Here is a 164466-nt window from a genome sequence, read left to right as displayed (position 1 = left end):
CACAAAGCCGAAAATTTGCGAGAGCTACAAGCCTCTATCACGTATCCAAGGGATAGCGTCTAACCGCGAGATCCCAACCGAATTGCTTGACGACCATAGAGCGTTGGAACCACCTGATCCCATCCCGAACTCAGTAGTGAAACGACGCATCGCCGATGGTAGTGTGGTGCTTCACCATGTGAGAGTAGGTCATCGTCAAGCTCCTATACGAAACCCCAGATCGCACAGCGGTCTGGGGTTTCTTCTTTGCGCGGCGGAAAATTAGCCAGAGGTCGTTCCTGCAGGCGCGTAGGGTGCGCTGTGCGCACCGACCAACACGGGGGTTACCGTGGTGCGCACGGTATGTCGGTGTCAGGTGGCGCTCGGGTAGAATGCGGCGAATTCCGCTGGGGACTTTCATGTCTGACTCGCCCTCCGAATCTTCCTTATCTTCCTTGCCGATTGAGCAGTTAGTCGCCTGTCATGAGTGCGATCTATTGATGCGCAAGCCGATGCTGCAGGATGGTGAAAGTGCCGAGTGCCCGCGTTGTGGCTATGAACTGTTCAGCCACCGTCATCATGTGGTACGGCGCAGCCTGGCCTTGGTGCTCACAGCTCTGCTGCTCTATGTCCCGGCCAACTTTCTGCCGATCATGCAACTCAACCTGTTGGGGCAGACTTCGCAGGACACTGTATGGAGCGGTGTCATCGGGCTGTATGAAAGCGGTATGCATGGCATCGCCGTGGTGGTGTTTCTATGCAGCATGGCAGTGCCATTGCTCAAGCTGCTTTGTCAGTTGTTGGTGCTGCTCAGTATTCGCATCGACTTTGGCCGTAGCTACGGATTGTTGCTCTACCGGATCTACCATCACATGCGTGAGTGGGGAATGCTCGAGGTTTATCTGATGGGCATCCTGGTGGCGATGGTGAAACTCATGGATATGGCTGACCTGAGTCTTGGTCTTGGCCTGTTCTGTTTCATCGCGCTGTTGCTGGTGCAGGTCTGGCTGGAGGTCACCATGTCGCCGCATCAGATATGGGAAGCCTTGTCCGGGGAGGATATCCATGCGGGCGATTGAGGCTGGATTGCTGGTCTGTCACGAGTGTCATCAACTCAATCCAGCCGACGACTCGGCCAAGCACCAGTACTGCAGTCGCTGTGGTGGGCAGATTCATGCCCGTCGTCCCAACAGCCTGATCAGGACATGGGCCTTGCTGCTGACGTCGGCGATTCTCTACATCCCAGCCAACCTGCTGCCGATCATGACGGTCAACAGCCTCGGCAAAGGTGAGCCCTCAACCATTATGGGCGGCGTTCTTGAGTTGATTCACTTCGGCATGCTGCCGATTGCTGCCGTGGTGTTCATCGCCAGCATTCTGGTGCCAACCTTCAAGTTGGTGGGCATCGCGCTGTTGTTGTATTCGGTGCAGCGCCATCAGCCGATGTCTGCCAAGCAGCGGATCCTCATGTACCGCTTCATCGAGTGGATTGGCCGCTGGTCGATGCTCGATATATTCGTCATCGCCATTCTGGTGGCGATAGTGAATTTTGGCAGCCTGGCCAGTATCGAAGCTGGAGCTGGTGCCGCCGCCTTTGCCAGTGTGGTGATATTGACCATGCTGGCTGCACTGACTTTCGACCCCCGCCTTATCTGGGATAACACGGAAACCGATCATGACTGACCTTCCTCTGGCCAAGACACGCCCTGCTTCGAACTGGTCAGCCATCTGGGTTCTGCCACTTATTGCACTGCTGATTGGCGGCTGGTTGGCGTGGCGTGCATACAGCGACGCTGGCATTCAGGTCGAGCTGATATTCGCCAGCGGTGAGGGTATCCAGGCCGGCAAGACCGAACTGATGTACAAGGGCATGGCGGTGGGGAAGGTAACGGCCACCAGTCTTGATCAGAGCGGTGAGAATCGCGGCGTTGTCGCTCAGTTGGAGGTCAATAAGGAGCTTGAACAGTATCTGCGTGAGGGCACTCGCTTTTGGCTGGTCAAACCCAACGTCAGTCTGGCCGGTATCAGCGGTCTGGAGACACTGGTTTCCGGTAACTACATTACCTTCAGCCCCGCTACTGAGGGGGAACCGACCTATAGCTTTACCGCTTTGGCTCAGGAGCCACCCATGGGGGACGATGTCCCGGGGCTGCACATCACGCTCAAGGCTGAGCGGCTTGGTTCGCTTAATCGTGACAGTCCGGTTTTTTATCGGCAGATCCAGGTTGGTCGAGTGAAGAGCTACATCCTCAGTGACGATCAGAACACCGTTGAGGTGAAGGTCTTCATCGAGCCCGCTTATGCGCATCTGGTGCGCAAACATACGCGCTTCTGGAATGCCAGCGGGATCAGCGTCGATGCCGACCTCTCCGGGTTCAAACTGCGTAGCGAGTCATTGGCCAGCATCGTCGCTGGCGGTATCGCCTTTGCCACGCCCGAGCATCGCAAGGACAGCCCGCCCACCGATCCAGCGCTGCCGTTCCGTCTTTATGAGGACTACGACGAGGCTCAGGCAGGTATCAAGATCGTCGTGAAACTCAGCGATTTTGACGGGCTGCAGGAAGGCCGAACGCCTGTCATGTACAAGGGCATTCAGGTCGGTTCGCTGAAAGCTATGAAGGTTGACCGTGACCTCAATAGCGCCACGGCCGAGCTGACGATCAATCCACTGGCCGAAGAGTACTTGGTGGAGGGCTCGGATTTCTGGGTGGTCAAACCCTCCATTTCGCTGGCTGGTATCACCGGCCTGGAGGCGTTGGTCAAAGGTAACTACATCGCTGTGCGGCCGGGAGAAAAGGGCAATCCGCCGGCACGCAACTTTGTCGCGCGGAGCAAGGCGCCGCCTTTGGACCTGGGTGCGCCGGGACTGCATCTGGTGCTGTTCACCGATCAGCTCGGTTCTATCGACGTCGGTAGTCCGGTGCTCTACAAGCAGCTCAAGGTGGGCTCGGTGCAGAGTTATCAACTGGCGCGCGACAACAGCCAAGTTGTTCTGGGCGTGCATATCGAGCCGGACTACGTACACCTGGTCAATACTTCCACGCGTTTCTGGAACGCCAGCGGCATCACCCTCAAGGGTGGATTGTCCGGTGTCGAGGTCAAGAGCGAGTCGTTGCAGACCCTACTGGCAGGCGGTATCGCTTTCGAGACGCCTGACCTGCAGGCGGCGAGGTCGGATCGCCAAGTGCAGCGCTTCGCTTTACATGCTGATCGCGACAGTGCCTTGCAGTTGGGTCAGCAGATCACCATACGCGTGGCCGATGGCGATGGCCTGCAACCCGGCACACTGCTGCGCTACAAGGGGCTGGAGGTAGGCAAGGTCGAGAACCTTAGCCTGACCGATGACTTGCAGGCGGTGATTCTCAATGTGCGTATCACCCAGGCGGCGGAGCAGATCGCCCGTGAGGGGGCGCAGTTCTGGGTGGTGAAGCCGGAGCTGAGTCTGACTCGTACCGCTAACCTCGGTACGCTGGTCAGCGGTCAGTATCTGGAGGTGCAGTTGTCGGCGCAGAAAGGCGCCCGCCGTACCGAGTTCACCGCCCTGACCAGTCCGCCGAACCAGGCTGTGCGCGAGGAAGGCTTGCGCCTGGTGCTGAGCGCGCCACGGCGGGGGTCGATCAAGCCAGGGGTGATCGTCAGCTACCGCGAGGTGCCGGTCGGCAAGGTGGTGGATTTCGAGCTCGGACCGACCTCGGACCGTGTATTGATCCATGTGCTTATCGAACCACGCTATGCGCCGCTAGTGCGTTCGGGTAGCCGCTTCTGGAATGCCAGTGGTATCGGTGTCGATGCTGGCCTGTTCAAGGGGCTGAAGGTACGCACCGAGTCGCTGGAGGCCTTGATAGAGGGCGGTATTGCTTTCGCTACGCCGAACAATCCGGAGATGGGCGGTCCGGCATTGCCGGGGCAGACGTTTGCACTGTTCGACGAGCCTGTTGACGGGTGGCTGGATTGGGCGCCGAAGATCGTGTTGGAGCAGTGAGCAACATAGAAATGAAAGGGGCCGCATTAAGCGGCCCTTTTCATTTTTGCGGCCATGGAAGCTCGCGGCTGAAGCGGAATGCCGCCCAGCCGCTCCTACACGAGCGAGAGTCGTAGGAGCGGCTTCAGCCGCGATGCGGTCAGGCAGGCTCGGCAGTTTCCTCCTGCGCAGGCTCCTGGGCCTTGGCACTTTCGCGCGGCTTGATGAACTTCCAGTCCGCCTCATCGATATAGATGCCGTTGGGGCCGCTGCCGCCTTCCAGGTCGATGGCTACGTGCGCTGACACCTGCGGCTTCACCGATGCCAGGATCGGCACGAAGCCGAGCTGCAGGCTGGTTTCGATCAGGGCCTGCTGGTTGCGTTCGTCGATGTCCGCCGCCTCGTCGAGGTAGTAGGGCAGACGCACGCGTCCGGCCTGCTCGCGATCCATCAGGTGCAGCAGCAGGTACATGTTGGTCAGCGCCTTGATGGTCATGGTGGTGCCGTTGGAGGCGGCACCATCGATGTCCGTGTGGATGATCGGTTGGCCGTGCACCTTGGTGATTTCAAAGGCCAGCTCGAACAGATCCTTCAGGCCCAGCTGGTTGCCGTTGGCGGCGACCAGGCGCGACAGGTAGTCCTTGGCTTCCTCGTTCTTGGCGTCCTGATCGGCCGATTGCGACAGGTCGAATACCGACAGGGTTTCGCCTTCTTCGTACTGGCCGGCGCTGTGGATAATCTGATCGATATGGCGCAGGGCTTCCTTGTTCGGGGCCAGGACGATGCGGAAGCTTTGCAGGTTGGAGACCTGGCGCTTGTTGATCTCGCGGTTGAACAGCGCCAGTTGGTGTTCCAGGTTGTCGTAGTCGCTGCGGATATTGCGCAGGGTACGGGCGATATCGGTGACTGCCGCACGGCGCGCCTTGGCTAGGGTCAGGGCTTCGTCCTGGCGGTGGGCGTAGGCGTTGACCAGCAGTTGCAGGCGTCGCTCTACATCATCTTCGCTGTCGAACTTGGCCACGCCCTTGAGGCGTACCTGGGCATAGAGCGCTTCGATCTGACCGTCGATACGCTGCAGCGCCTGCCAGGTGTCCTGGTAGTCGTTGAGCAGCGGCAGCAGGTTGTCCAGCGAGTCGTCCACCGGCTCCATGAACGGAGTGCCGAAGGGCAGGTCGGCCGGCAGCAACTGGCGACGACGCAGGGCATCTTCCAGGGTGCGTTCCTTGGCTTCCAGATCGGCCAGTTGGCGGCCGACCAGTTGCAGCTTGGCGGAGAGTTGCTGCACGCGCTCGGCGAAGGCATCGCTGGCACGTTTGAGTTCGTCCTGGGCGCCTTCCAGCTCGGCCAGGCGTTCCAGCTTCTGCGGTTCCTCGGCGGCCAGGGTCTGGCTCTTGCGGAAGTCTTCCAGGGCTTTCTGCGCATCCAGCACGGCCTGGTACAGCGTCTCGGCCTGGGCCTTGCTGGCGGCGCGGTCGGCGGCGACCGACTGTTGGGTCTTGAGCTGCTTGAGCTCGCGTTCCAGGCGATCCTTCTGGTCGCGCAGGGCGGCGCGGTCGGCCAGGGCCTGCAGGGCGGGCGGCTCGATATGGCTGAGGTCGATGGACAGGCCCGGCACGGCGAAGGTGTCGCCCTTGAAGCGATCCAGCACCGCTTCGACCGCCTTGACCCAGTCGTCGCCGTCGGCCTGGATGCCTTTCTCGCCGAGCGGCAGGCTGAACAGCTGGCCGTTGAACAGGCGCATCAGGCGGTCGACGTCGGCCTGGCTGAACTCCTCACGCAGGCGCGAGTAGCTGTTGTTGTCGGCGTGGTCGAGCTGCTGCTTGACCGACTTGAGGCGTTTTTCCAGATCGCGCAGGCGCTCGTCGAGGTCTTCGCTGGAGAACTGCCGCGACTGCGCCAGGGCGCCGGCCAGTTCGTCGTGGGCGTCCTTGGCGGCGAGCAGTTGCTCTTCCAGCACCTTGGCATCGTCCACCAGGGCGAAGCGGTTCTTCAGCACCGACAGCTCGCCCAACCAGCGCTGGATTTCGCTGATTTCGCGCTCCAGGCGCATCAGCTCACTGGTGCCGCCGCGCTGTTCGTTCTGTAGGCCGTCCTGCTCGTTGCGGTAGTGCTCGGCCTGGATCACCAGCTCTTCCTTGCGCGCATCGGCGTAGTCGTGCCAGGTGCCGAGCAGGTTGTCGAGCAGCGGCGAAAGGCGATGCAGCTTGCCGCGCAGCAGTTCGCGCTGGGCCACGCCGGCCGCCAGTGCCTCGATCTGCGGGCCGGCAGTCACCAGGGCCTGGTAGTCCTGCTCCATGCGGCGTACGTCGCGGAAGGCTTCCTCGGTGGCGGCGATGTAGTCGACGCTGCCGGAGCGCAGGCTGTGCTCGAAGGCATCGAGGAACAGTTGCTTGAGTTTGGCCGCGGTGATCTCGCGCATGTGCAGCAGGTTGATGAACAGTGCGCGGAAGGTCTTCAGGCTCTGCTCGCTGGTTGAGCGCAGCGGGATCAGGGTCAAATCCAGAGGGATGCTGGTGTGACCGCCGACCAGCAGGCGACGCAGTTCGTCGGGCTTCAGTTCGTAGGCGGTGATGCCGGCCTGGCCAAGGTTCTTGAACAGTTCGCGCTGACGCAGGCAGGTGCCGTTGCTCTGGTAGTGCTCCAGATCCAGCTCGCCGGCGTAAGCGAAGAACTGGTGGCCGAAGCCGCCGCCCGGGCCGCGACCGGCTACGCCGATCACGTGCGAGCCGTGGGGCAGGGCGACTTCGACGAGGATGTAGCTGGTGTCTGATGCGAAGTAGAACTTGCGCGAGGCTTCCAGGCTGTACTTGCCGAAGCTCATGTCCGACATGCGCGCCAGGATGGGGAACTGCAGGGCATTGATCGAGGCGGATTTACCCAGGTTGTTGGCGCCGTACACCGACAGCGGGTTTTCCAGCGGGAACAGGCCGAGGCTGTAACCGGCGGTGTTCAGCAGGGCGAAGCGGCGGATGCCGTAGCGTTCCTGGCTCATGCGTCCATCTCCTGTGCGGCGCGTTCTTCGGCCATGGCGCGAGCCAGGGCGTCTTCCTCGGATTCTTCGACGTCCACGGCTTCGAGCGGATCGGCGTCGCCTTCATCGTCCAGCAGTACCGGCGCCGGCAGTGGCAGGTCGCTGCTGTGCAGGCTGGCGGCCAGGTCGCGGTCGTGTTGCACCGACAGGCAGACGTCGAGGAAGCGGTGCATCGGTGGCAGGAAACGGTACACGCCGTTGCTGTCCTCGGCGAAACCGAGCTGGATGAGGCGGCGGATGATCTTGTCTTCCAGCTCTTCGAAGGTGGTCACCTCGGCCTGCAGGAACAGGTCGCGGTACTTTTCCAGCAGCGCTGGCAGCTCGTCGCGGCCGATGCTGCCGCCGTCGAGCACGGAGAGCGGGTCGCGGCCCTGGTCGGCCAGGTGCTCCACGAGGATGAAGGTGAACAGCGCCAGGCGTTGAGCGGTCTTGTTCACCTGCGGTGCGACCTGCTCGGGCACGAAATAGTAGAAACCGCGCGGGTCGCACACCAGCTCGAAGCCGAGGGCGCGGAACAGTGCACGATACTGATCCTGCATGCTGGACAACTGGGCGTAGCACTCCGGCTCGCTGCGCGAGATGTGGTAGCCCTTGAACAGGTCGCGGAAGGCGGCCGCGAGCTGGGTCATTTCTTTCAAATCAATGTTCATGCGTCATGCTCACGGGCAGTCGTAGGGTGGACGACGCTTTATCCGTCCACCGCATGGCAATCAACAAGGTGGACAAGAAAAGCGCTGTCCACCCTACGTAAAAATCAGGCACTGGGGCGGCCCACCAACGCATAGGAGCTGATGCTGATTTCATGCTCGCGGGTCAGGTAGGTCTGGCGCTCCAGACGGTCGCGCTGGAAGCGGCCCTCGCGCGACAGACGCGAGAACCAGTAGAGCAGCTCGTCGGTGGCGCCTTCCGGTTCCTGCTCCAGCAGCCAGGTCATCAGATCCGGCAGCGGCAGGGCCTGTTCGCAGCGCTCGATCATTTCCCGCGCGGTCTTCGGTGCCTTGGGCGCGCCGCCCTTGCGGTTGCCACTGGCCTTGGGGAAATGCGCCGGCTTGGCTTCGAAGCGCGCCAGGGCGTAGACGTAGGCCTCGACCTGACTGGCCGAACCGAGGAAGTTGCTCTGCGGCCGGGTGAACAGCGGCATGGCCGCCTGTGGCACGGCGTCGATGCCCTTCTTGCGGATCACCGACAGTGCCAGGGCGGCACCGCGGGTCACTGCGTTGTGCCGGCGCGCTTCTTCGCGCAGTGGCAGGAGCAGTTCGCGGGCCTTGCGCAGGGTTAACTGGGCAGTGGTCTGCATTTCCAGGATGCGCGCGTGGGTACGCAGCAGCAGGTCGTCGTCGACCAGCTGGCCGAGGCGCTGTTGATCGCCGAGCAGGCGCAGCAGCACCTGTTCGACGCGGCGCACGCCCTGCTCGAAAGCGCCGTCGGCGGCGACCAGTTGAATCATCGGCTCGACGTATTCGTCCCAGGTGGCCAGCACCTCGGCGTAGCGTTGGCGCAGGGGAATCTGCCGGTCGCTGGTCTTGGCCCGGTCGGCCACGCTGACCAGCGCCTGTTCGTCGTTGGCCAACTTCTTCAGTACGTCGCGCACGCGCATATCGAGCAAGCGCAACTGACGCGCCAGGTCGTGGGCATCGCGCACCTCGAAGGCGTCCTGGATATAGCCGGCCAGGCGCTCCAGGTGGCGCAGGTAGGCTTCGATCTCCAGGCACAGGCCGAGGCGGTGCTCGCGGCGCAGGTAGGCGAGAAAATCATGGATCTGCGCGTTGAGCTCGAAACGGTTGGGGCTCTTCGCCACTGGCACGAGGATGTCCAGGCGAATCCAGGTGTCGAGCAAGGCAGTGGTGTCGCTGGGCGTGGCGTCGGGCAACTGTGTGGCGAGCTGGCCGCGCAGTTCGACCAGGCTCAGGGTGCCCGCGTCGAAACGTTCGCAGAGCGGTTCGAGCAACGTCCAGTGTTCGGCGAGGGCGCGCAAAACGCGCTTGGGATCGATCATCGAGGCGCCGGTTCCAGGCAAGTGAAAAAGGAGCGATTGTACTGCAAGGTGGATGCCGGGTTTGAGTCCGAATCGATCAGAGGCAGGTGTTGCGATGCAGGGCAAGGTGATCGCGCAGCGTCATCGGCCTGTAACCCCAGGTTCTTAGCCTGTCAGCTCGAACAGGCCCAATAATGGTCATGGCCTGTTGTACAAAAAATCCCCAATGCCCTTTCGATATTTGCCGGTTATCGGCACAATTCGCGTCCACTTTTTTCCGGGGGGCGCAACCCCCCTCCATTGGCCGACCTTGCTGGGGCGAAGAGATGATCCAGACGCCGTACTACCTCATCGACAAACAGAAGCTTCTGGTCAACCTGGAGAAGATCGCCTACGTGCGCGAGAACTCCGGTGCCAAGGCGCTGCTGGCGCTGAAATGCTTCGCCACCTGGTCGGTGTTCGACCTGATGCAGCAGTACATGGACGGCACCACGTCGTCGTCGCTGTATGAGCTGAAGCTGGGCCGGCAGAAATTCGCTGGCGAAACCCACGCCTACAGCGTGGCCTGGGCCGACGACGAGATCGAAGAGATGGTCGCCAACTGCGACAAGATCATCTTCAACTCCATCGGCCAGCTCGAACGCTTCGCCGAGCGTACCGAAGGCACCATCCGCGGCTTGCGCGTCAACCCGCAGGTGAGCAGCTCCGACTACCTGCTGGCCGACCCGGCCCGTCCATTCAGCCGCCTCGGCGAGTGGGACCCTGCGAAGATCGAGCAGGTCATGGGGCAGATTTCCGGCTTCATGTTCCACAACAACTGCGAGAACGGCAGCTTCGAGCTGTTCGACAAGATGCTCACCACCATCGAAGAGCGTTTCGGCCACCTGATCGCTCAGGTCGAGTGGGTCAGTCTCGGTGGCGGCATCCACTTCACCGGCGAGGGCTATCCGATCGATGCCTTCTGCGCGCGCCTTAAAGCCTTCTCCGAGAAGTACGGCGTGCAGGTGTATCTGGAGCCGGGCGAAGCGGCGATCACCCTCAGCGCCTCGCTGGAAGTCACCGTGCTCGACACCCTGTACAACGGCAAGCATCTGGCGGTGGTCGACAGCTCCATCGAAGCGCACATGCTCGATCTGCTGATCTATCGCCTCAACGCCAAGATGGCGCCGAACGATGGCGAACATACCTACATGGTCTGCGGCAAATCCTGTCTGGCCGGCGATATCTTCGGCGAGTACCAGTTCGACAAGCCGCTGCAGATTGGTGACCGCCTGTCGTTCATCGACGCGGCCGGCTACACGATGGTCAAGAAGAACTGGTTCAACGGTCTGAAGATGCCGTCCATCGTGGTGAAACAACTCGACGGTAGTGTCGAGGTGGCGCGTAAGTTCGAGTTCGACGACTACCTGTCCAGCCTGTCTTAACGCCGTGGTGGTGGGCTGAAGCGGAACGCCGCCTGGCCCACCCTACGGCTTACGCCTTGCATTACTGGTAGGGTGGGCTTCAGCCCACCTTCGTGACACACATCAAACGCTTTCAACAACGCAGTTCTCTGGAGGTGAAACAATTGAAGAAGAATGTCCTGATCATTGGTGCAGGAGGTGTTGCCAAGGTGGTGGCCCATAAGTGCGCGCAGCACAACGACGAACTCGGTCGTATTGCGATTGCGTCGCGCAACATCTCCAAATGCCAGGCCATCATCGACAGCGTACAGGCCAAGGGCGGCCTCAAGCAGCCCGGCGAGATCAAGGCCTATGCACTGAACGCCCTGGACGTGGAAGCGACCAAGGCACTGATCCGCGAAACCGAATCGCAGATCGTCATCAACGTCGGTTCGGCGTTTCTCAACATGTCCGTGCTGCGCGCCTGCATCGATACCGGCGTCGCCTATCTGGACACCGCCATCCACGAAGATCCGAGCAAGATCTGTGAAACCCCGCCGTGGTACGGCAACTACGAGTGGAAACACCTGGCCGAATGCCAGGACAAGGGCGTGACCGCCATCCTCGGTGTCGGCTTCGACCCGGGCGTAGTCAACTCCTACGCCGCTCTGGCGCAACAACAGTACTTCGACAAGATCGAGTCGATCGATATCCTCGACGTCAACGCCGGTTCGCACGGCAAGTACTTCGCCACCAATTTCGACCCGGAAATCAATTTCCGCGAATTCACCGGCACGGTCTACAGCTGGCAGAACAGCCAGTGGACACCCAACAGCATGTTCGAGGTCAAGCGCACCGACGACCTGCCCGTGGTGGGCGTACAGAACCTGTACCTGACCGGCCATGACGAGGTGCACTCGCTGTCCAAGCACCTCGACGTACCGAACGTGCGCTTCTGGATGAGCTTCGGCGATCACTACATCAACGTGTTCACCGTGCTGAAGAACCTCGGCCTGCTCTCTGAGCAACCGGTCAAGACCGCCGAGGGCCTCGAAGTGGTGCCGCTCAAGGTGGTCAAGGCCGTGCTGCCGGACCCCGCCTCGCTGGCGCCGGGCTACACCGGCAAGACCTGCATCGGCGACCTGGTCAAGGGCACCAAGGATGGCCAGCCGCGCGAGCTGTTCATCTACAACGTGGCTGATCACGAAGACGCCTTCGCCGAGACTGACAGCCAGGGCATTTCCTACACAGCTGGCGTACCGCCAGTCGCCGCAGCGCTGCTGGTCGCGCGTGGCGAATGGGATGCCAAGCGCATGGTCAATGTCGAAGAGTTGCCGGCCGAGCCGTTCCTCACGCTGCTGGACGTAATGGGCCTGCCGACGCGCATCAAGGATGAGCACGGCGACCGTCCGTGGAATCAGCCCGCCTGATTCGCCCTGCAGAATGAAAAAAGGATCGCCTCGGCGATCCTTTTTTCGTTTCGGAGCAGTCTCAGATTGTCACCACACCAAACAGCACGGCCGCTGCCAGCATCACCAGGCTGATACCCCAAGCCCACAGCACGGTATAGCGGATGTGCTTGTACAACTCGACGCCGGCCAGGCCGATGGCCAGGTAAACGCTCGGCACTACCGGGCTGATGCCGAAGCCGGTGTTCTCACCGATCAGCATGGCGCTGGCTACGGCTTGGGCGTCGACACCCGCAGCCACGGCGACATCGCGAATCACCGGCAGCAGGGCGAAGTAGTAGGCGTCCGGCGAGAACAGCATGCCCAGCGGCACGCCGAAGGCGCCGATGATCACGTGCAGCCAGTTGGCCGAGCCTTCGGGCAGCACGTTGATCATCCAGTGCGCCATGCCATCGGACATGCCTGCGCCGGATAGCACGCCGAGCAGGATGCCGGCCGCGAGCATTACCAAGGCCATCTGCATGGCATCGCTAGCGTGGCGCAATACAGCCTGGTTCTGCTCCGCCAGGCTCGGGTAGTTGAGCACCAGGGAGACGCCGAGGCCGACCATGAAGCAGGCGAACAGTGGGAAAGCGCCGGTGAACAGGCAGGCGAGGATGATCAGGGTCAGCGCCAGGTTGGCCCAGTAGCGCCAGCTAATTGGACTCAGCTGACGGCTGTCGTCGCCAGATTCATCCGCATGCGCGGTTTCGTGACCGGCAATCACGCCATGGCCCTGGAAGCTGCGCTGGGCACGCAGGCCGAGGAACACCGCCAGCGCCATGACCAGTGCCAGGCCTACCGCCTGCACGGGAATCAGCGATATCCACAACTGCGAGGCGTCGATGCCGGTCACCGCCGAGGCGCGCGCCGTGGTGCCGCCCCAGGGCACCATGTTCATCACCCCGGCGCTGAGCACCACCAGGCACAGGAGCATTTCGCGCTTCATGCCCAGGCGCAGGTAGAGCGGCAGCAGAGCCGGAATCACCAGCAGAAAGGTCGCGGCACCGATGCCGTCCAGGTGGGTCACCGCCGTTACCGCGACAGTGACTACCGCTACCGCCAGCGGCTTGCCGCCGGTACTGCGCAGCAGGAAATTGACCAGCGGCGCGAACAGGCCACGCTCGCGCATGACGCCGAAGTAGAGGATGGCGAAGATGAACAGCGTGGCTGTTGGAGCCACGGCTTTCAGCCCCTCGGTGATGAACTTGCCGATTTCGCTCAGGCCGAAACCGGCGAGGGCGCTGGCGATCACCGGCAGGGTGACGAAGGCGACCAGTGGGCTGATTCTGCGCAGCAGGATCAGGGTGACGATGAGAAACATCAGGCCGAAGCCCAGGGCGGTGATCATATCGATCTCTCCGGTGTTGTTATTGTTGGAGACAGAGTGAAATGGCGGCTCAGTCTGGAGGCGGCAGCCTCAGGCCGAGCAGGGCGTAGCTGAGGCTCTTGCCGTGCCGGTCCAGTCCGGGGCTGGCGTTGACGCCGCCTTCCAAGGCGTTTTCCACCACGAAGTTGAGGCCGCCCAGGTTCGGCAGCTCGTAGCGTTTCACCGTGCCAATGGCGCGGTGGTTCAGGCATTCGGTCACCCGTTCGCAGGTCAACTCACGAGCCAGCCAGGCATAGTGCTCGGCGGCGAAGGCGAACACCGCCACGCTCAGGGTGTTGCCCTTGTCGCCAGCGCGAGCGTGGGCGTAGTCGCACAGCAGTACATCGGTCATCAGAACCACTCCAGCTGTTGCCGCACCGCGGTGCGTTCGATGAGGAAACTGGCGGTGCCGAGGGATTCGCCGATATGCCGGCGTACACCGCCACCGCCGGCGGGGCCGTTGGTGTAGAGCGATTCGGCATCGAGCAGCAGGCGCTCCAGCAGGGCCTTGTCACGATTCAGAAAGCTGATGCGCAGGCGCACATCCTGGCAATCGGCCGCCTGTGCCAGGTGCCGCTGCAGCCACTGACCGCCAGCGTCGTTGAACAGGCTGGCAACGCCGATCACATCGATCCAAGGCGTGAGCTGCGGCGCCAGCTTGGCGCAGCGTTGCAGCAGGATGTCGCGCGCCAGCGCTGCCCGAGCCACGGCGCCGGGGCCTGCGTAGGAAATCTCCGCTTCGGCGAACCACTTGCCGCGCAGGCCGACCAGGGCCTTGAGGTGTGTCGGCTGCGGCTTGCCGCGTACGCCCTCGACCGCCACCTGATTGGTTGCGACCTGCCGAACATGAGCCTGGCTCAGGTCCATGACCACGTCCGGTGTCAGGTAGCTGGCTGGGTCGTGGACCTCGTAGAGCAGTTGTTCCTTGACCGTGCGTTCGGTGACGCAACCTCCGGTGCCGGCCGCTTTGCTGATGACGATCTGTCCCTCGGCCGATACGCTGGCGATGGGGCAGCCGACATTGGCCAGGTCCGGTACGTCCTTCAGGCCGGGGTGAGCGAAGTAGCCGCCGCTGACCTGGGTGCAGCATTCGAGCAGGTGGCCGACTGCCGTGGCCTGGGCGATGCGGTCCCAGTCATCGGCCTGCCAGCCGAATGCATGGCGCAGCGGTCCGACCGCCAAGCTGGGGTCGGCGACACGGCCGCAGAGAACGATGTCGGCGCCCTGATCCAGCGCCTGGACGATGCCATCGGCACCGCTGTAGACATTGACCGAGACCACCTCACCATCGAGTTGCGCGGGCAGCCACTGCTGCAGATCGATGTCGCTGTCGAGCAGGTCGTCACCCAGTACACAGGCGATGCGTGCCGAAGCGTGTCGCGTGCCCTGCAACTGCTGACGCAGACGTGTGGCGGCGGCGGTGGGGTTGGCAGCGCCACCGTTGGTGACGATGGCGATGCCAGTGTCCAGGCAGGTCTCCATCACCGGTTCGAGAAAGTCGAACAGACGCAGGGCGTAGCCGCTCTGGGCATCATTGAGGCGGCGTAGCTGGGCTTCGGCCAGGGTGCGCTCGGCCAGCAGTTCGAAGAACAGGAAGCGTCGGCCGTCGCGACCAGCGAGGTCGTTGGCCAGCGCCAGCGCGGCATCGGGGCGATCATTGGCGAAGCCCGCGCCGCACCCGATATGGACTGTTGTGGTCATTGTCGATCCATTTCACGGTCAGGTATGCAGCAAGGGTGATGCCTATGGATTTAGTTGTGAATTCGAAATGTGATATGAATTGATAAGATAATTTTATAAGTTGCCGAACCATGGACATCAGCTTTCGCCAGCTTCAGGCCTTCGTCCTGATTGCCGAACATCGCAGTTTCAGTCGCGCCGCCGAGCGGGTTCACCTGTCGCAACCGGCGCTCAGCTACAGCCTGCGCAAGCTTGAGGATGCCCTCGGCTTGTCGCTGCTGGCGCGTAACACGCGCAGCGTGGAACTGACCGCCGCCGGCCTGCGTTTTCTCGAACAGGCTCGCCGCCTGCTGCGTGATATGGACAACGCCGTGCACGACGCGCATGAGCAGTTGCATCTGGAGAGTGGCTCGCTGCGCATCGCCGTGTTGCCGTCGGTGGCCATCGAGCCCCTGCCACGGGTGTTGCAGGAATACCGGCGACGCTATCCCGGCATCGATATCAGCCTGCACGACGGCCGCGCCGGGGAAATCCGCCAGTGGGTGAGTGCGGCCGAGGTGGATTTCGCCATCACCTCGACGGCCGACGACCTCGGCGCGCTGGATTTCCAGCCGCTCTACGACGACAGCCTGGTGCTGCTGGTGCGCGGTCAAGAGCGCCTGCGCGGCAAGGCGTTACTCGCAGCGCTACGTGAGCAGGACTACATCGCCACCACCCGCGACACCAGCCTGCGTGGTATGGCCGATGAAACCCTGCTGCGTATGGGATTACTGCGTGATCCTGCCTGGGAAGTGGCTTACATGAGCAGCGCCGCCGCGTTGGCGCGTGCAGGATTGGGCTTCGCCCTGCTGCCGGCCAGCGTCGCCGATACCTTCAACAGCGACGGTAGCCTCGCTGTGCACGTGCTCAGTCAAGCGCCAGCGCGCAGCATCGGCCTGCTGCAGCGCAAACCTTGCTACCTGAGCCCGCCGGCGCAGGTCTTCATTGCCTTATTGCGGCAACAGGTGGGCGACGCTCAGGGACTATCCGCGTCCCTCGATTCACGCGACAATCGCTCCCCTATCGAATGACTGCACTGGATACTTCTGGTTTGAATGCCGAGCTGCGCCGTCGCGCCTACCTCGATGCCATGCAGGTAGCCACCTGGCTGCCGCGTACCGAGCTGCCCTTTGCCGCGCCATCGCGTGCCGAGTTGCTGGCGCCGCCGCCTGCCGAAGCGCCGCTGGCTGCGGTGGCCGAGCCGGTACGCGAGATGCCGGTCGAGCGGCCGAAGATCGAAATCCCGCGACCGGGCGCACAGCCCCGTCAGGCGGCTGTCGAGCCGGTGGCGGAGCCGGAGCCTGTCGAGGAAAAGCCGGCTCGTGTCAGTGCTCCGCCGCCGCGTTTTTCCCTGCAGTTGCTGCGAGCCGGCGATTGCGCCCTGTTGGTAGAACTGCCCACCGGCCAGCCATTCCAGAGCCGCGACCCGGCCTACATCCTGCTCAAGGATTTGCTACGGGCCGCCGGCCTGCCGGATAGTCCGCAACTGCTCGGCGAGCCGGTGCGCTGGCCACTGCTGGTGCGCGGCAATATGGATCAAGGCCCGCAAGCGGCGTTGGAATTTGTGCAGAGCTTCGTGGCTGCGCGTCTGGAAGAGCAGCCCAGTGCCTGCCTGTGGCTGGTCGGTCTGCCGGCCATTCGCTTTGCTGGTGAGGGTGACGAGCACAGCTACAACCGCGAGTTGCAGGTCGAGGGGTTGGGTACCTGCTGGGCCTTGCCGGGCCTGGAGATGTTGATGGAAGAGCCAACGCGCAAGCGTGAGCTGTGGCAGGCCATGCGGCGTGTTCGTCAGCGCTGGCTGACGCCAACCCATTCCTGATAACCCCTGCCTTTGCGCCCGAGTTTCTATTGATGAACGATGCGATTTCCTTCCGCCCGATGACCGAGGCGGATCTCGATGCCGTGCTGAAGATCGAATACGCCGCCTTCAGTCATCCGTGGACGCGCGGCATCTTCACCGACAGCCTCAAATCCTATAACTGCTGGCTGATGTTCGAGGGCAATCAGCAGGTAGGTCACGGCGTGATCAACCTGATCCTCGACGAAGCGCACCTGCTCAATATCACCGTCAAGCCGGAAAGCCAGGGCCGTGGGCTTGGCTTGCGTCTGCTTGAGCACCTGATGAAAGAAGCCTACGAGCTGGGCGGGCGCGAGTGCTTCCTCGAAGTGCGCGCCAGCAACCAGAGTGCCTATCGCCTGTACGAGCGCTTTGGCTTCAATGAAGTGGGACGCCGCCGCGATTACTACCCGGCTGTTGGCGGGCGTGAAGATGCACTAGTGATGGCCTGCACACTGGTTGATTGATCCTAGGGTGCGCCGTGCGCACCAGGAATCACCCCGGATGCCCATCCGCCCGCGCCCGACACAGTATCGGCGCGTAATGCCAGGCGAACAGGGCGAAGGCTGCGCCCCAGAAGAGCGCCGCGAGCCATAATCCACTGCTACCCGCTGAGACCCGAATCAGCGCGCCCAGGTTGAGCAGTCCGAAGGCCCAGGCCATCGCCTTGGGCGGCTGCAACGCGCGGCCGGTATGGCCGAGGCTGACACGCGCCATCATCGCCAGGATCAGCCCGCCCATCGCGCCCACCGCCAGCGCATGGCTGGCCAGGCTGGGTTGCGCCAGCCAGCCCAGGTGCCAGGCGGCCATGCCGAGGCTGGCGACCAGCAGCCAGGCGTAGCCCAGGTGCAGCGACCACAGCAGCGGCACGCCCCAGATGCCGCGCAGATGCCAGCGCCACAGGCGCAGGCCATGCAGCCCGCTCAGCAGGATGAAGGGCGCAGCCAGCCAAGGGGTTGCCTGCAGGTTATGCCCGCTGGCGAACAGTGCGGCGACCAGCACGCCGCAGGCCAGCAGTAGACGATCCTGCCAGGGATAGGCGGCAAAGGCCTCGACCCGACCCAGGCCGCGTTGGGTGAAGAAGGGAATCACGCGACCACCGATCAGGCTCAGCATGACTGCAATCAGCCACAGTGCGGCCAGTGCGCCACGGCGTTGCAGGCCATCGTCGCCCAGCACCAGGCCGGCGAGAGTGAAGGACTGGCACAGCGCGAGCAGGCTCAGCACCAGCAGGATTGGGTAGTTGTTGCGTTGCCGGGCGGCGATCAATTGGCGCGCCATCTGCGCAATAAACAGCCCGATAAAGGCCAACTGCAGCACGACCAGCAGAGCCAGCGGAACGGGGAAGAACCACACCAGACGCGCGGCCAACCACAGCCCGAACAGCGCGATCAGTGGGCGGCCGCTGAGACCCGGACTGCCTGTCCAGGTCTGCACGGCAGTGAGCAGGAAGCCGGCGATGATCGCCAGGCCGAAACCAAAGGGCATTTCGTGGCGATGCCAGGCCAGCATGCCACCGGGCACCGCAGGGTTCGTCAGCCCGTGCAGCGCCGCCGCCCAGAGGGCGACGGCGAGCAGGGCGAACAGGGCGCCGGCGGCAAAGAACGGGCGAAAGCCTAGGCGCCATACCGGCGGGATGCTCAGTGCCTGTTTGCGATCAAGCAATTGCATGAACACCGCCCCTTTCTTTCAGACGCTCCTGCGCGATCAGGCGCAGCACATAGCCGATCTTCAGCAGGCTCGGGCCGATCAGCGTCAGGCTGTGCGCCAGCACCAGTGTCGGCACGTTCAGGTAGCGTTCCAGGCCATAGGCCGCCAGCAGTCCCAGAAGCAGCAGAAAAAGACCACTCCAGAGCAGTTGGCTGGACAGGTGCAGAATGTGCGCGGGTGGAAGGTTCAGCGGGTACATGTGTCACCTCCTCATCGATCAACTATCCAGGGCGGAAGCCGGGCCGAAGAATTCGTAACGGCTCTGCTCGTCCGGTACGCCCAACGCCTGCAGGTGGCGTTTGACCTGAGCCATGAACGGTTTCGGGCCGAGGAAGTAGGCGTCCAGATCGCGATCCGCCGGCAGCCATTGCGCCAGCAGATCGCGGCTCAGCAAACCGGTAGCGTCGGCTGCATCGCCCTCGCGTGGTTCGCTGTAACAGACGTAATGGCGAATCTGCGGATGCTCGGCGGCATGGGCGTCGACCCAGTCGCGGAAGGCATGCACTTCGGCATTGCGCGCGCAGTGGATGAAATGGATCGGCCGGCCACTGTGTCGCGCGGCGTCGAGCATGGCCAGGGCCGGGGTGATGCCGACGCCGGCGCTGATCAGGGCCAGCGGCTTGTCCGACTCGCTCAGGGTGAACTCGCCTGCGGGCGGGAACAGGTCCAGCACATCGCCAACCTGAACCTCGTCATGCAGATGGTTGGACACACGGCCGCCAGGCTCGCGCTTGACGCTGATGCGGTACTCACGGCCGTTGGCCAGGGCCGACAGCGAGTAGTTGCGGCGTACCTCTTCGCCGTCCAGCAGCAGGCGCATGCCAATGTACTGGCCGGGCTGGTAATCGAGCAGCGCGCCGCCATTAACCGGTGCCAGGTGGAAGGAGGTGATCTCGGCGCTCTCGACGACCTTGCGCACCACGCGGAAGGCTCGCGCGCCACGCCAGCCGCCAGGCGCGCTGGCGTTGTCCTGATAGAGTTGTTCCTCGGCACCGATAAAGATATCGGCCAGTTGCTGGTAGGCCACGGCCCAGGCATCGATCACTGCATCGGTGGCGATCTCGGCGCCCAGCACTTCGCGGATTGCGCGCAGCAAGCAACTGCCGACGATTGGGTAGTGCTCGGGGAGAATCTGCAGGGCGACGTGCTTGTTTACCACCTGGCGTACCAGCGGGCCGAGGGCTTCGAGTTTGTCGATATGGCGCGCGTACATCAGCACGCCGTTAGCCAGGGCACGTGGCTGGTCGCCGCTGGCCTGGTGCGCCTGGTTGAATAGCGGGCGCACCTCGGGGTACTCACTGAGCATCATCCGGTAGAAATGGGTGGTGAGCGCTTCGCCGCCGCTTTCCAGCAGAGGCACGGTGGCTTTGATCAGGTCACGTTGAGCGTTGGTCAGCATTAGGCTATCTCCGCAGGGCAAATAAAGACGCCGGTGTGGCTCGTATGGCCAGTTGTGGCGTGCTAGCGTTAGCGGTAGATACCTATCAGTAAGCGTGCCAGATAAATAATCCTTAAATATCAGTTGCTTGCTTTTATTGTTGTTTTAATGACTCGCTCTGTTCGTGGGTCATAAAGACTTTGAGTAGTCGAAATGACCGCTAATCCTCTGCTGGAAACTCTTATTCCCCTGGTCGCCGATCTGTCTCGCGAGCTGGACGATGGCGAGCGTTATCGCCGACTGCTCGCAGCCTTGCGCCAGTTGTTCCCTTGCGATGCCGTGGCGCTGCTGCGGCTAGACGGCGAAATTCTGGTGCCCCTGGCGGTCGAGGGGCTGAGCCCCGATACCCTGGGACGACGTTTCAAGGTCAGCGAGCATCCGCGCCTGGCTGCGTTGCTGGAGCACGCCGGGCCGACCCGTTTCGCTGCTGATTGCGGCCTGCCTGACCCCTACGACGGACTGGTAGAGGGGTTGCATGGCCACCTGGAAGTGCACGATTGCCTCGGTTGCCCGCTGTACTTGGACGAACAGCTCTGGGGGCTGCTGACCCTGGATTCGCTTGATCCAGCCAGCTTCGGCCGGCTCGATCTGGACAGCCTCGACGCCTTTGCCAGCTTGGCTGCGGCCACGGTCAAGGTCAGCCAGCGTATCAGCGGCCTGGCGCAGCGGGTCGAGGCCGAGCGCCAGCTCACCGAGCTTTACAAGCAGGCGCGTCAGCAACCGCGCGAGCTGGTGGGGCAGAGTGCGGCGCTGCGCAAGCTGCAGGACGAAATCCGCCTGGTTGGCGACAGTCCGCTGACCGTGCTGATCACCGGCGAAACCGGCGTCGGCAAGGAACTGGTGGCCGAAGCCATCCACGCCGCTTCGCCGCGTGCGCAGCGGCCGCTGGTCAGCATCAACTGCGCGGCATTGCCCGATGCATTGGTGGAGAGCGAGCTGTTCGGCCACGTGCGTGGCGCCTTTTCCGGGGCGATGAGCGAGCGCAGCGGCAAGTTCGAGCTGGCCGATGGCGGCAGCCTGTTCCTCGACGAGGTGGGCGAGCTGCCGCTGGCTATCCAGGCCAAGTTGCTGCGCGTGCTGCAAAGCGGCCAGTTGCAACGGGTTGGCTCGGATCGCGAGCATCGCGTCGATGTGCGAGTGATCGCCGCCACTAACCGCGATCTGGCGGCCGAAGTGCGTGCCGGACGGTTTCGCGCCGATCTCTATCACCGCCTGAGCGTCTACCCGTTGCCGGTGCCGCCGCTGCGTGAGCGCGGCCGCGATGTGCTGTTGCTGGCCGGCTACTTCCTCGAAGAGAACCGCGCCCGGCTCGGGCTGCGCAGCCTACGTCTGAGTGCCGAGGCGCAGAAGGCGCTGCTGGGCCACGACTGGCCAGGCAACGTGCGCGAGCTGGAGCACCTGATCGGCCGCGCGGCGATCAAGGCGCTGGCGCGCCATGGCGAGCGACCGCGCATTCTCAGCCTGGATATGCAGGATCTGGACTTGCCGAGTAGTGAGGCGAGTGCAGCCGTCGAGGCCGTGTTGGCGTCCGGCGAGCCGGTGCCGGAAGGTGTGGAGCTGCGCACGGCAGTGGACGCTTTTCAGCGCCAGTTGATCGAACAGTGCCTGGCGCGCCATCAGGGCAAGTGGGCCGATGCGGCGCGGGAGTTGGGGGTGGATCGCGCCAACCTCAGCCGCTTGGCCAGGCGGCTGGGCATTCGCTAACCGGATTGTAGGAGGGGCTTTAGCCGCGATCTGTTCACGTCGCGGCTAAAGCCCCTCCCACAGGTTTATCCCTGCTGGAACACCAGCGCTTTCAAACCCCTCTCGGGCGAGATATCGGGGAACTCCGGCGGATTATCCAGGCGCTCGACGAAGCGCAATTGCGGCGCTTCGGCGGCCATGCCGTCGATGATGAAATCCGGGCCGATATCCGGATCGTTGACGCAGGCCAGCACGGTGCCGTGCTCGGTCAGCAGCTCAGGCAGGCGCCGGAGAATCTTGGCGTAATCCTGGGTGAGGGCGAAGCTGCCTTTCTGGAAGCTCGGCGGGTCGATGATGATCAGGTCATACGGGCCGCTCTTGCGCACCTTGCCCCAGGACTTGAACAGCTCGTGACCGAGAAACTCCACCTGGCTCAGGTCGTGCTGATTGAGGCGATGGTTGTCGCGGCCACGGGTCAGTGCGGCGCGCGCCATATCCAGATTGACCACATGCGCGGCACCGCCAGCGATGGCCGCGATGGAGAAGCCGCAGGTGTAGGCGAACAGGTTGAGCACGCGCTTGCCGGCGGCCTGCTCGCGCACCCACTGGCGGCCCAGGCGCATATCGAGGAACAGCCCGCTGTTCTGCTTGCTGCCCAGGTCGAGCAGGTAGTGGAGGCTATCCTCGATGATGGGCCATTGCGCCTGCGGCTCGCCGGCCAACCATTCGCTCTCGCTGCCGTGTACATAGCGGTGCTGCAGCAGCAGGCCGCGCGCACCGCTGGCCTGCCATTGCGGCGTCTCCAGCAGTTCCATGAACAGCGGTCGAAGCGCCGGCGACGGCTCGCGGAACAGCATCACCAGCACCATGCTGGACAACCAGTCGACGGTGATCTGCTCCAGTCCTGGCCAGCAGCGGCCACGGCCATGGAACAGGCGGCGTGTTTCGGTGCCAGGGTGGTTTTCCAGTGCCTGCAGCAGGTGCTCGCGCAGGACGGCGAGTGGCGTGTCAGTCATCGCGGGTCAGCACTTCCAGCAGCTCGATTTCGAAGGTCAGGTCGGAGTTGGGCGGAATCGCGCCCATGCTGCGCTCGCCATAACCCAGATGCGCCGGCACCTGCAGCTTGCGCTTGCCGCCGACCTGCATGCCCATCAGGCCCTGATCCCAGCCCTTGATCACCCGGCCAGTGCCTATCACGCACTGGAACGGCTTGCCGCGCGACCAGGACGAGTCGAACTCGCTGCCATCAGCCAGCCAGCCGCGATATTGGGTGGTGATCAGGGCGCCCTTGACCACGGCCTTGCCGTTGCCGGGTTGCAGGTCTTCGATGATCAGTTGGTCAGTCATGTCAGGTTTCCTTGCGGTGACGGTTTTGGCTGGCCTGTACCGAGCGTTCGGCGGGGACGCGCAACTGGGTCAGCAGGTAATCGGCGAAGGCCGGTGCATAGTTCTGCAGGGCGATGGCGCCGGCCATGCAGCTCAGCCAGCTTTCCGCCAGCGCCTGGTCGATTGGCCACTGCGCATGGAAGGCGGGGATGCTGATGCTGCCGTATTTTTCGGCGAACAGGCGCGGCCCGCCTAGCCAGCCACTGAGAAAGCACGCCAGCTTGTCGCGTGAGGCGCTCAGGTCGGCTGGGTGCAGGGCGCGCAGGGCGGTGGCCTCGGGGCGTTCGTCCATCAGCCGGTAGAAGTCGTCGACCAGGCGGCGCAGGCCGTCGATACCGCCAGCGGCCTGGTAGGAGGCATCGCCGGTGCCGTAGGGAGGTGTTTCGCTCATCGCGTTGTTCCGCGGAAAAGGCGCCATTGTAACCGCTGGCGTAGAATGCTCGGCCAGTTTGGTTCGAGGTAATGGGCAACTGCAGAGGTTGTTTTCTCCCCTCTCCCATTTATGGGAGAGGGAGCTGATCGTGCTTGCCTGAAACGATGATGACGCAACCCCAGCAAGGCTTCGTGCTCAGCCGCCATTGGCGCGACACGCCGGAGGGCACCGAAGTGGCCTTCTGGCTGGCGACCGATGCTGGCCCGCGCCAGGTGCGCCTGCCGTGCCAGGACGTGGTCGCCTTCATCCCGGCCGAGCAGCGTGCCTGGGCCGAGCCGTTGCTGGGTAATGAGAAGGGCGTCGAGTTGCGCGAGCTGGCCTTGCGTGATTTCAAGCGTCGCCCGGTGCTGGGTCTGTACTGCCGCCAGTACCGCCAGTTGCTGCAGTTGGAGAAGAAGCTGCGTCAGGTCGGCGTGGATGTGTACGAGGCCGATATTCGCCCGCCGGATCGTTACCTGATGGAGCGCTTCATCACCGCCAGCGTGCTGTTCGATGGCATCGAGCAGCCGGACGGCAGCCTGTTGTGCAAGTCGCTCAAACCCGCCGTCGATTACCGCCCGACGCTGCGCCTGGTATCGCTGGATATCGAGACCAGTGCCCGTGGCGAGCTGTATTCCATTGCCCTGGAAGGCTGCGGTCAGCGCCAGGTGTACATGCTCGGTCCGGTCAATGGCGACGCCAGCATCGTCGACTTCGACCTGGAGTACTGCGACAGCCGCAAGGTGCTGCTCGAACGCCTGAATGAATGGCTGCAGCGGCACGATCCGGACGCCATCATCGGCTGGAACCTGGTGCAGTTCGACCTGCGCGTGCTGCGCGATCACGCCGAGCAACTCAAGGTGCCGCTGCTGCTGGGGCGTGGCGGCGACGTGATGGGCTGGCGCCAGCACAACAGCAGCCAGCACTATTTCGCCGAGGCGGCCGGGCGGCTGATCATCGACGGCATCGAGGCGCTGCGTTCGGCGACCTGGAGTTTCTCCTCGTTCAGCCTGGAATCGGTGGCGCAGACGTTGCTCGGCGAGGGCAAGGCCATCGACACGCCCTATGCGCGGATGGATGAGATCCAGCGTATGTACGACGAGGACAAGCCGGCGCTGGCCCTATACAACCTCAAGGATTGCGAGCTGGTCACGCGCATCTTTGCCCACACCGATCTGCTCGCCTTCCTGCTGGAGCGCTCCAGCGTCACCGGCCTGGCGGCCGACCGCAGCGGCGGCTCGGTGGCGGCCTTCACCCACTTGTACCTGCCGCCCATGCACCGCCTGGGCTACGTCGCGCCGAACCTCGGCGATATTCGTGGCGAGAACAGCCCTGGCGGCTTCGTCATGGACTCGCGCCCCGGCCTCTACGATTCGGTGCTGGTGCTGGACTACAAGAGCCTGTATCCGTCGATCATCCGCAGCTTTCTGATCGACCCGCTGGGTCTGGTCGAAGGCTTGCACCAGCCGGATGACGAACACTCGGTTGAGGGCTTTCGCGGCGCGCGCTTCTCGCGCACCCGGCATTGCCTACCGGCCATCGTCGAGCGCGTCTGGCAGGGCCGTGAGGCGGCCAAGCGCGAGGGCAATGCGGCGCTGTCGCAGGCGCTGAAGATCATCATGAACGCCTTCTACGGCGTGCTTGGCTCCAATGGCTGCCGCTTCTTCGACCCGCGTCTGGCTTCGTCCATCACCCTGCGCGGGCACCAGATCATGAAGCGTACCCGCGAGCTGATCGAAGCCGAAGGCCATGCGGTGATCTACGGCGACACCGACTCCACCTTCGTCTGGCTCGGCCGTGCTCATGACGAGGAGGAGGCAACGCGCATCGGCCGTGCGCTGGTGGCCCGTGTGAATACCTGGTGGCGTGAGCATCTGCAGAAGGAATACGGCCTGACCAGCGCCCTGGAACTGCAATTCGAGACCCATTACCGGCGCTTTCTCATGCCCACCATTCGCGGCACCGAGGAGGGCAGCAAGAAGCGCTACGCCGGCCTGGTGCTCGGCGCCGACGGCAGCGAACGCATGGTGTTCAAGGGCCTGGAAACGGTACGCACCGATTGGTCGCCGCTGGCCCAGCGCTTTCAGCAGGAGCTGTACCGCCTGGTATTCGCTGGCCAGCCTTATGAGGACTATGTGCGCGACTACGTCAAACGCACCCTGGCCGGTGAGCTGGACGAGTTGCTGGTGTATCGCAAGCGCCTGCGCCGACGCCTCGACGACTACCAGCGCAACGTGCCGCCGCATGTGCGCGCCGCGCGCCTGGCCGACGAGCACAACCAGCGCCTGGGCCGGCCCCTGCAATACCAGCGCGGCGGCTGGATCAGCTACCTGATCACCACTGGCGGGCCACAGCCCTTGGAGCGCCTGCTGTCACCGGTGGACTACGAGCACTACATCAGCCGCCAGCTGAAACCAGTGGCCGATGCCATCCTGCCGTTCGTCGGCGGAGAGTTCGAACGCCTGGTGGACGGGCAGCTCGGGCTGTTCTGAAATCCGCTGGCGGCCGCTCTGGGCAGGCCATCCGCGCCGAGAGACGGGCTAATCGCCTTGAAATACCTTGTAAAATTCGCCCCGTTGAGCGGCGCTCGCGGCCTGAATATATTGGCGCCCGTGATGCCGGGCCCCTCTGGCGGTTAATACCGCGATGTCGGAATCACAGTCTGTTCAATCTGACTGTAGGAGGGGCTCATGACTGCCCTAGAACCGTTCCTCTTCGCCGACTTCCTCGGCACGGCCACCTGGTTGTGGCTGGTCTTCATTGCTGTCGTCATCTCCCTGCTTGCCTTCGACCTTGGCGTGCTGCATCGCGATAATCGCGAGATCGGCGTGCGCGAGAGCCTGTTGCTGTCCGCCGGCTACATCACTGCGGGTCTGCTGTTCGGTGTCTGGGTGTTCTTCCAGAAGGGCGGCGACGCCAGCATGGATTACCTCACCGGCTTTCTGATCGAGAAATCGCTGTCGATGGACAACGTGTTTCTCATGGCCATGATCTTCAGCTTCCTCGCCATCCCAAGGCAGTACCAGCATAAGGTGCTGTTCTGGGGAATCATGGGTGTGCTGGTGCTTCGCGCGATCATGATCGGACTGGGTGCGGCGCTGATTCATGAGTTCAGCTGGATCCTCTATGTGTTCGGTGCCTTCCTGTTCTTCACCGGCATCAAGATGCTGTTTTCCAAGCTCGACGATGCGCCGGACTTGCAGAACAACGTGCTGGTGAAGTTCCTGCGCAAGCATCTGCGCGTGACCGATGAGCTGCATGGCCAACGCTTCTTCGTGCGCCAGGACGATGGCAAGGGACGCAGCGTGCTGTGGGTGACGCCGCTGTTCCTGGCGCTGATCATGATCGAGTGTGCCGACCTGGTGTTTGCCATTGACAGCGTGCCGGCGATCTTCGCCATCACCCAGGACCCGTTCATCGTCTACACCTCGAACATCTTCGCCATCCTCGGCCTGCGTGCCCTGTACTTTGCCCTGGCTGCGCTGATCCACCGCTTCGCCTACCTGAAGTACGCACTGGCTCTGGTGCTGGTGTTCATCGGCGCGAAGATCTTCCTGGTTGGCATCATCGGCAAGATCCCGGCGGTGGTGTCCCTCAGTGTGACCCTGGGCTTGTTGATCGGCGGTGTGCTGTTGTCGCTGTACAAGACCCGCGGCCAGCCGCCCGCCAAGATCTGACGGATAAGCTTTTGCCCGTCTACGCCCCGTGTGTGGCCGGGCCTTCGACACTGGAGAAACCTGATGCAAAACCCTTGGAAACACCGCTTGGCGCCTGCCGCACTTGGCCTGGCACTGATCGCCCTGGCGGGCTGCGACGCCGCCGAGCAGTCCGCGCAGAAGCTCGCCGAAGAGGCGAAGAAGGAAGCGCAGGCGCTGATCAGTGACTCGGTCGGCGAGGTGGTCGATGAGGTCAACCGCCAGGTGGACTCCCTGCAGGAGTCCACTAACCGAGCACTTGGCAAGGACGACAAGGAGAAAGAGCAGGGCGCCGAGACGCCGCAGGTGGAGCCCGAGAAACCGCTCGAGCAGGGCGTCGAAACCTGATGCCTGGTCGGTGGCGCAGGCTACCGCTGAGCGGTTGCTGGGCGCCGCCACTTCCGCCCCGGCGTGCTTGGGTTTATCCTGCGCGCCTCTTTGGGGAGTAGCCTGCCGTCGCGCTAGCGTCGGCGTGTTGGTCAACATTCTCGGCAACCTGCCGTGGCCAACGCATCCGCTGGGATTGGTGAGACCAACGACAGTCCTGTGCCAGGTCGGGCGCGCAGTGGCTTGTCGTTGACTCAGGCCCGGCTGGAGTTTCCCTTGAATCCTCTCTCGCTGCTTCTTCTATCGTTCGCCATGTCGACGGATGCCTTCGCCGCAGCCATCGGCAAGGGCTCTGGCCTGCACAAGCCACGCTTTGCCGAAGCCCTGCGCGCTGGGTTGATCTTCGGCACCATCGAAGCCATCACGCCGATCATCGGCTGGCTGATCGGCCAGGCGGCCAGCCGTTTCGTCCTCGAATGGGATCACTGGATCGCCTTCGTGCTGCTGGTCGGGCTCGGTGTGCACATGATCCATGCCGGGCTCAGCGCCGATGACGATGCGCCTGAAGATAAACCCTCGCGCCATTCCTTCTGGGTGCTGGCCGTCACTGCCGTGGCCACCAGCATCGACGCCCTGGCCGTTGGCGTGAGCCTGGCCTTCGTCGAGGTGAACATTCTGGTCGCAGCACTTTGTATCGGTCTGGCCACCACCCTGATGGTGACATTGGGCATGTTGCTTGGTCGTATGCTGGGCCAACTGGTCGGCAAGCGTGCCGAGATCGTCGGCGGTGTAGTGCTGATGCTGGTTGGCGCGACGATTCTCTACGAACACTTTGCGAGTCTGTGAAACATGAACATGTCCCTGTGTTTGCTGAAAAGCGCACTTCTGGCGGCTGCCGCGCTGGTCGCCGCCGCCCTGATGTTTTTCGCCTGGCAGTACTTCTTTCCGGTGCAGGCCGCCAGCGGCTGGTCGTACCGCGTTGCCTACGACGACGTGCAGAAGGCGGCCGGGCTGGCGCGAGCAGCGGATGGCGGGATTCTGGTCAGCCAGGAACTGCAGGATGGCCGCGGCAGCATCCTGTTGATGCAGCCCGACGGTGACCGCGAAGTGGTGGTCGAAGGCCTGTCCAAGCCCGATGGCCTACTCAGCGCCCGTGGCGGCCTGGTGTTCAGTCAGGAGTCGGGCGACAAGCCGGTCAGCTTCCTGCAGGGCAAGCGTGTTTCCGAGCTGTTCGCGGGCGATCAGGTGCAGGGGCTGTGGGATGACGGTCACTACCTCTATGCCATCGAGGACCGCAAGGGTAACGGTCGGCTATGGCGCTATCGCTGGGACGACCAGCAGCTCAGCGTGGTGCGTGACAACCTCTCGGAGACCGAGTCGATCACTCGCTGCACCGACGGCCGCATGCTCTATAGCGAAAAGGAAACCGGTGTGATTCGCGAGCTGCGCGAGGACGGCCGCGACCCGGTAGTGATCGATGGCCTGCGCAACCCGACCTTCCTGCTGTGCGACGAGCAGGGCCTGTGGATCAGCGAGGACTCGACCCATCGCGCCCGCCTGCTGCTGGTCGACGCCCAGGGCGAGCAGACCACCGTGTTGTCGTTCCTCAAGGCGCCGCAAGCGATCCTGCCCTTGGACGATGGTCGTTACCTGATCGCCGAAGGTGGGCGTGATCGAGTGCTGGAATTGAGCGTGGTGAGATCGGCAGGCGGCCTCAAAAAAACCGAGATTGCCAGCGACCGGCAGGGCGGTTGAGGCCCGGCTGACGGCTTAACCGAGCAGACGTCTAGGACTGAGCAGAGCCGCATTCAGGCCTGCTTCTGCAAGGCGCGGCGGCAGCGGCTGCCGGCGAATCAAGGCAGCGCAGGCTTGGCCCATGGCGGCGCTGGTCTGGATGCCATAGCCGCCTTGCGCTGCCACCCAGAAGAAGTCGTCGGCCTGGGTGTCGAAACCGCCGACCAGATCGCCATCGACGACGAAGCTGCGCAGGCCGGCCCAGGTGTGCGCCGGACGATGAATCTGCAGCGTGGTATGGGTTTCGATCTGGTGGATGCCCAGGGCGATATCCAGCTCTTCAGGCTGTACGTCATGCGGCGCCACCGGGTCGGCATTGGCTGGTGAACCGAGCAGCAGGCCGGCATCAGGCTTGAAGTAGAACGATTCGTCCAGGCTCACCATTGCCGGCCAGTGCTGGCAGTCGATGCCTGTCGGGCCGTTGAAGGTGAAGGCGGCGCGGCGCTTGGGCTTTAACCCGATGCCGGGCAGGCCGGCCAAGCCTGCGATCTCGTCACACCAGGCACCGGCGGCATTGATCAATACGCTCGCGCGATAGCTCTGCCCGGCGCAATCCACCTGCCAGCCGTCGGCGAGGCGGCTGATGCTGATGACCTCGCGCTGGCAATGAATCTCCCCGCCCTGTTGGCGGATGCCGCGCAGATATCCTTGGTGTAGCGCTGCGGTGTCGATATCAGCGGCGCTGGGGTCAAACAGTGCGCCACGCACCAGCTCCCGGCGCAACACCGGAACCAGCGCGCAGGCCTCGTCAGCACTGAGCAGGCGAGCCTCTGCAACATGCTCACGGGCCTGCTCGTACTGGCGCTGCAACTCGGCCGCGTCACCGCTGAAATCCACCACTAACTCGCCACGTGGCGTGAGTAGCGGGTGCTCGGCGAAGCCGGCTGGCGGGGCATCGTAAAAGGCACGGCTGGCGGCGGTCAGTGCGCGGACCTGTGGCGTGCCGTAGGCCACGGTGTAGAGCGCGGCTGAACGGCCAGTGGAGTGGTAGCCGGGCTGCGCCTCGCGTTCGAGCAGCACCGTCTTGCCATTGCTGGCGAGAAAGTAGCCGGTAGAGGCGCCAGCAATACCGGCGCCGATGATGAGGTAGTCGTAGTGTTGCATGGCGTATCGATCAACGGAGTCAAATGAAAAAGGCGAAGCTGGAGGGCTTCGCCTTTGTTCTGCTTCGGCCTTATCAGTGCTTGCGCGGCACCGGCTTGAGCAACTCGTCCGGCGGCATCTCGCACTGGATCTTGCGGCCGATCAGCTCTTCGATTGGCGGCAGGGCGAAGGCGTCGTCCTCACCGGCGAAGCTGATCGAGGTGCCGCTGGTGCCGGCGCGGCCGGTGCGGCCGATGCGGTGCACGTAGTCGTCCGGGTCTTCCGGCAGGGTGAAGTTGATCACGTGGCTGATGGCATCGACGTGGATGCCACGGCCGGCGACGTCGGTGGCGACCATGACGCGGATCTTGCCTTCGCGGAAGCCTTCCAGTGCGCGGATACGCTTGTGCTGCGGAATGTCGCCGGACATCTGCACGGCGCTGATGCCGTCGCGGGTCAGGCGCTCTTCGATGCGCCGGACTTCGTCCTTGCGGTTGGCGAAGACCATGACCCGCGTCCAGTCGTTCTGGCTGATCAGGTTGTACAGCAGTTTGTACTTGTCAGCCGAGGCTACGGCGTAGACGTGCTGCTCGACGGTGTCGCTGGCGACGTTCTCTGGCTCGATCTCGACGATGGCCGGGTTGACAGTCCACTGCTTGGCCAGGTTCATCACGTCGTCGGTGAAGGTGGCGGAGAACAGCAGGGTCTGGCGGTCACCTTTCATCGGCGTTTGGCGGATGATCTGGCGCACCTGCGGGATGAAGCCCATATCGAGCATGCGGTCGGCTTCGTCCAGCACCATCACCTCGACCATGTCCAGGTGCACTTCGCCGCGCTGGTTGAAGTCCAGCAGGCGGCCTGGCGTGGCCACGAGGATGTCGCAGAAGCGCGATTCCAGCTGCTTGAGCTGCTTGTCGAAGTCCATGCCACCGACGAATTGCATGACGTTGAGGCCGGTGTATTTGGTCAGCTCGGCGGCGTCCTTGGCGATCTGCACCACCAGTTCGCGGGTCGGCGCGATGATCAGCGCGCGAGGCTCGCCCATGTAGCGCTCTTTCGGCGCCGGGGTCTGCAGCAGCTGGGTGATGATCGAGATGAGGAACGCCGCGGTTTTGCCGGTGCCGGTCTGGGCACGGCCGATGGCGTCCTGACCCTTGAGGGTGTAGCCCAGTACGCCAGCCTGGATCGGCGTGCAGTAGGGGAAACCGAGGTCGTGAATGGCGTGCATCAGCTCGGGGGCGAGCTTGAAGTCATGGAAACGGGTCTTGCCTTCGGCCGGCTCGACCACGAAATCTTCCAGCTTCCAGGTGTCGACTGGCTTGGTTGGGCGCTCGCGGCGCGGTTTGTCGGCCTTCGGCGGGCGGGATTGTTGCGGCGCCGGGCTATCGCCTGCGCTCTCGCTGGCAGGGCGGGCGGGCTTGTTCTTGCGTGGGCGCTTCTGCTCTGCGTCACCGCTCTGGGCAGGCGCTGCTACGGATGACGGCGCTGGTTGTGGCTGCTCGTCTTCGGCTTTACCGAACATTTTCTTGAGTGCTTTGAGCACGGGCTTCTCATCGACTGGTTAAGGAGTGAACGCCCGCCAGTGTAATGCAAGACGCGGGCGTGGCGAAGTGCTTCGCTCGCGTCTGTCAAGAGGACCGTGTGCCCAGCACCTCATTTCTCCGGCAGGCTGGCCAGCAGCAGGCGCTGTACATTGCCGCCCATGATCGCGGCAATGGCGTCATTGTCGAAGCCGGCGGCTTGCAGTCCCTCGGTAATCTGCGCCAGGCCGGTGACGTCGAACGGGGTGTGTACGGTGCCATTGAAGTCCGAGCCCAGGGCGACGTGCTCGACACCGACCTTGTCCGCCGCGTAGCGGATGGCTTTGACGATGGCGGCGACCGAGGTGTCGCAAACGGCGGTGCTCCAGTAGCCGATGCCGATCACCCCGCCGGTGGCGGCGATGGCCTGCAGGTGCTTGTCGCTGAGGTTGCGGGTGCCGGCGCAGGTGCCCTCGACGCCGGTGTGCGAGACCAGCACCGGGCGCTTGGCCATGGCCAGTACATCGTCGATCAGTGGGCGCGAGGCGTGGGCCAGGTCCACCAGCATGGATTTTTCTTCCAGGCGCGTGATGACCTGGCGCCCCAGTGGGGTCAGCCCGCCTTTTGCCAGGCCATGGGCCGAGCCGCCGACTTCGTTGTCGAAGAAGTGAGTCAGGCCGGCGATGCGGAAACCCGCGTCATACAGCACGTCGATGTTATCCAGCTTGCCCTCGATAGGTTGCAGGCCTTCGGTGGCGAGCAGGCCGGCGACGCGGCGCGGGTCCTTTTCCCAGGCATCGACGAAGTTCGCCAGGTCCGCGCGGGTGCGGATCAGCACCAGGCGCCCATCGCTGCCGGCGCTGGCGTCCTTGAGTTTCTGCGCCTGGTACAGGGCGCGCTGCAGCAGGCTGCTCCAGGTTTCACGTGGCCAGCGCTGGGCCATGGCCAGCAGGGTGATGTTGTCGCTGTCGGCGGCGTTGCTCTCCATGTTCAGGCCGCGCGGGGTCTTGGTCACGGTGGAGAACACCTGCAGGCCGAGACGCCCTTCGAGCATGCGTGGCAGGTCGGAGTGGCCGTAGTCGTAGCGCTTGAGCAGGTCGCGCTCCCAGAGCAGGGCGTCGTCGTGCAGGTCGGCGACGAACAGCCCTTGGTGCAGCTTCTGCGCGCTGGCGCTGGCCGGATAGGGTGGCGGGCTGGCCACGCTGTTCATCTGTGCGTCGAGTACCTGGGGCAGGCCCAGAACGGCGAGGGCGGAAAGGGGGGCGAGCAGAAGCACAGCGATCAGCAGTTTGCGCATGAGAAGCCATCCAGGCGTGTTGTTATGTGCGCCACTCTAGCAGGGAAGCGCGACGCGCGGTGTCAGCCGCTGAGGCAGTTGCGCCCCTGTTGCTTGGCCTGGTACAGCGCGGCGTCTGCACGCGCGATCAGGCCCTGCAGGCTGTCCTGATGCTGCATCTGCGCCAGGCCAATGGAGATGGTAACGCCCGGCAGAACGCCGACTGGCGAGTAGAAAGAGGCGATATGCTCCAGGCTGAGGCGCAGGCGTTCGCCGATACTACGTGCAGCCTCGGCACAGATCTCCGGCAGGAGAATGACGAACTCCTCGCCTCCGAACCGTATCAGGCTGTCCTTGGGCCGCAACTGGCTGCGCAAGGTGTGCGCCACCATGCACAGGGCGTAGTCCCCTGCAAGGTGACCGTGCTGGTCGTTGTAGGCCTTGAAGTGGTCGACATCGAGCATCAGCAGCGAGATGGGGTCGTCGTTGAAGGCGCAGCGGGTGCTTTCGCGTTCGAAGACGTGCTCCAGCCAGCGTCGGTTGAAGCAACCGGTGAGGGTATCGACATTGGCATTCTGCTCGCTGTCGAGAATCTGCCGGTTGCCCTGGCGCACACGCTCACAGAGCAGCTCCAGCAGGTTCTGCATCATCTGCGGTGATTGCTGAAACAGTGCGACCAGCGATTCGCGATGCAGGCGCAGCACCGTGGAGGGGCGCTCGGCTACGACGTAGGCGGAGGGGTGTTCGTTGTCGATGAAACTGATTTCACCAGCGCAGTCGCCGACTTCGAGGGCGCTCACGGCCTGGTTGTCCAGTGAGCCGAGATAGACACGCAACTGGCCCTCGATCAGCAGATAGAGGTACTGGTTGCGATTGAAGGGGGAGAGCAACACTTCGCCGGCTTCCAACTCGCACGCGCGAAACTCCTGCAGCAACTGATCCAGGCTGCTGGTCGCGACATTCTGAAATAGTCGCAGATGCTGAACTTGTTGCAGGTCTGCCTGCCAGTGCGCCGGTTTCATTGCGATCTCGTCGGGCCTGGCCGGGCGAATAGGCCTGAGGGCACCACCAACGCTCCCTGTCGTGTCTACGAATAGCGTCCGACATTATTCCCGGGCTCCAGGCGTGGCAACGTCTGCCAGTGGCTCGGCCGACCAGTGGTTGCACGAAAGTGCAAAGCTGTTAACTGGCGCGCGTCCTTGCGCGCTCTGGATCACGCTGCGAAGTGGATACGATGGCCCACCGCGTAGCCAGACAGGCGTTCGCCGATGGCCTCAGCCAGTGCCTGATCCTGATTCGGCAGGTGAATGTGGGCCAGTTGACCTGCCTTGTCATCGCTCAGGACTTCGACCCGAGCAGCCGGGTGCAACTCATCGACAGCCGCCTGGTAAACCCGGGCGATGGCATCGAAGCGCAGCGCTGGTTTGAAGGTCTTGCCCACCGCGGTGAGCGGAATGGCATCGATGATCCAGGCGTCCTTGGGTACAGCGGCGCGCTCGGGAATATGGGCGGCGGCATGCTCCAGCAATTCGACTTCGCTGGCCTGTGCACCGGGTTTGAGCTGGACGTAGACCACCGGCAGTTCGCCGGCCTTCTCGTCTGGCTTGCCCACTGCAGCGGCCATGGCCACTGCCGGGTGTTTGTGCAGCGCTTCCTCGATCATCTGCGGGTCGATGTTGTGGCCGCCGCGGATGATCAGGTCCTTGCTGCGGCCGGTCAGCCAGATGTAGCCGTCGGCATCGACGCGGCCGAGGTCACCGGTATTGAACCAGTCGCCATCGACCCAGATACCGGCGTTCTTGCTCGCCTGCAGATAGCCCTTGAATACCGTGGCGCCGCGGATGCACAGGTTGCCGATTTCGTTGGGCGCGGCTTCGCGCAGATACTGCCCTTGCTCGTCGAGTACCTTGATGCGCACTTCGCAGTAGGGCATGGGCAGGCCGATCGAGCCGGGGCGGCGCTCGCCGGCTGGAGGGTTGGCGCTGCTGCCGCAGGTGCCCTCGGTCAGGCCATAGCCTTCGAGCAGGGTCAGGCCTGTCTTGGCTTCGAACTGGCGAATCAGCTCCACCGGCATGGGCGCAGCGCCGCACAGGGCGTACTTCAGCGAGGACAGGTCATGGCCGTCGCTAGGAATCTGCAGGAGGCCGGCATAAATGGTGGGCACACCGCTGAAGAAACTGACCTTGTGGCGCTCGATGACCTTCCAGAAATTGCCGATCAAGGTGGTGTTGCGATAGCCCTGAGGCGTGGCCAGCAGCACTTCGGCACCGCCGATGAAGGCCGCCAGACCGGTGACGATGACGCCGTTGACGTGAAACAGCGGCAGGCCGCAGAGGGTTACGTCGCCGACGCCGAAGCGAGTCACCAGGTTCATGCTGTAGGCCATCGCCACTTCGTTGCCGTGGCTGTGCGGCGCCAGTTTTGGCGTGCCGGTGGTGCCACCGGTGTGGAAGTAGCTGGCGATGTCGTCGGCGGCGATCACGCGGCCACTTTCCAGATGATCGGCTGGGCAGGCGGCGATGGTCTCGTCGAAGTCCAGCACGCCCTCTGGTAGCGGGCCGCGCTGGGCCTTGAGCGCGCTGCGCTGTGGCTCCGGCAGCAGGTTGGCCATGTCCACGCAGAGAATCGCTTTCAACTCCGGCAGTTGATCGCGCAGAGCGTTGACCTTGTCCCACAGGTCGGTACCGGGGAAGGGCGCTAGGGTCACCAGCAGTTCGGAGTCCGACGCGTGGATCAGCTCGGCGATATGCTCGGCGTCGAGCAGCGGGTTGATCGCGTTGACGATGCCGGCTGCCTCACCACCCCAGATGGTGTAGTGAGTCTGCGGCAGGTTGGGCAGCAGGAATGACACCGCCTTGCCCGGGCGCAGGCCCAGACGATGGAAGGCGTTGGCCGTCTGGGTGATTTTGCCGAGCAACTCGGTGTAGTTCAGGCGCAGCGGGGCTTCTTCGGCCGTGCCCTGGAGGATGAACGACAGCGCTGGTGCATGCGGACTGGCCTGGGCCGTGCGGCGGATCAGATCAAAGGTGTTCTCGGGCAGGCCGCGATCGCTCAGCGGCGTGCTCTCGATCTGTTGAATATCCTGCAGGGTACGAATGAGGGGCGCTGTGCTCATTTATTGTGCATCTCTTCGGTTCGGTCAGTCTGCCAGCAATTGGCTCAACCATTCGGCGATATCGCGAATCTCTTCCGGTAGCACTTCGTGGGCCATCGGATAGTCGCGCCATTGCACCGGCACCCCGCAGGCGTGCAGGCGGTCATACGCGGCGCGTCCCATGTCTGGGGTCACCACGTCGTCGAATCTGCCATGCAAACAAAGCACCGGCAGTTGTCTTTTTGTATCCGCCAGGGGCACCTCATCGCTGAAAGTCGGCGCGTAGGTCGACAGCGCCAGTACCCCGCCGAGGGGTTGCAGATAGCGCACGAAGGCGGTGTGCAGCACCACCGCGCCACCCTGGGAGAAGCCCGCCAGGACGATGCGTTCAGGGGCGATGGCGCTTTCGCGCTCGGCCTCGATCAGGGCGATCACCTGGTCGGCGGATTCCTCCAGCTGCGCCTGGTCGATGGCCCGTGCCGGGGTCATGGCGAGAATGTCGTACCAGCTCGGCATGCTCCAGCCGCCGTTGATGGTCACCGGGCGGGTGGGCGCCTGCGGCAGGATGAAACGTGTGCTGGGCAGGCGCTCTTGCAGCATCTCGGCGACCGGCAGGAAATCATAGCGGTCAGCCCCCAGCCCGTGCAGCCAGATCACGGTTGCATTGGCGGCCTGTGGGGGCTGCAAAATCATGGGTGCGGTCATTGGTAGCTCCAGTGTGGTGCGGGCGCCTTAATTTGGGGCGGCGCCCTGTGCAAGGCTTGGCTAATCTGTGAATAAGTTGTCGCACGGGTGAATCTTTTGCCCTTGACCCTCCCATATCCGGCCATTTGCCATGTGCTGGTACGGGGCTTGCTAAGGCTCATCTGAACTGACGACGCGGTGCGGTAACGGTAACACTGTGCCACTGCGCACCGCTCAACAGGCAGGAATCTGCTGTGTGGGGTTCCTAATAGACCGTCAGGGCGATCAATCGCTCAGACGGATGACGATCCGTCTCTGGCCCGTTCAACCAATGGGCAGGGTAGGGGCTGTTGGCCAGCAGAGGGTAAAGCCGACTAGACTCCCGCCTGACGTTCGAACTTCTCGTCGATACCGTTGCTGCCAGCGGATCGCGTGCCTCAAAAGGGTGGGGAAGGCGGACGGAGACTCCAACACAACAAGAGCAACTGGAGGTTTTTGATGAAGATGGTGAAATCCACCCTGGCTGTGCTGACCACCGCAGCTGTGCTCGGTGTCAGTGGCTTTGCTCAGGCAGGCGCCACCCTGGATGCAGTGCAGAAGAAAGGCTTCGTGCAGTGCGGTATCAGCGACGGTCTGCCTGGCTTCTCCTACGCCGATGAAAAAGGCAACTACCTGGGTATGGACGTTGACGTCTGCCGCGCTGTTGCCGCCGCTGTATTCGGCGACGCTACCAAAGTGCGTTACAGCCCGCTGACCGCCAAGGAGCGCTTCACTGCGCTGCAGTCCGGCGAAGTCGATATCCTGTCGCGTAACACCACCTGGACCAGCTCGCGCGACGCCGCACTGGGCCTGAACTTCACTGGTACCAACTACTACGACGGCCAGGGCTTTTTGGTTAACAAGAAGCTGGGCGTTTCCAGCGCCAAGGAACTGGACGGGGCTACCGTCTGCATCCAGGCCGGTACCACCACCGAGCTGAACCTCTCCGACTACTTCCGTGCCAATGGCATGAAGTACACCCCCATCACCTACGATACCTCTGACGAGAGCGCCAAGTCGGTCGAAGCTGGCCGTTGCGACGTGCTGACCTCCGACCAGTCGCAGCTGTACGCACAGCGCATCAAACTGGCCAACCCGGACGACTATGTCGTGCTGCCGGAAGTCATCTCCAAGGAACCTCTGGGCCCGGTCGTGCGCCAGGGCGACGAAGAGTGGTTCGACATCGTGCGCTGGACCCTGTTCGCCATGGTCAACGCCGAAGAGCTGGGTTTGACCTCGGCCAACGTCGAAGCCACTGCCAAAGACACCAAGAATCCGGACGTAGCACGTCTGCTGGGTACTGAAGGTGAATTCGGTAAAGACCTCAAGCTGCCGAAAGACTGGGCAGTACAGATCGTCAAGCAAGTCGGTAACTACGGCGAGTCCTTCGACCGTAACGTTGGTGCCGGTAGCGAGCTGAAGATCGAGCGTGGTCTCAACGCCCTGTGGAACAAGGGTGGTCTGCAGTACGCACCGCCGGTGCGTTGACCGTCCACAGCGGCAGGCGAGAATCTGTTCATAGGCTTGCGAGCTAGAGGCATGCAAGGAAAAAACAGGCGAAGAAGCGCAGTTTACGAGTTGTAAATGAGCATTCTGAGCCTGTTTTTGACGAAGCAGGCCCGACGCGCAGCAGGCTATGGACCGGTTCTCGGAGCCTGCCGCTGTCGTTTCCGATTACGTGAACTCCGGCCGGCTTGCGTGCGGCCGGGGCTTCCATGAGGGTTGTTATGCAAACGACTGCTAATGCCCCGCGCCCGCGAGGATCGCTTCTGAACGATCCGCAGGTGCGCGCTTGGGCTTTCCAGATCATTGCCGTTGTCGCTGTTGTGGCGCTCGGCTGGTTTCTCTTCCAGAACACCCAGGCCAACCTGGAGAAGCGCGGGATCATTTCCGGCTTCGCTTTTCTCAATAACAGCGCCGGTTTCGGTATTGCCCAGCACCTGATCGACTACACGGAAAGCGACAGCTACGCCCGTGTGTTTCTGGTGGGCTTGCTCAATACCCTGCTGGTGTCTTTCATCGGTATCGTGCTGGCCTCCATCCTTGGCTTCCTGCTGGGTGTGGCGCGGCTGTCGCCTAACTGGCTGATCAGCAAGCTGGCCACCGTTTACATCGAGATCTTCCGCAACATTCCGCCGTTGCTGCAGATCCTCTTCTGGTATTTCGCGGTCTTCCTTGCCCTGCCTGGTCCTCGGCAAAGCCTGGACGTGGGTGAAGTCTTCTTCCTCAACAGCCGTGGTCTGTACATGCCGGCGCCGAGCCCTTCGGAGAGCTTCGGTCTGTTCGCCGTGGTGCTGCTAGCGACCATCGTCGGCATCATCGCCCTCGGGCGCTGGGCCAAGAAACGCCGTGAAGCCACCGGCCAGATCTTCCCGCTGCTGTGGACATCGCTGGCGCTGATCGTGGTGATTCCCGGCCTGACCGCGCTGGTCGCGGGCAATCCGCTGGTGTGGAGTGTGCCGGAGCTGACCGGTTTCAACTTCCGTGGCGGCTGGGTGATGATCCCCGAGCTGATGGCGCTGACTCTGGCATTGACCATCTATACCGCGGCATTCATCGCCGAGAACGTGCGCTCCGGGATCATGGCGGTCAGCCATGGTCAGACCGAAGCCGCGCGCTCGCTGGGTTTGCGTCCGGGCGTCACTCTGCGTCTGGTGATCATCCCGCAGGCGCTGCGCGTGATCATTCCGCCGCTGACCAGTCAGTACCTCAACCTGGCGAAGAACTCGTCCCTGGCTGCCGGTATCGGCTATCCGGACATGGTGTCGCTGTTCGCCGGCACTGTGCTCAACCAGACCGGCCAGGCCATCGAGGTGATTGCCATCACCATGAGCGTGTACCTGGCGATCAGCATCAGCATTTCCCTGCTGATGAACTGGTACAACAAGCGCATCGCGCTGACTGAGCGGTAAGGAGCAGCCATGCAGACTCATACATTCAAACCGGACCTGCCGCCACCGCGCATGAGCGTCGGTGTGGTGGGCTGGCTCAAGGCCAACCTGTTTTCCAACTGGTTCAACAGCCTGTTGACCGTTTTTGCGCTGTACCTGATCTGGCTGATCGTGCCGCCGCTGTTGCAGTGGGCGATCATCGATGCCAACTGGGTCGGCAGCACCCGCGCCGACTGCACCAAGGAAGGCGCGTGCTGGGTGTTCATCCAACAGCGTTTCGGTCAGTTCATGTACGGCTTCTACCCGACCGAGTTGCGTTGGCGTGTGGATGCCACTCTCTGGCTGGCGATCATCGGCATGGCGCCGCTGTTCGTGCCGCAGATGCCGCGCAAGGCGCTGTACGGTCTGGCTTTCCTGGCGATCTATCCGTTCATCGCCTGGACCCTGCTGCACGGTGGTGTATTCGGCCTGGACGTGGTTTCCACCAGCCGTTGGGGCGGCCTGATGCTGACCCTGGTGATCGCTGCTGTCGGCATCACCGGTGCGTTGCCGCTGGGCATCCTGCTGGCGCTGGGGCGACGCTCCAACCTGCCGGCGATCAAGGTCATCTGTGTCACCTTCATCGAGTTCTGGCGCGGTGTGCCGTTGATCACCGTACTGTTCATGTCCTCGGTGATGTTGCCGCTGTTCCTGCCCGAAGGCATGCATTTCGACAAGCTGATGCGTGCGCTGATCGGTGTGATCCTGTTCCAGTCCGCCTACATCGCCGAAGTGGTGCGTGGTGGCTTGCAGGCCATTCCCAAGGGCCAGTACGAAGCCGCTGCGGCCATGGGCCTGGGCTACTGGCGGATGATGGGCCTGGTGATCCTGCCGCAGGCGCTGAAACTGGTGATTCCGGGCATCGTCAACGTCTTCATCGCCCTGTTCAAGGACACCAGCCTGGTGATCATCATCGGCCTGTTCGATCTGCTCAACAGCATCAAGCAGGCGACCACCGACCCGGCGTGGCTGGGCATGGCCACCGAGGGCTACGTGTTCGCCGCGCTGATCTTCTGGATTTTCTGTTTCGGCATGTCCCGCTATTCGCTGCACCTCGAGCGGAAGCTGGATACCGGCCACAAGCGTTAGGAGTGAGTCATGAGTGAAGCAATCAAACAACCCAGCGCCGAGCCGATGATCCTGCTGCAGGGCGTGAACAAGTGGTACGGCCAGTTCCACGTGCTCAAGGACATCAACCTGAGCGTGCAGCAGGGCGAGCGTATCGTCCTGTGCGGGCCGTCCGGTTCGGGCAAGTCCACCACCATTCGTTGCATCAACCGTCTGGAAGAGCATCAGCAGGGGCGCATCGTGGTCGATGGCACCGAATTGACCAGCGACCTCAAGCACATCGAGGCGATTCGCCGCGAAGTGGGTATGGTGTTCCAGCACTTCAACCTGTTCCCGCACCTCACCGTGCTGCAGAACTGCACCCTGGCGCCGATGTGGGTACGCAAGATGCCCAAGCGCCAGGCCGAGGAAATTGCCATGCACTTTCTCGAGCGCGTGCGCATCCCTGAGCAGGCCAACAAGTTTCCGGGCCAGCTCTCCGGTGGTCAGCAGCAGCGTGTGGCGATTGCCCGCGCGCTGTGCATGAAGCCGAAGATCATGTTGTTCGACGAGCCGACCTCGGCCCTCGACCCGGAAATGGTGAAAGAGGTGCTCGACACCATGATCGGTCTGGCCGAAGACGGCATGACCATGCTCTGCGTGACCCACGAGATGGGCTTTGCCCGCACCGTGGCCAACCGCGTGATCTTCATGGACAAGGGCGAGATCGTGGAGGAGGCCGAACCGAACGCCTTCTTCACCAACCCGCAGAACGAGCGCACCAAGCTGTTTCTCAGCCAGATCCTGCACTGAGTCGGCTTTGCGCCATCGATCAGGGAGCCTTCGGGCTCCCTTTTTCGTTGCCAGGGTTTAACTGCGCCGCATGCGCTTGCGGAAGGCGCCCGGCGTTTCCCCACACAACTGCTTGAAGCGCTTGGCGAAGGTCGCGCGGTCAGTGAACCCGACCTGGTTGGCGACCTGCTCCAGCGACTGCGCCGAGCTGGCCAGCGCCTGCTGTGCCAGGCTGATGCGCAGGCGTTGCAGATAATCGCCTGGGGTCAGCCCGGTGGCCTGCTTGAAACGGCGCAGCAGGGTGCGTGGCGAACAGTGCGCCTGCTGCGCAAGGCGGTTTAGATCGATCGCCTCGGCGTGGTGCTCGCGCAGCCAGGTCAGCAGCGGGGCAAGGGCTTTATCGTCGTTGCTGGGCAGCAGCGGCGCGAAACGGGTCTGCGTGCCGCGCTGGCGTTCGATGACCATGGCGCTGGCAACCTGCTGCGCCAGCCATTCACCGGCATGCAGGGCAATCAGGTGCAGGCACAGGTCGAGCCCGGCCTGGGCTCCGCCGGAGCAGAACAGCGGGCCATCCTCGGTCAACAGCAGGTCGCTGCGCAGCTTCACCTGGGGAAAGTGACGGGCGAAGGCCTCGGCCAATGCCCAGTGGGTGGTCGCCTGGCGACCATCGAGCAGGCCGGCAGCCGCCAGAAGGAAGGCGCTGCTGCACAGGCTCGCCAGTTGCTGCTGGCCGCGCCGGGCCAGCCAGGGCAGCAGCTTGGCGTTGCTCTCCAGGGTACGGCTGATGGCGCTGCCGGTGGCTGGCACGATCAGCAGATCGGCCTGCTCGGCCAACGGTAGGCCGCCATCGACCTGAATCTGCGCGAAATCCAACTGCACGGGCTGGCCATCGAGGCTGAACCGCTGTAGCTGAAAACGCTCTGCGCCGGCCAGGCGATTGGCCAGACTGAAGGCATCCTGCGCCATGCTCAGGCTGGAACAGACGGTTTGTGGGCAGACGTACAAGGCGATGCGCAGCATGACGATGGCCTGGAGTGAAGTTGGCGATTATTGACACAAAGTTGTCTTTATAGCCAATCGCCACGTCCCCGCCGGACGAACAGACTGGAGTGAACCATCCTTGCGAACGTGTAGGGTGCGCCGTGCGCACCAGTGAGCGACGCCGTGACAGCGGTGCTCGCGGCGCACCCTACGTAATTAAAAGCCTGTAGGAGCGACTCATGAGCCACCCCAATGCCGATCTGATCCAGCGTTTCTACAGCGCCTTCCAGAAACTCGATGCCGAGACCATGGCAGGCTGCTACGCCGAAGATGTGCGTTTCTCCGACCCGGTCTTCGTCGACCTGCACGGTGCTGAGGCCGGCGATATGTGGCGCATGCTGTGCAGCCGTGCCGAGGGATTCTCGTTGACCTTCGATTCGGTGCATGCCGACGATCATGCCGGCAGTGCGCGCTGGGTCGCCAGCTACCGTTTCAGTGCCACCGGTCGTCAGGTGGTCAACCACATCCAGGCGCGCTTCGTGTTTCGTGACGGGTTAATCGTCGAGCATCGCGATCACTTCGATCTATGGCGCTGGGCACGTCAGGCGCTAGGTGGCAAAGGGCTTCTACTGGGTTGGGCACCACCGGTGCAGGCTGCCATTCGTCGACAGGCGGCACGTGGTCTGGCCCAGTTTCGCGGTACGCGCTGAGGCGGGCGAATGAACGCAGTGGTAGGCTATCCGGTCTTAGCCTTCAATAAAGAGTGCGCACACCGGGTGCCGCACCTCCACTGCCAATCGAGACCTGCCGTGACCGAATTGATCGTTGCCGTAAAACAGGCCAAAGCCTGGGGGGTCCACGCTGTTACCGCCAGCGGCGTGATCCTTGCCCTCCTGGCATTGTTGGCCGTACTCGACGGCCAACCCAAGCAATGCCTGTTGTGGCTCGGCCTGGCGCTGTTGGTCGATGGGCTGGATGGTTCGCTGGCGCGGCGTTACGACGTCAAGGGTGTGCTGCCGCATTTCGACGGCTCGACCCTCGACCTGGTGATCGACTACCTCACCTACGTATTCATCCCCGCGATCTTCCTCTATCGCTTCATTCCGCTGCCGGATTACACGCCGCTGTTCGCCGTGGGCCTGATTCTGCTGTCCTCGCTGTTCTGCTTCTGCAACCTGAACATGAAGAGCAAGGACAACTACTTCGTCGGCTTCCCGGCGGCGTGGAACGTGGTCGTGCTGTATTTCTACATCCTTGATGTGCATCCCTGGATCACCCTGGCCATGATCGTCCTGCTGGCCGGCCTGACCCTGACCAAAATGAAGTTCCTGCACCCGTTCCGCGTGCGTCAGTTCATGCCGCTGAACATTCTGGTGACCTTCGTCTGGATGCTCTCCAGCGCGTTGCTGATTCTGCAGTACCCGGTCAGTCAGTTCTGGCTGCTGGCGCTCTGGTGGTTGGCTTCAGCCTACTTCGTCGGCATGTGCCTGTGGCGCTCGGCGCGTGAGTGGTTTCCTGCTCGCGGATGAATGCAGCAGTCGAAAAAGCCTGGTTCGTCTATCTGGTGCGCGCCGCCAATGGCGCTCTGTATTGCGGCATCAGCGATGATCCGCAGCGGCGTTTCGCCCAGCACCAGAGTGGCAAGGGCGCTCGCTTCTTCCATACCAGCCCGGCGCTGGCGCTGGCCTATATCGAAGCCTGTGCCGGCAAGGGCGATGCATTGCGCCGTGAACGGGCGATCAAGCGCCTGAGCAAAAGCGCCAAAGAAGCGCTCATTCTGGCCGTTGATGGTGGCTCATCAGCCTGAGGCGGTTGCGTGCACGTGCCGCGCGGGTAAGCTGAGGGCTTTGATCCGACGCGGAGCGCGCCATGCATGAGTTGATCCTTCATCACTATCCGACCTCGCCGTTCGCCGAGAAGGCCCGCCTGATGTTGGGCTTCAAGCAACTGTCCTGGCGTTCGGTGATGATCCCGCCGCTGATGCCCAAGCCCGATCTCACTGCGCTGACTGGTGGCTACCGCAAGACCCCGGTGCTGCAGGTCGGCGCCGACATCTATTGCGATACCGCGCTGATCGCCCGTCGCCTGGACGCCGAGAAGGCCACCCCGGCGCTGCTGCCCGAAGCTCAGGCGTTCAATGTCAGCCTGCTGGCGCAGTGGGCCGACTCGGTGCTGTTCCAGCATGCCGTTGCGCTGGTGTTCCAACCCGAGTCGATGGCGCTGCGCTTCGCCAAGGTCCCGCCGGAGTTTGCCAAGGCCTTTGCTGCCGACCGTGGTGCGCTGTTTTCCGGCGGTACGGCGAGTCGTCTGCCGCTGGAGCAGGCCAAGCATCAATGGCCGGCACTGATGGGGGCCTTGCAGCGACAGCTGCAAGGCGGGCAAGGCGATTTCCTTTTCGGTGAAGCGTCGCTCGCCGATTTTTCCGTAGCTCACTGTTTGTGGTTCCTGCGCGGTACGCCGGTCACCGCGCCACTGGTCGACGATTACCCTGAGGTCGCGGCATGGCTTGCCCGTGTGCTCGGCTTCGGCCATGGCTCGCTGAGCGAGATGAGCAGCGAACAGGCGATCGCAGTGGCGCGTGAAGCGACTCCGGCAGCGCTGCCGAACGAAGATTTCGTCGACCCCAATGGCTTCAAGGCGGGCCAGGCGGTGAGCATCGCGGCAGTGGACTATGGTGTCGACCCGGTGCAGGGTGAGTTGCTGCATGCCGGGCGTGACGAGCTGATTCTGCGTCGCGAGGACGAGCGTGCCGGCATCGTACACGTGCACTTCCCGCGTCTGGGCTTCCGTATCGAAGCGCGTTGAGGGCTATTGCGCCGCCTGTCAGTAGGCGGCGCGGATGGCGCGCACGTCATAACCGTGAATGACCTGCCCGCGCAGGTCGATCACCGGCACACCGCGGCCGCCAAGCGCTTGGTATTGGGCGCGGCCGGCGGCATCGGTCTCGATGTTCACTTCGCGGTAGGCGATGCCGTCCTCGGCGAACAGCTCGCGGGTCTTGGCGCAGTAGCCACACCATTGCGTGGCGTAGAGCACCACTTCACCGCTGGCGTTACGCGCCTGGGGCGGGTCGATCCAGCGCTCGATCTTGTCCCAGTTCTGCCACAGGGCCAGGGCGGCGAGCAGCAGCACAATCGTCTTCATGGTTTCGCATCCTTGTGTGATGGCACGGTCATGTCAGGGTAAACCGCGCCGGGCCATCCAGCCACTCGTTAAATCTCAGTCTTGACGGCGCTTGAGCTGGTCCTTCAATTGGGTCGGCAACTGGCGAATGATCAGCATGTCGCGGCCTTCGTCGTACTCGACCTTGGAGCCCAGCAGGTGCGCCTCGAAGCTGATCGACAGACCCTCGGCACGGCCGGTGAAACGCTGGAATTGGCTCAGGGTACGTTTGTCCGCCGGAAACTCCGGAGCCATGCCGTAATCCTTGTTGCGGATGTGCTCGTAGAAGGCCTTGGGGCGCTCCTCATCGATCAGTCCGGAGAGTTCTTCCAGGGTGATCGGTTCGCCCATCTTGGCCTGGCCGCTGGCATAGCCGACCAGGGTCTTGGTCTTCTCGCGCGCCTGCTCTTCGGGCAAATCCTCGCTCTCGACGAAGTCGCTGAAGGCCTTGAGCAGGGTACGGGTCTCGCCCGGGCCGTCGACGCCTTCCTGGCAGCCGATGAAGTCGCGGAAGTAGTCCGAGACCTTCTTGCCGTTCTTGCCCTTGATGAAGGAGATGTACTGCTTGGACTGCTTGTTGTTCTGCCACTCGCTGATGTTGATGCGCGCGGCCAGGTGCAACTGGCCCAGATCCAGGTGCTTGGCCGGGGTCACGTCCAGCGCGTCGGTCACCGCCACACCTTCGCTGTGGTGCAGCAGGGCGATGGCCAGGTAGTCGGTCATGCCTTGTTGGTAGTGAGCCAGCAGCACGTGACCGCCGGTGGAGAGGTTGGATTCCTCCATCAGCTTTTGCAGGTGTTCGACGGCCTGACGGCTGAAGGCGGTGAAATCCTGCTCGCCATCGAGATAGGCCTTGAGCCAGCCACTGAACGGGTAGGCCCCGGATTCTTCGTGGAACAGACCCCAGGCCTTGCCCTGCTTGGCGTTGTAGCTCTCGTTGAGGTCGGCCAGCAGGTTCTCCATGGCTTGCGACGTGGCCAGCTCGCTGTCGCGAGCGTGCAGCACGGCAGGGCTGCCGTCGGGCTTCTTGTCGATCAGGTGGACGATGCAGTGGCGGATCGGCATGGCGGTCTCGTGGGCAAATGAAACAGGGGCGCAGTTTACCCGAAGCAGAAAATGGATTGCGGGGCCGGGTGTAGATCTATCCGTGAAAAGCGTTGAAGACCACACGGCAGATCGCGGCTAAAGCCGCTCCCGCGGGTATCACGAACGCCCGTGGGAGGGGCTTTAGCCGCGATGCTTCTCTACTGGCGGCGTTGCTGTTGCTGCGTAGGGCGGATGTCGCTCTTTACATCCACTGCTTTGGTGCGTCGATGAAGCGTGATCCACCCTACGCCTGTCGGCGCCGCTGCAGCTCGCGCAGTCGTTCGATCACGTAGCGCACATGCATGTGCAGTTCGTACAACTCGTTGGAGTACGACAGCGGCACTTCCACAGCCGCGAGTTCGTCCTCCATCTCCTCCAGGCGTTCGATCTCGCTGTCCAGCTCGTTGGGCAAGGAGCCTGCGTGCAGTTTGCGGTCGATCTCGCGCAGGTACTTGTACCAGCGGTAGATACGCGCGCGAATGCGCCACTGGTAGATCGGGCCGACAGCCTTGAGCAGTGGGATCATCACCACGATCAAGGGGATCAGCAGGATGATGTAGCGGTCGGCCAGCGAGGCGATGCGAAACGGCAGGTAGCGCTGCAGGATCGGCAGGCCCTTGTCGTAGTAATGCCCGGCATCCTTGTGCAGCTCGAAGGTGCGAGGCTCGGCACTGGGAAAGGTGCCGGCGGCGTCGAGCAGGGTGCCGCTGCGCATCACTTCACGGCTGGCCTCGAGAAACAGCGGCACCAGGCCAGGGTTGAAGTCGTCGTTGACCACCAGGGTAGCGACCGGAGACAGGGTAACGATATCGCGGTCTGGTGCGTTGCTGGCCAGGTCGAGCAGGCCTTCCCCGACCTTCACCTGATTGAAGAACGGCAGTCGCGCCTCGTAAGCGGCGGCGCGCCGAAAGTGTGCCAGGGCGATGTCCGGGTTGGCCGCCAGTTGCTGCACCAGTGAGTTCTCTGCCGGACCTACGAAAAACGCTGCATCCAGTTCGCCGGCCATCAGCGCCCGAGCGGCTTTGCCACCGCCGATGCTCTGCCAGCTTTCGGGATGTTGTTCCGGCTCGATGGCATTGGCGCCGAGAATGGCATCGCTGGCGGCACGGGTGCCGCTGCCCTCACCGCCCAGGCCGACGCGCAATGGGAGCAGGTCGGCAATGCGATCCAGCTTCACGTCTCGTCGATAGAACAGCCACAAGGGCTCCTGATAAATCGCCCCCAGACTTTCCAGCTGACGCTGCTCGTCGGGAGCCAGCTGGCGCTCCAGGCCGCTCTGGACCAGGGCGATCTCCACTTGCGGGTCCTTGGCCAGCAGGCGTTGCAGGTTGTCACGCGAGCCTGAGGTCGGTACGAGGTTCAGTTCAAAACCTTCCTTGGCCAACTCTTCCTTCAGGCGTTCGGCAAACTGCTGATAAGCGCCCCCTTGAGTGCCGGTGGCCATGCTGGCGCTCATCGGTGGTGGCGGCGCGACGAACTGGAACAGTGCCCAGACCAGGCCTGCCACCACCGGGACGATCCACAGGTTGGCCAGGATCATGATTTTCAGGTCATTGAGTACGCGGAGCATGGGGCTTCCTTTCAGCGTTTGTCGCTTCAAGGATAGAACCCTCGAGCAACGATGGTCACGCATCGGCGGCGATACCGCTCGGGTTACGCCGTTTTCGACCGTCACCTGCCGGGAAGGTGCAAGCTGCGTTGCCGTGCTTATTGTCTGCTGCGCTAGGCCAGCGCCTTACCCAGCGTGCGCAGGCGATCAAGCAGCAGCAACACCCCAAGCAATGCCACTGCATACAGCGCATCACCGCCAAGCATCAACAGCACCCCGGCGCAGAGCAGCGCACTGAGACCGGCAAGCAGGCGCCAGACGCCACTGAGCAGCACCCAGCCAGCGGCCATGCTCAGCAGGTAGATCAGCACGAAGTTGCCGTTGGCATAGCGGATCAGATCGTCCACCGACAGGTTCAAGGTGGCCGAGAGCATGGCGCACAGCGCGCAGCTGATCACGACCAGCAGCAAGGCTTTGCCGGGTACACCATGGCGGTTGCGCACGGCCAGCCTGGCCGGCAGACGGCCTTCATCGGCCAGGCTCCAGATCAGCCGGGCGAAGCCCTGGATGTACACGTTCATCGAGGCGAAGCAGGCCAGGTAACCGAGCACCGCCACCAGCACGCGTGCGTGCTCACCCAGCAGCTGTTCGAACAGACGGGGCAGGGCGGTGATGTCGCTGTGCACGTCGCCGTAAGTGGCAAAGCTCAGCACCGCGACCGAGCAGGCCCAGTACACCAGGCCGGCCAGCACCACGCCGAGCAACAGTGCTAGCGGGAAGTCGCGCTCGGGGTGTTTGAACTCCTCGCCCAGGTGGGTGAAGGCCTCGATGCCGACGAAGCACCAGAACATCACCCCCAGCGCTGTCGGCAGCAAGTGCCACTGGCCGTCCATCGCCGGCAGCAACGGCTGGCTGGCGCGCGGCAGGTCGCCGACCCACCAGATCAGCGCCACGCTGGCGACGATGGCCACGGCGATCAGCCCCTGGAGCATGCCTGATACTTTCGGTGGACGCTGGCCAAGCAGGAGAATGGCGCCCAGCGTCGCCAGTTCGATGAGCAGCAGGCCGCTGCGATCGAGGTCGAACAACGCCAGCCAGAAGCCGCTGGCGATATGCAGAGCCGCCGGCAAGCCGACCGGCAACACGGCGAGAAACAGCAGGGCGCTGACGCCCTCCATGCGCAGACCGAAGGCGCGGCCGATCAGGTGCGGCGCGCCGCCGGCATGAGGGAAGCGCTTGCCCAACTGGGCGAAGGTGAACGCCACCGGCAGCACCAGGGCAATCAAGATCATCCATGCCCACAGCGACGCTTCGCCGGCTGCCGTGGCTGCCAGTGCCGGCACCACGAAGATGCCGGTGCCGAGCAGCGAGGTGCTGAGCAGGGCGATGCCCTGCAGCAGGCCCAATTCCTTGTTCAATCGACTCATGGGGTATGCTCATCATTTTCCAGATACCGCCATGGTAGGACGCCGGCCAGTTGCAGGCTGTCGCCTTTTGCCGACGAAATGGCGGTTTTCACCGTCAATCCGATTGCCGCCCGAGAAGCTCCCGTGGACAAGTTCGATCGCCAGATCCTCACTCTGCTGCGCAGCGATGCGCGCACCTCCGTCAGCCAGATCGCCCGTGAGATCAATCTGTCACGTTCGGCGGTCAGCGAGCGGATTCGCTATCTGGAGGAGAGCGGGGTGATTCGTGGTTATCACGCCCAGGTCGCGGTGCCGGGCGAAGGTGGAGTCAGGGCTTATCTCGAGCTTTTCTACCAAAACGCCCGTTGTCAGGATTACGTCGAGCGTATGCGCGAATACCCGGAAATCCGCCATTGCAGTGGCATCAGCGGCGAGACCGACATGCTGGTACTGGTCGAGGCGCCGAGCATGGCGCGCCTGAGCGAAGTGCGCGCGGCCATCGAGGCCTTCCCGCAAATGCAGCGGGTCAAGACTCATGTCGTCGTACAGGACTGGCCGCTATGAGCTTGCGCATCCTGCACACCTCCGACTGGCACCTGGGCCAGCACTTCATGGGCAAGACTCGGCAGGCCGAGCACCAGGCCTTCTGCGCCTGGCTGCTGGAGCAAGTGCGCGTGCACAACGTGGACGTGCTGTTGATCGCCGGTGATGTGTTCGACACCGGCGCACCGCCCAGTTATGCCCGCGAGCAGTACTACCGATTGGTGGTTGAGTTGCGCGACGCCGGCTGCGCCCTGGTGGTACTCGGCGGCAACCACGACTCGCCGGCTATGCTTGGTGAAAGCCGTAGCCTGCTGGGGCAACTGGGCACCCAGGTGGTGCCGAGCGTAGGCGTCGACCTGGCTGAACAGGTACTGGTACTCAATGATCGTACTGGCCAGCCGGGCGCCATTCTCTGCGCCATTCCCTTCATCCGCCCGCGCGACGCACTGGCCAGCCAGGCGGGGCAGAGCGCGCAGGACAAACAACAGTCGCTACAGCAAGCCATCGCCGAGCATTACCGGGCACTGTACGAGCTGGCGGCTAGCAAGCGTGACGAGCTGGGCCTGACGCTACCGATCATCGCTACCGGTCACCTCACCACGGTTGGCGCCAGCGCCAGCGAATCGGTGCGCGAGATCTACGTCGGCAGCCTGGAAGCCTTCCCCACCAGCGCCTTCCCGCCGGTGGACTACATCGCCCTTGGCCATATCCACCGTCCGCAGAAGGTCGGTGGCCTGGAGCATATCCGCTACAGCGGCTCGCCGATTGCCCTGTCCTTCGACGAGGCGCGCCAGCAGAAGGAAGTCCTGCTGCTGACGTTCGAAGGCGCCAACCTGCAGTCGATCACGCCACTGCCCGTGCCGGTATTCCAGCCCATGGCCAGCCTGCGCGGCTCGCTCAATGAGTTGGCAGGCTCCATCACCGAGGCAGCTGCACAGGGCACACCCGAGCGGCCCGTATGGCTGGAAGTGCAAGTGAGCACCGACGACTACCTGAACGACCTGCAAAGCCACATCAACGCTCTGTGCGAAGGGCATCCCGTGGAAGTGCTGCGTATCCGCCGCGAGCGCGGCAACGCCATGGCCAACCTGGCCAGCGAAGCGCGGGAAACGTTGGACGAGCTGAGCGTAGAAGACGTCTTCGCCCGCCGCCTGCAGCAAGAGACATTGGAAGAAGAGGATGCCCAGCGCCTGCAGGGTTTGTATCGGCAGGTGCTGGAGGCGCTGCCCAAGGTTTAGCAGCACAGGCCTCCGTAGCCCGGATGCAATCCGGGGGGCCGTCGCGACAATCCGGTTAAGTGCTTGCCGCGCTCACCCCAGCGGGCTGACTACACCGGCAAAGCCCTGTCCCAGCACATGCGTATAAATCTGCGTCGTACGTATATCCGCATGCCCCAGTAGCGTCTGCACTGTGCGAATGTCGCTCCCCCGGCGCAGTAGCTCGGTGGCGAAACTGTGGCGAAAGGTATGGCAACTGGCAGGCTTGCACAGGTTGGATTGCCGCACGGCATGTCTGACAGCTTTCTGAATGGCACTGACATGAAGGTGATGACGAACGATCTGCCCGTCCTCATCCGTGCAAAGTCCGGTCGACGGGAACAGCCACTGCCACTCGAATGAACATCCCGCCTTGGGGTATTTGCGACGTAGCGCAAATGGCAGGCTGACGGGAGCGTGATAAAAACTGTCCCGCTGCTTCCAGGCGCGAAACATACGCTCTCTGCGCTCCAGCAGCTGTGTGATCAAGGGCGCCGGCAGAAGTGTCGTTCGGTCTTTGGCGCCTTTGCCGTCATGAATGGTGATGATCTGCTTATCGAAATCCATATCCTTGATACGCAAACGTGCAGCTTCCACCACTCGCAAGCCGGCGCCATACATCAGCGAAGCCAGTAGCTGATGCGGTTGGCCGAGCCTGGCAATGAGCGCCGTGGCTTCCTCATGCGTAAGTACGCAGGGAATACGCGCTGAGCGTTTTGCGCGCACCACCTCACCCACTTGCCCGAGCGGTTGTTGCAAGACCTTGTCGTATAGGAAAACCAGCGAATTGAGTGCCAGATTCTGGGTGGCGGCAGCCACCTGACGCTCAACTGCCAACCAAGTGAGAAAAGCATTGACCTCGGTAGCACCAAGCTCCAGTGGATGGCGCAGTTTATGGAAACGGATGAAATAGCGAATCCAGTACCAGTAGGATTTTTCTGTCCGGATGCTGTAATGATGCAAGCGCATCACCGCCCTGAACTGCTCCTGCAGGCGAGGTTTGCTGGAGGTTTCCATGGCCGACTCCTTGGCTGTTTTTTTGTACAGTAGTAATGGTAGAGCAAAAAGAGGAAGTCAAGCGAATACATCCAGACATCAGGGGGTGGCTGGTAATGCCATGATTTGAAAAGAATTTTTCCAGGGCGGCGATGACGATGCTGCGGAGTTAGATGGAAGGCTCTACTATCGGATTAGTACCGCCTTCCATCTAATCACTGTTATACGGACTTCTCATGAACGATTACCTTCTCCTTCTAGGCGGCGTAGGTTTAGTCAAAGGAAAAGTAAAAGGCTTTGGACCTGCATTGTTGCAGGCCTCTAAGGAGCTTTCTGAGTGCATGAGGTCATCCAGCTGGTCCACAAGTGCCCCATTTGAGAAAGTCAGCCTCATTATCAAATATGGAGCAGATGCTTCACAAAAAGTAGAAATAGGTCGTATCAACAAACATAAAGAACTGGAAGCTTCTATTCAGATCCCATTAGAACAACTCAAAAACTCATCAAATCTAGAAACTGAAATTAAAGAAATCTCAATTCATGTACTGAATTTAGTATCAACGAAGTATGGTCTCCCGAAAGTCACCGTATAACAATTGGTTCAAACCGTTCGCTTCGCTCACTGGGACGGACTAAAGCCCGCCCCTTAACCAAACGTTATACGAAACCAACATGAAAGACTGGCTTGAAGTCAACGAAGAGTTTGCAGTGGATGGATCGCTGCGAGACATCTATGTGCTGGATGTTTGTGTTGATGTTTGGAATGAATTCATCAAAAAAGTCAAGAATGAGAGCTTTGAGTTTAAATTTGTGCACGGCAGTTCCGAGCGAGCGCTGCCCGACAATTTTTATAAGATAAAAGAACTGCAGCAAACCAATCCGACGACTCTATGCATTTGGCTCGATAACAATATCAAGGTTAACTGCCATTTTTTCATGGAAACAGAAATTGAACTCGATATCTCACCAAGGGAGATCAGAAGCTTGGCAGAATATAAAATCCTAACAAGCTTCATGAAGTGGCTATCAAACATATTGCGTAAGCCCGCTATCCTGACGCATGAGGGCTCTCAAGATCAGGTCATTTTAAGTGTCAACGAGAGCGTCGTATAACAACTGGTTCAAACCGTTCGCGTCGCTCACTGGGACGGGCTGAAGCCCGCCCCTTAACCAAACGTTAGGCTAAAAAATGAGTCTCGACATTCACCTTGAAGCCGATGAGCGACTCTCAATAACCACTGTCCATACGACATTGATCGAACTCGGCGTACTGGATACAGACAATGACGACCATACGGTGGAAGGAGTTTTCGAGTCCGGATTATCAGTGAGCGCCGCGTGCGAACTAAATGACCATACGCTATACGCGGAAGACACTAAAGGCATGAACTTCCCTGTAGCTATTCGCTGCTACATACGAATAAAAGGGCCGGAGCCAGAAGGTTTTTCTGCACTTGGTGATCTAGAGCGTTTTGTAAAAATCCTTACAGCCAAGACCGATGCTAATTTTGTGGTTTCATTCCAGTACGAAACAACATTGTATTGGAGAAATAGCGATGGTTTGCAGGCCGCCTAACTAGTGGTTCAAAACGTTCGCTTCGCTCACTGGGACGGGCTAAAGCCCGCCCCTTAACCAAACGTTATACGCACAAGGAAGAACGCAAATGAGCATACTCTCCGGCCCGCTTGGATCTCACAAGGGATACATCGCATATATTGCCTTGCCGAACTGCTCAGACTATTTCGATCTCTGCGATCTACAGCGAGAAAAGGAAACATATCAAGCCACTCGCAGCAAGTACGAGCGGCTGCGGCTATTCCTGAATGCAGCTGAGTCACTCAATAATATTCCAGAATATATATTTCACGAATACAAGCCAGCTTACGGCTGGAGCAGGGAATCCGAAGTCAGGAGCCTGCTAGCTAAAGAATCAAAAATACACGAAACAATTAACACCTTGGCCAATGGCTACAAACACTGCGTACGCAATCCGCCTCACAAAGCGGGTCAAATCAAAGAAATCGACGCAGGTGATTTTCAGGAAATAAAGATCATAGTTACCTCACAGCTGAGCACGCCTGTAAGCCTGGATGTTTCATACTCATTCGAAAGCATAGAAGATGAAGGAATGCTTGCCGAAGCATTTCGTTTTTGGGTTGATTACCATAACCATCAAGACCTATCCCGGCTTCTCGGTGTGCGCGTATAACAATGGTCTCAAATCGCTCACTTCGTTCGCTGGGACGGGCTAAAGCCCGCCCCTTAGCTTAATCGTTATGTGTCTCTATGAATAATCGAAAAATCTTCTCGGAAGAACGGATGTTTCACGATCTGGCTCAAGCTCAAAGCCTAATTGGGAAAACCCTAGCAGGCGTAAGGAATGTTCAGTATTACTTCGAGTCCGAAAAGGTAACCGATGATATAGGCGACATTGAGTGGCGCTGCACTGATGGAACCGTTGTTTCAATGTTCTTGCTCACAAATGGTGAGAGTGTGGGTGCAGACACCTTGCCCGCTGAAGTACCTCTGGCTTTCGATCTTCAAGTAGGTGAGCGATGCTCATGGCAAGCCGAAGACCTTCTTTCAGCGCTAACCGCAAATCACTTGGTAGGTGAAAATATTACGAGCGTACAGGCTCACGTGGACTACCATATCAATTATGGCTACAAAGTTTTATCTGGATTCAAAGTGGCATTCGAGTCTGGAGAATTTATTTTGTACTATAACTGTGGCGATGATGGTGCTGCTCTACTTAACCAATTACCCAGCACCTCGGAAAGCATCAAGAGCGAATTTCTAGAATCTCTGTTGTGACACATAACAAACAACTGGTTCAAATCGCTCGCTACGCTCGCTGGGACGGGCTCAAGCCCGCCCCTTAACCAAACGTTAGGTATCATATGAAAAATCCTGAGTGGACTTCTAGAGGCAAGACAATAGCCGTCTTGATTAAGGAGCTACTCTCGTTTGAAGATCAAGAAATGGAGGTAAGGATATCGCTTGATGGTGGTGACTCGTCATTACCAATTTCCTTAGTTGGCAAGTCCAATGGCAAATACGCCGTACTCCAGAACTGCCAAGATATTCCAACCCCGATCAGGCATCGTGATGAAACCTAACAAGTCGCTGAAATCGCTCACTTCGTTCACTGGGACGGCGTGCCGCCGCCCCTTAGCTTAATCGTTAGCCAGCTAGGGAAAGCTCAATGCAACTACACATCGTTTACACCGAAACCAATATGCTGCTATCAAAGCATCCATACACGTCTTGGCGTGAAATTCAGGACGAGTACGAGAGCTATAAAACTTCGCTAGGCCCTTGGGAACATGACGAGGTGATCGAGTATTTGGCGGATGAGCACCCGAATCTTTCCCCTTCGGCTCAAGAGCAGGTCGGGGCCTTTCTAGTGGAGGCCAGCATTGTCAAAACACTTACGTTTTGCGAATAGCGGCAAGCTGCCTAACAAATGGTTCAAACCGTTCGCTTCGCTCACTGGGACGGGCTAAAGCCCGCCCCTTAACCAAACGTTAGGCACACAAGAAAAATGAACGCAGCATACAAAATATTTACTGACTGTTCGTCAAAAGAAGCTGCGGCAAAAGTGGCTAAGCGATATTTTTTAACCATTGGGTCAGAACCAAGCACACTTACTATCGCCCCCTATCACAAGGGCGGTTTTTTGATTGCTGGGGCTATACCTATATCTGCCCATAATTGGCCAGAAGTAATATTTGAAGCACTATCTATAGCCCAAAATGTAGGTAGAGCATGGGTAATAACAGGGAATATCGATGAAGAACTAGATGCTTGGTCAAACGACTCGGCCATTTCGGGTGTCTCATCAATACAACTACAGGTCGTCCGTGCATGCGCCTAACAAGTCGCTTAAATCGCTCACTTCGTTCGCTGGGACGGGCTAAAGCCCGCCCCTTAGCTTAATCGTTAGGCATCAAGGAGGAATCATGCAGTGCTTTAACCATCCAACAGAAGCCATTGGTATCTGCAAACACTGCCAGCGCGCATTATGCCTGGACTGCTGCACAGATTTAAACGATGGACTTGCATGCAAAGGCGTGCATGAAGCAGAAGTAACCCATTTGAATACGCTGATTCAAAACACTAAAAAATCTTACTCATCATCACCTAGGGCATCATTGTTTGGCCCTATATTCAATATATTCATAGGAATCTCCTTCCTCGGGTTTGGCATAAAAAATGGAAGCGAGCCATTTCTAATGACGCTCGGCGCAGGCTTTATAATTTTTGGCTTAGCCATAATCGCATACAACACCAAGTACTTCAGAAAAATAACCACGAACTATGACGCCTAACAACTGGCTCAAATCGTTCGCTTCGCTCACTGGGACGGGCTAAAGCCCGCCCCTTAACCAAACGTTATAGTACTACCGTGCGCATTGCCTTAATAATTCTCATAGCCATCACATTAAGTGGCTGCATATCTGCAGATTACAAATTCGGCAAATACTGGGTGCTTGACGAAAAAATCCCAACAACAAATAACACCGCCGCTTCACAGTGTGCGAAAAACAAAATAGGAACCAATGGCGCAACGTCGTCATCAAGTCAAATAATCGCACCTTACTTTATTCCCCTGTTCTATCTTTCGCAAAATCCAGACAAAGAAATAGTCGTCACAATAGAGAATAAAACCTGTCCAGAGTTATCTATCAAGGCTGACAACAAAGAAAATTTACCCTACACCGCGCACAATCTAAATAGCGGACATTGCAGAATAGACATTCCACAGCCAAGGCGCACTGAGAAAATCATAATCCAGACGTTAAACTCTAAGAGTAAATGTGAAAACTATGCGGTAATGTTGGTTAAAAAAAGTTTTTTCTGCGTTCGACAAACACAGTTCGGAGGTTCTCCAAGCTGTAAGAAAGCTCTATAACAATAGATTCAAACCGTTCGCTTCGCTCACTGGGGCGTGCTAAAGCCCGCCCCTTAACCAATCACTATAAGTATTTAGTGTGTTTACTCAGCTACAAGTGGGTCATGAAATGAAAAAGAAAGTAAAACGATCAAGATTGCGGAGGGCCTTTAATTCGCTTTGCGCGGCCCTGCTTGTGGTCTCTGCAATTTACATAATGGCTATCGGTTTCAGCACCGTTGCCATGGCAGCCATGGCTATCTCCGTTGCTGGAGCAGCTGTACTTCCTGTTCAGAGCAGCGAGGGAGTTCTGGAGGTGATAACCGGCACCCTTGAAGCCATGATCGATGGTGTCCTCGCAGTTATCGAAGCTATAACGAGTGCGATCGCTAGCTTGTTCAGTTAGAAATGGAGCCGCTAGTTCAAACCAGCTCGCTGGTTCCGGCTAAAGCCCAGCCCTTAACTAATACGCTATCGAGCCTCTAAAATGACACCTCTGCCATCATCCTGGGCCAGTGCCTGGTCAGACCTTGGCCTACAGCCTCCGTCAGGTCTGTTCGAGCAGCTCGTTCGTGCCTATGAGGAGCCGCAGCGGCACTATCATTCGCTGCAACACCTGCGCGAATGCCTGATGCATTTCGAGCAGGCGCGGCATCTGGCGCAGCAGCCGGGGGAGGTGGCCATCGCGCTCTGGTTCCATGACGCCATCTACGACGTGCGCGGCAAGGATAACGAGCGCCTTAGCGCAGATTGGGCCATCCGGGTGCTTGCGAGCTGTCACGCCAGCCAGGCGACGTTGGCGCGGGTCGAGCAACTGATCATGGTCACCCGGCATGATGCGACGCCGAGCGAGCCGGATGAGCAGTTGTTGGTGGATATCGACCTGGCCATTCTCGGCGCCACGCCGGAGCGTTTCGCCGAATACGATGCTCAGGTGCGCGCCGAGTACGCCTGGGTGCCGGCCTTTGTCTATCGCATGAAGCGGCGCAGCGTTCTTCAGTCATTTCTGGCGCGCCCAACCATCTACAGCACGGATCATTTCAGGGCGCGCCACGAGGCGCAGGCGCGGAACAATCTGGCCGGCGTCGTTTGAAGGCGACTCAATAGCGGAGCCCACATCGCATGCTGCGTAACAAGCGTTCTATGCTGTGAATGGTGGCGTTTCGACAGGGGAGCGAAAGTGCCGTTGTTCAATGCCTTGCTGCGTGCGCTTGACCCTTTGCATGGAGTGCCAGAGGCGACTCGGCAGGCGTTCGCCTGCTGGTACCTGCAAGCGAAGATTCCGCAGATCCGCTACGTGGCGTTTCTTACCACCGGGTTGTATCTGATCTATGCCGCCATCGAGCAGAACGTCGAGACCGATCAGTCTGTCGCGCGGCTGATCTGTCATGCGTTGTTGGTGCCAGCAGCGTTGCTGAGCATCGGCTTGCTGAGTTTCCAACCCAAGCGACAGCCCTTGATGCTGGGGTTACTGACAGCCGCTCCAATTTTCTCGGTACTGGCCAACCTCTACTTCAACTTTGGTTCGCCGCGCTTTGCTTTCTACGCGCCGGAGATTTACCTCAACCTGATGTGGACCTTCGCCATCTCCGGTCTAACGCTGAAGCGCGCGATGCTCACGTCGTTGGTTTCGCTGGCGGCGATCCTGCTGGTCACGCTGGAGCACTCGCTGACGCCCGGCATGCAGCGCCTGCACCTGATCTGGATTCTGGCGTCGTTCTCCTTTGGTCTGCTCAGTGCTTTTCTGCTGGAGAAGGCGCACAAACGTATGTTCCTGCACCAGGACAGCCTGGCCTTGAGCGCCAGCATCGATAGTCTGACCGGCCTGTGGAATCGCGCGCGCACTCTGCATTTTCTGATCGAGGAGGTGGCAAGGGCCAATCGCTACGGCACGCCGTTCTCGGTGGTGCTGATTGACATCGACCACTTCAAGAGCGTCAACGACACCCATGGCCATGCCGTGGGCGACAGCGTGCTGCGGCAGTTTGCCGGGTTGTTGCGCGACGGCGTGCGAGTCATGGACAAGGTCGGCCGGCTCGGCGGCGAGGAGTTTCTGATCATCCTGCCGGAGATCGATGCGGCGCACGCCGAGCGCGCCATGCAGGCTCTGCAGAAGCGCATCAACGGTTTCGCCTTCGACCGTGTGCAACGCAAGAGCGCCAGTTTCGGCATTGCCGAGTATCGCCCTGGCGAGAGCCTGGACAGCCTGATGGAGCGTGCGGACCAGGCGATGTACCTCGCCAAGGCCAATGGCCGCGACCGTATCGAGATACTGTGAACTCGGGCCTGAACCGCGCATGAGCGGTCGGGGTCGAAATCGCTACACCCCTTCCAGTGGAGAGCGTCATGCAAAGAGCGGCACATTTTCTTCTCGCGGCTGCGGCCATTCCCCTGCTGTTGGCCGGCTGCGCGACATCTTCCAGCGAGCAGGATGCCAAGGTGACCGAGCAATGGTTGGGGCGTTGGAACGGGCCAGAGGGCACTTACCTGGATATCAGCGGCACGCCGGCTGACTACCGCCTGACCATCGCCAACCTCGACGGCCCGCGACGGTTTGTCGGCCGTGCGCAGGGCGCGAAGATCGTCTTCGTGCGCGATGGCGTGGTGGAGAGCGTCAGCGCCACCGACGGCGAAGCCACCGGCATGAAATGGCTGCTGGACAAGCAGAACTGCCTGACTGTGCGCAGCGGTGAAGGTTATTGCCGCGACTGAATCGTTACCGGTATATGCCAGAATGACGGCCTTCAACGGCTTACGAACTGTGCATGAAAATCCTCAGCCTGCGCCTCAAGAACCTCAATTCCCTCAAGGGCGAATGGAAGATCGACTTCGCTGCCGAGCCTTTCGCCGGTAGCGGTCTGTTCGCGATCACCGGGCCGACCGGGGCGGGCAAGACCACCTTGCTCGACGCCATCTGCCTGGCGCTGTACCACCGCACGCCGCGCATGAGCACGCTGTCGGCCAGCGGTAACGAGCTGATGACCCGGCACACCGCCGATTGCCTGGCCGAAGTCGAGTTCGAGGTAAAAGGGCAGGGCTACCGCGCCTTCTGGAGCCAGCGCCGCGCGCGGGACAAGGTCGACGGTGCGCTACAGGCGCCCAAGGTGGAGCTGGCGCGTATCGCCGATGGTGAAATTCTCACCGACAAGATTCGCGAGAAGGAAAGCCTGACCGCCGAGCTGACCGGCCTGGATTTCGAGCGTTTCACCAAGTCGATGCTGCTCGCTCAGGGCGGCTTTGCGGCGTTTCTCGAGGCCAATGCGAACCAGCGCGCCGAGTTGCTGGAGGAGCTGACCGGCACCGAGGTCTATGGGCAGATATCCCAGCAGGTTTACGAACGCACCAAGGCCGCCGAACAGGCGCTGGGCCTGCTGAAGAGTCGTGCCCAGGGCATGGAGCTGCTGGACGAGGCGCAGCGTGCCGAATTGCAGGCCGAAGCCGAGCGCCTGGCGCAGGAACAGGCCCCGTTGCAGGCTGAGCAACAAGCGCTGCTGGCTGGGCAGCGCTGGCGTGAGGCGTTGCAGCGAGCCGAGCAACAAACCGGCGAGGCGGCGCGAGGGTTGGAGCAGGCCCAGCAACGTCAGGCTGCTGCGGCCGATGACGTACAGCGTCTGGCTGCCAGCGAGCCGGCAGCGCGGTTACAACCGCTGCACCAGGCCTGGCAGCAGGCGCAGCACGACAGTCAGCAGGCTGAGCGCGGTCTGTTCGCACTGCGTGAGCAGATGCAAATGTGTGCCGAGCGTGAACAGCAGGCGCTGTGGCAGGCCAGCCATCATGCGGGACACTGGCGTGAGCAGCGGCACATCGCGTTGACGCAGGCGCAGTACCAGCACGCCGAGGTTCAGGCCTGGCTGAGCGAGCGCAGTTCGCATGCGCGCCTGGGCGAGTTGCTCAGTGGCTGGGACGAGCGTTTCACGCAACGGGCCAAGGCTGAGCAGGCGCTGCAGACAGCGCAAACGCGTCTGAACGACTCCGCTGCACAACTGACGGCCTTGCAGCACCAGCGTGACGAGCAGGGTGTGCGTCTGACCACGCTGCAACAGCAGGTGCAGCAAGCGCGCGACGCCGAGGGGCAGCGGCAGGGCGCCTTGCAGGCTCTGCTGGGCGAGGCAGGAGAGACGGGCTTGCGCCAGGACTGGCAGCGCCTGCAAGCGCGCAGCCGGGTGTTTGATCGTTTGCAGCAATTGGCGCAGAGCCGCGAGGCTTTGACCGTAGAACTGGCCGAGCTGCCCCCGCGTCTGGCTGAGCTGCAGCGCCGGCAGGCGGACAAGAATACCGAGATCAACGCCCTGCGCGAGCGTTACAAGGCACTCAAGCAGCAGGTCGTCGACAAGGAAAAGTTGCTGGAGCAGGAAAAACGCATTCAGGATCTGGAGGCCTATCGCGCCCGCCTGCAACCGGGCGATGCCTGCCCGCTGTGCGGCTCGCACGAGCATCCGGCGATCAGCGAGTACCAGGCGCTGAACGTCTCCGCCACCGAGCAGGCGCTGGTGCAGTGCCGCAGTGAGTTGGCCGAGCTGGAGAGCCAGGGCGCCAATCTACGTGACGAGCTGACCCGTCTCGCCGCGCAGATCGAGCAGGTGCAGCAGCAACAGGCTCAGGCCGAGGCGCAATTGCTGCCGCTGGATCAGCAGTGGCAGCAGCAGCTGAGCGAACATGACATTCGCCTGCAGGACGTCGCCGAGCTGGTGGGTGTGCAACAGCAGCACGAGCAGGAATTGGCTGCGCTCCAGGCGCGCCTGGAAGCAGCGCAGGCACAGCAAACCGAGTTGCAGCGTCTACGCGAGTTGCGCGAAAGCGCTGAGCGCGAGCAGGCTGAGGCCGAGCGACAGCAGGCAATACTCAGTCGTGATCTGGACAACACCCAGGCGCGCCTGGCCGAGCAACAGGCTCATCTGAGCGCGCTGCAGACTGAATTAGCGCAACAGGCCCAGGCACTGTTGGCCAGCCTGCAAGGCTTCGCCAGCGAGCTGCCGGCCGACGGCGCAGGCTGGCTCTCCCAGCAGAAAGCCGCCTGGCACGCCTGGCAACAGACGCAGGCGCGTGAGCAGCAGTTGCTCGAACTCACGCGCGAGGCGCAACGACAACTGGACGAAGCTCAGACGCAGGCCGAGCACTGGCAGCAGCGTTGGCAGGACGCAGGTGCGCCGAGCCTGGCGACCCCGGAACCGCCAGCCGATCCGCAGCAGGCCCTGCGTGAATCCGCCGAGCGGTTGGCCGCGACCCTGCGTGAACGCGATGGCCTCGCCGGCAGCGAGCAAGCCCAGGAGGCCTTGCTGGCGCGTGAGCAACAACGTCTGCAGAGTTGTCAGCAGGCTTGGCAACAGGCGCTGCTGAGCAGTCCTTTCGCCGACCAGACGGCGTTCGAAACGGCACTGTTGAGTGAGGATGAACGCCTGCGCTTGGTGCAACTCAAGGCGGATCTCGATCGTGCGCACACCCAGGCCTCGACCCTGCTGGCGGCGGCTCAGGCCGAGGTGCAGCGCCTCACGGCCGAAGCGCAAACCGCCTTGAGCCTGGAGCAGTTGGCCGAGCAGCTCCAGGTATTGCAGGAACGCTTGCGCGCCCTGAGCGAGCGTCAAGGCGAGCTGCGCGCGCAGTTGCAGGCCGACGAGGCGCGGCGCAGCAGCCAGCAGGCCCTGTTCGCCGAAATCAGTGCGCAGGAGAGTGAGCAGCGCCTGTGGCAACAGCTCAACGGCCTGATCGGCTCGGCCGACGGTGCCAAGTTCCGCAAGTTCGCCCAGGGCCTGACCCTCGATCACCTGATCCACCTGGCCAACCGCCAATTGACGCGCCTGCACGGCCGGTACCAACTGGCGCGCAAGGGCAGCGGTGAACTCGAGCTGGAAGTGCGCGACACCTGGCAGGCCGACGTGGCGCGCGATTGCCGCACGCTGTCCGGTGGCGAGAGTTTCCTGGTCAGCCTGGCGCTGGCGTTGGCGCTGTCCGATCTGGTCAGCCACAAGACCAGTATCGACTCGTTGTTCCTCGATGAAGGCTTCGGCACCTTGGACGGCGAGACGCTGGAGGTGGCGCTCGATGCGCTGGACAACCTCAACGCCAGCGGCAAGACCATCGGTGTGATCAGCCACGTCGAGGCGATGAAGGAGCGTATTCCCGTGCAGTTGCGGGTGCACAAGGGCGTTGGCCTCGGTTACAGCCGGCTCGACGCACGTTTTGCGGTGAAGGAAGGAGCGTAGTGATGCTGATGCGAGCGAAGGATTCCACCCTGCTGGTGATCGATCTGCAGGAGCGGCTGCTGCCAGCCATCGACGGTGGCGCGGCAGTGGTCGAGCAAGCCACCTGGCTGGTGCAAGTGGCGCAGCGCCTGCGCGTCCCGGTGATCGCCACCGAGCAGTATCCGAAGGGGCTGGGTTATACCGAGCCGGGCCTGCATGAGCTGCTGCCGGGCGATGGGTTGCGGGAGAAGATTCATTTCTCGGCAACCGCCGGGGCTGGAGTGTTCGACTTGCCCGGTGGCGAGCGCAGGCAGTTCGTCGTCTGCGGCACGGAAACTCATGTTTGCGTACTGCAGACGGTAATGGGCCTGCTGGCGGCCGGGCGTGAGGTATTCGTGGTCGACGAGGCGGTGGGATCGCGCCGGCCACGCGACAAGGCCTTGGGGCTGGCGCGCATGGAACGTGCCGGCGCGGTGATCGTTTCGCGCGAGATGGTCGCCTTCGAGTGGCTGGAGCAGGCCGGCACCGAGCTGTTTCGCGAGGTCAGCAAGGGCTTTATTCGCTGATCATTGACTGCTCATTTCTGGTTCCCCGCCTTCGCGGGGATGACGACTGTCTGGAGTCCTCGTCATTTCCGCGCAGGCGGGAATCCAGGCGCCACGTTTTTTCGGTTATGGCGCGGCATCTTCCGGCACGGGTTGGTAGTGGCCAGCCTGCAGGTCGTCGAAGTACTTCTGGTAACGGCCGTCGTCGCGGAATTGTTGCAGGCGAGCGTTGAAACGTTCGCGTAGCGCTTCGCTCTGCGCCAGGCGCTTGGGCAGCATCAGGTAACTGAGGTTGACCAGCAGCGGTTTGGGGTGGTGGGTGATGCGCTCGGCATCGGCGCTGGAGAACTCGTTACGCAGCGCGGCGTAGCCGACGTTGAGCTCCTGCGGGTAGAGCACCACGCGCTCCTTGAGCAGCTTCTCGAAGTTCTGCCGGTCGCTGGACACTCGTTCGATGCGCACCTTGCCTTCGGCGAGAAAGGCATCGAACGCCGGCCCATAGCTGTATTCCAGGCCGCCGCCGAGGGTCATGCCGCTGAGGTCGTCGAAGCGCTGCCAGTCGAACGGCTGGGTTTTCAGGTGGAAGAACACGAACTGTTCGTTGAGCAGTGGGGCGCTGAAGAGAAAGTCGGCCTCACGCTCGGTCTTGTGCATCCATACCGCGGTGGCGTCGAACCGGCCTGCGGCGGCTTCGGCGTAGGCGCGGGGCCAGGGCAGGAAGGTGAATTCGACACGGTAGCCTTCCTCGGCCAGCAGGTCGCGCAGCAGGTGGGCCACTGGCCCCTGGTGTTCGAGTCTGGCTGACAGATAGGGCGGCCATTCGCCGGCGCTGATCCGTAGCAAAGGTGCCTCTGCAGCCCCAAGCGGGCTGCAGCAGAACAGGCTAAACAGCACAATCAACAGGCCGTGACGCATCTGTAGTCCTCGACGGCTCGGGCAACAGGATGATGGCACTTTAAGGGTTTTGTCCTGTTGATCCCAGTCATGCCGCTGGCTGCCAGGCAGTGCAATGATCGAAGTCTGGCGTCTGACCTGGTGAGCGCAAACGTGCACCAAATTGCTGCAGACGACTCAGGGCGAATATGCCTATGCTTGGAGCAGGACAATAAGTCGGTGACAAACCGCGGATCGAACGCCTGCTCTCAGGCGTTCCGGTGATGGAGTCTGGTTTTTGCACAAAGCGCTGCATTACTGCCTGCTCTGGCTGTTGGTCGGCACCTGCTACGGTGCCCAGCCAACCTTGACGTTCTGTCATGAAGATCAGAACTCCTACCCCTGGGTCATGACCGACGGCACTGGCCTCAATCTGGAATTGCTCGGCTTGGTACAGCAAGCGCTGGCGCTGCAGGTGGTGTACGTGGCGGTACCCTGGAAGCGCTGTCTGTCAGGCATGCAGCAGGGCCTCTATGACGGTGCTTTCGCTGCCAGCCTCAAATCCGAGCGGCTGCAGATGGGCCATTACCCCACCGATACCGATGGCCGCGCGGATGCCGCCAGGCGTTTGCACACCTCGCGTTATACCCTGTACCGCCGCGTCGGCAGTGCAGTGTCCTGGGATGGCCAAGGTTTCAGCCAGGTGAATGGCCGCGTCGGCTCGCTCAGTGGCTTCTCCATTCGCGATCTGCTGCTGGCGCACGGGCTGGAGGTGGATGAATCGAGTCGCGATCCACTGGCGCTGTTACAGATGCTGGTGCACGGTCGGGTCGAAGCAGTCGCCTTGCAGACCATGCGCGGCGATTTCGTCTTGCAGGCCAATCCGCAGTTGGCCCTGCGGGTGGAGAAACTGCCGCAACTGCTCGAGGAAAAGCCCTATTACCTGATGTTGTCCAACGCGCTGCTGGCACGTGACCCCGAGTTGGCCGAACGAATCTGGGCCGAGGTGCAGCGTCAGCGTGAGTCGCCGGCCTATCTGGGGCGGGTGGCGACTTACATGTCGCGGCCCTGAAACGCGCAAAAAAGCATGCCGTGGCTATTCCCGCGGGGCACTGGCCTGGCTAGAGTCCGCTGCTTCCAACCTGCATCCGTTTGGGTGAATCGCGCATGACCTTCGCAGCCTGGCTGACCCTTGGCCTTTTCGTTCTCACCTACCTGGGCATGGCCGCTGGCGGCGTTCGCGGCCTGCGTATCGACCGCAGCTGGATCGCCTGCTGCGCGGCAGTGCTGTTGCTGGTCAGCGGTGCGTTGAGCATGGAGGATGCGGCCCATCATCTCGACCCTGGCGCGTTGTTGCTGCTGTTGGCGTTGATGCTTATCTCGGCGCAGTTCGATTTTTCCGGGGTGTATGCCTGGCTCAACCGCTACCTGACCGAGCATGCCGAGCGCCCGGCTGTGCTGCTGATGGGCGTGGTGCTGCTGGGTGGCGTGCTATCGGCGGTGCTGGTCAACGACATCGTCGCTTTTGCCCTGACTCCGCTGTTGTGTCGCAGCCTGCATCTGCGCGGGCTGGAGCCGCGGCCGTTTTTGTTGGCGCTGGCGTTATCGTGCAACGCCGGCTCGGTGGCGAGCCTGATCGGCAACCCGCAGAACATCCTCATTGGCCAGGCCGGTGGTCTGGATTTCTGGGGTTATGTGGCCGTGGCCGGGCCACCGGCAGTGATCGCGATGGCCATCGTTTATGCGGTGATCTGGTTGCAGTGGCGTCATCGCTGGGGCGAGGCCAGGCCGCTGACCGCGGACGATACGCCGGTCGAGCATATCTACGGCGCACACAGCTATCTCAAACCGCTGCTGGCCAGCCTCGCGCTGCTGGCGCTGTTCGCCACGGCGCTGCCACGTGAGCTATCGGCGCTGTTGATCGCGGTGCTGGTGATGGTGTCGCGGCGGGTGGACAGTCGCGACTACGTGAACAAGGTGGACTGGAACCTGCTGTTGCTGTTCGTCGGTTTGTTCCTGGTCAGCGGCGCCGCGCTGCAGTTGCCGCAAATGACGCAGGGAGCCACCTGGCTGGCCGAGCATGGCCTGTTGCCGCAGGGCGTGGTGTCACTGGCTACCGCATCGCTGGTGGCGGGCAATCTGATTGGCAACGTGCCCTTCGTGGTGTTGCTGTTGGGTCTGATGCCGGAGTTGTCGCATTCGGTGCTGATCGGTCTGGCGATCATGTCGACCCTGGCCGGCAACCTGCTGCTGATTGGTAGCGTGGTCAACCTGATCGTTGCCGAAGGGGCGAAGCGTCAGGGCGTCAGGCTTGGTTTCGTCGATTATGCGCGCAGCGGCGTACCGGTGACGCTGCTGAGCATGACGGTGGCCGGGCTGTGGCTGGTGTTGGGTGGCTGGTTGCCCTGGTAGGGAGATCGGTGCGCACGGCGCACCCTACAGCTAGGGGGCGCTGTGCGCACCGGCAGGTCTCAGCGCCAGCGACTCTTGCTCCAAGCGCTACGTTCTTCGGCATTCTTGAACGTCCAGGCTACCAGGCGGCTCTGCTTCTGCCCCTGCGACATTCCGAGGATACGCACCTCAAGCGCGCCTGCCTTGGCCAGCCAGCCCTGTAGCAATTCCACATGGCTGCCTTTGGAGACCAGGCTGCTGAACCACAGCACCTGTTCCGCCACTTGCGCGCTTTCGTTGGCCATGCGCTTGAGAAACGCGGCTTCGCCACCGGGGCACCATAGCTCGGCGGCCTGGCCGCCGAAGTTGAGCACCGGTAGCTTGCGCTTGGGGTCGAGCTTGCCCAGGTTGCGCCACTTGCGCGTGCTGCCACGGGTGGCTTCATCGGCGCTGGAGTGGAACGGCGGGTTACACAAGGTCAGGTCGACTGCCTCGTTCGTCTGTAGCAGACCGAGAAATACGTGCTCGGTATTGGTCTGCTGGCGCAATTCGATGCCACCCGCCAACTGCGGATTGGCCCTGATGATGGCGCGCGCAGAGGCCAGCGCCGCGTTTGCGATATCGGCCCCGAGAAACTGCCAGCCGTACTCGCAATGACCGATCAGTGGGTAGATGCAGTTGGCGCCTACGCCGATATCCAGGGCTCGCACCTTGGCTCCATGGGGAATCTGCCCGTCGTTGTCAGTCGCCAGCAGGTCGGCCAGGTTGTGCAGGTAGTCGGCGCGACCGGGAATCGGCGGGCACAGGTAGCCATCGGGAATATCCCAGTGGCGGATGCCGTAGTACTGCGTCAGCAGCGCACGGTTGAACACCTTGACCGCTGCCGGGTTGGCGAAGTCGATGCTTGCATTGCCATAAGGGTTGGTGATGACGAAGTCGCCCAGCTCGGGGCTTGCCTTGATCAGCGCGGGGAAGTCGTAGCGCCCCTGGTGGCGGTTGCGCGGGTGCAGCTCACCCTTGGCCGGCGCGGTTTTCACAGCGGCGGGAGCGGGCTTGCGGGGGCGTTTCGGCGGCTGGGGCATGCGGGATATCTGTTCAGGCGGGGGCGGGATTTTCCCATAGTCGGGCTGGGTGCGCACTGCATTCGGGACAAAGGAAGCTGGTGTGCGCGGCGCACCCTACGTCCCTGGCCGTTGCGATTCGTAGGGTGCGCCGTGCACACCGCAGACACCTCAGAGCGGGAAAATTAGCGGCACCAGCGCCACGCTGACGATCATCACCAGCAGGGTGAAAGGCACGCCGATGCGCACGAAGTCGCCAAAACGGTACTGGCCAGGGCCGAGCACCAGCGTGTTTACCGGCGAGGAGATCGGCGTCATGAACGCCGCCGAGGCAGCCAGAGCCACGGTCATGGCGAAGGGCAGGGGCGAAACACCCAGTGCCTGGGCGGTGGCGATGGCCATCGGCGCCATCAGCACCGCCGTGGCGGTGTTGGAGATGAACAGACCGATCACCGCGGTGAGGGCGAACAGGCAGGCGAGTATCAGTCGTGGCCCGGCATCACCCAGACCGCCGACCAGCCCTTGCACGGCCAGTTCGACTCCGCCGGTCTGCTGCAACGCCTGGGCGAAGGGCAGCATGCCGACGATGAGGATCAGCGTTGGCCAGTGGATGGCGCGGTAGGCGCTGTCCAGGTCGATGCAGCGAAACGCGCCCATCAGCAGGCAGGCGATCAGCGCGGCCTGCACGTTGGGCACCAGGCCGCTGACCATCAGCAGCACCATCACCGCCAGGCTGAGCAATGCGTAGGGCGCCTTGCGCGCAGCCGGCGCCACCTCGGCCACTTCCGCCGGCAGGCTGAGCACCAGGAAATCGCGGCTCAGCCCCTGAAGGCGGTGGATGTCACGCCAGGCGCCGGCCACCAGCAGGGTGTCGGAGGCCTTTAGTTTCTCGTCCACCAGCACGCCCTCCAGGGCCTGGCCCTGGCGGCGCAGGCCAACCACGTTGAGCTTGTGCCGCGAACGAAAGCCCAGCTCCTGAATGGTCTTGCCCGGTAGTTGCGACTCCGGCGGCAGTGCCACTTCGGCCAGGCCCAGTTCATGGGCGTGCAGGCTGAAATACGAATGCGGCAGCGGCATGGGTTCCAGCCCCAGTGTCTGGTAGCTGCCGAGCAGGCCGATGGTGGGGCTGGCGATATCCACCAGCAGCACGTCGCCCGGCTCCAGTAGGGTATTGCCGCTGGCCATCAGCAACAGGGTGCGCAGGCGCTGGCGGCGCTCGATGGCGATGACGTTGATGCCATGATCACGGCGCAACTGCAGCTCGTTGAGCACCTGATTGGCCAGGGGCGAGTCGGCGCGTACCTGCAGGCGCCGCTCGCGCTCGCTGAGGCGATAACGCTCGGCAAGGTCGGCCAAGGTCAGGCGTGGTGGCTCGGCATTGCCACCTGCTTCGCTGCGTACCAGCCAGCGTCGGGCGATCAGCATGTAGCCGATGCCGAGCACCAGCACTGCCAGGCCGATGGGCGTGAGATCGAAAAAGCCAAAACCATCCAGCCCGGCGCGGCGCAGTTCGGCATGCACCACCAGGTTCGGCGGTGTAGCGACCAGCGTCAGCATGCCGCTGATCAGCCCGGCAAACGCCAGTGGCATCATCAGTCGCGCCGGGGCGATGCGCAGGCGTGCAGCCACCCCGAGCACCACGGGGATGAAGATCGCCACCACGCCGGTGGAGCTCATCACCGAACCCAGGCCGGCCACGGCCAGCATCAGCAGAATCAGCAGACGCGTTTCGCTGCTGCCGGCCTTGGTCACCAGCCAGTCACCCAGGCGGTAGACGATACCCGTGCGCACCAGGCCGTCGCCGATGACGAACAGCGCGGCGATGAGGATGACGTTGGCATCGCTGAAACCGGCCAGGGTCTGTTGCAGGTCGAGTACGCCAGTCAGCGGCAGGGCGACCAGCACCAGCAGGGCGACCACGTCCATGCGTGGCTTGCCGATGACGAAAAGCGTGACAGCGCCGGCCAGCAGGCCGAGCACCCAGAACAGATCCGGATTCATCGTAATTCCCAGGAGATATGGGACGAATTATCTCAGGGATAACCGAGCGTGGTTTTGATCTGCTGCAGGTTAGCGGCGATCCAACGCTTGTCGATCGGCCCCCAGTCGCGAATCTGGTAGTGACCGGCGTTGTTGCGTTCGCCCTCGCTCTGCTCGAACTGGCAGTCGATATCCAGCTCGGCGAGGGCGGTGAGGGTGTCCTGTGCAGTGCGCCGGGGCATGCCGGTTGCGTCCATCAGTGCCGGCACGCTGACGGCCTGGCCGCTGTCGATCAGCCAGGCCACGTAGAGGCGGCGATAGAAGCTGGTGCGGGTCTTGCTCGTCTGCATGGTGACTTCCTGTTCGTATCCGAGCGCCTTCGCAGGCTGTTGAAAAACTACCTACGTTGCCATTGCTGCGTTAAAAACAGGCTCAAAATGCTCATTTACAGCTCGTAAACTGCGCTTTCTCGCCTGTTTTTGCCTTGCACTGGCTGCCTCGGCTACGTTTTTCAACGGCCTGCTAGCCAATCAGGCGGCAAACATCAGCATATAGGTGACGGCACCTGCCAGGTAGCCGATGAACGCCAGGCCGCTGATCTTCTTCAGGTACCAGATGAAGTTGATCTTCTCCATGCCCATGGCGGCCACGCCAGCAGCCGAGCCGATGATCAGGCAGCTGCCGCCGGTCCCCGCGCAGTAGGCGAGCATTTCCCAGAAGTTGCCGTTGACCACGAAGTTGCGCAGCCATGGCAGCTCGCTTGCTGCGGCGGCCGCCAGGTTTTCAGGACTGACCAGTGGGTACATCTTCATGGCGCCGGCAACCATCGGCACGTTGTCCACCACGGCCGAGAGCATGCCGATGGAAATGGCGATGCTGTAGACGTTACCCAGACTGTCCTTGAGCAGCGTCGCCACCTGGATCAGGTGGCCGGCGCTGGACAGCGCGGAAACCGCCAGCAGGATACCGAGGAAGAACAGCACGCTGGTGATGTCGATACGGCGCAATACGCCCACTACCGACAGCGGGTCCTTCTCTTCGCTGTTCTTGCTGCGGTGGATGATCTCGGTGGTTATCCACAGCAGGCTGAGGCCGAAGAGGATACCCATGTAGGGCGGCAGATGGGTGATGGTCTTGAATACCGGCACGAAGATCAACGCACCGAGGCCCAGGCAGAACACCAGGTTACGCTCGAAGGGCGTGGTCGGGTCGCGACGGCTCTCGGCGCTTTCCTGGATGCGCGGTTCAGCCACTTCACCCTTGAGACGGAAGCTCATGATCAGCAGCGGCACCAGCAGGCAGATCAGGCTGGGCAGGAACAGCTTGGTGATGATGCCGGTGGCGGTGACCTGATTGCCAATCCACAGCATGGTGGTGGTCACGTCACCAATTGGCGACCAGGCGCCGCCGGCGTTGGCGGCGATGACCACGATGCCGGCGTAGAACCAGCGTTCGTGGCGGTCGGCGATCAGCTTGCGCAGCAGCGAGATCATCACGATGGTGGTGGCCAGGTTGTCCAGCGCGGCGGACAGGAAGAAGGTTATCAACCCCACCAGCCACAGCAGGTGCACGCGCTTGTGGGTGCGGATGCGGTCGGTGATGACCTTGAAGCCCTCGTGGGCATCGATCAGCTCGACGATGGTCATGGCGCCCATGAGGAAGAACAGGATCTCGGAGATCTCGCCGAGGTGGTGGCGCAGTTCTTCGACCACATGATGGGTGTTGGTGCTGGAGCCGGCGGTGCCGGTGCCGAGCAGTGGCAGGATGCTGTCGGCGCCAAGAACCAGCAGGGTCCAGGCGATCACGGCGGTGAGCAGGGCGGAGGCTGCCTTGTCGATCTTTAACGGGTGCTCGAGTGCAATGCACAGGTAGCCGAGGACGAAGACGAGTGCCATCAACGCATACATGTTCGGAGTTCCGCTCTGATTTTTATTAGTGGGGACGTGCCGGAGGGCTGCTGCCAGGCGGGTGAAGATGCCTGAAACAATTGGAAAAAGGGAAGGCTTTTATAGCGAAAGGAGCAAAGAGATGAGTGTTTTGCTACTTAATGAGGCGTTCGGGCCGCAGCGCTGTCCGGCCCGAACGAATGCGAAATCAAACGGCAGTCTGCGCCTTAGGCGGCAGCAGGTAGGCGAGCGCGATGGCCAGCACTGGCATGATCAGGTTGAAGAAGCAGTACGGCAGGTAGCTTAACGTCGCCACGCCCAGCGTCGCGGCCATGTAGGCGCCGCAGGTATTCCAGGGCACCAGCACCGAGGTCAGGGTGCCGCCGTCTTCCAGGGCGCGTGACAGGTTGGTTGGCGCCAGGCCGCGTTTTTCGTATTCAGCGCGATACATGCGCCCTGGCAGCACCAGGGCGATGTACTGGTCGGCGGTGATAACGTTGGTGCCGATGGTGGTGGTGATGGTGCTGGCGACCAGGCCGCTGTCGCTGCGCACCAGGCGCAGGGCACTCTGCAACAGGCGCTGCAGCAGACCGAGGCGCTCCAGTACGCCGCCGAAGCACATGGCGCAAATGATCAGCCACACTGTGGTGAGCATGCTGGCCATGCCGCCCTTGGACAGCAGGCCATCAAGCTCGGCGTTGCCGCTGGCCGATTCATAACCGGCAAACAGCGCAGTCCATACCGTTTTCAGCGGCGCCAGGGAGCCCGCTTGTGGGTCAGCCAGGCGCGCCATCACCTCCGGCTGGAACACCACGGCGAATACCGCACCGAGCAGAGCGGCGAGAAACACCGCCGGGAAGGCGGCCCACTGGCGTACTGCGAGCAGCAGCAGGAAGGCCACCGGCAGCAGCAGGTGACAGCCCAGGTTGAACTGTGCCTCCAGCGCGCTCAGCACCTCGGCGATACGGCTGGTGTCATGTTCGGCGCTGGCCTGCTGGCCGAGGGTGAAGAAGATCGCCAGGGCGATCAGCAGCGCCGGCACCGTGGTGCGCAACATGTTGCGGATATGTGCGAACAGGTCGGCGCCGGCTGCCGCTGGCGCCAGGTTGGTGGTGTCCGATAGTGGCGACAGCTTGTCGCCGAAGTAGGCGCCGGAAATGATCGCACCGGCGGTGATCGCCGGGTCCAGCCCCAGGCCTGCTGCCACGCCCATCAGACCGATGCCGAGGGTGCCGGCTACCGTCCACGAGCTGCCGATGGACAGCGCGGTGAGTGCGCAGATCAGGCAACTGGTGAGGTAGAAGTACTCGGCGCTGATCAGCTTAAGGCCCAGCCAGATCATGGTCGGCACCGTGCCGGCGAGAATCCAGGTGCCGATCAGCGCACCGACCGCCAGCAGGATCAGGTTGGCTTTCATGGCCATGTGGATGCCAGCGAGTATGCCTTCTTCGATCTCGGCCCAGCGCAGACCATTTTTCAGGCCGACCAGGCCGGCGACGAAGGCTGCGCTCATCAGCGCGATCTGGTTCGGGCCGCTGGAGGAGGCGTCACCGAACAGGTAAACGGAGAGGCTGAGCAGCACGACGAGCACGCCAATCGGCAGCAAGGCGTCGAGCAGGGAAGGGGAGCGGGCAGTCATGGGTGTTCCGGGAAATCAAACTAACCGTGGGAGGGGCTTCAGCCGCGACTTTGCGGTTAAAGCTCGCGGCTGAAGCCTCTCCCACAAAAAACAAACCCGCGCCGGTTGGGGCGCGGGTCTGTGGGTGTCGCGCGGTGATCAGAGTGCGGCGATCTTGCCGCGCTGCTCGACCATCTTGGCCAGGGCCTGTTCAGCCTCGGCCAGCTTGGCGCGCTCTTTATCGAGCACTTCGGCCGGCGCCTTGGCGACGAAGCCTTGGTTGCTCAGCTTGCCGCCGACGCGCTGCACTTCGCCTTCCAGACGACCGATTTCCTTGTCCAGGCGCGCCAGTTCGGCGTCCTTGTCGATCAGCCCGGCCATCGGTACCAGCACTTCCATCTCGCCGACCAGAGTGGTCGCGGACATCGGCGCTTCTTCACCGGCAGCCAGCAGGCGCACTGACTCCAGCTTGGCCAGCTTGCTCAGCAGTGGCTCGAAGTCGGCCAGGCGGCGCAGGTCTTCGGCACTGGCGTTGGCAACGATGATGTCGATGCGCTTGGCCATGGAGATTTTCATCTCGCCACGGATCTGGCGCACGCCCAGCATCAGTTGCTTGACCCACTCGATGTCGCCTTCGGCGGCGGCGTCGATGCGGCTCTCGTTGGCCACCGGCCAGGGTTGCAGCATCAGGGTATCGCCCTGCACGCCGGCCTGGGCCTTGATGCGCTGCCAGATTTCTTCGGTGATGAAGGGCATGAACGGGTGCGCCAGGCGCAGGATCACTTCCAGCACGCGTACCAGGGTGCGGCGGGTGCCGCGCTGGCGCTCGATGGGCGCGTTCTCGTCCCACAGTACCGGCTTGACCAGCTCCAGGTACCAGGCGCAGTACTCGTCCCAGATGAACTCGTACAGGGTTTGCGCCGCCAGGTCGAAGCGGAAGGCGTCGAGGTGGCGGGTCACGTCAGCCTCGGTGCGCTGCAGGGCGGAGATGATCCAGCGATCCACCGGCGACAGTTCGACTGCCTCGCCATTGATGCCGGTGTCCTTGTCATCGGTGTTCTCGATGACGAAGTTGGCGGCGTTCCACAGCTTGTTGCAGAAGTTGCGGTAGCCCTCGACGCGGCCCATGTCGAACTTGATGTCGCGACCGGTGGAGGCCAGCGCCAGGTTGGTGAAGCGCAGCGCGTCGGTGCCGTAGGCGGCGATGCCGTCGGGGAATTCGGCGCGGGTCTGCCTGGCGATCTTCTCGGCCAGCTTGGGCTGCATCATGCCGCTGGTGCGCTTGGCCACCAGCGATTCGAGGTCGATGCCGTCGACGATGTCCAGCGGGTCGAGCACGTTGCCCTTGGACTTGGACATCTTCTGACCCTGACCATCGCGCACCAGACCGTGCACATAGACGGTCTTGAACGGAATCTGCCCGGTCAGGTGGGTGGACAGCATGATCATCCGGGCAACCCAGAAGAAGATGATGTCGAAGCCGGTGACCAGCACGTCGGTGGGGTGGAAGGTCTTGAGGAAGTCGGTCTGCTGCGGCCAGCCGAGGGTGGAGAAAGTCCACAGGCCGGAGCTGAACCAGGTGTCGAGCACGTCTTCGTCCTGGCGCAGGTTGGCATCGCCGAGGTTGTGCTTGGCGCGCACTTCCGCCTCGTCGCGACCGACGTAGACGTTGCCGGCATCGTCGTACCAGGCCGGAATGCGGTGGCCCCACCACAGCTGACGGCTGATGCACCAGTCCTGGATGTCACGCATCCAGCTGAAGTACATGTTCTCGTACTGCTTGGGCACGAACTGGATCTCGCCACTCTCGACCACGGCGATGGCTTTTTCGGCCAGCGGCTTGGTGGAGACGTACCATTGGTCGGTCAGCCACGGCTCGATGACGGTGCCGGAACGGTCGCCTTTCGGCACTTTCAGGGCGTGGTCTTCGATCTTCTCCAACAGGCCGGCGGCGTCGAAGGCGGCGACGATCTGCTTGCGTGCGACGAAGCGGTCGAGGCCGGCGTACTCGGCTGGCAGGCTGCCATCGATCTCGGCGTTGACGCTACCGTCGATATTGAACACCTGGGCTTGAGCCAGCACGGCGGCGTTCTTGTCGAAGATGTTGATCAGCGGCAGGTTGTGGCGCTTGCCCACTTCGTAGTCGTTGAAGTCGTGCGCCGGGGTGATTTTCACGCAGCCAGTGCCGAACTCGGGGTCGCAGTAGTCATCGGCGATGATCGGGATGCGGCGGCCCAGCAGCGGCAGTTCGACGAAGCTGCCGATCAGCGCCTTGTAGCGCTCGTCTTCCGGGTGCACGGCCACGGCGCTGTCGCCGAGCATGGTTTCCGGGCGGGTGGTGGCGACGATCAGGTAATCATTGCCTTCAGCGGTTTTCTTGCCATCGGCCAGCGGGTAGCGCAGGTTCCACAGCGAGCCTTTCTCGTCGTGGTTTTCCACTTCGAGGTCGGAGATGGCGGTGTGGAACTTGGTGTCCCAGTTGACTAGGCGCTTGCCGCGATAGATCAGGCCGTCTTCATGCAGGCGTACGAAGGCTTCTTTCACGGCCTCGGACAGGCCGTCGTCCATGGTGAAGCGCTCGCGCGACCAGTCCACCGAGCTGCCCAGGCGGCGAATCTGACGGGTGATGGTGCCGCCGGACTGCTCCTTCCATTCCCAGACCTTCTCCAGGAATTTCTCGCGGCCCAGATCGTGGCGGCCAATACCGTCGGCGGCCAGCTGACGCTCGACCACCATCTGCGTGGCGATGCCCGCGTGGTCGGTGCCCGGCTGCCACAGGGTGTTGCGGCCCTGCATGCGGCGGAAGCGGATCAGCGCATCCATGATCGAATTGTTGAAGCCGTGGCCCATGTGCAGGCTGCCGGTGACGTTCGGCGGCGGGATCATGATGGTGTACGGCTCGCCCGAGCCTTGCGGGGCGAAGTAGCCCTTGGCTTCCCAGTTCTGGTACAGGGCGGTTTCAATGGCGTGCGGCTGGTAGGTCTTGTCCATGCGCGGCGGGACCCTTTGACGGCTGATCGGAAAAGCCGACAAGTATACCGCTTCTGAGCACCAAGCCATAAGCCCTGCGCTGTAGGGCAGACCAGCGTTCAGTTTTGTAGGAGGCCCGCCTCGGGGCGAAGCTTTTGCTGTCGGGTGGCAAGCTCTTGCCCCGGGGCGGGGCAGGGATTACTTGCGTGGCGGCAGCAGGCGCGGCAGGCGGGCTTCGAGGCGGCGCTTGAGTTCGGCCTCGATCTGCGGCACGAAATCGTCGATCACGTCCTGCAGGATCAACTGGGCGGCGGCGCGCAACTCGCCATTCAAATGCTGCAGATCGCGGGCGCTGTCATGCAGGCGCGGTTCGATGCGCTCACGCTGGGGGCTTGGCGCCGGCGCTGGCTGCGAGGCTGGTGTCGGTTTGGGCGTCGGCGTTGCATGAAAGGGTGGCGGCGGGCCGGGCGGCGCGCTGACGATGTCGGACAGTACCGGAATGCTGTCCGGGTCCAGCGAGTCGATCAGCAGTGGCGGTTCGCTGCCGTTATCGCCCAGCAGCTCGCGAATCGACTCCAGGTCGTGCAGCAGTTGAGCAGGTTTTTGCGGAGGCTTGGGGGTGTCCATGGTTATCGGTGCAGCGAGAAAAAGGGCTGGAGTGACTTGTGTTGTGAGCGTGCACGGACACTAAAGTTCGACGCGTTGCGGATCATACCCGCGCTGGCGATAGGTACGGAAATTCTCGCGACAGGCGTTGAGCAGTTCAGGCTGCTGATTGACGATCTCGATGATGCGGGAAAAGCGCTCGACATGCGGCGACAGGCTGCTGCCGAGGTTGATCAGCACGCCTTGCTCGGCACTGGGCACTTCGTCGATGCCCAGCACCACGGGCGACAGCGGCGCATCGCGATGCAGATCATGAGGCACGAAACGTTCGGCTTTGAACGTCCACAGCAGTTCGTCGAGTTCACCGCACTGCGCCTCGTCGCTGCCGCGAACGAACACCGGCAGGCCGGCGCTCCAGGCCTTGAGCGCCAGTTGGCAGGCGGCGCGCAGGCGGCCAGCGGCGTCGTTGGAGGAGAGAACGTAGAACTCGATTCTGGGCATCTGAAGATTTTCGATGTTGAAGGGCGGCTGTAGGAGCGAGCTCTGCTCGCGAATCTTGGCAATACAAAAGCTTCGCGAGCAGAGCTCGCTCCTACGATATCCATCGTAGCCCGGACTGTGTCCGGGCTACAGGCGCATCAGACCTTGGCGCGATCCAGCAGGTACTGGGTCAGCATCGGCACCGGGCGGCCAGTGCCGCCCTTGTCCTTGCCGCCGCTGATCCAGGCGGTGCCGGCGATATCCAGGTGCGCCCAATGGAAGTTCTTGGCAAAGCGCGACAGGAAGCAGCCTGCGGTGATGGTGCCGGCCTTCGGCCCGCCGATATTGGCGATGTCGGCGAAGGGGCTGTCCAGCTGCTCCTGATACTCGTCGTACAGCGGCAGTTGCCAGGCGCGGTCGTCGGCGCTTTCGCCAGCCTTGAGGATCTGCTTGACCAGCGCGTCGTTGTTGCCCATGAGGCCGGAAACGTTGCTGCCCAGGGCGACGATGCAGGCGCCGGTGAGGGTGGCGATATCGATTACCGCCTGTGGTTTGAAGCGCTCGGCGTAGGTCAGGGTGTCACACAGCACCAGACGGCCTTCGGCGTCGGTGTTGAGGATTTCCACGGTCTGCCCGCTCATGGTGGTGACGATGTCTCCGGGGCGGGTGGCGCGGCCGCTGGGCATGTTCTCGGCGCAGGCCAGCAGGCACACCAGGTTGATTGGCAGTTGCAGCTCGAGCACGGCCTTGAGGGTGCCGAACACGCTGGCGGCGCCGCACATGTCGTACTTCATCTCGTCCATGCCGGCCGCCGGCTTGATGCTGATGCCGCCGGTGTCGAAGGTGATGCCCTTGCCGACCAGAGCGAAGGGTTTGTCATCCTTCTTGCCGCCCTGGTAGTGCATGACGATCATCCGCGGCGGCTGCTCGCTGCCCTGGGCTACGGCGAGGAAGGCCCCGGCGCCGAGTTCCTTGAGCTTCTTCTCGTCGAGAATTTCGATCTTGAGGTTCTTGTGCGCCTTGCCCAGAACCTTGGCTTCTTCAGCCAGGTAGCTGGGGTGACAGAGGTTCGGCGGTAGGTTGCCCAGATCCTTGGTGAAGGCGACGCCGCTGGCGATGGCGCGGGCATGCTGCAGGCCGCGTTCGGCATCGCTCAGCTCGGCCTTGTCGACAACCAGGGTGATTTTCTTCAGGGCACGTGGGTCGGCCTTCTGGCTCTTGAACTGCTCGAACAGGTAGGTGCCATCGGCCAGCGTCTCGACGATCAGGCGGGTCTTGCCATAGGTGTCGCGGCCCTTGACCTTGAGTTCACCCAGGGCGAGCAGGGCATCGCTGCCGCCCAGGCCTTTGAGTACGCCATGCACGCTTGCAACCAACTTGCGCAGTTGACGGTCGGATAGATCACCCTTGCCGCAGCCCACCAATAGCACGCGCTCGGCCTTGAGCCCCGGCAGGCTGTGCAGCAGCAGGGTCTGGCCCGGCTTGCCGGCGATGTCGCCGCGCTTGAGTACGGCGCTGAGCGCACCGTTGCTGGCCAGGTCGACGGCCTTGGCGGTCTCGCCGAGCTTGCGGCCTTCACCAATGGCGACGACCAGGGTGGCGGTTTTCAGGGTTTCTGCACGGGTGCTTTTGACGAGGAATTCCATAGTGAGCTGTCCCCAAGACAAAGAGTCGGGTTTGACGGATAATGGCCGCCATTTTTCGAGGGTCCACCCTGCGGTGGGCCGGCAAGTAGGTGCAGCTAGTGTGAGCGCTCGCGCCTGAGCCTGACAACCCTGGAGCGTCCGGTTTGATCGTCTTCCGTTATCTGTCCCGTGAAGTGCTGGTGACCCTCAGTGCGGTGAGTGCCGTGCTGCTGGTGATCATCATGAGCGGTCGTTTCATCAAATACCTGGCCCAGGCCGCACAGGGTGTACTCGATCCTGGTGTGCTGTTTCTGATCATGGGTTACCGGATTCCCGGCTTCCTGCAACTGATCCTGCCGCTCGGCCTGTTCCTCGGTTTCCTGTTGGCCTACGGGCGCCTGTACCTGGACAGCGAGATGACCGTGCTGTCGGCCACCGGTGTCAGCCAGCAGCGTCTTACTGTGTACAGCATGGCTCCGGCACTGATCGTCGCGCTGCTAGTGGGCTGGCTAAGCATGGGCCTGGCACCGCAAGGTGTGGCCAGCGTGGCGCGCATCCTCAACGAGCAGGACGCCCTGACCGAGCTCGATACTCTGGTGCCGGGGCGCTTCCAGTCGTTGCGCGATGGATCGCGGGTGACCTACTCGCAGGAGCTGTCGCCTGATCGCAGCGAGCTGCGCGGCGTGTTCATGTCGGAGAAGCGCTTCTCCACCGATGGCACCTCGGAGCGTGGCATTACCGTGCTGGTAGCCGAGAGTGGTCGTCAGGAAATTCAGGAAGATGGCAGCCGCTATCTGATTCTGGAAAACGGCTATCGCTATGACGGCGAGCCGGGCGAGGCCGACTATCGGGCCATCCAGTACGACACCTATGGTGTGTTACTGCCCAAGCCGGAGGTCGCCATCGAGGCCAGTGAGCGCGAGGCGACGCCGACACGTGAGCTGTTCGGCAGCGACGACCCGCGCATGCAGGCCGAGTTGCAATGGCGCCTGTCACTGCCGTTGCTGGTGTTCATCGTCACCCTGCTGGCCGTGCCGCTGTCGAAGGTCAATCCGCGTCAGGGCCGCTTCCTCAAACTGCTGCCGGCTATCTTCCTCTATATGGCTTACCTCGGCCTGCTGATCACCGCTCGTGGCGCGCTGGACAAGGGCCGTTTGCCGGCGGCGCTGGGGTTGTGGTGGGTGCATGGCATCTTCTTCGCCATCGGCATGCTGTTGTTGTATTGGGAGCGTCTGAGTCTGTGGTGGGCCAGTCGTCGTGCGCCGGTGTCGGAGGTGGCTCATGGCTAAGTTGGATCGCTACATTGGCACCCAGGTGTTCTTCGCCATTCTGGCGGTGCTGGGCATCATTCTCGGCCTGGCACTGCTGTTCGCTTTCATCGACGAGTTGGGCGACCTGAACAAGGGCGATTACGGTCTTGGTCAGGCGCTCTGGTACGTCTTGCTGACCGCGCCGCGCCGTGCCTACGAAATGCTGCCGATGGCGGCGCTGATCGGCTGCCTGATCGGTCTCGGTACCTTGGCCAGCAACAGCGAGCTGACCATCATGCGTGCGGCCGGTGTTTCCATCGGGCGCATCGTCTGGGCGGTAATGAAGCCCATGCTGGTGCTGATGCTGGCCGGCATTCTGATCGGCGAGTACGTCGCGCCGCTGACCGAAAACCAGGCGCAGGCGGATCGCGCACTGGCTCAGGGCGGAGGTGCGGCGCAGAGCTCCAAACGCGGTATGTGGCACCGTCAGGGGCAGGAATACGTGCACATCAACGCCGTGCAGCCCAATGGCGTCCTGCTTGGGGTGACGCGTTACCGCTTCGATGATGAGCGTCGCCTGCTTTCCTCCAGTTTCGCCCGCCGCGCCGAATACCGTGACAACCACTGGATGCTGCGCAACGTGCAGACCACGCTGCTGCATGAAGATCACTCCGAAGTGGTCAACCAGCGTGAAGAGCGGTGGGAGATCGAGCTCAATCCGGAGCTGCTCGGCACGGTGGTGATGGAGCCTGAGGCGCTGTCGGTCACCGGTCTTTGGCAGTACATCCATTACCTCGGTGAGCAGGGCCTGAACAACGCACGCTACTGGCTGGCGTTCTGGACCAAGGTGCTGCAGCCGCTGGTAACCGGCGCGCTGGTCTTGATGGCGATTTCCTTCATCTTCGGTCCGCTGCGCTCGGTGACACTGGGGCAGCGCGTATTTACCGGTGTGCTGGTGGGCTTCATCTTCCGTATCGCTCAGGACCTGCTCGGCCCATCGAGCCTGGTATTCGGCTTCTCGCCGCTGCTGGCGGTGCTGGTGCCGGCGGGTATCTGTGCGTTGGCCGGGGTTTGGCTGCTGCGCCGAGCTGGATAAGTCATTCGCACGCATGAAAAAGCCGGTTCAATGAACCGGCTTTTTTGCATCTGCGCTGAGCTACTTCTTGTGAATATTCTTCGGCAGTTGCACCACACGACTGTCGGAATAGATGTCGTGCCAGGTGCGCCCCTGCTTGTCCCAAAGTAGCCAGAGGAAGCCCAGGCCAGCGAACAGCCACGAGCCGATGGCGACCACGAAACGCAGCAGTGCCTGCCACAGGTCGATGGCGCTGCCATCGGCATTCTGGATGCGTAGCCCCCAGGCCTGCATGCCCAGTGTCTGGCCATTGTGCGTCCAGAACTTGGCGAAGAAGGCGAACAGCGACAGCAGCACCAGGCTGGCGAGAAGCGGGTCATGATCCAGGGCGCCGGCCTCGGCCATGGCCATCAGTGCATCGCCGCCGTGAATCAGGCGCAGAATGCCCTGTTGATAGATCAGGGTGACCACCATGATCAGTGCCACGCAGAGCAGGAAGTCGTAGAAGAGGGCCGCCAGGCGACGAATCAGCCCGGCAGTGGGGAAGTCTCCCTGCGGACGTAATTGGTGTTTCGGCATGATGGGCTCGCTGAGACGAAAGTGCGCGCCATTCTAACAGCCTGCTAACCGCGACTTTGCGATCGATATAAAGATGGCGTGGGCTATCTGTAACCTGGCGCTGCGAAAGGTGGGTTACAGAAATGACAGGCAAAAAAAACCCCTGACTGATATCAGGGGTTCTTCAAAGCATCGGCGATTAGCCCAGGACTTGAACCTGGTCAGCCTGCATGCCTTTTTGACCTTGCACAGCTACGAAGCTGACTTTCTGGCCTTCTTTCAGGCTCTTGAAGCCGTTACCTTCGATCGCGCGGAAGTGCACGAACAGATCCGGACCGCTTTCGGGAGTGATAAAACCAAAACCTTTCTCGTCGTTAAACCACTTGACGGTACCGTTCTGACGATTCGACATGTCTTTTTCCTTGAAACTAGAGTTGATGACAGCCTCCAAGTATAGAGGGCTGAGACTGGTTGCAAGGAGTAATAGAAGTCGAGCGGGATGTAGCGGATCTAGATGATCTGCTGCACCAGAGTCACGATTCACAGCGACCCATGCAAACAGTTGACTCACTCTACGCTAACTTTTGCGCAATTGCCAACCCCCGCCAGCAAGGTCGCCGGCCAGGTTTTGCGGGGCTTGTCGGGGTGTCGGAAAAGTTTTTCGGCAACATGCTTGCAACAATTGCCCAAGTTGTTCGCGCAGATACGAAAAAGCCCGCAAGACAATGTCTTGCGGGCTTCGAATCGTGGTGCCCCGGGGGAGACTCGAACTCCCACTCCTTTCGAAAACGGATTTTGAATCCGCCGCGTCTACCGATTCCGCCACCGGGGCACAATGGCGGCGCAGTATAGGGATGCGCCTGGCGTCGGTCAATCGGCGTTAGTGCAGTGATTGGTTGATCTACTAACGGCCAATGGCGCAGCTAGTGGCATCCGGCTTTGATTGCGTCGTTGCGGCTAGAATCGCCAGCTGTCATCAAGGGCGCTGGGTGTGGCGTATATAAAGGTGTCGGGGCAGTCCAATGTTGGGAGGGGGAGTGATCAACGTCTTGCGCGGTGTACTTGTTGCCGGTCTGCTGCTTGCGCCTGTTGCGCAGGCCGGGACGTTGACCTATGCCGTGACCGATGAAAGCTGGATGCCGTACTGGATTGTCGAGGATCAGCGGGTCAGCGGCATCTTCCATGAGTTAATGCTCGCGCTGGATGAGCGTTTGCCTGAACAACTGCAAGCCAGTCATCCGCAGCCGCCTTTGCGTACGCAGAAGCTGTTCCGTGAGGGGTATCTGCAGATCGAGTGCTGTGTGAGCAAGAATTGGCGCAGCGACGCCGATCAGGCCGAAGTCTCACTGTGGACAGTGCCGGTTCTGCAGGCCGAGGAAATGCTGATCTTCGCGCCTGGCAGGCGCTTTGCCTATCAGCGTCTGCAGGACCTGCAGGGGCGTTCGATTGCCACGGTGCGTGGTTATGGTTACGCCGGTAGCGAGTATTTCCAGCGCAACGATGGGGCCGATGTGCGGGCGCTGATCTATCTGGTGGCGCAGGGGCGTAGTGAGGCCGGGATTCTGGATCGCTTGGAGTGGCGTTATCTTCAGCATGAAGACGCGCAACTGCAGGCGTCACGCTGGCAGGTCGAGGAGGGGCCGACGGTCAATCGCTCTCAGCTGCGCTTGCGTTTGCATCGAGACTTTGCGGGCCGGCTCGATGCATTCAATGCTGCCATCCTGTCCTTGCAGGCCGATGGCACGCTGGCTCGTATCGTCGCCAGGTATGCGCCGCAGGCTCACGTGGCCGGCCAAGTGGAAATCCGGTAAGCTCTGCCACCCTGCAAAATTACCCTCCGAACCATGCGTGTTGCCGATTTCCACTTCGACCTTCCCGAGTCGCTGATCGCTCGTCATCCCCTGGCCGAGCGTCGTGCCAGCCGTCTGCTGCAGCTCGATGGCCCTAGCGGCACGCTGCGCCACGGCCAATTCACCGATGTGCTGGAGCAGCTTCGTCCGGGTGATCTCATGGTGTTCAACAACACCCGAGTGATTCCGGCTCGCCTGTTTGGTCAGAAGGCCTCTGGCGGCAAGCTCGAAGTGCTAGTGGAGCGCGTGCTGGATCAGTACCGCGTGCTGGCCCACGTGCGTTCGAGCAAATCGCCCAAGCCCGGTTCGCAGATTCTCATCGACGGCGGTGGTGAGGCCGAGATGGTCGCGCGTCACGACGCGCTTTTCGAGCTGCGTTTTGCCGAGCCGGTGCTGCCGCTGCTGGAGCGCGTCGGCCATATGCCGCTGCCTCCTTATATAGATCGGCCGGATGACGAGGCGGATCGCGAGCGTTATCAGACCGTCTATGCGCAGAAGGCGGGGGCCGTGGCTGCTCCGACTGCGGGCCTGCACTTCGATGACGAACTGCTGGCGGCGATCCGCGCCAAGGGCGTGGAAACCGCGTTCGTGACGCTTCACGTTGGCGCCGGTACCTTCCAGCCGGTTCGGGTTGAGCGGATTGAAGATCACCACATGCACAGTGAGTGGTTGGAGGTCGGCCAGGATGTGGTCGACGCCGTGGCAGCCTGTCGCGCCCGCGGCGGTCGCGTGGTCGCGGTGGGCACCACCAGCGTGCGCTCGCTGGAAACTGCCGCGCGAGACGGTGAGTTGAAGCCCTTCAGTGGCGATACCGACATCTTTATCTACCCAGGCCGCCCATTTCATGTGGTCGATGCCCTGGTGACCAATTTCCACCTGCCCGAGTCGACCCTGTTGATGCTGGTGTCGGCCTTTGCCGGTTACCCCGAGACCATGGCCGCTTACCGCGAGGCCGTGGCGCAGGGCTATCGCTTCTTCAGTTACGGTGATGCCATGTTCATCACCCGCAATCCCGCCGCGCGCGGGCCCGAGGTTTGAGTATGTCGCGCACCTGTCGCATGTCCTTCGAGTTGCTGGCTACCGACGGCAAGGCCCGTCGTGGTCGCCTGACCTTCCCGCGTGGCGTGGTGGAAACTCCGGCCTTCATGCCGGTGGGTACCTACGGCACGGTCAAGGGCATGCTGCCGCGCGACGTCGAGGATATCGGCGCGCAGATCATCCTCGGCAATACCTTCCACCTGTGGCTGCGCCCGGGGATGGAGGTGATCAAGAAACATGGCGACCTGCACGACTTCATGCAGTGGCAGGGGCCGATCCTGACCGACTCCGGTGGCTTCCAGGTGTTCAGCTTGGGTGCGATGCGCAAGATCAAGGAAGAGGGCGTGTACTTCGCCTCGCCGGTCGATGGCGCCAAGGTGTTCATGGGGCCGGAAGAGTCGATGCAGGTGCAGCGCGACCTGGGCTCGGACATCGTGATGATCTTCGATGAATGCACGCCGTACCCGGCCGAGTTCGACGTGGCCAAGCGTTCCATGGAGCTGTCGCTACGCTGGGCCAAGCGCTCCAAGACCGCACATGGCGAAAGTACCGCTGCGTTGTTCGGCATCGTCCAGGGTGGCATGCACGAAGAGCTGCGCATGCGCTCGCTCGAAGGGCTCTGCGAGATCGGCTTCGACGGCCTGGCCATCGGCGGGCTGTCGGTCGGTGAGCCGAAGGAAGAGATGATCCGCGTGCTGGACTTCCTGCCGCCGCACATGCCAGCCGACAAGCCGCGCTACCTGATGGGCGTGGGCAAGCCGGAAGACCTGGTCGAGGGCGTGCGTCGTGGCGTGGACATGTTCGACTGCGTGATGCCCACCCGTAATGCGCGTAACGGCCACCTGTTCGTCGATACCGGCGTGGTGAAAATCCGTAATGCCGTCCACAAGCACGATGATTCGCCGCTGGACCCGACCTGCGACTGTTACACCTGCAAACATTTCTCGCGTGCTTATCTGCACCATCTGGACAAGTGCGGCGAAATGCTCGGTAGCATGCTCAATACCATCCATAACTTGCGGCATTATCAGCGGGTTATGGCTGGTTTGCGCGAGGCTATCCAACAGGGTACATTGGCCGCCTTCGTCGAAACCTTCTATGCCAAGCGTGGCCTGCCTGTGCCGCCGCTTGACTGATTCCTGAACGATTCAAGATCCTTTCCATTAGGAGTGTTACATGAGCTTTTTCATCCCCGCCGCTTACGCTGACACCGCCGCTGCTGGCCCTGCCGGCAGCGGTTTCGAGTGGGTTTTCCTGATTGGCTTTCTGGTCATCTTCTACCTGATGATCTGGCGTCCGCAGGCCAAGCGCGCCAAGGAACACAAGAACCTGCTCGGCGGCCTGCAGAAGGGCGACGAAGTGGTCACCAGCGGTGGTATCGCTGGCAAGGTATCCAAGGTTGCCGACGATTTCGTGGTTATCGAAGTGTCTGACACTGTCGAGCTGAAATTCCAGAAGCAGGCCATCGCTGCCACTCTGCCCAAGGGCACGCTGAAAGCCATCTGATTCGGTTCTTAGTTTCCATATCGACGGGGCGCTTTTAGCGCCCCGCGTCATAAGCGGGCGGCTCGTTCATGCTCAATAAATACCCTCTGTGGAAATACCTGCTGATTGTGTCCGTTCTGGCAATCGGTCTGGTGTACTCCATTCCCAACCTTTATCCAGACGATCCTGCCGTGCAGATCAGTGGCGCCAGTTCGGCGCTGAGCATCGAGCAGACCGATGTCGACCGTGCCAGCAAAGCGCTGCAGGACGCCGGTATTGCCGTCAAAACTGCCAGCATCGACGAGCGTGGCCGCGGTGGCCTGATTCGTCTGACCAAGCAGGATGACCAGTTGCCGGCCAAGGACATCGTCCGTCGCGCACTGGGCGATGATTACGTCGTGGCGCTGAACCTGGCGCAAACCACCCCCGACTGGCTGCGTAACCTGGGTGCGAGCCCGATGAAGCTCGGCCTGGACCTGTCCGGCGGTGTGCACTTCCTGTTGGAAGTCGACATGGACAAGGCGCTGGATGTGCGCCGCAAGGTCTATGAAGGTGAGATCAAGAGCCTGTTGCGCAAGGAGCGTATTCGCTACCGCAGCATGCCGGAGAGCAATAGCCGGATTCAGCTCGGCTTCGCCGACAGCGATACGCTGGACAAGGCGCAGCGCCTGATTCGCAAGGATTACAGCGATTTCGAACTGACCACTGTCGAGCGTGGCGGCCAGCAGATTCTGCAGTTGGGTCTGACTCAAGCGAAAATCGCCGAGATTCGTGAATATTCCATTCGCCAGAACCTCACCACTGTACGTAACCGCGTCAATGAGCTGGGCGTAGCCGAGCCGCTGGTGCAGCGTCAGGGTGCCAACCGCATCGTGGTCGAGCTGCCGGGTGTGCAGGACACCGCAGAAGCCAAGCGTATTCTCGGCAAGACCGCCAACCTTGAGTTCCGCCTGCAGGCAGATCTCGATGCGCCGCGCGGCGCGACCGAGTCCTTCGGCTTCCGCGAGGAAGGTCGTCCGCCGGTGCAGCTCGAGCGTGAACTGATCATCACCGGTGATCAGGTGACCGACGCCCAGGCCAGTTTCGACGAGAATGGTCGCCCACAGGTGAACATTCGCCTCGACGGTCATGGCGGTGATCTGATGAACCGCGCCACGCGTAACAACGTCGGTCGCAGCATGGCGGTGATCTTCATCGAGCAGAGGCCGGTCACTCGCTACGTGCGTCAGAGCGTCGACGGCGTCGAGCAGGAAGTGGCTATCTCCTCGTTCGTCGAAGAGAAGAAGATCATCAGCCTGGCGACTATCCAGTCGGCGCTGGGCAGCCAGTTCCGCATCACCGGCCTGAACGGTCAGGGCGAGTCTTCCGAGCTTGCGCTGCTGCTGCGTGCTGGTGGTCTGGCAGCGCCGATGTACTTCGCTGAAGAGCGCACCATTGGCCCGAGCCTGGGTGCCGAAAACATTGCCAAGGGTATCGCCTCCACCGAGTGGGCGATGATCTTCGTGGCTATCTTCATCATCGCCATCTATCGCTTCTTCGGTGTGCTGGCGACCGTTGCCCTGGCGTTCAACCTGGTGCTGCTGGTCGGTCTGATGTCGGCCATTGGTGCGACCCTGACCCTGCCCGGTATCGCCGGTATCGTCTTGACTCTGGGTATGGCGGTTGACGCCAACGTGCTGATTTTCTCGCGGATACGCGAGGAGTTGGCCAATGGATTGCCAGTGCAGCGTGCTCTGCACGAGGGCTTCGATCGCGCCTATTCGGCGATTCTCGACAGTAACCTGACCACCTTGTTGGTGGGCGGCATCCTGTTCGCGATGGGGACCGGTCCGGTGAAAGGCTTCGCGGTGACACTGTCGCTGGGCATCATTACGTCGATGTTCACCGCCATCATGTTCACTCGTGGCCTGGTCAACCTGATCTTCGGTGGCCGTAACTTCAAGAAGCTGTGGATCTGAGGTGCAGCCATGATCAAGTCAACCATTCGTTTCATGGCGATCCGCAATATCGCCTTCTCCATTACGGTCGTGCTGACGCTGATCGGTCTCGGCGCGCTGTTTGCCAAGGGGCTGAATTTCGGCCTGGATTTCACCGGCGGTACGTTGATCGAACTGCAGTATGAGCAGCCGGCCAATCTCGATCTGATCAAGACCGAGCTGGGCCAGGCTGGCTATGCCGATGCTGTGGTGCAGAGCTTCGGTGCCAGTACCGATGTGCTGGTGCGTCTGGCTGGCGATTCTCCTGACCTGGGTAATGAGGTCGCGGCTGCGCTGCGCAAGGTCGATGAGGCGGCACGCTTCGAGGTCAAGCGCGTCGAGTTCGTCGGCCCGCAGGTGGGCGAGGAGCTGCGCGACCAGGGCGGCATTGCCATGCTCCTGGCACTGGGCGGGATCATGCTCTACCTGGCTTTCCGCTTTCAGTGGAAGTTTGGTGTCGGTGCGATCGCGTCGCTGGTGCACGACGTGGTGATCACCCTGGGTGTGCTGGCGTTCTTCCAGGTGCCGTTCGACCTGACGGTGCTGGCGGCGGTGCTGGCGATGATCGGTTACTCGCTCAACGACACCATCATCATCTACGACCGAATTCGTGAGAACTTCCGTGTACTGCGCAAGACCTCGTTGATCGAGAACATCGACGTTTCGATCACCCAGACCCTTTTGCGGACGATCGCTACTTCGTTGTCCACTGCGCTGGCCTTGTTGGCGCTGCTGTTCTTCGGCGGTGACGTATTGGCGGCCTTCGCTCTGACCCTGTTGGTCGGTGTAGTGGTAGGCACCTACTCGTCGGTCTACATCGGCGCCACGGTGCTGGTGTGGCTGAAGCTCAGCGTGGAGGATTTGATTCCTCCTGTGGCCGAGGCTGAGGCTGACGACGGCCGTCCGTGATGTTGTGATGGGCTTCATGAAAGTCAGCGAAAGCCGCGACAAGTCGAACTTGTCGCGGCTTTTTGCTGTCCTAGGCAGGGAGAAGGGCGCGAGTCGCCGAGCCTAGGAGACACAAAAAATGAATAAATCACTGTTGGTAGGTGCCGTACTGGGTGCTGTGGGTGTGACCGCTGGTGGTGCTGTTGCCACGTACAGTCTGGTTGATCGTGGTCCGGACTACGCCGAGGTGCTGGCCGTAACCCCGATCAATGAAACCGTGAAAACGCCGCGCGAAGTGTGTAAGGACGTGGCGGTTACCCGTCAGCGTCCGGTGCAGGATCAGCACCAGATTGCCGGTACTGCCATCGGCGCCATCGCGGGTGGTCTGCTGGGTAACCAGATCGGCGGCGGCACTGGCAAGAAGATCGCTACAGTAGCCGGTGCAGTTGGCGGCGGTTATGCCGGCAACAAGGTGCAGGAGGGCATGCAGCAGCGTGACACCTACACCACCACTGAAACCCGCTGCAACACCGTGACCGATACCAGCGAGAAACTGGTGGGCTACGACGTGAAGTACCAGCTGGGTGAAAAGGTCGGCAACGTGCGCATGGATCGTGATCCAGGCAGTCGTATCCCGGTCAACAAGCAGGGTGAACTGGTACTGGTGCAGCAGGCCCAGTAAGAATCTGGAGCAATAAAAAAACGCCCCTCGGGGCGTTTTTTTATTGCTCGATGGAAGCTCAGCGCTTCATCGAGGGTGCCAGGTGTGGCTGGATCGCGGTCAGTACGGCCTTGAAGCATTTGGTGTTACCGGCAACGATCTGGCCTTTCTCGAGGAATTCGTGGCCACCGGTGAAATCACTGACCAGGCCGCCTGCTTCTTGAATCAGCAGGGCGCCAGCTGCCATGTCCCACTCGGATAGGCCGAACTCCCAGAAGGCGTCGTAGCGGCCAGCTGCGACATAAGCCAGATCCAGGCTGGCGGCACCGGCACGGCGTACGCCGGCGGTCTGGCCGACCAGGCTGCGGAACATGCCCAGGTAGTTCTCGAGGTTATCCAGTTGCTCGTTGCGGAACGGGAAGCCGGTGCCCAGCAGTGCGCCGTCCAGGCTCTTACGGTTGCTCACGCGCAGGCGGCGGCCATTGAGGGCGGCGCCACGGCCACGGCTAGCGGTGAATTCTTCCTGGCGCACCGGGTCGAGGACGATGGCGTGCTCGAGGCGACCGCGGTATTTGCAGGCGATGCTGATGGCGAAGTGCGGAACGCCGCGGATGAAGTTGGTGGTGCCGTCCAGGGGATCAATGATCCACTGATAATCGGCGCCATCGCCACTGCCCTCAAGCACGCCGCCTTCTTCGCCCAGGAAGCTGTGGGTCGGGTAGGCCTTGCGAATGGCTTGGACGATCATCAGCTCGGCGGCCTTGTCGACCTCGGTGACGTAATCCTTGGCATCCTTCTCGTCTACCGAGATGACATCCAGGCGCTCGATGGAGCGAAAGATCATTTCACCGGCGCTGCGAGCGGCGCGCAGGGCGATATTCAGCATGGGCTGCATGGGAGGTTCACCTGGGGCGTTAAAGAAAGCCGGCCATGTTAGCAGAAAACCGTTGCCGATGAAGCGCCGTCTGTACCTCGCATGGCAATCACACAAGGGCTTGGGTAAGATCGTTGCCCCTAATCGTTTCTGAGAGTGTCTGCGTTGCTGGACAATATTCGCGTCGTTTTGGTGGGCACCAGTCATCCGGGCAATATCGGCGGTGCTGCGCGGGCGATGAAAAACATGGGCTTGTCGCGCCTGGTGCTGGTCGAGCCGGAGGATTTTCCCAGTGCCGACGCGGTGGCGCGCGCGTCCGGTGCGACCGGCGTGCTGGATGCTGCGCAGGTCGTTAGTAGTCTTGAAGAGGCGCTGGTCGGTTGCACTCTGGTGATTGGTACCAGTGCGCGTGATCGGCGTATTCCCTGGCCGCTACTGGATCCGCGCGAGTGCGGCGTGACCAGTTGTGAGCAGGCTGCTGCTGGTAACCAAGTGGCGTTGGTATTCGGTCGTGAATACGCCGGTTTGACCAACGAGGAGCTGCAGCGATGTCAATACCACGTGCATATCCCGTCCAACCCTGAGTTCAGTTCGCTGAACCTGGCGGCGGCGGTGCAGGTGCTGGCCTATGAAGTGCGTATGGCCTGGTTGGCGGCTTCGAGTCTGCCGACCAAAGCGGAGAAGCTGGAGGCGACGACGATGCGCAATTCGCAGGCGGCGACGGCAGATGAGCTGGAGTCCTTCTACGGACATTTGCGTCGCGTTCTGGTGATGATCGGTTTTCTCGATCCGCAGAGGCCGCGGCACCTGATGACTCGCTTGCGTCGGCTTTATGGGCGCAGTGCGGTGAGCAAGTTGGAGATGAATATCCTGCGCGGCATCCTTACCGAGACAGAGAAGGCCGTGCGTGGAGAGCCTCACAAGCAGGGGAAGTCTGATGTTTGAACGTATTCGAGAGGATATACAGAGCGTTTTTCACCGTGACCCGGCGGCGCGCAATGCCTTCGAGGTGGTGACCTGCTATCCGGGATTGCATGCGGTGTGGCTGCATCGTGTGGCGCATGCATTGTGGCGTTCGGGCTGGAAGTGGTTGGCGCGCGTGGTGTCCAACTTCGGGCGCTGGATGACCGGTATCGAAATTCACCCGGGGGCGAAGATCGGGCGACGCTTCTTCATCGATCATGGCATGGGCATCGTCATCGGCGAGACTGCCGAGATCGGTAATGACGTCACGCTCTATCAGGGCGTGACTCTGGGTGGCACCAGTTGGAACAAGGGCAAGCGCCATCCCACTCTGGAGGATGGTGTTGTGGTTGGCGCTGGCGCCAAGGTGCTGGGGCCGTTCACGGTCGGTGCCGGGGCCAAGATCGGTTCCAATGCGGTGGTGACCAAGGCTGTGCCGGCGGGGGCGACTGCGGTCGGCATTCCCGGCAAGATCATCGTCAAGTCCGATGACGAGCAGGAAGCCAAACGTCAGGCCATGGCCGAGAAGATCGGTTTCGATGCTTATGGTGTCGGTCAGGACATGCCTGACCCGGTAGCGCGCGCCATCGGCCAGTTGCTCGATCATCTGCATGCTGTCGACGGGCGGCTCGAGGATGTCAACAAGGCGCTGGATTCGATGGATTGCGACTACCGCGCCAAGGCGTTACCTGCACTGCGTGACGAAGACTTCGCCGAGGTGTGCAAGGGGCAGGGCGACAAGCCTGCTGCCTGATGCGCGCAGGGGCGGCATTTGCTATGATGCCGCCTCTTTTTGCGGTCAATCCTGAGTAAATCAATTGGTCTTATAGTTGACTTAAATACTCGGGAATCGCATACTTCGTCGCAATTCAGTGATTCCGTGGTAGAGCCATGCGACTGACCACCAAAGGCCGTTACGCCGTTACCGCCATGCTAGATCTGGCGTTGCACGCACAGCACGGTCCCGTTTCCCTGGCCGATATATCCGAGCGGCAGGGCATCTCCCTGTCTTATCTGGAGCAACTGTTCGCCAAGCTGCGCCGTGGCAGTCTGGTTTCCAGTGTTCGCGGGCCGGGTGGCGGCTATCAGCTTTCGCGTGACATGCGCGGCATTCAGGTGGCTCAGGTGATCGATGCGGTCAACGAGTCGGTAGATGCTACGCGTTGCCAGGGGCAAGGTGATTGCCACTCTGGCGACACCTGTCTGACCCATCACCTGTGGTGCGATCTCAGTCAGCAGATTCATGAGTTCCTCAGTGGCATCAGCCTGGCTGATTTGGTTGCGCGTCGTGAGGTTCAAGAGGTCGCGTTGCGCCAGGATCAGCGCCGCTGCAATGGCAGGACGCCGCGCCTGGATAAGATTGAAGCGTCTGCCATCGACTGAGCAGGGCGTTTGCCTGATAGGAGAAACCCAATGAAATTGCCCATTTACCTCGATTATTCCGCCACCACGCCGGTAGATCCGCGTGTTGCGCAGAAGATGAGTGAATGCCTGCTGGTCGACGGTAACTTTGGCAACCCGGCTTCGCGCTCCCATGTGTTCGGCTGGAAGGCCGAAGAAGCGGTGGAAAATTCCCGTCGCCAGGTCGCCGAGCTGGTCAATGCTGATCCGCGTGAGATCGTCTGGACCAGCGGTGCTACCGAGTCCGACAACCTGGCGATCAAGGGCGTAGCGCACTTCTATGCCAGCAAGGGCAAGCACATCATCACCTCGAAGATCGAGCACAAGGCGGTACTGGATACCACTCGCCAACTCGAGCGTGAAGGTTTCGAAGTGACCTATCTGGAACCGGGCGAAGACGGCCTGATTACGCCAGCCATGGTCGAGGCGGTGCTGCGCGATGACACTACCCTGGTGTCCCTCATGCACGTCAACAACGAAATCGGCACCATCAACGACATCGCTGCCATCGGCGAGCTGACCCGCTCGCGCGGTGTGCTGCTGCATGTCGATGCTGCGCAGTCCACCGGCAAGGTCGAAATCGATCTGGAAAAGATGAAGGTCGATCTGATGTCCTTCTCCGCGCACAAGACCTACGGCCCCAAGGGCGTCGGTGCCCTTTACGTGCGCCGCAAACCGCGTGTGCGTCTGGAAGCGCAGACTCACGGCGGCGGTCACGAGCGCGGTATGCGCTCGGGCACTCTGGCCACTCACCAGTGCGTCGGTATGGGTGAAGCATTCCGTATCGCCAAGGAAGAGATGGCGGCAGAGAACCAGCGTATCGCGGCTCTGCGTGATCGTTTCTACCGCCAGTTGGAAGATATGGAAGAGCTGTACGTGAATGGCAGTCTGACCGCTCGCGTGCCGCACAACCTCAATCTGAGTTTCAACTACGTCGAGGGTGAGTCGCTGATCATGGCGCTCAAGGATCTCGCTGTATCGTCCGGTTCTGCTTGCACCTCGGCTTCCTTGGAGCCGTCTTACGTGCTGCGCGCCCTGGGCCGCAATGATGAACTGGCGCACAGCTCGATCCGCTTCACCTTCGGTCGTTTCACTACCGAAGACGAGGTCGACTACGCCGCTGCCAAGGTCCGTGAGGCCGTGGACAAGCTGCGCGAACTGTCGCCTCTGTGGGATATGTTCAAAGAAGGTGTCGACATTTCTTCCGTGGAATGGGCAGCACACTAAAAGCTGCCGAGGCGAATCGCTTGGTTTCCAGCGGTTCGCCGGAGAGCGGCACCTGATGAGAGAGGAAGTACAACATGGCTTACAGTGACAAGGTCATCGACCACTACGAAAACCCGCGTAACGTCGGCAAGCTGAACGCCGAAGATCCCGACGTCGGTACCGGCATGGTCGGCGCACCGGCCTGCGGCGACGTGATGCGCCTGCAGATCAAGGTCAGCGAAAGTGGCGTGATCGAAGACGCCAAGTTCAAGACCTACGGCTGCGGCTCGGCTATCGCCTCCAGCTCCCTCGCTACCGAGTGGATGAAGGGCAAGACCCTCGATGAAGCCGAGAGCATCAAGAACACCCAGCTCGCCGAAGAACTGGCCCTGCCGCCAGTGAAAATTCACTGCTCTGTACTCGCTGAAGATGCCATTAAGGCTGCTGTGCGCGACTACAAGCAGAAGAAAGGCTTGCTCTGATACGAGGTTTGTAATGGCCATCACCATGTCTGAAGCAGCTGCCCGCCACGTGCAACGCTCTCTTGATGGGCGCGGCAAGGGCGAGGGCATTCGCCTCGGGGTGCGCACTACCGGTTGCTCCGGCCTGGCCTACGTGCTCGAGTTCGTCGATGAGCTGGCGGCAGAGGATCAGGTATTCGAGAGCCATGGCGTCAAGGTGATCATCGATCCCAAGAGCCTGGTCTATCTCGATGGCACCGAGTTGGACTTCGTCAAGGAAGGCCTCAACGAGGGCTTCAAGTTCATCAACCCTAACGTGCGCGGCGAATGCGGTTGCGGCGAAAGCTTCAACGTTTGAGGCGCTCGCGTGGGTAATCCTTGCCATTTCGCCCTGTTCGACCTGCAGCCGAGCTTTCGTCTCGATATGGATCAACTGGCCGCTCGCTACCGTGAGCTGGCGCGCCAGGTGCATCCGGATCGCTTTGCCGATGCCGGTGAGCGTGAGCAGCGCTTGGCGCTGGAGCGCTCGGCCTGCCTCAACGAGGCTTATCAGGTTCTGAAAACGCCGTCTCAGCGTGCGCGCTACCTGCTGGCCATGCGTGGCCCCGAGTTGCCGCTGGAAGTGACGGTACAGGATCCTGATTTCCTCCTGCAGCAAATGCAGCTGCGCGAAGAGCTGGAGGAACTGCAGGATGATGCTGATCTGGCCGGTGTCGCGGCCTTCAAGCGTCGCCTGAAAGCAGCGCAGGAGCAGCTCAACGAGCACTTCGCTGCATGCTGGGATGACGAGGCCCGCCGTGAAGAGGCCGAGCGTCTGATGCGCCGCATGCAGTTCCTCGACAAGCTCTCCCATGAAGTGCGCCAGTTAGAAGAGCGCCTCGACGATTAACCTGTAGGCTGCCACGGCAGCCTGCCTGATGATTTCAAGAAGACCATGGCCTTATTGCAGATCGCCGAGCCCGGGCAGAGCCCGCAACCGCACCAGCGTCGTCTGGCAGTGGGTATTGACCTGGGTACCACCAACTCTTTGGTCGCTGCTGTGCGCAGTGGTCTGGCCGAGCCCCTGGCTGACGATGATGGCAAGGTCATCCTGCCGTCTGCCGTGCGTTACCACGCTGGAAGCATCGAGGTTGGCGAGTCAGCCAAACTGGCGGCCGCCAGCGATCCGCTCAATACCGTGCTGTCGGTCAAGCGTCTGATGGGGCGGGGTATCGCCGACGTGCATCAGCTCGGCGAGCAAATGCCTTACCGCTTCGCTGCAGGCGAGTCGCACATGCCCTTCATCGAGACGGTGCAGGGGGCGAAGAGTCCTGTCGAAGTCTCTGCAGAAATTCTCAAGACCCTGCGCTTGCGCGCTGAGCAGACCTTGGGTGGTGAGTTGGTCGGTGCGGTGATTACCGTTCCGGCTTATTTCGATGACGCTCAGCGTCAGGCCACCAAGGATGCTGCGCGTCTAGCTGGCCTGACCGTTCTGCGTCTGCTCAATGAGCCTACTGCCGCTGCAGTCGCCTATGGTCTGGATCAGAAAGCCGAGGGTGTGGTTGCTATTTATGACCTCGGCGGTGGCACTTTCGATATTTCCATCCTGCGCCTGACTGGCGGTGTGTTCGAGGTCTTGGCTACCGGCGGCGACAGTGCGCTGGGCGGTGACGACTTCGATCATGCCGTAGCCGACTGGATCATCCAGCAGGCCAGTATTTCCAGTGATCTCGATCCGTCTACCCAGCGTAGCCTGCTGCAGACCGCCTGTGCGGCCAAAGAGGGACTGACGGATGCCGATAGCGTCGAGCTGAGCCATGGTGAGTGGCGAGGTTCGTTGTCGCGCACGCAGTTCGAGGCGCTGATCGAGCCGATGGTGGCGCGCAGTCTCAAGGCTTGTCGTCGTGCTGTGCGTGATTCCGGCGTCGAGCAGGAAGAGGTTGGTGCGGTCGTCATGGTCGGTGGCTCTACCCGCGTGCCGCGTGTACGTGAGGCCGTCGGCGAACTGTTCGGTCGGGCGCCGCTGACCAATATCGATCCGGATCAGGTGGTGGCCATTGGTGCTGCGATCCAGGCCGACGCCCTGGCGGGCAATCAGCGTGATGACGGCGAGGAGTTGCTCCTGCTGGACGTGATACCTCTGTCGCTCGGCCTGGAAACCATGGGCGGGCTGATGGAGAAGGTGATCCCGCGCAACACCACTATCCCGGTAGCGCGTGCGCAGGAGTTCACCACTTACAAGGATGGCCAGACGGCCATGATGATTCACGTGCTGCAGGGTGAGCGCGAACTGATCGCTGATTGCCGCTCCCTGGCACGTTTCGAGTTGCGTGGTATTCCGCCGATGGTGGCTGGGGCTGCGAAGATCCGTGTGACCTTCCAGGTCGATGCCGATGGCCTGCTTAGTGTCGCAGCGCGTGAGCTGAGTTCTGGGATTGAGGCGAGCATTCAGGTCAAGCCGTCTTATGGCCTGACCGATGGCGAAATTGCACGCATGCTGCAGGACTCTTTCCAGAATGCTGGAGGCGACAAGGCTGCCCGCGTGCTGCGTGAGCAACAGGTCGATGGTCAGCGCCTGATCGAGGCCGTCGAGGCGGCGCTGCAGGCCGATGGCGAGCGTTTGCTGGATGCCGAGGAGCGCGAGGTCATCGAGCTGCAGGTGCAGGAGTTACGCGATTTGCTGGCGGGCAATGATGGCCTGGCGATCGAGCGGCAGACCAAGCGGCTGTCGCAGGTCACTGATGCTTTCGCGGCTCGCCGCCTGGATTCGACGGTAAAAGCCGCGCTGGCAGGGCGCAATCTGAATGAGATCGAGGAATAATTGATGCCGCAGGTAATTTTTCTGCCTCACGAGCGATTCTGCCCGGATGGTCTGGTGGTAGAGGCTGAGCCTGGAGTTTCCATCCTCGAGCTGGCGCACGAGCACCATATCGAGATGGAAAGCGCTTGTGGCGGTGTGTGTGCCTGCACCACCTGTCACTGCATCGTGCGCGAAGGTTTCGATTCGCTGAATGAGGCGGATGAGTTGGAAGAGGATTATCTGGACAAGGCCTGGGGGCTCGAGGCTCAGTCGCGCCTGGCCTGCCAGGCTATCGTTGGTGAGGAAGATATCACCGTCGAGATTCCCAAATATTCGCTTAACCACGCAGCCGAAGCGCCGCACTGATCCAGGAAGCTTGATCATGAGTCTGAAATGGGCCGATGTACTGGATATTGCCATCGAGTTGAGCGAGCAGAAGCCGGATGTCGATCCGCGCTACGTGAACTTCGTCGATCTGCACCGTTGGGTCGTGTCCTTGCCGCAGTTCTCCGATGACCCGCGGCGCGGGGGGGAGAAGGTGCTGGAGGCGATACAGGCCGCCTGGATCGAAGAACTCGATTGAAACAGGCGCTTACGGCGCCCGCCCTACGCTTTTAACCGGAACCCGCGTATAATTCGCGGGTTTAATTTTTCGCTTTAACCCTAAAGTTTCTGGAGCTTCACATGGCTGTTCAACGTACTTTCTCCATCATCAAGCCTGACGCCGTTGCCAAGAACGTCATCGGTGAGATCACCACCCGTTTCGAAAAAGCCGGCCTGCGCGTTGTTGCTTCGAAGATGGTGCAACTGTCCGAGCGCGAAGCCGCTGGTTTCTACGCTGAGCACAGCGAGCGTGGCTTCTTCAAGGACCTGGTTGCTTTCATGACCTCCGGTCCGGTCATCGTTCAGGTTCTGGAAGGCGAAAACGCCGTTGCCAAGAACCGTGAGCTGATGGGTGCCACCAACCCGAAAGAAGCCGCTGCCGGCACCATCCGTGCTGACTTCGCCGTTTCCATCGACGAAAACGCTGTTCACGGTTCGGATTCCGAAGCCTCCGCTGCTCGCGAGATCGCTTACTTCTTCTCCGCTACCGAGCAGTGCGCGCGCATTCGCTGATTGGCGAATGATGCGAGGGTGAAGCCATGACCAATACCACCGGCAAGATCAACCTGCTGGGCCTGACCCAGCCGGAAATGGAACAGTTCTTCGAGTCCATCGGCGAGAAGCGCTTCCGTGCCGGCCAGGTAATGAAGTGGATTCACCACTTTGGCGTCGATGATTTCGCCGCCATGACCAATGTCGGCAAGGCCTTGCGCGAGAAGCTCGAGGCCTCTGCCGAGATTCGCGGCCCGGAAGTGGTCAGCGAAAATATTTCTGCCGATGGCACGCGCAAGTGGGTGGTGCGTGTGGCGTCGGGTAGCTGTGTGGAAACCGTTTATATCCCGCAGAACGGTCGCGGCACGCTTTGTGTTTCGTCCCAGGCCGGTTGTGCCCTGGATTGCAGCTTCTGCTCCACCGGCAAACAAGGCTTCAATAGTGATCTGACCAGCGCCGAGATCATCGGCCAGGTATGGATCGCCAACAAATCCTTCGGCAGCGTGCCGGCGAAGATCGACCGCGCTATCACCAACGTGGTGATGATGGGCATGGGCGAGCCGCTGCTGAACTTCGATAACGTCGTCTCTGCCATGCAGATCATGATGGACGACCTTGGTTATGGCATCTCCAAGCGCAAAGTGACGCTGTCCACCTCTGGCGTGGTGCCGATGATCGATAAGCTGGCCGAAGTCATCGACGTGTCTCTGGCGCTGTCGTTGCACGCGCCCAACGACGAACTGCGTAATCAGCTGGTACCGATCAACAAGAAGTACCCGCTGGAGATGCTTCTGGCAGCGTGCAAGCGCTACGTCTCCAAACTGGGCGAAAAGCGTGTGCTGACCATCGAGTACACCCTGCTCAAGGGCGTCAACGATCAGCCTGAGCACGCTGAGCAGATGATCGCACTTCTGGCCGATGTACCTTGCAAGATCAACCTGATTCCGTTTAATCCCTTCCCCTTCTCGGGGTACGAGCGGCCGAGCAATAACGCCATTCGCCGCTTCCAGGACCTGTTGCACAAGGCTGGTCATAACGTCACGGTACGCACGACGCGTGGTGACGATATCGATGCGGCCTGCGGCCAGTTGGTTGGCCAGGTCATGGATCGTACTCGGCGCAGCGAGCGTTACATCGCCGTGCGCCAGCTGGGCAACGAGGCGCAAGAGCCTCGTACTGCCGCCAATCGAAATTGAAGAGAGGATGCCTATGACCCTGCGCCCTGCGTTGTTATTGCTCGTTGTCAGCCTGCTTGCTGGTTGTGTGACCACAGGCGATGTCGACCCCATGCGAACGGCGGAAGGGCGTGAGAAGGCGCGTGACTCCTTCATTCAACTTGGTATTGCCTATATCCAGCAAGGCGATACCCAGCGTGCCAAGGTCCCCTTGAAGAGCGCTCTCGATCTTGACTCGTCGAATGCCGATGCGCATGCGGCGCTGGCTTTAGCCTTTCAGTTAGAGATGGAGCCCCAGCTGGCTGACGAGCATTTTCGCAAAGCGCTGTCCCAGCGCCCTAAAGATGCCCGTTTGCTAAATAACTATGGTGGTTTCCTGTTCGAGCAGAAGCGTTATCAAGAAGCCATGAACACCTACCTCAAGGCCGCCGAGGACAATCTCTATCCGGAGCGCTCTCGGGTGTTCGAGAACTTGGGTATGACTGCTCTGCAGCTTGGTCAGCGCGAGCAGGCCAAAGAGTACTTCCAGCGTTCGCTGCGTTTGAGCAATCGTCAGCGACGTTCTCTGCTGGAGATGGCCGTGCTGTCCTACGAGGACAAGGAGTACGTGCCAGCGCGCCGTTACTACGACAGCTACAGCGAAATAGCGCCACAGAACGCGCGTAGCCTGTTGCTTGGCGCGCGTCTAGCCGAAGTGTTTGAGGACCGTGACCGTGCTGCCAGCCTTGGTTTGCAGTTGCGTCGCCTGTATCCGGCCTCTCAGGAATATCAGCAATTTGTTTCGGGGCAACAATGAACGCGGCACATAGCGAAGTGGCTCAGCCGATGTCGACAAATCCAGGTGAAACCCTGCGCCAGGCCAGGGAAATCAAGGGCTGGAGCGTTGCCGAAGTGGCAAGCCAGCTGAACCTGACGCCACAACGTCTGGCCCAGATCGAAGCCGGTGCTTTCGACAAGCTGCCGGGCACCACCTTTGCGCGTGGCTATATCCGTGCCTACGCCAAGCTGCTCGAAATGGACCAGAACCGGCTGGTGATGGAGTTCGATCAGTTCACCGGTACCGATGCCACCGGCAGCAGTGTGCATGCCCTTGGTCGTATCGAAGAGCCTGTGCGTTATTCGCAGAGCATCCTGCGCCTGGTGAGTTTCCTGTTGTTGCTGGCGTTGATCGGCGGCGGTTTTGTCTGGTGGCAGGATCAGGGGCGCCCAGGTGCCAGCCTGGCTGACCTGGGCCTGGAACATGTAGAAGTCGAAGGGGCCGACGGTACCACCCAGGTGCATTCGCTTGCCGAGCCGGAAGACCAGGCGGTAGTCGATGCTCAGGGCAACGAGCAGGGCAGCCCTTTGCTGTTGCCGATCGAGCCGGGCGAGGCACCGGAAGAGTCCTCGGTCGCAGAACAGCCAGCAGCTTCAGATGCAGCGCCGGAAAGCGCGCCAGAAACTCCGGCAACCGCCGTGGCGAATGAGCCAGCAGCTGCTGCCAATATAACAGCGCCTGCCACGGAGTCTGCCGCCCCCGTTGCCGTTCCAGCCGGGCAGGGTGCGCTCAACGTGCAGTTCACTGCTGATTGCTGGACACAAGTGACCGATGCTGATGGCAAGGTCCTGCTCAGCGCGCTCAAACGCAGTGGGGAAAGCATCGAACTGACTGGCAAAGCACCGATGGAGCTACGCCTGGGCTTTGCCCGTGGCGCCCAGGTGACCTACAACGGCCAAAGCGTGGACGTTGCGCCGCATATGACCGGCGAAACCGCGCGCCTGAAACTGGGGTTGTAAAGCATGCATTGCGAATCGCCGATCAAGCGCCGACTATCGCGCAAGATCTGGGTTGGCTCGGTACCGGTGGGCGGCGATTCGCCGATCGCCGTGCAGAGCATGACCAATACCGACACCAACGATGTGGCCGCTACCGTGGCGCAAATCCGTCGCCTGGAAGATGCCGGCGCTGATATCGTGCGCGTTTCCGTGCCGGACATGGATGCTGCCGAGGCCTTCGGTCGCATCAAGCAGCAGGTGCGCGTTCCGCTGGTGGCCGACATCCACTTCGATTACCAGATCGCCCTGCGCGTGGCCGAGTTGGGCGTCGATTGCCTGCGGATCAACCCGGGTAACATCGGTCGCGAGGATCGCGTCAGGGCGGTGGTTGAGGCTGCCCGTGACAAGGGCATTCCGATTCGCATCGGCGTCAATGCCGGTTCGCTGGAAAAAGATCTGCAGAAGAAATATGGCGAGCCGACCCCGGAAGCTCTGGTGGAGTCGGCGCTGCGTCATGTCGAACACCTCGATCGCCTGAACTTCCCCGACTTCAAGGTCAGTGTGAAGGCCTCCGACGTCTTCATGGCTGTAGAAGCCTATCGTCTGCTGGCCAAGCAGATCGAGCAGCCGCTGCACCTGGGTATCACCGAAGCGGGCGGCCTGCGCTCCGGCACGGTCAAGTCGGCAGTCGGCTTGGGCATGCTGCTGGCCGACGGCATTGGCGATACCATCCGTATCTCTCTGGCCGCCGATCCGGTGGAAGAGATCAAGGTCGGTTTCGACATCCTCAAATCCCTGCGTTTGCGTTCCCGCGGTATCAACTTCATCGCCTGTCCGAGCTGTTCGCGGCAGAACTTCGATGTGGTCAAGACCATGAACGAGCTGGAAACGCGTGTCGAGGACCTGCTGGTACCGCTGGATGTAGCCGTGATCGGCTGCGTGGTCAACGGGCCCGGCGAAGCCAAGGAGGCGCATATCGGCCTCACCGGCGGTAGCCCGAACAACCTGGTCTATATCGACGGCAAGCCCGCCTCGAAGCTGACCAACGAAAACCTGGTGGACGAGCTGGAAAAGCTCATCCGCGACAAGGCGGCCGAAAAGGTCGCCGCCGATGCGGCCGTGATCGTGCGCGGCTGATCCGTGCGTAAGGAATACACTTGAGCAAGTCCCTGCAAGCCATTCGTGGCATGAACGATATCCTGCCGGAGCAGACGCCTGCCTGGCGCTACCTGGAAAGTACCCTGGTTAGCCTGCTCGATGGCTATGGCTACAAGGAAATCCGCCTGCCTATCGTCGAGTACACCGAGCTGTTCGCTCGCGGTATCGGTGAAGGCACCGACGTGGTCGACAAGGAGATGTACACCTTCCTTGATCGCAACGAAGAATCCCTGACCCTGCGTCCCGAAGGCACTGCCGGTTGCGTGCGCGCTGTGCTCGAGCATGGGCTGTCTGGCGGCGGTCAGGTGCAGAAACTGTGGTACGCCGGCCCCATGTTCCGCTACGAGAAGCCGCAGAAAGGTCGCTATCGCCAGTTCCATCAGGTGGGCGTGGAAGCCTTCAACCTGCCGGGGCCGGACGTCGATGCCGAGCTGATCGTGCTCACTTGGCGTCTGTGGAAGAAGCTCGGCCTGGCCGACGCGGTGACCCTGCAGCTAAACAGCCTGGGTTCCAGCGAGGCGCGTGCCGCCTATCGCGATGCCCTGGTGGCCTACCTGCAGGAGCGCTTCGATCAGCTCGATGAAGACAGCCAGCGCCGCATGACCACCAACCCGTTGCGTATCCTCGACAGCAAGAACGAGGCGACTCAGGCGGTGCTGGTTGGTGCGCCGACCCTGGGCGATTACCTCGATGAGGAATCGCGCCTGCACTTCGAGGGCGTCAAGGCGCGCCTGGATGCGGCCGGTATTCGCTACCAGATCAATCACAAGCTAGTGCGCGGTCTGGATTACTACAACCGCACCGTGTTCGAGTGGGTGACCGACAAGCTCGGTGCCCAGGGCACTGTGTGCGCCGGTGGTCGTTATGACGGCCTGGTTTCCATGTTGGGTGGCAAGGCCACGCCAGGCGTTGGCTTCGCCATGGGTGTCGAGCGTCTGGTGCTGCTGCTGGAAACCCTGCAGTTGCTACCGGCTGACCTCAACCGCGCCGCCGATGTTTACATCTGTGCCTTCGGCGAGGCTGCCGAGCTGGCGGCGCTGACACTGGTCGAGCGTCTGCGTGACGAATTGCCGGGACTGCGCCTATTGCTCAACTCTGGTGGTGGCAGTTTCAAGAGCCAGTTCAAGAAGGCCGACAAGAGCGGCGCACGCTATGCGCTGATTCTGGGGGACGACGAATTGGCAGGGCGCGTGGTAGGTTGCAAACCGCTGCGCGACGACAGTGAACAACAAAGTGTTGCCTGGGATGCTCTGGCTGAGCATCTGGCTGCCTGCCAGCAGGCTTGAGCAGGTTCTCGATTAGGAGTACGGGGTTAGACATGCAGACCGAAGACGAACAGATCGCACAAATGAAGGACTGGTGGGATCGTAACGGCAAGCCTTTGCTGGCCGGCGGCGTATTGGCGCTGGTAGCTGTATTCGGCTGGCAGGGCTGGCAGAAGTATCAGGACAATCAGGCGCAAGGCGCCTCCGTGCTCTATCAGCAATTGCTGGAGACCGCGTTGGACCCAGCCGGCAAACCCGATGCCGCGAAAGTTGCCGACCTGGCCGGTAAGCTCGACAGCGAATTTGGCGGTAGCCACTACGCCCAGTACGGCAACCTGTTCGTAGCCAAGGTCGCCGTCGAAGCCGACCGTCTCGACGATGCCGCTGCCGCGCTGCAGCGCGTGCTCGACAAGCCGGCCGACGCCACGCTCGGTGAGCTGGCGCGTCAGCGTCTGGCTCGTGTTCTGGCAGCCCAAGACAAGACTGACGATGCGCTGGAACTGCTCGATGCCAAGGTCGAGGACGCTTTCCTCGCCAGCCGCGAAGAACTCAAGGGCGATCTGCTGGTACAGCTGGGTCGCAGCGATGACGCGCACGCCGCCTATCAGAAGGCCAAGGATGCGCTGGCCGAAGACGCCGCTGTTGGCGGTCTGCAGATGAAGCTGGACGACCTGGCAAAAGGGGATGCGTGACGTGATGCGTTGGAAGAATGCCGCACTGCTGGCTCTGGCCGTTCTGGCTGTGGGTTGCAGCAGCAATAGCAAGAAGGAACTGCCGCCTGCCGATCTGACCAAGTTCGACGAAGAAGTCGAGCTGCGCACCGAGTGGAGCCGTTCGGTCGGTGACGGTCAGGGCGAAACCTTCAACATGCTGGTCCCGGCCATCGATGGCGACGTGATCTACGCCGCCGACGTCGAAGGTCTGGTGATGGCCATGGACCGCACTAGCGGCAAGGTCATCTGGCGCAAGAAGCTTGAAATCCCGGTGTCCGGTGCTATCGGCGTTGGTTACGGCCAGGTACTGCTGGGTACGCTCAAGGGCGAGGTGATCGCGCTGGATTCCAGCGACGGTGAAGAGCAGTGGCGCTCGCGCGTGACCAGTGAAGTGCTGGCAGCGCCGGCAACCAACGGCGATATCGTCGTGGTACAGACTCAGGACGACCGCCTTATCGCTTTCGATGCCAGCACCGGTAGCCAGCGCTGGATCGTCGAGAATACCCCGGCTGTACTGACTCTGCGCGGTACCGGCGCTCCGTTGGTGACCAATCGCCTGGTGGTCGCTGGCTTGTCCAGCGGCAAGGTGGTTGCGGTCGACGCTCAGCGCGGCCTGCCTGTCTGGGAGCAGCGCGTCGCTATTCCTCAAGGGCGTTCCGAGTTGGAGCGCGTGGTGGATATCGACGGTGGTCTGCTGCTGTCCGGCGGCACTGTCTACGCGGTGAGCTACCAGGGCCGTGTTGCGGCCATGGACCTGGAGTCCGGTCGCGTGCTTTGGCAGCGCGAGGCATCCAGCTCGGTCGGCGTCGCTCAAGGTTTTGGCAACGTGTACGTCAGCATGGCCAGCGGCACCGTCGAAGGTATCGATGAACGCAGCGCGTCGGCACTGTGGAGCAACGATTCGATGGCACGTCGCCAGCTGTCGGGCCCGACTGTGTTCTCCAGTTATGTCGCCGTAGGGGACTTCGAGGGCTATCTGCATCTGCTGAGCCAGGTCGATGGTCGCTTCGTCGGCCGTACCCGCATCGACAGTGACGGCCTGCGCGCCCAGCCGCTGGTGGTGGGTGATTGGCTGTACGTCTACGGCAACAGCGGCAAGTTGGTGGCACTGACCATCAAATGAACCGACTATGCTGCATCCAGAGCTGAGCCCTGGGTGTAGCAGCGCAACAGATTCCGGCCGCTGCCCCTGCAGCGGCCTTTGCATTTTCTGAATTAACCGAGTGGAGAGCCTGATGGTTCCCGTAATTGCCCTGGTGGGCCGGCCGAATGTCGGCAAGTCCACACTCTTCAACCGCCTGACCCGCAGCCGCGACGCCATCGTCGGCGACCTGTCCGGTCTGACCCGCGACCGCCAGTATGGCGAGGCGAAGTGGCAGGGGCGCACCTATATCGTGATCGACACCGGTGGTATTTCCGGTGACGAAGAAGGCATCGACGCGAAGATGGCCGAGCAGTCGCTGCAGGCCATCGAAGAGGCCGATGCCGTGCTGTTCCTGGTGGACGCGCGCGCAGGTATGACCGCCTCCGACCAGATGATCGGCGAGCACCTGCGCCGTCGTAACAAGCAGAGCTTCCTGGTGGTGAACAAGGTCGACAACCTCGATGTAGACCTGGCTCGCGCCGAGTTCAGCCCCATGGGCCTGGGCGAGCCACTGGCTATTGCCGGTGCTCACGGCCGCGGCATCACCCAGATGCTGGAAGTGGTGCTCGGCGCGTTCCCCAAGGACGCCGGCGAGCTGGAGGAGGGTGCCGAAGAGGAAGAGGTGCTGGAAGGCCAGGAGGCCAAGCGCATTCCTGGCCCGAGCGAGAAGGACGGCATCAAGCTGGCCATCATCGGTCGCCCCAACGTCGGCAAGTCCACCCTGGTCAACCGCATGCTCGGCGAAGAGCGGGTCATCGTCTATGACCAGGCGGGGACCACGCGTGACAGCATCTACATTCCGTTCGAGCGTGACGACGAGAAGTACACCCTGATCGATACCGCCGGTGTGCGTCGGCGCGGCAAGATCTTCGAGGCTGTGGAGAAATTCTCCGTGGTCAAGACGCTGCAGGCCATTCAGGACTCCAACGTCGTGGTGTTCGTCATGGACGCCCGCGAAGGTGTGGTCGACCACGACCTCAACCTGCTCGGCTTCGTGCTGGAAAGCGGCCGCGCCCTGGTCATCGCCCTGAACAAGTGGGACGGCATGGATCAGGGGCAGAAGGATTATGTGAAGACCGAGCTGGAGCGCCGGCTGTTCTTCGTCGACTTCGCCGATATCCACTTCATTTCCGCCCTGCACGGCACTGGCGTGGGCCATCTGTACAAGTCGGTGCAGGCCTCGTTCAAGTCGGCGATCACCCGTTGGCCGACCAGCCGCCTGACGCAGATTCTCGAAGATGCCGTCAGCGACCACGCGCCGCCTCTGGTCAATGGTCGCCGCATCAAGCTGCGCTATGCCCACCTGGGCGGTGCCAACCCGCCGCTGATCGTGATCCACGGTAACCAGGTCGACGCCGTACCGCGTGCCTACTCCCGTTATCTGGAAAACACCTTCCGCCGTGTGCTGAAACTGGTCGGTACGCCGATTCGTATCGAGTACAAGGGCGGCGAGAACCCCTACGAGGGCAACAAGAACAAGCTCACGGATCGCCAGGTGAACAAGAAGCGCCGGTTGATGAGCCACCACAAGAAGGCCGAGAAGAAGCGCAAAGACAAGCGCTAGTAAGCTTTACGCCAGGGTGTGCGCCGGTGATCGTCCGGCGCGCACGGCATAAGCTTCCAACTCTTTTTCATAAGCACAGCAGGTGCCGTCTGCTGCGCCCTTCGGCTATCCTCGCGGCTTGCCTTGTTCTTCCAGGAAGTCGCGATGCTCGCCAGCAAACTGCCCAACGTCGGCACCACCATCTTCACGCGCATGTCCCAGCTCGCTGCCGATGTTGGCGCGATCAACCTGTCTCAGGGCTTTCCCGACTTCGATGGGCCGCAGGCACTGCGTGAGGCCGTGGCGCGCCACGTTATGGAAGGGCGCAACCAGTATTCGCCAATGACCGGCTTGCCCGCGCTACGCCAGCAGGTGGCGGCCAAGTTCGCCCGCAGCTACGGCGTGCAGCGCGATGCCGATAGCGAAATCACCATCACGCCGGGGGCCACCGAGGCGATCTTCTGCGCGGTGCAGGCGCTGATTCATCCGGGGGATGAAGCCATCGTGCTCGACCCTTGCTACGACAGTTACGAGCCGTCGGTGGAGCTGGCCGGTGGGCGTTGCGTACATGTGCCGCTGGCATTGCCGGACTTCGCTGTCGATTGGCAGCGTCTGGCCGATGCGATCACGCCGCGCACGCGGCTGATCTTCCTCAACTCCCCGCATAATCCCAGCGGGGCGCTGCTGACCCGCACTGACCTGGACAAGCTGGCGGAGCTGATTCGTGGGCGCAATATTCATGTGATCAGCGACGAGGTCTACGAGCACCTGATCTATGACGGCCAGCGGCATGCCAGCGTGCTGGTCCACGACGAACTGTATCAGCGCGCCTTCGTGGTCAGCTCCTTCGGCAAGACCTATCACGTCACCGGCTGGAAGACCGGCTACGTGGTGGCGCCACCGGCCTTGACCGCCGAGCTGCGCAAGATCCACCAATACGTCAACTTTTGTGGCGTGACGCCGCTGCAGTTCGCTCTGGCTGACTTCATGGCAGCCTGCCCCGAGCATGTCGAAGAACTGCCGGCCTTCTACCAGGCCAAGCGCGACCTGTTCTGCGACCTGCTGGCCGGCTCACGTTTCACTTTCACCCGCGCCCCTGGTACCTATTTCCAGCTGGCCGACTATTCGGCCATTCGCCCTGATCTGGACGATGTGGCCATGGCCGAGTGGTTGACCCGCGAACATGGTGTGGCGGCGATTCCGGTGTCGGTGTTTTATCAGTCAGCGCCCAAGGATATGCGCCTGGTGCGTTTCTGCTTCGCCAAGCGCGAGGAAACCCTGCGCCAGGCGGCAGAGAAGCTCTGCGCGGTATGAGGGGTAGGGCGGGTGTAACCCGCCTCTGAGGTGTTGGCGGGTTTCACCCGCCCTACGGTGAGCGAGGCCTACAAATGAGCAACAAACCCGATCTCGAACTGGCGCTGATCCAGACCACGTTGGCCTGGCACGATCCGGCCGCCAATCGTGAACATTTCCAGGCCTTGCTGGAGCAGGCGCGCGGCGCTGATCTGGTAATCCTGCCGGAGATGTTCACCACCGGTTTTTCCATGGAGTCGGCCGAATTGGCTGAGCCTGAGGGGGGACCCAGCAGCACCTGGCTACGCGAGCAGGCGCAGGGTATCGGCGCGGTGATCTGCGGCAGTCTGATCATTCAGGCTGCTGACGGCAGCTACCGCAATCGTCTGCTTTGGGCACATCCGGATGGCTCTTTCGCGTATTACGACAAACGCCACCTGTTCCGCATGGCCGGTGAGCACAAGCATTACAGCGCTGGCGATCAGCAGGTGGTGTTCGACCTCAAGGGCTGGCGCGTGCGCCCGTTGATCTGCTACGACCTGCGCTTCCCCGTCTGGAGCCGTGACGCCGGCGGTACCGACCTGCTGCTGTATACCGCCAACTGGCCGGGCGCGCGTCGTCAACACTGGAACCGCCTGCTGCCGGCGCGAGCCATCGAGAATCTGTGCTATGTCGCGGCTGTGAACCGCGTCGGCGAGGACGGCAAGGGCCACGGTTATACTGGCGATTCTCAGGTGCTGGACTTCCAGGGCGAGGCGCTGCTGACGGCTGGCGAGGGCGATGGAGTGTTCCGCACTCGGCTATCGCATGACGCTCTGAGTACCTATCGCGAGCGCTTCCCGGCGCACCTGGACGCGGACGCTTTCACATTCAACTGAACCAGGAGCTACATGACATGGACGTGCAACAGAGCAATCCCTTCCAGACGCCGCAGGCTGACCTGCAACCGGCCACCACCACTCGGTCGCCGCTCTACAGCATTGCTGGCATCGGTGTGGCGACGTTCATCGGCACGCCGTTGGCAGGCGCGTGGCTGCTGGCGCATAACCTGCAACTGCTTGGGAAGGCGGATCGAGTGGCGATGGTCTGGGGTATTTCCGTCGTGCTTCTGATCGTCACTTTGGTCTTGGCTTTCGTGTTGCCGGAGGAGGTGCCTGCACTGCCTTTCGCCATCGCGCAGCTGATGGCGATGATCATGCTGGCCAAGAACCTGCTCGAGGCCGATCTCAAGCAGCATACCGAGGCGGGTGGCGCGTACCTCTCCAACTGGCGGGCGGCAGGTATCGGTCTGATGTACACCATTGGCCTGGCCGCACTGATGTTCGCGGTGCTGATGATTTTCGATATTTGAGTGTCAAGTTCCCGGATTTCATCCGGGTTACGCATACAAAAACGCCGGGCTTTGCCCGGCGTTTTTGTGAGTGGCGCTTAAGGCTCAGGCCGCTTGCGACTCGGCCTGGCTAAGGGCGCGGTTCAGCGCACTGAACAGGGCGCGGAAGCTCGCCGTAGTCAGGTTCTCGTCGATCCCGATGCCGTGCAGGGCACGACCGCCATTGACGCGCAGTTCGATGTAGGCAGCCGCCTTGGCGTTGGTGCCGGCACCAATGGCGTGCTCGCTGTAGTCCATGACTTCAACGGCGACCGGCAGCGCGGCAGCCAGCGCTTCCAGCGGGCCTTTACCGATGCCACGCCAATGGTGGTTCTCACTTCCTTCGATGACTTCCACATCCACCGCGCTGGTGCCGTTTTCCTCCTGCAGGCGATGGCCTTTCAGAGCGTAGGGGCTGCGCGCTTGCAGGTACTCGGTTTCGAGCAACTGGTGGATCTGTGCGGCGGTCATTTCCAGGCCGAGGCGGTCGGTTTCACGCTGCACCACCTGGCTGAACTCGATCTGCATGCGACGTGGCAGGCTGATGCCGTATTCCTGCTCGAGCAGGAAGGTGATGCCGCCTTTGCCGGACTGGCTGTTCACACGAATCACCGCCTCGTAGTCACGGCCGATGTCGGCCGGATCGATAGGCAGGTACGGCACTTCCCACAGGGCATCGTCCTTCTGCTGGGCGAAGCCCTTGCGGATGGCGTCCTGGTGCGAGCCGGAGAAGGCGGTGTGCACCAGGTCGCCGACGTACGGGTGGCGCGGGTGCACCGGAATCTGGTTGCAGTCCTCGACCACCTTGCGCACGGCGTCGATGTCGGAGAAGTCCAGTTCGGGGTTCACGCCCTGGGTGTAGAGGTTCAGCGCCAGGGTCACCAGGCAGACGTTGCCGGTGCGTTCGCCGTTGCCGAACAGGCAACCTTCGACGCGGTCAGCGCCGGCCATGACGGCCAGCTCGGAGGCCGCAACGCCGGTGCCACGGTCATTGTGGGTATGTACGCTGATCAGCACGCTGTCACGGCGGTCGACGTGACGACCGAACCACTCGATCTGGTCGGCGTAGTTGTTCGGCGTGGCGCACTCGATGGTGGCGGGCAGGTTGAGAATCAGCTTGTTGGCTTGGGTTGGCTGGAACACGCCGATCACCGCATTGCACACCTCGACGGCGAAGTCGATTTCGGTGCTGCTGAACACTTCCGGCGAATACTCGAAGCCCCACTGGGTTTCCGGCGCGGCATCGGCCAGGCGCTTGATGGTGGTGCCAGCAGCCACGGCAATGGCTTTGACGCCGGCCTTGTCCTGGTTGAAGACGATCTTGCGGAAGCTCGGTGCGCAGGCGTTGTAGTAGTGGACGATGGCCTTCTTGGCGCCTTTCAGCGACTCGAAGGTGCGCTCGATGAGGTCGTCACGGGCCTGGGTCAGCACCTGAATAGTAACGTCGTCCGGAATGTGGCCGCCTTCGATCAGCTCGCGGACGAAGTCGAAGTCAGTCTGCGAGGCGGACGGGAAGCCCACTTCGATTTCCTTCAAACCTACTGCCAGCAGACACTTGAAGAAGCGCATCTTCTTCTCGGCATCCATCGGCTCGATCAGCGACTGGTTACCGTCGCGCAGGTCGGTGGACAGCCAGATCGGCGCCTTGTCGATGATCTTGTCCGGCCAGGTGCGGTCCGGAATCTGGATCTGAGTAAACGGGCGGTACTTCTTCGACGGGTCGTTGAGCATGGTCATGAGAGGGTCCTGCGAAATGGGAGTCGAACACGAGGCCGGGCGGCCATGAAACGGGGCTTCAGGCGGGGCGTCGCAGTCGAGGACTGACCAGTCGCAGGCATGCGAGCTGGCGGACGAGAAAGATGTTTTTCATGTGGGCACCCTATCCATAGCAGGTGGATATGGCAATGCTTGCTTAAAAAACGCCGATTTATTGCTGGATAGCTTTTGTTGGCGGATTTTATTGCTTTGAAAGTGATTTTTTCGACGAATCGTGTTTCCAGAGGGCGTGCACGGGCTCGCCCCCGTCCCTCGATGATCCGTCCTCAGTCGGCGTAGTCGTAGGCGCCACCTTTTTCCAGGGCACGGCGATAGGCCGGCCTGGCATGGATGCGTTGCAGGAAATCGCTCAGGCGCGGGTGGTTGTTGAGTACGCCACGGGCGGCAGCTGCTTCAAGTGGGAAACTGAGCTGAATATCGGCAGCGCTGAACGCATCGCCTGCGAACCAGTCGTGCTCGCTCAGTTGGCCCTCCAGGTAGTCGAAATGCAGTTTCAACTGCGGCGAGATGAACGCCTGACTGACCTTGTTCGCGATGCCACGGGCGACTGGCTTGATGAAGAACGGCATCGGCGCGCTGCGCAGCTTGTCGAACACCAGCTTGAGCAGCAGTGGCGGCATCGCCGAGCCTTCGGCGTAATGCAGCCAGTAGCGGCAGCGCAGGCGTTCCGCGCTACCGGCGGCAGGCAGCAACCAATCGCCATAGCGCTCGGCCAGGTATTCGATGATGGCGCCCGATTCGGCAAGGGTCAGTTCGCCATCGGTGATCAGCGGCGACTTGCCCAGAGGATGCACCTGGCGCAACTCGGCAGGGGCGAGCATGGTCTGCGGGTCGCGCTGGTAATGCTTGACCTGATAGTCGATACCAATCTCTTCGAGCATCCAGAGAATACGTTGCGAACGCGAGTTGTTCAGGTGATGCAGGGTGATCATGGCAAGCTCCGGCCGATTCTGGGGCAGGGTTCTGTAATACGTCGTTTCGGGACGCACCACTAGTGTTTTATTGCACCGCCCTTGGCTGCTCGGCGATGGTGGGCCGCAATTCGCGCATGTCCGCACCGCTCGGGTGCTGGAACACGCGCAGGCCGAACTCGGGGAGGATGGCCAGCAAGTGGTCGAAGATGTCCGACTGGATGCCTTCGTAGGCATTCCAGGCGATGGTATTGGTGAAACAGTAGATTTCCAGCGGCAGACCATCGGCAGTCGGGCTGAGCTGACGCACCAGCAGGGTCATGTTCTGGTGGATATTCGGGTTATGCCGCAGGTAGTGCTCGACGTAGGCGCGGAAGCTGCCGATGTTGGTGATACGGCGGGTGTTCACAGCCTCCTTGCCGTGTTCGGCCAGCCTGGTGTTCCAGTCCTGCAGCTCCTGATCCTTGCGGTCGAGGTATTCGTCGAGGAGCATGAAGCGGCGTAGCCGTGCGATTTCTTCGTCGCTGAGGAAGTGAACGCTGGTCTGGTCCAAGAACAGCGCGCGCTTGATCCGACGTCCACCGGATTCCTGCATGCCACGCCAGTTCTTGAACGGGTCTGTGATGAAGCGCTTGGTCGGGATGGTGGTGATGGTCTTGTCCCAGTTCTGCACCTTGACCGTGTGCAGGGCGATGTCGATCACATCGCCGTCGGCGTTGAGCTGCGGCATTTCCACCCAGTCGCCGACGCGTACGATGTCGCTGGAGGAGATCTGCACGCTGGCCACCAGCGATAGCAGAGTGTCCTGGAAGATCAACATCAGCACCGCAGCCATGGCCCCGAGACCGGACAGCAGAATCAGCGGAGAGCGGTCGATCAGTGCAGCCACCATCAGGATCGCGGCGATGGCGAAGATGGCAATCTTGATCACCTGCAGATAGCCCTTGATCGGCTTCAGGTGCGCATTCGGGCGGCGCTGGTAGAGGGTGTTGAGAATATCCAGCAGGGCGCCGATGGCCATGGCGATGGTCAGCACCACGAAGGCGCCACAGACGTTGCGTGTCACTTCCACCACAGCAGCGGGCATGCCGGGTACCAAGACCACGCCGCTGGACAGCACCAGTGCCGGTACGATGTTGGACAGGCGCTTGATGATACCGCTTTCCTTGATCTGGCCATGGCGGCCCAGGGCGGTCGCCCCGACCAGGCGGTAGATGGCGCGGACCAAAATGCGTTTGACCACCCAGTTCGACAGCCAGGCGGCGACGATCAGGACGAGGGTAGCGGTGAGGGTGAGCAGTTCCGGCTGAGTGTTCAGCCAGTTCATCCAGGTAGTGAGCTCATTCGGCATTTCCGGCTCCGAAGCAGGCAGGAGGAAAGGCCGACGCTACACGGCCGGCCATCTGAGCCGCCGTACCCTAGCAAAAATGTGTCGTTAACCCAAACGGCAGGTGTTGCACGCTGCGTCGGTTCAGGGCTTGAACGCACCAATGAAGATCGCCGGATCAACCCGCGCATCGTTGAGGCTGACGTTCCAATGCAGGTGCGGGCCGGTGGCGCGCCCGGTGGCGCCGACCTTGCCGAGATGGCCGCCTCGGGAGATTTCGTCGCCGAGCTTCACGTCGATCTCGGACAGGTGGCAGAACATGCTGATCAACCCCTGGCCGTGGTCGAGAAATACCGTCTTGCCATTGAAGAAATAATCGCCGATGAGGATCACCTTACCGGCAGCCGGAGCCTTGATCGGCGTGCCGCGGTTGGCGGCGAAGTCCAGGCCCGAATGCGGGTTGCGCTCCTCGCCGTTGAAGAAGCGGCGCAGGCCGAACGGGCTGGACAGCGGGCCGTTGACCGGTTTGTCGAACATCAGGTTGCTCGGCTGGCGCGCGCTGAACTGCTGGTAGGCACGGGTCTGCTCGGCCAGCTCGCGCTCGATGCGTTTCAGGTTGGCGGCGTTGGGGGTGACCTGCTGCTGGTTCTTGATGGTGATGCGCTGCTCGGTGTAGTGCTTGGCGCCGGCCTGGAAAGTCAAGCGGCCACCGCCCTCGACCTCGACCTGTTGAGTCCCTGGCTTGACGCTGAGCGGGATGCCGACAACGGCGATCCAGCGTTGGCCATCTTCGTGAACGGTCAGTACCGGCTTACCCTGATAGCGCACTTTGGGTGCCTGCGCCGGGTTGCCCAGATCGACCACCGCCACACCGCCCGGCACCGGCTTGTTCAGCAGGCGAGTGATAAAACCCTCGGCGTGGGCGGGCAGGGTAAGGCACAGAGCCAGCAGGCCGGCGAACAATTGCGTGCGGGTAAGGCTGTACATCGGTTCTCAATCCAAGAGCGACAAGGTCGCCGGTTGTATGTGGTTGTCTTCGACGCGCACGTCCAGTTCGCCTTCGCTCAGGCGTGCCTTGAGGCGTTGGCCCGGGTGGGTCTGTGCGGCGCTGCGCACGGCATGACCGCGTTCGTCGAGGAGGATGCTGTAGCCACGACCGAGGGTGGCCAAGGGGCTGACGATCTGCAGTTGCGCGGCCAGTGCGCCCAGTTGCTGACGCTGGCTGCGTAGCTGGCCTTGCATCGCGCGTGGCAGGCGCGTGGCCAGGCCATCCAGGCGCTGGCGCAGCAGTGCCAGGTTGCGGCCCGGATGCTGGGCGGCGAGGCGCGCGTCGAGGCGGGCCAAGCGTTCGCGCTGATTGGCCAGTTGCTGGTTGAAGGCGCGGCGCAGGCGCATGTCCAGGTCATCCAGGCGCTGGGCTTGCTGGCGCAGGCGCTCGCCGGGGTGACGCAGGCGTTTGCTCACGCCTTCCAGACGCAGGCGTTCGCGGGCCAGACGGCCCTGCATCTGCAGCACCAAGCGCCGCTGCAGGTTGTGCAGGCGCTGCACCAGCTCACTGCTGTCCGGGGCCAGCAGTTCGGCGGCGGCCGAAGGGGTTGGCGCGCGCACGTCAGCGACGAAGTCGGCGATGGAAACGTCTGTTTCGTGGCCCACGGCGCTGACGATGGGCGTGACGCACGAAGCCACGGCGCGGGCCACGGCTTCTTCGTTGAAGCACCAGAGGTCTTCCAGCGAGCCACCGCCGCGGGCCAGGATCAGCGCATCGAAACCCTGCGCATCGGCGCGTTGCAGGGCGCGCACGATCTGCGCGGTGGCTTCGCGGCCCTGTACGGCAGTGGGGATCAGGTTCAACTCCACCTGCGGCGCGCGGCGGCGAAATACGCTGATGATGTCGCGGATCACCGCGCCGGTCGGTGAGCTGACGATGCCGATGCGCTTGGGGTGCGCGGGCAGGGCGATCTTGCGTTCGGTAGAGAACAGCCCTTCGGCGCCGAGCTTTTCCTTCAGCGCCTCGAAGGCCAGGCGCAGCGCGCCATCACCGGCAGGCTCGACGGCGTCGAGAATCAACTGATAGTCGCCGCGCCCCTCGAACAGCGAGACCTTGCCGCGTACCTTCACCGCCAATCCGTCGCGCAGCGCCTGGCGTACGCGCGCAGCGTTCTGCCGGAACAGTGCGCAGCGCACCTGCGCCTGGCTGTCTTTCAGGGTGAAGTAGATGTGGCCGGAGGCTGGACGGGCGAGGTTGGAAATTTCTCCCTCGACCCAGATGCCGGCGAACACGTCCTCCAGCAGCAAGCGGGCGCGATTGTTGAGCTGGCTGACGCTGAGCACCTCGCGGTCGAGGTTCAGGCGAGCAAAGGGATCATTGATCATGGGGCGGCATGATAAGCCGAGAGGCCCGTAGGTGCGACCTTCATCAGGCGTCCTGCAGCAGACGCTCGAGCAACCAGGCCGCGACCGGACCGAGTTCGCGCTGGCGTGACCAGATGGCGTCCACCGTGACCCGCCGTGGCCAACCATTGCAGGGCAGTTCATGCAGGCCACCGAAGCCGTAGGCATCGACCAGTTGCCGTGGCAGTTCGGCCCAGCCGAAGCCCAGGCGTGCCATTTCCAGCAGCATCAGGTAGTCCGGCGCGGCCCAGCAGCGGCCGCCGCTGCCGGGCAGGTCGTCGGTGTTGGCATCGTCATGGGCGACGCTACTCAGGCGCAGCAAGCGCCAGCGCGATAAGTCGTCCTGGCGTACCTGGGCCAGCCTGCTCAGCGGATGATCCTTGGCCACGAACAGACCGAACTCGCTGCTCATTTCCAGGCGGGCGTGGGCGATATGCGGCGGGTAGGTCGGTTGCGCGCCTAGCAGCCCCAACTGCGCACGGCCCTGGGTGACCAAGTCGAGCACATCGGCCTGTTCGGCGATCAGGCTCTCGAATTGCAGGTCGGGAAAGCGCTGATCCAGCTCCTGCAGGCGAACTTCGTACTGCTTCGGCTGGTACGCATCGGACAGAGCCAGGGTCAGGCGCGCTTCCTGGCCTCTGGCCAAACCGGCCGCGTGTCGCGCCAGGCGGTCGCTGGCACAGAGCACTTCTTCGGCGTGGGCCAGCAGGCTGGCCCCGGCTTCGGTCAGTTGCAATGTGCGTGGGCCGCGCTCGAACAGTGCCACGCCCAGGTCGATTTCCAGGCGCGCGACGGCTTCGCTGATGGTCGACTGACTCTTGCCCAGGCGCCGCGCCGCAGCGCTGAGCGAGCCGCAGTTGGCGGCCTGAGCGAAGGCTTGCAGCGATTCAGGTGAAATATTCATATCGGTTTTGCCGATGGCAGCTGCCTTTGGGTTGGCTGATATTCCGATGATCATAGCGCTCGTCGTCACTTATCACGAGGTTCGCTTCATGACTCAGCCCCTGCCGCGCTCTCTGCGTGAGCGCATCGGTCACGCTCTGGCCTTCGAAGGTATTGCCGTACTTATCTGTGCGCCGGCCATGGCCTGGTTCATGGACAAGCCGCTGCTGCACCTGGGCGTGCTGACGCTGATGTTCTCCACCGTGGCGATGCTGTGGAACATGCTGTTCAACTACCTCTTCGACCGCGCACAGAGTCGTCTGGGCTTCGAGCGCGGTTTTCGAGCGCGGGTAAGCCATGCGCTGCTGTTCGAGGTGGGCTTGATCGTCGTGCTGGTACCGCTGGCGGCCTGGTGGTTGTCGATCGGTCTGCTCGAGGCGCTGCTCTTGGACATCGTGCTTATCCTGTTCTTCCTGCCGTACACCATGGCGTTCAACTGGATCTACGACGTGCTGCGTGCTCGCTGGGTGGCACGTCGTGAAGCGCAGCAGGCTGCTGTGATCTGTCGCGGGGCTTGATTTGCCGGCGGTAGCGCCTAAGCTGCCGCCCTTTCCTTGCCAGCCGTTCGAACACCATGACCGCGCAACTGATCCTCGTCCCACAGATATCCACGCTTCCCGGCCACGAGCAAAAGGCCCAGGCCATGCTGCGCTGGCTGGTCAAACGGGAAATCGTCGAGGCATTGCCAACTACCTGCGGCCAGGGTGGCAACGGTATGGCCTATGCGATCGGACCAGGCGCGCGGCGTATCGCCCAGCGTCCCGATTTGCTGCCTTATGGCCAGGCGCACAATGGTCTGGAGATCATTACCCACCGCTGCATCTATGTACCGACGCGCAGTTTTCTCGAAGAGGCGGGCTGCGCCGAATGCCGCAGGGAAGTGGGCGTGCCGCTGTTCGACAGCCTGGAGGTGTGGTGGCCAGGGGAGACCGACAACTTCACCTGCCCGGAATGCGGGCATGAAGATGACATCAACGGTTTCCTGTTCCTGCAGCCGTGCGGCTTTTCCAACCTGGGTTTCATCTTCAACGGCTGGGCTGAAGCCGGCCTGCGCCCGGCGTTCGTCGAAGAGTTCGGCGAACGCCTGGGCTTTGCGGTGAGGCAGGTGTGGGTGGACGATCCGGCTTGAGCGTGGCTTGCTCTCGCGCTTGTGGGAGGGGCTTTAGCCGCTCTCGAATTCCTTCGCGGCTGAAGCCGCTCCTACAAAGGCTTTTTAGAACTCGACACTGGCCGACAGGCGCAGCTCGCGCGGCTCGCCTACGGCAACGCGTAGATTGCCGCCGCTGGAGGAGTAGTAGCGCTCGTTGAACAGGTTACGTACGTTCAGTTGCAGGCGTGTCTTTTCTCCAAGCAATTGGCTGTCCCAAGTGACGAAGGCATCGGCCACGGTGTAGCTATCCAGCCAGAATGTGTTGGCGTTGTCGCCAGCACGCTCGCCGACGTAGCGGGCGCCACCACCCAGTTTCCACTGACCCAGCTCCTGGGGTAAATGCAGGTGATGGACGAGGTAGAGACTGCCGACATTGCGTGCGGCGTTGACCAGCTCGTTGCCTTCGTTGCTCGGGTCATCGAGGATTTCCGTATCGGTGTAGGCATAGCTGCCAAGCAGCTCCCAGTGCTCGCTCAGGCGGCCGCTGATATCCAATTCCACGCCGCGCGAGCTGACTTTGCCTGCTGCTTCCGATACGGAATTCTTGGTGACCACGACGTTTTTCTTCTCGATATCGAACAGCGCCAGGCTGGCGCCGATGCCTTGAGGCAGATCGAGTTTCACCCCCAGCTCGTAGCTGCGGCCTTCTTCGGGGTCGAATGCCTGGCCAGTATTGGTATCCGAGGCATTGGGCACGAAAGAGCGGCTGTAGTTGCCATAGAACGCCACCTGGTCGCTCAGCTGGAATACCAGGCCGCCGAAGGGCAGGAAGGTGGTATCGGTACGGTCGGTGGTGCGGGTATAGGTTGCGCCGCGGCCTTGTTCCACGAGTTGCTCGAAACGCTGGTAGCGACCGCCAAGCACCACGATCCACTGGTCGTTCAGGTGCCAGTTGTCCTTCGCGTAGATCGAACGTGAGTGCAGCTCGTCGCTGCGATCACTTTGCGCCGGATTGAGTAACGAAGGCGCCGCGAGATTGCCATATATCGGGTTGTAGATGTTGAAGCCACCCACTGCTGGGCCGCGCCAGGTATCGCCACGGAAATTGTCGACGCGCTCTGTATCGGTGCCGATCAGCAGATCATGTCGCTGACTGAACAGGTTGGCGTTGCCGATCCAGTCCCAGGCCAGATATTGGGTCTGGTTGTCATGCTCACTACCGTCAGAACGGCGGCTGAGCGCGCCTGTAGTGGCATTCAGCGCGTTGGGGCGAGCTTCGGCATAGTCGTAGCGCTCGTTGTTCCAGCCATAGGTGAGGCGAGTCGACCAGTCGTCGCTGAGCTGATATTCGGCGGTGGCGGTGAGCAGTTCATCGATGCCTTCGGCCTTCGACCAGCTTTCACCGAAGCGGTCGTTATAGGACACCTTGGCCGGTTTGCCGTTGATGATCACCGTGCCACGGTCCACCGGAGAGCTGTATTCCTTGTATTCGTAGGCGATGTTCAGGCGCAGGCGTTCGCCTTCCCAGCTAAGCGAGGGGGCGATCAAACTGTGTTCTTCTTCGCCGAAGTTGCGCCAGTAGTCTTCGTGCTGGCGCTCGGCAACCAGTCGAAAGGCCAGGCCGCTGTCGGCAATGGGGCCGGTGACGTCGACTGCCAGGCTGCCTCCGCCGAAGCTGGAGCTGTCCGCGCTCAGTTGCGTGCCCCATTGGTACTGCGGCTTCTTGCTGATGACGTTGATCAGGCCGCCCGGCTCCAGCGCGCCATATAACAGCGAGGCCGGCCCTTTGAGCACTTCCACGCGTTCAGTGGTGGCGCTGAAGTTGCGCGACAGGCTGGATCGAATGCCGTCGCGCAGGATGGAACCATCGGCGTTGCTACCAAAACCGCGTTTGACGAAGCCATCCTGCGTGCCAGCCAGGGTGTTGCTCTGCGTCATGCCACTGACGAACTTCATCGCATCGTCCAGCGATCTGACCTGAAAGTCCTCGATGGTCTGTGGCGTTACCACCTGTACCGACTGGGCTTCATCCTTGAGTGCCACTGAAGATTTGCTCGCCGTACTGGCGCGCTTGGCCTGGTAGCCATTCTCGTCAGCCACGGGCGCCGCGATGACTTCCTGGCTGGGCAGCTCCAGCTCCTGGGCCAGCAGGTGGCCCGCTGGAAGCAGGCAAAAAGTGAGAAGGGCGGCGCCTTGACCACTCAAGGAAAAGCGGTTGAATTTCATTTGGCACTCAAGTGCAAGGGTTTTTGAGAATCATTATTTTATGTGTTTCGAGGTATGGCTGCCTAGAGACACACTTTGCATTGAGTGAAATGAGCTCGCTGGGTATAATGCCGCGCTTCTTATTTTCCCGCTCGGGAGCCCTCCATGCTGCGCATCAGCCAAGAAGCACTCACTTTCGACGACGTCCTGCTCATCCCCGGTTATTCCGAGGTGCTGCCCAAGGACGTCAGCCTGAAGACCCGCCTGACCCGCGGCATCGAACTGAACATCCCGCTGCTGTCCGCTGCCATGGACACCGTCACCGAAGCGCGCCTGGCCATCGCCATGGCCCAGGAAGGCGGCATCGGCATCATCCACAAGAACATGACCATCGAGCAGCAGGCTGCCGAAGTGCGCAAGGTGAAGAAGTTCGAGGCTGGCGTGGTCAAGGACCCGATCACCATCGAGGCCGATGCCACCGTGCGTGACCTCTTCGAGCTGACCCGCCTGCACAACATCTCCGGTGTTCCGGTGCTGTCCAACGGCGACCTGGTGGGCATCGTGACCTCCCGTGACGTGCGTTTCGAGAATCGTCTGGACGCTAAAGTGCGTGAAGTGATGACGCCGAAAGAGCGTCTGGTCACCGTCAAGGAAGGCGCCGCCAAGGAAACCGTGCGTGAGCTGTTGCACAAGCACCGCATCGAGAAGGTGCTGATCGTCGACGACGCCTTCACCCTCAAGGGCATGATGACCGTCAAGGACATCGAGAAGGCCAAGGCCTACCCGCTGGCCAGCAAGGACGATCAAGGTCGTCTGCGCGTTGGCGCTGCCGTCGGCACCGGTGCCGACACCGGTGACCGTGTGGCTGCTCTGGTCAATGCAGGCGTCGACGTGATCATCGTCGACACCGCACACGGCCACTCCAAAGGCGTGATCGACCGCGTACGCTGGGTCAAGGAGAACTTCCCGGAAGTCCAGGTGATCGGTGGCAACATCGCCACTGGCGCCGCCGCCAAGGCGCTGGTCGAAGCTGGTGCTGATGGTGTCAAGGTCGGTATCGGCCCGGGCTCGATCTGCACCACCCGTATCGTTGCCGGCGTCGGTGTGCCGCAGATCAGCGCCGTGGCCAACGTTGCTGCCGCGCTGGCTGGTACCGGTGTGCCGCTGATCGCTGATGGCGGTATCCGCTTCTCCGGCGACCTGTCCAAGGCCATCGTCGCTGGCGCTTCCGCAGTGATGATCGGCTCCATGCTGGCCGGTACCGAAGAAGCCCCGGGCGAAGTCGAACTGTTCCAGGGCCGTTCCTACAAGGCTTACCGTGGTATGGGTTCGCTGGGCGCCATGGCGCAGGCGCAAGGATCGAGCGACCGTTACTTCCAGGACTCCTCGGCCGGTGCCGAGAAGCTGGTGCCGGAAGGTATCGAAGGCCGCGTTCCCTACAAGGGCGCGATGAGTGCCATCGTTCACCAACTGATGGGCGGCCTGCGTGCCTCCATGGGCTACACCGGTTGCGCGACCGTCGAGGAAATGCGCACCAAGCCCGAGTTCGTGCGCATCACTGGCGCTGGCATGGCTGAGTCGCACGTCCACGATGTGCAGATCACCAAAGAGGCGCCCAACTACCGGGTTGGCTAAAAAATCGATTTGACGCTGCTGCGCTTGCGCATGCTGCGTTGGAGAAGAACTCGAGATGCTCATTTGCTTCAGCAAACTCCGCTCTCTCATTTCTCTCCGCCTTGCCTGCTCGTCGCTCACGACGCGGCAAATCGATTTTACAATGTATGAATAACGGGGCTGTTCGATCAGCCCCGTGTCATTTGTGAACACCTACGAGAGACGGCCATGGCCCACGACATTCACGCCCACCGCATCCTCATTCTGGACTTCGGTTCCCAGTACACCCAGTTGATCGCGCGCCGTGTTCGCGAGATCGGCGTCTATTGCGAACTGCACCCTTGGGACATGAGCGACGAGGACATTCGTGCCTTCGCTCCGCGCGGCATCATCCTCGCCGGTGGCCCGGAGTCGGTGCACGAAGCCAATAGCCCGCGCGCGCCGCAAGCGGTGTTCGACCTGAATGTCCCGGTACTGGGCATCTGCTACGGCATGCAGACCATGGCCGAGCAGCTCGGTGGCAAGGTGGAAGGTTCCGACCTGCGTGAGTTCGGGTACGCCCGTGTCGACGTAGTCGGCAAGAGCCAGCTGCTGGCCGGCATCGAAGACCATGTCGACGCTGATGGCGTGCTGGGCCTCGACGTGTGGATGAGCCACGGCGACAAGGTCACACGCCTGCCAGAAGGCTTCCATATCCTCGCCAGCACCCCGAGCTGCCCGATCGCCGCCATGTGCGACGACACTCGCCACTACTACGGCGTGCAGTTCCACCCGGAAGTGACCCATACCAAGCAGGGCGGTCGCATCCTCTCGCGCTTCGTGCTGGAAATCAGCGGCTGTGAAGCCCTTTGGACCCCGGCCAACATCGTCGAAGACGCCATCGCCGCCGTGCGTGCTCAGGTTGGCGATGCCAACGTGCTGCTTGGCCTGTCTGGCGGTGTGGATTCCTCGGTGGTCGCGGCACTGCTGCACAAGGCCATCGGCGATCAGCTGACCTGTGTGTTCGTCGACAACGGTCTGCTGCGCCTGCACGAAGGTGATCAGGTCATGGCCATGTTCGCCGAGAACATGGGCGTCAAGGTGATCCGCGCCAACGCCGAAGAGCAGTTCCTCGGCAACCTGGCCGGCGAGTCCGACCCGGAGAAGAAGCGCAAGATCATCGGTCGTACCTTTATCGACGTGTTCGATGCCCAGGCCAGCAAGCTGGACAACATCCAGTTCCTTGCCCAGGGCACCATCTACCCGGACGTGATCGAGTCGGCTGGCGCCAAGAGCGGCAAGGCCCACGTGATCAAGAGCCACCACAACGTTGGCGGCCTGCCGGAGGAAATGAACCTCAAGCTGGTCGAGCCGCTGCGTGAACTGTTCAAGGACGAAGTACGCAAGATCGGCCTGGAGCTGGGCCTGCCCTACGACATGGTCTACCGCCACCCGTTCCCGGGCCCGGGCCTGGGCGTGCGCATCCTCGGCGAAGTGAAGAAGGAATACGCCGACCTGCTGCGCCGCGCCGACCACATCTTCATCGAAGAACTGCGCAAGGCCGACTGGTACCACAAGACCAGCCAGGCATTCGTTGTATTCCAGCCGGTGAAATCGGTTGGCGTCGTTGGTGACGGCCGTCGCTACGCCTGGGTCGTCGCCCTGCGCGCCGTGGAAACCGTCGACTTCATGACCGCTCGCTGGGCGCACCTGCCTTACGAGCTGCTGGAGACTGTCAGCGGCCGCATCATCAACGAAATCGAAGGCATTTCCCGCGTTACTTACGACGTATCGAGCAAGCCGCCAGCGACGATTGAGTGGGAGTGATCCCGAAGCGCTGTATGAAGAAACCGGCTTAGGCCGGTTTTTTCATGCCTGCAGGTTGGAGCTGCGGCAACCCGACTCTGCTAGTGGGGTCGTTTTCCATTCGTTGAAAATGAGAAGATACCGCAATTGAGTATGCCTACAGATTGCCGAGGATGAAGATGTCGTTTACCCGCAGACAAGTGCTCGTCGGTTTGGCTGGCCTGGGTGTGGCCGGCCTAGGCGCAGGTGGTGTGCGTTATTGGCTGGGGCGCCCGGAGAACGTGGCGAGCCATGACTACGAGCTGATCGCCGCGCCGCTTGATCTTGAGCTGGTGCCGGGGCACAAGACGCCGGCCTGGGGCTATGGCGGCCAGGCGCCGGGGTTGGAGTTGCGTTGCCGCCAGGGCGAGCGTTTGCGGGTGCGCTTCATCAACAAGCTCGATGTGCAGAGCACCATCCACTGGCATGGCATTCGTCTGCCGCTGGAGATGGACGGCGTGCCCTACGTTTCCCAAGCACCGGTTCTGCCGGGTGAATACTTCGACTATGACTTCATCTGCCACGACGCTGGCAGCTTCTGGTACCACCCGCATACCGCCAGTGCCGAGCAGCTCGGACGCGGCCTTGTCGGCCCGCTGATTGTCGAGGAGCGCGAGCCGACGGGGTTCCGTCATGAACGTACGCTGAGCCTGAAAACCTGGCACATCGACGAGCAGGGCGCGTTCACCGAGTTTCTGGTGCCGCGCCAGGCCGCGCGCGAGGGCACGCGTGGGCGCCTGACCACCATCAACGGCGAGCCTAACCCAACACTGGAGTTGCCGGCCGGGCAGGTGGTGCGCCTGCGTCTGATCAACGTCGACAGCACCATCACCTATCGCCTCAATCTGCCGGGCGGCGAGGCGCGCATTTATGCGCTGGACGGCAACCCGGTGCAGCCGCGCCCTTTGGGCAAGGAATACTGGCTCGGCCCCGGCATGCGCCTTGACCTGGCGCTCAAGGTTCCGGCTGCTGGAGAGGCGTTATCTCTACGTAACGGGCCGCTGCGCCTGGCGACCTTGAAGGGCATCGCCAGCACCGACGCTGCCGGAGATTGGCCGTCGCCACTGCCGGCCAACCCGATTGCCGAGCCGGATCTGGCGCGCGCCGAGACGCTGCGTTTCAACTTCGAGTGGGCAGCCATGCTGTCGGGGAATGTCGAACGTGGCGGCAGCTACAAGTACTGGCAGATCAACGGCCAGGCCTGGGACATCAACGACAAGACCTGTGCGGACCGTCCGATCGCCACGCTGAAGAAGAACGGCCACTACGTTTTCGTGCTGCGCAACATGGCGCAGTACCAGCACCCGATCCACCTGCACGGCATGACTTTCAAGGTGCTGGGCTCGGATCGACGCCAGATCATTCCGTATTTCACCGACACCTACCTGCTGGGCAAGAACGAGACGGCGCGCATCGCCTTTGTCGCCGATAATCCCGGTGTGTGGATGTTCCACTGCCACGTCATCGACCATATGGAAACGGGGCTGATGGCGGCTATCGAAGTGGTGTAGGGTAGGCGCCGTTTTTTGCCGGCGTCCTACGGATTGTTGCAATGAAAAGACCGCAGATCATCGACCGCTCGCGTGACGAGCACTTCATGCGCCTGGCGCTGGCGCAGGCGTGCCTGGGCGCGGAGCAAGGCGAGGTGCCGGTGGGTGCTGTGCTGGTGCAGGGCGGCGAAGTGGTGGGGCAGGGCTTCAATTGCCCGATCCTGCGTCACGACCCCAGTGCCCACGCCGAGATGGTGGCGATTCGCGCGGCAGCGGAAAGCGTGCAGAACTACCGACTCCCAGGTAGCACCCTGTATGTCACGCTGGAGCCCTGCAGCATGTGCGCCGGTCTGATCGTGCATGCGCGCATCGCTCGGGTGGTGTTCGCCGCCAGTGAGCCGCGTGCCGGGGTAGCGATCAGCCAGGGGCAGTTCTTCGATCAGGGCTTTCTCAATCACCGCGTGTTGGTGGAGGGCGGGCTGTTGGCCGAGGAGAGCGGGGCGCTGCTGAAAGATTTCTTCAAGGCTCGGCGAGGCTGAGCGTTCTTACAGGGAATAGGCATGAACAAACGGATGTTGAGTGTACTGGCGCTTCTGGCTGCGCCAGCGTTCGCGGAGCAGCCCGAGGTGTACCTGGTCGCTAGCGTGCAGTTGGGTGGCTCCAACCTGGCGCAAAGTATTTTCCTGCACGAGCCGCAGATCACCACGCTTGAAGAGTGTCAGGAGGCCGTACGCGTCGGCCAGCGCGATCGTGACTGGCAGCGCTATCACCACATCTTCATGCGTGATCGCTTTCAGGGCTTTACCGGCCACCAGGACTACCGCTGCGTGTTCAGCGCTCAGCATTTCAGCGCCTGGAACGATCGCGCACGTTACAACCATCCCTACCTGATCAGCATCGATGCGCAGGCCAATCTGCAGGTTGAGCGGATATCGAGTCAGGCGCAGTGCGCCACGCGTTTGAAAGGGCTGCCGCCAGCGCGCCAGGCCATCAGTCGCTGCGCAGTAGGTAATCAGAGCTTGCTGTAGGCAATTACAGCGGCGGGGTTTCTTCTTCGGGTTTGCGCTTGTCGATGCCGGGCAGGTGGGTACCGCTCTCGGCCACCTGCGAGCCTTCCAACTGCGGCTGGGTGACCCAGGTAAGAATGTCGTAGTAGCGGCGAATGTTACGCACGAAATGCACCGGCTCACCGCCACGGGCATAGCCGTAGCGAGTCTTGCTGTACCACTGCTTCTGCGCCAGGCGTGGCAGGATCTTCTGCACATCGGCCCACTTGTTAGGGTCCAACCCTTCGGCTTCGGTCAGCTTGCGTGCATCTTCCAGGTGACCACCACCAACGTTGTAGGCGGCCAGGGCGAACCAGGTGCGATCCGGCTCGACGATGCCTTCCGGCAGTTGCTGGTGCACCTGAATGAAATAACGGGCGCCGCCGTCGATACTCTGTTTGGGGTCGAGACGGTTGGAGACGCCGACCGACTGGGCAGTGCGCTGAGTGAGCATCATCAGGCCGCGTACGCCGGTTTTGGACGTGGCGTTGGGCTGCCACAGCGACTCCTGGTAGCCCATGGCCGCCAGCAGGCGCCAGTCGATCTGATGGCTGTGGGCGGCCTGGCGGAACATTTTCTCGTAGCGTGGCAGGCGTTTCTGCAGGTGCTGGGCGAAGGTGTAGGCCCCGACATAGCCGAGCACGTCGACATGGCCGTAGTAACGTTCCTTCAGGCGCTGCAGGGTACCGTTGGCTTCGGCGCGCTTGAGGAAGGCGTCGATCTCCAGCAGCAGGCTGTCATCGTCGCCGGCCGCCACTGCCCAGCGCATGGTGTTGGTGTCGCCGAGGTCGAAGGCGACGCGCACGTTGGGGAAGTACACCTGGTTCATCGCCAGTTCGTTGGAGTCCACCAGGGTCAGGTCGATCTGGCCCTCATCGACCATGCGTAGCAGGTCGACCACCTCCACTGCGTCGGATACCTCGAACTCCAGCTCCGGCTGTTCCAGCTTGAGGGCGGCCAGCTGTTCGGCATGGCTGCTGCCGGCCAGCACCAGAATGCGTTTGCCGACCAGATCTTCAGGTTTGGTCGGACGGCTCTCGCCCTGGCGATAGATGACCTGCGGTGTGACTTCCAGATAAGGGATGGAGAAGCGTGCCTGACGCTGGCGCTGCGGTGTGTCCACCAGGCCGGCGGCAGCCATGACCGGGCCGCTGGCGCGGTCCAGGCTGGCGAACAGGCTGTCGAGGTTGTCGGCGGTTTCGATCTTCAGTTCGAGGCCGAGGTCGGTGGCGAAGCGCTTGGCCAGTTCATATTCGAAACCGGTGGCGCCGTTGCGATCCTGGAAGTAGGTGGCGGGGCTGTTACGAGTGACCACGCGCAGCTCACCCTCCGCCTTTGCCTGCTCAAGTACGCTGGGCTTGGGTTCTTCGCCGCAGCCAGCAAGCATCAGGAGGGTTCCAATCGCCAACAGCCCTTTGGCGCAACGCATGCGTATCGCAGGTCGTGCAAACATCGGCGCAGTATACGCAAAGCGCAGGCGGCGCCATATATCGACAGCGCTTCGCTTCTCTGCTAGTGCGCGTTCGTCCTTTAAGCGCCTGGCTACAGGTGCCGCAGGCCAACGCTTTAGGGTAGAATGCCCGGCCTCCAGCACACCCCTTCCCAGAGGCTGTTCCGACGATGTTGATTCTGCGCGGCGCTCCCGCCCTTTCCGCTTTCCGCCATGGCAAATTGCTTGAGCAACTGACCAGCAAGGTGCCGGCCGTGACCGGGCTGTACGCCGAGTTCGCGCATTTCGCCGACGTCACCGGCGTGCTCAACGCCGATGAGGAACAAGTGCTGGCCCGGCTGCTCAAGTACGGCCCGAGCGTGCCGGTGCAGGAGCCCAGCGGCAAACTGTTCCTGACCATTCCGCGTTTCGGCACCATTTCGCCCTGGTCGAGCAAGGCCAGCGATATCGCCCGTAACTGCGGGCTGGCCAAGGTCCAGCGTCTGGAGCGTGGTATCGCCTATTACGTCAGCGGCGAGCTGAGCGAAGCCGACAGTGCTGCTGTCGCCGCGCTGTTGCACGACCGCATGACCCAGCTGGTGCTGGGTGCGCTGGAAGATGCCAGTGCGCTGTTCAGTCATGCCCAGCCCAAGCCGCTGACCGCCGTCGATGTGCTAGGTGGTGGCCGTGCCGCGCTGGAGCAGGCCAACCAGTATCTGGGCCTGGCCCTGGCCGAGGACGAAATCGACTACCTGGTCAAGAGCTTCAATGACCTGGGGCGCAACCCGCACGATATCGAACTGATGATGTTCGCCCAGGCCAACTCCGAGCATTGCCGCCACAAGATCTTCAATGCCAGCTGGGACATCGACGGCGAGAGCCAGGACAAGTCGCTGTTCGGCATGATCAAGAACACCTACCAGATGCACAACGAAGGCGTACTGTCCGCCTACAAGGACAACGCCTCCGTCATCGTCGGCCACACCGCCGGGCGTTTCTTCCCCAATCCTGAGACCCGCCAATACGGTGCGGTGCAGGAGCCGGTGCACATTCTGATGAAGGTGGAGACGCACAACCACCCGACCGCTATCGCCCCGTTCCCCGGCGCCTCTACCGGCTCCGGTGGCGAGATTCGTGACGAAGGCGCGACCGGCCGTGGCGCCAAGCCCAAGGCCGGACTGACCGGTTTCTCGGTCTCCAACCTGAACATCCCCGATTTCCTCCAGCCCTGGGAAAAGCCCTACGGCAAGCCCGAGCGCATCGTTAGCGCGCTGGACATCATGATCGAAGGCCCGCTGGGCGGCGCCGCGTTCAACAACGAGTTCGGTCGTCCGGCACTCAATGGCTACTTCCGTACCTTCGAACAGGCGGTCAGCAGCCCGCGCGGTGAGGAAGTACGTGGCTACCACAAGCCGATCATGCTCGCTGGCGGCCTGGGCAACATCCGCGAGAACCACGTGCAGAAGGGCGAGATTTCCGTCGGCGCCAAGCTGATCGTGCTCGGCGGCCCGGCTATGCTCATCGGCCTCGGCGGCGGCGCCGCATCGTCGATGGCCACTGGCGCCAGCTCGGCCGATCTGGATTTTGCCTCGGTACAGCGCGAGAACCCGGAAATGGAACGCCGCTGCCAGGAGGTCATCGACCGCTGCTGGCAGCTGGGCGAGGCCAACCCGATCAAGTTCATCCACGACGTCGGCGCTGGCGGTATCTCCAACGCCCTGCCGGAGCTGATCAACGACGGTGGTCGTGGTGGCCGCTTCGAGCTGCGCAACGTGCCTAACGACGAGCCGGGCATGGCCCCGCACGAAATCTGGTGCAACGAGTCGCAGGAGCGTTACGTGCTGAGCGTGGACGCTGCCGACTTCGAGCGTTTCCAGGCCATCTGCGAGCGCGAGCGCTGCCCGTTCGCCGTGGTTGGCGAGGCCACCGCGGAGCCGCACCTGACCGTGACCGACAGCCACTTCAGCAACACCCCGGTGGACATGCCGCTGGAAGTGCTGCTGGGCAAGCCGCCGCGCATGCACCGCAGCGTCAGCCGCGAAGCCGAGCAGGGCGATGACTTCAGCGCTGCCAGCGTGAATATCGAAGAAGCGCTGGGTCGCGTGCTGCATCACCCGGCCGTGGCCAGCAAGAGCTTTTTGATCACCATCGGCGACCGCACCATTACCGGTCTGGTGGCGCGTGATCAGATGGTCGGCCCGTGGCAGGTACCGGTGGCCGATTGCGCCGTGACCGCCACCAGCTTCGACGTCTACACCGGTGAAGCCATGGCCATGGGCGAGCGCACGCCGCTGGCGCTGCTCGACGCGCCGGCCTCCGGGCGTATGGCGGTGGGTGAGACCGTTACCAACCTGGCGGCGGCACGCATCGAGAAAATGTCCGACATCAAACTGTCGGCCAACTGGATGGCCGCTGCCGGCCACCCCGGCGAAGATGCCCGTCTGTACGACACCGTCAAGGCAGTCGGCATGGAGCTGTGCCCGGCACTGGGCATCACCATTCCGGTGGGCAAAGACTCCATGTCCATGAAAACCCGCTGGCAGGACGAGGGCATCGACAAGAGCGTGACCTCGCCGCTATCGCTGGTGATCACCGGTTTCGCTCCGGTACAAGACATCCGCCAGACCCTGACTCCGCAACTGCGTATGGACAAGGGTGAGACCGATCTGATTCTGATCGACCTCGGTCGTGGCCAGAACCGCATGGGCGCCTCGATCCTGGCACAGGTCTATTCGCAGATTGGCCAGCAAGTGCCGGACCTCGACGACGCCGAAGACCTCAAGGCCTTCTTCGCCGTGATCCAGGGCCTGAATGCCGACGGTCACCTGTTGGCTTACCACGACCGCTCCGACGGTGGTCTGCTGACCACCGTGCTGGAAATGGCCTTCGCCGGCCATTGCGGTCTGTCGCTGAATCTCGACGCGCTGGCTGACGACAGCTCCGAGCTGCCGGCCGTGCTGTTCAACGAAGAGTTGGGTGCAGTGATCCAGGTGCGCCAGGACGCCACGCCAGAGGTGCTGGCGCAGTTCAGCGCTGCCGGTCTGGACGACTGCGTGGCCGTGATCGGTCAGGCCGTGAACAACAGCGACGTCAGCATCAGCTTCAATGGCGAGCCGGTTTTCGCTGGTGATCGTCGTCTGCTGCAGCGTCAGTGGGCCGAGACCAGCTATCGCATCCAGCGTCTGCGCGACAACGCCCAGGGCGCCGATCAGGAATTCGACCTGCTACTGGAAGAGGACAACCCCGGTCTGTCGGTCAAGCTCGGCTTCGACGTCAACCAGGACGTTGCTGCGCCCTACATCAAGAAGGGTGTGCGTCCGCAAGTGGCGATCCTGCGCGAGCAGGGCGTCAACGGCCAGGTAGAAATGGCCGCCGCGTTCGACCGAGCCGGCTTCTCCGCCATCGACGTGCACATGAGCGATATCCTCGCCGGCCGCGTCAGCCTTGAAGAGTTCAAAGGTCTGGTGGCCTGCGGCGGTTTCTCCTACGGCGACGTACTCGGCGCTGGTGAGGGCTGGGCCAAGTCGGTGCTGTTCAATGCGCGTGCTCGCGATGCTTTCCAGGGCTTCTTCGAGCGTCGCGACAGCTTCACCCTTGGTGTGTGCAACGGCTGCCAGATGATGAGCAATCTGCACGAGCTGATCCCGGGTACCGAGTTCTGGCCGCACTTCGTGCGCAACCGCTCCGAGCAGTTCGAAGCGCGCGTGGCCATGGTGCAGATTCAGGAGTCGGCGTCGATCTTCCTGCAGGGCATGGCTGGTTCGCGCATGCCGATCGCCATCGCCCACGGCGAGGGTCATGCCGAGTTCGAAAGCGAAGAGGCACTGTTGGAGGCCGATCTGTCCGGCACCGTGGCCCTGCGCTTCGTCGACAACCACGGCAAGGTCACCGAGACCTACCCGGCCAACCCCAACGGTTCGCCGCGTGGCATCACCGGCCTGACCAGTCGCGACGGCCGTGTGACCATCATGATGCCGCACCCGGAGCGGGTGTTCCGTGCCGTGCAGAACTCCTGGCGCCCTGACGAGTGGCAGGAAGACGGCGGCTGGATGCGCATGTTCCGCAACGCCCGCGTCTGGGTGGACTAAAAGCGGCTGCGCAGCGGCCTTCTGCTGACCCTCTCCCGCTCGCGGGAGAGGGGAGCAGGGCCCGGTAGCCCGGATGCAATCCGGGAAGCCGTTGCTAAACCCTCTGCTCGGATTCCATCCGAACTACACAGGCCCAGCCATGGCCGATGATTCTCTGCCCATCCTTCCCGAAGTCCGCCTGGTCAAAGCCGGCGAAACTCATCATCTATGCCGCTGTGGGCACTCGCCCGAGATGCCTGACTGCCCACCCGACTGCGCCCAATCCCTGATCCTGCAACCCGAGCGCGAGCAGCGCCTGTTGTTGTGTCGCTGTAGCCGATCCGCAAGCCTGCCCTACTGCGATGGTAGCCACAGCCCTCCGGCCAGCGGTCTGGCCGACAGATGGCGGCGCTTTTTCGGCGCTCGTTGAGAACGCCATACCCGCCGCCTGAGTCGAAAGCAGCGAATCGTTTTAATGCTGCGTGTGGATTTGTGCGGGCGATCTCAAGACAACTCCATGGCGAAATGACATCATATTGGCGTCATGGCTTGTCTGTTGTTCGGTTGCCCATCTGCGGAGAACTTGATGTACAAACTGTGTTTCTACGTGCCGGAAACCCATCTGGAACCGGTAAAAAAGGCGGTGTTCGCAGCCGGCGGCGGGCGCATTGGTCTTTACGACAGCTGCTGCTGGCAGGTGCTGGGCCAAGGTCAGTTCCGCGCCCTGGACGGCAGCCAGCCGTTCATCGGTCAGGTCGGCAGCGTCGAGCAGGTTGCCGAGTGGAAAGTGGAAATGGTCGTTGCCGACGAGCTGATCCACGACGCCGTCAAGGCGTTGAAGAAAACCCATCCCTACGAAACGCCGGCCTTCGACGTCTGGCGCTTGTCCGACCTGCAGTTTTGAGTCGATATGAAAAAGGCGCCGATGGCGCCTTTTTCAATGCAGGGTTCAGGGCCTGATTTCGATCAGCGTGCCGTCCTTGACCAGGCTCCAGACCTCGCGCATGTCGTCGTTCTTCATGGCGATGCAGCCTTCTGTCCAGTCGAGGGTGTGGAAGAACCACTCCGGGTATTCCTCATCCAGCGGCGTGCCGTGGATCATGATCATGCTACCCGGCGGCACCCCGGCGTCATTGGCCTTGGCCAGGTCGCGAGCGTTGGGGTAGGAAATGTGCAGCGACAATTGGTACTTGTCGCTCGGCTTGCGCCAGTCGATCCAGTAGAAGCCTTCCGGCGTGCGCAGGTCGCCTTCGCGTTGCTTGGCGCCATTGGGCTGTTTGCCCAGGGAAATACGGTACGACTTGATGGTCTCGCCGCGCTGCTGCAGGTGCAGTTTGCGCTCGGATTTGAGTACCAGCACCTTGTCCACGGTGCGGCTGCTGGTCGCTGGCGTGGTGCTGGCCAGGACGTTGAAGCTGAGGGTCAGGCAAAGCAGGGGCAACAACCAGCGCATCGGGAACGTCCGCAAGGGTCAACGGGGTGTGTAGTGGGCACGCAGCGCTTCGAGTGGCTCATTGCGTACCGGAAAGAGATTCTGCCGACGGTCGGCGAAGAAGCATTCTAAGGTACGGCCTATGGTCGGGAAAGCCAGCTCTGACCAAGGGATTTCGCTCTCTGCAAACAATCGCACCTCCAGGCTTTCCTCGCCGACGGCAAAATCCAGGTCGACCAGTTCGGCGCGAAACAGCATGTACACCTGGCTGATGTGCGGCAGATCGAAGAGGGTATAGAGGCTCAGGTCGCGTACGCGGGCGCAGGCTTCTTCGAGGGTCTCACGGGCGGCGGCCTGTTCGGTGGTCTCGCCGTTTTCCATGAAGCCGGCCGGTAACGTCCAGTAGCCGCGGCGCGGCTCGATGGCGCGGCGGCACAGCAGCACCTGGTCGCCCCACACAGGCAGGCAGCCGGCAACGATACGCGGGTTTTCGTAATGCACGGTGGCGCAGTGGCCGCAGACATGGCGCATGCGGTTGTCGCCCGCGGGGATCATGCGGGTGACCGGGTTGCCGCACTGGCTGCAGAATTTCATGCCCGCTCCTCTTTGTCTGGCGCTATCTTGGCCGGCTGAGAGGTGGCCGGCAAGCCCGCTGTTGCGGCCGGCCTGTCCTGTCGCCGGGGTTGGGCGGCCGCGTGCTTTCATGCCATGATGCCTGGCAAAACAAGACTCCGAGTATGCCCATGCTGGACGAGTTGCTCCATCGTGTGCGCGGTTACAGTCCGCGCCCTCTGGAGACCGAGCGCAGCTTCCCCGAGGCGGCGGTGCTGGTCCCGATTACCCGCAGTGACGAACCTGAGCTGGTGCTGACCCTGCGCGCCAGTGGTTTGTCGACCCACAGTGGCGAGGTCGCCTTTCCCGGTGGCCGGCGCGACCCGGAAGACCGCGATCTGGTGGACACCGCGCTGCGTGAGGCCGAGGAGGAGATCGGCTTGCCGCCGGGGCTGGTTGAGATCGTTGGACCGCTCAGCGGCCTGGTGTCGCGCCACGGCATTCAGGTCACGCCCTACGTCGGCCTGGTGCCGGATTACGTCGAGTACAAGGCCAACGACGCCGAGATCGCCTCGGTATTCTCGGTGCCGCTGGAGTTCTTCCGCAGCGACCCGCGCGAAGTCACCCACCGTATCGACTACTTAGGGCAGAGCTGGTACGTGCCGTCCTACACCTATGGCGAGTACCGCATCTGGGGCCTGACCGCGATCATGGTGGTGGAGCTGGTCAACCTGATCTTCGACGATGCGCAGATCGCTCTGCACCAGCCCCCCGAACATTTCATACACCTGCGCTGATAGCGCCGAGGACTGACGAGCATGAAATACCGCCTGGGAAGCTCCCGTGTCGACGCCCATCCCGAGAGCTGGGTCGCACCAAGCGCCGACCTGATCGGCAAGGTTCGCCTGGAGGCCGGTGCCAGTGTCTGGTTCGGCGCCGTGTTGCGCGGCGACAACGAACTGATCCATATCGGCGAGAACAGCAACGTGCAGGACGGCAGCGTCATGCACACCGACATGGGCTTTCCGCTGACGCTGGGCAAGGGCGTCACCGTCGGCCATAACGTGATGATGCATGGCTGCAGCGTGGATGATTACAGCCTGATCGGCATCAACTCGGTGATCCTCAACGGCGCGAAGATCGGCAAGTACTGCATCATCGGCGCCAACAGCCTGATTCCCGAAGGCAAGGTGATTCCCGACGGCAGCCTGGTCATGGGCAGCCCGGGCAAGGTGGTGCGCGAGCTCACCGAGCCGCAGAAGAAGATGCTGGAGGCCAGCGCTGCGCATTACGTTCATAATGCGCAGCGCTATTCCCGTGAGCTGGTGCCTGATGACGACGAGTGATGTAGAAAAACCGGTGCGTTCACCCTGTGTGCATGTGTGCGCGCTGGATGAGCAGGATATCTGCATCGGCTGTCAGCGTACCGCCGCCGAAATCACCCGCTGGGGCCGCATGGAAAATGCCGAGCGCCGCGAGGTACTGCAACGCTGCCTGGAGCGCGCCCGCGCTTCCGGTCTTTTACTGACTCCGTCCTGATTCACTGTTCGAGGAACACTCATGCCCCGTATTGGAACCCCTCTGTCGTCTTCTGCGACCCGTGTACTGCTGTGTGGCTGCGGCGAACTCGGCAAGGAAGTGGTGATCGAGCTGCAGCGCCTGGGCTGTGAAGTCATCGGTGTTGATCGTTATGCCAATGCGCCGGCCATGCAGGTGGCGCACCGCAGCCACGTCATCGACATGCTCGATGGTGCAGCCCTGCGTGCAGTGATCGAAAAGGAACAGCCGCACTACATCGTGCCCGAGATCGAGGCGATCGCCACTGCCACGCTGGTCGAGCTGGAAGCCGAAGGCTTCAACGTGGTGCCGACCGCGCGTGCCGCACAGCTGACCATGAACCGCGAAGGCATTCGTCGTCTGGCGGCCGAGGAGCTGGGCCTGCCGACCTCGCCGTATCATTTCTCCGACACCTTCGAGGACTACACCGCCGCAGTGAAGTCCGTCGGCTACCCCTGCGTGGTCAAGCCGATCATGAGCTCTTCCGGCAAAGGCCAGAGCGTCCTGAAAAGCGACGCCGACCTTCAGCGCGCCTGGGACTACGCTCAGGAAGGCGGCCGCGCCGGCAAGGGGCGGGTGATCGTCGAGGGGTTCATCGACTTCGACTACGAAATCACCCTGCTTACCGTGCGTCATGTCGGTGGTACCAGCTTCTGCGCGCCGATTGGCCATCGCCAGGAGAACGGTGACTATCAGGAATCCTGGCAGCCGCAACCGATGAGCCCGAAGGCGCTGGCCGAATCCGAGCGCGTGGCGCTGGCAGTGACCGAGGCGCTCGGTGGTCGTGGCCTGTTCGGTGTCGAACTGTTCGTCAAAGGCGATCAGGTGTGGTTCAGCGAAGTCTCGCCGCGCCCGCACGACACCGGCCTGGTGACGCTGATTTCCCAGGAGCTGTCCGAGTTCGCCCTGCATGCCCGCGCCATCCTCGGTCTGCCAATTCCGGCAATCCGCCAGATGGGCCCGTCGGCGTCGGCGGTGATTCTGGTGGAGGGCAATTCGCAGCAGGCCAGTTTCGCCAACCTTGGCGCTGCGCTGAGCGAGGAAGACACGGCGCTGCGCCTGTTTGGAAAGCCTGAAGTCAAAGGCCAGCGCCGCATGGGCGTGGCGCTGGCGCGTGACGAATCCATCGAGGCTGCACGTGCCAAGGCACTGCGTAGCGCGCAAGCGGTTCGCGTCCAGCTGTGAGTCGGCGTGCGCTGTGGTGGCTGGCAACTGTGCCATTGCTGCCACTGGCGCTGCCTCTGGCCCTGCACACCCGGCGCACGGCCTTGCGCCTGCCGGTTGCGCAGGGCGAACCGAGCGGTGTCGCCGCTGCGCATCTTCCGGGTGAGCCGCTGCACCTGCTACTGATCGGTGAGTCGACCGTGGCAGGCGTTGGGGTCACCCGCTTCGATCAATCCCTGGCAAGTTGCCTGGCCGCCGCCCTGGCTGAACGTCTGGGGCGACCGGTGCGCTGGCACGCCTGTGGCGAAAATGGCATCACCGCGCCTGAGGCCCATGAACGCCTGTTGCCGAAGGCACTGATGGAGCCCGCGGACCTGGCACTGCTGGTGTTCGGCGTCAATGACACCACCCACCTGACACCTAGCAAGCGTTGGCTGCAGTCACTGGCCGGGATGGCCGCTGCGCTGGGCGAGAAGGGCTGTCATGTGGCATTCAGCGGCGTACCGCCGTTACAGCATTTCAGCGCCTTGCCCTGGTTGCTGCGGCAGTTGATGGGCTGGCGGGCCCGCTTGCTGGATGCTGAGTTGCAGGGCCTGGCGCAACGCCTTGGCGCATTGCATTGCCGGCTGGACCTGCCGTTTGAGGCGCATTACCTGGCCGAGGATGGCTATCACCCGTCGGCACTGGGCTACCGGCGCTGGGCCGATGGCCTGGCTGAGCGCCTCACTCCGTCGTTGCAGCGTCCGGCTTGACCTTTTTTACCTGCCACACGCGGACGCTCTTCACCCGGTTGTCCGCCGCTTGCAGGATCTCCAGGCGATAGGGGCCGATCTTCAGGCAGACGCTGCTGTCAGGGATGGTCTCCAGGGCTTCGGTGATCAGGCCATTGAGGGTCTTGGGGCCATCGCTGGGCAGATGCCAGCCGAGGGTCTTGTTCACTTCGCGAATGTAGGCGGCGCCGTCGATGACCAGCGTACCGTCTTCCTGTGGGTGGATGTCGGGGCTGCGCAGGCTGTCCTGGTTGCTGAAGTCGCCGACGATCTCTTCGAGGATATCTTCCAGGGTGACGATGCCGATCACCTCGCCATACTCGTCGACGACGATGCCGATGCGCCGTTTCTGCTTCTGGAAATTGATCAGCTGGGTCGCCAGCGGCGTGTTTTCCGGGATGAAATAGGGCTCGTTGCAGGCTGCCAGCAGCGAGTCCTTGGTCAGTTGGTTGTGGCTCAGCAGTCGGGCGATCTGGCGCATGTGCACCACGCCTTCGATCTGATTGATGTCGCCACGAAACACCGGCAGGCGCGTGTGCGAGGTGCTGCGCAACTGGCCGATGATTATTTCCAGGTCGTCGTCGAGATCGATACCGGTCACTTCGTTGCGCGGAATCATGATGTCATCCACCGTGACCCGTTCCAGATCGAGGATGCCCAGCAGCATGCTCTGGCGATTCATCGGCAACTCCGAGCCGGACTCACGCACCACGCTGCGCAGCTCCTCGGTAGACAGACTGTCGCTGGCGCGCTGTGACGGATCGACGCCGAACAGACGCAGCAGGCCACTGCTGATCACGCTGGTCAGCCACACCACCGGGTAGAGCACGCGCAGCAGCAGGCTGAGCACGCGACTGGCAGGGAAGGCCACCAGTTCCGGGCGCAGGGCGGCCAGGGTCTTGGGCGTGATCTCGCCGAAGATCAGCACGATGATGGTCAGGCCTGCGGTGGCGATGGCGATACCGGCCTCACCCCACATGTCCACCGCCAGCACTGTGGCGATGGAGGCGGCAAGGATGTTGACCACGTTGTTGCCGACCAGAATGGTGCCGAGCAGGCGATCCGGGCGGTCAAGCAGGCGGGTGACGCGCTTGGCGCCGCTATGTCCTTCTTTGGCCAGGTGCTTGAGCCGGTAGCGATTGAGGCTGAGCATGCCGGTCTCGGAGCTGGAGAAGAACGCCGAGCAGAGGATGAGGAAAATCAGCAGGCCGAGCAGGTAGCTCGAATGTATGTCGTCCACGACGTCTGCCTCAGATGTGCAGGATGAATTCGCGTACCAGCTTGCTGCCGAAGTAGGCCAGCATCAGCAGGCAGAACCCGGCGAGGGTCCAGCGAATGGCCTTGTGGCCGCGCCAGCCAAGCTGGTGGCGACCCCACAGCAGAACGGCGAAAACCACCCAGGCGAAGCAGGAAAGAATGGTCTTGTGCGCCAGGTGCTGAGCGAACAGATCATCGATGTACAGCGCGCCGGACAGCAGCGACAGCGACAGCAGCAGCCAGCCCGCGAAGAGAAAGCCGAACAGCAGGCTTTCCATGGTTTGCAGGGGGGGAAAGTTGCGGATCAGCCCGGACGGGTGCTTGTGCTTGAGCTGATGGTCCTGCAACAGCAGCAGGATCGACTGGAATACGGCGATGGTGAGCATGCCGTAAGCCATGATCGAGAACAGGATGTGGGCAAGGATGCCGGGGTGCTCGTCGATCGGGTTGATGGTGCCGCTGGGCATGAACTCGGCCGCCAGCACGGTCAGCGTGCCGAGCGGGAACAGCAAGAGCAGCAGGTTTTCCACCGGAATGCGCAGGCAGGCCAGCAGAATCAGGCCGATGACCGCCCAGGCAATCAGGCTGGCTGCGTTGAAGAAGTCCAGGTTGAGGCCGTGTACGTCATACAGCTGGTAGAACAGGCTGATGCCGTGCAGGCACAAGGCGAGCACGCCTAGCGACGCCAGCAGGCGTTTGTCGGGGGTGCTGCGCTGCGTCAGGCGCAGGCCTTGGTAAGCGGCGGCGCCGGCATAGAGGAGGGCGGCGGCGAGACTGGGCAACAGAGGGTGCATAAATCCGTGTAAGGCGAGCCCGAAAGGCGCTGAGTGTGGCACAGATGGACGTCGGCACGAAAGACTGCCGGCGGTGTCGGCAGCTCGGCGACTTCGCTATAATCCGCCGCCTGTCGCACACCCGGCGCGCCGGGTCGCACCTATCAAAGGAACGCGCATGTTCGAAAATCTTACCGATCGCCTGTCCCAGACGCTGCGTAACGTCACGGGCAAGGCCAAGCTGACCGAAGACAACATCAAGGATACGCTGCGCGAAGTGCGCATGGCCCTGCTCGAGGCCGACGTGGCTCTGCCGGTGGTCAAGGACTTCGTCGGCAAGGTCAAGGATCGCGCCGTTGGTACCGAAGTTTCCAAAAGCCTGACCCCGGGGCAGGCTTTCGTGAAGATCGTTCGCGCCGAGCTGGAAGAGCTGATGGGCGCGGCCAACGAAGATCTGGCACTCAACGCAGCCCCGCCTGCCGTGGTGCTGATGGCAGGTCTGCAGGGGGCGGGTAAGACCACCACCGCCGGCAAGCTGGCCAAGTTCCTCAAGGAGCGCAAGAAGAAGTCTGTGCTGCTGGTGTCGGCCGACGTCTACCGTCCGGCGGCAATCAAGCAGTTGGAAACCCTGGCGGGCGACCTCGGGGTGACTTTCTTCCCCTCCGATGCCAGCCAGAAGCCGGTGGATATCGCCAACGCAGCGATCCGCGAAGCCAAACTGAAGTTTATCGACGTGGTCATCCTCGATACCGCCGGTCGTCTGGCCGTGGATAGCGAAATGATGGCCGAGATCCAGGCGCTGCATGCGGCGGTCAAACCGGTCGAAACGCTGTTCGTGGTCGATGCCATGACCGGCCAGGACGCCGCCAACACGGCCAAGGCCTTTGGCGAGGCGCTGCCGCTGACCGGTGTGGTGCTGACCAAGGTCGACGGTGACGCCCGTGGTGGTGCCGCCTTGTCCGTCCGTCATATCACCGGCAAGCCGATCAAGTTCATCGGTATGGGCGAGAAGAGCGACGCGCTCGAGCCCTTCCATCCGGATCGTATCGCCTCGCGCATCCTCGGCATGGGTGATGTGCTCAGCCTGATCGAACAGGCCGAGCAGACCCTTGATCGCGAGAAAGCCGAGAAACTCTCCAAGAAGCTGAAGAAGGGCAAGGGCTTCGATCTCGAAGACTTCCGTGACCAACTGCTGCAGATGAAGAACATGGGCGGCCTCGGCGGCCTGATGGACAAGCTGCCGTCCATCGGTGGCGTTAATCTGTCGCAGATGGGCAACGCTCAAGGTGCGGCGGAGAAGCAGTTCAAGCAGATGGAAGCGATCATCAACTCGATGACGCCTGCTGAGCGCCGCGACCCTGACATCATCAGTGGCTCGCGCAAGCGCCGTATCGCTCTGGGCTCCGGTACCCAGGTGCAGGACATCGGCCGCTTGATCAAGCAGCACAAGCAGATGCAGAAGATGATGAAGAAATTCACCGCCAAGGGCGGCATGGCCAAGATGATGCGCGGCATGGGTGGCATGCTTCCGGGTGGCGGCGGAATGCCGAAATTCTGAGGCCTGTACGCCGGTCGATGGCCGTCCGGAAAAAGAGATTTGCAAACCGCCGCATAATCCTTAAAATATGCGGCCTTTCGGGCCTAGGCCCATTTTTAATGTGTGCCTCAAGTTAGCACCGACTATAGGAACGATGTTCACATGGTAACCATCCGTCTTGCTCGTGGCGGCTCCAAAAAGCGCCCCTTCTACCACCTGACCGTGACCAACAGCCGCAATGCGCGCGATGGTCGTTTCGTTGAGCGTATCGGTTTCTTCAACCCGATCGCTGCCGGTGGCGAAGTGCGTCTTTCCGTCGACCAAGAGCGTGCGACCTACTGGCTGGGCCAGGGCGCTCAGCCGTCTGAGCGTGTTGCTCAGCTGCTCAAGGAAGCTGCCAAGGCTGCTGCCTAAGCATCTTTATGAGTACGACGCCGGCCGTCGCCGAGGATTTGATCGTTCTCGGCAAGATTGTTTCGGTGCACGGCGTCAAGGGTGAAGTGAAGGTGTACTCCTTTACCGATCCCATCGATAACGTGCTCGATTACCGCAACTGGACGCTCAAGCGTGACGGTGAGGTAAAGAAAGTAGAACTGGCCAGCGGCCGCCTTCAGGGCAAGGTGCTGGTAGCCAAGTTGAAAGGTCTGGATGATCGCGAAATTGCGCGTACCTACGCCGGTTTCGAGATCTGCGTGCCGCGTAGCGAGCTGCCAGAGCTGGAAGATGGTGAGTTCTACTGGTACCAGTTACAGGGCTTGAAGGTCATTGATCAGGCAGAGCAACTGCTCGGTGTGGTCGACCACTTGTTCGAGACCGGTGCCAACGATGTGATGGTGGTCAAGCCCTGCGCGGGTAGTCTGGATGATCGCGAGCGTCTGTTGCCCTACACGGGGCAGTGCGTGCTTTCGATTGACCTGGCAGCTGGCGAGATGCGGGTCGACTGGGATGCGGATTTCTAAGGCTCATGCGTGTAGAAGTCATCACCCTGTTCCCGGAAATGTTTGCCGCCATCGGCGAGTACGGCATCACCAGTCGAGCGGTCAAGCAGGAGCTGCTAAAGCTCAATTGCTGGAACCCGCGAGACTACACGACTGATCGTCACCATACAGTGGATGACCGCCCTTTCGGCGGTGGTCCGGGAATGGTGATGAAAATCAAGCCCCTCGAGGATGCCTTGGCCAGTGCCAAGCAAGCCGCGGGAGAGACGGCGAAGGTGATCTACCTCTCGCCGCAGGGGCGCAGCCTGAATCAGGCGGCGGTCCGCGAGCTGGCACAGGAGGATGCATTGATCCTGATTGCTGGTCGTTATGAAGGCATCGACGAGCGTTTCATCGAAACGCATGTTGATGAGGAATGGTCGATTGGTGACTACGTCCTGTCCGGCGGTGAGCTGCCGGCCATGGTGCTGATCGATGCGGTGACGCGCCTTTTGCCTGGTGCATTGGGTCATGCCGATTCGGCCGAGGAGGACTCCTTTACGGATGGCCTGCTCGACTGCCCGCACTACACCCGCCCGGAGGTGTATGCGGATAAACGTGTTCCCGAAGTGTTGCTTAGTGGCAACCACGAACACATCCGGCGCTGGCGTTTGCAGCAGTCCCTTGGTCGGACCTGGGAACGTCGCGCTGATCTTCTGGATAGCCGCTCGCTTTCTGGAGAAGAGAAGAAGCTGCTGGAGGAATACATCCGCCAGCGGGACGATAGTTAACGTATCGATGATGGGCCGGGAGGCTTGTCTTAGGAGCGCAGCATGACCAACAAGATTATCCAGATGCTCGAAGCCGAGCAGATGAACAAAGAAATCCCGACTTTCGCACCGGGCGACACCGTAGTCGTACAAGTGAAAGTAAAGGAAGGTGACCGTCAGCGTCTGCAGGCCTTCGAAGGCGTCGTTATCGCCAAGCGTAACCGCGGCCTGAACAGCGCCTTTACCGTGCGCAAGATTTCCAGCGGTGTTGGCGTTGAGCGTACCTTCCAGACCTACAGCCCGCTGGTCGACAGCCTGGCAGTCAAGCGTCGCGGTGACGTGCGCAAAGCCAAGCTGTACTACCTCCGCGATCTGTCCGGCAAAGCCGCACGCATCAAGGAAAAGCTGTCCTAAGTTCGGACGCTTCTCTGACAAAAGCAGCCTAAGGGCTGCTTTTGTCGTTTCTGGCCCCAGCAATCATTAATGGCAGTGGCATGACTCCAAGAGAGCAAGAGATTCAGCGGCGCATCGCGCTGTCGGAAACCCGTGTGACCAAGGCGGTGTTTCCACCGACCACTAATCATCACAACACCCTCTTCGGCGGCACCGCGCTGGCCTGGATGGACGAAGTGTCGTTCATCGCTGCTACGCGGTTCTGCCGTCTGCCGTTGGTCACCGTTTCCAGCGATCGCATCGATTTCAAGCACGCGATACCGGCGGGCTCCATCGTCGAGTTGGTTGGGCGGGTAATCAAGGTGGGCAATACCAGCCTCAAGGTTGAGGTCGAAGTATTCGTCGAGGGGCTGTATCAGGAAGGGCGCGAGCGGGCGATCAGCGGCAGTTTCAGCTTCGTCGCCGTCGATGATCAGCAGAAGCCGGTGCCGGTCTTGCCGGGCTTCGTTAGCTAGTCAGGTGCCTGTCTGATCGTCAGGCTGGCCTGCTGGTGCGTCCGGTGTAGGCTGTGGAACACTTGTCTGCCGTGTAATTGAAGGTCAATCGATGCCTGCGCTGACTCATCCTCTAATCGAGCGCTTCCTTGAGGCGTTGTGGTTGGAAAAGGGCCTTTCGGCCCACACTCAGGCTGCCTATCGCAGTGATCTGGAGCACTTCAATGCCTGGCTCGATGGGCGCGGCCTGGGGCTGCAGCATGTCGGTCGCGAGGCTATTCTCGATCATCTGGCCTGGCGTCTGGAGCAGGGCTATCAGGCGCGTTCCACGGCGCGTTTTCTCTCAGGGGTGCGTGGCTTCTACCGTTTTTTGCTGCGCGAAACGCTGATCAGTGAAGATCCGACCTTGCAGATCGAGTTGCCGCAGATCGGTCGGCCACTGCCCAAGTCACTGTCCGAAACGGATGTCGAGGCGTTGCTGCAGGCGCCGGAACTGGATGACCCCATCGGCCTGCGTGATCGCGCCATGCTTGAGGTGCTCTACGCCTGCGGTTTGCGTGTCAGCGAGCTGGTCGGTCTGACGCTGGAGCAGGTCAATCTGCGCCAGGGCGTACTGCGGGTGTTCGGTAAAGGCAGCAAGGAGCGTCTTGTGCCGTTGGGTGAAGAGGCTATTGCCTGGATCGAGCGCTACATGCGCGAGGCGCGTCCGCTGTTGCTGGGCGGCAAACCCAGCGATGTACTGTTTCCCAGCCTGCGTGGCGAGCAAATGACTCGGCAGACCTTCTGGCATCGCATCAAGCATCAGGCCCAGGTCGCAGGCATCAGCAAGGCGTTGTCGCCACACACATTGCGCCACGCCTTCGCCACGCATCTGCTCAATCACGGCGCCGATCTGCGGGTGGTGCAGATGCTGCTGGGTCACAGTGACCTGTCCACCACGCAGATCTACACCCACATTGCACGTGCGCGCTTGCAGGAGCTGCACGCGCAGCACCACCCGCGCGGCTGACCTCTGAAAAGACCAAACCCCGCCACCGTTGCCGGTGCGGGGTTTGGTCTTTTCAATTGCTTCGACTCGTGCATCGAGTTGTTCTTGGCGATCAGCTCTGGTTAGCGCAGGCGCTGGAAAGCTGTTTGTAATCGAGAACTTCCACGTCACCCGCGCTGTTGCGGTAGGTCATCGTTGCCGTGACCACTTCGCACTGCGAGCTGTTAGGCACGTCGATGGAAATCACCTTGGCGATATCCAGCTTCTGGCTGTAGCGGTAGGGCGTGGCCTCGGCGCTGTGGGCGAGGGTGGTGAGCGACGCGCTGAACGCGAGGGCAGTCAGGGCGGTGGCGAGCAGGGTGCGGGTTTTCATGGCGGTTCTCCTCTTGGAGCCGCGCTCGGGCTGTGGCCGCGAGCGCTGGCTGCTAACTGTCAGACGATGGTCAAGGTGACGTCGATGTTGCCGCGGGTGGCGTTGGAGTACGGGCAAACGATGTGCGCGCGATCCACCAGGGTTTGTGCGGCTTCCGGGGCCAGGCCAGGCAGGCTGATGCGCAGTTCCACTTCGATGCCGAAGCCGGTGGGGATGGCGCCGATGCCGACGGTGCCTTCGATGAAGGTGTCAGTCGGGATGCTCAGCTTGTCGCGGGCGGCGACGAATTTCAGGGCGCCGAGGAAGCAGGCGGAATAGCCGGCAGCGAACAGCTGCTCCGGGTTGGTGCCGCTACCGCCGGCGCCGCCGAGTTCTTTCGGGGTGGTCAGGGCGATGTCGAGGATGCCGTCGGAGGACACAGCGCGGCCTTCACGGCCACCAAAGGCTTCAGCGGTTGCACGGTAGAGAACGTTTTCGATAGTCATGGCATTGATCCTTGTCGGTGAGTTAGGGATGGATTGGCTTGCTAACCTTTTGTGCGCTAACCGTTTCCATGAGGTGAACTATATTGCGCAAAACATTAGTGCGCAAGATAAATGCATGGAAGATTTAGCTATACCACCTTGCGCTTATTGGCATAAGCGCGGCGCGGGTCGATGTTTGCTCTGGCGCTCGTCGCGGATATTGAGTGTTTCGCCGGCAGGTCGGTGCGCTGTGTGCACCTGATCAGCTGCCTGGGGCGCCATCTGTGGTAGGCTGTGGCGATTTTCACCGGTCCGTCTTTCGACAGGAGTGTTCATGTCCCTGACCCGTATTTCCCTTGCTCTGGCGCTCGCGCTGGGCAGTAGCGTCGCTCTGGCTGCCGACCCCGATCAGGTCATTCGTCAGTCGCTCAAATCGCTCGACGCCAACCTGCCTATCGAGGCCATTGCCGAGAGCCCTATGACCGGTATCTATCAGGTTCAACTGGAGGGAGGGCGTCAGCTCTACACCAGTGCCGATGGTCAGTTCCTGATCCAGGGCTACCTGTTCCAGGTCAAGGACGGCAAGGCTGTGAACCTGACCGAGATCGAAGAAAGCCGTGCGGTGGCAAAGCAGATCAACGCCATTCCGGCCAAGGAGATGGTGGTGTTTGCGCCGAAGGCGCCGAAGACCCATATCACCGTCTTCACCGATACCGACTGCGGTTACTGCCAGAAGCTGCACAGTGAGGTGCCGGAGCTCAACCGTCTGGGCGTCGAAGTGCGTTATGTCGCCTTCCCGCGCCAGGGCCTGAACAGCCCGGCGGCCAAGGAGCTGGTCAGCGTCTGGTGCGCCAAGGATCAGCAGGACGCGATGAATCGCGCCAAGACTCGCCAGAGCGTTGCTGACGCTACTTGCGATAACCCAGTGGCCAAGCAATATCAGCTTGGTCAGATGATTGGGGTCAACGGCACGCCGGCCATCGTCCTGGCCAACGGCAAGATGATTCCGGGTTACCAGCCGGCGCCGCAGTTGGCCAAAATAGCTTTGGAGTCAAACGACTGAGTGCGGATTGACTAACAAACAGCCGCTTCGTAAGGTGCGGCTCTTTATCTGCGGCCGGGGCATGCTCCGGCCGTTTCGTGCAGTGCTGATGGGGAATTGAGTGTGAAGCCGGTCAAAGTAGGCATCTGTGGGTTGGGCACCGTCGGTGGCGGTACGTTGAATGTACTCAAGCGCAATGCCGAGGAGATTACTCGGCGCGCCGGTCGCGGCATCGAGATTGCCCAGATCGCCATTCGCTCGCCCAAGCCTCAGTACGACACCACCGGCATTACCATGACCAGCGATGTGTTCGAGCTGGTCAACAACCCCGAGATCGATATCGTCATCGAGCTGATCGGTGGCTACACCCTGGCCAAGGAGCTGGTGCTCAAGGCCATCGAGAATGGCAAGCATGTGGTCACCGCCAACAAGGCGCTGATCGCGGTGCACGGTAACGAGATCTTCGCCAAGGCACGTGAGAAGGGCGTTATCGTCGCCTTCGAAGCTGCCGTGGCTGGCGGTATTCCGGTGATCAAGGCGATCCGCGAAGGCCTGTCGGCCAACCGCATCAACTGGCTGGCCGGCATCATCAACGGTACCGGCAACTTTATCCTCACCGAGATGCGTGAGAAGGGCCGCGCCTTCGAGGACGTGCTCAAGGAAGCGCAGGCGCTGGGTTATGCCGAAGCCGATCCGACTTTCGACGTCGAAGGTATCGATGCCGCGCACAAGCTGACCATCCTGGCTTCCATCGCCTTCGGCATTCCGCTGCAGTTCGACAAGGCCTACACCGAAGGCATCACCAAGCTGACCACGGCTGACGTGAATTATGCTGAGGCGCTGGGCTATCGCATCAAGCACCTGGGCGTCGCTCGTCGCACTGATGCCGGCATCGAGCTGCGCGTGCATCCGACGCTGATCCCGGCCGACCGCTTGATCGCCAACGTCAATGGCGTGATGAACGCAGTAATGGTCAATGGCGATGCGGTTGGCAGCACCCTGTACTACGGTGCTGGTGCCGGCATGGAGCCGACTGCTTCGGCAGTGGTTGCCGATCTGGTGGACGTGGTGCGTGCGTTGACCACCGACCCGACCAACCGCGTGCCGCACCTGGCTTTCCAGCCGGATTCGCTGTCCGATCACCCGATCCTGCCCATCGCCGAGTGCGAAAGCGCCTACTACCTGCGCATCCAGGCCAAGGATCATCCGGGCGTGCTGGCTCAGGTGGCGAGCATCCTGTCGGAGCGCGGCATCAACATCGAGTCGATCATGCAGAAGGAGGTCGAGGAGCAGGACGGCCTGGTGCCGATGATCCTCGTGACCCACCGCGTGGTCGAGGCGCGTATCATCGAGGCCATCGCCGCCATGGAAGCGCTGGATGGCGTGACCTCGCCGGTCATGCGTCTGCGCGTCGAACAGCTCAACTAATCCCGTGTCCACCCGCAGGCGCAGGCCTGCGGGTGCAGTCGAACGAAGGTTTATCCCATGCGCTATATCAGTACCCGCGGCCAGGCGCCGGCCCTGAATTTCGAAGATGTGCTGCTGGCTGGCCTGGCCAGCGATGGCGGCCTATACGTGCCGGAAAATCTGCCGCGTTTCACCGTCGAGGAAATCGCTTCCTGGGCGGGCCTGCCGTACCACGAGCTGGCTTTCCGGGTGATGCGTCCGTTCGTTGCCGGCTCCATCGCTGACGCCGATTTCAAGAAGATCCTCGAAGAAACCTACGGTGTATTCGAGCACAACGCCGTGGCGCCGCTGCGCCAGCTGAACGGCAACGAGTGGGTGCTGGAGCTGTTCCACGGCCCGACCCTGGCGTTCAAGGATTTCGCCCTGCAACTGCTCGGCCGCCTGCTCGATCACGTACTGGCCAAGCGTGGCGAGCGCGTGGTGATCATGGGCGCTACTTCCGGTGATACCGGCTCGGCGGCCATCGAAGGCTGCAAGGCCTGCGACAACGTCGACATCTTCATCATGCACCCGCACAACCGTGTGTCCGAGGTGCAGCGCCGGCAGATGACCACCATCCTCGGTGAGAACATCCACAACATCGCCATCGAAGGCAACTTCGATGACTGCCAGGAGATGGTCAAGGCCAGCTTCGCCGACCAGGGCTTCCTCAAGGGCACCCGCCTGGTGGCGGTCAACTCGATCAACTGGGCGCGGATCATGGCCCAGATCGTCTACTACTTCCACGCGGCGCTGCAGCTCGGCGGCCCGGCGCGTTCCATCGCCTTCTCGGTGCCGACCGGCAACTTCGGCGACATCTTCGCCGGCTACCTGGCGCGCAACATGGGCCTGCCGGTCAGTCAACTGATCGTCGCCACCAACCGCAACGACATCCTGCACCGCTTCATGAGCGGCAATCAGTATGTGAAGGAAACCCTGCACCCGACCCTGTCGCCGTCCATGGACATCATGGTTTCGTCCAACTTCGAGCGTCTGCTGTTCGACCTGCACGGGCGTAATGGCGCGGCTATCGCTGGCTTGATGGATACCTTCAAGCAAGGTGGCGGCTTCAGCGTCGAGGAAGATCGCTGGGTCGAGGCGCGCAAGCTGTTCGATTCGCTGGCGGTGAATGACGAGCAGACCTGCGAAACCATCACCGAGGTGTACAGGGAGTGCGGCGAGCTGCTCGATCCGCACACTGCCATCGGCGTGCGCGCCGCGCGTGAGTGCCGTCGCAGCCTGGCCACGCCCATGGTGGTGCTGGGTACCGCGCATCCGGTCAAATTCCCCGAGGCGGTGGAAAAGGCCGGCATCGATGCCGTTCCGGCGTTGCCGGCGCACCTGACCGATCTGTTCCAGCGCGAGGAGCGCTGCACGGTGCTGGCCAATGACCTGAGGACCGTGCAGCAGTTTGTTGCCGCTCACGGTAATCGCGGCAAACCGCTCTGAGGTGTTCTGCTTCGATGAAACCGGCGCCCTTGTGGCGCCGGTTTCGTTTGTGGCTGGCTCAGAGGGCGAAGATCAGTGCCAGCAGCGCCATCAGAATGATCAGGATCAGCCAGATCAGTGCGTTCAGGCGACTGGCTCGCACGACGCCGGCGCCGCGCAGATGCACGGGTGGATCGTCTTCCAGGTATTGATCGATGCGACGTTCGGCTTCCTGCTGATCGTTGGCCAGGTATTCGCTCAGCAGGTCGATGGCGGCCTGACGTTGGCCTGCATGCACGAGCTGGCGTACTGCGGGTGGGAGTTCATTCATGGCACTGTCTGTCTCTCGGGTTGGCGGTCATAACTGAGACCCGGTTAGCGCTTTTTTGCGTGCGCAACGAAGGTACCTGGGGTTTAATTCGACACTTCGCGAATGGATGCGTTTTAGCCGAATCATGGATGAGCCCAGGTGTCTGCTTTTCTTCTTCCCATTCCAGTCCGCTTTTCGGTTGCCTTGCGCCGAGGATGACGGCTGCGCGCTCGTCTGACGAATGGCATCACATTTATCACATGTGAGTTCTTTACATGTTCACATGTAAGGGTCTAGTCTGCGTTTCATGGACAACAAATCATCAGCCCATTACCAGCGTCTTTATCGTCAGCGTCTGCGTGAGCAGGGGTTGATCAAGAAGGAAGTCTGGATCTTGCCCGAGCATGCGCCGTTGTTGGTCGCGTTCGAGCGCAAACTGCGCCAGCCACAGTCACTGCTGGCTTCGATGGAGAAGGAGGAGGGTATGAGCATGCCTCAAGTTTGGACCGCCCAGGCGCTGCATGAAGCGCTGGCGGCAACGGAACTGTTCCAAAGCGCTCAGGCCAGTATCGAGCTGATTCAAGGTGCCGATGCCAGCCTGCACATCACCATGCGTGAGTACGGCGACCTGCCGTTGTTCATCGCTGTATTCGGTGAGCAGATCATCGTCGAGGCGCTGCTCTGGCCGGCGGCGGACGTCAAGGATGCGGCGACCTTCAACGAAGAAGTACTGCGCACCCACAAGCTGTTCCCGCTGTCTTCCATCGGCCTGGAGAAAATGGTCGACGGGCGCGATTGCTACACCATGTTCGGCGCGTTGAGCTCGTCCTCGACCTTGTCCGATGTGGTGTTCGAAATCGAGTTGCTGGCGGACAACGTGATCAAGGCCACCGAAGCCTATGAAGGCTTCCTCAAGTCCGGCGCCTGAGAGGAGAGAAGACGATGAATGTCTGGAGCAAAATGCTGACGGCGCTGCGTGGCGGCGCCAATGAAGTGGGTGAGGCGGTGGTCGATAGTCAGGCCCTGCGTATCCTCGATCAGGAAATTCGCGACGCTGATGTCGAGCTGCGCAAGTCCAAGGAAGCGCTGGCCGAGATCATGGCCAAGCAGAAGCTGGCCAGCGACAAGGTGAGCAAGAGCGCGGCGAGCATCGCCGAGTACGAACAGTATGCGCTGAAGGCACTGGACGCGGGCAACGAGACCCTGGCCAAGGAAGTCGCCGAGAAGATCGCCAACCTGGAAATCGAGCAGGCCAGTGAGCGTGAGCAGGCCGAAGGCTTCGCTGCCAGCGTAGCCCAGCTGCGCAAGGCCGTGACTCAGGCTGAAGGCAACATCAAGCGCCTCAAGCAGCAGGTGGATACGGTCAAGGCCACCGAAAGCGTGCAGAAGGCGCAAATGGCTGTGGCCCAGCGCTACGGCGGCTCGCAGGCCAAGCTGCAGACGGCGGTCGAGTCGCTCGAACGCATCAAGCAGAAGCAGGCCGAGCGTGCGGCGAAGATGGAGGCCTCGGCTGAACTGGCTGCCACCAGCGCGCCGGACGATTCGCTGGAAGCCAAGCTGCGTGCTGCCGGCATCAAGGCCGACAACGCCAGCGCCGACAGCGTGCTGGCCAGGCTGAAGGACAAGTCCAAGGCCTGATCAGAGGCGCATGAACCGGCAGGTGCGAACCATCGCACCTGTCGTATGGATTCGGGAAAAGGAAAGCCATGGAACTCTTCCTGCAGACAGCTCTGTCATTCCCCACCGCTATCTACAGCTTCCTGCTGTGCGTGGCGGTCATCTACTGGTTGGTCGTCGCCGCCGGTCTGCTCGAGGTCGATTTACTCGACGTCGAGGCCGATTCGATGATGGAAGGTAGCGGCCAGACCGAAGGCCTAGCCGGCCTGCTCTACAAGCTCAAGCTCGACGGTGTGCCGGTCACTCTGGTGCTGACGCTGCTGTTCTTCTTTGCCTGGTTCGCCTGCTACTTCATCGAGCTATGGCTGCTGCGGCACCTGCCGTTGGGCATCCTGCGTTATCCGCTAGGGCTGGTGATCATCGCTGGCGCCCTGGTGCTGGCTGCCCCCCTGTGCGCGGCAATCTGCCGGCCGCTGCGGCCGCTGTTTCACAAAATTGAGGCGGTCAGCAGCAAATCGGTATTGGGCCAGGTGGCCGTGGTGCGCAGCGGCCGTGTTACTGCCACTCATGGTGAGGCGGTGCTGGAAGATGGCGGCGCTGGTTTGATCCTGCGTGTACGTGCAGACGAGGCACTGGGTTTCAAACGCGGCGACCGCGTCGTGCTGCTCGAGTACCTGGCGGCCGAACACGCCTATCTCATCATCACCGAAGAAGAGTTTCGCGGCATCTAGCCGACCATTCGTACGTAACAGAGGGCTGGCAGAGTGGGGCGTTGCCTAACCTGCCTGCACAACTAGCAAAGGAGTAGAGCTGTAATGGAAAACGTCATTCCCTTCATCGTCGGGGCAGGGCTGGTCGTCCTCTTCATCATTGCCCTGATCGCCTTGTTCAAGGCCTTCTACATCAAGGTTCCGCAGGGCACCGCGCTGATCGTCAACGACATGAGCTCGACGCCCAAGGTGCACTTCACCGGCTCCTTGGTGTACCCGGTGATCCACCTCAAGGAGTTCATGAAGATCTCCCTGATTACCCTGGAAGTCGATCGCCGCGCGAAGGATGGCCTGATCTGCCGCGACAACATGCGCGCCGACATCACCGTAGCCTTCTACCTGCGCGTCAACGAAACCCAGGAAGACGTGCTCAAGGTGGCCAAGGCCATCGGCGTGGAGCGTGCTTCCGATCGTGCGGCGGTCAACGAGCTGTTCAACGCCAAGTTCTCCGAAGCGCTGAAGACTGTCGGCAAGCAGTTCGATTTCGTCCAGCTGTTCGAGAATCGCCAGGACTTCCGTGATCGCATCGTCGAAGTGATTGGCAACGACCTGAACGGTTACGTGCTAGAAGACGTGGCCATCGATTACCTGGAGCAGACGGCCAAGCACTCGCTGGACCCGAGCAACATTCTCGATGCCGAAGGTATCCGCAAGATCACCGAGCTGACCGCTGCGCAGAACGTCATCACCAACGAACTGGAGCGCAACGAAGAGCTGGCGATCAAGAAGAAGAACGTCGAAACCCGCGAAGCGACCCTGTCGCTGGAGCGTCAGCAGGCCGATGCCGAAGCGCGGCAGAAGCGCGAGATCGAGACCATCCGTGCCCGTGAGGAAGCAGAAACCCTCAAGGTGCGTGAAGAAGAGCGCCTGAAGGCCGAGCAGGCCCGCATCCAGACCCAGCAGGAGCTGGACATTCGCGCCGAGAACCACCAGCGCGAAGTGGAAGTGGCGCAGCAGAACCGCCAGCGTGCCGTGGTCATCGAGGTGGAAAAGGTTACCCGCGCCAAGGACCTGGAAGTGGTCTCCCGCGAGCGCGAGGTCGAGTTGCAGCGCATCGAGAAGGAAAAGGCGCTGGAAGAAGAGCGCAAGAACATCGCCGCCGTGGTGCGCGAGCGTGTCGCGGTCGAGAAGACCGTGGCTCAGGAAGAAGAGCGCATCAAGGAAGTGCGTGAAGTGTCCGAGGCCGAGCGCCTGAAGCAGGTCACTGTACTCAACGCCCAGGCCGAAGCCGAGCAGGAGCTGGTGCGCCAGGTCAAGCAGGCCGAAGCCGACGAAACCCGTTCCAAGCACAAGGCAGTGGAAATCAACAACCTGGCCCAGGCCGAACTGGAAGCAGCCGCCAAGAGCGCCGAAGCCAAGAAGAAACTGGCCGAAGGTATCGAAGCCGAGCGCGCCGCACCTGGCCTGGCCGATGCGCGAGTGCGTGAAGTCACTGCCGCAGCCAAGGAGAAGGAAGGTCTGGCCGAGGCACGCGTGCAGGCCGAGCGCCTGATCGCTGAAGCCAAGGGCGAGCAGGAGAAGGGGCTGGCGCAGGCGCGTGTCACCGAAGCGCAAGCAGCTGCCAAGGAAAAAGACGGCCTGGCCGACGCCAAGGTGCTGGAAGAGAAACTCGGCGCCCAGGCGCGTGGCGAAGAGCAACTTGGCACCGCCAAGGCCAAGGCCACTCAGGATCTGGGTATGGCCGAAGCGCAGGTACTGTTGGAGCGTCTGAACGCCGAAGCAGAAGGTCTGGGCAAGAAGTTCGGCGCGCTGGATTCGCTCAGCGACAACGCCCGCCAGCACGAAGAGTTCCGCATGCAGCTGGAGAAGAGCTTCGAGGAGGCCATGGCCGCCATCGCTGCGAACAAGGACATCGCCAAGGATCAGGCCGAGGTGCTGGCTACCGCGCTGGCCAAGGCGAAGATCGAGATCGTCGGCGGCGAAGGCGACTTCTTCAACTCGTTCGCCAAGTCGTTGTCGGTGGGCAAGGCCATCGAAGGTGTGGTGGGCAAGAGCCCGGTGGTGCAGGACGTGCTGTCGCGCTTGCTGGCCGGCAAGGCGGCCGCAGCGCCGGTGGCCGCGCCAAGCGCAGGGACTGATCAGGCCTGAGTGCGTTGTCTGTAGGGTGGGCTTCAGCCCATCAAGTGGACAACGCACTTTTTGCCCATCACTGGCGACACGAACGGTGGCATTGTCCACCCTACCGGCCACAGCATGCCGAGCCTTGTGGGAGGGGCTTTAGCCGCGAACCTCCCACGCATTTTTCAGACCCTTTGCCCTGCTGATCGGGCGAGGGTGCTCGATGCCGAATATCCAGGAAGAACACGATGTCGGACGCACAAACACAGGACGTATTGGACAAGGCTGTCGCCGAAGGCGGTGCCTACGAGGTGCTGCAGCGGCGCCTGCAGGAGCAGGGTCAGCGCCTGCGCAGTTTGACCGAGACGCTCAATGGTCAGCGTCTGGCCGAGTTCGGCAGCAGCGCCATGGAGGCTATCGGTCGGGTGCGTATCCGCACCGAGAACAACTGCATCGCCCGCGATATCGTCCAGGTCGGTGAATGCCTGCTGTTCGGCTACAACGTGTTCCTGGGGCTGAAGAAAGAAACCAGCGTCGCCGACGTATTCTCCCTCTACCGCCTGGTGGAAACCCCTGACGGCTTCGATGCCGAGTCGGTGCCGCTGGACGGTAGCTTCCTGGCCCAAGCCAGCTTCGTCGCCGACTTCAACGAGCTGTACACCTACTACAAGAACACCCGTCTGCTGCAGCTGGCCATCCGTGAAGGCAAGCTGCTGGCGAGTTTCCAGATCGGTGAGCGCATTACCGACATCCGCGTATTCCGCTGGTCGATCTCCACCGACGGCAAGGACGTCCGCTACATCGACAATCGCGGTGAGCGCGATATCGCGTTGCCGGCGCCTTTCGACTTCGAGTGGCAGAAGACCACCCGCGAGATGGTGGTCATGGGCCGCCATCCGCACGTGAACATCCTCGACAGCGTATTCGTCGAGACTGTCGGCGGTGATCTGACCATCAAGGTCGAGAACAATACCCAGGATGGCCAGGGTATCTACCGCGAAGCCGTGGTCGACAAGACCCAGTCGCTGGATGACGCGCAGATCGAATACGTGCGCCTGGGCAGCCTGATCCTGCTGAAGATTCTGCCGTACCGCGAGGAGCAGTGGCGCTACCTGGTATTCAACAGCCTGACCAATCAGGTCGAGCGCATCGACGCCATCGGCCTGGCCTGCGTGCAGTTGCCGGAAGACCACGGCATCATCTTCCCCGGTGGCTATTACCTGCAGAACGGCGAGCACAAGACCTTCGAGCAGTCGATGGTCGGCATGCGCTTCAAGCGCTCGGTGCGCTCGCCCAACGGCGAAGACGTGCAGTACATCTTCTATCACCCGGAAGAAGGTCGCGCGGCGCTGTTCACCTACAACATGATCAATCGCCAGCTGCACAACCCGATCTTCGGCCACGGCTACGCACGCCTGGAAGACGGGCGCATGGTGATCTTCTCCGCCGAGGGCAGCGAGCCGACCCGCATCCATCCGATGCAGATCTGGCAGACGCCGTTCGAGAGCGAGGACTACGCCGCTCGCCAGCCGGCGCGCAGCGGTTTCTTCGGGCGCATCGGCAATGCTGAACTGGTGCGTGGTGTGTCCGATCTGCTCAACCTCAGTCGCGAGATCGACAGCCGCGAAGTGTCGGTGGCGCGTTACACCCAGCTATGCCAGAACACTCGCCGGCTGTTCGACATCTACCATTGGCTGGGCGACGCCCAGTGCGCCGAGCTGGCGCCGCTGCTGCGCGAAGTGGCTTCTACTTCCGAGCTGGTATTGGATGAGTTCGAGAAGGTCGAGAGCATTCGCCAGCAGTCCAGCCGGGCCATGGCCGAGGCCGAGTCGCGGCAGAAGGCGCTACTGTCGGGCTTGCTGGTCGACAGCTGGGACGAGGTGCAGCATTTCGTCGAGGCGCTCAATACCATCACCGCGCAGCGTGGTCAGTTGCTGACCATCCGCGACTACCGCTATATCGACGTGGCGCGTATCGACGCCATGGAAACCGAACTGCTCGAAGCACAGGAGCGCGTGGCCGGGGCTACCTCGACCTTCCTCGCCAGTGATGCGGCGCTGCAACCCTATGTGCAGCGCCTCGGCGAGCTGGACGGCCTGGCGCAGAAGGCCGATACCGTCACCCAGCTCAATGAACCGCTGGTCGAGATGCAGGAGATGGCCGGCAACCTCGACATGCTGTCGAGCCTGATGGCGTCGCTGAAGATCGATGACGCCACCCAGCGTACCGCCATCGTCGAATCGATTTCCGAGGTATACGCCCGGCTCAACCAGGCCAAGGCGCGTGCCGAGCAACGGCGCAAAGGCCTGGGCTCGGCCGAGACGGTGGCGCAGTTCGGCGCCCAGTTCAAACTGTTCGGCCAGGGCATCACCAACGCCTTGGCGCTGGCCCAGGACCCGGAGAAGTGCGACGAACAGCTGTCGCGTCTGCTGGTGCAACTGGAAGAACTGGAAAGCCAGTTCGGTGATCAGGAGCAGTTCCTCAGCGATATCCTCGGCAAGCGCGAAGAGCTGCTGGAAACCTTCGAGGCGCACAAGCAGAGCCTGCTCGACGACCGCCAGCGCCGCGCCCAGGGCGTGCTCGACGCCGCCCGGCGCATCCTCGACAGCCTGGGGCGGCGCACCGCGCGCCTGACCCAGATGGAGGAGCTCAACGCGTTCTTCGCCGCCGACCCGCTGATACTCAAGCTGCGCGAGATGGCCGAGCGCCTGCGCGAACTCAAGGACAGCGTCAAGGCTGATGACGTCGAGGCGCGTCTGAAGGCTGCCCGCGATCAGGCTGTGCGCGCCCTACGCGACAAGAGCGAGCTGTTCGAGGAGGGCGGCAACGTCATCAAGCTCGGCCCGCGTCACCGCTTCAGTGTCAACACCCAGGAACTCGACCTGACCCTGATGCCGCGCGGTGATCAGCTCTATCTGCACCTGACCGGTACCGATTTCCTCGAACCGCTGCGCGATGAGACGCTGGATGGTCTGCGCGACTACTGGCAGGTATCGCTGGAGTCCGAGTCGCCTGCGCTGTACCGCGCCGAATACCTCGCCGGCCTGGTGCTCGACGCTGCCGTGGCGGGCCGTGAAGGCCTGAGCCTGGATCTGCTCAAGACCCACCTGGCGCAGCCGGAAACCCTGACCCGCGTGATCCGCGATTTCGCTGCACCGCGTTACAAGGATTGCTTTGAAAAGGGCATTCACGACCACGACGCGGCGCTGATCCTCAGCCAGTTGCTGCCGCTGCGCGAGAGCGCCGGGCTGCTGCGTTACGCGCCGGCCGCGCGGGGCTTCGCCGCGCTGTTCTGGAACCGCTGGGGCCAGGACATCGAGGCCGAGCTGTGGCCGGAGCGGGCGCGCAGCAGCCTGCACCTGCGCCAGTTGTTCGGCAGCGAGGATGGCGTGCAGCGCCTGCGCGAAGAGATCGACGCGGCCATGCAGCGCTTCCTCGCCCAGCACCCGCTGCCGGTGGAGGCTGCACAGCGCCAGGCGGCTGCGGCCTATCTGGTCGAGGAACTGGCGGCCAAGCCGATCGAGTTCAGCTTCAGCAAGTACGCCCGGCAACTGCTCGACACCCTGCAGCAGCGCATGCAGGCCAGCCATGTCTGGGACGACTACCGCGCCGCGCTGGACAACCTGCGTGGCCGCCCGGTGCAGCGCTGGTCGCTGGCGCAGACCTGGTTCGACGGCCTGTGCGCGCAGGACGCCGCCATGGCCGAGCTGGCCGACTACGTGCCCGAGGCGATCGCCGTCAGCCTGCTGGATGACGACTTCCCCCGGCGTTTCACCGAGGTTGACCTGCGTTTCAGCGTCAGCGGCCTGCTCGGCGATCATCCGCGACTGCAGAATGGCAGCCTGCTGCTGGCCATCGACGATTACTTCGCCCGCCTGCGGCAGCACCTGGATCACTTCGTGCCGCAGTTGCAGCGCTACCAGGCGCTGCGCCAGGAAGTCATCAACCGCGAGCGCGAGGCGCTGCGCCTGAGCGAATTCAAGCCAAGGCCGCTGTCGTCGTTCGTGCGTAACAAGCTGATCAACGACGTGTACCTGGGCTTCATCGGCGACAACCTGGCCAAGCAGATGGGCACCGCCGGGGAGAACAAGCGCACCGACCTGATGGGCCTGCTGATGCTGATTTCGCCGCCTGGCTACGGCAAGACCACGCTGATGGAATACGTGGCGCACCGCCTCGGCCTGATCTTCATGAAGGTCAACGGCCCGGCGCTGGGCCACGAGGTGCGCTCCATCGATCCGGCGCAGGCGCCGGACGCTACCTCGCGCCAGGAGCTGGAAAAGCTCAACCTGGCGCTGGAAATGGGCAACAACGTGATGCTCTATGTCGATGACATCCAGCACACCCACCCGGAATTCCTGCAGAAATTCATCTCGCTGTGCGACGGCACGCGGCGCATCGAAGGCGTGTGGAAGGGCAAGACCAAAACCTACGACATGCGCGGCAAGAAGTTCTGCGTGGTGATGAGCGGCAACCCCTATACCGAGTCCGGCGACGTGTTCAAGATCCCCGACATGCTTGCCAACCGCGCCGACATCTACAACCTCGGCGACACCCTGGGCGGTATGCAGGAAGCCTTTGCGCTGTCCTACATCGAGAACGGTCTGACCTCCAACCCGGTGCTGGCGCCGCTGGCTACCCGCGACATGGCCGATGTCTATCGCTTCGTCGCCAAGGCCGAGGGCAAGCCGTTCTCCGCCAACGAGCTGAGCCATACCTACAGCGCCGCCGAGATCAACGAGATCACCTCGACCCTGCAGCGTCTGATGCAGGTGCGCGACGTGGTCGGCCGGGTCAACCAGCAGTACATCGTCAGCGCCGCGCAGGCCGACAGTTACCGCACCGAGCCACCGTTCAAGTTGCAGGGCAGCTACCGCAACATGAACAAGATGGCCGAGAAGATCAGCCCGGTGATGAACGATACCGAGTTGCTGCAACTGATCGCCGACCACTACCAGGGCGAGTCGCAATTGCTCACCACCGGTGCCGAAGAGAACCTGCTCAAGCTCGCCGAGCTGCGTGGCAACATGACGCCGGAGCAGACTGAGCGCTGGACGCAGATCAAGCGCGACTTCCTGCGCAACAAGGCCATGGGCGGCAGTGATACGGACGTTGGAGGACGCGTGGTGGCGCAGCTCAACGACCTGGTCGAAAGCGTGCGCGGTCTGGGGGCCGGCAAGACGCCGGCCAGCGAAGCGCCGGTTATCCCCTGGGAGCAATTGCTGGCCGGGCTGGATAGCCTCGGCAAACTGCGCCCGCAGGTGGAGGTGATCGCGCCGCCGCAACCGGGCACGCAAAAATTGCTCGAGAACCTGGCTGACAGCCTGGAAAACAGCTTTCTACCGCTGATCAAGGCGATGGACAAGAAGATCGACATCGATTTGCGCACCCACAACCGCATGCTGGAAATCTCCACCCAACTGCGTGACCTTGGCACGCTGCTGGGCCAGGAGCAGCGCAGCGACGCCTCGGATAACGAGGCGCCGTGAGGCGAGGCTGGCTGATCGAGCTGCGTCCGCTGTTGTTGATCAGCGGCGCGATGCTGCTGGTGCAATTGGTCAATGGCGCCCTCGGGGGCGCCCTGAATGTCTGGGGACTGTTGCCTCGTCATATCGAGGCGCTGCCCGGCATTCTCCTCGCGCCCTGGTTGCATGGCAGCTGGGCGCATCTACTGAGCAACCTCAGCGGTCTGCTGGTGCTCGGCAGCCTGGTGCTGCTGCGCTCGCGCCGCGATTTCTTCTTCGCCAGCGCCTTTATCATCATAGGCAGTGGCGTGCTGGTCTGGCTGTTCGGTCGTACCGGCCTGCATGTCGGGGCCAGTGGCTGGCTGTTCGGCTTTTGGGGGCTGCTCCTGGCACGCGCCTGGTTCGAGCGCAGCTTGCTCGATCTGCTGTTGGCCGTGCTGGTGTTCTTCCTTTACGGCGGCTGGTTCTTTGGCCTGCTGCCACGTGCTGGCGTTTCCTTCGAATACCACCTGGCGGGGGCTTTTTGCGGCGTTCTCTACGCTGCATTAAGCCGTCGTAATCATCGATAAAAGGGATTTTGCATGGACTTCAATCGCCTCGACCAGCAACTGCGCGACAGCCTGGCCGACCTGCGCCTGAGCAATGAGGAGCGCGACGAGCTGCGTCAACTGGGCAGTGAACTGAGCGCCGATCAGGTGCGTTTCATGCGCAACCGCGCTTTTGCGCTCGCTCGTGAACTGATGCGTGCACCGGAGAACGTCGAGCCGGCGCTGAAATGGCTGGAGCAGGTGATCAAGACCCTCGACAGTGTCAGCAGCGCGCCGCGCGTGGAACATGCCAGCGCTCACTTCAGTCCGGGCGAGAGCTGCCGGCGCAAGATCCGCGAGCTGTGCCGGCAGGCGCGCAAGAGCGTGGATATCTGCGTCTACACCATCTCCGACGATCAGCTCAGCGAAGAGGTGCTCGCCTGTCATGAGCGCGGTATCGCCGTGCGAGTGATCAGCGACAACGAAAAGCAGTTCGATGTCGGCAGCGACATCCAGTGGCTGCGTGACAAGGGTGTGCCCCTGCGCATCGACGCCGGGCCCTTCCACATGCACCACAAGTTCGCCCTGTTCGACGGTCGCCTGCTGCTCAACGGCAGCTTCAACTGGACGCGCAGCGCCACCACCAGCAACGAGGAAAACCTGCTGGTGATCGATCACCCGCAACTGGTGGCGGCCTACAGTCGTGAATTCGAAGCGCTCTGGGCACGTTACGCAGGAAACTGATGAACCATCCTCACGCTCACCAGCTGCTGGGTTTCTATCGCAGCTGCTACCTGGCCGACAGTCGCGACCTGGACCTGGACAACCTCGGCAAGTTGCCTGCCAACCGCTGGGCCTGGCTCGAGGGGCGCGAGGAACTGGCCAGCGGCGGTGTGCCGCTGTTGCCGTTGTCGGCCGAGCTGGGTCATGGCCTGGCCGAAGCGCAGGCGCTGTATCAACGTGAATTACAGTTGGTCTATGGTGTGTTGCCGATCTGCGGCCGCCTGCAACTGGATAGCGGTGGTTCACAGGTGATCTGCGGTCCGCTGTTCTATTACGAGGCGAGCCTGCAGCCGACGACGGATGGGCAGAGCCACTTGCTCGCTATCGACCCACAGCAGGTGCATGGAAACTGGCGTCTGCTGCGCCGTCTGTTCGATGAAAGCGGCAACGCTAGCCTCGATGGACTGCCACTGCCGACAGGCGCACTGGGTGCGGCCTCGCTGGGCCAGTTGCTCGCCTGGGTGGCGCACAATACACAGGTTCGCGAGGTCAGCGAGGCCGCTGGTTTCCCGCAGTTGGTAAGAGATGAGGTGTTGGCCAAGGCCCTGCGGCGTCGCAGTTTGTCGCTGCAGGCCGGTGCCTTCGTCGCGCTGGTGCCGCGCGGCAGCGGTAGCCGTGGCATCGCCCATGAGTTGCAACAACTGCAGGACGCCGAGCGACTGTCGCCGGCCTTGTTGCAGCTGCTCGGCGAAACACCTCCTGTGCAGACGGCAGGCTCGACCAGCAGGCCGCAGCGCCTGCCGGCGCAGCTCAGCGCTGCCCAGTGCCAGGCGCTGGCCAATGCCGCACACCATCCGCTGAGCCAGATTTCCGGCCCGCCCGGCACCGGCAAGAGCTACAGCCTGGCGGCGCTGGCGCTGGATCGTTACCTGCAGGGTGAGAGCGTGTTGCTGGTCAGCCGCAGCGCTCAGGCTGTGCGCGTGATCGCGCACAAGTTGCGGGAGGATTTCGGCCTGCGCGACGGCGTGCTCGAAGGTGATGGGCAGAGCCTGCGCCAGGCCTTGCGCGAGCGCCTGGAACGGCTACTGCAGGGTGAGTTCGAGTGGGTGTCGGAGCAGGTCGAAGAGCGTCAGCGCAGCGAGCTGGAAGTGCTGACCGAGGCCGAGCGGCGCCTGTCGGCAGATTTTCGTAAGCGCTGCGAGCAGGCCGTGCGCTGGAGCCGCCTGTTGCTGCGTGCCGAACGTGGCAGCCTGGCTTTCTGGCAGCGCTGGTTGCAGGTGCCCTGGGTGCGCAAACGTATCGGCAACAGCGTGCGCCCCTGGGCATTGCTGGATGAGTTGCGTGATTGCCAGCAGCGCCGCCAGCTTCTCAGTCGTGAGCACCTCAATAGCCATCGCGCCCTGAATCTCAAGCGCCTGCTGGTCAGCGACCGCGCGCTGTTCGTGCGCTACAACCAGGCCATCCGTGCGCGCAATTCGCAACGCCAGCTGGCGCTGTTCGAAGGTATCGATCCGGAGCGTCTACTGGCCGCTGTTCCGATCTGGGTGGTGACCCTGGACGAGCTGCACCGCCTGTTGCCACTGCGTCCGGAACTGTTCGACGTGATGGTGATGGACGAGGCGACCCAATGCGACATCGCTTCGGCGCTACCGGCTTTCCAGCGTTGCAAGCGCGCCGTGGTGACCGGCGATGCACGTCAGTTACGGCACATCTCCTTTCTCTCCCGCGTACGCGAAACGCAGCTGTTGCAACGTGCTGGCCTGCAAGCCGAAGAGCGCGAGGCCTGGAGCTACCGCGACAACAGCGTGCTGGATCTGGTCGGCTTGCAACTGGGCAGCCAGGAGGCGGTGGTGTTTCTCGACGAACACTTTCGTAGCCGTCCGGCGCTGATCCGCTTCAGCAACGAGCTTTTCTACGACCAGCGTTTGCGTGTGATGAAGGAGCGGCCTGGCCTTGATGCCTGCGACAGCCTGCAGCTGCTGCGTATCGACGGCCAGCGTGGGCGCAACGGTGCCAATGAGGTCGAGGTCGAGCGGGTGCTGGAGCTGATCACTGCGCACCTGGCCGAGTATCAGGGTAGCCCGCTCAAACCCAGCATCGGTGTGCTGTCGCCGTTTCGCGATCAGGTCGAGCGAATCCGTTTGCGCATCGGTGAAACGCTGCCGCTGGAACAACTACGTGAGTTTCGTCTGCTGGTGGATACGCCTTACGGCTTCCAGGGCGAGGAGCGCGATCTGATGATCCTCAGCTTCGCCATTGATCGCGAATCGAGCCAGGCGGCCAACTACCTGAACCGTGCCGACCTGTTCAACGTCGCCATCACCCGTGCCCGTGAACGCCAGGTGCTGCTGTTCAGTGGTGACGAGCGACAGCTGTCCTCCACGCATCTGCTGCGCCGCTACCTGGAATTCCTGCAGAAACCAGGTGTCAGTTGGCAGGCGGGAGCCGTGGAGGACACCCGCCAGAACTTGTGTCAGGCGCTCGAAGGGCAGGGCGTCAGCGTGTGGAGCCACTACCCACTGGCGGGACAGGTGCTGGACCTGTTCTGTCGACGCGGCGACAAGTGCCTGGCCATTGACCTGATCGGCTTTCCGGGGGAGGGCGAAGGCTTTCTCGAACTGGAGCGCTACCTGGTGCTGGCGCGCGCTGGTCTGGAGACCTTGCCACTGAGCTATGGTTTATGGCACGAGGCGCCGGAGCAGGCAGTGCAGGCGGTACTGGCACGGCTTTGACGCTTCATTCGCGGGCTTTCTTGACGCGCGCGGCGATCGTGGCCTAGGCCTTAGGCAGACCATCAAATGTACCGGGGGGCTCATGGCGCTGCGCAACGCTATTCAACTGATCACCTATCCC

General features: G+C 62.0%; 156 protein-coding genes, 1 tRNA gene and 1 rRNA gene (1 of these 158 running past the window's edge). 105 read left to right on the top strand and 53 right to left on the bottom strand.

Annotated elements, in window-relative coordinates; genetic code table 11:
• Positions 1-85 precede the first annotated feature (85 nt).
• The 4 genes from rrf (at position 86) to RTH74_RS18470 (ending at position 3961) form a co-directional block, all read left to right on the top strand.
• Positions 86-201, top strand: a 5S ribosomal RNA gene (rrf, locus tag RTH74_RS18485).
• Between the two features lie 197 nt (positions 202-398).
• Complete coding sequence (locus RTH74_RS18480; protein ID WP_316915597.1) at positions 399-1058, top strand: paraquat-inducible protein A; 660 nt, start codon at positions 399-401, stop codon at positions 1056-1058.
• The gene (locus tag RTH74_RS18475) at positions 1045-1662 is read left to right on the top strand and encodes a paraquat-inducible protein A (protein ID WP_125880923.1); all 618 of its coding nucleotides are present in this window, start codon (positions 1045-1047) and stop codon (positions 1660-1662) included. Before RTH74_RS18480 ends, RTH74_RS18475 begins: the two co-directional genes overlap by 14 nt.
• Complete coding sequence (locus tag RTH74_RS18470) at positions 1655-3961, top strand: MlaD family protein (RefSeq protein ID WP_316915596.1); 2307 nt, start codon at positions 1655-1657, stop codon at positions 3959-3961. Before RTH74_RS18475 ends, RTH74_RS18470 begins: the two co-directional genes overlap by 8 nt.
• A 139-nt stretch (positions 3962-4100) precedes the next feature.
• Here RTH74_RS18470 and mksF read toward each other — a convergent pair whose 3' ends face one another.
• The 3 genes from mksF to mksB form a co-directional block, all read right to left on the bottom strand.
• Positions 4101-6932: an Mks condensin complex protein MksF gene (gene mksF / locus RTH74_RS18465; RefSeq protein ID WP_316915595.1), complete on the bottom strand. Its 2832-nt coding sequence runs from the start codon at positions 6930-6932 to the stop codon at positions 4101-4103.
• On the bottom strand, positions 6929-7621 hold the full coding sequence (gene mksE, locus RTH74_RS18460) for an Mks condensin complex protein MksE (protein WP_316915594.1): 693 nt from the start codon (positions 7619-7621) through the stop codon (positions 6929-6931). The genes mksF and mksE overlap by 4 nt, the downstream gene beginning before the upstream one ends.
• Positions 7622-7725: 104 nt before the next feature.
• A complete protein-coding gene (mksB, locus tag RTH74_RS18455) occupies positions 7726-8967 on the bottom strand; it encodes an Mks condensin complex protein MksB (protein ID WP_316915593.1) in 1242 nt (413 codons plus the stop codon).
• 305 nt (positions 8968-9272) lie between these two features.
• On the opposite strand from mksB, the gene RTH74_RS18450 reads away from it, so the two are divergent.
• Both RTH74_RS18450 and RTH74_RS18445 read left to right on the top strand, forming a co-directional pair.
• Positions 9273-10370, top strand: coding sequence for a carboxynorspermidine decarboxylase (locus RTH74_RS18450; protein WP_036998618.1), 1098 nt, complete (start codon positions 9273-9275; stop codon positions 10368-10370).
• A 143-nt stretch (positions 10371-10513) separates the two neighbouring features.
• Entirely contained in the window at positions 10514-11758 is a 1245-nt protein-coding gene (locus RTH74_RS18445) for a saccharopine dehydrogenase family protein (protein ID WP_125833718.1), read from the top strand.
• A gap of 61 nt (positions 11759-11819) precedes the next feature.
• Here the strand turns inward: RTH74_RS18445 and RTH74_RS18440 are convergent, their stop codons facing one another.
• From RTH74_RS18440 to RTH74_RS18430, 3 genes are read right to left on the bottom strand one after another with little or no spacing between them, the layout of a single operon-like run.
• Entirely contained in the window at positions 11820-13127 is a 1308-nt protein-coding gene (locus tag RTH74_RS18440; RefSeq protein ID WP_316915592.1) for a citrate:proton symporter, read from the bottom strand.
• A gap of 49 nt (positions 13128-13176) precedes the next feature.
• Positions 13177-13497: a hypothetical protein gene (locus RTH74_RS18435; RefSeq protein WP_106734543.1), complete on the bottom strand. Its 321-nt coding sequence runs from the start codon at positions 13495-13497 to the stop codon at positions 13177-13179.
• A complete protein-coding gene (locus tag RTH74_RS18430) occupies positions 13497-14846 on the bottom strand; it encodes an acyclic terpene utilization AtuA family protein (protein WP_316915591.1) in 1350 nt (449 codons plus the stop codon). Before RTH74_RS18430 ends, RTH74_RS18435 begins: the two co-directional genes overlap by 1 nt.
• A gap of 110 nt (positions 14847-14956) precedes the next feature.
• Here RTH74_RS18430 and RTH74_RS18425 point away from each other — a divergent pair, with 110 nt between their 5' ends.
• The 3 genes from RTH74_RS18425 to rimI are packed head-to-tail and all read left to right on the top strand — an operon-like array spanning position 14957 to position 17168.
• Complete coding sequence (locus tag RTH74_RS18425; protein ID WP_279921670.1) at positions 14957-15895, top strand: LysR family transcriptional regulator; 939 nt, start codon at positions 14957-14959, stop codon at positions 15893-15895.
• A gap of 20 nt (positions 15896-15915) precedes the next feature.
• Positions 15916-16683 carry an energy transducer TonB gene (locus tag RTH74_RS18420; RefSeq protein WP_316915605.1) on the top strand — a complete coding sequence of 256 codons (768 nt, stop codon included), beginning with the start codon at positions 15916-15918 and terminating at the stop codon, positions 16681-16683.
• A 32-nt stretch (positions 16684-16715) separates the two neighbouring features.
• Positions 16716-17168 (top strand): ribosomal protein S18-alanine N-acetyltransferase, encoded by a 453-nt coding sequence (gene rimI, locus RTH74_RS18415; protein WP_316915590.1) that lies wholly within the window; start codon positions 16716-16718, stop codon positions 17166-17168.
• 28 nt (positions 17169-17196) lie between these two features.
• Here the strand turns inward: rimI and RTH74_RS18410 are convergent, their stop codons facing one another.
• From RTH74_RS18410 to hmpA, 3 genes are read right to left on the bottom strand one after another with little or no spacing between them, the layout of a single operon-like run.
• Positions 17197-18372: an NnrS family protein gene (locus tag RTH74_RS18410; protein WP_316915589.1), complete on the bottom strand. Its 1176-nt coding sequence runs from the start codon at positions 18370-18372 to the stop codon at positions 17197-17199.
• Positions 18359-18610: a transmembrane sensor/regulator PpyR gene (locus RTH74_RS18405; protein ID WP_316915588.1), complete on the bottom strand. Its 252-nt coding sequence runs from the start codon at positions 18608-18610 to the stop codon at positions 18359-18361. The genes RTH74_RS18410 and RTH74_RS18405 overlap by 14 nt, the downstream gene beginning before the upstream one ends.
• An 18-nt stretch (positions 18611-18628) precedes the next feature.
• Complete coding sequence (hmpA, locus tag RTH74_RS18400) at positions 18629-19810, bottom strand: NO-inducible flavohemoprotein (RefSeq protein WP_316915587.1); 1182 nt, start codon at positions 19808-19810, stop codon at positions 18629-18631.
• A gap of 192 nt (positions 19811-20002) precedes the next feature.
• On the opposite strand from hmpA, the gene norR reads away from it, so the two are divergent.
• Complete coding sequence (gene norR / locus RTH74_RS18395; protein WP_316915586.1) at positions 20003-21553, top strand: nitric oxide reductase transcriptional regulator NorR; 1551 nt, start codon at positions 20003-20005, stop codon at positions 21551-21553.
• Positions 21554-21618: 65 nt separating this feature from the next.
• Here the strand turns inward: norR and RTH74_RS18390 are convergent, their stop codons facing one another.
• The 3 genes from RTH74_RS18390 to RTH74_RS18380 are packed head-to-tail and all read right to left on the bottom strand — an operon-like array spanning position 21619 to position 23309.
• Positions 21619-22548 carry a class I SAM-dependent methyltransferase gene (locus tag RTH74_RS18390; protein ID WP_316915585.1) on the bottom strand — a complete coding sequence of 310 codons (930 nt, stop codon included), beginning with the start codon at positions 22546-22548 and terminating at the stop codon, positions 21619-21621.
• Complete coding sequence (locus RTH74_RS18385) at positions 22541-22879, bottom strand: FKBP-type peptidyl-prolyl cis-trans isomerase (RefSeq protein ID WP_316915584.1); 339 nt, start codon at positions 22877-22879, stop codon at positions 22541-22543. Before RTH74_RS18385 ends, RTH74_RS18390 begins: the two co-directional genes overlap by 8 nt.
• 1 nt (position 22880) lies before the next feature.
• Positions 22881-23309: a group II truncated hemoglobin gene (locus RTH74_RS18380; protein ID WP_179544137.1), complete on the bottom strand. Its 429-nt coding sequence runs from the start codon at positions 23307-23309 to the stop codon at positions 22881-22883.
• A gap of 149 nt (positions 23310-23458) precedes the next feature.
• On the opposite strand from RTH74_RS18380, the gene RTH74_RS18375 reads away from it, so the two are divergent.
• From RTH74_RS18375 to RTH74_RS18355, 5 genes are all read left to right on the top strand, one after another.
• A complete protein-coding gene (locus RTH74_RS18375) occupies positions 23459-25822 on the top strand; it encodes a DNA polymerase II (RefSeq protein ID WP_316915583.1) in 2364 nt (787 codons plus the stop codon).
• Between the two features lie 198 nt (positions 25823-26020).
• Positions 26021-27007 carry a TerC family protein gene (locus tag RTH74_RS18370; RefSeq protein WP_316915582.1) on the top strand — a complete coding sequence of 329 codons (987 nt, stop codon included), beginning with the start codon at positions 26021-26023 and terminating at the stop codon, positions 27005-27007.
• Between the two features lie 63 nt (positions 27008-27070).
• Positions 27071-27373, top strand: a complete 303-nt coding sequence (locus RTH74_RS18365; RefSeq protein WP_099526619.1) for a hypothetical protein — start codon at positions 27071-27073, stop codon at positions 27371-27373.
• 255 nt (positions 27374-27628) lie between these two features.
• Positions 27629-28198 (top strand): manganese efflux pump MntP, encoded by a 570-nt coding sequence (gene mntP / locus RTH74_RS18360; protein ID WP_125833707.1) that lies wholly within the window; start codon positions 27629-27631, stop codon positions 28196-28198.
• Positions 28199-28201: 3 nt separating this feature from the next.
• Positions 28202-29107: a hypothetical protein gene (locus tag RTH74_RS18355; protein ID WP_316915581.1), complete on the top strand. Its 906-nt coding sequence runs from the start codon at positions 28202-28204 to the stop codon at positions 29105-29107.
• A 15-nt stretch (positions 29108-29122) separates the two neighbouring features.
• On the opposite strand, the gene RTH74_RS18350 is transcribed toward RTH74_RS18355, so the two are convergent.
• The 6 genes from RTH74_RS18350 to RTH74_RS18325 all read right to left on the bottom strand — a co-directional run bounded on the left by RTH74_RS18350 (position 29123) and on the right by RTH74_RS18325 (position 36824).
• Positions 29123-30250 carry an FAD-binding oxidoreductase gene (locus RTH74_RS18350; RefSeq protein WP_316915580.1) on the bottom strand — a complete coding sequence of 376 codons (1128 nt, stop codon included), beginning with the start codon at positions 30248-30250 and terminating at the stop codon, positions 29123-29125.
• 73 nt (positions 30251-30323) lie between these two features.
• The gene (gene rhlB / locus RTH74_RS18345) at positions 30324-31772 is read right to left on the bottom strand and encodes an ATP-dependent RNA helicase RhlB (protein WP_316915579.1); all 1449 of its coding nucleotides are present in this window, start codon (positions 31770-31772) and stop codon (positions 30324-30326) included.
• Between the two features lie 110 nt (positions 31773-31882).
• Positions 31883-33046 (bottom strand): membrane dipeptidase, encoded by a 1164-nt coding sequence (locus RTH74_RS18340; protein ID WP_316915578.1) that lies wholly within the window; start codon positions 33044-33046, stop codon positions 31883-31885.
• 62 nt (positions 33047-33108) lie between these two features.
• Complete coding sequence (locus tag RTH74_RS18335) at positions 33109-34047, bottom strand: GGDEF domain-containing protein (protein ID WP_099526613.1); 939 nt, start codon at positions 34045-34047, stop codon at positions 33109-33111.
• A gap of 191 nt (positions 34048-34238) precedes the next feature.
• Positions 34239-36140, bottom strand: a complete 1902-nt coding sequence (locus RTH74_RS18330; RefSeq protein ID WP_316915577.1) for an acyl-CoA synthetase — start codon at positions 36138-36140, stop codon at positions 34239-34241.
• A gap of 24 nt (positions 36141-36164) precedes the next feature.
• Positions 36165-36824, bottom strand: coding sequence for an alpha/beta hydrolase (locus RTH74_RS18325; protein WP_316915576.1), 660 nt, complete (start codon positions 36822-36824; stop codon positions 36165-36167).
• Between the two features lie 477 nt (positions 36825-37301).
• Between RTH74_RS18325 and RTH74_RS18320 the strand changes: the two genes are divergently transcribed.
• From RTH74_RS18320 to RTH74_RS18305, 4 genes are all read left to right on the top strand, one after another.
• The gene (locus tag RTH74_RS18320; protein WP_179544147.1) at positions 37302-38330 is read left to right on the top strand and encodes an amino acid ABC transporter substrate-binding protein; all 1029 of its coding nucleotides are present in this window, start codon (positions 37302-37304) and stop codon (positions 38328-38330) included.
• A 239-nt stretch (positions 38331-38569) separates the two neighbouring features.
• Positions 38570-39754: an amino acid ABC transporter permease gene (locus tag RTH74_RS18315; protein WP_166432427.1), complete on the top strand. Its 1185-nt coding sequence runs from the start codon at positions 38570-38572 to the stop codon at positions 39752-39754.
• Between the two features lie 9 nt (positions 39755-39763).
• Positions 39764-40861, top strand: a complete 1098-nt coding sequence (locus tag RTH74_RS18310; protein ID WP_125880952.1) for an amino acid ABC transporter permease — start codon at positions 39764-39766, stop codon at positions 40859-40861.
• A gap of 9 nt (positions 40862-40870) precedes the next feature.
• Positions 40871-41632, top strand: coding sequence for an amino acid ABC transporter ATP-binding protein (locus tag RTH74_RS18305; protein WP_017675242.1), 762 nt, complete (start codon positions 40871-40873; stop codon positions 41630-41632).
• Between the two features lie 57 nt (positions 41633-41689).
• On the opposite strand, the gene RTH74_RS18300 is transcribed toward RTH74_RS18305, so the two are convergent.
• Positions 41690-42631, bottom strand: coding sequence for a helix-turn-helix domain-containing protein (locus tag RTH74_RS18300; RefSeq protein WP_316915575.1), 942 nt, complete (start codon positions 42629-42631; stop codon positions 41690-41692).
• Positions 42632-42831: 200 nt separating this feature from the next.
• Between RTH74_RS18300 and RTH74_RS18295 the strand changes: the two genes are divergently transcribed.
• The 4 genes from RTH74_RS18295 (at position 42832) to RTH74_RS18280 (ending at position 45397) form a co-directional block, all read left to right on the top strand.
• A complete protein-coding gene (locus RTH74_RS18295; RefSeq protein ID WP_316915574.1) occupies positions 42832-43302 on the top strand; it encodes a nuclear transport factor 2 family protein in 471 nt (156 codons plus the stop codon).
• Positions 43303-43401: 99 nt separating this feature from the next.
• Entirely contained in the window at positions 43402-44121 is a 720-nt protein-coding gene (gene pcsA / locus RTH74_RS18290) for a phosphatidylcholine synthase (RefSeq protein ID WP_099526607.1), read from the top strand.
• Positions 44118-44399, top strand: a complete 282-nt coding sequence (locus RTH74_RS18285; protein WP_099526606.1) for a GIY-YIG nuclease family protein — start codon at positions 44118-44120, stop codon at positions 44397-44399. Before pcsA ends, RTH74_RS18285 begins: the two co-directional genes overlap by 4 nt.
• A gap of 62 nt (positions 44400-44461) precedes the next feature.
• Positions 44462-45397, top strand: a complete 936-nt coding sequence (locus RTH74_RS18280; protein ID WP_316915573.1) for a glutathione S-transferase family protein — start codon at positions 44462-44464, stop codon at positions 45395-45397.
• An 18-nt stretch (positions 45398-45415) separates the two neighbouring features.
• Here RTH74_RS18280 and RTH74_RS18275 read toward each other — a convergent pair whose 3' ends face one another.
• The 4 genes from RTH74_RS18275 to yjeH form a co-directional block, all read right to left on the bottom strand.
• Positions 45416-45736 carry a glutaredoxin family protein gene (locus RTH74_RS18275; protein ID WP_125833699.1) on the bottom strand — a complete coding sequence of 107 codons (321 nt, stop codon included), beginning with the start codon at positions 45734-45736 and terminating at the stop codon, positions 45416-45418.
• 75 nt (positions 45737-45811) lie between these two features.
• Positions 45812-46819 carry a nucleoid-associated protein YejK gene (gene yejK, locus RTH74_RS18270; RefSeq protein WP_106734569.1) on the bottom strand — a complete coding sequence of 336 codons (1008 nt, stop codon included), beginning with the start codon at positions 46817-46819 and terminating at the stop codon, positions 45812-45814.
• A 265-nt stretch (positions 46820-47084) separates the two neighbouring features.
• Positions 47085-48410: a TAXI family TRAP transporter solute-binding subunit gene (locus tag RTH74_RS18265; protein WP_316915572.1), complete on the bottom strand. Its 1326-nt coding sequence runs from the start codon at positions 48408-48410 to the stop codon at positions 47085-47087.
• Positions 48411-48562: 152 nt separating this feature from the next.
• The gene (yjeH, locus tag RTH74_RS18260) at positions 48563-49816 is read right to left on the bottom strand and encodes an L-methionine/branched-chain amino acid transporter (RefSeq protein ID WP_316915571.1); all 1254 of its coding nucleotides are present in this window, start codon (positions 49814-49816) and stop codon (positions 48563-48565) included.
• 123 nt (positions 49817-49939) lie between these two features.
• Here yjeH and RTH74_RS18255 point away from each other — a divergent pair, with 123 nt between their 5' ends.
• Both RTH74_RS18255 and sbcD read left to right on the top strand, forming a co-directional pair.
• Positions 49940-50359 (top strand): Lrp/AsnC family transcriptional regulator, encoded by a 420-nt coding sequence (locus tag RTH74_RS18255; protein WP_106734684.1) that lies wholly within the window; start codon positions 49940-49942, stop codon positions 50357-50359.
• Positions 50356-51576, top strand: coding sequence for an exonuclease subunit SbcD (gene sbcD / locus RTH74_RS18250; RefSeq protein ID WP_316915570.1), 1221 nt, complete (start codon positions 50356-50358; stop codon positions 51574-51576). Before RTH74_RS18255 ends, sbcD begins: the two co-directional genes overlap by 4 nt.
• 72 nt (positions 51577-51648) lie before the next feature.
• Here the strand turns inward: sbcD and RTH74_RS18245 are convergent, their stop codons facing one another.
• On the bottom strand, positions 51649-52611 hold the full coding sequence (locus RTH74_RS18245; RefSeq protein WP_316915569.1) for an integron integrase: 963 nt from the start codon (positions 52609-52611) through the stop codon (positions 51649-51651).
• 215 nt (positions 52612-52826) lie between these two features.
• On the opposite strand from RTH74_RS18245, the gene RTH74_RS18240 reads away from it, so the two are divergent.
• The 13 genes from RTH74_RS18240 (at position 52827) to RTH74_RS18180 (ending at position 64230) form a co-directional block, all read left to right on the top strand.
• Positions 52827-53183: an Imm39 family immunity protein gene (locus RTH74_RS18240; protein ID WP_316915568.1), complete on the top strand. Its 357-nt coding sequence runs from the start codon at positions 52827-52829 to the stop codon at positions 53181-53183.
• 79 nt (positions 53184-53262) lie between these two features.
• A complete protein-coding gene (locus RTH74_RS18235; RefSeq protein ID WP_316915567.1) occupies positions 53263-53703 on the top strand; it encodes a hypothetical protein in 441 nt (146 codons plus the stop codon).
• A gap of 76 nt (positions 53704-53779) precedes the next feature.
• A complete protein-coding gene (locus RTH74_RS18230; RefSeq protein ID WP_316915566.1) occupies positions 53780-54166 on the top strand; it encodes a hypothetical protein in 387 nt (128 codons plus the stop codon).
• An 88-nt stretch (positions 54167-54254) separates the two neighbouring features.
• A complete protein-coding gene (locus tag RTH74_RS18225; protein WP_316915565.1) occupies positions 54255-54800 on the top strand; it encodes a hypothetical protein in 546 nt (181 codons plus the stop codon).
• A 110-nt stretch (positions 54801-54910) separates the two neighbouring features.
• Positions 54911-55405, top strand: coding sequence for a hypothetical protein (locus tag RTH74_RS18220; RefSeq protein WP_316915564.1), 495 nt, complete (start codon positions 54911-54913; stop codon positions 55403-55405).
• Positions 55406-55796: 391 nt separating this feature from the next.
• Positions 55797-56039: a hypothetical protein gene (locus tag RTH74_RS18215; RefSeq protein WP_316915563.1), complete on the top strand. Its 243-nt coding sequence runs from the start codon at positions 55797-55799 to the stop codon at positions 56037-56039.
• A 960-nt stretch (positions 56040-56999) separates the two neighbouring features.
• Positions 57000-57506, top strand: a complete 507-nt coding sequence (locus RTH74_RS18210; protein WP_316915562.1) for a hypothetical protein — start codon at positions 57000-57002, stop codon at positions 57504-57506.
• A 109-nt stretch (positions 57507-57615) separates the two neighbouring features.
• Complete coding sequence (locus tag RTH74_RS18205; RefSeq protein ID WP_316915561.1) at positions 57616-57891, top strand: hypothetical protein; 276 nt, start codon at positions 57616-57618, stop codon at positions 57889-57891.
• An 81-nt stretch (positions 57892-57972) separates the two neighbouring features.
• Positions 57973-58578 carry an N-methyl-D-aspartate receptor NMDAR2C subunit gene (locus tag RTH74_RS18200; protein WP_316915560.1) on the top strand — a complete coding sequence of 202 codons (606 nt, stop codon included), beginning with the start codon at positions 57973-57975 and terminating at the stop codon, positions 58576-58578.
• Positions 58579-58665: 87 nt separating this feature from the next.
• Positions 58666-59763 (top strand): GGDEF domain-containing protein, encoded by a 1098-nt coding sequence (locus RTH74_RS18195; protein ID WP_316915559.1) that lies wholly within the window; start codon positions 58666-58668, stop codon positions 59761-59763.
• A gap of 68 nt (positions 59764-59831) precedes the next feature.
• A complete protein-coding gene (locus RTH74_RS18190) occupies positions 59832-60197 on the top strand; it encodes a hypothetical protein (RefSeq protein WP_099526591.1) in 366 nt (121 codons plus the stop codon).
• 53 nt (positions 60198-60250) lie between these two features.
• Entirely contained in the window at positions 60251-63685 is a 3435-nt protein-coding gene (locus RTH74_RS18185; RefSeq protein ID WP_316915558.1) for an AAA family ATPase, read from the top strand.
• Positions 63686-63687: 2 nt separating this feature from the next.
• Positions 63688-64230, top strand: a complete 543-nt coding sequence (locus tag RTH74_RS18180; RefSeq protein WP_316915557.1) for a hydrolase — start codon at positions 63688-63690, stop codon at positions 64228-64230.
• Positions 64231-64335: 105 nt separating this feature from the next.
• Here RTH74_RS18180 and RTH74_RS18175 read toward each other — a convergent pair whose 3' ends face one another.
• Complete coding sequence (locus RTH74_RS18175; protein ID WP_106734581.1) at positions 64336-65124, bottom strand: substrate-binding periplasmic protein; 789 nt, start codon at positions 65122-65124, stop codon at positions 64336-64338.
• Between the two features lie 256 nt (positions 65125-65380).
• On the opposite strand from RTH74_RS18175, the gene RTH74_RS18170 reads away from it, so the two are divergent.
• On the top strand, positions 65381-66154 hold the full coding sequence (locus RTH74_RS18170) for a transporter substrate-binding domain-containing protein (protein ID WP_316915556.1): 774 nt from the start codon (positions 65381-65383) through the stop codon (positions 66152-66154).
• Between the two features lie 95 nt (positions 66155-66249).
• Positions 66250-67494: an SLC13 family permease gene (locus tag RTH74_RS18165; protein ID WP_316915555.1), complete on the top strand. Its 1245-nt coding sequence runs from the start codon at positions 66250-66252 to the stop codon at positions 67492-67494.
• 59 nt (positions 67495-67553) lie between these two features.
• Here RTH74_RS18165 and rlmF read toward each other — a convergent pair whose 3' ends face one another.
• The 9 genes from rlmF to RTH74_RS18120 all read right to left on the bottom strand — a co-directional run bounded on the left by rlmF (position 67554) and on the right by RTH74_RS18120 (position 79720).
• A complete protein-coding gene (gene rlmF, locus RTH74_RS18160) occupies positions 67554-68555 on the bottom strand; it encodes a 23S rRNA (adenine(1618)-N(6))-methyltransferase RlmF (protein WP_316915554.1) in 1002 nt (333 codons plus the stop codon).
• Positions 68556-68705: 150 nt separating this feature from the next.
• Positions 68706-70535 carry an SLC13 family permease gene (locus RTH74_RS18155; protein WP_316915553.1) on the bottom strand — a complete coding sequence of 610 codons (1830 nt, stop codon included), beginning with the start codon at positions 70533-70535 and terminating at the stop codon, positions 68706-68708.
• A 32-nt stretch (positions 70536-70567) separates the two neighbouring features.
• Complete coding sequence (locus RTH74_RS18150) at positions 70568-70864, bottom strand: winged helix-turn-helix domain-containing protein (RefSeq protein WP_106734586.1); 297 nt, start codon at positions 70862-70864, stop codon at positions 70568-70570.
• 180 nt (positions 70865-71044) lie between these two features.
• A complete protein-coding gene (gene nhaD / locus RTH74_RS18145; protein WP_316915552.1) occupies positions 71045-72421 on the bottom strand; it encodes a sodium:proton antiporter NhaD in 1377 nt (458 codons plus the stop codon).
• A 187-nt stretch (positions 72422-72608) separates the two neighbouring features.
• Complete coding sequence (gene nhaC / locus RTH74_RS18140; protein ID WP_316915551.1) at positions 72609-74039, bottom strand: Na+/H+ antiporter NhaC; 1431 nt, start codon at positions 74037-74039, stop codon at positions 72609-72611.
• A 138-nt stretch (positions 74040-74177) separates the two neighbouring features.
• Complete coding sequence (locus RTH74_RS18135) at positions 74178-77009, bottom strand: valine--tRNA ligase (protein WP_316915550.1); 2832 nt, start codon at positions 77007-77009, stop codon at positions 74178-74180.
• A gap of 177 nt (positions 77010-77186) precedes the next feature.
• On the bottom strand, positions 77187-77615 hold the full coding sequence (locus tag RTH74_RS18130; protein WP_316915549.1) for a DNA polymerase III subunit chi: 429 nt from the start codon (positions 77613-77615) through the stop codon (positions 77187-77189).
• Between the two features lie 60 nt (positions 77616-77675).
• Positions 77676-78095 (bottom strand): DNA polymerase III subunit chi, encoded by a 420-nt coding sequence (locus RTH74_RS18125; protein ID WP_112211636.1) that lies wholly within the window; start codon positions 78093-78095, stop codon positions 77676-77678.
• 137 nt (positions 78096-78232) lie between these two features.
• On the bottom strand, positions 78233-79720 hold the full coding sequence (locus tag RTH74_RS18120; protein WP_316915548.1) for a leucyl aminopeptidase: 1488 nt from the start codon (positions 79718-79720) through the stop codon (positions 78233-78235).
• A gap of 143 nt (positions 79721-79863) precedes the next feature.
• Here RTH74_RS18120 and lptF point away from each other — a divergent pair, with 143 nt between their 5' ends.
• Positions 79864-80988 (top strand): LPS export ABC transporter permease LptF, encoded by a 1125-nt coding sequence (gene lptF, locus RTH74_RS18115; RefSeq protein WP_316915547.1) that lies wholly within the window; start codon positions 79864-79866, stop codon positions 80986-80988.
• Entirely contained in the window at positions 80981-82045 is a 1065-nt protein-coding gene (gene lptG / locus RTH74_RS18110) for an LPS export ABC transporter permease LptG (protein ID WP_316915546.1), read from the top strand. Before lptF ends, lptG begins: the two co-directional genes overlap by 8 nt.
• 60 nt (positions 82046-82105) lie before the next feature.
• Here lptG and RTH74_RS18105 read toward each other — a convergent pair whose 3' ends face one another.
• The 3 genes from RTH74_RS18105 to RTH74_RS18095 form a co-directional block, all read right to left on the bottom strand.
• The gene (locus tag RTH74_RS18105) at positions 82106-82603 is read right to left on the bottom strand and encodes an RDD family protein (protein WP_125880975.1); all 498 of its coding nucleotides are present in this window, start codon (positions 82601-82603) and stop codon (positions 82106-82108) included.
• 178 nt (positions 82604-82781) lie between these two features.
• A complete protein-coding gene (locus RTH74_RS18100) occupies positions 82782-82994 on the bottom strand; it encodes a cold-shock protein (RefSeq protein WP_003459665.1) in 213 nt (70 codons plus the stop codon).
• Between the two features lie 335 nt (positions 82995-83329).
• Positions 83330-83414, bottom strand: a tRNA-Leu gene (locus RTH74_RS18095).
• Between the two features lie 205 nt (positions 83415-83619).
• Between RTH74_RS18095 and RTH74_RS18090 the strand changes: the two genes are divergently transcribed.
• From RTH74_RS18090 to RTH74_RS18060, 7 genes are all read left to right on the top strand, one after another.
• Positions 83620-84393, top strand: a complete 774-nt coding sequence (locus RTH74_RS18090) for an ABC transporter substrate-binding protein (protein WP_316915545.1) — start codon at positions 83620-83622, stop codon at positions 84391-84393.
• 33 nt (positions 84394-84426) lie between these two features.
• Positions 84427-85470 carry a tRNA preQ1(34) S-adenosylmethionine ribosyltransferase-isomerase QueA gene (gene queA / locus RTH74_RS18085; protein WP_316915544.1) on the top strand — a complete coding sequence of 348 codons (1044 nt, stop codon included), beginning with the start codon at positions 84427-84429 and terminating at the stop codon, positions 85468-85470.
• Positions 85471-85490: 20 nt separating this feature from the next.
• Positions 85491-86606 carry a tRNA guanosine(34) transglycosylase Tgt gene (tgt, locus tag RTH74_RS18080; RefSeq protein ID WP_099526641.1) on the top strand — a complete coding sequence of 372 codons (1116 nt, stop codon included), beginning with the start codon at positions 85491-85493 and terminating at the stop codon, positions 86604-86606.
• A gap of 40 nt (positions 86607-86646) precedes the next feature.
• Complete coding sequence (gene yajC, locus RTH74_RS18075; RefSeq protein WP_037001935.1) at positions 86647-86976, top strand: preprotein translocase subunit YajC; 330 nt, start codon at positions 86647-86649, stop codon at positions 86974-86976.
• 68 nt (positions 86977-87044) lie between these two features.
• The gene (gene secD, locus RTH74_RS18070) at positions 87045-88913 is read left to right on the top strand and encodes a protein translocase subunit SecD (protein ID WP_279921639.1); all 1869 of its coding nucleotides are present in this window, start codon (positions 87045-87047) and stop codon (positions 88911-88913) included.
• Between the two features lie 9 nt (positions 88914-88922).
• Positions 88923-89840 carry a protein translocase subunit SecF gene (gene secF, locus RTH74_RS18065; protein ID WP_125835779.1) on the top strand — a complete coding sequence of 306 codons (918 nt, stop codon included), beginning with the start codon at positions 88923-88925 and terminating at the stop codon, positions 89838-89840.
• Between the two features lie 118 nt (positions 89841-89958).
• Positions 89959-90501 (top strand): glycine zipper 2TM domain-containing protein, encoded by a 543-nt coding sequence (locus tag RTH74_RS18060; RefSeq protein ID WP_037001940.1) that lies wholly within the window; start codon positions 89959-89961, stop codon positions 90499-90501.
• Positions 90502-90559: 58 nt separating this feature from the next.
• On the opposite strand, the gene suhB is transcribed toward RTH74_RS18060, so the two are convergent.
• Complete coding sequence (suhB, locus tag RTH74_RS18055; RefSeq protein WP_079782978.1) at positions 90560-91375, bottom strand: inositol-phosphate phosphatase; 816 nt, start codon at positions 91373-91375, stop codon at positions 90560-90562.
• Positions 91376-91519: 144 nt separating this feature from the next.
• Between suhB and trmJ the strand changes: the two genes are divergently transcribed.
• The 22 genes from trmJ (at position 91520) to RTH74_RS17945 (ending at position 110656) form a co-directional block, all read left to right on the top strand.
• Positions 91520-92299: a tRNA (cytosine(32)/uridine(32)-2'-O)-methyltransferase TrmJ gene (trmJ, locus tag RTH74_RS18050; protein WP_316915604.1), complete on the top strand. Its 780-nt coding sequence runs from the start codon at positions 91520-91522 to the stop codon at positions 92297-92299.
• Complete coding sequence (gene cysE / locus RTH74_RS18045; RefSeq protein WP_143507535.1) at positions 92292-93071, top strand: serine O-acetyltransferase; 780 nt, start codon at positions 92292-92294, stop codon at positions 93069-93071. Before trmJ ends, cysE begins: the two co-directional genes overlap by 8 nt.
• A 137-nt stretch (positions 93072-93208) precedes the next feature.
• Positions 93209-93700: a Fe-S cluster assembly transcriptional regulator IscR gene (iscR, locus tag RTH74_RS18040; protein WP_075749285.1), complete on the top strand. Its 492-nt coding sequence runs from the start codon at positions 93209-93211 to the stop codon at positions 93698-93700.
• 30 nt (positions 93701-93730) lie between these two features.
• Positions 93731-94945: an IscS subfamily cysteine desulfurase gene (locus RTH74_RS18035; protein WP_316915543.1), complete on the top strand. Its 1215-nt coding sequence runs from the start codon at positions 93731-93733 to the stop codon at positions 94943-94945.
• Positions 94946-95019: 74 nt separating this feature from the next.
• Complete coding sequence (iscU, locus tag RTH74_RS18030) at positions 95020-95406, top strand: Fe-S cluster assembly scaffold IscU (protein WP_017362576.1); 387 nt, start codon at positions 95020-95022, stop codon at positions 95404-95406.
• A 13-nt stretch (positions 95407-95419) separates the two neighbouring features.
• Positions 95420-95743: an iron-sulfur cluster assembly protein IscA gene (iscA, locus tag RTH74_RS18025; RefSeq protein WP_090336089.1), complete on the top strand. Its 324-nt coding sequence runs from the start codon at positions 95420-95422 to the stop codon at positions 95741-95743.
• A 9-nt stretch (positions 95744-95752) separates the two neighbouring features.
• Positions 95753-96274, top strand: coding sequence for a co-chaperone HscB (gene hscB, locus RTH74_RS18020; protein ID WP_316915542.1), 522 nt, complete (start codon positions 95753-95755; stop codon positions 96272-96274).
• Positions 96275-96319: 45 nt separating this feature from the next.
• On the top strand, positions 96320-98185 hold the full coding sequence (gene hscA / locus RTH74_RS18015; RefSeq protein ID WP_316915541.1) for a Fe-S protein assembly chaperone HscA: 1866 nt from the start codon (positions 96320-96322) through the stop codon (positions 98183-98185).
• Between the two features lie 3 nt (positions 98186-98188).
• The gene (gene fdx, locus RTH74_RS18010) at positions 98189-98530 is read left to right on the top strand and encodes an ISC system 2Fe-2S type ferredoxin (protein ID WP_090336096.1); all 342 of its coding nucleotides are present in this window, start codon (positions 98189-98191) and stop codon (positions 98528-98530) included.
• Between the two features lie 16 nt (positions 98531-98546).
• Positions 98547-98747 carry a Fe-S cluster assembly protein IscX gene (iscX, locus tag RTH74_RS18005; RefSeq protein WP_316915540.1) on the top strand — a complete coding sequence of 67 codons (201 nt, stop codon included), beginning with the start codon at positions 98547-98549 and terminating at the stop codon, positions 98745-98747.
• 101 nt (positions 98748-98848) lie between these two features.
• Positions 98849-99280, top strand: a complete 432-nt coding sequence (gene ndk, locus RTH74_RS18000) for a nucleoside-diphosphate kinase (RefSeq protein WP_003459696.1) — start codon at positions 98849-98851, stop codon at positions 99278-99280.
• Positions 99281-99306: 26 nt separating this feature from the next.
• Complete coding sequence (gene rlmN, locus RTH74_RS17995; protein ID WP_090336098.1) at positions 99307-100455, top strand: 23S rRNA (adenine(2503)-C(2))-methyltransferase RlmN; 1149 nt, start codon at positions 99307-99309, stop codon at positions 100453-100455.
• Positions 100456-100468: 13 nt separating this feature from the next.
• The gene (pilW, locus tag RTH74_RS17990; protein ID WP_179544184.1) at positions 100469-101230 is read left to right on the top strand and encodes a type IV pilus biogenesis/stability protein PilW; all 762 of its coding nucleotides are present in this window, start codon (positions 100469-100471) and stop codon (positions 101228-101230) included.
• Entirely contained in the window at positions 101227-102210 is a 984-nt protein-coding gene (locus RTH74_RS17985; RefSeq protein ID WP_316915539.1) for a RodZ family helix-turn-helix domain-containing protein, read from the top strand. Before pilW ends, RTH74_RS17985 begins: the two co-directional genes overlap by 4 nt.
• A 3-nt stretch (positions 102211-102213) precedes the next feature.
• Positions 102214-103326 carry a flavodoxin-dependent (E)-4-hydroxy-3-methylbut-2-enyl-diphosphate synthase gene (ispG, locus tag RTH74_RS17980; RefSeq protein ID WP_099526561.1) on the top strand — a complete coding sequence of 371 codons (1113 nt, stop codon included), beginning with the start codon at positions 102214-102216 and terminating at the stop codon, positions 103324-103326.
• Positions 103327-103346: 20 nt separating this feature from the next.
• Positions 103347-104633 carry a histidine--tRNA ligase gene (gene hisS / locus RTH74_RS17975; protein WP_316915538.1) on the top strand — a complete coding sequence of 429 codons (1287 nt, stop codon included), beginning with the start codon at positions 103347-103349 and terminating at the stop codon, positions 104631-104633.
• Positions 104634-104665: 32 nt separating this feature from the next.
• Complete coding sequence (locus RTH74_RS17970) at positions 104666-105304, top strand: tetratricopeptide repeat protein (RefSeq protein WP_316915537.1); 639 nt, start codon at positions 104666-104668, stop codon at positions 105302-105304.
• Positions 105297-106448, top strand: coding sequence for an outer membrane protein assembly factor BamB (gene bamB / locus RTH74_RS17965; protein WP_316915536.1), 1152 nt, complete (start codon positions 105297-105299; stop codon positions 106446-106448). Before RTH74_RS17970 ends, bamB begins: the two co-directional genes overlap by 8 nt.
• Positions 106449-106560: 112 nt before the next feature.
• Entirely contained in the window at positions 106561-108033 is a 1473-nt protein-coding gene (gene der / locus RTH74_RS17960; protein ID WP_125880988.1) for a ribosome biogenesis GTPase Der, read from the top strand.
• Positions 108034-108177: 144 nt separating this feature from the next.
• The gene (locus RTH74_RS17955; RefSeq protein WP_316915535.1) at positions 108178-109326 is read left to right on the top strand and encodes a pyridoxal phosphate-dependent aminotransferase; all 1149 of its coding nucleotides are present in this window, start codon (positions 108178-108180) and stop codon (positions 109324-109326) included.
• A gap of 74 nt (positions 109327-109400) precedes the next feature.
• Positions 109401-110183: an amidohydrolase gene (locus RTH74_RS17950; protein ID WP_316915534.1), complete on the top strand. Its 783-nt coding sequence runs from the start codon at positions 109401-109403 to the stop codon at positions 110181-110183.
• Positions 110184-110200: 17 nt separating this feature from the next.
• Positions 110201-110656: a hypothetical protein gene (locus RTH74_RS17945; RefSeq protein WP_316915533.1), complete on the top strand. Its 456-nt coding sequence runs from the start codon at positions 110201-110203 to the stop codon at positions 110654-110656.
• Between the two features lie 84 nt (positions 110657-110740).
• Here RTH74_RS17945 and leuA read toward each other — a convergent pair whose 3' ends face one another.
• The 6 genes from leuA to RTH74_RS17915 all read right to left on the bottom strand — a co-directional run bounded on the left by leuA (position 110741) and on the right by RTH74_RS17915 (position 118037).
• Positions 110741-112411, bottom strand: coding sequence for a 2-isopropylmalate synthase (gene leuA, locus RTH74_RS17940; RefSeq protein WP_316915532.1), 1671 nt, complete (start codon positions 112409-112411; stop codon positions 110741-110743).
• Between the two features lie 305 nt (positions 112412-112716).
• Positions 112717-113382 carry a glutathione S-transferase gene (locus RTH74_RS17935; protein WP_316915531.1) on the bottom strand — a complete coding sequence of 222 codons (666 nt, stop codon included), beginning with the start codon at positions 113380-113382 and terminating at the stop codon, positions 112717-112719.
• Between the two features lie 67 nt (positions 113383-113449).
• Positions 113450-114712, bottom strand: a complete 1263-nt coding sequence (locus RTH74_RS17930) for a mechanosensitive ion channel family protein (RefSeq protein ID WP_316915530.1) — start codon at positions 114710-114712, stop codon at positions 113450-113452.
• A gap of 120 nt (positions 114713-114832) precedes the next feature.
• A complete protein-coding gene (locus RTH74_RS17925) occupies positions 114833-115675 on the bottom strand; it encodes a peptidoglycan DD-metalloendopeptidase family protein (protein ID WP_316915529.1) in 843 nt (280 codons plus the stop codon).
• Positions 115676-115681: 6 nt separating this feature from the next.
• Positions 115682-117061: an exodeoxyribonuclease VII large subunit gene (gene xseA, locus RTH74_RS17920; protein ID WP_316915528.1), complete on the bottom strand. Its 1380-nt coding sequence runs from the start codon at positions 117059-117061 to the stop codon at positions 115682-115684.
• Between the two features lie 43 nt (positions 117062-117104).
• The gene (locus tag RTH74_RS17915) at positions 117105-118037 is read right to left on the bottom strand and encodes a LysR family transcriptional regulator (RefSeq protein WP_316915527.1); all 933 of its coding nucleotides are present in this window, start codon (positions 118035-118037) and stop codon (positions 117105-117107) included.
• Between the two features lie 34 nt (positions 118038-118071).
• Here RTH74_RS17915 and RTH74_RS17910 point away from each other — a divergent pair, with 34 nt between their 5' ends.
• Positions 118072-118539: a multidrug/biocide efflux PACE transporter gene (locus RTH74_RS17910; RefSeq protein WP_072426048.1), complete on the top strand. Its 468-nt coding sequence runs from the start codon at positions 118072-118074 to the stop codon at positions 118537-118539.
• Between the two features lie 56 nt (positions 118540-118595).
• Positions 118596-119150: a sugar ABC transporter ATPase gene (locus tag RTH74_RS17905; protein WP_316915526.1), complete on the top strand. Its 555-nt coding sequence runs from the start codon at positions 118596-118598 to the stop codon at positions 119148-119150.
• 84 nt (positions 119151-119234) lie between these two features.
• Here RTH74_RS17905 and RTH74_RS17900 read toward each other — a convergent pair whose 3' ends face one another.
• Positions 119235-121337, bottom strand: coding sequence for a TonB-dependent siderophore receptor (locus RTH74_RS17900; protein WP_316915525.1), 2103 nt, complete (start codon positions 121335-121337; stop codon positions 119235-119237).
• Positions 121338-121481: 144 nt separating this feature from the next.
• Here RTH74_RS17900 and guaB point away from each other — a divergent pair, with 144 nt between their 5' ends.
• The 5 genes from guaB to RTH74_RS17875 all read left to right on the top strand — a co-directional run bounded on the left by guaB (position 121482) and on the right by RTH74_RS17875 (position 127272).
• Positions 121482-122951, top strand: coding sequence for an IMP dehydrogenase (guaB, locus tag RTH74_RS17895; protein ID WP_106734671.1), 1470 nt, complete (start codon positions 121482-121484; stop codon positions 122949-122951).
• A 207-nt stretch (positions 122952-123158) separates the two neighbouring features.
• Positions 123159-124736 carry a glutamine-hydrolyzing GMP synthase gene (gene guaA, locus RTH74_RS17890; protein WP_316915524.1) on the top strand — a complete coding sequence of 526 codons (1578 nt, stop codon included), beginning with the start codon at positions 123159-123161 and terminating at the stop codon, positions 124734-124736.
• Positions 124737-124894: 158 nt separating this feature from the next.
• Positions 124895-126265 carry a multicopper oxidase family protein gene (locus tag RTH74_RS17885; protein WP_316915523.1) on the top strand — a complete coding sequence of 457 codons (1371 nt, stop codon included), beginning with the start codon at positions 124895-124897 and terminating at the stop codon, positions 126263-126265.
• A 41-nt stretch (positions 126266-126306) separates the two neighbouring features.
• Entirely contained in the window at positions 126307-126783 is a 477-nt protein-coding gene (gene tadA, locus RTH74_RS17880) for a tRNA adenosine(34) deaminase TadA (protein WP_125835757.1), read from the top strand.
• A gap of 33 nt (positions 126784-126816) precedes the next feature.
• Positions 126817-127272, top strand: coding sequence for a hypothetical protein (locus tag RTH74_RS17875; RefSeq protein WP_316915603.1), 456 nt, complete (start codon positions 126817-126819; stop codon positions 127270-127272).
• A gap of 4 nt (positions 127273-127276) precedes the next feature.
• On the opposite strand, the gene mltF is transcribed toward RTH74_RS17875, so the two are convergent.
• Positions 127277-128743 (bottom strand): membrane-bound lytic murein transglycosylase MltF, encoded by a 1467-nt coding sequence (mltF, locus tag RTH74_RS17870; protein ID WP_316915522.1) that lies wholly within the window; start codon positions 128741-128743, stop codon positions 127277-127279.
• 167 nt (positions 128744-128910) lie between these two features.
• On the opposite strand from mltF, the gene purL reads away from it, so the two are divergent.
• The 3 genes from purL (at position 128911) to RTH74_RS17855 (ending at position 133690) form a co-directional block, all read left to right on the top strand.
• A complete protein-coding gene (gene purL / locus RTH74_RS17865; protein WP_316915521.1) occupies positions 128911-132807 on the top strand; it encodes a phosphoribosylformylglycinamidine synthase in 3897 nt (1298 codons plus the stop codon).
• 73 nt (positions 132808-132880) lie between these two features.
• Positions 132881-133216, top strand: a complete 336-nt coding sequence (locus RTH74_RS17860) for a CDGSH iron-sulfur domain-containing protein (RefSeq protein ID WP_099526536.1) — start codon at positions 132881-132883, stop codon at positions 133214-133216.
• Positions 133217-133372: 156 nt separating this feature from the next.
• Positions 133373-133690: a YqfO family protein gene (locus RTH74_RS17855; RefSeq protein WP_099526535.1), complete on the top strand. Its 318-nt coding sequence runs from the start codon at positions 133373-133375 to the stop codon at positions 133688-133690.
• A 45-nt stretch (positions 133691-133735) separates the two neighbouring features.
• On the opposite strand, the gene RTH74_RS17850 is transcribed toward RTH74_RS17855, so the two are convergent.
• Together RTH74_RS17850 and RTH74_RS17845 are read right to left on the bottom strand one after the other, a co-directional pair.
• Positions 133736-134239, bottom strand: coding sequence for a L,D-transpeptidase family protein (locus RTH74_RS17850; RefSeq protein WP_090336169.1), 504 nt, complete (start codon positions 134237-134239; stop codon positions 133736-133738).
• A gap of 18 nt (positions 134240-134257) precedes the next feature.
• Entirely contained in the window at positions 134258-134812 is a 555-nt protein-coding gene (locus RTH74_RS17845; protein ID WP_099526533.1) for an NUDIX hydrolase, read from the bottom strand.
• A 149-nt stretch (positions 134813-134961) separates the two neighbouring features.
• Between RTH74_RS17845 and RTH74_RS17840 the strand changes: the two genes are divergently transcribed.
• The 5 genes from RTH74_RS17840 to RTH74_RS17820 are packed head-to-tail and all read left to right on the top strand — an operon-like array spanning position 134962 to position 138243.
• Complete coding sequence (locus tag RTH74_RS17840; protein ID WP_099526532.1) at positions 134962-135567, top strand: CoA pyrophosphatase; 606 nt, start codon at positions 134962-134964, stop codon at positions 135565-135567.
• Positions 135568-135588: 21 nt separating this feature from the next.
• On the top strand, positions 135589-136116 hold the full coding sequence (locus RTH74_RS17835; protein ID WP_003462726.1) for a gamma carbonic anhydrase family protein: 528 nt from the start codon (positions 135589-135591) through the stop codon (positions 136114-136116).
• Complete coding sequence (locus RTH74_RS17830) at positions 136103-136309, top strand: DUF1289 domain-containing protein (protein WP_099526531.1); 207 nt, start codon at positions 136103-136105, stop codon at positions 136307-136309. Before RTH74_RS17835 ends, RTH74_RS17830 begins: the two co-directional genes overlap by 14 nt.
• Positions 136310-136330: 21 nt before the next feature.
• On the top strand, positions 136331-137512 hold the full coding sequence (gene purT, locus RTH74_RS17825) for a formate-dependent phosphoribosylglycinamide formyltransferase (protein WP_316915520.1): 1182 nt from the start codon (positions 136331-136333) through the stop codon (positions 137510-137512).
• The gene (locus RTH74_RS17820) at positions 137509-138243 is read left to right on the top strand and encodes an SGNH/GDSL hydrolase family protein (protein WP_316915519.1); all 735 of its coding nucleotides are present in this window, start codon (positions 137509-137511) and stop codon (positions 138241-138243) included. Before purT ends, RTH74_RS17820 begins: the two co-directional genes overlap by 4 nt.
• Here RTH74_RS17820 and RTH74_RS17815 read toward each other — a convergent pair.
• Together RTH74_RS17815 and RTH74_RS17810 are read right to left on the bottom strand one after the other, a co-directional pair.
• Positions 138215-139501: an HlyC/CorC family transporter gene (locus RTH74_RS17815; protein ID WP_316915518.1), complete on the bottom strand. Its 1287-nt coding sequence runs from the start codon at positions 139499-139501 to the stop codon at positions 138215-138217. The genes RTH74_RS17820 and RTH74_RS17815 overlap by 29 nt on opposite strands.
• A gap of 10 nt (positions 139502-139511) precedes the next feature.
• Positions 139512-140312 carry a cytochrome C assembly family protein gene (locus RTH74_RS17810; protein ID WP_279921615.1) on the bottom strand — a complete coding sequence of 267 codons (801 nt, stop codon included), beginning with the start codon at positions 140310-140312 and terminating at the stop codon, positions 139512-139514.
• 157 nt (positions 140313-140469) lie between these two features.
• Between RTH74_RS17810 and ffh the strand changes: the two genes are divergently transcribed.
• The 7 genes from ffh to xerD all read left to right on the top strand — a co-directional run bounded on the left by ffh (position 140470) and on the right by xerD (position 145411).
• Positions 140470-141849, top strand: coding sequence for a signal recognition particle protein (gene ffh / locus RTH74_RS17805; protein ID WP_099526527.1), 1380 nt, complete (start codon positions 140470-140472; stop codon positions 141847-141849).
• 141 nt (positions 141850-141990) lie between these two features.
• A complete protein-coding gene (gene rpsP / locus RTH74_RS17800) occupies positions 141991-142242 on the top strand; it encodes a 30S ribosomal protein S16 (RefSeq protein WP_003246162.1) in 252 nt (83 codons plus the stop codon).
• 8 nt (positions 142243-142250) lie between these two features.
• On the top strand, positions 142251-142787 hold the full coding sequence (rimM, locus tag RTH74_RS17795; RefSeq protein WP_003462707.1) for a ribosome maturation factor RimM: 537 nt from the start codon (positions 142251-142253) through the stop codon (positions 142785-142787).
• Positions 142788-142792: 5 nt separating this feature from the next.
• The gene (gene trmD, locus RTH74_RS17790) at positions 142793-143536 is read left to right on the top strand and encodes a tRNA (guanosine(37)-N1)-methyltransferase TrmD (RefSeq protein WP_021488829.1); all 744 of its coding nucleotides are present in this window, start codon (positions 142793-142795) and stop codon (positions 143534-143536) included.
• Between the two features lie 42 nt (positions 143537-143578).
• Positions 143579-143929, top strand: coding sequence for a 50S ribosomal protein L19 (gene rplS, locus RTH74_RS17785; protein ID WP_045734872.1), 351 nt, complete (start codon positions 143579-143581; stop codon positions 143927-143929).
• An 80-nt stretch (positions 143930-144009) separates the two neighbouring features.
• Positions 144010-144423 (top strand): acyl-CoA thioesterase, encoded by a 414-nt coding sequence (locus RTH74_RS17780; RefSeq protein ID WP_003462700.1) that lies wholly within the window; start codon positions 144010-144012, stop codon positions 144421-144423.
• 91 nt (positions 144424-144514) lie between these two features.
• On the top strand, positions 144515-145411 hold the full coding sequence (xerD, locus tag RTH74_RS17775; RefSeq protein WP_316915517.1) for a site-specific tyrosine recombinase XerD: 897 nt from the start codon (positions 144515-144517) through the stop codon (positions 145409-145411).
• Between the two features lie 91 nt (positions 145412-145502).
• On the opposite strand, the gene RTH74_RS17770 is transcribed toward xerD, so the two are convergent.
• Both RTH74_RS17770 and RTH74_RS17765 read right to left on the bottom strand, forming a co-directional pair.
• Positions 145503-145763, bottom strand: a complete 261-nt coding sequence (locus tag RTH74_RS17770; RefSeq protein WP_316915516.1) for a DUF2790 domain-containing protein — start codon at positions 145761-145763, stop codon at positions 145503-145505.
• 59 nt (positions 145764-145822) lie between these two features.
• Complete coding sequence (locus RTH74_RS17765; protein ID WP_316915515.1) at positions 145823-146248, bottom strand: organic hydroperoxide resistance protein; 426 nt, start codon at positions 146246-146248, stop codon at positions 145823-145825.
• A 313-nt stretch (positions 146249-146561) separates the two neighbouring features.
• Here RTH74_RS17765 and dsbC point away from each other — a divergent pair, with 313 nt between their 5' ends.
• The 3 genes from dsbC to thrC all read left to right on the top strand — a co-directional run bounded on the left by dsbC (position 146562) and on the right by thrC (position 150164).
• The gene (gene dsbC, locus RTH74_RS17760) at positions 146562-147290 is read left to right on the top strand and encodes a bifunctional protein-disulfide isomerase/oxidoreductase DsbC (RefSeq protein WP_092377087.1); all 729 of its coding nucleotides are present in this window, start codon (positions 146562-146564) and stop codon (positions 147288-147290) included.
• A gap of 102 nt (positions 147291-147392) precedes the next feature.
• Positions 147393-148697 carry a homoserine dehydrogenase gene (locus tag RTH74_RS17755; protein ID WP_179544213.1) on the top strand — a complete coding sequence of 435 codons (1305 nt, stop codon included), beginning with the start codon at positions 147393-147395 and terminating at the stop codon, positions 148695-148697.
• A 57-nt stretch (positions 148698-148754) separates the two neighbouring features.
• Positions 148755-150164, top strand: a complete 1410-nt coding sequence (gene thrC, locus RTH74_RS17750; protein WP_316915514.1) for a threonine synthase — start codon at positions 148755-148757, stop codon at positions 150162-150164.
• Positions 150165-150222: 58 nt separating this feature from the next.
• On the opposite strand, the gene RTH74_RS17745 is transcribed toward thrC, so the two are convergent.
• Positions 150223-150474: a hypothetical protein gene (locus tag RTH74_RS17745; RefSeq protein WP_099525788.1), complete on the bottom strand. Its 252-nt coding sequence runs from the start codon at positions 150472-150474 to the stop codon at positions 150223-150225.
• A 286-nt stretch (positions 150475-150760) separates the two neighbouring features.
• Between RTH74_RS17745 and RTH74_RS17740 the strand changes: the two genes are divergently transcribed.
• The 9 genes from RTH74_RS17740 to gtfA all read left to right on the top strand — a co-directional run.
• Complete coding sequence (locus RTH74_RS17740; RefSeq protein ID WP_125836575.1) at positions 150761-151381, top strand: YjfI family protein; 621 nt, start codon at positions 150761-150763, stop codon at positions 151379-151381.
• 14 nt (positions 151382-151395) lie between these two features.
• A complete protein-coding gene (locus RTH74_RS17735) occupies positions 151396-152091 on the top strand; it encodes a PspA/IM30 family protein (RefSeq protein WP_316915513.1) in 696 nt (231 codons plus the stop codon).
• 68 nt (positions 152092-152159) lie between these two features.
• The gene (locus RTH74_RS17730; protein ID WP_316915512.1) at positions 152160-152801 is read left to right on the top strand and encodes an OB-fold-containig protein; all 642 of its coding nucleotides are present in this window, start codon (positions 152160-152162) and stop codon (positions 152799-152801) included.
• Positions 152802-152885: 84 nt separating this feature from the next.
• Positions 152886-154928 carry a flotillin family protein gene (locus RTH74_RS17725; protein ID WP_316915511.1) on the top strand — a complete coding sequence of 681 codons (2043 nt, stop codon included), beginning with the start codon at positions 152886-152888 and terminating at the stop codon, positions 154926-154928.
• A gap of 218 nt (positions 154929-155146) precedes the next feature.
• A complete protein-coding gene (locus RTH74_RS17720; RefSeq protein WP_316915510.1) occupies positions 155147-160387 on the top strand; it encodes a DNA repair ATPase in 5241 nt (1746 codons plus the stop codon).
• A complete protein-coding gene (locus tag RTH74_RS17715; RefSeq protein ID WP_316915509.1) occupies positions 160384-160932 on the top strand; it encodes a rhomboid family intramembrane serine protease in 549 nt (182 codons plus the stop codon). The genes RTH74_RS17720 and RTH74_RS17715 overlap by 4 nt, the downstream gene beginning before the upstream one ends.
• Before the next feature lie 12 nt (positions 160933-160944).
• On the top strand, positions 160945-161634 hold the full coding sequence (locus tag RTH74_RS17710) for a phospholipase D-like domain-containing protein (protein WP_179544219.1): 690 nt from the start codon (positions 160945-160947) through the stop codon (positions 161632-161634).
• Positions 161634-164345: an ATP-binding protein gene (locus RTH74_RS17705; protein ID WP_316915508.1), complete on the top strand. Its 2712-nt coding sequence runs from the start codon at positions 161634-161636 to the stop codon at positions 164343-164345. Before RTH74_RS17710 ends, RTH74_RS17705 begins: the two co-directional genes overlap by 1 nt.
• Before the next feature lie 82 nt (positions 164346-164427).
• Positions 164428-164466, top strand: partial view of a sucrose phosphorylase gene (gtfA, locus tag RTH74_RS17700; RefSeq protein ID WP_316915507.1) — the beginning only. The gene runs 1401 nt beyond the window's last position; only the first 39 of its 1440 coding nucleotides appear in the window; its start codon is at positions 164428-164430; its stop codon lies beyond the right edge, outside the window.

It is taken from the genome of Pseudomonas sp. zfem001 (assembly GCF_032621725.1).
Lineage (GTDB): Bacteria > Pseudomonadota > Gammaproteobacteria > Pseudomonadales > Pseudomonadaceae > Aquipseudomonas > Aquipseudomonas sediminis.
Note: the sequence above shows the minus strand (reverse complement) of the source record. Positions and strands in the feature narration are given on the sequence as shown.

Bases quoted from the DNA above. Each gene is read 5' to 3' on its own strand.
- RTH74_RS18480 (WP_316915597.1), top strand. From the start codon at position 399: ATGTCTGACTCGCCCTCCGAATCTTCCTTATCTTCCTTGCCGATTGAG.
- RTH74_RS18475 (WP_125880923.1), top strand. From the start codon at position 1,045: ATGCGGGCGATTGAGGCTGGATTGCTGGTCTGTCACGAGTGTCATCAA.
- RTH74_RS18470 (WP_316915596.1), top strand. From the start codon at position 1,655: ATGACTGACCTTCCTCTGGCCAAGACACGCCCTGCTTCGAACTGGTCA.
- mksF (WP_316915595.1), bottom strand. From the start codon at position 6,932: ATGAGCCAGGAACGCTACGGCATCCGCCGCTTCGCCCTGCTGAACACC.
- mksE (WP_316915594.1), bottom strand. From the start codon at position 7,621: ATGAACATTGATTTGAAAGAAATGACCCAGCTCGCGGCCGCCTTCCGC.
- mksB (WP_316915593.1), bottom strand. From the start codon at position 8,967: ATGATCGATCCCAAGCGCGTTTTGCGCGCCCTCGCCGAACACTGGACG.
- RTH74_RS18450 (WP_036998618.1), top strand. From the start codon at position 9,273: ATGATCCAGACGCCGTACTACCTCATCGACAAACAGAAGCTTCTGGTC.
- RTH74_RS18440 (WP_316915592.1), bottom strand. From the start codon at position 13,127: ATGATCACCGCCCTGGGCTTCGGCCTGATGTTTCTCATCGTCACCCTG.
- RTH74_RS18435 (WP_106734543.1), bottom strand. From the start codon at position 13,497: ATGACCGATGTACTGCTGTGCGACTACGCCCACGCTCGCGCTGGCGAC.
- RTH74_RS18430 (WP_316915591.1), bottom strand. From the start codon at position 14,846: ATGACCACAACAGTCCATATCGGGTGCGGCGCGGGCTTCGCCAATGAT.
- RTH74_RS18425 (WP_279921670.1), top strand. From the start codon at position 14,957: ATGGACATCAGCTTTCGCCAGCTTCAGGCCTTCGTCCTGATTGCCGAA.
- rimI (WP_316915590.1), top strand. From the start codon at position 16,716: ATGAACGATGCGATTTCCTTCCGCCCGATGACCGAGGCGGATCTCGAT.
- RTH74_RS18410 (WP_316915589.1), bottom strand. From the start codon at position 18,372: ATGCAATTGCTTGATCGCAAACAGGCACTGAGCATCCCGCCGGTATGG.
- RTH74_RS18405 (WP_316915588.1), bottom strand. From the start codon at position 18,610: ATGTACCCGCTGAACCTTCCACCCGCGCACATTCTGCACCTGTCCAGC.
- hmpA (WP_316915587.1), bottom strand. From the start codon at position 19,810: ATGCTGACCAACGCTCAACGTGACCTGATCAAAGCCACCGTGCCTCTG.
- norR (WP_316915586.1), top strand. From the start codon at position 20,003: ATGACCGCTAATCCTCTGCTGGAAACTCTTATTCCCCTGGTCGCCGAT.
- RTH74_RS18390 (WP_316915585.1), bottom strand. From the start codon at position 22,548: ATGACTGACACGCCACTCGCCGTCCTGCGCGAGCACCTGCTGCAGGCA.
- RTH74_RS18385 (WP_316915584.1), bottom strand. From the start codon at position 22,879: ATGACTGACCAACTGATCATCGAAGACCTGCAACCCGGCAACGGCAAG.
- RTH74_RS18380 (WP_179544137.1), bottom strand. From the start codon at position 23,309: ATGAGCGAAACACCTCCCTACGGCACCGGCGATGCCTCCTACCAGGCC.
- RTH74_RS18375 (WP_316915583.1), top strand. From the start codon at position 23,459: ATGACGCAACCCCAGCAAGGCTTCGTGCTCAGCCGCCATTGGCGCGAC.
- RTH74_RS18370 (WP_316915582.1), top strand. From the start codon at position 26,021: ATGACTGCCCTAGAACCGTTCCTCTTCGCCGACTTCCTCGGCACGGCC.
- RTH74_RS18365 (WP_099526619.1), top strand. From the start codon at position 27,071: ATGCAAAACCCTTGGAAACACCGCTTGGCGCCTGCCGCACTTGGCCTG.
- RTH74_RS18355 (WP_316915581.1), top strand. From the start codon at position 28,202: ATGAACATGTCCCTGTGTTTGCTGAAAAGCGCACTTCTGGCGGCTGCC.
- RTH74_RS18350 (WP_316915580.1), bottom strand. From the start codon at position 30,250: ATGCAACACTACGACTACCTCATCATCGGCGCCGGTATTGCTGGCGCC.
- RTH74_RS18340 (WP_316915578.1), bottom strand. From the start codon at position 33,046: ATGCGCAAACTGCTGATCGCTGTGCTTCTGCTCGCCCCCCTTTCCGCC.
- RTH74_RS18335 (WP_099526613.1), bottom strand. From the start codon at position 34,047: ATGAAACCGGCGCACTGGCAGGCAGACCTGCAACAAGTTCAGCATCTG.
- RTH74_RS18330 (WP_316915577.1), bottom strand. From the start codon at position 36,140: ATGAGCACAGCGCCCCTCATTCGTACCCTGCAGGATATTCAACAGATC.
- RTH74_RS18325 (WP_316915576.1), bottom strand. From the start codon at position 36,824: ATGACCGCACCCATGATTTTGCAGCCCCCACAGGCCGCCAATGCAACC.
- RTH74_RS18320 (WP_179544147.1), top strand. From the start codon at position 37,302: ATGAAGATGGTGAAATCCACCCTGGCTGTGCTGACCACCGCAGCTGTG.
- RTH74_RS18315 (WP_166432427.1), top strand. From the start codon at position 38,570: ATGCAAACGACTGCTAATGCCCCGCGCCCGCGAGGATCGCTTCTGAAC.
- RTH74_RS18310 (WP_125880952.1), top strand. From the start codon at position 39,764: ATGCAGACTCATACATTCAAACCGGACCTGCCGCCACCGCGCATGAGC.
- RTH74_RS18305 (WP_017675242.1), top strand. From the start codon at position 40,871: ATGAGTGAAGCAATCAAACAACCCAGCGCCGAGCCGATGATCCTGCTG.
- RTH74_RS18300 (WP_316915575.1), bottom strand. From the start codon at position 42,631: ATGCTGCGCATCGCCTTGTACGTCTGCCCACAAACCGTCTGTTCCAGC.
- RTH74_RS18295 (WP_316915574.1), top strand. From the start codon at position 42,832: ATGAGCCACCCCAATGCCGATCTGATCCAGCGTTTCTACAGCGCCTTC.
- RTH74_RS18285 (WP_099526606.1), top strand. From the start codon at position 44,118: ATGAATGCAGCAGTCGAAAAAGCCTGGTTCGTCTATCTGGTGCGCGCC.
- RTH74_RS18280 (WP_316915573.1), top strand. From the start codon at position 44,462: ATGCATGAGTTGATCCTTCATCACTATCCGACCTCGCCGTTCGCCGAG.
- RTH74_RS18275 (WP_125833699.1), bottom strand. From the start codon at position 45,736: ATGAAGACGATTGTGCTGCTGCTCGCCGCCCTGGCCCTGTGGCAGAAC.
- yejK (WP_106734569.1), bottom strand. From the start codon at position 46,819: ATGCCGATCCGCCACTGCATCGTCCACCTGATCGACAAGAAGCCCGAC.
- RTH74_RS18265 (WP_316915572.1), bottom strand. From the start codon at position 48,410: ATGCTCCGCGTACTCAATGACCTGAAAATCATGATCCTGGCCAACCTG.
- yjeH (WP_316915571.1), bottom strand. From the start codon at position 49,816: ATGAGTCGATTGAACAAGGAATTGGGCCTGCTGCAGGGCATCGCCCTG.
- sbcD (WP_316915570.1), top strand. From the start codon at position 50,356: ATGAGCTTGCGCATCCTGCACACCTCCGACTGGCACCTGGGCCAGCAC.
- RTH74_RS18245 (WP_316915569.1), bottom strand. From the start codon at position 52,611: ATGGAAACCTCCAGCAAACCTCGCCTGCAGGAGCAGTTCAGGGCGGTG.
- RTH74_RS18240 (WP_316915568.1), top strand. From the start codon at position 52,827: ATGAACGATTACCTTCTCCTTCTAGGCGGCGTAGGTTTAGTCAAAGGA.
- RTH74_RS18235 (WP_316915567.1), top strand. From the start codon at position 53,263: ATGAAAGACTGGCTTGAAGTCAACGAAGAGTTTGCAGTGGATGGATCG.
- RTH74_RS18230 (WP_316915566.1), top strand. From the start codon at position 53,780: ATGAGTCTCGACATTCACCTTGAAGCCGATGAGCGACTCTCAATAACC.
- RTH74_RS18225 (WP_316915565.1), top strand. From the start codon at position 54,255: ATGAGCATACTCTCCGGCCCGCTTGGATCTCACAAGGGATACATCGCA.
- RTH74_RS18220 (WP_316915564.1), top strand. From the start codon at position 54,911: ATGTTTCACGATCTGGCTCAAGCTCAAAGCCTAATTGGGAAAACCCTA.
- RTH74_RS18215 (WP_316915563.1), top strand. From the start codon at position 55,797: ATGCAACTACACATCGTTTACACCGAAACCAATATGCTGCTATCAAAG.
- RTH74_RS18205 (WP_316915561.1), top strand. From the start codon at position 57,616: ATGAAAAAGAAAGTAAAACGATCAAGATTGCGGAGGGCCTTTAATTCG.
- RTH74_RS18200 (WP_316915560.1), top strand. From the start codon at position 57,973: ATGACACCTCTGCCATCATCCTGGGCCAGTGCCTGGTCAGACCTTGGC.
- RTH74_RS18190 (WP_099526591.1), top strand. From the start codon at position 59,832: ATGCAAAGAGCGGCACATTTTCTTCTCGCGGCTGCGGCCATTCCCCTG.
- RTH74_RS18185 (WP_316915558.1), top strand. From the start codon at position 60,251: ATGAAAATCCTCAGCCTGCGCCTCAAGAACCTCAATTCCCTCAAGGGC.
- RTH74_RS18180 (WP_316915557.1), top strand. From the start codon at position 63,688: ATGCTGATGCGAGCGAAGGATTCCACCCTGCTGGTGATCGATCTGCAG.
- RTH74_RS18175 (WP_106734581.1), bottom strand. From the start codon at position 65,124: ATGCGTCACGGCCTGTTGATTGTGCTGTTTAGCCTGTTCTGCTGCAGC.
- RTH74_RS18165 (WP_316915555.1), top strand. From the start codon at position 66,250: ATGACCTTCGCAGCCTGGCTGACCCTTGGCCTTTTCGTTCTCACCTAC.
- rlmF (WP_316915554.1), bottom strand. From the start codon at position 68,555: ATGCCCCAGCCGCCGAAACGCCCCCGCAAGCCCGCTCCCGCCGCTGTG.
- RTH74_RS18155 (WP_316915553.1), bottom strand. From the start codon at position 70,535: ATGAATCCGGATCTGTTCTGGGTGCTCGGCCTGCTGGCCGGCGCTGTC.
- RTH74_RS18150 (WP_106734586.1), bottom strand. From the start codon at position 70,864: ATGCAGACGAGCAAGACCCGCACCAGCTTCTATCGCCGCCTCTACGTG.
- nhaD (WP_316915552.1), bottom strand. From the start codon at position 72,421: ATGTATGCGTTGATGGCACTCGTCTTCGTCCTCGGCTACCTGTGCATT.
- nhaC (WP_316915551.1), bottom strand. From the start codon at position 74,039: ATGACTGCCCGCTCCCCTTCCCTGCTCGACGCCTTGCTGCCGATTGGC.
- RTH74_RS18135 (WP_316915550.1), bottom strand. From the start codon at position 77,009: ATGGACAAGACCTACCAGCCGCACGCCATTGAAACCGCCCTGTACCAG.
- RTH74_RS18130 (WP_316915549.1), bottom strand. From the start codon at position 77,615: ATGGACACCCCCAAGCCTCCGCAAAAACCTGCTCAACTGCTGCACGAC.
- RTH74_RS18125 (WP_112211636.1), bottom strand. From the start codon at position 78,095: ATGCCCAGAATCGAGTTCTACGTTCTCTCCTCCAACGACGCCGCTGGC.
- RTH74_RS18120 (WP_316915548.1), bottom strand. From the start codon at position 79,720: ATGGAATTCCTCGTCAAAAGCACCCGTGCAGAAACCCTGAAAACCGCC.
- lptG (WP_316915546.1), top strand. From the start codon at position 80,981: ATGGCTAAGTTGGATCGCTACATTGGCACCCAGGTGTTCTTCGCCATT.
- RTH74_RS18105 (WP_125880975.1), bottom strand. From the start codon at position 82,603: ATGCCGAAACACCAATTACGTCCGCAGGGAGACTTCCCCACTGCCGGG.
- RTH74_RS18100 (WP_003459665.1), bottom strand. From the start codon at position 82,994: ATGTCGAATCGTCAGAACGGTACCGTCAAGTGGTTTAACGACGAGAAA.
- queA (WP_316915544.1), top strand. From the start codon at position 84,427: ATGCGTGTTGCCGATTTCCACTTCGACCTTCCCGAGTCGCTGATCGCT.
- tgt (WP_099526641.1), top strand. From the start codon at position 85,491: ATGTCCTTCGAGTTGCTGGCTACCGACGGCAAGGCCCGTCGTGGTCGC.
- yajC (WP_037001935.1), top strand. From the start codon at position 86,647: ATGAGCTTTTTCATCCCCGCCGCTTACGCTGACACCGCCGCTGCTGGC.
- secD (WP_279921639.1), top strand. From the start codon at position 87,045: ATGCTCAATAAATACCCTCTGTGGAAATACCTGCTGATTGTGTCCGTT.
- secF (WP_125835779.1), top strand. From the start codon at position 88,923: ATGATCAAGTCAACCATTCGTTTCATGGCGATCCGCAATATCGCCTTC.
- RTH74_RS18060 (WP_037001940.1), top strand. From the start codon at position 89,959: ATGAATAAATCACTGTTGGTAGGTGCCGTACTGGGTGCTGTGGGTGTG.
- suhB (WP_079782978.1), bottom strand. From the start codon at position 91,375: ATGCAGCCCATGCTGAATATCGCCCTGCGCGCCGCTCGCAGCGCCGGT.
- cysE (WP_143507535.1), top strand. From the start codon at position 92,292: ATGTTTGAACGTATTCGAGAGGATATACAGAGCGTTTTTCACCGTGAC.
- iscR (WP_075749285.1), top strand. From the start codon at position 93,209: ATGCGACTGACCACCAAAGGCCGTTACGCCGTTACCGCCATGCTAGAT.
- RTH74_RS18035 (WP_316915543.1), top strand. From the start codon at position 93,731: ATGAAATTGCCCATTTACCTCGATTATTCCGCCACCACGCCGGTAGAT.
- iscU (WP_017362576.1), top strand. From the start codon at position 95,020: ATGGCTTACAGTGACAAGGTCATCGACCACTACGAAAACCCGCGTAAC.
- iscA (WP_090336089.1), top strand. From the start codon at position 95,420: ATGGCCATCACCATGTCTGAAGCAGCTGCCCGCCACGTGCAACGCTCT.
- hscA (WP_316915541.1), top strand. From the start codon at position 96,320: ATGGCCTTATTGCAGATCGCCGAGCCCGGGCAGAGCCCGCAACCGCAC.
- fdx (WP_090336096.1), top strand. From the start codon at position 98,189: ATGCCGCAGGTAATTTTTCTGCCTCACGAGCGATTCTGCCCGGATGGT.
- iscX (WP_316915540.1), top strand. From the start codon at position 98,547: ATGAGTCTGAAATGGGCCGATGTACTGGATATTGCCATCGAGTTGAGC.
- ndk (WP_003459696.1), top strand. From the start codon at position 98,849: ATGGCTGTTCAACGTACTTTCTCCATCATCAAGCCTGACGCCGTTGCC.
- rlmN (WP_090336098.1), top strand. From the start codon at position 99,307: ATGACCAATACCACCGGCAAGATCAACCTGCTGGGCCTGACCCAGCCG.
- pilW (WP_179544184.1), top strand. From the start codon at position 100,469: ATGACCCTGCGCCCTGCGTTGTTATTGCTCGTTGTCAGCCTGCTTGCT.
- RTH74_RS17985 (WP_316915539.1), top strand. From the start codon at position 101,227: ATGAACGCGGCACATAGCGAAGTGGCTCAGCCGATGTCGACAAATCCA.
- ispG (WP_099526561.1), top strand. From the start codon at position 102,214: ATGCATTGCGAATCGCCGATCAAGCGCCGACTATCGCGCAAGATCTGG.
- RTH74_RS17970 (WP_316915537.1), top strand. From the start codon at position 104,666: ATGCAGACCGAAGACGAACAGATCGCACAAATGAAGGACTGGTGGGAT.
- bamB (WP_316915536.1), top strand. From the start codon at position 105,297: ATGCGTGACGTGATGCGTTGGAAGAATGCCGCACTGCTGGCTCTGGCC.
- der (WP_125880988.1), top strand. From the start codon at position 106,561: ATGGTTCCCGTAATTGCCCTGGTGGGCCGGCCGAATGTCGGCAAGTCC.
- RTH74_RS17955 (WP_316915535.1), top strand. From the start codon at position 108,178: ATGCTCGCCAGCAAACTGCCCAACGTCGGCACCACCATCTTCACGCGC.
- RTH74_RS17950 (WP_316915534.1), top strand. From the start codon at position 109,401: ATGAGCAACAAACCCGATCTCGAACTGGCGCTGATCCAGACCACGTTG.
- RTH74_RS17945 (WP_316915533.1), top strand. From the start codon at position 110,201: ATGGACGTGCAACAGAGCAATCCCTTCCAGACGCCGCAGGCTGACCTG.
- leuA (WP_316915532.1), bottom strand. From the start codon at position 112,411: ATGACCATGCTCAACGACCCGTCGAAGAAGTACCGCCCGTTTACTCAG.
- RTH74_RS17935 (WP_316915531.1), bottom strand. From the start codon at position 113,382: ATGATCACCCTGCATCACCTGAACAACTCGCGTTCGCAACGTATTCTC.
- RTH74_RS17930 (WP_316915530.1), bottom strand. From the start codon at position 114,712: ATGCCGAATGAGCTCACTACCTGGATGAACTGGCTGAACACTCAGCCG.
- RTH74_RS17925 (WP_316915529.1), bottom strand. From the start codon at position 115,675: ATGTACAGCCTTACCCGCACGCAATTGTTCGCCGGCCTGCTGGCTCTG.
- xseA (WP_316915528.1), bottom strand. From the start codon at position 117,061: ATGATCAATGATCCCTTTGCTCGCCTGAACCTCGACCGCGAGGTGCTC.
- RTH74_RS17915 (WP_316915527.1), bottom strand. From the start codon at position 118,037: ATGATCATCGGAATATCAGCCAACCCAAAGGCAGCTGCCATCGGCAAA.
- RTH74_RS17910 (WP_072426048.1), top strand. From the start codon at position 118,072: ATGACTCAGCCCCTGCCGCGCTCTCTGCGTGAGCGCATCGGTCACGCT.
- RTH74_RS17905 (WP_316915526.1), top strand. From the start codon at position 118,596: ATGACCGCGCAACTGATCCTCGTCCCACAGATATCCACGCTTCCCGGC.
- RTH74_RS17900 (WP_316915525.1), bottom strand. From the start codon at position 121,337: ATGAAATTCAACCGCTTTTCCTTGAGTGGTCAAGGCGCCGCCCTTCTC.
- guaB (WP_106734671.1), top strand. From the start codon at position 121,482: ATGCTGCGCATCAGCCAAGAAGCACTCACTTTCGACGACGTCCTGCTC.
- guaA (WP_316915524.1), top strand. From the start codon at position 123,159: ATGGCCCACGACATTCACGCCCACCGCATCCTCATTCTGGACTTCGGT.
- RTH74_RS17885 (WP_316915523.1), top strand. From the start codon at position 124,895: ATGTCGTTTACCCGCAGACAAGTGCTCGTCGGTTTGGCTGGCCTGGGT.
- tadA (WP_125835757.1), top strand. From the start codon at position 126,307: ATGAAAAGACCGCAGATCATCGACCGCTCGCGTGACGAGCACTTCATG.
- RTH74_RS17875 (WP_316915603.1), top strand. From the start codon at position 126,817: ATGTTGAGTGTACTGGCGCTTCTGGCTGCGCCAGCGTTCGCGGAGCAG.
- mltF (WP_316915522.1), bottom strand. From the start codon at position 128,743: ATGTTTGCACGACCTGCGATACGCATGCGTTGCGCCAAAGGGCTGTTG.
- purL (WP_316915521.1), top strand. From the start codon at position 128,911: ATGTTGATTCTGCGCGGCGCTCCCGCCCTTTCCGCTTTCCGCCATGGC.
- RTH74_RS17860 (WP_099526536.1), top strand. From the start codon at position 132,881: ATGCAATCCGGGAAGCCGTTGCTAAACCCTCTGCTCGGATTCCATCCG.
- RTH74_RS17855 (WP_099526535.1), top strand. From the start codon at position 133,373: ATGTACAAACTGTGTTTCTACGTGCCGGAAACCCATCTGGAACCGGTA.
- RTH74_RS17850 (WP_090336169.1), bottom strand. From the start codon at position 134,239: ATGCGCTGGTTGTTGCCCCTGCTTTGCCTGACCCTCAGCTTCAACGTC.
- RTH74_RS17845 (WP_099526533.1), bottom strand. From the start codon at position 134,812: ATGAAATTCTGCAGCCAGTGCGGCAACCCGGTCACCCGCATGATCCCC.
- RTH74_RS17840 (WP_099526532.1), top strand. From the start codon at position 134,962: ATGCTGGACGAGTTGCTCCATCGTGTGCGCGGTTACAGTCCGCGCCCT.
- RTH74_RS17835 (WP_003462726.1), top strand. From the start codon at position 135,589: ATGAAATACCGCCTGGGAAGCTCCCGTGTCGACGCCCATCCCGAGAGC.
- RTH74_RS17830 (WP_099526531.1), top strand. From the start codon at position 136,103: ATGACGACGAGTGATGTAGAAAAACCGGTGCGTTCACCCTGTGTGCAT.
- purT (WP_316915520.1), top strand. From the start codon at position 136,331: ATGCCCCGTATTGGAACCCCTCTGTCGTCTTCTGCGACCCGTGTACTG.
- RTH74_RS17810 (WP_279921615.1), bottom strand. From the start codon at position 140,312: ATGCACCCTCTGTTGCCCAGTCTCGCCGCCGCCCTCCTCTATGCCGGC.
- ffh (WP_099526527.1), top strand. From the start codon at position 140,470: ATGTTCGAAAATCTTACCGATCGCCTGTCCCAGACGCTGCGTAACGTC.
- rpsP (WP_003246162.1), top strand. From the start codon at position 141,991: ATGGTAACCATCCGTCTTGCTCGTGGCGGCTCCAAAAAGCGCCCCTTC.
- rimM (WP_003462707.1), top strand. From the start codon at position 142,251: ATGAGTACGACGCCGGCCGTCGCCGAGGATTTGATCGTTCTCGGCAAG.
- trmD (WP_021488829.1), top strand. From the start codon at position 142,793: ATGCGTGTAGAAGTCATCACCCTGTTCCCGGAAATGTTTGCCGCCATC.
- rplS (WP_045734872.1), top strand. From the start codon at position 143,579: ATGACCAACAAGATTATCCAGATGCTCGAAGCCGAGCAGATGAACAAA.
- RTH74_RS17780 (WP_003462700.1), top strand. From the start codon at position 144,010: ATGACTCCAAGAGAGCAAGAGATTCAGCGGCGCATCGCGCTGTCGGAA.
- xerD (WP_316915517.1), top strand. From the start codon at position 144,515: ATGCCTGCGCTGACTCATCCTCTAATCGAGCGCTTCCTTGAGGCGTTG.
- RTH74_RS17770 (WP_316915516.1), bottom strand. From the start codon at position 145,763: ATGAAAACCCGCACCCTGCTCGCCACCGCCCTGACTGCCCTCGCGTTC.
- RTH74_RS17765 (WP_316915515.1), bottom strand. From the start codon at position 146,248: ATGACTATCGAAAACGTTCTCTACCGTGCAACCGCTGAAGCCTTTGGT.
- dsbC (WP_092377087.1), top strand. From the start codon at position 146,562: ATGTCCCTGACCCGTATTTCCCTTGCTCTGGCGCTCGCGCTGGGCAGT.
- thrC (WP_316915514.1), top strand. From the start codon at position 148,755: ATGCGCTATATCAGTACCCGCGGCCAGGCGCCGGCCCTGAATTTCGAA.
- RTH74_RS17745 (WP_099525788.1), bottom strand. From the start codon at position 150,474: ATGAATGAACTCCCACCCGCAGTACGCCAGCTCGTGCATGCAGGCCAA.
- RTH74_RS17740 (WP_125836575.1), top strand. From the start codon at position 150,761: ATGGACAACAAATCATCAGCCCATTACCAGCGTCTTTATCGTCAGCGT.
- RTH74_RS17735 (WP_316915513.1), top strand. From the start codon at position 151,396: ATGAATGTCTGGAGCAAAATGCTGACGGCGCTGCGTGGCGGCGCCAAT.
- RTH74_RS17730 (WP_316915512.1), top strand. From the start codon at position 152,160: ATGGAACTCTTCCTGCAGACAGCTCTGTCATTCCCCACCGCTATCTAC.
- RTH74_RS17725 (WP_316915511.1), top strand. From the start codon at position 152,886: ATGGAAAACGTCATTCCCTTCATCGTCGGGGCAGGGCTGGTCGTCCTC.
- RTH74_RS17720 (WP_316915510.1), top strand. From the start codon at position 155,147: ATGTCGGACGCACAAACACAGGACGTATTGGACAAGGCTGTCGCCGAA.
- RTH74_RS17710 (WP_179544219.1), top strand. From the start codon at position 160,945: ATGGACTTCAATCGCCTCGACCAGCAACTGCGCGACAGCCTGGCCGAC.
- RTH74_RS17705 (WP_316915508.1), top strand. From the start codon at position 161,634: ATGAACCATCCTCACGCTCACCAGCTGCTGGGTTTCTATCGCAGCTGC.